Below are 228,716 nucleotides of genomic sequence, written 5' to 3'. Positions count from 1 at the left end.
GCGCCGGACGCCATCACGAGCCGTACAGATGCCTTGGCGGTCGCGTGCGCGCGTGACGTTGACATACAGGGAGACCGACCATGAACACCATCAGAAAGACCGTCTTAGCCCTGGCCGTGACGGCCGTGCTCGGCGGCTGCGGGGGCAACGCCGAGCCGGCTGGGAAGAGCGCTTCACCTCCCTCGAAATCGGCCGCGACGGCACAGGAGAAGAGGCGCCAGTTCGAATCCGCCAAGGCGGACTGCATGAAGCAGAGGGGCTTCAAATACATCGCCTACGTGCCGCAGGAAGATCCCGACACCGACGAGGCGCGCAAGCGCAAAGCTGGTGACTATGAGGCGTTGAGGGCTCAGCGGGCGAAGTACGGCTTCGGGGTCTTCTCGTTATACGTCCACCCGAAGGGCTCAGACGCTCCCGACGGCATGCCCGACCTCTCAGGGGCCGACCCCAACGGCAAAATCTGGACGAAGCTCTCCCCGGCTCAGAACAAGAGCTACTGGAAGACCGTGGGCGACTGCGTCGTCGTCGCGGCCAAGCAGGCCCTCGGCAAGAAGGTGAGTTCCGAGATGGATCTGTACGAACAGGCCGAAGCCGTCTCGAACAGGGCGGTTGAGCGCGAGATCGACGGCGACGCCGAACTGGTCAAGCTGGCATCGAGCATGGCCACGTGCCTGACGGGCAAGGGATACAAGGTCTCCGACACCAGGCCGTCGCAACTGTCGCAGCGCGGCCGCCTCGCCTTCCTCGATCAGGAGGACGAGGTCGGCCGCAAGCAGCGCGAGGACGTTCCCGACGTACCGTCGCCTCCCAAGAAGGGCGAGGTCAAGCGGAGCTTCGGAGCCACGCTCACGCCCGCCCAGGCCCAGCCGTACCTGGCCAAGGAGGTCAAGGCCGCGCTGGACGATCTGGAGTGCGGCAAGGACTTCTATCGGGTCTACACCCCCAAGTCGGAGGCCATCTATCAGAAGGTCGACCAGGAATTCGGCAGCTGACGCGGCCACGCGTCGGGTTCAGGCCAGGCGGATGCGAGGGTCCAGGAGGCCGTAGGTGATGTCCACCAGGAGGTTGGCCACGACGACGGCCGTGGTGGCGAGGACGACGACGCCCATGATGACCGGGAGGTCGCCGCTGACGAACGCCTGTACCACCGCCTGCCCGATGCCGCCGAGGCCGAAGACCGATTCCGTCACCACCACCCCGCCGATCAGCGTGCCCACGTCGACGCCGAGTTGCGTCACCACCGGCGTCAGGGCGGCGCGTAAGCCGTGCCGGTAGATGACCCGGCCCTCGGGGACGCCCTTGGCGCGGGCCGTGCGGATGTAGTCCTCGCCGAGGATGTCCAGCATCGAACCGCGCGTCAGCCGTACGTAGGAGGCCGCCTGGACCATGGCGAGCGTGATCCAGGGCAGGATCAGGTGGCGGGCCCATTCACCGGGGCTGTCGGTGAGCGGCACGTACGAGTCCGGCGGCAGCAGCGGCGCCCCGGCCATGGAGAACTGGAAGAACAGGAAGTACAACAGCAGCAGGCCGACCACGAAGGTGGGCATGGACACGGCGGCCAGGGCCAGGAACGTCACGACGCGGTCCAGCAGGGAGCGTGCCCGGGTGGCGCTGATGACTCCGGCGCCCACGCCGATGACCACCCAGAGGATCGCGCCGCCGATCACGAGCGAGGCCGTGGGCGGGAAGTCCTGGGAGAGGAGCTTGCCGATGGAATCGCCGGAGAAGTACGACTGGCCGAGGTCGCCGTGGATGAGGCGGTTCAGGTAGTCGAGGTACTGGACGAGGATCGGGCGGTCCAGGCCGAGGTTGTGGCGGATGAGCTCCACCTGCTCGGGGGTGGCCTGGCGACCGGCCAGCGTCCTGGCGGGGTCGCTGGGGGCGACGAAGAACAGCAGGAACGTGCCCAGCGTGACGAGCCATAGGACGAGCACGCCCAGCAGCGCCCGACGGAGGAGGAAACGACGGAGCATCAGGCCCCCTTGCGGCGAGAGCGAGAGCGACGGCGACGGCGGCTGAACAGGCGTTCCATGCGCGGGTCGATGGCGTCCCTGATGCCGTCGCCGACCAGGTTGAAGGCGAGCGTGGTGAGCAGCAGGGTGGCCGCGGGGAAGCCCAGGTACCAGTAGGCGACCCGGTAGAAGCCCTGCGCCTCGCTGAGCAGGTTGCCCCAGGAGGGAGTGGGCGGCACGATGCCGAGTCCGAGGAACGACAGCGTCGACTCGAAGACGATGGCTGCCGGCACGAGCAGCGTGGTCAGGACGATGACCGGGGCGAGCAGGTTCGGCAGGATGTCGACGAACATGATCCGGAGATCGCCGCAGCCGATGGACCGGGCGGCCTCGACGTACTCGCGCTCCTTGAGCGAGAGCGTCTGGCCGCGTACGACTCGCGCGATGGCCGCCCACGAGTAGAAGGCGATCACCCCGATCGTCGCGGTCAGCGACGGCCCGGCGATCGAGACGACCGCGATGGCGAAGATCAGGTACGGGAACGACAGCACCACGTCCATGAGCCGCGACAGCACGGTGTCGATGACGCCGCCGTAGTAGCCGGCCAGCAGGCCGACGACGACGCCGACCAGCGCCGCCAGCCCGGTGGCGACCACGCCGACCAGCAGCGAGACCCGCGCCCCGTACAGAACCCTGATGAACAGGTCGCGGCCGAGCCGGTCGGTGCCGAACCAGAACGTGCCGTTCGGCGCGATCGGCAGCCCCTGCGCGGTGATGCCGGTGTCGCGGAACTGCTCGTCCGGGTCGTGGCCGTTCCAGGCGGCGATGAGTGGGGCCGCCAGCGCCAGCAGGCAGAGCAGGACCACGATCAGGCCGGAGACCAGCGCGACCTTGTCGGTCCTGATCCTGGCCCAGGCGAGCTGCCACGGGCTGCGGCCGGCGATCGTCCGGTCGCTGACCGCGTCCGGTCTGATCTCGGTGAGCGTCATGCGGGCCGCCCCCCAAAACGGGAATCGGAAGTGGTCAGGTCCTCGCCCGTCTCGACGGGGAAGTGGCAGGCCACCAGGTGGTCCCGGAGCGCCAGCGGCGGTTCCTCCGCGGAGCAGCGGTCCCGCGCCTTCGGGCACCGGGGATGGAAGCGGCAGCCCGGCGGCGGGTCGATCGGCGAGGGGACGTCGCCCGTGAGGATGATGCGCCGCCGCCGTTCGGCCTCGTCCGGGTCGGCCACCGCCGTGGCGGAAAGGAGGGCGTTCGTGTAGGGATGCCGGGGATGTTCGTGCAGCTCGTCGGCCCCCGCGAGTTCGACGATCTTGCCCAGGTACATGACCGCGATCCGGTCGCTGATGTGCCGCACCACCGACAGGTCGTGCGCGATGAACAGGTACGTCAGCCCGAAGTCGTCCTGCAGATCCTTCAGCAGGTTGAGGATCTGCGCCTGGATGGAGACGTCCAGCGCGGACACCGGCTCGTCGCAGATGATCAGCCGGGGCCGCAGCGCGAGCGCCCTGGCCACCCCGATCCGCTGCCGCTGCCCGCCGGAGAACTCCGCGGGGAACCGGTTGTAGTGCTCGGGATTGAGCCCCACCCGTTCCATCAGCTCCTGGACGGTACGGCGCAGCTCGGCGCCGCGGCTCACCCGGTGGACCACGAGCGGGTCGGCGATGATCGAGCCGACGCGGCGGCGCGGGTTCAGCGAGCCGTAGGGGTCCTGGAAGATGACCTGGATGTCGCGCCGGTAGGCCCGCATCCTGGCCCTGGGCAGGTTCGTGATGTCGTCGCCGTCGAAGCGGACCCGGCCCGAGGTGATGGGATGCAGGCCCGCGACGCAGCGGGCGAGCGTCGACTTGCCGCAGCCGGTCTCGCCGACCAGCCCGAGCGTCTCGCCCGGCGACAGGTCGAAGCTCACCCCGTCGACCGCCCGCACCTGCCCGATCGTGTGCTTGACCAGCAGGCCGGTGGTGATGGGGAAGTGCTTGACGACGTTCTCGACTTCGAGGAGCATCAGACCTCCTTCGCGTGCCGGCGCAGCGCGTCGGCCTCCGGGCCGAGCCCGACCGCCTCGTGGGGCAGCCAGCAGGCCGAGGCGTGCCCGCCGCCGCCCGTGACCCTGGCCAGCGGCGGCCGCTCGGCCGCGCAGACCGGCATGGCGTACGGGCAGCGCGGGTGGAAGGCGCAGCCCGAGGGGAGGTCGATCAGCGACGGCGGGGAGCCGGGGATGGGCCGCAGCCGGTCGCCCCGGGTCCCGGTGCTGCCCGGGATCGACTCCAGCAGGCCCTTGGTGTAGGGGTGGTGCGGGCGGTAGTAGAGGGTACGCCGGTCGGCTCGCTCGGCCACCAGGCCCGCGTACATGACAAGAACCTCGTCGGCGATGCCCGCCACGACACCGAGATCATGGGTGATGAGGATGAGCGCGATGTCGAACTCGGCCTGGACCCGGCCGATGAGCTCGAGGATCTGCGCCTGGACGGTCGCGTCGAGCGCGGTGGTCGGCTCGTCCGCGACGATGAGCTTCGGGTTCAGCGCCAGTGACATGGCGATCATCGCCCGCTGTCGCATGCCGCCGGAGAACTGGTGCGGGTAGTCGTCCACCCGCCGGTCCGGCCGGGGGATGCCGACCAGGCCGAGCAGCTCGATCGCGCGCTTGCGGGCCTCGGCGCGACTGGTGCCGGGCCGGTGGACGTGGAAGAGCTCCTCGATCTGCCGGCCGACCTTGTAGAGCGGGTGCAGGCTGGTCAGTGGGTCCTGGAAGACGACGCTGATCTCCGCCCCGCGGATGCGGCGTAGCTGCTCGCGGTCCAGTTCGAGCAGGTCCACCCCTTCGAACAGGGCGGTGCCGGATATGTCGGCTCCGGGGGAGAGGCCGAGGATGGCCTGGGTGCTCACGGTCTTGCCGCTTCCGGACTCGCCGACGATCGCCAGCGTCCGGCCGCGGTCGACGGTGAACGACAGTCCCCGCACCGCCTGGACCAGGCCGTCGGAGGTGGGGAAGGCCACCTTCAGGTCCGTCACCTCTAACAGGCTCATGTTCCTCCCTCACAGCGCCCCGCGGGAGTGCCGCGGGGCGCCGCACCGTCATGGCGAGTTGGGGTCAAGCCAGAGGTTGGTGATGTCGTAGAGCTGGAACGCGGGAAGGTACAGCGCGTTGCGCACCCGCTTGCTCTTGTAGATCGGCGTGTTCTGGTTGTTGAACGGCACGATCACCGCGTCGGCCATCACCGTCTGGTCGACCTGGTGCCAGAGCCCGGCCGCCTTGGTCGCGTCGGGCTCGGCCAGCGCCTGCTTGATGAGGGCGTCCACCTTGGGGTTGCTGTAGCAGCCGTAGTTGCTCGTGCCCGGGGTGCAGTTGGTCTGGAACAGCGGCTGGGAGACGGCGCGGCCGTTGTTGCCGTACCAGTCGGGCACCCAGCCGGGCGCCGAGATGTCCCACTTGCTGTCCTTGGCGATGGTCGGGTTCTGCAGGAACGCGCCGTAGTAGTCGCCCTGTCGTACGGGCAGGCCCTTGACGGTGATCCCGCACTTCTGCAGGTCGGCCGAGTAGGACTGGAAGTTGGCCGGGTGGTTGCCCGCGTTGCGGAAGGCGCCGATGAGGGTCATCCCGTTCGGGTAGCCCGCCTCGGCGAGCAGCTGCTTGCACTTGGCCGGGTCGCCCTGGTCGCCGGGCGCCGGGTACGGGTTGTACTCCTGGTAGCCGATGTTGCCCGGTGGGATGGCCGTGTGCAGCGGGGTCGCCACGTCGGCACCGCCGTAGATCTTGGCGATGGCCACCTTGTTGATCGCGTACTCGATGGCCTGGCGGACCTTGACCTTGCCCATGGCGCCGTTCTCGTTCTTGCTCTGCTGGTTGAAGACGAGATACGGGTTCGTCACGGCGCCCGGGAAGATCTTGAAGTCGGGGTCGCCGCTCTTCAGCCGCGGGATCTGGGCGGTCGGCACCGGCAGGTCCCAGGACAGGTCCGCGCTGCCCGCCTCGATCTGCTGCTGCACCGCGTCGGGCTCGGTGACGCCCATCTTGACGTCGACGGCGTTGACGTACTGGTGCCTGATCGGGTCGGCCGCCTGTGTCCAGGCGGGGTTCCGCTCCAGCCTGATCGACTTGGTCGCCACGTACTGGGTGATCTTGTACGGGCCGTCGGAGATCACGTGCTGGCGGAAGGTGGCGTCGTCCGGGACGTACTGGTCGTACTCCTGGGGCGCGGCCGAGGAGAAGTTGAGTGACAGGATGTTGAGGAAGTCGCCCGCCGGCTGGACCAGTGTGAACACGATCGTCTTGTCATCCTTGGCCTGAACGCCGGCGATGTCGTGCGAGTTCTGGAAGGCGGCCAGCGCCGCCGCCGTGGGCTTGGCCTTCTCGAACGCCTTGCCGTAGGCCGCGCAGTAGGCGGCCATGCCCTTGATCGTGCTGGTGTAGTAGCCGGGCGCGCCCGCTCCGGCCACCGGGTTGCAGAGCCGCTTGAAGCCCCGGACGAAGTCGCCCGCGGTCACCGCCCGCGGCGGCTGGGTGTCCCACTGGACGCCGTCCCGCAGCTTGATCGTGTACGTGAGGTGGTCGGCGCTGAGGCCGCCGTTGGCGGTCGTCGGCAGCTCGGTGGCGACGTCGGGGACGACGGCGAAGCCCTTGGTGGTGTCGCCCTCCTTGGCCACGCCGTTCAGGTTGAACAGCTGGCGCGCGTAACCGCGCATGATGCCGTTGGTGACCGTGTAGTAGGCGCTGGTGGGATCGAGGTGGTCGACGTCGCCACCGCCCACCAGCCTGATCGTGCCGCCCGACAAGGGCTTGCCGGTGTCCTGGGCCGCTGTCGGCGGTGCCGAGCCGTTCGTACCGGTGTCCGTGGCGCAGGCGGCGGCGAGCAGACTTGCCGCGGCCACCACGGCGATGCTGAGATGGCGCAAGCTGGCCATCTGGCCCTCCCTCGTGCCGAGATGGGGATGTATGGCTGGCCAGTGGGGCGCGCTTCGTGGCCGCGAGGCGCGCCCTACGTGCTGCTCCTTCGAGCAATCCACTTGGGGAGGGCGGTGTCGAGGACGGTTATTCAACCGTTGGCGAGTAGCGACCGCCGAGTGATACCGGTTCTGTCCAAGAACCGTGATTGATGGCGACGAAAGCGAGAATCAGCTGAAAATCTGCTGGTAGAACGCCAGCTCCGCGGCCAGGGCGGTGGCCCGCGTCTCGGTGCGGCGGAAACCGTGCGACTCGCCCTCGAACGCCAGATAGGTGCACGGGACGCCGCGCTCGGCCAGCGCGTCGGCGAAGGCCGCCGACTGCTCGGGCGGCACCACGGGATCGTCGAGCCCCTGAAGCAGCAGCATCGGGCAGGAGACGCCGTCGACCAGCGCCAGCGGCTCGCGCTCGGCGTAGAGCCGCGGGTCCTCCGGGCCGACCAGCCACTCCACGTAACGCGACTCGAAATCATGGGTGTGGGCATGGAGCGGGGCCAGCGCGCTGACGCCGTAGTAGGACACGCCCCCCGCGAACACCTCCGAACGGCAGCAGGCCGCCATCACGGTCCAGCCGCCCGCGCTGCCGCCGCGCACCGCGATGCGCCCGGGATCGGCCAGCCCCTCGGCCACCAGCCATTCGGCGGCCGCGATCGTGTCCTCGACGTCGACGACGCCCCACTGCCCCTTCAGCCGATCGCGGTAGGCCCGGCCGTAGCCGCTGGACCCGCCGTAGTTGACGTCTAGCACGCCGATGCCGCGCGAGGTGAGGTACGCCTTCTCCAGGTCGAGCGCCGTGCCCTCGTGCGCCGTCGGACCACCGTGCACGAACAGCACGTACGGGGGAGCGTCCGCCGAGTCCTCGGCGGCCGGGTTGGACGGCGGATAGAGGAAGCCGTGCACCCGGTGCCCCATCTCCACCGGCCGGGGTGTGGGCAGGCAGGCGAGGTCGGGCAGCTCGTCGAGGTCGCGCCTGAGGGTCTCGGCCTGGCCGGAGACGGTGTCGACGCGGATGAGCGACTTCGGGAGCGCGGCACCGTACGCGATGCCGGTCACGTGGGTGCCGTCGGTGGCCAGCGCCGGATCCCACCCGTCGCCCGGCAGATCGAGGTCGGTGAGCCGGCCCGTCTCGGGGTCGAGGATGCCGAGCCGCAGGTCACCGCGCCCGTGCAGCACCACGAGCCGTCCGTCGCCGAGCACGGCGTAGGGCAGGCCGCCCAGCGTCCACGGCGGCCAGGCGAACTCCTCCTCCAGGGGATGGAGCGGCTGCGGCGAGAGGTCGTGGAGGCCGGCCTGGTAGAGGTTCCACCAGCCGGAGCGGTCGGAGATCAGGTAGAGGTGGCCGTCGTCCTTCCAGCTGGGCGCGAGCACGGACTCGGACGGGCCGCCGCCCACGGTCCACGATGTGCCGTCGGACAGGCGGGTGACGCGGAGCTCGGTGCCGGTCCATGGCATGCGCGGATGGTTCCAGGTGATGTAGGCGAGATGCCGTCCATCGGGGGAGATGGCGGGGGAGGCATAGAAGTCGCCGCCGGTGACCCATTCGCACGTCTCACCGCCGCCGACCGGGACCGAGACGACGGCCCTGGTCGTCTTCCCGTCGTCGGTGTGCCGCTCGCGTACGCACCAGACCTGGTCGTCACGGACCAGCAGGTCGGCGTAGCGGTCACCGTCAGGGGTGAGCGGGACGGGCTCGACAGCGCGGTCGGGGCGGTCAGCCTGGTTGGTGAGCAGGTAGAGGCGCTGGTCGGCGAGGCAGGCGAAGATCACATCGCCCTCGGGGGTGACCGCGTAGGGCCGCCCGCCGTACTCGTGCACGCGGGTGCGGGCGCTCCACGGCTCGGGCAGCAGCTCGCGGCAGGTGCCGTCGGCGGCGCGGTGCATGATCGTGGTGCGTCCGCCCTCGTCAGGGCGGTCCTCCGTCCACCACACCTGGCCGTCGAGCGCGGTCGGCCAGCCGAGCCGTCGGCCGGACCGGGCGACGTCGGTGGTCGAGATGGGGGAGCGCCAGAAGGGCATAGACGCATCCTGCCGGAAGATCGGCAAGAGTGCGGGGTGATCACCTCACTCCGGTGACCACCCCGCTTCGATCACCGTAGCCCGGTGACCACCCCACTCCTGTCATCGGCAATGCGCGATGATCGCTTGATGACGTGGGCTACTGCGTCATGACGCTGCCGCCCATATCCGGCTGCCCCGGGGGCAGCGGCACCGCGCTCGGCGGCTCGAGCGGCCCGGCCGTGGTCTTGCGGCTGCGGCGGCTGCGCTTCTCCAGCCACGTGGCGAACGCGCTGAGCGCCATGGCCATGATGATGTAGATGACGCCGATGACGATCGCTGACACCAGCTTCGTGCCGGGGTAGACCGACGGAAGGGTCTTGAAGCCCATGTTCAGGAGGTCGACATAGACGATGAAGTAGCCCAGCGCGGTGTCCTTGAGCAGGACCACGAGCTGGCTGACCACCGCGGGCATCATCACCGTGAGGCCCTGCGGCAGCAGGATCAACCGCATCACGCCGCCCTTGCGCAGCCCGATCGCGTACGCCGCCTCCGACTGGCCCTTCGGGATCGAGTTGATGCCCGCCCTGACCACCTCGGCCAGCACCGAGCCGTTGTAGAGGGTGAGCCCGAGCACGATCGCGAACAGCGCGTAGTCCCCGCCGCCGAACAGGTCGGGCGACAGGAACCAGATGAAGAAGATCAGCAGGAGCAGCGGGATCGCCCGGAAGAGCTCCACGATCCAGGCGGCGGGAATCCTGATCCACCGGTGGTCGGAGAGCCTGGCGATGCCGAAGACCGCACCGAACAGCAGCGCGAAGACCGCGCCCAGCGCAGCGGCCGTGAGCGTGCCCACCAGCCCGGGCAGGATGAAGTCCACCCAGACGGTCTCGGTGGTGAACGGCTCCCAGAGCTTGCCGTCGAACTGGCCCTTCTCATTGAACTTCAGCACCACCCAGCCGAGCACCGCCAGCAGGGCAAGCCCGGAGATCCCGGTGATCAGGTGGTTGCGCACCCGGCCGCGCGGGCCGGGAGCGTCGAAGAGGACGGACGTGCTCATCGGGCCACCGCCAATCTCCTGGCCAGCCAGCCGGTGTACCAGCCGATCGGCAGGATGAGTATCAGGAACGACAGCACGATGCCGATGAAGATGGGGATCGAGACGCCGGTGGTGTCGAACGTCTCCCTCATCGTGGCGGCGACGTCCACGGTGTAGCCCGCGGCCGCCACCACAGTCGTGTTCTTGATCATGGCGATCAGGACGCTTCCGAGCGGGGCGATGACCGCCCGGAAGGCCTGTGGGAAGATGACGAGCGTGATCGACTGGCTGAAGGTGAGCCCGATCGCGCGGGCCGCCTCGGCCTGTCCCATCGGCACCGTGTTGATGCCGGATCGCAGTGCCTCGCAGACGAACGCCGCGGTGTAGGCCGACATGCCCAGCACGGCCAGCCAGAACGAGTTCGTCAGCGGCACCTCGGTGGAGAAGATCAGCCCGAGGGTGTCGCTGAGCCCGAGGTAGCAGAAAGCCAGCACCAGCGTCAGCGGGGTGTTGCGCACCACGTTGACGTACGCCGTGCCCGCGGCCCGCAGGACCGGGGTGGGCGAGACCCGCATGGCGGCCAGGATCGTGCCGACGATCAGCGAGAACACCGCGATGATCAGCGAGAGCTTAATGTTGTTCAGGAATCCTACGCCCAGGTCGGGCGCGTACTGAATCAGTTCGTCCATCGTGCTCCACCAGAGAGAATGGCGGCGGCGGCCGGGTCACCGGCCGCCGCGGGCTTGAGGATCAGGCGCAACCCTCGGCCGGTGGGGCCTCCTTGGGCAGGTCCAGGCCGGTCTTGCCGAACCACTTCGTGAGCAGCTGGGTGGCCGTGCCGTCCTGCCACATCTTGGCGACGGCCTTGTTGACGGCCTCGCAGGTCGTCTTGTCGCCCTTCTTCAGGCCGATGCCGTACTTCTCATCCGTGAACGGGTCGTTCAGCAGCTTGTACTTGCCCGGGTCCTGGCTGGCGAAGCCGGCGAGGATCAGGTTGTCGGTGGTGACCGCGTCCAGGTTGCCACCACTGAGCTTCTGCACGCACTCGGAGTAGTTGCTGGCACCGACGAGCTTGGCGGGCAGGTTGAGCTTGCCGTCCGGCGGCGGGTCGGTGATCCGCTTGTAGGAGTTGGAGCCCTGCGCCTGGCAGATCCGCTTGTCCTTGAGGTCCGTCGCCTTGGTGATGTCCGCGGCGTCGGCACGGACCATGGTGTCCTGGTGGACGACGACGTACGGGCCGCCGAAGGTGACCTTCGGCTTGCGCGCGTCGGTGATGGAGTAAGTGGCGAAGATGATGTCCACGGTGCCGTTGGCGAGCAGCGCCTCGCGGTTGGACGAGGGCGACTCCTTCCACGTGATCTTCACATCCTGGCCGCCGGCCAGCTCCTTCACGATGTACTTGGCGACGTCCACGTCGAAGCCCTCAGGGTCACCGCCACCCTTTTTCAGGCCCAGGCTCGGCTGGTCCCATTTGGTGCCAACGGTGATCTCCTTGGCTCCCTTGAGCTTGTCCACGACGTTGGTGTAGCTGCCGCCACCGCCACACGCGGCAAGACCGACCGCCATGGCCGTGACGGCGAACACGGCCCCAGTTCGACGCATCTGCATAGTGGTTACCTCAATCTTCCTGCTGCGGACTGGGATCAATGCGTGAGGATCTTCGAAAGGAAGTCCTTGGCCCGGTCTGTCTGGGCGTTGGTGAAGAACTCGTCGGGGGTGTTCTCTTCGACGATCTGGCCCTCGGCCATGAACACCACCCGGTTCGCGGCTCTTCTCGCGAACCCCATCTCATGCGTGACGACCATCATCGTCATCCCGTCGCGAGCCAGCCCGATCATGACGTCGAGCACCTCCTGGACCATCTCCGGGTCCAGCGCCGACGTCGGCTCGTCGAACAGGATCATCTTCGGGTCCATGGCCAGCGCCCTGGCGATGGCGACGCGCTGCTGCTGCCCGCCGGAGAGCTGCGCCGGGTATTTGTCTGCCTGCGCGGCGATGCCCACCCGTTCGAGCAGCTCCATGGCGCGCGTCTCGGCGGCGTCGCGGGCCTTCTTGCGCACCTTGATCGGCCCCAGCGTGACGTTCTCGCGAATCGTCTTGTGGGCGAACAGGTTGAACGACTGGAAGACCATGCCCACTTCGGAGCGGAGCTTGGCCAGTGCCTTGCCCTCTTCCGGCAGCGGCTGACCGTCGAAGATGATCTGCCCGCCGTCGATGGTCTCCAGCCGGTTGACGGCCCGGCACAGGGTGGACTTGCCGCCACCCGAAGGGCCGATCACGACCAGGACCTCGCCACGGGAAACGGTCAGGTTGATGTCCTTCAGGACGTGCAGAGCCCCGAAGTGCTTGTTGACGTGCTCCAACTTTACAAGTGGAGTGACGTCCCCGTTCTCCGTCATGTGCAAAACCTAGGGGCCATTAGGACGCTGGTCACTAACCGAGCGGTACCGATCCGATCACATCATGCCATCAAGCTGGTGTTTTAGATCCTACGACCGCCGCAAGCCGGACAAGGACTACCCTTGGACGTGCGATGACTGTGACCCAGGAGAGCCCCCGCACCTATGAAGTGCGCACATACGGGTGCCAGATGAACGTGCACGACTCCGAACGCCTTTCCGGCCTGCTGGAGGACGCCGGCTACGTGGCCGCGGCCGAGGGCGATACCGCCGACGTCGTGGTGTTCAACACGTGCGCCGTACGCGAGAACGCCGACAACCGCCTCTACGGCAACCTCGGCCACCTGCGACCGGCCAAGGTGAGCAACCCCCGGATGCAGATCGCCGTGGGCGGCTGCCTGGCCCAGAAGGACCAGGGCGAGATCGTCCGTAAGGCGCCGTGGGTCGACGTGGTGTTCGGCACCCACAACATCGGGGCGCTGCCGGTGCTGCTGGAGCGGGCCCGCATCCAGGGCGAGGCGCAGGTCGAGCTCAAGGAGTCGCTCGAGGTCTTCCCCTCGACGCTGCCCACCAAGCGGGAGTCCGCCTACGCCGCCTGGGTCGCGATCTCGGTCGGGTGCAACAACACCTGCACGTTCTGCATCGTGCCGTCGCTGCGGGGCAAGGAGAAGGACCGGCGTCCCGGCGACGTTCTCGCCGAAGTCCAGACATTGGTGGATCAGGGCGTTCTCGAGGTCACGCTGCTCGGCCAGAACGTCAACACCTACGGCGTCGAGTTCGGCGACCGGCTGGCGTTCGGCAAGCTCCTGCGCGCCTGCGGCGGCATCGACGGGCTGGAGCGGGTCCGCTTCACCTCGCCGCACCCGGCCGCCTTCACCGACGACGTGATCGCCGCCATGGCCGAGACGCCCAACGTCATGCACCAGCTCCACATGCCGCTGCAGTCGGGCTCCTCGCGCCTGCTGAAGGCGATGCGCCGCTCCTACCGGGCCGAGCGCTACCTCGGCATCATCGAGCGGGTCCGCGCGGCCATGCCCGACGCGGCCATCTCCACCGACATCATCGTCGGCTTCCCGGGCGAGACGGAGGAGGACTTCCAGGCCACCCTCGACGTCGTACGCGAGAGCCGCTTCGCCAACGCCTTCACCTTCCAGTACTCCATCCGCCCCGGCACGCCCGCGGCGACCATGGACGACCAGATCCCCAAGGCGGTCGTCCAGGAGCGTTACGAGCGCCTGGTCGCCCTGCAGGAGGAGATCTCCTGGGCGGAGAACCGCAAGCAGGTGGGACGGACGCTGGAGGTCCTGGTCGCCGAGGGCGAGGGCCGCAAGGACGACGCCACGCGGCGGCTGTCCGGCCGCGCCGCCGACAACCGCCTGGTGCACTTCGCGGTCGGCGACCACACGCCGCGGCCGGGTGACATGGTCACGGTCGAGGTCACGTACGCGGCTCCGCACCACCTGGTGGCCGACGGGCCGGTTTCCGTCCGCCGTACCCGGGCGGGCGACGCCTGGGAGGCGCGGCAGGGTGCCCCGGCCCCGGCCAAGGGCGTCTCGCTCGGCATGCCCACCATCGGCCGGCCGCCGGCCGTGCCCGCGGCTGGGGCGTGCTCGGCTTCCTAGAGCTTCCCGGCGCGGTGACCACAAGGGTCCCCGGGCGGTCCGTCACACGTCCGTCTCGATCCGGCATCCCCGCAGGGTCCCCACCGCGACGGCCCGCCTTCAACCGCCCCCGAACGGGAACATCCCACAAAAGGACCCCAGCCACGACGGACCGTCACAGGGATCGAGGCGGTCGTGTGACGGACCGATCCGTTGTGGCGGGGTCTCTGTGGGGGTTGCCCTTCGGGGGAGCAGATGACGCTGGGCCGTTGTGGTGAGGACTCCTGCACCCTTCAGGGGATGAAGGCGGTCTGTCATGGCTGGCGGCCCTGTCCAGGGATGCCCTCTTCGGGGAGAGTCATCGGCCGAGGCGGTTGAGGAGCCGGTAGCAGTAGTCGCGGCGGAAGTCGAGGAAGGTCGCGCACGGGTCGGTCCTCAGGGGCGCGGCAGGCTCCGGTCTTTGCGTGGACGCGCTTGTCCGGGGCGCCTGCGCGGTGGCCAGGGTCGGCTGCGCGGTGGTCACGGTCGCCGGTGCGGCCGGCTCGAGGTCGGTGCTCTTCGGCGGGGGCGGCGAGGATCTGGGCGCCCGCGTCCTTCCCGCCGGGCCGCTCGGTGTGGCGCTGTCCCTCCGCGCGGGCGGTGGCAACGCTTCGCCCACTCCCGGGCTCGGTGAGGGTACGGGCCGCGGGCGGGCCCCGATCTCCCCGGGCGTCAGGGCCTTCTTGGGCGCGAGGTCCTTCTCGGGTGTCAGGCCCTTCTCAGGCGTCAGGTCATCCTCGGGTGCCAGGCCCTTCTCGGGTGTCAGGCCCTTCTCCGGAGTCGGGCCGTTCTCCGGCGGCGGGCCGCCGTCCGCCGCCAGGCTGTCGGCCGGGGTCGCGTACGAGGGCCATGACGTCGGGAGCGGTGGACGACTCGCCGGCGTAATGCTTGATCCATGGGAAAGCCCGTTTTCCTGATCATTTTCCGGCGCCTTTTCCCGCTCGGGACTTTGCGATCCCATGAACGCCAGGAAAATACCGAGCGCGGCGATGACGATCACCCCGGCCACACCTGCCGCGGCTGCCAGGCGGTCACGACGACCTGGCCGAATGGCATGAAGTGGTGACAAGTCGTGATTCCTTTGTGATTGGTGCGCGAGCATTCCACTCCTGCGGCTAGTGTGGTCCATCACCCGCGGAAGCCGGCGAGCTTTCCCGATACGACCGCAGGGAGTCGCACCACCATGCAAGATCCGATGGAGCCGGATCGCCAGGAGATCCTCACCGGGCCGGGCGATATGCCGAGACCTGCCAGAAAAGCCAGGTCCACCGACAACAAGAAGACCGTCGTCATCGCCGCGTCGGCCCTCGTGGCCGTGCTCGCGGCGGGTGGCATCGGCTTCGCGCTGGCGGGCGGCCCCGCCCAGCCGACGACGCCGGCCGGTCAGGCGGGTCAGTCGAGCCAGGCCGCCACCGCCGACGAACTGCAGCAGGACGAAGAGGCGTCCATGGGCGACGCCAAGACGGACGCCCCCGACGCCGGCACCCCGTCCGACGTGGCCGACGAACCTTTGACCGACACGGGCACCACCGACACGGGTAACACCGACAACACGGGTAAGGCGGACAAGGGCCTCGACAAGGGGTCGGCGGGCACCGACTCGCGCACCACGCCTCCGACCCAGAACGGCAAGAAGCCCACGTCAGCGCCGACCAAACCGGCGCAGGAGTCCGCGGGCGAGAGCCCGGCGGACGGCCCAGCGGGCCAGGTCATCGGACAGTGCTCCAAGAGCGGCTGCTGACCGCGCCAAGTGGCTCGGCGGTTCCCCGGGGCATTGGCCCTTTGGTGGGAGCCGCCTCCTTCCTAGGCTGCCCGCATGACCACTGACAAGGCGGCTCTGCTGCGCGCTCTCCACGTGCCCGGCAACCCGCTGGTGCTGCCCAACGTCTGGGACGCGGCGTCCGCGCGAGCCGTACAGGAGGCCGGCTTCCCGGTGATCGCCACGGGAAGCGCGGCCGTCTCCCAGGTGCTGGGTTACGAGGACGGCGAGGGCACCCCCGTCGACGAGATGATGGCCGCCGTGGCCCGCATCACGCGCGTGGTGGACGTGCCTGTGACGGCGGACGTCGAGCGCGGTTACGGCCTGAAGCCGGCCGAGCTGGTCGAACGCCTGGTCGCGGCCGGTGCGGTGGGCTGCAACCTGGAGGACTCCGACCCCCGCACCGACGTGCTCGTCGACGTGGAGGCACAGGCCGAGTTCCTGGCCGGTGTGCGGGCCGCGGCCGGTCCGGCGCTGGTGATCAACGCCAGGGTCGACACCTATCTGCACGGCGACGGGACGCGGGCGGCGGCGGTGGCGCGGGCGCGGCGCTACCTGGAGGCCGGCGCCGACTGCGTCTACCCGATCGTCCTCGGCGACGCGGAGGAGATCCGGGCCGTGGTGAGCGAGGTCGGCGGCCCGGTGAACGTGCTGTTCCGGCCGGGCGTCCCGGATCTTGCCGAGCTGGCCGAGCTGGGGGTGGCCAGGGTCAGCTATGGGGGCGGGCTGCACCGGGCGACGTACGACTACGCTCACGGCCTGATCCAGGCGATCGACGAGGGCCGCAGCCCGTACGAGTGACCGCGTCCCTGCTCAGTAGGACTGGAACTCCACCAGGTTGCCTTCCGGGTCACGGACGTGAGCGGCTCGCACGCCCCAGCCGGGCCGGTCCGCGGGCTCGGTGACGGACCGGCCGCCGTGGGCCAGGCAGACGGCGTAGGCCCGGTCGACGTCGGCCACCCGGCTGACGAGCATGACGCGATCCTGGGCGGCGGCGTCCACCGGCAGGGCACCCGCGACCTCGGGCATGAAGCCACGGTCGAGCATCGACAGCACCCCCTCAGAGCCCACGTCCCAGTGCGCGTAGGGACCGTCCGGGCCGCCCTTCATGAGGCTCGCCCCGAGCACCTCTGGCAGGACCGCGTCGTAGAAGGCGAAGCACTCCGCGAACGCCGAGACCAGCAGCCGAGGATGCAGCACGTCCATCCGGAAATCTCCTTAAATAGTGGGTGGAGACCTATTATTGGGGTTGACCCTACAATATTCAGGATGGAAGCGCTGCCGCCGAGCCTGCTCGGACTCACCACGTACCTGCTGTCGAAGACCGGGAAGGCGGCCAGAGGCCGGCTGGCCGCGCGGCTGGCGGCAGATGGGCTGCGCATGTGGCACATGGCCGTGCTGGCGGCGCTGGCGGATTTCGGGCCGCACGCCCAGCGCGACCTGTCGGCCAGGCTCGGCATCGACCCCAGCGACGTGGTCAAGGTCCTGGACGAGCTCTCGGCGCCCGGCTTCGTCGAGCGCGCTCGCGACCCCGGCGACCGCCGCAGAGTTACCGTTACTATCACCGCCCGGGGACGGCGCGAACTCACTCGCCTGACGCGGGAGGCGCGAGCCATCCAGGACGAGCTCCTCGCCCCCCTCGACGCCGCCGAGCGCGACCAGCTGCACGACCTGCTCACCCGGATCCTGGTCTAGCGGCTGTTGTCCGGTCCGGGTGCGGGCGGGTAGGAAAGATCTCATGACTGCTCTCGGTGCCGTGTTCCGGCCTCAGCTACCTCCCGAACGGATGCGCGGCGCGGCCCGTGCCGGGGAGGAGGCGGGGCTGGATGAGCTGTGGCTCTGGGAGGACTGCTTCTCCCAGAGCGGCATCGCCAGCGCGGCCGCGGCCCTGGCCTGGACCGAGCGGCTGCGCGTCGGCGTCGGACTGCTCCCGGTGCCCCTGCGGAACGTCGCCCTGACCGCCATGGAGGTGGCCACGCTCCACCGGCTGTTCCCGGGGCGGGTGGTCCTGGGTGTCGGGCACGGCGTACAGGAGTGGATGGCGCAGGCCGGCGCGCGGGTGGACTCGCCCGTGACCCTGCTGCGCGAGCATCTCGCGGCTCTGCGGGCGCTGCTGCGCGGTGAGCGGGTCACCGTGGAGGGCCGTTACGTGCGGCTCGACGACGTCGGCCTCGACTGGCCGCCGGAGACGGCGCCCCCGGTGCTCGCCGGGGCGATCGGGCCGCGCTCGCTGCGCCTGTCCGGCGAGGCCGCCGACGGGACCATTCTCGTCGCCGGGACTCCGCCCGACGAGGTACGGCGAGCCCGCGGGCTCATCGACGAGGGGCGGGCGGCGGCCGGGCGTACCGACCGCCATGAGGTGATCGTCCACCTGCACGCGGCGACCGGGCCGGACGGAGCCGGACGCCTCAAGGCCGAACTCGAGCGCTGGGGCGACGCCGGCAAACCGGACTTCGGAGTCGCCGGGGACGCGGGCACGGTGGCCGAGGCCGTACAACGGCTGGCGGACGCCGGGGGTGACACCGTGGTGCTCCAGCCGACGGCGGACGAGCCCGACCTTGAGGGTTTCGTCCGGTTCGTGGCCGAAGAGGTGCGCCCGCTGGTCCCGTGACCTACGGGTGCCGTCGTCGCGGTACGGGGATCTTCATCAGGTCGCGGGCCAGGATGACCTCGCCGTCATAGCTACGCCGTACGTCGCTGAGGAAGGCAGGCTCGTCGGCGAAGCCGTAGCGTTCGGAGAAGTGGGTCAGCACCAGGCGGCGCACACCGGCGTCGGCGGCCACGAGACCGGCCTCGAACGCGGTGAGATGGCCATACTCCTTGGCCAGGGCGCTCTCGGCGGACAGGAACGTCGACTCGATCACCAGCAGGTCGGTGCCGGAGGCGAGTTCGAAGACGGCGTCGCACAGGCGGGTGTCCATGATGAAGGCGGCGCTCTGGCCCGGCTTGGGGACGCTGCACTGGTCGAGGGTGATGCCGCGTACGGACCCGGTGCGCTGGAGCTCGCTGATTTCCGGCCCGCGAATGCCGAAAGATGCCAGCTTGTCGGGCAGCATGCGGCGGCTGGACGCCTCCTGGAGGCGGTAGCCGTAGGACTCGACGGGGTGGGACAGGCGGCGGGCGGTCAGCGGGCCGATCGTGGCCTGCTCGCCGCTGACCGGCCGCTCCTCGATGACTGTGGTGTCGGCGAAGACGGCGGCATGCCGGAGCCGCTGCCAGTAGCCGGCGCCGGAGGCGGGGTAGACCGCTCGCACGGGATGCCGGACCTTGTCACGCGCGATGCGCTGCACCACACCGGGCACTCCCAGGCAGTGATCGCCGTGGAAGTGGGTCAGGCACAGCCAGTGGACGTCGTTGGCGCTGACCCCCGCGTGCACCATCTGCCGCTGCGTGCCCTCACCCGGGTCGAACAGGAACCCCTGGCCGTCCCAGCGCAGCAGGTAACCGTTGTGGTTGCGGTGGCGCGTGGGCACCGCGCTGGAGGTCCCCAGGATGACGAGTTCACGGGATGACACGAGCGCGATGGTAGACCGTCAGCGCCGGGTGAGGCGTCTGCGGGTCCAGCGGACCGCGCGGTGGACGACGGGACCGACCAGGCCGATCTCCTTGGTGGCCGTCTTCAGCGCCTGGACAGTGGTGCGGGACTCGGCCGCGGTCTTCTTCAGGTCCGCCGCCGTACGCCGGAGCTCGGCGCTGAGCCGGCCCAGCTCGCTCAGCTCACCATCCGGTGCGGGCGGCTTCTTGCGCTGGTTGATGCGGACGAGTTCGCGTTCGCCGAGTATGTCCGTGGTGTGCCAGAGCTCGGGGGTGGCCGCCAGCCATGCGAGCAGGCGCCGCTGGACGGGGACGGGATCGCCCCATGTGGCGTACAACTTCTGTGAGCTGACGCAGATCGGCGACAGTCCGAGCCCGGCGACCGCCTCCCAGACCGCCAGCGCGACGCCCGGCGTGTGCTCGCTGCGGTAGTCGTCGAAGGCGGCGATCCCGTCACCCCGCAGCACCGTCCGCGCCGCCAGGACGTCCTCTTTGACGTGCGCGTAGAGGTGTGAGGCGTCGACGTGGACGAACCGGCAGGAGTCCGCCTTGACGTGGTTCAGGATCACCGAGGTCGGGCCGTGCACGATCTCCGGCAGGCTGTCGTGGACGCTCAGGTAGTTCTGCTCGAAGCGTTGCCGGGTGAGGGTGGAGTAGGAGCCGGTGGTCTCGGCCTCGTTCGCGGCGTCCGGCGCTTCCGACTCGAACAGATCGCAGACCGTGAACGTCTCGCCCGGCCGCAGGTGGTCGCCGATCAGAACCGCGCTCTTCCCGAGGTACGCTCCGAGCTCCAGAAGGTCGCCCGGCGCGTCGGCCGACAGAAACCAGCCGAAAAGGCGCTGGTCGGCGGGCCAGAACCAGCCGGGGATCCGGTCGAGTGCGGTGGCGCTCGGTGCTGACATGCTGTGACGGTATCAACACGGATTCCCAGCCCTGAAGAGCCTTTGCCACATGGCCATCCCGGAGTCGCCTAGTGTTTATGCCGGGAGCAATTCCCCCAGGGGAGGACATGATGGGTACGGTCGCGTTCGCCGAGGTGCCGACGCCGGTAGGGCCGTTCGTGCTGGCGGTGACCGAGGTCGGCCTGGCCGCCACGGGATGGGGCTCCCGCACGCATCCGGGGGAGCGGCTCGCGGATCTGACCGAGGTAGACGACCCCGAGCGCACGGCCTTCGCCGTCGCCGAGCTGAACGCCTATTTCGCCGGTGACCTGCGTACGTTCGAGACCCCGATCGACTGGCGCCTGACCGCCGGATCGCGGCGGCAGGTGCTCAAAACCCTGCACGGCATCCCGTACGGCACCGCCGTCACCTACGGCGAGCTGGCCGAGCGGAGCGGTTCGCGGGTGCCGGCCCGCGGCATCGGCTCGATCATGGGCTCGAACCCGATCCCGATCGTGGTGCCCTGCCACCGCGTCGTCGCGGGCAACGGGCTGGGCGGCTTCAGCGGCGGCGAGGGCGTGGAGACCAAGCGCTGGCTGCTGACCCACGAGGGATACCTGCAGCCGACGCTTCTCGATCTCTAGACGCTCGATCTCTAGTCGGTCCGTCCATACCTGCACAGTTGACACACTTGTCGGTGTGCGTCAGCAACCAGTCATCGCCGTCGTGGGCCCCACGGCCGCCGGAAAGTCCGATCTCGCTGTGGACCTCGCGCTCCGGCTCGGGGGCGAGTGCATCAACGCCGACTCGATGCAGCTCTATCGAGGGATGGACATAGGCACGGCGAAGCTTTCCCCGGCCGAACAGCGGGGGGTGCCGCACCACCTACTCGACATCTGGGACGTCACCGAGACCGCCAGCGTGGCCGAGTACCAGAAGCTGGTCAGGCCGCTCATCGAGTCACTGGCCGCGCCCGTGCTGGTCGGCGGCAGCGGGCTCTACGTGCGCGCGGCCATCGACGACCTGGACTTCCCCGGCACCGACCCGGAGATCAGGGCCCGGCTGGAGGCCGAGCTGGCCGAACGCGGCCCGGCACCGCTGTACGAGCGGTTGCGCGAGGCCGATCCGGCCGCCGCGTCGGCGATCCTGCCGAGCAACGGCCGCCGCATCGTGCGCGCGCTGGAGGTGATCGAGCATTCGGGCCGCCCGTTCTCGGCCACCATGCCGTCGTTCGAGGCGCTCTACCCGAGCGTGCAGATCGGGCTGGAGGTGCCCAGGCCGGAGCTCGACGAGCGGATCGAGGTCCGGGTCGGGCGCATGTGGGCGGCGGGCCTGGTCGACGAGGTGCGGGCGCTGCTCGGGCAGGGCCTGGCCGAGGGGCGTACGGCGAGCCGCGCGCTGGGATACGCCCAGGTGGCGCGCTTCCTCGACGGCGAGTGGACCGAGGAGCAGGCGTTCGCCGAGACAGTCCGGGCGACCAGGCGCTTCGCCCGCCGCCAGGAGTCGTGGTTCCGCCGCGACCCGCGGGTCCACTGGCTGCCCTACGACGCCCCTGACCTGCTGGAGCGGTCCCTGGCGCGGATCGCCGGCCAAGGCTCCGCATAAAATGGTCAAATGCGCTTCCTTAAGGGTCACGGCACCGAGAACGATTTCGTCATCCTCCCTGACCCCGAGGGCGAGCTCGACTTGTCCGCCGTGCTGGTCGCCAAGATCTGCGAACGGCGCGCCGGGATCGGCGCCGACGGCGTCCTGCGCGTGGTCCGCACCAAGCTGAGCCCCGAGGTGGCCGACCAGGCCGCCACGGCCGAATGGTTCATGGACTACCGCAACGCCGACGGCAGCATGGCCGAGATGTGCGGCAACGGCGCGCGCGTCTTCGCCCGCTACCTCGTCGAGACGGGGCTGGTCGGGGAGAGCGACTTCAGCGTGGCGACCAGGGGCGGCGTCAGGAAGATCCGCATCGAGGACAACGGCGACGTCACCGTCGACATGGGCAAGCCCGTCGTCCGCGGCCACAGCGTCACCACCGTCGCCGGTCACGAGTACGAAGGCGTCCACGTCGACATCGGCAACCCGCACCTGGCCTGCCCCATCGGCGACCCCGTCGTCCAGCTCGACCTGACCCACCAGCCCGGCTTCGACCCGGGGGTCTTCCCCAGCGGCGTCAACATCGAGCTGTTCAACGCGGTGGGCCCCAGCCGCGCGGTCATGCGCGTCTACGAGCGCGGCTCGGGCGAGACCCGCTCCTGTGGCACCGGCACGGTCGCCACCGCCGTCGCGGCGGCGGCCCTGAGCGGGGAGACCACCGGTACGTGGACGATCGAGGTGCCCGGCGGCACCGTCGTCGTCACGCTCACCGAGGAGACCAGCTACCTGACCGGCCCCGCCGTGATCGTCGCGGGCGGGAACCTGATGCTTGCAGAATGATGTTCTCCTGAGGGATGCTGAGTCCACTTGCCGAACTGAGCTTTTGCGAGCGGAGGGAAGGTGGACATGGCGGACCCCAGAACCACGGCGGCGCGCGTCAAGGGCCCCATCGGCCAATACGGCGGCGGCTTCATGGTCTCCAGGGAGGCCAAGGCCCGTTGCGAGGAGTACGGCCTCGGCCCGCGTGAGTTCTACTTCCGCGGGCGCTGCGGGGTCCTCGGCGAGTGCGCGGCCGACGTCGTCACCTCCGTCGCGGTCTTCTTCCCCGCCGCCCACGTCGAGGAGAGCTGGTACGGCGGGCGCAAGCTGAGCGTCGAGCGGGCCGTCGAGGTCTACACCGACGTCTGCCACGAGTGGGGGCGGCGCAGGCTCGGCGACTACGACGGCTGCGCCAGGCTCGCCGAGCTGCTCGAACCGGTCGTCGCCCAGGCCCCGGCCGCCGGGGCGCCGCTGTTCGCCGGGTGGCGGGCCGTACCCCTGCCCGACGACGCGCCCGCGCGGGCCACGCAGCTCATGCACGTCGTACGGGAGCTGCGAGGGGGGCTGCACGCCAACGCGGTGATCGCGGCGGGCCTCGACCCGCTGGAGGCGATGCTGGCGGCCGACCACGACGGCACTCCTTTCGGACACTCCACGGGTGAGGTGATGGCGAAGTTCTTCACGTGGCCGGAGCCGTACCAGAAGCCGAGTCCCGCTGTCGTCGCGAAAAGGGTCGCGGTCGAAGAGGCGACCGATGATCTGCTGGCATCTGTATTTTCGGTACTCAACAATGACGAATCGGACGAGCTCATCGAGCTTCTGCGTTTTGGGCACGGTGATTGACCTGGCAGACTGACTGCTCATGGACGTGGACATCTGGGCCTGGGTCGGTGAAACCCAGCAGCAGCTTTCTGAGGCGGGCAACGTGGGGCTCGCCATGGCGCTGGGAGACCTGCCCGCACAGGCCTACGAGGGGCGATACCCCCAGCTAGACGTGATGGCTCCGGCCATCGCCCAGCAGGCGGAGGCCCTGGAGCTCCCGTGGCTCGAGTTCTACGCCCGCTACTGGCACCTGCTCGGCCGCGTGGGCGACCGCGCGCAGGGTGCCGTCGCGATCGGTGACGCCGAGCACCTGCTGTCGTTCGCTCAGCGCGAAGAGGTGCGTGACTGCCCGGCCACCCCGGCCGCGGTCGAGGCGCTCGCCCTGGCGTGGGCCAACGCCGACGGTCCGGGCTACGCCGGCGAGCGCCTGGAGACGCTCGACGCGGTCATCCAGGACCTGGAGCCGGCCAACCCCGCCTACACCGGGCTGGTGACGCAATACGTCGCCGCGCTCATCGACGCGGGCCGGGCCGGAGAGGCCGTCACCTACGCCGAGACCGCCGTCGAGCGGCTGCGCGCCGCCGACCGCGAGGCCAGCTGGGAGCTCGGCGCCGAGAGCGCCCGCGCGCTGCTGGCCGCCGGGCGCGGTGAGGACGCGCTGGCCGCGCTCCAGGCCGCGGCCGACTTCCAGGCCGACGACCCGGTGTCCAAGGAGCGCAACGACGGCGTACGCCGCGCGCTGATCCTGGCCACGCTGGGCCGCATCGCCGAGGCCGTCGACGCGCTGCCCGACCTCGACGTGGTCGGCGAGCACCCGCGCTCGTGGGTCGAGTGGACACACGCCGTCGCCAAGCTGGCCGGCTCCTCGCAGATCACCAACACCTGGCAGCTGGGCCGCGTGCTGCGCCAGTGGATCGACTACTACGGCATGATGGGCGGCTACCGCGCCCGCTTCGAGCTCTCGCTGGTCGCGGGCGAGCTGGCCATCGGCAGGCAGAGCGTCTGGCAGGCGAAGCTGCTGGCCGACCTGGCCCAGTCGGCCGCCGCCGAGCTGCGCGACAGCACGGGCGTGGCCGAGCGGATCGCCGCCCTGCGCGCCGCCGCCGACGCGACGACCGAGCCGCCCGCGCCCTGCCCGGTCGAGGAGCGGGTCGCCTACTTCGACGCCGCCGACGGCCACAACGCCGACCCCGAGCGGTGGACCGGCTGGCTGGCCCCGAGGTCCGGCGAGGACCTGGAGACCACCCGCCGCCACACCACCACGCTCGGCTTCCTCGGCTACCCGGCGACGGGCGCCGACATCTACTGGAAGCTGCTGGTCGACTCCGGCGACATCGCCACCGCCGACGCCGACGACGTCTCCACGCTGACCACGCTGCTCATCGAGGCCCGCCAGGACGAGCGGCTGGAGCAGATGGCGGCGCTGCTGCCGCACGACACCCAATACCTCGCGATGGCCCGTCTCCACAGCGCCCGCGAGCGCTGGCCGGAGGCGCTGGAGGCGGCCGAGCACGCCGTGGCCGCCGGGGGCGGCATCGAGGCGCGCCGCCTGGTCGCCACCGCGGCCCAGCAGCTCGACGACAACGCCAAGGGCGCCAGGGCGCTGCTCGAAGTGATCGACGAGATCACCGAAGAGGACACCTGGCGCATGATCGTCATGGCCACCTCGAGCGAGGACTGGGACATCGTCCGCAAGGGCACGGCCAAGATCGGCATGCCGGTCAAGTCGACCGAAGGGCCGATCGAGGAGGAGATGGGCCTGATCCGGGTCATCCTCCCCGCGCCCGACGGCGGCCAGCGCCAGATCCTGTCCATCCGCACCGGCCCGGCCACCGCCCGGCTCGCCCTGCCGCAGCCGCGCGGCATGGACTACAACGCCGGCGACCTGGTCGTGTTCGACCCGCAGCTGCTGGAGCCGGTCCCCGACGACCCCGAAGAGCAGCAGAACTTCGTGCCGCCCTTCGCCGCGGTGCGCATCCTCCGCCCCGGCGGCTACACCAGCTACTTCTTCGACGGCGCCGCGCCGAGCGAGGAGGACTGGGCGGAGTTCACCGAGGTCATGGCCGAGCGCGGCTGGCCGATGTGGGTCTACAGCGACGAGAACTACATGGTCACCCACCCGACCGGTGGCGAGCCGCTGCCCGGCGTGTTCGGCTGGGTCGCGGTGCCGCCGGACGTGTCGGCGACCGAGGTCGACGCCCTGCTCGACGACGCCACCGAGCGCTGGTCGCACCCGCTGGCCTGGCTCGACCTGGCCAAGGAGGTCGACGTGGAGGTCGAGCGTCACGAGCGGATCGTCAAGGAATACGGTCTCTAGGATTCAGCAACGCTTCAGCCTCGACAAGGAATACGGTCTCCAGGATGCTGCAACACTTCAGCCTTGACGGGAAGGTCGCCATCGTCACCGGCGCGTCGTCGGGGCTGGGCGTGGCCTTCGCCCGCGGGCTGGCCGAGGCCGGGGCCGACATCGTGATCGGGGCCCGGCGGCAGGATCGGCTGGACGAGACGCGGCGGCTGGTCGAGGAGACCGGCCGCCGGTGCCTGGCCGTGCGGACCGACGTGGCCAAGGTCGAGGACTGCCAGGCGCTGGTCGACGCGGCCGTGGAGACCATGGGCGCGGTCGACGTGCTGATCAACAACGCCGGGGTCGGCACCGCCGTGCCGGCGCTGCGGGAGACGCCGGAGGAGTTCCGGCAGGTGGTCGACATCAACCTGCACGGCACGTACTGGATGGCGCAGGCGTGCGCACGGGTGATGCGGCCCGGCTCGTCGATCGTCAACATCGGCAGCATCCTGGCGGAGACGACGGCCGGGCTGCCGCAGGCCGCCTACAGCGCGTCGAAGGCGGCGGTGATCGGGCTGACCCGCGACCTGGCGCAGCAATGGACGGGGCGGCGGGGGATCCGGGTCAACTGCCTGGAGCCCGGGTTCTTCGCCTCGGAGATGACGGTGCAGTTCAAGCCCGAGTACATGGAGCGGATGGTCGCGCAGCGGGTGGTCATGGGCCGGGTGGGGGAGGCGGCGGAGCTGGTGGCTGCGGCGGTCTTCCTGGCGAGTGACGCGTCGTCGTACATCACGGGCGTCGTCCTGCCCGTCGACGGCGGCATCCTCATCACCTGACCAACTCGTCTGGCCGCGAGCCGGCCGGTTGCGTATCGCCGGGCTTGTGCGTCGTCTGGCTGCGAGTGGGTCGGTCGTGCGTCTCTGGGCTGTGCGTCGTCTGGCTGCGGCGCCGGACCGCGTACCGCCTGATCAGGGGACGCCTGGTAGTTTGAGCGCGGGTTTATGGCGTGACTTTTCCATGGAGGGGCGATGCAGGACATCGACAGGCTGGCGGCTGTTATCCGTGATGAGCGGCCGTGGGGTGGGTTCGAGCGGTTCACCCTCAACGAGGTGTCCACCGTTAAGATCATCGAGGTCTCGCCGGGGCAGCGGCTGAGCCTGCAGCGTCATGAGCACCGCTCCGAGCTGTGGGTGGCGCTCGACCCGGGGTGCGTGTTCGAGGTGGACGGGAAGCGCATCGAGCCCGCTGTGGGGGATCGGGTGCTGATCCAGCAGGGCCAGACGCACCGGCTCAGCTCGTCCGGGCCCGCGACGCGGATCCTCGAGATCGCCTTCGGTCACTTCGACGAGGACGACATTGAGCGCCTTGAGGACTCGTACGGGCGTTCGTAGCCGCCCGGCTCTCCCATCGTGAGGGGTCCCGCCTTTTCAGGCGGGATCCTCTTTTTTTACGGCAGAGCACGGTGGGCCCCACCCCCGCACAGGGCCGGGGCCTGTCCAGGGACACGCTCCTCCGGTGGAGCGCGCTGGGCGCCGTGACGTGCGCGTTCTGGGCCTCGTCCGTGGTCCGGCTGAGAGCCGGTGGCGATTCGGTATGCCCCTCCCCGGGCGACATGTGACCTTGCCGGGGCCTTGTCCGGGGCTGCGGCGGGCTCTATGTTCGTTGCGTAGTCCGGTGCTTGTTGCGTATTAGGGAACAACCGGAGGGCGCATGGTGAGCCGGCCTCGTTTGGTGATCATTGGAGCCGGCATCGTGGGCTGTGCCCTGGCCGACGAGCTCACCGGGCGGGGGTGGACCGATGTCACCGTCGTCGATCAGGGGCCCTTGTTCGCCGCCGGCGGGTCGAGCTCGCATGCTCCCGGACTCGTGTTCCAGACGAACCCATCCAAGACCATGACCGAGTTCGCCTCCTATACCGTGCGCAAGTACAGCGAACTGGCCCTCGCCGGGCGGGCCTGCTTCGACCAGGTCGGCGGCCTGGAAGTGGCCACCACCGAGGAGCGGTGGACGGACCTGCACCGCAAGCAGGGATGGGCCGAGTCCTGGGGCGTCGAGGGGCGGCTGATCGACGCCGACCAGTGCGTGGAGCTCTGGCCGCTGCTCGACAGGGGCAAGGTGCTGGGCGGCTTCCACGTCCCCACCGATGGGCTGGCCGCGGCCGTGAGCTGCGGTGAGGCGCAGGCGCGGCGGGCGGTCGAGCGGGGCGCCAGGTTCCTTCCGCACCACACGGTCGTGGGCGTCGAGCAGGGGGGCGGCCGGGTGACCGGCGTCGCCGTCGAGGTCCGGCGGCCGGAGTCGCGCGAGGTCGAGTATCGGGTGCTGGCCGCCGAGGTGGTCGTGTGCGCCGCCGGGTTCTGGGGGCCGGCGATCGGGCGGCTGGCGGGGCTGACCGTGCCGCTGCTGCCGCTGGCCCACCAGTACGCCAAGGCGCGGACGCCGGGCGTGCCGGACGGGCCCATCCTGCGGCACCAGGATCGCGACCTGTACTTCCGCGGCCACGGCGACCGCATCGGGATCGGCTCCTACGCGCACCGGCCGATGCCGGTCCGGCAGGACGAGATCGGGCCCAAGGGCACGGTGATGCCCTCGGTGCAGGCGTTCACCGAGGAGGACTTCGATCCCGCGTGGCGGGACGCGGTCGAGCTGCTGCCGGCGCTCAAGGAGTCCACGTACGAGGACGGCATCAACGGGATCTTCTCCTTCACCCCCGACGGGTTCCCGCTGATCGGCGAGGCGCCGCACCTCGACGGGTTCTGGCTGGCCGAGGCCGTCTGGGTCACCCACTCGGCGGGCGTGGCCAGGGCGGTGGCCGAGCTGCTCGTCGACGGGCGGTCCAGCTTCGACCTGCATGAATGCGAGCTGAGCCGGTTCGAGCCGGTGCAGCTGTCGCCCGCGTTCGTCGAAGAGCGCGGTAAGCAGAACTTCGTCGAGGTCTACGACGTCATCCACCCGCTCCAGCCGATGGAGTCGCCGCGGCCGATGCGGACCAGCCCGTTCTATGTCAGGCAGCTCGAGCTGGGCGGCTACTTCCTGGAGGCGGCCGGTTGGGAGCGTCCGCACTGGTTCGAGGCGAATCTGCCGCTGCTGGAGGACCTGGTGCTGCGGCACCACAGCCAGGCGGCCGAGCAGCCAGAAGCCGAGCAGCCAGAAGCCGAGTTGCCCGAAGAGGCGCGCGGCATGGCGGTCGAGCGACTGCTCGGCGTGGCCCAGCGGGACCAGTGGGCCAGCCGCTACTGGTCGCCGGTCGCCGCCGCGGAGTCGCACGCGACCCGGGAGAACGTCGCGCTCTATGACATGACCTCGCTCAAGCGGATCGAGGTCGGCGGCCCTGGCTCGGTGGCGTTCCTGCAGTACCTGACCACGAACAACGTCGACAAGAAGCCCGGCTCGGTCACCTACTCGCTGCTCCTCGACGCGAGCGGCGGTGTGCGCTCCGATCTCACGGTGGCGCGGCTGGCGGAGGACCGGTTCCAGATCGGCGCCAACGGCAACCTCGACCTCGACTGGCTGACCCGCCACGCCCCCGGCGGCGTGTACGTCCGGGACATCACGCCCGGCACCTGCTGCGTCGGCGTGTGGGGGCCGCAGGCCAGGGAGCTCCTTCAGCCCCTCACGGACATGGACCTGTCCCATGAGGGCTTCCGCTACTTCAGCCTCAAGACCGGATATGTCGGGCACGTCCCGGTGACCGCGATGCGCGTCTCCTACGTCGGCGAGCTCGGCTGGGAGCTCTACACCAGCGCCGACCTGGGCCTCAAGCTCTGGGACACACTCTGGGCGACGGGCCTGCCGATCGCCGGGGGCCGGGCCGCGTTCAACAGCCTCCGGCTGGAGAAGGGCTATCGGCTCTGGGGCGTCGACATGACCCCGGAGCACAGCCCGTACGAGGCGGGGCTGGCCTTCGCCGTCAAGGACGGCAAGGACTTCCTCGGCCGGGACGCGCTGTCCACCGAGCTCACCCGCAAGCTGGTCCCGCTGCTCAGCGCGGAGGTCGTGATGGGCAAGGAGCCGGTACGGCACGCGGGCCGCACGGTCGGTTACGTGACGAGCGCCGCCTACGGGCACACGATCCAGCGGCCGATCGCGTACGCCTGGCTGCCGATCGAGCTGACCACCCCCGGGACGCATGTCGATATTTCGTATTTCGGGCGGCGAGTCCCGGCCGAAGTCGCCACCGAGCCCCTGTTCGACCCCAAGATGGAGAAGATCAGAAGGTGACCCACCCGGACTTTCTCTGGCGCAACCCCGACCCCGGGCCCGCCTATGACGTGGTCATCGTCGGCGGCGGCGGGCACGGCCTGGCCACCGCCTACTACCTGGCCAAGAACCACGGGATCACGAACGTCGCCGTACTGGAGAAGGGCTGGCTGGCCGGCGGCAACATGGCGCGCAACACCACGATCATCCGCTCCAACTACCTGTGGGACGAGAGCGCCGCCATCTACGAGCACTCGCTCAAGCTGTGGGAGGGCCTCAGCCAGGAGCTGGACTACGACCTGCAGTTCAGCCAGCGCGGCGTGCTCAACCTGGCGCACAACCTGGGCGACGTGCGTGAGGGCAGGCGGCGGGTCAACGCCAACCGGCTCAACGGCGTCGACGCCGAGTGGCTGGACGCCGACGAGGTCAAGAAATTCTGCCCGGTCATCAACGTCTCCGAGCGCGCCCGCTACCCCGTCATGGGCGCCACGCTGCAACGGCGGGGCGGCATCGCCAAGCACGACCACGTCGCCTGGGCCCTGGCCCGCAAGGCCGACGCCTATGGCATCGACCTGATCCAGGGCTGTGAGGTCACCGGCTTCGAGATCACCGGGAACCGGGCGGTGGCCGTACAGACCTCCCGGGGGCGGATCGCGGCCGGGAAGATCGCGCTCGCGTCCGCCGGGCACACCTCGGTGCTCGCGGCCGAGGCCGGGATCCGGCTGCCGCTCCAGTCGCATCCCCTGCAGGCGCTGGTGTCGGAGCTGCTGGAACCGGTGCTCGACTGCGTGGTGATGTCGAACGCCGTGCACGTCTACGTGAGCCAGGCGCACAAAGGCGAGCTGGTCATGGGCGCGGGTATCGACTCCTACAACTCTTACGGTCAGCGGGGCGCCTTCCACGTCATCGAGGCGCAGATGGCGGCGGCCTTGGAGCTGTTTCCGATCTTCAGCCGGGTGCGGGTGCTGCGAACCTGGGCCGGCATCGTGGACGTCTCGCCCGACGCCTCGCCGATCATCGGGCGTACCCCGGTGGACGGGCTGTTCGTCAACGCGGGCTGGGGCACCGGCGGCTTCAAGGCCACGCCGGGCTCCGGGTGGGTGTACGCGCACACGATCGCGCACGGTGAGCCGCATCCGCTCGCCGAGCCGTTCGCGCTGGAGCGGTTCACCACCGGGGCGCTCATCGACGAGCACGGCGCGGCGGCGGTGGCGCACTGATGCTGCTCATCGACTGCCCCCACTGCGGGCCCCGCGACGAGAACGAGTTCCGCTACGGCGGGCAAGCCGGCATCGCCTACCCCGAGACGCCCGCCACCGTCACGGACGCGGAGTGGGCCGAGTACGTGTTCCTGCGGGACAACCCCAAGGGCTGGTTCGACGAGCGCTGGTTCCACGTCCACGGCTGCCGGACCTGGTTCACGCTCCGGCGGCACACCGTCACCCACGAATTCTGGAAGGCCCCATGAACCGTCTGGACAGGGGCGGTCTGGTGGACCGCTCCGTCGTGCTGTCGTTCAGCTTCGACGGTCGCCGCATGGAGGGGCATCCCGGCGACACGCTCGCCTCCGCGCTGCTGGCCAACGGCGTGCGCGTGGTCGGCCACAGCGTCGAGCTGGGCCGCCCGCGCGGCGTCTTCTCCGCCGGCCCCGAGGAGCCGAACGCCCTGGTCCGCGTGGGTGCCGACCCGATGCTGGCGGCCACTACCGTGGAGTTGTACGAGGGACTGGCGGCGTGGAGCCTGCGCGGCAAGGGCCGGGTGGACCCGCACGCGACCGATGATCGCCGCCGCGACAAGGGCTACCTGCACTGTGACGTCCTGGTGGTCGGCGGCGGCCCCGCCGGGCTGGCCGCCGCGCTCAGCGCCGGGGTGGCGGGCGCCCGGGTGATCCTCGTCGACGACCAGCCCCGGCTTGGCGGCGACCTGCTCAACAGCCGGGTTCGCCTGGACGGCGCCCGCGCGCTCGACTGGGTGGCCCTGGTACGGGCCCGGCTGGCGTCCATGCCCGACGTCCGGGTGCTCACCAGGACCACGGCGATCGGCTACTACGACCACAACTACGTGGTGGCCGTCGAGCGCCGCCCCCGGGGTGAGCGGCTGTGGCATCTGCGCGCTGCCCAGGTCGTCCTGGCGACCGGCGCGCAGGAGCGCTCGATCGCCTTCCCCGGCAACGACCGGCCCGGCGTGATGCTCGCCTCGGCCGCCCGTACCTACGTCAACCGGTATGGCGTACGGCCCGGCCGCCGGGTGGTCGTCTTCGCCTGTACGGACTCGGGTTACGAGGCGGCCCGCGACCTGCGGGCGGCCGGGGTCGAGATCGCCGCCATCATCGACCCGCGCCCACAAGCCGGTGCCGAAGCGCTCGCCGGGCAGGTCGTCACGGGGACCGTGGCGGATGCCGACGGGTTGCTCACCGAGGTCCTGGTCGGCGACCGGCGCTTCGAGGCCGACCTGCTGGCTGTCGCCGGCGGCTGGAACCCGGTCGTCCACTTGTTCAGCCAGTCGCAGGGCCGGACCGTGTTCGACGAGGAGGCGCAGGCGTTCGTGCCGGGCGTCTCCGCCCAGGCCGAACGCTCCGCCGGTGCCTGCCGGGGCCGCTACGGCACCGCTGAGGCCATCCAGGACGGCTACGCGGCGGGCTGCCAGGCGGCCCGGCCGACGGGCAAGAGGCAGGGAGGCGGCTTCCGCGTACCGGAGACCGACGAGCTCCCCCTGCGGCCCCCGGCGGCGCTCTGGGCGGTGGACCCGCAGTCGACCGACGCCTTCGCCGATCTGCAGCGAGATGTCACCGTGGCCGATCTCGCCCGGGCCGCGGGGACCGGCATGCGGTCCGTGGAGCACGTCAAGCGCTACACCACCGCCGGAACCGGCGCCGACCAGGGCAAGACGTCGGGCGCTCTGGTAGCGGGGGTGATGTCCGCGCTGCTCGGTGCCGCTCTCGGACAGGTGGGTACGACCACCTTCCGCCCGCCGTACACACCTGTGTCCTTCGCCACGCTCGCCGGACGTGACCGGGGCGCGCTCTCCGACCCGATCAGGACGACCGCGCCACACGCCTCGCACGTCGCGCGCGGCGCGGTGTTCGAGGACGTCGGGCAGTGGAAGCGGCCCCGCTACTTCCCGCTCGACGGCGAGACGATGGAGCAGGCGGTGCTGCGCGAGTGCCGGGCGGCCCGTACGGGTATCGCCGCCATGGACGCCTCCACACTCGGGAAGATCGACGTCAGGGGCGCCGACGCGGGGGAGTTCCTCGACCGGATCTACACGAACATGTACTCCACGCTGCGCGTTGGCTCGTGCCGCTATGGGGTGATGTGCACCGCCGACGGGATGGTGTTCGACGACGGCACGACCACGCGGCTGGCCGATGACCACTATCTGATGACCACGACCACCGGCAACGCGGCGGCCGTGCTCGACTGGCTGGAGGAGTGGCGGCAGACCGAGTGGCCGGGGCTCGAGGTGTCGTTCACGTCCGTGACGGACCACTGGGCAACGGTCGCGGTGGTGGGACCCAAGGCGCGGGAGATCATCGGACTGATCGCGCCGGGGGCCGAGGAGCTGGCGTTCATGACGTACGCGGCCACGAGCGTGCTGGGCGTCGACGGGCGGGTGTTCAGGATCAGCTTCTCCGGCGAGCTGGCCTACGAGGTCAACGTGCCCTGGTGGTACGGCAGGTCGCTCTGGGAGAGCGTGCTGGACCTGGGCGCGGTGCCGTACGGGACCGAGACCATGCACGTGCTGCGGGCCGAGAAGGGGTTCGCCATCGTCGGCCAGGAGACCGACGGCACGGTCACCCCGCAGGACCTCGGCATGTCGTGGCTGGTGTCGAAGCGCAAGCCCGACTTCGTGGGCAAGCGCTCGCACGCGCGGCCCGACACCGCCCGCGACGGGCGCAAGCGGCTGGTGGGGCTGCTCAGCGATGATCCGGCCGCGTTCGTGGCGGAGGGCGCCCAGCTCGTGGGCCAGACTGGGCCGATGCTGGGGCATGTGACGTCCAGCTACCTGAGCGCGGCGCTCGGGCGGAGCTTCAGCCTCGCCATGGTCCGTGACGTGGCCGTCGGCGACCGGCTGTCGGCGGTGTCGGGAGAGGCGGCCGTGCCCGTGACGGTGGTCGAGCCGGTCTTCTACGATCCCGGCAACACCCGGCGCGACGGTGATCCGGCTGCGCGGGCGGTCGCCGGGCGAGTGGCGGACTGCCGCAAGGAGAGCCCGGCGGCGGCCTTCACCGACCGCTTCGAGGCCGCCGGTTCCGAGCGGGTACGCCTGCGCGAGGTGCCCTTCGTACGGATGTGGGAGGTTCGCGGCACCGATCCGGGCGTGGGGCTGCGGCTGGGACCAGACTGGTGGCTCGTGACAGGGGACATCGAAGAGCGGCCCGGGAGGGTGGACGCGTCGGGTGGCGCCGAAGAGCGGCCCGGGAGGGTGGACGTGTCGGGGCAGCGGACCGTGCTGGAGCTCACGGGGCCGGGCGCGCTGGACGTCCTGATCACCGGCTGCCCGATCGACCTGCATCCGGCGGTGTTCCCGGGGCACGCCCAGACGCTGCTGGGCAAGGCGGCCGTCCTGCTCGAACGGTTCTCCGATCCGGAAGGTCCGGAAGGTCCGGAAGGGGAGGGCGGCTACCGGATCTACGTGCGTTCGTCCTACGCCTCTTACCTCGCCGAATGGTTGCTTGACGCACTTGAGGGATAAATAGGCGCTTAGGGGTAATTGCTCTACCTAGACTTTACGAAAACTTGAGTCTGGGGGTGGAGCGTGCGGCTTCGGGTGGGTTTGGCCGGTTTGGCCACAGTGGGATTGCTCGCGGGATGCGGGCAACTGGATGCGCAGACACCTAAAGCCGACACGGGCAAGGCTTCGTCGGCCGACGTCGGGGACGCCCGCAAGAAACTGGCCAAGCTCGCCGTCAAAGGACGCGCGCCGCGTACCGGCTTCGAGCGCGAGAAGTTCGGCCCGGCCTGGGCGGACGTCGACCACAACGGCTGCGACACGCGTAACGACATTCTGAAGCGCGACCTGAAGGACGAGACGTTCAAGTCGGGCACGCACGACTGCATCGTCCTCACCGGCGTGCTGGACGACCCCTACAGCGGCAAGACCATCACGTTCAAGCGCGGCCAGGACACCAGCACCGCCGTGCAGATCGACCACCTGATCCCGCTGTCGGACGCCTGGCAGAAGGGCGCGCAGCAGTGGACGGCGGACAAGCGCAAGGAGTTCGCCAACGACCCGATGAACCTGATGGCCGTGGACGGGCCGCTCAACGGCCAGAAGAGCGACTCCGACGCCGCGACCTGGCTGCCACCGCGCAAGGCCTACCGCTGCACCTACATCGCCAAGCAGATCGACGTGAAAGCGAAGTACGACCTGTGGCTGACCACCGGTGAGAAGGACGCGATGACCGGCATCCTGGACTCCTGCTGACGATCCGGGCGCGCCATTCGAACAGGCGCGCCCGGATGCCGGTGTCAGCCGTCGTCGTCCGTACGGTCGGTGCCCTGGCTCAGGACCTTCCCGGTGGCCGCGTCGACGTCGAGTTCGTGCTCCACATCGCCCTTGACCACCTCCACCTCCCACACGTCCGGCCGGGTCTCGCGAGCGTCGTAGGAGACCTCCTTGACCCACGCGCCGGGAACCTGCTTGTGCGCGATCTCGATGGCCTGCTCGACCGTGACCTTAGGAGCGGTGAGCGTGGATGTGGCGGTGGCGTAGGCGGCGCCGCCACCCGCGACGAGTACGACGGCACCGGCACCTGCTGCGACGAACTTGGTAATAGTGTTCATGCCTCTACGCAATCGCGATCTCCGGTAAGGCCGCGCTAAGCCCCGGTTAACGTCACCTCCACCACCGTCCCACCCCCAGGCGGGGATGAGACGGACAGTCGCCCGCTTGCGTCCTCGGCCGTACGACGCGCGATGTCCAGACCGAGCCCGGTGGATCCGCCTCCGCTGTTGCCGCGCTCCAGGAGCGCCTGATCGAAGCCGGGGCCCTCGTCGGCGATGGTCAGCACGGCTCCGGGAGGGCGGGCGGCCAGCCGTACGGACAGGGCGGCTCCCTCGGGAGTGTGCGCGAACACGTTGCCGAGCAGCGCGTCCACGCAGGCGGCGAGATCCTCCGCGCGGACTGCCACAGGGAGCGGGCCGGACGGCAGGTCCACCTCGACGGCCCGTCCCTGATCCTCCGCGAGCACCGACCAGAACCGCACCCGCTCCCGTACCACCGCCGTCGCGTCGCACTCCTCCAGGTCGGCGGCGCGGCGGCGGGCGTCGGTGATGACCGCGCTGACAGCGCGCTCCAGGTCATCCACGCGGGCTCCGACGCGTTCCGCCTCCTCAGGGTCGCGCATCGACTCCACGTCCAGCCTGAGACCGGTCAGGGGGGTGCGCAGCCGGTGTGACAGGTCTGCCACCGACTCCCGCTCGGCCGCCAGCAGGTCGTGGATCCGCCCGGCCAGGTGGTTCAGCGCGAGCGCCACCGAGCGCACCTCCGGCGGGCCGCCCGGCTCCGCCCGCGCGGCCAGGTCGCCGCCCGCCAGCCGGTGCGAGACCTTGGCCAGCCCGTCGACCGGCCTGGTGACGGCGAGCGCCAGCCGGTCGGCCAGGACGATGCCCAGTACCACCAGCGCCAGGCCGAGCACCAGCAGCGCCAGCCACGCCTCGCGGACCCCGCGCAGCAGTTCCGCCTCGTCCGCGAACGCCCTGATCACCACCGTTCCTTCCGGCGAACGCACCGAGACGAGCACCTCCCTGCCGCCCGGGGCCTCGGCGGTGACGCTGCGGCCGGTCATGGCCAGCCGTACCGCGTCGGAGCGGGGCGCGGCCTGGCCGAGCGTCCGCCCGTCGGGCATGAACACCGTCACGGGGCGGGAGACCTTCGCCACCGCGAGCTCCAGGTCGGGCGTGCCGACCGCGACGGCGACCGACTCGGCGGCGGCGGTGGCGCGGTTCATGGCGCCGTTCTCGGCCACGGAGCGGATCAGCAGCGCCATCGGCACCAGCAGCGCGATCAGCACGACCGAGGTGGTCGCGGCCACCAGCAGCGCCAGCCAGCGCCTCATGACGGTTGGACCAGCTTGACCCCGACGCCCCGCACCGTGTGCAGGTAACGCGGTTCCGCGGCGGTCTCGCCCAGCTTCCTGCGCAGCCACGACAGGTGCACGTCGACGGTCTTGTCCGCCCCGCCGTACGGGAGCTGCCACACCTCGGTCAGCAGTTCCCGCTTGGTGACCACCTCGCCGGGCCGGGCGGCGAGGTAGCTCAGCACGTCGAACTCGCGCGGCGTCAGGTCCAGCTGCTCGCCGCCGATCGTGGCGACCCGCGCACGCGGGTCGACGCGCAGCGCGCCGACCTCCAGCGGCTCGGGCGCGGACTCGCCCGCGCGGCGCAGCACGGCCCTGATCCGAGCGTCGAGCTGCGCGGAGCTGTACGGCTTGACCACGTAGTCGTCGGCACCCGCGTCGAGCACCGGCACCATCTCGGCATCCCCGTCACGGGCGGTGGCGACGATCACCGGCACCCGGCTCACCGCCCGCAGCATGCGCAGCAGGTCCACGCCGTCGAGGTCGGGCAGCCCCAGATCGAGCACGATCAGGTCGGGCCGGTCCTCGACGGCCAGCCGCAACCCGTCCAGGGCCGTGGGGGAGGAGGAGACGGCATGGCCGAGCTCCCGCAGCCCGCGGCTCAGCGCCGTGCGGATCGCCACGTCGTCCTCGATGAGCAGGATGTCAGCCATATATGGCAACGGTAGAGGGTGCCAGGACATGGGCAGGGCCGCCTTATCGTGGCGTTAACCCGGCCTTATCCGGAGAGGGGGGAAACTGGCGTGGTGAAGCGACTCGTACTGGCCTGGGCCGCCACCGCGCTCGCCGCGACGGGTGCGGCCGTGGCGGTGCTCGGGCTGCTCGGCGGAGTGTTCACCGGCACGTCCGGGCGGGTGCTGAGCCAAAGCGAGATCCGCGCCGCCCTCGCCACCGCTACTGTGCGGGCGCCCGGGACCGCCGCCCCGAAGACGTCAGCGGGTCCGCGTGGCGACAAGGTCATCCGTACGGCCGGCGGCACCGTGATCGCCTCCTGCGCGGGCGGCCGGGTGACACTGCGCTCGTGGAGCCCCGCCCAGGGCTACTCCGTCGACGACGTCGACCCGGGCCCCCGGCAGGAGGCCATGGTCGAGTTCGACACCGCCGAGGACGAAGGCACCGACGTCGAAGTGCGGATCGGCTGTTCGGGCGACCAGCCGGTCATGCTTCCGCGCTGAGGGCCGCCTTCGTGAGCTCGGCCTGCCGTCTGATCTGTCCCATGACGATGGGGTTGACGCCCTTCGCCTGGAACAGCGCGACCATCTTGTCCATCACCGCGTTCGCCCGATCGAGGTCGCCCTGCCGGGCTTCGGCCCTGGCCAGGCGGCGCAGCACCATGTTCAGGGTGATGTTGTCGACGCTGGCGTCACGGGCCACCGCGGTGAGCTGCTCGATGCCCTGCTTGAGGTCCGGCGGCCGGACCCGTACCTGCTTGGCGGCGGTGATCGCCTTGAACTCCCGCTCGGCGTTGAGCCCCTTGACCATCCGGGCGTAGACGGCCAGCGGGTGGCCGCCGTACCTGTCGATCACCTCGTCCAGCGCCCGGTTGCCCGAGCTCAGCGTCGGCGAGTCGGAGCCGAGCAGCGAGAACAGCTTGCCCTGCTCGTCGCCGAGCATCAGCTCGGCCACCCGGTGGTCGTCCGCGCCGACCGGGTAGCGCACCTTGATCAGGCAGGCGGGGGAGACGATGCGGGATCCGTCGGCGGCGATGTACTGGCCGCGCACCTGGTACTCGCCGGGCTGCTGGAAGTAGTGCCCGTCGCGGCCGTGCCCGATGTAGGCGCTCCGGTACATGGCCGGGTTGCCCGAGTCGAGCCGGATGTCGGGTGAGGTGTCGACGCAGTGCCGCATCATCGGCCGGTAGAGCACGGTCCTGCCGGTCGGCTGGGTGATGGTGACCTGGGTGAACTCGGTGTCGGGGTGGAGGTGGCCGTGCGTGGTGCGCGGCTCCCCGGCCGTGGACAGCTTCAGCTCCACCACGACGGGCTCGCCGAAGCCGAACGACTCCTTGGCCCGCAGTTCGAGCCGCAGCCCTGACTGGTCCACGACCGGCTGCTCGAAGGGCGCGATGTCGGCGGCGCCGGTGCCGAAGGCGTTCGCGCCCATGGCCACATCCCGGTAGAAACCATGGCGAAGGTGGACGAGCTCGGGGTCGGTGAACTGGAAGGGGAAGGCGGCCCAGTAGCCCTGCTCGCCGCCGGGTTGGTAGTTCTGGACATAGTTCATCCAGGACAGGTCGCCGAAGCCGCCGTTCGGGCCGAGTGGCTGGGGTGGGTTGCCCAGGTTCTTCTGCCACGAGTGCAGCAGGTTGAAGGCGTGGCCGAGCTCGTGGACGTACGTGCGCAGCTGCGCGCGCTGCGCCTGCGGGGTCCGGCCTTTGATCGCGTCGTAGAAGACCGCGGACCCCTGCCGCTGGTGCGCGTCGTCGTAGTCGAACATGATGCCCCGGTAACCGCCCACGTGCTTGCTGGCCACCAGCAGCCACACCCGCCAGGCCGGTACGTCCCCGAACGCGCTGAACTGCTGCGTCATCGCGTGATGCAGCTCGGCGTCGTCCCACGCCAGGTCCGCGCCCGACCCGTCGACCGGGATCACCCCGGGCGGGTTGACGGTCAGGCGGATCCCCGCCTCGTCGTAGGCGGCGGCCACGCTCAGCTCCCTCGCCGGCGAGCCGGTCGGGCCGGGCAGGGTCCCGGTGTGGTACTTCTCGAACGGTTCGGTGCCCGCCACCGAGTCCTGTTCCAGAAGCACGGTCCGGAAGTGGCGGCCGGAGAACGTCAGCTGATAGGTCTGACCGGCGACCTGGGCGGTGCCCACGGTGCCGCTGATCGCGACCGTCACGTCCTTGGCCGGGGTGTCGAACGAGAAGGTCCCGCGCCCGGCGATCTTCGTCCCCGCGCCCTCGGCCACCGCCGCGGCCGTGTTCACCACGAACGAGCCGGCGTAGGACGTGGTCGCGCCGGCCGTGGTGAACAGGTCCCCGCTCACCCGCCCGGTGGGCCGCGCCCCGTCCACGTCCACCCGGAGTTCGAGGCGCGAGTCTCCGTCCGTACCCTGATACAGCCCACTGATCACGGGGTGCCCCCTGGCGAGATGGATGCGGTTACAGGGGAGACTTCTCCCACCAGGGGATCGTGTCAACGCCCTCCGCGCACCTGTAGCGCCGCGAGCAACTCCTCCGACGCCTTGGTGATCGTCTCGACCGCCCGGTCGAACGCCTCGGCGTTGTGCGCGGCGGGTGCGCGGAACCCGGAGATCTTGCGTACGTACTGGAGCGCCGCCGCCCGTACGTCGTCTTCCGTCACGTCCTCGGTGTACGGCGGGCGCAGGGTCTTGATGCTTCTACACATGCCGTCAACGGTAATAGCCGATGCGCTGGCTTATCTCCCTCGCGCCCTCGGCCAGGAGCGCCCCGACTTCGGGCAGTCGCTCGGGCGTGAGCCGGTAGGACGGCCCCGAGACGCTCACCGCGGCCACCACCGAGCCGTCACTGCCCCTGATCGGCGCGGCCACCGCGTTCAGGCCCACCTCCAGCTCCTCCACCGTGGTGGCCCAGCCGCGCTCCCTGATCTCGGCCAGCCCCAGCCGCCCGGCCTCGGTGAGCGTCGAGGGCGTGTAACGGGCCGGCTCGGCGGGCAGCCGCAGCGCCCCGAACGCCAGCAGCACCTTGCCGCTGGAGGTGGCGTGCGAGGGGGTGCGCTGGCCCACCCAGTTGTGCCCGCTGATCGCGGCGGGGCCGCGAACCTGGCTGATGTTCACCGCGTCGCCGTCCTGGGGCACCGCGATGTTGACGGTCTCGCCGACGGCCTCGGCCAGGCGCAGGCACACCGGGCGGCTCTCCTTCGAAATGTCCAGCTGCGCGGTGGCCGCGCCCGCCAGCCGTACGACGCCGAATCCCAGGCGGTAGCGGCCGCGGTCACCGCTCTGCTCCACCAGCCCGCCCTGCTCCAGCGCGGCCAGCAGCCGGAAGGCCGTGGACTTGTGCACATCGAGCTGGACGGCGAGGTCCGTCACCCGCGTCGCGCCCTCGCGCGCCAGGATCTCCAGGATGGCGATGGCCCGATCGACCGACTGAACGGACGTGTTGCCCATAGCGCAACAGACTAATATGTCGGGGCCCTGTGACACGCTGCGGTCATGGCAGACAGAACCGCTTAAAGGCCCCGTCGCGGGCTACGCCCTGGTCACCGACCCGTCCGGCGCCAAGTTCGCGCTCTACCAGCCGGGCGCGTTCATCGGCGCCGGCGTGCTGGCCGAGCCGGGCGCGATGAGCTGGGCCGAGGTAAACGCCCCCGACGGCGCGGCGGCCGACGCGTTCTACGGCACGCTCTTCCTCTACGAACTGCAGCGGGTCGAAGGGGGTCTCGACTACACCGTCTACCAGGCGGGCGGCGAGCCCGTCTGCGGCCGGCTCCAGATGGACGAGCACTGGGCGGGCGTGCCGCCGCACTGGATGGTCTACTTCGACGTGGCCGACCTCGACGCGGCCACCGCGAAGGTCACCGAGCTCGGCGGGGAGGTGCCCGTGCCGCCGTTCGATTCGCCCTATGGGCGCATCGCGGTCATCCATCACGCGGGCGGCGGCGGTTTCTTCAGCCTGCGCCGGCCACGGGGCTGAGCTCGGCGCCGAAGTCCAGCGCGAGCTTCCGCATGGCCCCGGCCAGCTCCTCCCGGTCGAGGGCGTCGATCCGCTCCGCCGGGCCCGAGACCGACATGGCCGCCACCACCCGGTTGCCGTCGTGCACGGGCACGGCCAGGCAGTGCACGCCGAGCTCCTCCTCGCCCAGGTCCATGGCGTAACCGCGGTCCCGGACCAGGCCGAGCTCGGTGAGCATGCCCTCGGTGTCGGTGATCGTGTTGGGGGTGCGGCGCGGCATGCCGGTCCGTACGAACACCGCGACCGCCTCCTCCGCCGGCCGCCCGGCCAGCAGCACCTTGCCCACGGCCGTGCTGTGCGGCAGCACCCGCCGCCCGACCTCCGCGAACATGCGCAGCCTGCGCGGGGACGGCACCTGCGCCACGTAGACGATGAAGTCGCCCTCCAGCACCGCCAGGTTCGCCGTCTCACCCGACAGCGACACCAGCTTCGACAGGTACGGCCGCGCCCACACCCCGACCATGCTCTCGGCGATGCCGCCCAGCCGCACCAGCCCGCCGCCCAGCGCGTAGCGCCGGTCCGACTCCTGGCGTACGTAGCCGCGGGCCAGGAGCGTCTGCAGCAGCCGGTGGATCGTCCCGAACGGCAGCCCGGTCTTGGCCGCGATCTCCGACAGCCCCGCCTCGCCACCGTGTTCGGCCAGCGCCTCCAGCACGTCGAGCGCCCGCTCGACAGACTGCACGCTCACCCGCCCAACCCCCGTCCGGTCAAAGGGACACCCCGCGCAGCGACGCGTCCAGCACCTCGGCCGTGTGCGCCACCCTGATCCGCGCGCCACCGCGCCGCATCGCGGCGGCGATCTGCATCGTGCAGCCCGGATTCGCCGACACCAGCAGCTCCGCGCCCGTCGAGGCCACCGACTTGGCCTTCCGGTCGCCCAGGTCGCGGGCCGCCTCGGGCTGGAAGATGTTGTACGTCCCCGCCGAGCCGCAGCAGATGGCCGACTCCGGCACCTCGCGCAGGTCCAGCCCCGGGATCGCCTTCAGCAGCTCGCGCGGCTGGGCCCGGATCCCCTGCGCGTGGGCCAGGTGGCAGGCGTCGTGATAGGCCACCGTGACGGGCAGGGGATGCCGGTCCGCCACCGGTCCCAGCTCGACGAGGAATTCCGACAGGTCCAGCACGCGGAACCCCGGCTCGCTGCCCAGCAGCTGGCCGTACTCCTTCATGGACGACCCGCACCCGGCCGCGTTGACCACGACCGTGTCCACGCCGGCCCTGGTGAAGGTCCTTACCGTGCGCCGCGCGAGCCGCCTGGCCTGTTCCTCGCGTCCCGAGTGCACGCTGAGCGCCCCGCAGCAGCCTTGGCCGGGCGGGATGATCACGTCGCAGCCCTCCAGTGCGAGCACCCGCGCGGTGGCCGCGTTGACCTGGGGGAAGAACTCGCCCTGCACGCACCCGGTCAGCATGCCGACCACGGCCCGGCGCGGCCCTCTGGCCCGGACCAGCCGCGGGATCCGCTGCCTGCGCCCGACCCGGGGTGCCAGCCCCGCCATCGCCCCGAGGCTGGGATGCACCCGCTCCAGGAACGGCGCCATCCGCTCGGCCAGCGCCATCCCGGGGCGCAGCAGCCGCAGCCGGCGCGGGTAGGGGAACAGGCTGAACACGATCTCCCTGACTGCCCGCTCGCGCGGCTCGCGCACGTGGACCCGCTCGACCTCGGCCCGCGTCTGCTCGATCAGCCGGTCGTACTGGACGCCCGACGGGCAGGCGGTGACGCACGCCATGCAGCCGAGGCAGGCGTCGAAGTGCCCGGCCATCTCCGGCGTCACCGGGGTGCCCTCGACGTGCTGCTTCATCAGGTGGATCCGGCCACGCGGCGAGTCCATCTCCTCGCCCCACAGCGTGTACGTCGGGCAGGTGGGCAGGCAGAACCCGCAGTGCACGCAGTCGTTGATCAGCTTGGGGTCGATGCCGCCGGACGTCATGCCAGATGCCTCCTGGTTACCGCTCACTCAGATGCCGCCGATGAACCGGCCGGGAGACATCCGGCGCTCCGGGTCGAACCGCTCCTTGACCCGCCGCATCAGCGGCAGCGCGCTCACCGGCCCCCAGCGGTCCACGCCCTCGTGCGGCGCGGCCAGCACGGTCACCCGGCCGCCCAGCGGCGTCAAGCGCTCCCGCAGGCCGGACACGACACCCCCGAAGTCCGCAGGCGGTTCGGCCGTGGGCTGGAGCCAGACCCGGCCCGCGACGGGCGAGCCGCGGAGCGAGAGACCGGTGTCGCGTACCTCCGCCAGGACGTCGCTCGTCCGCGCGGGCGGGAACCGCAGCTCGATCAGGAGCTCGTCGTCGCTGATCAGCCCCCACCAGGCGGGTGCCTCGTCCGTGACGGCGCCCGCGCCGATCGCCTCGCGCAGCGCCTCGGCCCGTTGCCCGGCGGCCGAGCCCTCGACCAGCACGGCCAGCGTGATCGGCGCGTCCCCGCCGGGCCAGTCGAGCTCGACCGCGCTCGGCTCGGCCTGGGAGGCGGCCAGCATCGCGGTCACCTCCTGAACGTGCCGCTGGGCGAGCTCGGTCACGACATAGCGGTGGTCGGCGGGCAGCGGGTGCAGCCGGAACGTGGCCTCGGCGATGACGCCCAGGGTGCCGTACGAGCCGGTGAACAGCTTGCCCAGGTCGTAGCCCGCGACGTTCTTGACCACCCGGCCGCCCGACTTGGCCACGGTCCCGTCCGGCAGCACGACGGTGATGCCGATGAGCAGGTCGCGGGCCGTACCGTAGCGGAAGGCGCGCGGCCCGGCCGTCGCGGCGGCCAGCGTGCCGCCGACCGTGGCGCCCTCGGCGAACGGCACGTCCAGCGCCAGCTCCTGCCCCTGCTCGGCGAGCGCTTCCGCCAGCGCGTCCATCGTCACCCCGGCCTGGGTCTTCACCACCAGGTCGCCCGCGGCGTGCTCGACGACCTCGTTCAGGCAGCACAGGTCGAGCAGGACGTCACACCGCTCGGGCGGGTGGCCCCAGTGCAGCTTGGTGCCGCCGCCCACGGGCACGACCGCCAGGCCGGCCCCGGCGCAGGCGCGCAGCACGGCCGAGATCTCCTCGACCGACTCGGGCAGGGCCACCACCCCCGCTCGCACGCCGCCCACGACGTCGTCCGGCCCGGCCTCCCTGACCGTCACGCCGGTCCGCTCCAGCTCGTCCATCAGAACTGCTCCGCCTGCCCCGAGGCGACCAGCGGATGGACGCCCTTGCGCACCCCCGGCACCTCCCCGCACAGCCGCGGCGTGGGGAACACCTTGCCCGGGTTCGACAGGCCCTTCGGGTCGAAGGCGCAGCGGACGAGCTGCATGGTGTCGAGATCGTCCGCGGAGAACATCCTCGGCATGTACTTCGCCTTGTCCACGCCCACCCCGTGCTCACCGGTGATCGACCCGCCGTGCTCGATGCACAGGTCGAGGATGGCGCCCGAGACCGTCTCGGCCCGTTCGCCCGCCCCCGGCTCCGCGTCGTCGAACAGCACCAGCGGGTGCAGGTTGCCGTCGCCCGCGTGGAAGACGTTGGCCACCCTGATCCCGTACTCCTCCGACAGCCGGTCGATGGCGGCCAGCACCTTCGGCAGCGAGGTGCGGGGCACCACGCCGTCCTGCACGATGTAGGCGGGGCTGATGCGGCCGACGGCCGCGAACGCCGACTTGCGGCCCTTCCAGATCGCCGCCCGCTCGGCCGGGTCGTCGGCCGTGCGCAGCTCGAACGCCCCCGAGCAGATCTCCTGCAGCCGGGCGAACTGCCGGGCGACCTCCCGCTCCGGCCCGTCGAGCTCCACGATCAGCACCGCGCCCGCGCCCTCGGGATAGGAGCAGGACACCGCCGCCTCGGCCGCCTCGATGGCCAGCGCGTCCATCATCTCGATCGCCGCCGGCACGATGCCGGCGCCGACGATGGCCGACACCGCCCGCCCGCCCTGCTCGATGCTCTCGAACGCGGCCAGCACCGTGGTGACGGCCTCCGGCGCGCGGCTCAGCCGTACCGTGATCTTGGTGGCGATGCCCAGGGTGCCCTCCGAGCCGATGAACGCCCCGAGCAGGTCGTAGCCGGGATCCATCCGGTCGAGCGTCACCAGGTCGCCGTCGGGGGTGACGATCTCGCAGGCTTCGATGTGGTTGACCGTGAAGCCGTATTTGAGGCAGTGGGCGCCGCCGGAGTTCTCCGCCACGTTGCCGCCGATCGAGCAGACCTGCTGGCTGGAGGGGTCGGGGCGTAGTAATAGCCCTGGTCGCGGACCGCCTCGGTGATCGCCAGGTTGGTGACGCCCGGCTCGACGACGGCCCGGCGGTTGGGCAGGTCGATCTCCAGGACGCGGCGCATCTTGGAGGTGACGATCAGCACGCCGTCCTGGCGGGGGAGCGCCCCGCCGGACAGGCCGGTGCCGGAGCCGCGGGCCACGAACGGGACCCCGAAGTCGTTGCAGGCGCGGACCACCCCGGCGATCTGCTCGGCCGTCTCGGGCAGTACGACGACGCCCGGAGTGGCTCGGTGGTAGGTCAGGCCGTCGCACTCGTAGGTGCGCAGGCGTACCGGGTCCGTGATCACCGAGTCGGCGGGCAGCAGCGCGCGCAGCGCGGCCGTCAGCTCGTCGAGCGGCTTGTCGACCATGGCGCCCCCCTTCTGTCGGCCATCCTTGGTCCTACCGGGCTCTCGGTCACCCTCGGTCATACCCGGCTCTCCGCCATCCTTGGTCATACCCGGTCAATCGCACTACCTTTCCGTATATATCCGGCGCTGACCCGCCGGATATATACGGAAATTTCGTGATTACGGCATGCGGGCATACGCGGGAAGCGTCAGGAACTCGGCGAAGTCGTCGTCCAGCGCGACCTCCTTGAACAGCGCCGTGGCCTGCGCGTACAGCAGCTCGTCGTAGCCCGGCTCGGCCGCGATCTTCGCCAGCTCCTCCGCGATGATCCGCTCGACCAGCTCCTTCGTCACCGTCGCGCCCGTGTCGGCGAGCGTGATGTCGTTGTGGATCCACTGCCAGATCTGCGAGCGGGAGATCTCCGCCGTGGCCGCGTCCTCCATGAGGTTGTGGATCGCCACCGCGCCGAGCCCGCCCATCCAGGCGGCCAGGTAGCGCAGCGCCACGTCCACGTTGGCGCGCAGCCCGGCCTCGGTGATGTCACCCGGCGTCTCGGAGACCGCCAGCAGATCGGCGGCCGAGACCGAGACCTCCTCGCGCGTCCGGTCGAGCTGGTTGGGCCGCGAGCCCAGCACGCCGTCGAACACCTCGCGGCAGATCGGCACCAGGTCGGGGTGCGCGACCCAGGAGCCGTCGAAGCCGTCGCCCGACTCGCGCGTCTTGTCGGCCCGCACCTTCTCCAGAGCCGTCGCGTTGACCTCGGCGTCGCGCCGCGAGGGGATGAACGCCGCCATCCCCCCGATCGCGTGCGCGCCCCGCTTGTGGCAGGTCCGGACGAGCAGCTCGGTGTACGCGCGCATGAACGGCGCGGTCATGGTGACCGCGTTGCGCTCGGGCAGCAGGAACTCCCGGCCCCGGGTCCGGAACTTCTTGATCACGCTGAACAGGTAGTCCCAGCGGCCCGCGTTGAGCCCGGCCGAGTGGTCGCGCAGCTCGTAGAGGATCTCCTCCATCTCGAACGCCGCCGGGTACGTCTCGATCAGCACGGTCGCCCTGATCGTTCCCTGGGGGATGCCCAGCAGGTCCTGGGCGCGGACGAACACCTGGTTCCAGAGCCGCGCCTCCAGGTGCGACTCCATCTTCGGCAGGTAGAAGTACGGGCCGCGCCCCTTGTCCAGCTGCCGCTGGGCGCAGTGGAAGAAGTAGAGCCCGAAGTCGAACAGTGAGGCCGACACCGGCCGCCCGTCCACCAGGGCGTGCTTCTCGTCCAGGTGCCAGCCGCGCGGCCGGACCACGATCGTGGCCAGCTCGGCGTCGGGTTTGAGCGCGTACGTCTTGCCACCGGTCTCGAAGTCGATCGTCCGGTCGAGCGCGGCGCGCAGGTTGAGGTGGCCGCTGACGCAGTTGGCCCAGAGCGGGGAGTTGGCGTCCTCGAAGTCGGCGAGCCAGACCTTGGCCCCCGAGTTGAGCGCGTTGATCGTCATCTTGCGGTCGACCGGGCCGGTGATCTCGACCCGGCGGTCCTCCAGCCCCGGGGCCGGCGGCGCGACGCTCCAGTCGCTCTCCCTGACCTCCTTGGTCTCCGGCAGGAAGTCGAGCCGGCCGCCCGCCGACAGCTCCGCCTGCCGTACACGCCGGGCTTCCAGCAGCTCCTGGCGGGTCGCGTCGAACTCCCGCTGCAGGCTCTCCACGAAGGCGAGCGCCTCCGGCGTGAGGACCTCGTCGAAGCGGTCGAGCATCGGGCCGGTGATCTCCATACGCCCCTTCTTCCATGATGTGGAAAATTGGTTCTGGATTATGGAAGTGAAGCTACTTCATGGGCGGTCCCCGGTTCAAGGTGGGGGTCCCCTGGGGGAGGGTCAGGGGGAAACCCCGATGTACGGCATCCCCTGTGGACGCGAGGATCTGTCTCATGAAGACGATCGTGATCGCGGGTGGCCTCCTCGCCTCGGCATTACTGCTGACGGGCTGCGGGCTGAAGGACCTGGCCGGCCCGACCAACCAGGACACCGTCACGTACCAGGTCACGGACAAGGTCGCCAAGCTGCAGCTCAAGAGCGGCTCCGGCGACACCGTGCTCACCGAGTACGACGGCACCGCCGTGCGGGTCACCGAGACCCTCCATTGGCGTAACGACAAGCCGAAGGCCGAGCACAAGGTCGACGGCGACACGCTCTCGGTGTTCTACAGCTGCCCCAAGGGCTGGGACAGCTGCAGCGTCGACTACAAGATCGAGGTCCCCAAGGGTCTTCAGGTCGACGCCGACGCGGGTTCGGGCGACATCGCCATGAGGCAGCTGACCGGGCAGATCGAGGCCAACGCCGGCTCGGGGGACGTGGACGCCAGCGGTCTCGGGACCAAGAAGATCTTCGCCGAGGCCGGCTCCGGCAGCATAGACCTGAAGTTCGCCGTCGTGCCCGACAGCGTCGAGCTGAAGAGCGGCTCCGGCGACGCCACCCTGCGGGTTCCGGCCGGTGCCTATGATGTGAAGACCCAGGTCGGATCGGGCGACGTGCAGGTGTCGGTCGACAAGGACGCGGCCTCTCCGCACAAGGTGTCGCTGACCACGGGCTCGGGAGACATCAGCGTGTTGCCGGGATAACCAGGTGATGGCATGAGGGATGTCATGTCACCATCGGGGAAGACACTCCGGTGTTCAGACGTTGCCTATTAGAGATGACACGAATGCACGACTACTCCGCGCTTGACGAGTTCGAGACCGGCGAGATGGATCTTGAGGAGCGCCAGGCGCTACGCCGCGTGGCGGGCCTCTCCACCGAACTCCAGGATGTCTCCGAGGTCGAATACCGGCAGCTGCGGCTCGAGCGGGTCGTCCTGGTCGGCGTCTGGACCTCAGGCACGGCGGAGGACGCTGAAAACTCCCTTCTTGAGCTGAAGCTCCTGGCCGAAACGGCCGGTTCGGAGGTCCTCGAGGGCCTCATCCAGCGCCGTCAGAAGCCCGACCCCGCCACGTACATCGGATCGGGCAAGGCGCTCGAGCTTCGCGACGTGGTCGAGTCGACCGGCGCCGACACTGTGATCTGCGACGGCGAACTGGCCCCTGGCCAGCTCCGCCAGCTGGAGGAGACGGTCAAGGTGAAGGTCATCGACCGCACCGCGCTGATCCTCGACATCTTCGCGCAGCACGCCAAGAGCCGTGAGGGCAAGGCTCAGGTCGAACTGGCCCAGCTCAGCTACCTGCTGCCCCGCCTGCGTGGCTGGGGTGGCAACCTGTCCCGGCAGGTCGGCGGACGCGCCGCGGGCGGCGTCGGCATCGGCGGCCGTGGCCCCGGTGAGACCAAGATCGAGCTCGACCGGCGCCGCATCCGCGAGCGCATGGCCAAGCTGCGTCGCCAGATCAGCGGCATGTCCACCTCGCGCGACACCATGCGCCACCGGCGCAGTCGCCGGGAGGTCCCGGCCGTCGCGATCGCGGGTTACACCAACGCCGGCAAGTCCTCGCTGCTCAACCGCGTCACCGGCGCGGGTGTCCTGGTGGAGGACGCCCTGTTCGCCACCTTGGACCCGACCGTACGCCGGGCGCACACGCCCGACGGCAGGCTGTTCACGATCGCCGACACGGTCGGCTTCGTCCGCCACCTGCCGCACCAGCTGGTCGAGGCGTTCCGCTCCACGCTGGAGGAGGTGGCCGACGCCGACCTCATCCTGCACGTGGTCGACGGCGCTCACCCCGACCCCGAAGGCCAGCTCGCCGCCGTACGCGAGGTCTTCGCGGACATCGAGGGCGCCTTGGACATTCCCGAGATCGTGGTGATCAACAAGGCCGACGCCGCCGACCAGGAGGTGCTGGACCGCATCGCCAGGCGCGAGCGCGACAGCATCGTGGTCTCGGCGCGCACCGGTGCCGGCATCGCCGAGCTGATGGCACTCATCGAGCGTGAGCTGCCCAGGCTCGACCACGAGGTCGTGCTGCTCGTGCCGTATGACAGGGGTGACCTGATCTCGCGGGCCCACAAGGAGGGCGAGGTGCTCTCGGTGGACCACGTCGCGGAGGGCACGGTCCTGCACGCGCGCGTGCTCCCGAGCCTGTTCCAGGAGCTCGAGCGGGCCGGCAAGCCGGTCGAACGCGTCTCCTAGCGGTCGTATCGGGCAGCTCTTGGTGGTTGTGGGGGGCCAGAACCCCCAAAATCACTGCGGAGCTGCCCAAAGGCGGCAGTGGTCCCTGAACGCTGGGATTGCTAGGATAAGCCGAGTCTTACGACACTAATGGCACGGGTTTCAGATGATCGCTGCTGCGAGTCAGGTCGCGTGCGGGGGCCACAGGGGATCGATGGGGCTGAGTGGCGGTTGGGATGAGTGGGCTTCTTTCCGAATAACCCTGTACAGCAAGCCCAGCTGTGAAATAACGTAACTGAACTGAAATCGCCGGATCATGAGTCTGGCGATACGGTCACCGCACAGCCATAAGCGGATGAGATCAGGAGACCCCCCATGTCGTCCGGACCCGGAGCCGACTCAGTGGGCGCGGCGGCAGCCGTGCGCTGCTGTGCACTGTGCTCAGCTGGGGGATCCCGCGGGGCGGTGATGCGGTGACCGTTCGGCTCCTGACCAACATCGGCCGCCTCTGGACCGGCAACGAGGTCCTCAGCAACGCGGCCATCCTTGTGCACAACGACCGGATCGCGTGGGTCGGGCGAGCGCCCGACCTGCCGCAGAGCGTGCCCGGCGTTGTCGACGACATCGTCGACGTGGACCACGTCGAAAACCTGGGCGGGGCGCTCGTCACGCCCGGCCTCATCGACGCGCACACCCACCCCGTCTACGCGGGCAACCGCTACGCCGAGCTGGCGATCCGCACCGGCGGCTCCACCTCCTCGGCGATCACCGCGGCGGGTGGCGGCGTGGGCTCGACCGTCACCGTGACCCGCGGCACCGACCCGTGGACCCTGTGCAACGGCGTCCGCGAGCGGCTGCGCGGCTGGCTGCTCAGCGGCACCACGACCGTCGAGGCCAAGACCGGCTACCACCTCACCCGCGACGGCGAGCTCGCCGACGTGCGGCTCCTGCGCGAGCTGGAGAAGGAGCCGATGATGCCGCGGGTGCACGTCACCTTCCTCGCGGCGCAGGTGGTGCCGCCGGAATACTTCGGCCGGCAGCGCGAATACGTCGAGGCCGTGGGCGCCTGGTGCGCCGACGCGGCCGCCGCCGGCGCTGACAGCGTGGACGTCTACTGCGACGAGGGCCACTTCACCACCGAGGAGTCCCGCTGGGTGCTCGCCTCGGGCCGCAACGTCGGCCTGCTGCCGCGTATCCACGCCGGTCTCTACAGCCGCCGCGGCGCCGTTCAGCTGGCCGCCGAGCTCGGCTGCGCCTCCGCCGACGGGCTGCACCACATGTCCGAAGAGGACATCGCGATCATGTCCCGCTACGGCGTGCCCGCCGTGGTCTGCCCCGCGACGGCGCTTCAGCGCGGCCACCTGCCGCCGGTCCGTCAGATGATCAAGCACGGTGTGCAGATCGCGCTCGGCAGCGACCACAACCCCGGCTACTGCGGCATCACCTCGATGTCCCTGGTCATCGCGATGGCGGTGTCGGCGTTCGGGATGAGCGTCAACGACGCGCTGCGGGCGGCCACGCTCGGCGGCGCCACCGTGCTGGGCGCGCCCGACCGCGGCGTGCTGGCTCCCGGTCGCCTCGCCGACATCGTCCAGTGGGACGCCGACCACGAGGGCGCCTTCGCCTGGTCCTTCGGTCTCAAGCCGCGCCGGGTCTGGCGGGGTGGCACTCCGGTCCAGTAGTTGATCTCGGACTATGCCGCCATCGGTGTTCGTGGTCACGGATTCAACCGCCTACCTGCCTCCGGTGTCTGGTGTCGCTGTCGTACCCGTACAGGTGACTTCCGGCGGTCTTTCGTACGACGAGGACTCCTTCACCGGTGACCTGTCGTCGGCGACCACGTCCAGACCCGCACCCGCGCGCTTCGCCGCGTGCTACTCATCGCTGGCGGCCGGCGGCGCTTCGGCCGTGGTCTCAATACACCTTTCCGGCGATTTTTCCGGCACAGCCTCCGCCGCCCTGCTGGCCGCCAAGGAGTCCCCGGTACCGGTGGAGGTCATCGACAGCCGCTCGATCGCCATGGGCCTCGGCTACCCGGTGCTCGCCGCCGCCCGTACGGCCGCGGACGGGGGATCGCCGGCGGACGTGGCGACGGCGGCCCGGCGGTGCGCCTTACGGACCCGGACGTACTTCTACGCCGACACGCTGGAGTACCTGCGGCGAGGCGGCCGAGTCGGGACGGCGGCCTCGCTGGTGGGCTCGGCACTGCTGATCAAGCCGTTGCTGCACCTGGTGGATGGGCGGGTCTCGCTGCTGGAGAAGGTACGGACCGCGACCAGGGCCATCGCCCGGCTGGAGGACCTGGCGGTGGCGGCCGCGGCGGGCAAGGCGGAGGTACGGGTCGCCGTACAGCACCTTGGGGCGCTGGGGCGGGCGGAAGGGCTGGCCGAACGACTGGTTAAGCGCCTGCCTGGGGCGGTGGAGATGCGGGTGGTGGAGGTGGGAGCGGTTATCGGGGTTCATGTGGGTCCCGGGATGCTGGGACTGACGGTCACCTCGGCCGACTAACGCGCTGCGGCCTCGCCTCCTGCCGCACACACCGCCTGGCAGTGGCGTATCACGAGCGGGCCGGCCGGCCGCGCCTCCCACGGTCGCGGGCCCTTCCCTTCCGCGCTCGCGGCACGGCACGCGGCCGAGTGCGCGATCACGGCACTCGCCGCCGGGAGATGCAGCCTGTAAGAGACGTCGGGCACGCGGAGCCATGCCGACACCCACGCCGCACTCCCGTCACTGTGGCACCTCCTGCTGGGCGAGACCAGCTTCAGGTATGGCAAGCCGGGCAGGATCGGGCCTGACACCGTTTCCGCCGTGGACAACCTGTCTCGTCCACAGGGCCGGCTGATCGTGGCTCGGTTGTCCCCAGAACCTCGTTCACCGGCCTGCGGGCCCCTGCCGTTCTCGTACGTTCGCTGGCGTGCGCAACCACGATGCGACAGCCGAGCGGACCATCGCCGAGTCCCGCCTACGGTCGCTCACCAACCCCAGTCTGCCCGGCGGCGCACTCCAACACCCGCACGACCCGACTCCGCAGCCCGGCCGCGCCCTGCACGAAGGGCTCGTCCGGCCAGGCCCAGCCCTGCGCGAAGCGGCCGTGAGACCAGGCCCAGCCCGGCATGAGACGCCCGTGAGGCCGGACCGAGCCTCACATGGGACGCCCGTGCGGTCAGGCCGCGCTTCCACCCCGCACGAGCCGACTCAAAGGTCTGGCCGAGCGGCGGTCTCTCACGAGCCGACTCAGAGGCCGAGCCGAATGACGGCCCCGATCCCGCCCTCGTTCGAGGCCTTTCGCCAGGCCGTCACCACCAAGCCGCCCGCCTCGCTCGACCCCGGCAGGCCGGGCCTGCGCATCCTGATAGCCCTGGCCGTCCTGACCGCGGTGGTGGCGGGCGTGATCGCGTGGCGCTCCCAACCCACCCCAGAACCCCTCCCCGCCCCACCCCCCAGCCCGCCGGGACCCGCCACCCCATCTCCAACGGCCAAGGTGACCGTCCACATCACCGGCAAGGTCCGCAAGCCGGGCCTCTACACCCTCGCCATGGGCGCCAGGGTGGCCGACGCGGTGACGGCCGCAGGAGGTCCCGTCCGCAGCACCGCCATGTCCTCGGTCAACCTGGCCCGACGCCTGGTGGACGGCGAACAGATCGTCGTAGGTGCCCCATCAGGCTTCGCACCCGGCCTCGCCTCAGCCGACCCCGCCACCACGACCCTCGACCTCAATTCGGCCACTCCCGACCAACTCGAACAACTCCCCGGCGTGGGCGAGGTCCTGGCGGCCCGCATCGCCGACTTCCGTACCGCACACGGCGGCTTCACCAGCGTCGACCAGTTGCGCGAGGTCAGCGGCATCGGCGCGAAGAAATACGAGGAGATCAAGGGAAAGGTCCGCGTCTGACATGTCCCACAGCCTCCCCTCCCCATCTCACTCCTGGTCCCTGGCCCTGCCCGCCCTCGCCACCTGGGCCGCCACCCTCACCCTCCTGAACTTCTCCCCGACCACAAGCTTGATCGTCTCCGCTGCGGCCATCGTGGCCGTGCTCCTGACCGTCCTGAACTTCTCGCCGACCACGAGCCTGATGGTCTCCGCCGTAGCCACCGTGTCCGCACTCGTGACCCTCCCCAGGCGTTCCCGCGTTCTCCAAGCGGGCTCAGTCACTGGGATCGTGTCCGGTCGCACTTCCTCGAGAGCGGTTGTTCAGGGGGCTGTCCGGCGGTTGTGGCGCAACGTGGCCATCGCGACTCTTATCTGCGTCGCCGCGACCTCAGCCTCAGTGGCCCTGCGCGTTCACGCCGTGAGCACAGGCCCGGTGGCTGACCTGGCAACCCGCGGAGCGCAGGTCACCGCCCAGATCACTCTTACCGACGATCCGAAGATCAGACGCCACCGAGGCGGCCGCTTCACCCAGGACCGCATCGTCGTCCCCGCCACCCTGACCGTCCTCCAAACCCCAGCCAGCCTTGGATCGCCGCTTCGGCGGGGTGCGGCCGGCAGAGCAATCGCGGTGAACACCCCTGTCGTCGTCTTCGCCCAGGGCCCCGAGTGGAGCAGCCTCCTCCCGAGCCAGAGCCTGGAAGTAACCGCTCGCCTGGCACCGGCAACCCCAGGTGACCTGATCGGCGCCGTCCTCCTCGTACGAGGGTCACCACGCGTCCTCACGTCCCCGTCGTGGATCCAGGCCGCGGCAGGCACCCTCAGGGCAGGTCTACGGACGGCCGCAGACGTACTCCCGGCAGACCAGCGCGGCCTCCTCCCAGGCTTGGTCGTGGGCGACGTCTCCCGCATGGACCCACAACTCACCGCCGACCTCAACGAAGCAGGCCTGAGCCACCTGAACGCGGTAAGTGGCGCGAACCTTGCAGTCGTGGCCAGTGCCGTCCTGGCCCTCTCTCGCCTGGCCGGCTTCCCGCTCGCCCTGAGAGCCGTCCTCGCCGCCCTCGCGATGATCGCCTTCGCCGTGGTGGCCAGACCCTCGCCCAGCGTCCTGCGAGCCCTGCTCATGGGTATGACCGCCGCCATAGCCCTGGGCACCGGCCGGACCAAGGACGGCGTGGCGGCCCTGTCCGCGTCGATCCTGCTGCTCATCCTGTTCGACCCCGAACTGGCTCGTTCGTACGGCTTCGCCCTGTCCGTCTTCGCGACCGCCGGCATCCTCCTCCTGGCTCCCCGCTGGCGAGCCCACCTCACTGGCCCCGACCCGGAAGAAACCCCCGCCCACGCTGACACCCACGACGACTCCGCTGCCGAGAACCCCACTCCCACCTGGGCCGACGCTGCCAGCCGGCTCCGCGACTCGGCACCATACGGCGCCGTCGCGTCCGATCCAGCGGGCCGTGGTGCCGGCGGGTCGGGTTCGGCGGGTCGTGGTGTGGTCGGGTCCGATTGGGTCGTTGGTGGCGCGGCCACGTCCGATTCAGCGGGCTGTGAGGCCATCGGGTCCGATTCGGTGCTTCGCGATGGCGTCGCGTCTAATTCAGCCGCTGACTCGGCCGCTGACTCGGCAGCGTTTGGTGCCTTCACCTCCGACTCGGCACCTCACAGCGACGACGCCGACACACCTGATGTCGTCCTCGAGTCCCAGGAGCCGCACTCTGCCCCGATTCGCTCATCGCCAGGACGAGGTCGGCGCCGTCTGCGGCTGCCTCGGTGGGCGGCGGAGGCGGTGGCCGTGTCCGCTGCGGCGCAGGCCGCTGTGACACCGGTTCTCGTGCTGATGTCCGGCCAACTGACCCTGGTGGCCATACCCGCCAACCTCCTGGCGGGCCCGGCAGTGGCGCCGGCGACCATCCTCGGGTTCGTCGCCGCGTTGGTGGCTCCCCTCTGGCCGCAGGCAGCTCAGTGGCTGGTCATCCCGGCAGGGTACGCCGTGGGCTGGATCATCCTGGTCGCCCAGTGGGCCGTGAGCATGCCACTCGCCACGCTCCCATGGCCGGGCGGTCTTCCGGGACTCGGGCTTCTGATGGTCGCCGTGGCTGTGATGATCCTCGTGCTCAGACGCCGTACCTGGAGAACGGCGGCCCTCACGATGGCCGCCGCGGCTCTCGTGGTCGGGCTCGTGGTCCGCCCCATGGCCAAGCTCTGGCCGCCCCCGAACTGGCTCATGGTCGTCTGCGACGTCGGTCAGGGCGACGGCATGGTGCTGGCGGCCGGTCCCGGTCGTGGCATCGTCGTCGACACCGGCCCGGACCCCGTCGTCATGGACCGCTGCCTGCGCAGGCTGGACGTACGCGACGTACCCCTGCTACTCCTCACCCACCCGCACGCAGACCACGTGGACGGCCTCCCCGGCGTACTCAGGAACAGGCGTGTCGGCGCGGTCATCGTCAGCCCGCAACGCGTCGCCCCGCAGGAGAGCAACCGCATCGCGACCATCCTCGCCCGCCACCGGATTCCCGAATGGACACCTTCCTCGGGCAGTCGCTGGCAACTGGGCCCGTCCGAGATGACCATCCTCGCCCCCGACCCGGCCCAGGGTGACGCCGAGGGGCAGGGGGAAGGCAGCTTGATCAACAACTCCAGCGTCGTGGCGCGCGTACGCTGGCGAGCGGGCTCGGCCCTCCTGAGCGGCGACATCGAAACCGAGGCTCAAGACGCGCTGCTGCGGCGCCTCGCCCCGCGAGCGGACGTACTCAAGGTCCCGCACCACGGCTCGCGGCGACTGGACCCGGCCTTCTTCGCGTCCGTAGGCGCTCGCGCGGCGCTGATCAGCGTAGGAGCCGACAACGACTACGGCCATCCCGCTCCGTCCACGATCGCGCTCCTGCACCGCCTCGGCGCCCGCGTCTACCGCACCGACCGCGCGGGCGACCTGGCGGTCATCGACCAGGACGGACAACTGGCGGTGGTCGCCCGCGGCCCGTAGCCGGCACCGGCCGTGGATCAGTTACCGGTTACCGGTCCGGCTACCGGCTACCGGTTACCGGTCCGACTACTGGCTACGGCCGGTAGTCGGCACCGGTCCGTTCCAGCATGCCGTTCTGCGGGGCGCCGGACAGGAAGGAGACGAAGGAGGGGTGAGAGCTGACTGCGATCCGATCAATGGCTGTGTTGACGGAGGCTTTTTGATGGATGCGGCAGTGAAAGGCATCGGAATGAAGTTAGGCATCGGATCTCGCGGACGAGTACCGAGCGTGAAGGCGGCGGCCGCCGCGTCCACGAAGGCGGTGCGTCTATGAAGGCGGTCGTCTGCGGAAGTGGTGCGTCTGCGGAGGCGGTGCGTCTGCGGAAGCGGTGCGTCCACGAAGGCAGTGCGTCTGCGGAGGCAGTGCGTCTGCGGAGGCCGCGACAGCAATGACGCCTGCTAAAGCAAAGGCGCCCGCCCAGGCGAAGGGCGCTCGCCCCCCTCCCGGCGAGCGCCCCTTGTCTGGGCGGGCGCCTCCGGCGCGGGCTCAGGCGGGAAATTGGCTCAGCACGTAAAACGGCTTAGCAGGTACCCGGAGCATTTGCAGCTCACCGCATACAGGGCTCGGCACGTCGGTGCCTCGGCAGGTGATGGCTCGGCGTGTCAGTGACTCACGAGCTCAGCGGCTTGGCAAGTGAACGGCTCAACACGCAGTGGATCACTACGTCGGTCGCCCGGCAGGTCAGTGGATCGGCGCGTCACAGTGATTGCCGGTACGCGAGCCACGTCCTCCCCGCGCCCGCCATCCTGGCCCGGAACTCGCGCCTCTCCTCCGGCCCGTACCGAGCCTTGTAGGTGCGGAAGCGCGTCCACAGTGCGGCCAGTCCGATCACCGCGTCCGGGGGTGCGGACGACCACGACGGTACGCGGGACAGCAGTTCGTCCACCTCCGCTGGGGTGTGTCCGGCTTCGACGAGGTGGGGAGCGAGCATGGCCGCGTCGATCCAGGCCGCGCCCCGAGCGGAGAATGACCAGTCGATCGCGTACACACGGCCCTGTGAGATGAGCATGTTGTTCGAGCCGAGGTCGTAGTGGAGCAGCGTGTTGCCGCGGAGGTCGCGCGGTTCGAAGCGTTCGATCGCGGTGTCGTACAGGTCACGGTCCGCCGGGATGCCCTTGTCGCGCAGGTGGGAGTGCTTGGCCAGGAGCGGCAGGATGTTGTCGATGACCGGCGCCGCTCCCCGGGGACAGGGTGTGAGCAGGGCGCCGAGCAGGGACACCGTGTCCAGGACGGCGGGCAGGTCGGGGGAGCCGGGTGTCAGGTCGACGTGGCGGCTGTTGTCGTTGATGTACTCGAACACGGCCACCAGCCACCCATCCTGCTGCCCTCGCCACAGCAGGTGCGGTGCGGGAGCCTCGTCGGGCAGCACGTTCGCCGTCCAGGACTCCGTACGGTGTGCCTTGGCAGCGGGCCCGGATGCCTCGACGGCCTTGATGAACACGCTGTGATTCTCGGTCTGTAACCGGGCCGAGATGCCGGGCATGGTGCCTTCGCCGGCGGGCTCCGCCTTGATGACCGGGCCGCCGCATTCGAGTTCTACCGTTTCGCGCACGCTCGCCGGGAGGTCTTCCCATTGCTGCCGGGTCATCGTAATCCTCCATTTCCGGAGACGTCGGCGCAGCCCGAGTACCACTGGCCGCGTCTGCCGTCTGAGATCCGCAGTTCGGCGTCGAGCGGGAGAGCGGGGGTGCGCATGGTTTGTGCGGCGGCGGCGGCTCGCTCGGTCGCGGGGCGGAGCGCTGCCCCGGCCAGGTCGTCGGTGCCGTCGTCGCGTACGACTCGCCCGATCGGCTGATCGAGCGGGCCCTGGTTGATGAGGTCGCACGGGTGGGTCAGGGCTGGCGGGTCCAGCAGGGGGATCATTGCCGTGCTCCAGCTATGGGGGGACACGCGGAGATTGTCCGCGGGTAGCGCGGATGGGTGTGCGGTGGCGTCCGCGGGTACCGCGATGGGATATGTGGAGGTGCCTGCGGGTAATGCGGATGGGTGCGTGGTGATGTCCGCAGATAGCGCGATCGGACGTGCGGTGGTGTCCGCGGGTGACGCGATCGGACGTGCGGAGATGTTCGCCGGTAATGCGGGCCGGTGTGCGGAGGTGTCCGCAGGTGAGGCGGTGGGGGACACAGCGACTTCCTCACGGAGGTGGTGCTTGCTTGCGGCGGCCGGGGTTTGGAAGTCCGGAGCCTTCCGGCCGCCGCGAAGTGGTCCGCCTCGAAGGTACGAATCAGCGTTGTGGCCGCTCAAGTAAGTTTCGAAAAGTTTCTTAAAGATCTGGGCGAGCCGCGTCGATACAAGACAGCGCGAGCGGCCCGTAGACAGCCACTTCTGCCAGTGCGGTGAACGCCTTTTCGTAGACGGCGACGTCGTCCGGTTTCTTGATCCGGAACTGCGCGGCGACACCGTCGACCCGGACCTCGGTGGCGTCGTACAGCCAGAAGTTCTCCGGCGGCATGACGGGCGGTTTGCGGCTGTACGGGAGGATGCCGAGGCTGACGTAGGGATTGTCCCGGGTGTAGGTGGCCAGCCGGTCGAGCTGGGCGTTCATCCCGGCGGGGTTCACCATGGGGGTGCGCAGCGTCTGCTCGCCGAGTACGAACACGAAGCGCCGTACACCCCCGAGCGACTGCTGCTGCGCCATGCGCGCCGCCACGGCTCGGTCCAGGTCATCGGTTATGCCGCGGAAGGAGATGATCGTGGACAGGTGGGCGCGGGCGTACGCCTCGGTCTGCAGCAGGCCGGGCACGGTGGAGTGCTGCCACACGCGTAATCGGGTGGTGCGCTCGTACAGCGGGATGAACGCCTCCTGGACCTGGCCCAGTCCATTCCGCTCCAGGCGCCGCCATTCGGTGTAGAGCGTGTCGATATGGCGGGCGGCGGCGAGCAGGTCGGGTATTTCGTGTTCGGCTCCGCAGGCGGTGGCCCAGGCGCGGATATCGTCGTCGCTCGGGACCTGCTGGCCGTTCTCGATTTTGGAGATGCGGGACTTGCGTCCGCGCCACCCCATGGCCTCGGCCAGGCGGTCGCCGGTCATTCGCCGACCGTCCGCGGTGTGGGCGGTGCGTAAATCCTTGAGCCGGATAGCGAGCGACATTCGCGCTTCCATGATTGTGCTGTGACTTGTCACGGGCCACCTCGGCTTGGGTGATGGAGTTTGCTTCGAAGCTACGCCCGGGTTCGGCCCTCCGTCTGTAGGGTTTCTTGAAAATCATGAAGAAACCATTGAGTACGGTTCGGCCGGATGTGACCGCTGCTTTCGGCGAAACAGCAGCGACTCAGGCCAATTCGGCGGCCCGCGAGTCTCACCGCGCGCGGAGCAGGTCGAGGAAGGCGGTGAAGGCCGCATCGGTGCGGGCGGTGTCGCCGGTGGCGTCGGTGTCCATGAGGAGCCCGCGGACAACGGCGAGCGCGACGGTGGCCAGTGCGGGTGCCGCCGCGCCATGGTGGGCGCGCAGCCCTTGTTCCAGGACCGCGAGCCAGTCGGTGGTTGCGGCTCTGCGGAAGTCGGGCCACAGGGCCTGCCCGTCGGGCGTGTTGTGGACGGCGCCGAACAGGCGCAGGTAGGGCGCGCCCTCAGGGCCGGTCAGCACCCGCCAGGCTCGGGCGAGGGTCTCCTCGTACGGTTCGTCCCTTGGTGCGAGCGCTTTTCCGAAGAAGCCGAGCTGCCGTCGCCGGGCCTCGTCGAGCACTTCACGTAGGAGCCGTTCGCGAGTGCCGAAGTGGTAGATCAGCATGCGCGCCGTGGTGCCGGCGGCTTCGGCGAGCGGGGTCAGGCTGGTGGGCAAGCCGCGAGCCAGCACGTGGTCGGTGCAGGCGTCGAGGAGCGACCTTCTGATGTCGGGCTGTGGCTTGCGTCCCATGACCTTCCTTTGACGTAATGCGCGTTACGCATATTATCGTGCCCAACCGACAGGGAAGATCCGGGAGGTCATGGTGCGGGTGGTGTTCGTCCACGGGGCGTGTGTACGCGACGGGACATGGTGGTGGCACCGGGCCGCCGGCGAGCTGGAGGCGCGCGGCGTTCCGAGTTCCGCTCCGCCGCTGCCGAGTTGCGGGGAGACGGGGCGCGCGCCCAGCGGGAAAGGGCCGACCCTGGAGGACGACGTGGCGGCCGTGCGCGAATGGCTGGCGGCGGACAAGCAGCCGACGATCGTGGTCAGCCACAGTTATGGCGGTGTTGTGGCGAGCGCCGCGGCGATAGGGCTGCCCCAGGTGCGCCATCTGGTGTACATCGCAAGTTTCCTCCCGGAGGTGGGCGAGAGCCTGGCATCGTTCGGCGACGGGACGCCCGCGCCGTACCTGGACTTCGGCCCTGACGGCACCTTCAGCGTGCGCGCCGAGCTCGCCACGCAGACTTTCCTGCAAGACTGCGACCAGGAGACGGTGGAGCAGGCGCACGCGCGCTTGGTACGGCAGAGCACTGCCGTCATCACCGCCCCGGTCCAGGCCGCGGCTTGGAAACAGATCCCGTCCACCTACGTCGTGTGCGCGCAGGACAACGGCACTCCTCCGGCGTCGCAGCGCGCCCAGGCCAAGCGGGCCACGCGCGTGGTCGAGGTGGCCACGGGGCATCACCCCTTCCTGGCCCAGCCGGATGTCGTCGCCGGGCTCGTCCTCGATCTGACCTGAGCCGGGCTCGCTGTCACGGCGTAGGGTGGGTGGTGCGCGCTCAGGGCGCCACCGGTCCGCGGACAGGGCTAAGCCCACCTGATGCTCATCGAACGACCCGGCCCGACCTCTTTTCCGGCCTGATCATGCGGACGCCAGGCCAGACGGAAAGGAGGCCCTCGTGCCCATCCATCGCCTGCCCGACAACCCCAGCCTCGAACGGCTCCGCAAGCAGGCCAAGACGCTCCTCCAGGATGCGAAGGCGGGAGTTCCTGAGGCGCTCGGGCTCGTCGCCGAGTTCCATCCCCGAACGCCGGAGGCGCTCAAGCTGGCCGACGCGCAACTCGTCACCGCCCGCATGTACGGCTTCGCGAGCTGGCCCAGGCTCAAAGAACACCTCGGCACCGTCGAGCGCTACTCCCGCTCGCCGCACCGGGTCGCGCCGAGCCAGGAGTTGCCGGAGGAGTTCCTGCGGCTCGCCTGCCTCACCTATGGCACGGACTACCCGGGCCGGACCGCCGACGCCGACCTGCTGCTGGCCCGGCGTCCGCAGTTGTCCACCGCGAACGTCTTCACCATGGCGGCCACCGGCTCGGCCGATGCGCTGGCCGACGTGCTGGCCGAAAATCCGGGGCTCGCGCGCGAGCAGGGCGGACCCTTCGGGTGGGAGCCGCTGCTGTACCTGGCCTACGCGCGGCTCGACGCTCCCGGCCGGTACGTGGCCGCCGCCCGGCTCCTCCTCGACCATGGCGCCGATCCGAACGCCGGATTCCTGTGGGACGGGCTGACCTCGCCGTTCACCGTACTCACCGGCGCATTCGGTGGGGGAGAGGGCCACCAGCCACCGCATCCGCAGGGCCTGGCGCTGGCCAGGCTGCTGCTGGAGGCCGGGGCGGACCCCAACGACAGCCAGACCCTCTACAACCTCGGGCTCGGCGGCGCCCGCTCCGACGACACCGCCCACCTTCAGCTGCTGCTGGAGTTCGGCCTGGGCCGGGGCGCGGGCGGTCCGTGGCATGCCCGGCTGGGGCCCACGCTGCAGTCTCCACAGCAGATGCTGCGCGACGAACTGGCCACCGCCGCGCTGCGCGGCTGCCCGCGGCGGGCCCGGCTGCTCCTGGCACACGGCGCGGAGGTGGACGGCCTGGGCGGGCATCCGGCGTACGGCGGGCGCACCCCCTACGAGCTCGCCCTGCTGAACGGGCACACCGAGATCGCGGAGTTGCTCGCCGGGGCAGGCGCCTCGGCGGTACTGGACGAGATGGAGACCTTCACCGCCGCCTGCATGCGCGCCGACGCCGACGCGGTGGCCGGATTCGGCCCGGAACCGCTGGCGCGGGCGCTCGAACGATTCCCCGGGCTGATCATCAGGGCCGCCGAGCAGCGCAAGCCCGCGGCGGTACGGCTGCTGGCCGGTCTCGGCTTCGGCGTGAACCACCTGCATCGATCCACCCCGCTGCACGCGGCGGCCTGGAACGACGACGTCGAGACGGCCGAGACACTGATCGAGCTCGGCGCCGACCCGGCGATCAAGGACACGGCGTACGACTCGACCCCGCTCGGCTGGGCCGAACACGGCGGCATGCACCGCGCGGCGGCGTACCTGCGAAGTCTGGAGTGAAGGTCCGGTAACCGTCGTCGTCGAGTACCGGCTTGTCGGTGCCGCATGGCATGCTGCACGACATGGCGGCAACAGATCCAGCACTCGTGACCTTGGTCGTCGGCGACGAGGAGCTGCTGGCCGAGCGGGCGGTCAGCGAGGTGATCGCGGCGGCGCGGGCGGCCGCCGGCGGCGCGGAGGTGCACGATCTCATCGGCGGGAAGGTGGCGCTGGGGGAGCTGACCCAGCTGACCTCGCCGTCGCTCTTCGGTGATCGTTCCGTGGTGGTGATCCGGTCCGCGCAGGATCTCGTCAAGGACGTCATCGCCGAGGTCGTGAAGTACGTGGCGCAGCCCTCCGACGACACCGTGCTCATCCTGGTCCACCCGGGCGGGGTGAAGGGCAAGGCGCTGGTCGACGGGGTCAAGAAGGCGGGGGCGCGAGTCGTCACCGTCAACAAGGTCACCAAGGCCGGGGAGCGGCTCGACTTCGTCAAGGGCGAGATCAAGCGGGCTGGGCGCGGCATTTCGAGCGATGCCGCGCAGGCGCTGCTCGAGGCGGTGGGCAACGATCTACGGGAGCTGGCCGCGGCCTGCAACCAGCTGGTGTTCGACACGGAAGACAAGACGATCAACGCGGCGGCCGTGGCCCGCTATCACAAGGGGCGGGCCGAGGTCACCGGCTTCAACGTGGCCGACTCGGCGCTCGAGGGGCGGCTGGCCGAGGCGCTGGAGCAGCTCCGCTGGGCGCTCGGCACCGGGGTGGCCCCTGTGCTGCTGGTGAGCGCGCTGGCGGGCGGGCTGAGGGGCCTGGCCAAGGTCGGCGGAGCGCCGCGCAACCTCAGGGGTGGGCAGTTGGCGAGCCATCTGGGCATGCCGCCTTGGAAGATCGACCGCGTCAAGCGGCAGCTGAACGGCTGGGGTCCGGAGGGCCTGTCACGCGCCATCCAGGCGGTGGCCGACGCCGACGAGCAGGTCAAGGGCGGCGGCGCCGACCCGGCGTACGCGCTCGAACACACGGTGCAAGTGATCGTCGCCAACCGTACGGGCCGGTAGCCGCCCGTGCGGGAGAGTGAGTGCCACCCGCCCCGATAACCGATAGTCCGGTGGCCGGCGCCCCGGTAAGGTCGCGAAGCGTCGGAGGGCGATGCGCGCCTTCTGTCGGTTGCTGGAGGTTATGTGAGCTGGTCGCCGTTTCGTATTGAGGTGCCGGACGACGTGCTGGACGACCTGCGGAGTCGGCTGCGTAACACGCGGTTCGGTGACCCCACGCGGCCAGGGGAGCAGGCGTGGCAGGGCGGCGCGGACCCTGGCTACCTACGTGACCTGGTCGGCTACTGGGCCGAGGGATTCGACTTCCGGGCACGTGAGGCCGAGCTGAACGCTCTGCCGCACGGCATTGCGCACATCGACGGCGCGCGTACGCACTTCCTGAAGATCCCCGGCAACGGGCCCGCGCCCATGCCGTTGCTGCTGAGCCACGGGTGGCCGAGCAGCTTCATGGAGATGCTGCCGCTGGCGGCCCGGCTGGCCGATCCGGGACGGTTCGGGGGTGATCCGGATGACGCGTTCGACGTGGTGATCCCGTCCATGCCCGGCTTTCTCTATTCGGAGCTGCCCGCTGAGCCGCTGACCAGGGCGGCGATGGCGCGGATCCTGCACGCGCTGATGACCGAGATGCTGGGCTACGAGCGTTACGGCGCGTTCGGTGGTGACATCGGCGGGGCGGCGACCGGGTGGCTGGGGGCGCTCTATCCGGAGCAGGTGATCGGGATTCACCTGATCCATCCGCCGTTCCCGGCGTCGCTGGAGGTTCCGCCGCTGTCGGCGGAGGAGCAGGCGTTCCTCGACGCGGAAGCCGTCTATGACGAGGGTGACGCCGGCTACAGCGCCATCATGGGCACGCGGCCCGACACCATCGCCGCCGCGCTGCTGGACTCGCCGGTCGGGCTGGCCGCGTGGATCGTGGACAAATACCGGGACTGGAGCGACTGTCACGGCGAGGTGGAGACGCGGTTCGACCGGGACACCCTGCTGACGATCCTCACCCTCTACTGGGCCACGGGCTCGATCGGCACCTCGTTCAGGCAATACTTCGACTTCGAGCACAACTACGCCCGGCCGCCCATCACTGTGCCGGCGGCGGTCACGCTGAGCCACGAGCCGTTGATGGCCGACTTTCCGCGGGCGCTCGCCGAGCGGGCCCTCACGGACATCCGGCACTGGAGCGAGCCCGGCAGGGGCGGCCACTTCCTGCCCCTGGAGGAGCCGGCCCTCCTCCAGGAGGAGCTGACGAGCTTCTTCCGCGAACTCCGCCGCACCTGACGGGATACGGCCCTCACGCGGGTGAGGGTCAGCGGGTGGATTCCACGTTCACCAGGAGGCGTTTGAGCAGGCCGTCCAGGGTCGCCCGCTCCGCCGGATCCAGTGCGTAGACCATCGCGGCCTCCACCTCCCCCCGGATCCGCATGGCCTCCATCCACAGCTCATGCCCCCGGTCCGTGAGCTCCACGTCGACCCGGCGGCGGTCGTCCGTGCTGCGCAGGCGGCGTACCAGGCCTGACTTCTCCAGCGTGTCGAGGCGGCCGGTCATGCCGGCGGGCGACAGCATCAGCTCCGCGGCCAGCTCCGAAGGCGTCGCGGAGCCCGCCCTGGCCACCAGCCGATGCAGCGTCTCGAACTCGAAGTCCTGCATCCCCACCTCCGCCAGCGCCGCCTCCTTCGTCTGATGCAGGTGCTTGACGAGGAACTGCATCCGCGTCACGACCGCCTCCACCCGCTCGTCGTACGGCGCCTTGCCCCGCCACCGCGCCAGATGCCGATCGACAGAGTCACTGGAGCCGGAGCCTGCGTTCATCGAGTCCACCCACTAATCTTAAGCCAGCAAGTATTTAGTTGACGAATCATTAGCCAGCGAATTAATGTCGAACCCCATGAGACTTCTGCTCGGGCGAGCCATCTCCGCCTTGGCCACCGCCTTGATCCCCACCACCCTCACCCTCGCCGTCCTCCGCACCACAGGCTCGGCCGAGGCCCTTGGTCTCGTCCTGGCCTGCGAATTGATCCCCCTCCTCCTGCTCCTCCCGGTCGGCGGGGTGCTGGCCGACCGGTTCCGGCCCGAGCGGGTGGCGCTGGTGGCCGACCTGGTCCGCGGCCTCTCCCAGGCCGCCATCGGGATCGAGCTGCTGATGGGCGTCGGCCGCGTGCTCGACCTGGCCGTGTTGTCCGCGGTGGCGGGGGTGGCGATCGCGTTCGGCATGCCTGCTGTGCCGAGGCTGGTCGCGGCCGTGGTGCCGGGCCCGGATCGGTTGCGTGTGAACGCGCGCATCGGCGTGGCCACCAGCACCTCCAGCGTGCTCGCGCCCGCCCTGTCGGGCGGCGTGGTGCTGGTGGCGGGCCCGGGGTGGGCGGCGCTGCTCACCGCCGCGCTGTTCGCCTGCTCGGCGCTCACCCTTGGCGGAGTCCGTACGGCCAAGCAGCCCGAGAGAGCCCGGAACACCTTCGCCAAGGACCTGGCCGAGGGATGGCGCGAGGTCAGGACGCGGCCGTGGTTCCTGAAGTCGGTGCTCGGCCACGGCGTATGGCACTTCATGGCCGGGTTGTTCCTCACCCTCGGCCCGCTGACCGCCGTCAAGCAGCTCGGCGGCGAGGCCAGCTGGGTGCTCATCGTGCAGTGCGGCACGGTCGGCCTGGTCGCGGGGGTGTTCCTGGTGCCGAGGCTGCCCGTCCGCCGGCCACTGGTCGTCGTCCAGGTGGCCGCCGCGCTGTACCTGCTGCCGTTGGTGGCGCTGGCGGTGACCGCGAACGTGGTGCTGATCGCGGCGGCGTACTTCGTGGCGATGTTCGGGCTCGGGCTGCTCAGCCCACTGTGGGAGACCGTCGTCGCCGAGGAGATCCCCGAGGGCGCGCTGGGGCGGGTGCGGGCCTTCGATCAACTCATCTCGTTCGCGTCGCGGCCGTTCGGGCTGGCCGTGGCGGCGCCGCTCGCGGGCTTCGTGGGCATGACCGGGCTGCTGCTGGCGGGAGCGGTCGCCGTGGCCGTGGCGAACCTGGCCGCGATCACGTCCGTCAAGCCTCCGAAGACCGGCTCTCTAGAGGCGCAGCCTCCCGCAGGACTCCGTCGCTGATCTCCAGCACCCGGTCGGCCAGCGTGATGAGGCTCGGATCGTGGGTGGCGACGAGCGCGGTGACGCCCTCGCTGCGGACCAGGGCGCGCAGCAACTCCATGATCTGCCGCCCGGTCTGTGAATCGAGTTGTCCGGTGGGCTCGTCGGCGACGAGCAGCCGGGGCCGGTTGGCCAGCGACCTGGCGATCGCCACCCGCTGCCGCTGACCGCCCGACAGCTCGTACGGCCGCTGGTTGACGTGCTGTTCCAGCCCGACGAGGGAGAGCAGCACGCGCACGCGCGCCTCCCGTTCCGTGACCGGCGTGCGGGCCAGCCGCATCGGCACGCCGACGTTCTCGGCCGCCGACAGCACCGGGATCAGCCCGAACGACTGGAACACGAACCCCACCACGTCGCGGCGCAGCGCCAGCAGGTCGTCCTCGGACATCGAGGTCACCTCGGTCCCCGCCACGACGACGCGCCCGGCGTCGGGCCGGTCGAGTCCGCCGATCTGGTTCAGCAGGGTCGTCTTGCCGGACCCCGACCGGCCGCGGATGGCGATCAGCTCGCCGGGATAGGCCGAGAACGACACCTCCCGCAGCGCCACGACCTCCTTCGGCCCGGTGCGATAGGTCTTGCGCACCCCCTCTACGACGACCAGGGGCTCACTGCTCATTGGAGGGCTCCTCTCGGGCCGGCCACACGCCGATGTGGTCGGATTCGAGTTCGAGGCGCACCCGGCGTTCCATGTCCAGGGCGTTCATGAAGTCGCGGGGCAGCTGCAGCCGCCCCACGCGGTCGAGCACGGCGTACTCCTCAGCGACGCCCTCGCGGCGGAGCGTCTCGCTGCTGGTACGCCCGTCGCGGATGCCGATCGTACGATCGACGCGCTCTGACACCAGCGGGTCGTGGGTCACGATGACCACGGTCACGCCCAGCTCGCCGTTGGCCTTGCGCAGCGCCCCGAACACCTCCTCCGACGTCTCGCTGTCCAGCTCGCCGGTGGGTTCGTCGGCCAGGACGAGCTGCGGGGAGTTGGCCAGGGCGACGGCGATGGCGACCCGCTGCTGCTCGCCGCCGGACATCTCGGGCACCTTGCGGTCCGCGCAGGAGGCGACGCCCATCAGGTCCAGCAGTTCGGCGGCGCGTCCCCTGCGTGCCCTACCGGCCAGCTTCATCGGCAGCTCGACGTTCTCGCGGGCGGTCAGGTACGGGAGCAGGTTGCGCGCGGTCTGCTGCCAGACGAACCCGACGATGTCGCGCCGGTACCGCAGCCGGTCCTTCGCGGTCATCGACAGCAGGTCTGTGCCCGCCACCCTGGCCACGCCCGCCGTGGGCACGTCCAGGCCGGACAGTACGTTCAGGAGCGTCGACTTGCCCGACCCGGAGGCGCCGACGACGGCGACCAGTTCGCCCTCCTGGATGAGCAGGTCGAGGCCCTGCAGGGCGACCACCTCGACGCCCTCGGTCTTGTAGATGCGCACCAGGTTGTCGCAGACGATGTGCGCGTCCCCGCCGAACGCGGCTTTTTTCTCGGCGGCCTTGGCTTCGAGCTCGGACAACGTTGGACTCATGTGAGGTCACCCACTCGGAGTACGGCGCCGAGGCTGCGGCGGCGGCTGATGGCGGTGTGCGCGTAGGTGCCGAGCACGGCCACGGCGGCCAGCCCGGCCGCCAGGACGACCGGCACGACCGGATCGGCGGAGTAGTCGCCGACGGCCAGGTCACCGGCGTAGGCGGACAGGTCGATGCCGGGCCCGAGCGCCGCGGGCAGGCCGAGGCCGAGCGCGAGCCCGGTGAGCGAGGTGATGAGGATGAGCGGGAGGATCTCCAGCACGGTCAGGCCCCGCGCCTGCCGGTCCGACAGTCCCAGCGTGCGCAGGAACGACAGCGCCCTGGCCCGGTCGGCCGCGCCGATCACCAGCGTCACCAGCACGGCGATGAACGCGTAGACCGCGAGCGCGATGGTGGTGATGCGCAGGATGTTCTGGACGGTTCCGGTCATCGGGTCGTCCTCGATCGTGGCGAGGGCCTGTTCCTGCGAGGTCAGCTCGGCCTTGGGCTGTCCGGTGGCCGCCAGCAGCGCCGCGTGATCCGCCTCGCCCTTGATCAGCAGGGTGTTGACGCCGGGCCGCTTGTTCGTCGCGAAGGGCAGCACGATGAACTTGCCGCGCGGGTAGAAGCCGGGCAGCGAGGCGATCTCGCCGGCCGTGGTGACCTTCATCCGCTCGTACCAGGCGATCTCGAAGGTGCCGCGTCCGCGCAGCTCGCTGGAGACCAGCACCGGGATCCCTGAGGCTCCCGAGGCGGTGAGGGGCACGCTGATCGGCGCGCCGTCCAGCAGCCGCTGCCATGGGGCCAGGTCGACGGCGATGATCTCGGCCCGTTCGCCGCCGTAGCCGATCTGCGCGGTGGCGGTCTGCGCGGGCACGAGCAGCCGCACACCGGGCACCTTGCGCACCCGCTCGATGGCGTCAGGAGGCAACTCCACGGGGGAGGTCAGCTTGATCGGCGCGCCGACGCTCTGCCAGGACGCCAGGCGCTGCGTGGTGGACAGCCCGCCGGAGATCACCGTCCCGAACACCGACACGGCCAGCGCGGGCAGCAGGATCAGCACCGGCAGCACGCTGGCGGATCGGGCCCGGGCCGCCCTGGTCAGGCCCAGGAAGGGCACGGCGAGGCGGCCGCGCGCGGCCAGCCGTACGAGCAGCTTGAGGGGGAGGGGATAGCAGCGGATGGTGATCAGCGCGGCGGCGACCGTCAGCGCGACCGGCACGAGCAGCAGGAACGGGTCCTGGCCGCCGGTCGTCAGGCCGCGGGCACGCAGCAGGTACGCGCCGGCCAGCGCCAGACCGACGACCAGCACCTCCAGGGTGATCCGCCGGGCCGACGGGCGGGCGGCGGCCACGTCGTCGCGGCGCTCGTGCAGGGGCGTCCGGTGCGTCACGGCCAGCCGCGCGGCCGCGTAGCCGACGGCGGTGAGGGGCACGAGGGCGGGCCCCGCGTGGGCGAGCCACGGCACCGGCCCCGGCACCAGGAAGGCCAGCCCCCACCCGGCCAGAGCCGCGGGCACGACCGCGATCGCCACGAGCGCCGTGCCGGCACCCGCCACCTGCCGCAGCGACCCGCCGCGCGCCCGCGCCAGCGCGAGCGGGTGATCGATCCGCTCGGCCAGCAGTTGCACGGCCAGCACGAGCACCCCCAGCGCCACGACCAGCAGGCCGCCGAGCACCAGGAACATCACGGTCTGCGCGGTGCCCAGCGCCGTCCCGAACTTGTCCAGCAGGCCCGGCAGCTCCGTCTCCAGCCGGTACTGGCTGTCGGCGCCCGCCGGTTGCAGGGTGACCACGTGCCCGTAGTCCTCGATGGCGGCACGCAACTCGGGCAGGTCGAGAGAGGCGGCCGCGGTGGGATCGACCGGCAGGATCCAGCTGTAGAGCAGGTTGCGGTCGGCGCCGCTCAGGGCGGCCAGGCCGGCGGCCGGGATCAGCGCGGTCGTGCGCCGCTCCAGCTCCAGCTTGCCGGGCGGCTGGACCTGCGTGACGTGCAGGACGTCGGTGTCGTGGCTCCAGTAGCGGGCGCCGGGGTCCTTCGCCCTGAACACGCCCACGATCTTGACGGCGGCGTAGTCGCTCTCACCGAGGATCCGCACGTCGCCGATCTTCAGCGGCATCGTGGTGCGGGCCTCCTCCACGATGCCCACCTCGAACAGCGGGATCTCCGTCCCGCTCCAGCGCATGGTCGTCGGCTTGCCCGGCGCCCGGCCGTCGACCCACTCGACCCGCCGCTCACTGTCCGACAGCCAGGCGAGGTTGATGTAGGTCTGCCCGCCCGACAGGTGGACCGGCGTGTCGTACGTCTTCGCGCTCATCTGGCCGGTGGCCGAGACGAGCGGCCGTAGCTGCGGCGGCACGAGCGAGCGCAGCCGGGCGTCCCTGGAGGCGAACTGGCCGGGCTCGTGCAGGTCGTCCGGCCCGCCGCGCGTCCTGGTCTGTACGGTCAGGTCGGCCTGCTGCGCGGGCGCGTCCTGGAGGGCCTGGTGGAGGGCTTCGTCGTACGAGCCCTGCAGCACCCGCGGCAGCCCCGCCACGAGCAGGCAGGCGCTCAACGTCAGCAGGGACAGCATGGCCATCGCGCCCAGATACGCCTGGGCCAGCCGCAGGATCCTCACAAGTCCTCCTGACGCTGCCCACGCAGGTTACGGGCCAATACGGCGACGATGCCGAGCAGCACCGCGGCCACCAGCGCCAGCATGGCCGCGGTCGCCGCCCACGGGATGTCGAGCAGCACGTCCGGCGTGACGGCCGCGGCCTGCCCGGTGAGCACGATGTGCGGCACGACCAGGACGCCCACGACGACCGCCAGTGCCGTCCCCGCAACCAGCGACAGCCCGATGACGAACGCCTGCTCGACCGCCAGCAGCCCGAACACCTGCCGGTGGCTCACCCCGAGCGCCCGCAGGATCGTGAACTCGGCCATCCGCTCCCGCGCCGCGACGGTGGCGTTCACCACGAAGCCGAGCGCGGCGAACGCCAGCGCCGCCGCGAAGCCCAGGATCAACGCCCCCTGCAGCCCGCTGGCCAGCGGGTCGTCCCGCAGCCGCTCGGCGAGCTCGCGCTGGTCGACCGCGGTGACGTCCCACTCCGGCCGCTTCTTCAGCGCCGCGAGCGCGGGCCCGGCGTCGCCGTCGTGGGCGGCGAGCCACCATTCGGTGGCCGGTCTGGGGATCTCTCCCGCCGCCAGGCCGTACGCCTGCAGGGTGGCCCAGTCGGCCAGTACGGCGGGCTGGTCAGCGGCGGTCGTCGGCATCCGGTCGACCAGGCCCGCGACCTTGACCTCGACGATCCGCCGATCCAGGTTGACCCGGCCCACCTGGCCCGCCGAGAGCTTGAGCGAGGCGGCCAGATCGGTGGTGAGCACCACGGGCAGCGGGCCCGACAACTCGCCGAAGGCGACCGCGACCGGCTGTGATCCGGTCGCCTTGAGCGAGATCGGGCGATCCGCGCTCAGACCGGTCACCGTGACCTGCGCACTGCCGCTCTCGGGCGGATTGGCGACCAGGCCGCGGACCGACAGCGGATAGGTGATCTTCCCGGTCCGTCCCACGATCTCCGAAAGGTCGAGGTCGATCCGGTTGTCGCCCGGATGGAGCAGGCCCAGGGGCAGCTCGCGCCAGACGCCGAGCGCGTCCGAGACCATGATCCGCAGTGACACCGCGGCGTCGGCGCGGGCGTGCAACGTGAGCGTCGTGGGCCGGCCCGGCAGCTCCAGCGGGGCACCTCGCGGCCGGCCCGAGCCGAGCACCCGTGCCATCTCCGCGACCGATCGCGCCGACAGGTCGGGCCGCAACTGGAAGAGCCGGTCGAGCTTGCCGGCGTCGAGGCCGAGCAGGACCGCGCCCTCGCCGCTGAGCTGGACCGGGCCGCGGAAGGCGGGCGAGGCCGCCGTGACGCCCGGCAGCGCGGCGAACGCGGTGCCGCGCCCGAACGTGCCCAGCTCGGGACCGTCCGGCGGCCCGGAGATCCGCAGGTCGGCCCCGGCCTGATGGCGGGCCTGGTCCTGCTGCGAACCACGCCAGGTGGCGGCCGTGGCCATGGACACGATGCCGATCGCGATGGCCATGGTCAGCAGCAGCGCGGGCCCGGCGTACTTGAGCGGCCGCCGGCTGACCTGCCAGACGCCGAGCGCCGGGGCGAGCGTGGGCCGCCTGGCGGTGATCCGCTCGGCCAGCTTCGAGACGCGGGGCACCAGTCGCAGGCCCAGCATGCCGCCGGTGAGCAGCGCCAGGGCCGGTCCCGAGACGATGAGCGGGTCGATGCCGAGGTCACCGGCGGCGGTCGCGGTCACGGGCGCGCCGTAGCGCCGCAGCTGCCAGATGGCCAGCCCCGCGACCACCAGCAGCGCCAGGTCCGCCCCGGCCCGCTCGATCAGCCCGCGCCCGCCGCCGCGGCCGCGCGCCGACTGCTCCTCCACGTAGGTACGCCGGGCGCCGGCGAGGGCCGGGAGCATGAGGAGTACGGCCGAGGCCAGGGCCACGCCGATCGAGACCGCGAACGTGCCCAGGTCGGGCGAGGGCGCCAGCCGTACACCGGAGGCCCTGATCCAGGGCAGCGCGTTGACCAGGGCCAGCAGCGGCGGGCCGAGGAAGGGCGCGACGATCGCGCACGGCAGGGCCACCAGCAGCGCCTCGCCGCCCGCCAGCGCGGCCAGCCGCAGCGTGCCCGCGCCGCGCGAGCGCAGCAGCGCCACCTCCATGCGGCGGTGGTCGGCGAGCAGGCGGGCGGTGAGCATGAGCGCGTACGCGGCCAGCAGCAGCAACTGCAGGACCGGGATCAGCATGGTGGAGCGGGCGACCAGGGCGGCGGTGCCGAGCTGGGCGAGCATCTCCGGCAGGCGGCTGGTGGCGGTGCAGCTCGCGCAGCCGTTGGCGTGGAGTCGGTCGCGCAGCTCGGTCACCCGGGCGGCGAACGGCCGCAGCTGCTCCGGTGACAGAGCGCGCAGGTCGGGGACGGCGGTCCAGGTGGCGTTGACGTTCGTGGCGAAGCGGCTCAGGAACGTCTCGCGGGAGACCATCAGCGGGCCGTAGGTGGTGAACTCGCCCGTCTCGACGCCCCTGGTGAGCAGCTGCTCGGCGGTCCAGCGGTCACCGAACGGGTCGTTGAGCTGGAAGACGCCGGTGATGCGGACGTTGACCGCCTTGTGGTCGAGGCGGCCTTCTGTGGTGATCTCCTGACCCGCCTTGACGCCGAGCGCCGTGGCCGCCGACAGGGAGATCGCGGCCTCGACCGTCTTGCGTTCGGTGGCGTTCGGCCAGGTGCCGGAGACCAGCTTGGCGTGGGCGTCGAGGCCGTCATAGCTGCCGAACCTGAGCAGTTCGGGGGTCTTGCGGCTCTCCTGGCCCGGCCGGACGTAGGAGTCGGAGCGGAAGGCGGTCGTGATGGCGGCGGGCGCGCCCGCGTAGGCCCTGGCGAGCTCGGCGCGGGTCGCCCGGTCGAGCGCCGGGAACGTCTCGCCGGTGACGGGCGCGGCGATGGTCGCGGCCACCTGGCCCAGCGGCGCGGTCTCCATCGTGCGGCGCACGCCCACCTCGGCGATGGTGGAGGCGTACATGGTCAGCGCGACCAGAGTCGTGGTGGCCAGCAGGATCGACCCGAACGCGGCCAGCAACAGCAACGGCTCGCTGAACGCCCGTTTGACGACCAACGGCCCCCGCATGTGCCCCCCTTGCCCCGTTTAGTGAACCTTTGAGCATTCCGCTGGGGGAGGGCAAGGCGATCTTCGCAACGGTGACAGACCCGAGATGGCGGTGTGATATCGAAATCGTGACACAAAAAACGCCGCACCCCTTGACGGAGGTGCGGCGCTCTGGCGCCCTGCTCTTTGATCGAGCCTGGCTGGGCCTTACTTGGCTGCCAGGGAGGCGGCCTGCTTGGCGATCGCCGACTTGCGGTTGGCGGCCTGGTTCTTGTGGATGACGCCCTTGCTGACGGCCTTGTCGAGCTGACGGGCGGCGGCCCGCTGCAGCTCGGCGGCCTGCTGGGCGTCGCCCTGCTCGGCGGCCTCGCGGAACTTGCGCACGGCCGTCTTCAGCGAGGACTTGACCGCCTTGTTGCGCAGGCGAGCCTTCTCGTTCTGCTTGTTGCGCTTGATCTGGGACTTGATGTTCGCCACGAAGAAGCCTCGGTAAAGTCTGAGTGATGGATGGGGCGCGCGGGCTCGTGAGAGGGGCGCGCCACACGCAGTTGAACAGGTTACCAATAACCCAGAGGACAGCTCAAATCAACACCCTGGGAATTGGAGTCTCGGTCCAGTGTACGGCCTCAGGAGAACCACTCGGTGGTGTATTCGCGCCAATCCTCCTCCGTGGCGGCGAAATCGACGTACAGGGCCAGGCCGAACCGCTCCCGCCTGCCGTGCTCCGTCAGGGCCAGCTTGGCGCCCTGGGCGGCCATGGCCACGCTCTCGGCGGCGTCGCTCCATCCGACGCCGTGGTCGTGGTAGGCGGGGGCGCCCACGAGGATCTGCTTCGTCTCCGGGACCAGGTCCAGGGCGAGCGTGGCCTGCCGTACGACATAGCCCCCGTAAAGGGACTGCAGAGGGGTGAAGGAGTCGTACGTCATGATGGCCACCTGGTCGACGCGCTCGGCGGCCTCCCTGAAGTAGCCGCTCGACCAGTATTTGTCGTGGCCGAGGATCGCCCGGGCGGGCAGGCGTATCAGGGGGTACGGCTCGATCTGGGGTGTCGAGATCGACAGCAGCTTGGTGTACTGGCGGGTTCTGTCGAGGAGGTCGAGGAACTCGCGGTCGCCGTCACCGATCGGCTCGAAGTTGTAGTGGATGCCGTCGAAGCCGGTCTTCATGATGGCGGCGACTCCGGCCAGGACGTTCTCACGGGACTTGGCGTCATCGAGGTCGAGGAAGCCGTCGACCTTCTGGCCGAGCCAGGCGGAGACACGGAGGCCGGGGAGGTACTGTCGTGCCCATCGAACGAAATTTCCGGCGCTGGGGTATTTATCGGGTTTTAGCTGGCCGTCCTTCTCGAACGGGCCCGCGTGGACGTACAGGTCCTTGATGCCCGTGGCGCGCAGGCGTACCGCGAGCCGCTCCACGTCCTGCTCCGTACGGCGGCCGTCGACCCACGCGTGGCCGAGCCAGAGAGCGTCGTTGCCCGTGCTCTTCGCCCAGGCCGCCGGGTCACCGGTAAACTGAACGCGGAGCGCGCCGGCGAGGAGGCCGATCAGCGCGACGACGACGGCCAGGGCCAGCGCGACAAGGCGCAGGCCACGGCGAATGGCGGTTCGGGCAATCACCCGGGCATGTCACCATGAAAGACGCTTGACCTCAACCCTGTCGAAACGGACTTCGGTGCGCACTCAGCCTGGCCAGACCGACCCCGCGTTGATCCGCAACTTCTGCATCATCGCGCATATCGACCATGGCAAGTCGACCCTTGCCGATCGGATGCTGCAGATCACCGGCGTGGTAGACGACCGGTCCATGCGCGCCCAATACCTCGACAGGATGGACATCGAGCGGGAGCGCGGCATCACGATCAAGTCGCAGGCCGTGCGGCTGCCCTGGGACGGCCACGTCCTCAACATGATCGACACGCCGGGCCACGTCGACTTCACCTACGAGGTGTCCCGGTCGCTGCAGGCGTGCGAGGGCGCGGTCCTGCTGGTCGACGCCGCCCAGGGCATCGAGGCGCAGACGCTGGCCAACCTCTACCTGGCCATGAACGCCGACCTGCACATCATCCCGGTGCTCAACAAGATCGACCTGCCCGCCGCGCAGCCGGAGAAGTTCGCCGAGGAGCTCGCGGGCCTGATCGGCTGCGACCCGTCCGACGTGCTCAGGGTCTCGGGGAAGACCGGCGTGGGCGTACGCGAGCTGCTCGACCACGTGGTGCAGACCATCCCCGCGCCGGTGGGCAAGGCCGACGCGGCCGCGCGCGCGCTGATCTTCGACTCGGTCTATGACACCTACCGGGGCGTCGTCACCTATGTCCGGGTCTTCGACGGCCACCTGGGCAAGCGCGAGCGCATCCTGATGATGTCGACCCAAGCCGCCCACGAGACGCTGGAGATCGGCGTCATCTCGCCCGAGCCCAAGGTGTCGGATCTGGGGCTGGGCGTCGGCGAGGTGGGCTACCTGATCACCGGCGTCAAGGATGTGCGCCAGTCGCGCGTCGGTGACACCGTCACCTCGGTCACCAAGGGCGCCACCGAGATGCTGGCGGGCTACGAGCACCCCAAGCCGATGGTTTTCTCCGGCCTTTATCCCATCGACGGCGACCAATATCCCGAGCTGCGCGAGGCCCTCGACAAGCTCCAGCTCAACGACGCCGCGCTGATCTACGAGCCGGAGACCTCGGCCGCGCTCGGCTTCGGCTTCCGGGTCGGTTTCCTCGGCCTGCTCCACATGGAGATCGTCCGCGAACGGCTGGAGCGCGAGTTCGGCCTGTCGCTGATCTCCACCGCGCCCAACGTCGTCTACCGGGTGGTCATGGAGGACGGCTCCGAGCTGACCGTCACCAACCCGTCGGAGTTCCCCACCGGCGGCAAGATCTCGCAGGTCTTCGAGCCGGTGACCAAGTCGACCATCCTGGCCCCGGCCGAGTTCATCGGCGTGATCATGGAGATCTGCCAGGGGCGGCGCGGCCAGCTCCGCGGCATGGACTACCTGTCGGAAGACCGGGTCGAGATCCGCTACACGCTGCCGCTCGGCGAGATCATCTTCGACTTCTTCGACCAGCTCAAGTCGCGTACCCGTGGCTATGCCTCGCTCGACTACGAGCCCGACGGGGAGCAGGAGTCGGAGCTGGTCAAGGTCGACATCCTGCTCCAGGGCGAGGCCGTCGACGCCTTCAGCGCCATCGTCCACAAGGACAAGGCCTACGCCTATGGCGTCGACATGGCCAAGAAGCTGCGCGAGCTGATCCCCAGGCAGCAGTTCGAGGTGCCGATCCAGGCGGCCATCGGCGCCCGCGTCATCGCCCGCGAGAACATCCGCGCCATCCGCAAGGACGTCCTCGCCAAGTGCTACGGCGGCGACATCACGCGTAAGCGCAAGCTGCTGGAGAAGCAGAAGGAAGGCAAGAAGCGGATGAAGATGGTCGGGCGGGTCGAGGTGCCGCAGGAGGCGTTCGTCGCGGCGCTGTCGACGGACTCGAGCGCCGACAAGGCCAAGAAGTAGCCCTTTCGGAGGCGTTTGCCAGCTTTCGGAAGCCCCGCACCCGTTGGTAGGTGCGGGGCTTTCTCATGTCCGCCTGCCCAGCGACTGAACGGCTGTTTATAGTACTAAACATGTGTTCAGCCTCTTCGGATCTGACCGCCCAGGCGAAGATCCGCAATGCGGCCATCGCCCACTTCGCCCGCGACGGCTTCCAGAAGACCAACCTGCGGGCCGTCGCCGCCACGGCGGGGGTGAGCGCCGGTCTGGTCATCCACCACTTCGGCAGCAAGGACAAGCTGCGTGCCGTCTGCGACGAGCACGTCCTGCGGACGCTGGCCCGCAAGGGACGCGCCGGCCTGCCGAATCTGGCGAACGAATACCTGGCGGACCCGGCGGAGTACCACCTGTACGTGCAGTACATGGGCCGCGCCATCGAGGACGACTCGCCCGCGGGCGCCACGTTCGTGACCACGATGGTGGAGGAGACGGAGGCGACTCTGCGGGCCGGGATCGCCGACGGCTCCATGCGCCCATCGTCGGACGTGCGGGCGCTGGCCGTGTTCAGCGTGCTGACCAGCCTCGCCACGCTCACCATGGCGCCGTCGCTGGCGCGCGCCCTCGGCTACGAGGCCTTCGGCCCGGAGGCCCTGCGGCGGCTCGCGCTGCCGACGCTCGAGGTCTACACGCACGGCCTGTACGCCGATGACTCCCTGCTCAAGGCGGCCAGTGACGCACTGACCGACCCCCACTGGGCAGGCGCACCGAGCGACACCCTGGAAGACGGTCCGGCCGACAACCGATCAGAAGAAGCACCGACCAATACCCGATGGGAAGAGGACTGACGACCCATGCCCCCAGATACCCTTCCGGCTCTCACGCCGCTGCAGGAGACCCTGTGGCTGACGCTGTGCGGCCGGGCCCTCGACAACCGCTTGCCCCGCCCCATCCTCGGTGACGAGATGGCCGACGAGATCGTGCGCGAGGCCGGCTACGACTACAAGAAGTTCGGCCTCATCCCGAGCGCCGCGATCAACATCGCGCACCGGGCCAAGAAGCTGGACGAGGTGGCCCAGCGGTTCTTCGCCCGCCACCCCGACGGGGTCGGCCTCGACCTCGGAGCCGGTCTGGACAGCCGGGTGCTGCGCATCTCCCCACCGCCCACGGCCGACTGGTACGACATCGACTTCCCCGAGGTCGTGGCCGCCCGGCGGCAACTGCTGCCCGCCCGCGCCACCCCCCCATGGCATCGCCGCCGACCTGACCGACCCCGCGTGGCTGGACACCCTGCCCACCGACCGGCCCGCGGTGATCGTCGCCGACGGGCTGATCGCGTTCCTCTCCATGGAGGAGATGATCGCCTTGGTGGACCGCCTCATCGGTCACTTCCCAAGCGGGGAGATAGCCTTCAACGGGTACGGAAGCTTCCACGTCTGGGCCCAGCAGCACCTTCCCATGGCCGCCACCCAAGCCGTCAGGGACATCACCAAGTTCCCCGGCCTCGACGATCCCCGGGACGCCGAACGCTGGCACCCCAAGCTGAAGCTGGTCAGGGAGATCCTGTGCACCCGGGAGCGTGAGGTCGCCCTGTTCCCGCCGGTCCTTCGCTGGTGGACCCGTCTAGGCGCGCTGAGCGCGGCCCTATCCCGCCGGGGCAACGTCTCCACTACCGTTTTTAGCGAACTCGAACGTCAACAGCCCCGAGCACGTCCTCTACCCGCGCCTTCTGCGGCCCGAGCACGTCCTCTGCGACCTGTGCGCGTCCTCTACAGCGAGCGTGTCCTACTCGCGCCGAGCACATCCTCTACAGTCCGAGCAGATCCGGGGAGTCGGCCAGGACGCGCCAGCGGGCCGCCGGGTCGTCCACCAGGCGGCGGGCCGCCAGATCGAGCAGCCCGCCCACGCTGGTCATCTCGGCCGCCAGCCGCCCGTCGGCGTGCCTGAACTCCTGCGCGATCCTGAACGTCTTCCCCTCGCCCCACAGGAACGCGCACGTCACCTCCACCTCGTCGCCGCCGCGCAGCTCGCCGAGGTAGCGGATGGTGTTCTCCAGGGTCACGGGGCCGATGCCCGAGCCCAGCATGTCGTCGACCGAGATGCCCGCCGCACGCAGGCACTCCCAGCGAGCGTGGTCGCCGTACTGGTGATAGACGGCGCTGTTGACATGCCCTTGCGAGTCAAGCTCATAGCCGCGTACGGCGATGCGCACGGAAAAGGTCACCTGGACACCATCCTTCTGGTGGGCATCGTTACGGTGCCCGCTGTCATGCCCGACCTTCCAGCCAGGTGTGCGACTTCGCGGTGAGGTAACGCAGGCCGTCGTCGCGGATCTCGACCCAGTCGCCCCGAGCCCACCCGCCGGTCGTCTGCGGGGCGAACCCATGCCGCTGAAACAGCACCGACGCCTCCTTCTGCGTCAGCCCCCGCCGCCCCCACTCCTCGATGACTCGAGCCGTCCGCTCGTCCTCCCCTGCCTCCTCCGCCTCACCGAGGGCGGCGGCGAGCTCCTCGAACCCGCGAGCGATCAGCCGGAGCGCGGCCTGCGTACGTGCGAGATCCATCTCACATCGCCTACCAATCGATTGCGATTGCTAACCGATCCTACCCATGCCGAGCGCCCCTCGCCAAAGGGCCTTCGCTTCGCTCCAGGCGTTCTTCCTCCCCGCCCGTCACCCAATTCGGTGGTTGGCCGTTTGATCCCCGCCCGCCTACAACGGGCCTCCGCTTCGCTCCGGGCGTCCTCCCAGGCGGGCTGACGCCCGCCCCCTGAAGGACCTCGCTGCGCGAGGACCGCCTTCCCAAGAACGCTTCGCCTGGTCGGCTGATTAAACTGACCTAGGCGGCAACATCATCGAGACCGGCACCGACTCCTACCACCTGGCCCAGACCGAAGCCCGCGCACCGTGTTTGGTCCAACCGAAAACCATGTGAGCCCCTCTTCGCCCGGGCGTCCAGTGTCGCCCTGCATGCTTTTCTGCACTCGCCTGCGATGCGTGCCATGGGCGTATCAGGCCCGTCGGCGTGCTCGTACACGGGGCATGAACTGCCACATTCGCTTTCCTGACCAGAGGTATGGTTGCGCACTGCTTTCGGGGGAGTTGGGAGAGCGCTCAGTTCCAGTGCGGCGGGCGGTGGTAGACGGCATCTCCCAGGCCGCTCACCACATCGGGGATCTGGGAGCGCCGCACGACGGCCGCCCCGATGGGGAACTACGCGTCGCTGCACCTGCGCAGGCCGTCCGCGCTTTTGCCAGGCGGGAAGACGGCGACGGCCCTCGTCTTGGTGCCACGGAGTCCGTCGATCTCCCGGATCTTTTCGACCGCCCCGCAGAGATCCGAATCGGCCGACACAGGCATGACGACATCTACCTGCTTGAGGGCGATGTCAGCGACCATGGCGACGTCGGTCTTCTTCCCCTCGTAGGACCGCCAGGTGGCGCCGCACTTCCGGCATTTCCTCAGCTGCTCCTGGAACCGGCCATCGCTGCCGTGAGCGTCTGCGATTCTCTGTGTTTGCCTGAGGATTTCCGGCAATTCGGGCGGGCGTGGCGCGTGGCGGGCCGCCTGCGCGATGAAGTCGGAGCGCGCTTCGAAGTCCGCGACCGCTCGCCGTCGATGCCCCGCATGCGCGGCACAGGGCAAGTGTCAGGAAGGAATCCGACCTCACTGCCGAGCGGGTTGCTACACGACTTGAAGTCGCACAGTCGTCGCTCAGTCGCATCGAAGCTGGTCGCCGAGGCATAAACGCGTCCGATCTGTGGACTCACATGCGGACGGTGAACTATCGCGTACACAGCGTGTCTGACGCTACTACCGTTTCAGACGACGGATCACCCGCCACCGATGGAGCCCCCGCTGTGTGGACCAAACACGCTGCCGTGATCGCCGCAGCCTTTACTCTGGCCAGCACCCCAGCAGACTGCGGCAACCACAGCACCACCCACCCCGAAGGTCGCCATGGCTGCGAAAACTCCTGGGGGCCACTCGCCGCCGTCCAATTCGCATCGGCCGCGCCCTGAGTGAGGGTTAGCCTGCGCGTCATATGTGATCAGGAAGTCCTCACCACGTTCCACGCCCGGATCGCCATCGATCACAAGGACGGCCTATTCACCGACTGGTACGAGGTGGACCACGACTACTACGAACAGCTGCCTGGCCTGGCCAAGTCTTACACCCTCGTGACCCCATGCCGGGATGGCGGCAGCTACCGGGCGCGTGCCTCCATCGTCGGCACGTTCACCAGCGGCGAGCCCTACAAGGTGCAGGACGAGAGTTCCAGCAGCCACGTAGACTGCGACCACCCCGAACCGATCACCTGAGGGCTTGCCGGCTGCCGCTCACCACTCCCCACGGCGGGCACTCGATCACCGTACGGCCGAGCGGCGGCACCACCTCAAACGCCCAATGGGCCGCAATCTCAGGTTTGGCGTGGGGGATGTCCTCAGTGCTGTAGGCGGGCATCGTCGTGACGTCCGGCTTCCGGCCGGGCCACACGCCCCAGCCCCCGCCCCACCAGGCAACCCGCCACACGTGCTGCCCCTCATCCAGCTCGGCTACGTCCGCGTGGACCGCGGGCGTGACTCGGCGGCGAGACCACCAGCGCCGCCGCACGAACGCGTGACCGTGCTGCGGTGCGCCCTTGCGGCCAGGAAGGTGCATGCGTTTAGCGTCGCACATGGTGTCACGCCTGTCGCCGCTACCAGCATGTTCGCCCAGTCCTTCTCCCCACCCGTCACCCGATTCGGTGGCGGGCCGTCTGATGGCCGCCCGCCTACAACGGGCCTCCGCTTCGCTCCGGACGTCCTCCCAGTCGGGCTTACGCCCGACCCCTGAAGGGCCTCGCTGCGCTCGGACCGCCTTCCCAAGAACGCTTCGCCGGGTCGGCTGATTGGACTGACCTCGGCGGCAACATGATCGAGAGGCCTTCAACGGTAAGCGCGTGGCTGTGCGAGACAGCAAGGACCCTATTGGGGCGGTATTGATCTTCACGCAGTGGTTGGCTGGGGTGGGCCTGATCATTTCGTCTGCCTCGCTCCGCGTGAGGCGAGTAAGCCGCGCCCAGCCTGCGGTTCAGAGCAGGTCCCCGATGCGGCTGCCCGGATGCTGCTTGGGTGCACGGTCCTTTCGGCAGTCTTCAGCCGATCTGCTCCGCCAGTCCGACGATGATGCCCTCGGGGCCGCGGACGTAACAGAGCCGATAGGTGTCCTCGTACTGCTCCAGCGTGCCGACGAGTTCGGCGCCGTGGGTGCGCAGGCGGGCAATGACGTCGTTGATGTCGTCGACGGCGAACATGATGCGGCGAATGCCCAGCGTGTTCGCCGGCGCGTCTTTCGGGTCGGGGGTGATGGCCTTCGGCCGGTGGAACTTCGCCAGCTCTACTCGGCCATGGCCGTCCGGAACCCGCAACATGGCGATGTCCTGCCGGACGTCGTCGAGCCCGATGACGCGCTCCGCCTGCTCCGCCCAACGTCCCTCAAGGGGCCCCTTGCCCTCCAGTTCCATGCCAAGTTCGACGAAGAACGCAATAACGGCGTCCAGGTCGTCGACAACGATGAGGACATTGTCCATCCGCTGAATCGCCATGTTGGGTCTCCCTTGGTGTGCTGTGGCCACGGTGGCCGCATGTGCCCCTGAGACGGAGCCGAGAAGCCATTATCGACATCCTTTGCTCCATCCCCTTCGAGGGCTGCGGGGTCTGTCAGGACCATGGACTCTCAGCGAGGGGCCTGCACCACTCGAAATTCGATGGCCGCACTCAAGGTTCGGCGGCGCAGGACGCGCAGCCCTGGATCCCCGTGCATGCCGAGGTTTCTGTCGGTGACGACCGCTACCTTCTTGTCCGAACACCTGTGCGATAGGAGGGTGACATGATTGCCGCTGAGCAATTCGAGCGTGCTGCTGTGCTGGGGGTCGCCGTGGCGGAAGAAATGCGGCGGTTGCTGAGACTTCACGCGGTCCCGGCCGAGGGAGCGGGTGACGGCACCGTCCTGGTCGACGTGCCCTACCCTGACGCGGCCGTGGTGGTGGCCGTGCTCGACGTGGCCGCCGACTGTTTCGGCGAACGTGGCGATTCGGTCGAGGAAACCCGCCAGGCCGCCCTGGAGACGGTCTTACAGCTGGCGGGCTTCGATGATGATTCCCAGCTCAACCACGTGGAGGTCACGGGTTCGGGCGGACGAGACCGTGGCGGTACGCGTATGTGACGGCTTGCGCGCGGTCTCTCAGGCGGGCCTTGGCGAAGAGGTTGTTGATGTGGGTCTTGACGGTGGCCTCACTGATGAAGAGCCGGGCGGCGATCTCGGTGTTCGACAGGCCGTCGGCGATGAGCCGCAGCACCTCGACCTCGCGCCGCGTCAGGCCGTCACGCGCGCCGGCGAGCGCTTCGTCGTCGGTGCTTGTCGCGGCGTCTCCGCTGCCGGGAGTGCGCCGTTCGATTGTCGCCTCCAGCCTGCCAAGGACCGGCTCCGGCTGCTGCCGGGGAGCGGTCTGGCCGACGGAGAGATCGTCGCCGAACACGCTCCGGCCGGTGGAGGCGGCACCCTCGTCGAGAGTCGTCGGACCGGTTTGGTCAGGTTGTGTGCGCGTGTCGCGGTCGGGCTGCTCGGGTGGGTTGCGGTCATGCTGCTCGCGCGGATCGCGCGGATCGCGGTCAGGTCGCGCGCCCTGGGGCCGACCGCCGTCGGGAGCCGTCATGGTGTCGAGGAGACGGCGCTGGACGGAGGGATCGAGCTGGGCGTTACCGCTGACGACGACGGCGATGGCCTTGGCGATCTCGTCCGAGTCCGCGCTCTTGGTCAGGAAGCCTCGCGCTCCCGCCCTGAGCGCGGCGAACACCGATTCGTCGTCCGAATACGTGGTGAGCACCACGACCTGGGTGTCCGGGTGCTCGGCGCGGATGCGGCGGGTCGCCTCGACGCCGTCCATGCGCGGCATCCGGAGGTCCATCAGTGCCACGTCTGGCCGCCGCTCCGCGACCAGGCGGAGCGCCGCCTCACCGTCCCCTGCCGAGCCGACCACCTCGATCCCCGGCAGGAGTCCGAGCAGCAGGACCAGCCCTTCCCGAACGACCGCCTGGTCATCGACGACCACGACCGTGACGCTCATGATCCGGCCACCGTGACCCACCGGGCGAGAGTGGCGGGGCCGCCGGACGTGAGGGGGAGTAAACGGGAATCTCGCGACTCCGTGCTGGAGGCGGCCGGCTGGGTCTCGGTGGGGCCGGCGGAGATGGGGGAGGTAATGCGGGGACTCCTCGACTCCATGCTGGAACCGGCCGCCCGGATCCCGGCGGGGCTGCCGGACGTGAGGGAGGTCATGCGGGACTCCCCAGGTGGACGCGGAAGCCCAGGAGACTGGCGGATTGGCGGAAGCCGCCGTTCGTCTCACCCGTGCACTGGTTCACGCCGGGACCCGCAAATGGACGCGGAAACCGTCCGTCGTCTCGCCCGCTGACAGGGTGCCGCCGAGAAGTTCGGCTCGTTCGCGCATACCCATGAGGCCATATCCTCCCCCAGGTGTGCCTCGCTCGGCTCCGGCGGGGTTGGTGATGTGGAGGTCGCATGAGCCGGGCTCGTACACCAGTCTGATCGTGGCCGGAGAGCCGGGAGCGTGCCGCCGTACGTTCGTCAGCGCCTCCTGGGCGGTACGCAGCAGGGCGAGCTCCGTCTCCGGGGGCAGGCGGTGCTCCGTGCCCGAGACGTGCAGCGTGCACGCCCGGTCGGTGGCCGCCTGAAAATCCTCCGCCAGCGTCCGAAGTGCCTGCGGAAGGGCGGGCGTGTTCTCGCGCAGGGCCGACACCGCGCGCCGGGCTTCCTCGAGCCCGGATTTGGCCAGGTCGCGCGCGCGGACGACGCGGTCGAGCGCTTCCTCGGTCTTGTCCGCGCGGAGCAGGAGCTTGGCGCCCTCCAGATGCACGAGCTGCGCCGACAGCGAGTGGGCGAGGATGTCGTGGATCTCTCTGGCGATCCGTGCCCTCTCGGCGAGTACGGCCTCGCGGGCCTCGGCGGCTCTGGCCGCCCGGCGTTCCTTGACCGAGTAGGCCACCAGGAACACCAGGCAGAGGCTGAGGATGAGGCTGAGATCGCGACTCAGCCGACCGGCGATGGCCCCCTCCACGAGCAGCGCGCAAATGGCCAGCGCCCCGATCGGCACCGACTGGCGCAACGGCAGCCGGATGGCCGCCATGCCGAGGCTGTAGAACAGCACGGCGAACGCCGGGCCGCCGTCGGCCACCGCGTCGAGAGCGATCGCGAAGGCGGTCGATGCGCCGAGCGCGACCGCCAGGAGAGGCACCCGGGATGTGATCGCCAGTGCGGACAGCCGGGAGGTGGTCGCTGTGTCAGGCACTTGGGACGTGGTCGCTGTGGTGGATCGGCGGAACACGGTCGTCATGCGGGATACGCGGGACGCGATTGTGACCCCCTTGCGCGCCACGCTGGCGGGCCCGGACATGCGCGATGTCACTTGATCCCGCGGTAGCTGGGGAGTCGCTCGGTCCAGCGGGGATCGGGAGAGCGCGCGGTATGGCGAGAGCCGAGAGGTGGCTTGGTCCAGCGGTGGTGGGGAGGTGCTTTGGTCCGGTGGCGGGGGCGCCGCTCGATCCACTGGCGGTGGGGAGGGCGCTTGGTTTGGTGGTGTCGGGGATGCTGCTCGGGCCGGCCGGGGTGGGGACGGTGCCTGGTCTGGCTGGGGTTGGGGCGCCTTGCGGGGCTGTAGGAGCCCTGACGCCTTCCGAGTGAAGGGGAGTTGGGCGACGATCAGCAGGATCACTATGGCTGCGGTCAATCCGGTGATCGTCAGGCCGGAGCCGCTCAAGCCGAGCGCCGGCTTGGACCGTACCTGCGCCCATACGAACACGACGATCACCCCCAGTCGCAGGACGAAGGGGGCGATCTTTGACGGGTCCGGCATCACTCCACGAAGCTATCCGCCCGCACGGTCGTACCGGAAAGGGCGCGGCCGCGACGGGCGACGAGCAGAGCCTGGGCGCCGATGGTCAGGCCGACGAAGAACAGGATGCCGGAGGTCGAGACGTTCAGGCCGAGGGCGGTGCCGGCGAAGTACAGGCCCACGCGGCTCGCGACCGAGGCCAGCCAGGCCAGAAGGGTCAAGGGGGTGGCTTTCGACCAGGTAACCCCGGCCTCGTCCATCCAGACGCGTACGGTCGCGGCTCGGACGGCGCCGAAGACCACGGCGGCGATGGCCTCCACCACCACGAGGGCCAGGCTGAGGGCAAGCTGGGCGGTGTCGATGAGGCCGCCGGTCAGCAGGCCCAGTGCGACCAGGGCGGCGGAGACATAGACGATGCCGTTTCTGGCCGTGGGGCGGGTCATCATCTGCCGGTAGACGACGAAGATGACGGCGGCGGGGATGAGCAGCGCGCTCAGCAGGGGATCCATGGGTCTGACGGTAGGGATGAGCGGTGTGGCGGCGGATCGGACTGGGGGTTGAGTCCTGGATCTCCACCCTGGGGTGGAGAGCACGGGCAGTGGATCGGTCATGGGGTTCGGTTTGCCGTCGGCATATGCGTCTTATCTCAGTAAATGTCGGGAAACCGGTGGATGTTGAGTGGGCGGGCAAGCTGGGGCGGACGGCCATCAACAAGGCGTCTGTCGCGGGGCGGGTGGATGCGAACGCCAACGGGCTGGCGGGTGACGAACGGGCCGACAAGGCGAACCACGGCGGGCCGTGCCACGCGGTCCACGCCTACGCCAGGGAGGATTACGACTGGTGGAGGGGGTTCTGGGACGTGACCTGCGTGACGGCAGGTTCGGTGAGAACCTCACCACGTCGGGGCCGGACGTCAATGGGGCGCTGCTCGGGGGACCGGATCGCGGAACGGGTCCTCAAAGACGCTCCGTGAGCCTCGCCGGGCGGTCTTCCAAGAGCCGCCAAATAGTTTCCCGGATCGGAGAGTCACCGGATCGGAGAGTCACCGGATCGGAGAGTCACCGGATCGGTGAGTCGCCGGATCGGAGCGCCGCTGGATCAGGCAGTCAATGGCAGCGGGCAGACTGGAGGCGTGCCATCCACCCTGCCCGACGGCGACGCCGCGCCCTCCTCCGGCGAACTGCCCGAGAGCGCGCTGCGCGGCCTCGGCGAGCGTCCGTTCGGCTTCTACGTGCACGTCCCGTTCTGCGTGACGCGCTGCGGCTACTGCGACTTCAACACCTACACCGCCGCCGAGCTGGGCCCCGGTGCCTCGCACCGCGACTACGCCGACACGGCCATCGAGGAGGTACGGCTGGCCCGACGCGTCCTCGGTGACGTGGAGCTCCCGGTCGAGACCGTGTTCTTCGGCGGCGGCACGCCCACCCTGCTGCCCGCCGAAGACCTGGGCCGGATCCTCGGCGCGATCGACGCGGAGTTCGGGCTCAAGGCGGGCGCCGAGGTGACCACGGAGGCCAACCCCGAGTCGGTCGACCCGGCCTACCTCGGCAGGCTGCTGGACGGCGGCTTCAACCGGGTCAGCTTCGGCATGCAGAGCGCCAGGGAGCACGTGCTCAAGGTGCTCGACCGGCAGCACACGCCCGGCCGGGCGGCGCAGGCCGTACACGAAGCCAAGAAGGCCGGGTTCGAGCACGTCAACCTGGACCTGATCTACAGCACGCCCGGCGAGTCCGACGACGACTGGCGGGCGTCGCTGGAGGCGGCGATCGCCGCCGAGCCCGACCACGTCTCCGCCTACTCGCTGATCGTGGAGGAGGGCACGCGGCTGGCCGCCAGGATCAGGCGCGGCGAGCTGCCGATGCCCGACGACGACGTGGCCGCCGACCGCTACCAGATCGCCGACGCGCTGCTGGCGGAGGCGGGCTTGCGCTGGTACGAGGTGTCCAACTGGGCCACGGACGACGACGCGCGGTGCCGGCACAACCTGCTCTACTGGACCGGTGGCGACTGGTGGGCCGTCGGCCCCGGCGCGCACAGCCACGTGGGCGGCACCCGCTGGTGGAACGTCAAGCATCCGGCCGCCTACGCGCAGCGCCTGGCCGCGGGCACTTCGCCCGCGCACGCGCGCGAAGTGCTTGCCGACGACGACCGCGAGGCCGAGCGCCTGATGCTGGAGCTCCGGCTGGCCTCCGGCTACCCGGTCGCCGACGTGGCTCCGGGCGCGCGTACGGCCGTCGCGGTGGCGCTGGGCGACGGTCTGCTGGAGCCGGAGCCGTTCAAGGCGGGGCTGCTGGTCCTCACCCTGCGCGGCCGGCTCCTGGCCGATGCCCTGGTGCGGGATCTGCTCGGCTGAGCATTGCCCTGGTACGGGCTCAGCTCAGCCGACTATTGGCCTGGTATGCGGTCTGCTCAGCTGACCATGCGGATGGCGATCGGGTAGCGGTAGTTCTCGCCCTTGTTGGCGGCGATGGCGGCCTGGATGTGGAAGATCAGCGACACGATCCAGATGATGGGGAACAGGATGATCCCGATCAGGACGACCGTCAGCAGGCCCGCGACGACGTAGCCGATGAACATCGTGATCTGGAAGTTCAGCGCCTCGGCCGACTGGTCGCGGACATAGGGTGACTCGTCCCGCTTCATCAGGTAGATGATCAGCGGGCCGATCCAGGAGACGAGCAGGCCGAGCAGGTGGGCCAGCATGGCCATCGTGGTGTCGTCGCTGCCCGGCCGCGGACCGTAGACGCCGGGGACGTGCGGCGGACGCTGCTGCGGGGCCGCGTAGCCGTAGCCGGGCTGCTCGTAGCCGGGCGGCGGCGTGGGCGGCTGCCCGTAACCGTAACCGGGCGACTGCCCGTAGCCGCCGGAACCAGGCTGCCCGTAGCCGCCGGAACCAGGCTGCCCGTAACCGTAGCCAGGCTGTGGCCCCGACCCAGGACCGCTCTGAGGCCCGGAACCGTAAGCGGGCTGGTCACCATACCCAGGCGCGGGCCCCGAGCCGGGCTGACCGCCATACTCGGGCGCGGGACCGGACCCTGGCTGGGCGCCGTATCCGGGCGCGGGACCCGACCCAGGCTGGGCTCCGTATCCGGGCGTCGGTCCGGAGCCAGGCTGGGCGCCGTACTCCGGTTGCCGAGGGGTTTCGGGGTTGATGTCCGACTGCGAGATGCGTCGCGTCGCATCATCGTCCGGCGGCGGCTGCGGGGGATCCTGGCTCATGGTGCCTCCGTAACGAAGTCGATCAGTTCCTCGACCCGGCCGAGCAGCTCGGGCTCCAGGTCCGTGAATGCCGAGACGGCGCCGAGGATCCGCCGCCACGCGTCGGCCGGCTCCATCCGCCAGCCCAGGGCGGCGATCACGCCCTCCTTCCACGGCACCCCGCGCGGCACGTCCGGCCAGGCCGGGATCCGCAGCACGGAGGGCTTGACCGCCTGCCAGATGTCCACGTAGGGATGGCCCACGACGAGCACGTGGGGTGAGGTCACCTGAGCGGCGATCCGGCTCTCCTTGGAGCCCGGCACGAGATGGTCGACCAGCACGCCCAGCCTACGCTCCGGCGACGGGCCGAACTCGGCGACGATCGCGGGCAGGTCGTCCACGCCCTCCAGATACTCGACCACGACGCCCTCCACCCGGAGGTCGTGGCCCCAGATCTTCTCCACGAGGGCGGCGTCGTGCACGCCTTCCACGTAGATGCGGCTCTCCTTGGCCACCCTGGCCCGCAGGCCCTCGACGGCTATCGAGCCGGACGCGCTCCGCCTGGGGCTCGACACCCCCGGGGCGGCCGGCCGTACGAGCGTCACGACCTTGCCGTCCAGCAGGAACGCGGCGGGCGCGAACGGGAACAGGCGGCGCTTGCCGAAACGGTCCTCCAGCGTGACGGCCTCCTTGTCGCAGGCCACCACGGCGCCGCAGAAGCCGCTCTCGGCGTCCTCCACGACCAGATCGAGTTCGGCGGGCACCTGGGGGATCTTGCCCTTGCCCGGCCGCCGCCAATTTCCCGCTAGAACATCGCCGTCGTACACACGGGGACCGTAGCAAATCACCCGCCCGCCGCAAGGCGCTTGCGATGAGAGCTCCGCCGGGTCACCACCATGATCGTCGTGATGACGGCGGCCAGCACGCCCAGACCCGGGATCACCAGCAGCGCCGCCACACCGCCCACCAGCCCGCCCGCGGCGGCGGCGAAGTCGCGGCCGACGCCGAAGCGCACGTTGGTCGGCTCCTGGGTCGTGCAGGTGAACTGGTAGTCGCCCTTGGCAGGCGCGTTGACCACGAGGATGAGCTGCCACTGCGTGCCGTTGACGGTGACCCGCTCGGTGCCGGACGTCTTGGCGAGCCTGGCCTGGCCGGGACCGCCGTCGATCCGGCACATGTAATGGACCTGGCTCTCACTGGCGAGGTACACCACCGGCTTCTCCGCCGGGTCCAGCGGCACGGTGACGCTCTGGCCCGCCGTGAACGTCTTGGACGGGGCCACCGCGCCCACCGTGTTCAGGATGCCGCTCACGAACACTCCCACCCCGACCAGCCCGGCGAGCAGCGCCAGGCCCCAGGCGACCGCGATCCACCGCAACCGCGGTCTGATCAACTTCGGGTCAACCTGAGGGCCGAACCGCTGCGGCGTGCCGTAAGGTCCGGGCTGGTACGGCTGCTGCTGCCCGTAGGGGCCGGGCTGGTAGTGCTGCTGGCCGTATTGCGGCGGACCATATTGGGGCGGCGGCGGGCCGTACTGGGGAGGTTGCCCCTGGTACGGACCCTGTCCCGGCGGTGGACCGTAGGAGGGGGGCTGGGAGTCGTCGGTCATATCGGCCAGTGTGCGCCCTATTGGCGGCCACTCGCTAGCTCCGGTGTTATCGCACCTTGTGGGCGGGAGCCGTACACTTGGCACTCGGGAACACAGAGTGCTAGACCTGTCGTTTCCTGAAAGGCAGAGGTAGGAGGTGAGCGCGTGCTCGACGATCGGAAGCTGGCGGTGCTCCGCGCCATTGTCGAAGACTACGTGTCCACCAATGAGCCGGTGGGCTCCAGGGCGCTCGCCGAACGCCACAACCTGAAGGTCTCCCCAGCGACGGTCAGGAACGACATGGCCGCCCTGGAGGAGGAGGGCTACATCACCCAGCCGCACACCAGCGCGGGCCGCGTGCCGACGGACAAGGGCTATCGCCTGTTCGTCGACCGGCTCTCGCAGGTCAAGCCGCTCTCCGGAGCGGAGCGCCGGGCGATCGAGACGTTCCTCGCCGGCGCGGTCGACCTCGACGACGTGGTCACCCGCACGGTGCGGCTGCTCGCGCAGCTCACCCGGCAGGTCGCGGTCGTGCAATACCCGACGCTGACCCGCTCGACGGTCAGGCACGTCGAGCTCGTGCCCCTGCACGACCGGCGGATCATGCTCGTGCTGATCACCAACACGGGCCGCGTCGAGCAGCGGGTGGTCGAGCTGCCCGAAGTGGTGGAGGACACCCGCATCGCGCACCTGCGCGCGGTGCTCAACGCCTCCCTCGACGGCTGCGGCCTGCTCAACGTCCCCGATCAGGTCGCCGACCTGCCGGAGCGGCTGCCCGTCGAAGACCGTCCCGTGGTGGCCACTATCCTGTCGGTGCTCCTCGAGACGCTGGTCGAGCGCCATGATGAGAAGATCGTGTTCGCCGGTGCGGCCAACCTCGCCGGGGCCGACTTCTCGACCGGGCTGCGCGATGTGCTCGAAGCACTGGAGGAGCAGGTCGTGCTCATGCGGCTGCTCGGCGAGACTTCCACAGACACCCCGTCCACGCTCACCGTGCGCATCGGCTCGGAGAACCCGTTCCTCCGTGGCACGTCGATCGTCGCAACCGGGTACGGTTCTGGCGACAACGAACTGGCCCGGCTAGGCGTGCTAGGCCCCACGAGGATGGACTATCCCGTGACGATGGGCGCCGTGCGCGCGGTGGCACGCTACGTCAGCCAAATCCTGGCTGCATCATAAGAGGTCGATAAGTGGCAAACAGCGACTACTACGCCACCCTCGGGGTGCGCCGTGACGCCAGTCAGGAAGAGATCAAGAAGGCCTACCGCAGGCTTGCCCGCGAACTCCATCCCGACGTCAATCCGGACCCCGCGACCCAGGAGCGGTTCAAGGAGATCACGCAGGCCTACGAGGTGCTGTCCGACGCCAACAAGCGTCAGATGTACGACCTGGGCGGCGACCCCTTCGGCGGCTCCGGCGCGGGCCAGGGAGCGGCCGGCTTCGGCGCGGGCTTCCCGTTCAGCGACATCATGGACGCCTTCTTCGGCACGGCCGGGGGCGCGCGCGGGCCCCGTTCGCGGGCCAGGAGAGGGCGCAACGCGACCATCCGCGTCGAGCTCGACCTGCGCGAGACCGCCTTCGGCACCACCCGCGAGCTGGTCGTCGACACGGCCGTGCTCTGCGAGGTCTGCCAGGGCGCGGGCGCCGCGTCCGGCACCCACCCCGACACCTGTGACATGTGCAACGGGCGCGGCGAGATCTCCCAGGTCACCCGGTCGTTCCTGGGCCAGGTCATGACCTCCAGGCCGTGCCCCCAGTGCGGCGGCTTCGGAACGATCATCCGCCACCCGTGCCAGGAGTGCTCGGGTGACGGCCGCGTGCGCACCCGCCGTACGATCAAGGTCCGCATCCCCGCGGGCGTCGAGGACGGCACGCACATCCAGCTCGCCGGCGAGGGCGAGGTCGGCCCCGGCGGCGGCCCGCCCGGAGACCTCTTCCTGGAGATCGTCGAGCGCCCGCACGAGATCTTCGAGCGGCGCGGCGACGACCTGCACTGCACGGTCCAGATCCCGATGACGGCCGCCGCGCTCGGCACCAACCTCGCCGTGGAGACGCTCGACGGCTCCGAGGAGGTCGACGTGCGGCCGGGCACGCAGTCGGGCCAGGTCATCACGATGTACGGCAGGGGCGTGCAGCGGCTCAACGAGACGGGCCGCGGCGACCTGCTCATCCACGTCAACGTGGAGACCCCGCTGCGCCTCGACCCGGCGCAGGAGGAGCTGCTGCGCGAGCTGGCCAAGCAGCGTGGCGAGGAGCGGCCGCCCGGGAAGTTCGCCCCCGGGCAGCAGGGGTTCTTCTCGCGGCTGCGGGACGCGTTCAACGGCCGCTGAACGGGACACGTTCAACGGCCGGTGACCCGTAAGGGCACCAGGAGTTCGCCCGGGAGGGCCACCCGGGCGGTGATGCCGTGTGGCGGCGACTCGTCCAGCCACACGCGCACACCGAGCCGCTCGGCCAGCCTGCCCACCACGTAGTGGCCGAGGTAGCGGGTGGGGGCGGCGAAGAAGCGCCGTTCGCCACGGAGCCGGGCGTTCGCGGCGGCGCGCTCTCCCTCGGTCATCCCCACGCCCTGGTCGACGATCGCGATGTGGCACTCGCCCTCGCGTGTGCTGGCCCGGATCTCCACCTCGGTGTCGGGCGCCGAGCAGGTCAGCGCGTTGTCGACCAGCTCGGTCACCAGGTGCGCGATCTCGGCGACGGCCGTGCCCCTGAGCAGGGCGTCGTCCACTTCGCCCAGCACCGCGCGGCCGGACCCGGCCGCGCTCAGGGCCGAGCGGAGCACGTCGCGTACGGCCACGGGATCGGGCGGGCGGCGCGGGCGGCCGGTGGCGGGCCGGTGGGGCTCCTCGGCCGCGGGCCCCGTCGTGTCCGGGGCCTTTCCGGCGAGCCGGCGCGGCGCCGCGCGGGCGATCCTGGCAGGGACGGTGAGCAGGACGGTCAGCCGGGTCTTCAGCGCGCACGGCCAGCGCCGCGCGCGGCGGGTGTTCCTGGACATGAACGTCATCAGAACCACCCGTGGATACCCCGGCGTTCATGCCGGGGAGGGAACGGGAGCGGGAGCGGGAAGGCCCTTGAGGGCCTGAGTGTGCCCTGAGGTTCACCGTTCAGTGGTGGTCTCCTTGCTCGTGGTGTAGCTGTAGCCGTCGGCTCTTTGGACGACGCGTCCGGTGTGGACTCCGGTGTGTTTGCCGTGGGTGAGGGTGGCGCGTACGAGGTCGCCGGTGGCGAACCCATGGACGTGCTTGATGCGGGGGAGCCGCAGGCGGGGGAATCCGTACCGGTCGGTGCGGGTTCGGCGGTAGGTGTGTTTCGCAGGAACTCTTCGACGGGTGTTGTGTTCTTCGCCTGGTTGCACGGCTGGCACGCCAGCGTCAGGTTGGAGATCCGGTCGGAGCCGCCCCGCGCCTTGGGGTGGATGTGCTCGACCTGCAAACGCGTACCCGCCGCACCGCAGTACGCGCAGGTCCGGCCCCATTTCTCCAGCAGGTACTGGCGGACTTCGTATCCGGCCAGCGTCCCCTGCTGGTACTCGACGCCTTCCAGCGGCTTGCCCGCCGACATGGCGTGCGTGTCGAACGCGACGCGCTCGATCTGGATGGCGCGCACGGGTGCCCACCGGCCCAGCCGGGCCACCCACGACATGGTGGTGTCCACCCGGTGCCGTAGGGACGGTGCGAGCCAGCCCTTGGGTTTGGCGCGGTTGAGGAATCGAGGAGCGCGGTAGCGCAGGTTGCGAGATCTCCTGCCGCGCCGGTAGCGCGAGCGGGCGGTGAGCTTGTCGCGGATCGCGGCGCCCCGGTGGTCGAGTTGGACGCTGTACTTCCCGGCACGGCTTGCGCCGCGTTCGGTGAAGACGGCGATGCCGGTGTGCTTGGAGCCGGGGTCGAGGCCGATCTCGACGCCGGCGACCGTGGAGTCGGCCAGCGCGCGGTCGGTCAGGCGGATGACGAACGGGGTGTGCCGGACCACCACCGCCCGGCCCGCTTTGAGGAATTGCCGGGCCCGGCCGGGCCGGCAGGGCTGCAACGGTTTCCCGTGGCGATCGAGCACGAAAACGTGTGGGTCTGTAAGGACCCTTCCGCCCTTCCCGGACTGTTCCGGGTCGGGGTGACGCCCGCCGCCCGGTGCGGTACGGCGGATCTCCCCTCGCCCAGCTTCCACACCGGGTGCGCGGCCTGCCGCGCGTCCGTAAGCCGTTTCGTGCCCACCCTCGGGCGTGTCTGCTCCCACGGATTCCAGAGCAGCGAACTGAGGAAGCATTCGCTGGTGGGTCTGCGGTCCTGCGTGAAAGGTAGCCATCTGGATCACACCTCCAACGGTGATGACTAGGGCTGGTCAACACGGGGCTTCAAAGCACCTGGCGGCACCTCAAGCCTTCTCCTTCAGGAGGGGGTCGTTGACCGCTCTGGACCCCTCGTAGAGTGACCTCAGGAAGGTGCGATCGCGGCCAACCTTAATCGTTTCGTGATCCTATGGCTACTGAACGTGAAAATCTTTGGGGTGATCGCCGGTGACCGTGCCGGTATTCCTGGCCGACGGCCTCGCCGACCGCACCGGGCCGGAGCTGGTCCTCGACGGTCCTGAAGGGCGCCACGCGGCCTCGGTCCGGCGCCTGCGCGCCGGAGAGCGGATCGACCTGACGGACGGCGCCGGCACGGTCGCCGAGTGCGTCGTACGTGAGGCGTTGAAGGACGCGCTCAGACTCGACGTGCTGGGCCGCTACGAGGCGCCGCCGCCCGAGCCCAGGCTGGTCGTCGTCCAGGGGTTGCCCAAGGGCGACAGGGGCGAGCTGGCCGTCGAGATGATGACCGAGGCGGGCGTCGACGTGATCGTGCCCTGGGCGGCGGCTCGCAGCGTCACCCAGTGGAAGGGCGACAGGGCGGCCAAGTCGCTGGCCAAGTGGCGTTCGACGGCCCGGGAGGCGGGCAAGCAGGCCCGCAGGTTCCATCTGCCGGAGGTGGCCGCGCCGGTGTCCACGGCCGGGGTCGAGGCGCTGCTCGGCGGCGCGGCGCTCGGTCTGGTGCTGCACGAGGAGGCCGCCGAGCCGCTGTCGGGCGTGACGCTGCCCGCCGGGGGCGACATCGTCGTCGTGGTGGGGCCCGAGGGGGGCGTCTCGGACGCGGAGCTGGCCGGGTTCAGGGCGGCGAAGGCGGTGCCGGTGCTGCTCGGCCCTACGGTGCTGCGTACCTCGACGGCGGGGGTGGCGGCGGCGGCCGTACTCCTGGCGCGTACCGGACGCTGGTGAGCTCTCAGCCGCTCATGGTGTGGTGGCGAGAGGGGTGCCGCCGAGCGGGCTGGCGAAGGTGCCGGACGTCGTGTCGATGTCGGTCGGTGGGCACTCCTCGAGCGGACAGGGCCCGCCGGGCATGCTCGTGTCCGACGGCGTGGGAGTCGGCGTAGGCGTCGGTGTGGGCGTCGCCTCGTCCGTGGGGCAGTCCTCCGGCGGCTGCTCCTCGGTGGGCGTCGTGGGAGTCGGGCACTTGGGGGTCGGTGTCGCCTTGGGCGTCGGCTTGCTGGTGGACTTGGCGGTCTCGGAGGCGGGCAACGGCGCGGAGGTGATCGGGGCGGGCACCACGGCGGGCGGATCGTCCGGTGGCGGGGTCGGCTTGGGCGAGGCGGGCCGACTGGTCGAGGAGTTGGATGGCGGCTTGGACCTGGTGTCTCTCACCTGCTCCACGGTCTCCTGCTGGATGACCTTGTGGCGCAGCTCGGGGACGACCATCACGATCGTGCCCGCCACCAGCAGCGCGCTGGCGGCGGCGGCGCCCGCTCGCCACCAGAACAGGTTGCGCACTCCGCGCCGCTCGATGCGGGCGCGGATGATCTCCAGTCCTTCCGGCGAGGGCACGACCGTGTCCGCCTCCGCACGGAGCACACGGCGCAGGACGTCGCCATACTCGTCGGGGGACTGGGTCATGACATTTTCTCCAGGACGGATCGCAAGGCGGCCATGCCACGAGCTGTGTGGCTCTTGACCGCACCCTTGCTGATGCCCATGGCGTGGGCGATCTCAGCCTCGGACAGATCACCGTAGTAGCGAAGGACGAGTGCCTCTCTCTGACGTGTTGGCAGGGACCTTAGCGCTTCGATGACGGCGGTGCGTTCGAGCTCGCCGATCGCGCCGTTCTCGGCGCTCGGAGCATCGGGCAGGCCCTTGGGCGCGTACTTCTCGACGACCGCGCGGTGACGCAGCACGGAACGGGACCGGTTGACGACGGATTGCCGCAGGTAGGCAAGTGCTTTGTCGGGGTCACGCAGTCTACGCCAGGCGCCATGGATGGCGACGAACGTGTCCTGCACGACTTCTTCCGCGGTTGCCATGTCTCGCACCAGCAACACAGCGAGACGCACTAATGACCGAAAGTGCGCACTGTAAAGCGCGGTCACGGCCATGTCGGCGTCCCACCCGACCGGCACCGCCCCCAGCGACCTGTCGGCCAAGAGGGTTTCGGTGGTCACATCATTGGGACGCGCGGCCTTCCCGGAGGGTTTACGCTCTTGCGGTTCCTTAGAGGGCATTAGCCAGTCGTGTCCTCGCCAGGTGGCTTCGCCCGACCCTGAATCGTCTTATTTTTCGGCAGTCTCGCACACTAACCCTAACCGCGAGGATCTTCGGACGCACGGCACGGCGGATTACCGATTCGCAACGGAGACAGCGGATTCCGTCCGATCTAGGATCGAGGGAGAATGCGGCGCCCCCAGTCACCCCGCAGAGCCGCCCCGGCCGCTCGGAGCGAGCGGTTGAAGGACGTGGCTGCCATCGTGACGCCACTATGGGCCTTCCTGGGGGCGGTGGCGGCGCCACTGCTGGGCGGCGGCGCGGCCGGGCGCGTGGTGTTCACCGTGGCCTCCCTGGTGATCCTGGTCCTGACCGTCCTCGTGGTGGTGGTCATGCTCGGCGCCCGGCTCGGCCCCGTCGGGACGGCCGTCGCGTGGCTCGGCACCCTGCTGCGGGCGTTCTTCGGCGGGGTGTGGCGGCTGATCGTGTTCGTCGCCCTGCTGGTCAGGGCCGCCGTCGAGTGGGTGAGCCGGCGCACCGGGCCGCTGACGGCCGGGGCGCTCGGGTTCGTCGCCGGGATGCTCGCGGTGGTGCTCGTCCTGCAGGGCGGGCCGCTCGTACGGATCGGACTGGGCTGGGCGCTCTCCACCCCCTGTGACCAGCCGCTGGAGCTGCGGGTGCTCACCTCCGCCGAGAACGTGGCCGCCCTCCAGGCGGTCGGCCGCCGCTACGCCGACGAGAGCGCCGACCTGCGCGGCTGCCCGCGCGTCCGGTTCGCCGTGACCCCCCAGCCGCCGCTCGCCACCATGTCCCAGGCCGCCAACAAGGAGTGGAACGACCCCGCCTCCTGGAACAGCAGCACCTACCGCGCGCTGATCGCGGTCCACCCCGACATCTGGATCCCCTCCAGCACCGCCACCGAGGAATATCTCCGCCAGGCGTTCGCCAACCTGGGCCAGGTCACCTTCGATCGGATGACCCCGGTGGCCACCTCCGCGCTGCTGGTGGCGTTCACGCCCGCGCTGGAGGCGCGGCTGGGCACGCAGTCCCCGCCAACGGACCTGCCCGGGATGCGGGCCTGGCTGGAGAGCGTCGGGGCACCCCTGGCCAGGCCGCGCGCCGACCTGTCGGAGATCGGGCTCATCGCCAGCGCCGGGCTCTACAGCTCCGACACCTCCAAGGACATCTCCGACGAGATGGCCTACACCCCGCCGAACCTCCCGCTCTCCGACGCCGCCAGCCTCCTCTGCTACGCCCGCGACCGCTTCGACACCGTCAAGGAATCGCTTGCCATGATCGTGCCGGAGCACCTCGTCTACGCGGTCAACAACCACCAGGACCTGGGTGCCTGCGCTCCGGGGCGGCAGACGGCCGGCCTGTCCTGGCACCGGCTCGATGGACTGCCCACCCTCAGTTACCGCTACGTCCGGCTGAAGTGGGCCGATCAGTGGAACGACGCGCGCGAGCGGGCGGTGATCGACTTCCACGACTGGCTCGCCCAGGACAAGCTCGCCCCCTACGGCTACCGCGACTCGGCGGGCGTGTCCGACCGCAAGGAACCCATGCCGCTCGGCAAAGAGCTCGACTCGGGACAGGCCGACAGCGCCGAACCGGCCATCGTCGAACCGGCCCGACTGATCGACCGCCTCGGCAAGGCGCATCCGGAGACGTCGTTCCTGCTGCTGGTCGACGCGTCGGGCTCGATGGGCAATCCGATCACGGGCGGCACCGCGCTGCAGCGGGCCAGCTCAGGGGCCAGCACCTTGCTCAGGCGGCTGCGCGAGGGCCGCGACACGGTCCGGCTGGCCACCTTCTCCGACTCCGGCGAGATCGGCGAGACCCTGGTGACGGGCTCGGCTCAGGTGGCCGGACGGCTGGGGACGCTGGCCGTACACGGGCGCGACGCCCCGCTCGGGGACGTGCTGGCGCGGGCGGCGCCCCTGCTCGCGGACACCCCCAACCCGGTCGTGGTCATGCTGACCGACGGCGGTCACCAGGCGGGCGACCTCGGCCGTACGGTGGCCGCCCTGCGGAAGGTGAAGGGGCTCAGGGTACGGCTGCTGCTCACCGGGGAGCAGCGGTGCGACGCCGACCACATCGCGCGGTTGGTCAAGGCCGCCGGCGAGGTCGTCAAGTGCGCGCCCATCAGCCGGGCCGAGGCCGCGACGCCGTACCAGGACCAGGTCGACGAGGTCGACAAGGAGTTGACGGAGCTGTGGCGGGAGAGCCCGTGACCGTGCGGCGATGGCGGGCCGCGGCCGTGGGCGCGGCGGCGGGGGTGCTGCTCACGCTCGGCGTGGTCGGCGTCAAGGAGCGGCCGGCGCCCGCGGAGCAGTGCGTGGACGACGACGTGATCAGGGTCGCCACCGGCGATGACGTGAGCGTCGGCGGCGCGCGCAGGGAGCTGATCCGCCGCTGGAAGGGCCCGCTCGTCCAGATGATCGAGATCTCCAGGGTGGCCGACCTCAAGCGCGACGAGATGCTGGCCGCCGCCCAGGCCGACCCGTGCCAGGCGTACGACCTGCTGATCATCGACATGGCCTCGACGGCCGAGTTCGCCGCCGCCGGCCTGCTCAGCGAGATCCGGCCCGAGGACGTCCCCTCGGGTCTGGTACGCCAGGCGCGCGAGAGCGGCCAGTGGGACGGCAAGCAGTACGCGCTGCCGTTCGCGGTGGACGTGGGGCTGCTGTACCGCAGGGCCGACCTGCCCGAGCCGACGAGCTGGGACCAGCTCTGGCCCGCCGCCCGCCAGGCCGGGGCCAGCTTCCCACACGGCGGGTACCTGGCGCAGCTCGCCGACTTCGAAGGCAGGACCGTGGGGCTGCTCGAACTGCTCCGCGCCTATGGCGCCACCGTGGTGGACGACGACGGCGAGATCGTGCTCGACCAGGCGCCCAACGACCGGCGGGCGCTCGCCGCGCTGCGGTGGATGCGGCAGTGGCAGAGCGACCAGACGCTGGGGGACTCCTGGAAGGACAAGGAAGCCGAGAGCCTGGCCGCCTTCGCCGACGGGGGTGCCGGATACCTTCGGCACTGGCCGTACGCGGATCTGCAGCTGATCACCGACGGCAGGACGCCGGTCAAGCTGTCGAAGCTCCCCGGCCCGGCGACCCTCGGCGGCTCGAACCTCGCCATCACCGCCAGATCCACCAAGTACGACAGCGTCCTCAAGTTCGTGAAATACCTCCTCCAGCCGGACAACCAGCGGCAGCTGTTCGCCTGCGGCGGCTACGCCCCGGTCGTCGAGGTCGCCTACGAGGACGTGGCCGTCTGCCCCGAGGCCGACGCGCGCGAGACGGGCACCCCGCCGACGCGCGAGGACCTCCGGCGACTGGCCTCCGCGATCAAGGACTCGCTGCCGACGGCCACGCGGCCCAAGCTGGAGCACTACACCCGGTTCAGCGAGGTGTTCAGGGCCTGCGTGACGAAGTACGTCTTCGCCGCGGAGGAGCCGACCCTTGACGACATCGGGATCATCGCCGACGAACTGGAGGCGGCCAAGCTGGGCAGGACCGAGGAGGGCGAGCCCTGTGGGTAGGGTGCTGCCTGTGACCGACTGCCTCTTCTGCAAGATCGTGGCCAAGGAGATCCCGGCCGAGATCGTTCTCGAGAACGACCGGGCGCTGGCCTTCCGCGACATCAACCCGCAGGCGCCCACGCACGTGCTGGTCATCCCCAAGGAGCACCACGCCGACGCGGCCGCCCTGGCCCAGGCCGACGACGGCCTGGCCGACGACGTGCTCAAGACCGCGCATGCCGTGGCCGTGCAGGAGGGCGTGGCCGAGCGCGGCTACCGGGTGGTCTTCAACACCGGGCCGGGCGCCGGGCAGACGGTCTTCCACGTGCACGCCCACGTGCTCGGCGGGCGTGATCTGCGGTGGCCGCCCGGCTGATCCGGCGCGGTGATATTGGCGCGAGCAATCAGCCTGGTCCCGGCTACGATGGGCGGAGAAGTACATCCGAACAGACCGGGAGGCATCAGGCCGCTGGCCTGCCCATGTCCGAACTACATGAATCCCGAAGAACGGCACCTCCCTCGCGCACTCAAGCCAAGGTGCTGATACCGGACGAATACCCAATGGTCAGCCTCCTGGGCTCCCGTGACGAGCTGCTGCGCGTCATCGAGGGTGCGTTCAGGGCCGACATCCACGTGCGTGGCAACGAGATCACCGTCACCGGCAGCCCTGACGAGAGCGGCGCCGTGGTGCGCCTGTTCGAGGAGCTGGTCGAGGTGCTGCGCAATGGCGGCGAGCTGACCGCCGACGCGGTCGAGCGGAGCATCGCCATGCTGCGCATGACGTCCGACCGCCCGGCCGAGGTGTTGTCGCTCGACATCCTGTCCTCACGCGGCCGGACGATCCGGCCCAAGACCGTCAACCAGAAGCGCTACGTCGACGCCATCGACCAGTACACGGTCGTGTTCGGCATCGGTCCCGCGGGCACCGGAAAGACCTATCTCGCGATGGCCAAGGCCGTACGCGCGCTGCAGGAGAAGCGGGTCAACCGCATCATCCTGACGCGGCCCGCCGTCGAGGCGGGGGAGCGGCTCGGCTTCCTGCCGGGCACGCTCTACGAGAAGATCGACCCCTACCTGCGCCCCCTGTACGACGCGCTGCACGACATGCTGGACCCCGAGTCGATCCCCAAGCTGATGGCGGCGGGCACGATCGAGGTGGCACCGCTCGCCTATATGCGCGGCCGTACCCTCAACGACGCCTTCATCATCCTCGACGAGGCACAAAACTCCTCGGCCGAGCAGATGAAGATGTTCCTGACCAGGCTCGGCTTCAATTCCAAGATCGTGGTGACCGGTGACGTCACGCAGGTCGACCTGCCCTCGGGCACGGTCAGCGGCCTGCGGGTGGTCCAGGAGATCCTCGATGGCATCAACGACATCCACTTCTCCCGGCTGACCAGCGCCGACGTGGTCCGCCACAAGCTGGTGAGCGAGATCGTCGACGCCTATGGTCGCTACGACGCGCTTCAGGAGCCGAAGCAGATTCAGCATCGGGGGAAGAGACGTTGAGGAATCGACGATGAGTATCGAGATCAATAACGAGTCGGGCGCTGAGGTCGGCGAGCAGGGCCTGGTCGAGCTGGCCACGCACGTGCTCGGCGAGATGGGCATCAACCCGCTCGCCGAGCTGTCGATCGTGGTGGTCGACGAGCGCACGATGGCCGAGCTGCACGAGAAGTGGATGGGCGAGCCGGGTCCGACCGACGTGCTCGCCTTCCCCATGGACGAGCTGCGCCCGGGAGGCGGGGCGCGCGGCGACGCCGACACCGCCGCCGACCCGGCGCTGCTCGGCGACGTGGTGCTCTGCCCGCCGGTGGCCGCCCGGCAGGCGGAGGAGGCCGGTCACAGCGCGCAGGAGGAGCTGGAGCTGCTGTGCACGCACGGCATCCTCCACCTGCTCGGCTACGACCACGCCGAGCCTGAAGAGCACAAGGAGATGTTCGGCCTGCAGGCCCGGCTCCTCGAGTCGTGGCGGGAGGTGCGCAGCCCGCGGTGAACGCCTGGTTGCCTCTGGCCATCGCCCTCGTGGTGATCGGTGGCCTGATCGCCAGTGCGGAAACGGCACTGACGCGCATTTCCAGGGTGCGCGCGGAGGAGTTCGTGCGCGAGGGGCGGCGTGGCGCCCCGCGGCTGCGGGCCATCGTCAACGACCCCCCGCGCTATCTCAACCTGCTGCTCCTGCTCCGGCTGAGCTGCGAGCTGGTCGCCACGGTGATCGCGACGCTGCTGTTCATCGACCTGATGCACGACCAGGGCTGGGCGTACGTGTGCGCGGCCGCCGTCATGATCGTGGTCAGCTACGTGATCGTCGGCGTCTCGCCCCGCACCCTCGGCCGCCAGCACGCCGAGCCGATCGCGCTGGCCAGCGCCCCCATCGTCTACGGCCTGACCCGGATCTTCGGCCCGCTGCCCAAGCTGCTCATCCTGCTCGGCAACGCGCTGACCCCCGGCAAGGGGTTCCGCGACGGCCCGTTCACCTCCGAGGCGGAGCTGCGCGACCTGGTCGACCTGGCCGAGGAACGACGGATGATCGAGCCCGACGAGCGGGAGATGATCCACTCGGTCTTCGAGCTGGGTGACACGCTCGTACGCGAGGTCATGGTGCCGCGCACCGACATGGTCTTCATCGAGCGGGGCAAGACGCTCAGCCAGGCGCTCTCGCTGGCGCTGCGCAGCGGCTTCTCCCGCATCCCCGTCGTGGGCGAGAACGAGGACGACGTCATCGGCATCGCCTACCTCAAGGACGTCACCCGCAGGGTGCACGAGTCGGACTCGGGGGAGGACGGCGGCGAGGAGAAGGTCGAGTCGATCATGCGCCCGGCCACTTACGTCCCAGAGAGCAAGCCGATCGACCAGCTCCTGCGCGAGATGCAGGCCAGACAGATCCACCTGGCCATCGTCATCGACGAATACGGCGGGACGGCCGGCCTGGTCACGATCGAGGACGTGCTCGAGGAGATCGTGGGCGAGATCGCCGACGAATACGACCGGGAGGCGCCCCGCGTCGAGACCATGCCCGACGGCGGGCTCCGGGTGACGGCCCGGATGCCGGTCGACGAGCTCGCCGAGCTGTTCCACACCGAGATCGAGGTCGACGACGTCGAGACCGTCGGCGGGCTGCTCGCCCACGCGCTGGGCCGGGTGCCGATCGCGGGCTCCGAGGCGGAGATGGCCGGGCTGCGGCTGACGGCCGAGAGCCTCGCCGGGCGCCGTAACCGGATCAGCACCGTGGTCGTCCGCAGGGTGGCTCCGCATGAGGGTGATGTCGTACCCGCCGCCGCCGAGCACGACTGACAGCGCGCTGACCCTTTTGCGATGGATGTGGCAAGTGTTCTACAAGTCTGTTGCAAGCGGCGTACGACAGCCTTAATCCCGACACCCCAGTGCGGTGGGTGTCACTGGGGAAGCATCCGAACGCCGGGTGGGGTTCGCGGCGGGAGGATGTCCCTGGGGGGGACGACAACGTCTCGGTCTGCTAGCCGATCGTGACGTTGCTCGGCGTAAAGGGGGTTCACGTCCGGTAAGCCGGACGAGAACCCCCTTTTAGCGTTTGGGGCTTTGTTGGCGACTCTGGTGGATTGCCGTATTCGTCGCCCGGGGACGTTGCGAACCGGGGGGAATCATGGAACGCGGGATCATCATCCTGGCCATCATGAGCGGGCTGCTCGCCGGCTGCGGCGGCGGGCCGGCCGAGAGTTACGTCGACGTCCAGGCCATGGCCCGGCTGCGCGAGGTGCTGAACAAGGATCCGCAGCTGCCTGACGGCTTCTCCGCCCGGTCCGAGGAGCCGTGGCGGGTGCCGTTCGCGGCGGCGGACCACAACTGCCGGGCCGCGCTGGATCCGGCCGCGGGGCGGGCGCCCGCGCTGGCGCTGACGGCGCAGGCGGCGGCCAGCTTCGAGGGGGACGAGCTGGGCGAGGTGGCCGGGGTGGGCCTGGCGCGCTACGCGGGCTCGGAGGCGGAGGGGCGCATCGAGGAGCTGACCGAGGCACTGGAGGCGTGCCGGGCGGTGCGGGCGGGTGGGGGCACCCGGTTGCGGCTGACGATGCTGCCGGTCGAGGACGTGGGCGACGAGGTGGTGGGCGCGGAGCTGCGCGGGCGGCTGAACGGCTACCCGTACGCGCTGGACGTGATGCTCGCGCGCTCGGGGGACACGCTGGTGTCCGTCGTGCACACGGGCATCGCCAAGGTGGACCCGGAGCGTACCCGGCAGGTGCTCAGCGCCGCTGTGGGGATGGTCAGTGCTTAACCTGTGGGGATGGTCAGCGCCTAACCTAGAGTTCGTGACTCTCGATCCAGAAGACAGCAAGATCATTACGCTCGCGCGGGCGGCAAGGGCGCGCAACGGCTCGGCCGAAGGCGCCGCCGTACGCGATGAGACCGGGCGCACCTACTCCGCCACGAACGTCGCGCTCTCCTCCCTCACGCTGTCCGCGGTGCAGGTGGCGGTCGCCACGGCCGTCTCCAGCGGCGCGCAGACGCTGGAGGCGGCGGCGCTGGTCACGGCGGGCGACGGGCCGAGCGCCGAGGACGAGGCGGTGGCCGCCGAGCTGGGCGTCAAGGCGCTGCTGGTGGCCGGGCCCGACGGCACGCTGAAGGGCTCCGGGCCCGACGGCACAGTGAGAGGCTGACGTGGCGATTTCGCCGTATTTGGCCGGGGTACGGGCCAAGGTCGGCTCCGATCTGCTGATGCTTCCGTCGGTCTGCGGCTTCGTGTTCGACTCCGCGGGAAGGGCGCTCATGGCGCGTCACGGCGACGTGGGCCTCTGGGCCGCACCCGGCGGCGGCGTCGACCCCGACGAACGCCCCGAGGACGCCCTGGTCAGAGAGCTCCAGGAAGAACTCCGCATTGACGTCGCGCCGCGCGGCCTGATCGGTGTGTACGGCGGGCCCGAATTCCGTACTGTCTACCCCAACGGGCACCTGTGCGCGTACGTCATCGCCGTGTACGGCTGCGTCATCGAGTCGGGCACGCCCACCCCCGACGGCGACGAGATCACCGACGCCCGATGGGCGACCGAGCCGGAGATCGCCGGCCTGACCACGACCACCTGGATGCCGTTGGTGCTGCCCGACGCGTTTGCCTGGTGGCGTCGACAGGGCGTTTGATAGGCCACAATGCACTATGTGACTTCGCCAGACAGCCATCGCGCCGGATTCGCCTGCTTCGTTGGGAGGCCGAACGTCGGCAAGTCCACGCTGATGAACGCCCTGGTCGGCACGAAGGTGGCGATCACCTCGTCCAAGCCGCAGACGACCCGCCGCGTCATCAGGGGCATCGTGCATCGGCCCGAGGCCCAGATCGTCATCGTCGACACTCCCGGCCTGCACCGCCCCCGCACCCTGCTCGGCGAGCGGCTCGACAGCCTCGTGCTGTCCACGCTGACCGAGGTCGACGTGATCGGCTTCTGCGTACCCGCCAACGAGCCCATCGGCAAGGGCGACCGCTTCATCGCCGACAAGCTCTCGGCCGTGAAGAAGACGCCGGTCGTCGCCGTACTCACCAAGTGCGACCTGGCCTCCAAGGAGCAGATCGCGCAGCAGCTCCTGGCGTTGTCGCAGGTGGCGGAGTTCGCGGCGATCGTCCCGGTGTCGGCGCAGTCGGGTGACCAGCTCGACGTGCTGGCCGAGGTGCTGATCGAGCACCTGCCGGAGTCGCCGCCGCTCTACCCGGGCGGGCAGCTCACCGATGAGCCCGAGCAGGTGCTGGTGGGGGAGCTGATCAGGGAGGCGGCGCTGGAAGGGGTACGCGACGAGCTGCCGCACTCGATCGCCGTGGTGGTCGACGAGATGATGCCACGCGAAGGGCGGGATGATCTGCTCGACATCTACGCGCACATGTTCGTCGAACGGCCGTCGCAGAAGGCGATCGTGATCGGCCACAAGGGCGAACGCCTGCGCGACGTCGGGACGCGGGCACGCGCCCAGATCGAGGGGCTGCTGGGCACTCGGGTCTATCTCGACCTGCGGATCAGCGTGGCCAAGGACTGGCAGCGCGACCCCAAGCAGCTGCGCCGCCTGGGCTTCTACGACTGACGGCTTTCGCACGGGACACCCGCCTGCAAGCCGGTGGGGATTCCCCATCATCGCGCTGCGATACCTTTCACGATTCGCCCTAGATCATGTGCGGGGGCGGTGACCACGATGGCCAGGCCGAACTCTGGAGTCCAGGCGAACTTCCGGCTGGCTCTGGAGGCCCCCATACCGAGCAGCATCCCTTGCACCCCGGCGATGGTCGTCGGCTTCGGCTCGCCTCTGGAGACGCTGCTCCACCAAGTGGCGCTCGGCACCGCCGCGCCACGCTGGACGGAGACGGTGACGCTGCCTTCGCCGTCCGGGCCGATCCATCGCCGGATGGTGGAACGCCAGCGTGGAGTGATGACGGTCCCCACAGGACCCGGCCGCAGAGCTGGGCCGGCGAGGTAGGTGGCGATGCCGTCGACGGACTCGCCCTGGCCTTCGGAGGGCGACTGGATGCCCTCGGCGATCCGTACCAGGTCTGCCTCCGGCAGGTGGTCCCCCCTGATCCGTACGCCGATTCCTGGCTCGACCAGCCACAGCAGCACCCGGCCTGCCTGTCCGGTGGCGCCGGCGTAGGCCGGCCGGCCGTGTACCGAGGCCGGACGCACATCGGTCAGCACCTCCTGCGGCGGTCCGGCGGCACGCAACTCCTCCAGCGTCGTCCCAGCCTGGCCGTATACGACCTCGATGGAGACCTGCCGGCCGGACTCACCCTGCCAGAGCCGGGTCAGCGCGTCGAGATTCGCGCCGACCGTTCCCGAGACCCACATGCCCGCCGGCATGTACGTGACGCGGAGCCCGGCGAAGGCGGGATTCCAGCCGGTCACGCGCAGACCGCCGACGATTCGGTCGCGCTCTCCCTTCAGAGCCGCCGAGACCGTGACTTCCAGCACAAGGCGGTGGTCAGCGACCCACATCGCGCTGGTGCCGTCACCGGACAGCACCGGATCATCGATGGATCGCGGCTCGACCGGTGCGTCGACAACGTTCATGGCCATGATGTCCATCGCGTCGCGCATGACGCCGTCCACCCGGTAAACCGAGACCTGGACGAAATCGCCGCCGGCCTGCCATCTCAGCGCCTTACCGCGCAGCCGGATCTGCCCTCCGACGTTTTTCTCCTCCTCCCGCAGGCGTTGCGGGGCACCCAGGCCCTCCGGGATGTAGCCGATCCGCACACCTTCCAGTTCCGGGGGAGCGGCGACCGGGTCCGGCCGGGTGACGATGTACGGCGACACGATGCCGATCGCCACCAGCACGACAGCGGCAGCCGCGGCGACACTCGCCGCCAGCCTGCGCCGCCTCCTGCGCAGCGCCACCCGGGCCATCACCCGTACGGCCAGCTCCGGCGCCCCCCGCACCGGCCGGGTCGCGTCGGTCATTCCCTGGCGTAGTCGTTCCTCAATACCGCGCACTGTTCGCCACCTCCTCACCCAGCAGCGCCCGCAGGCGTTTCAGCGCCTTGGACGTCTGGCTCTTGACCGTGCCGATGGAGCAGCCGAGCATCTTCGCGGTCTGGGCCTTAGTCAGGTCATCCCAGAACCTGAGCACCACCACAGCCCGCTGACGGGGCGGCAACGCCCGTAACCCGTCCATGACGACGTGCCGTAACTCGATGTCCTCCCGCGCGGCGGGCAGTTCGGGAGGGGTGTGCGTCGGAATCAATCGCACGATCGCCAGACGCCGCGCCCGGCTGATCGCCAGATTGACGATGATCCGCCGAATGTAGGGCTCAGGGTCGCCGCCACGGCACAGCCTGTCCCAATGCAGGCACGCCCGCTCCAGCGCGGTCTGCAGTAAGTCTTCGGCTTCCCCGAGCGAACCGCAGGTCAGGTACGCCGTGCGTAACAGGCTGGTACTGCGGGCGGCCACGAACTCCGTGAACCCGCCCGCATGTGGCGTCACTGAACGCCCTTTGAAATCATGACCCCATACACGCACAGCACGCCGCGAAGGTTGCCTTGGTCTTCCCGCCTGGGGGCACCTTCGGGAGCGGACCCCCGCTGGGCGGCTATGCCCGGCGGCCGCGTACTAGCGACAGGACGGCGAGGGCGATCACGGCCAGCGCGCAGGCCAGTGCGGCGAACCACCCGTAGCGGATCCCCGGCTCGATCGACAGGAACCCGAGATCGACGGAGACCCCGTTGCCGACACCGGGCGGATCGACCACGAACATCACCAGCCAGATCGTCGCCAGCGCCCCCGGGATGACCGCCAACGCGGCCGTCCGCGGCCGGGCGAACAGACCCGCGACCCCGAGCGCCAGCGTGGCGAGCCCGGCGATGAGCGCGTAGACGCCAAGACTGTCGTCAATGCCCCGTAGGTCGTTGGACACGCCGCCGATGGCACCGATCCTGGCCTCGACCCCCGTCCACGGCAGGAACGCGCAGAACACCAGCAGCGCCCCCGCCACCGCGATGACGAACGCGTAGCCGCGCCGCGCCTTGGGCTTCGCGGGGCTCGGTGAGAGAGAGTCGGCCACCCGATCACCTTAGGTCGGGCGCGCGGCTCCTGCCAGGTTACCGAGGGCCACACCCTCACCCCACTCCAGACGCCGGCGCAACGCGACGGCGTCGGCGGCCAGCGCGGACACCAGCACACCCGGTCCGGCCAGCGGCAACACGGCTACACCTTCCGCGACCACAGCCCCTGAGGCGGCTTGCGACGAGATGGCGCGGGGCGGGGCAGAGGCCAGGGAGGGGGTGATCAAGGTGGTGCCGATGCAGCGGGCGTCGCCGTAGACGGCAGGCGAGGCGTCGATGGCGGGGTCGCCGACCGTGTACTCCTGCCTGAGCAGCGGGCGGCCGTCGTACGTGGCGTCGAAGCGGGCGTGGCAGCGGCCCGGCGTCTCGCCGTACCGGCCGAAGACGATCTCCTCGCGCCAGAACACCCGCGCGCCCGCCGAAAGCGTCAGCCGTACCACCAGGCGATGAGCGCAGCCGGCGGCGAGCACTGTCGGCTGGGGCGCGAAGCGGAGTGCGGCGCCCGCCCCGACGCGTGCGGAGATCACCATGACGGACTCACCGTCGCCCGGCAGTACCAGCGTGCCGGCCACCGAGCCGACCTCGAGGCTGGTGCCGGGTGCGACGTCGAGGTCGAGTTCGAGCCGGTCGCCACCGAGCGGCCCGGCCGCCGTGGAGACCAGGCGCACGGTCCGCGGACCCGTCTGCCGCAAGGTCAGGGGCGGCATCGAGCTCAGCCTGCTGATGACCGTCCGGCCATCGGCCAGGGAGGTCGCGACAGCCGCCCGAGCCCGCATCGCCCGCCGCCCGACGGCGCTGATGGCGCTCGCCGACGTGTCCTCCTGGGCGTCTGACGACGTCTCTGCCGCTGTCTGCGGCAAGCCCGTGTCAGTCATAGGGCGACGCCCGTCAAGCCGCTGAGACGGGCTCGTGGGGCCAGGAAAGGGCCTGTTCGGAGACCCAGGCCGCCACATCCGCCGCCGAGGGGTCCTGGCGGATCGAGGTGAACAGTACGGGTTTGTCGCCGCGTACCGCCGCCGCGTCGCGGGCCATCACGGTCAGGTCGGCGTCCACCAGCGGCGCCAGGTCGGTTTTGTTGATCACCAGCAGGTCGGCGGAGGTCACTCCCGGGCCGCCCTTGCGGGGCACCTTGTCGCCGCCGGACACGTCGAGGACGAAGATCTGCCGGTCGGCCAGCCCACGGCTGAACGTCGCCGTCAGGTTGTCCCCGCCACTCTCCACGATCACCAGGTCCAGCGGGCCGAACCGGTCCTCCAGGGTCTCCACGGCGTCGAGGTTGGCGGCGATGTCGTCGCGGATGGCCGTGTGGGGGCAGCAGCCGGTCTCGACGGCGAGGATGCGTTCCTGATCGAGTACCCCGGCCCGGCGCAGGAAGTCGGCGTCCTCGGTCGTGTAGATGTCGTTGGTCACCACGCCCAGCCGCAGGGAGCCGCCGAGCGCGCGGCACAGGGCGGCGACCAGGGCCGTCTTGCCGCTGCCCACCGGCCCGCCCACCCCGAGGCGAAGTGCTCTGCCGTGGTGGGCGGGCGCGTGGTGATGGTCGTCGTGGTTGGCGCCCATGGTGTGTCCTTCCTAGGAGACGAACAGTCTGACCGTGGCCTCCGCATGCCGCTCGGCCAGCAGGTCCAGCGCGGGGGCGGACCGGGCGGGCAGGTCGGCCCAGCTCCCGCCGTACGGCGAGGTGTCGCAAGCCGAGGTGGCGAGGTCGGATGACGTGGCGTCGGAAGCCGTGGTGGCGAGGTCCGGGGTCAGGCCGGCGAGCAGGCCGTGGACCGCTACCGGGTCCAGGCCGAGCAGGCGGACCGCCGCCGTGGCCGGGCCGGTGATCGCGTGGTAGGCCGCCGCCAGGGCGGCGTCCTCGGGCGACGCTCCCGCCGCGTGCGCCGCCGCGCCGAGCGCGATGGGGTGATGGGGATTCGGTACGGCCTGCGCCAGGCCGTCGAGCGCGACGGAGCGACGGGGACTCGGTACGCCCGGCGCCAGGTCGTCGAGCGTGGGCGGCGGCCACAGGCGGCGGGCCACCCGCAAGAGCAGTCTGCCCTGAGTCCTGGAGGCGGCCCGCTGGGCTGGGGAGGCGGTCCGGGCGTCGGCCTCCGCGTCCAGCAGATCCCATGAGGTGTCGGAGGAGCGGTTGGCGCCCAACGCGCAGGCGGCGGCGGCGAGGGCGGCGGCGACATGCCCGGAGGTGTGCAGGCGGCCCCTCAGGAAGGCGGCCAGGGACGTCAGGTCGTGGACCGCGCCCGTGGCGATCGCCTGTTCGGTGCCGCCCGAGTGGGCGTGGCCCCCGGCCGGGAGGCGGGAGTCCGTGAGGAGCAGGAGTGCGGGGTTCATGGTCATCAGAACAGGAAGTAGCGCTGGGTCATCGGGAGTGTCTCGGCGGGCGCGGGTTCGATCAGGTCGCCGTCCACGCGTACCTCGAACGTGTCCGGAGCCACGTCGATCCGGGGCAGCGCGTCGTTGAGCGGCATCGCGTCCTTGCCCCGCCCCCGTACGTCCGCCACGGGGACCAGGCGGCGGCGGACCGCGAGGCGGTCGGCGAGGCCCGCGTCGAGGGCGAGGGGTGAGACGAAGTGCAGTGACGTCGCGGCGGCCGTGGCCGGGGCGGCGCCGAACATCGGGCGGGGCAGCACCGGCTGCGGCGTGGGGATGGAGGCGTTCGCGTCGCCCATCTGGGCCCAGGCCACCACGCCGCCCTTGAGCACCAGCGTGGGCTTGACGCCGAAGAACGCCGGGTCCCAGAGGACGAGGTCGGCGAGCTTGCCGCGTTCGACGGAGCCGAGTTCGGCGTCGAGGCCGTGGGCGATGGCCGGGCAGATCGTATATTTCGCGATGTAGCGGCGGGCGCGGAGATTGTCCGACGGGCCGCCCAGAGCGCCGCGGCGGCGCTTCATGACGTGCGCAGTCTGCCACGTGCGGATGATCGTCTCGCCGACGCGGCCCATCGCCTGCGAGTCGGAGCCGATCATCGAGATCGCCCCCAGGTCGTGCAGGACGTCCTCGGCGGCCATCGTGGTGGGCCGGATCCGGGACTCGGCGAAGGCCAGGTCCTCGGGGATCGACGGGTTCAGGTGGTGGCAGACCATCAGCATGTCGAGGTGTTCGTCGAGGGTGTTGATGGTGTGGGGCCGGGTGGGGTTCGTGGAGGAGGGCAGGACGTTGGCGAACGACGCCATCCTGATGATGTCGGGCGCGTGCCCGCCCCCCGCCCCTTCTGTGTGGTAGGCGTGGATCGTCCGGTCGCCGATGGCGGCCAGCGTCGACTCGACGAACCCGGCCTCGTTGAGCGTGTCGGTGTGGATCGTCACCTGTACGCCGTGCGCGTCGGCCACGGTCAGGCAGGCGTCGATCGCGGCCGGCGTGGAGCCCCAGTCCTCGTGCAGCTTGAACCCCGAGGCGCCCGCTTCGAGCTGTTCGACCAGGCCCTCGGCGCTCACCGTGTTGCCCTTGCCGAGCAGCGCGAAGTTGAGCGGGTAGGAGTCGAGCGACTCCAGCATCCTGGAGAGGTACCAGGTGCCGGTGACCGTGGTGGCCTTGGTGCCCTCGACCGGCCCGGTGCCGCCGCCGACGATCGTGGTGACGCCCGCGCCGATCGCCTCCTCGAGGATCTGGGGGCAGATGAGGTGTACGTGGGAGTCGACGGCGCCCGCGGTGAGGATCTTGCCGTTGCCGCTGAGGATCTCGGTGGACGGCCCGATGACGATGTCGACCCCGTCCATGGTGTCCGGATTGCCGGCCTTGCCGATGGCGGAGATCCGGCCGTCGGTGACGCCGACGTCGGCTTTGACCACGCCCCAGTGGTCGAGGATCACCGCACCTGTGATGACCAGGTCGGGCGCGCCCTCGGCCCGGGTCGTCCTGGCCTGGCCCATCGACTCGCGGATCACCTTGCCGCCGCCGAACACCGCCTCGTCCCCGGCTCCCGCCGGCCCCACGGACAGGTCCTCGGTGACCTCGACGAACAGGTCGGTGTCGGCCAGCCTGATGCGGTCGCCCGTGGTGGGGCCGTACAGGGCGGCGTATCGAGCACGGGAGATCTCAGCCATCGAGGGGGCCCGCCCATTCCGGTCGCAGGCCGGGCACCACGCGGCGCCCGGCGATCGGTACCAGGGTCACGTCGCGCTCGACACCCGGCTCGAACCTGATCGCGGTGCCCGCGGGCACGTCGAGCCGCATCCCCCAGGCGGCGTCGCGGTCGAAGGCCAGCCCGGGGTTGGCGGCGGCGAAGTGGTAGTGCGACCCGACCTGGACCGGCCGGTCGGCGGTGTTGACGACCCGGACCGTGACCCTCGGCCGTCCCGGATTGAGCGGGATGTCGTCGGCGGGATGCAGATATTCGCCCGGAATCACGGGATCGGCCTGTGCACGGTGACCAGCTTGGTGCCGTCGGGGAAGGTCGCCTCGATCTGGACGGAGTCCAGCATCTCGGGCACTCCCTCCATGACGTCGTCCCGCCCGAGCACCGAGCGTCCGGCGTCCATCAGATCGGCCACGGTCCGCCCGTCCCTGGCCCCCTCCATCAGGAACGACGCGATGATCGCGGTAGCCTCTGGGTGGTTGAGGCGCAGGCCCCTGGACTGACGCTGCCGGGCCACCCCGGCGGCGACGTGGATGAGCAGGCGCTCTTGCTCGTGTGGGGTAAGCCGCATGGCCCGGACCTTAAGAACCGGCCGTTTCCGCGATGTTGCCGGAGGATGTCGAGTCGGTTTCCGGTCGGCCCACCAGTTTCACCCCACCACGTTTCACCCCACCATGGGCAGCGCTTGGGAGCGGCCCAGATCGTCCTCCAGCGCCTCGAAGACCGCCAGCGCCGACCCCGCCAGCTCCCTGGCCCGCTCCGCCGCGCCCTCCGCCTGGTTCACCCGGGCCAGGGCCAGCAGGGCGTACGCGTCGAGCAGCTGGTCGCCGAGTCGTATGGCGATCCCTCTGGCCGTCTCGGCGGCCGTTCTGGCGTCGGGGACCGCGTGCTGCGCCAGCCGTACCGAGCACAGATCCAGGAGCGTGTCGGCCTGCCGGTAGCGGTCGCCGAGCGCGTCGAGGTGGGCGGCGGCGGTCTGGAGGCGGTCCGCGGCCTCGTCGAGCCGGCCCGCGCGGTGCAGGACCACGCCAAGCACGCGCAGCGCTTCGGCGGCGTCGCGATCGTTCTCCGCCGCCTTCAGGCAGCCGAGCAGGGCGCGCTCGGCCTCGGGCAGCCGGTCGCGTTCGAGGTGGACGCGGCCGAGGCGCCGCCTGGTCTGGTTGACGTCGCGGGTGCGTCCCTCGCGCAGGAACATGCCGAGCGCCAGCCTGAGCCGGTCGTGCGCCAGGTCCCACTCCCGTTCGGCCAGGTGCAGGTCGCCCAGGTCACGCAGGATCAGCGCCTCGCCTATGGCGTCGCCCGCGCGCCGCGCCGACTCCAGCGCCGCCGCCGTGACGTGGCGCCAGTCGTCGAGGAAGCGGTGGCGTTCGAGGTACGGTCCGAGCAGGTGGGCGAGCCGCCGGCAGCCGTCGTCGAGGCCGGCCTGATGGAGGTCGGAGACCAGGCTGACCAGGAAGGCCCGCTCGGCGGCGAGCCACTCGACCGACTCCCTGATGTCCCTGGTCGCCACGAGGGTGCCCGGATCGCCGGAGACCAGCGAGAAGCGCGAGGACCGTACCCTGGCCAGGACCACGTCCATCAGCCGTACGAGCGCGTCCGGTGCGCCCTGGCTCGTTTGCTCGCGGGCGAACAGGCGGGTCAGGTCGTGCAGCCGGTAGCGCACCTGCCCGGCCACGTCGACCATGTGCGTCTCCAGCAGCCCGGCGTCGACGAGCGCCTCGGCCTGCCCGCCGAACAGCTCCGCCACCCAGTCCGCGAAGTCCGGCGCCGACAGCGCGCCGAGCCCGCGCAGTGTGGCCTTGGCGGGCTCGGGCAGGCCGTCGTAGCCGATGGCGAGCACGCTGCGTACGGCCTGGTCGCCGGAGCGCAGCCCGTCGAGCCGCTCGTGCTCGTCCTCCAGCAGGCCGACCAGGTAGTCGACGGTCCAGCCCGGCCGGGCGGCCAGCCGGGACCCGGCGATGCGCAGCGCGATCGGCAGCCCGCCGCAGAACCTGGCCAGCCTGCCCAGCGCCTCGTCGGCCACCCGGCCGGAGGTGCGGACGAGCAGGTCGAGCGCGTCGTCCTCGCCGAGCACGCCCACGGACACGCGGGTCGCGCCGGACAGGCCGCCGAGGGAGGAGCGGCTGGTGACGACCGTGGGGCAGGACGTCAGCAGCGGCCGCACCTGGTTCTCGGCCGACGCGTTGTCCAGCAGCACCAGCAGCCGGCGGTTGGCCGCGTACGTACGGAAAAGTCGCTCTCGTCCGTCGAGCGAGGCGGGGACGGCCTGGGCCGGGCAGCCCAGCCAGCGCAGGAAGTCCTCGAGCACCGCCGCGGGCGCCGTCGTCTCGCGCAGGTCGGCGTAGAGGATCCCGTCGGGAAAGCGCTCGCGCTCGCGCCAGGCTGCGTGCACGGCCAGCGCCGACTTGCCGGCGCCCGCCTGCCCGTGCACCACGACCTGCCCGCCTACCACCAGATCGAGGAGGTCGGCGCGGCCGGTGAACCCGGGCACGTCGTGCGGCAGCAGCACCGGCGGCCCCGCCGAGACGTGCAGCGACACGTCGTCGTGCAGCATGCGGTGATAGAGCAGCTGCAGGTCGGAGTCGGGCTCGATCGCGTGGCCGTCGTCGAGCGCCTCACGTAACGCCGCGTACGCGTCGAGGGCCTCCGCCCGCCGCCCGCTCCGGTAGAGCGCGAGCATGTACTGGCCGCGGAAGCGCTGCCAGAGCGGATGCTGCCCGGCCAGCCGTCGCAGCTCCGACAGCAGCTCGCGGTGACGGCCGGCGTCGAGGTCGAGCTGCACCCGGCGTTCCAGGGCGAACAGCCGCAGCTCCTCCAGCTCCTCGCGCAGCCGCCGCGTCTCCACCCAGCGCTCCCCGTCGGGGTCGAGGTCCTCGAGCGCCGGTCCGCGCCACAGGGCCAGCGCCTCCTGGTACGAGCCCCGCTCCACCAGCGACCTGAAGCGGTCGACGTCGAGTTGTTCCTCATCGATGGCCAGCGTGTACGTGCCGGACACCGTGGTGATCACGTCCTTGCCGATGAGCTGGCGCAGCTGCCCGACATAGCCCCGGACCAGGGAGTCGGACCGGTCGCCGCCCTCGCGCGCCCACAGCAGCCCGCGCAGCCGTCCGACGGTGAGCGGGCGGCGCGCGTTGAGCACGAACATCGCCAGCAGGTCGCGGTGCTTGGGCGCGGTCGGTGTGCGGTCGTCGTCGCCGTCGAGCACTTCCAGCGGACCCATGATGCGAAATTCCACGCGGCCTTCCTCAGCAGAGCGAACTCGACCACAATTACACACTTGATGATCCCTCTGACTCCCTCAGACCCGCACCGGTTGGGCCGCTACTGGCTCGCCGGGCGGCTGGGCGCCGGGGGCCAGGGCGTCGTCTATGAGGCGTACGGCGAGGAGGGGGAGCGCGTCGCCGTCAAGGTGCCCAGGTTCGATGATCCAGAGTCGCGGGCCAGACTGGCCAGGGAGGCGGCGGCGGCCGCGCGGGTGGCCTCGTTCTGCACGGCCAGAATCATCGAGGTGGCCGAGCCGTACATCGTCAGCGAGTTCGTGCCCGGCCCCAACCTGCGGCAGGTGATCGCCGAGCACGGCCCCTACGAGGGTGACACGCTGCGGCGCCTGGCGATCGGCGTGGCCACCGCGCTGACGGCCATCCACCAGGCCGGCGTCGTGCACCGCGACCTCAAGCCCGACAACATCATCCTCGGCCCCGACGGTCCCCGGGTGATCGACTTCGGCGTGGCACGCGAGGCCGGGCCGACGACCACGGGTCCGGTCATGGGCACGCCCAACTACATGGCGCCGGAGGTCCTGGCCGGGCGGGGCGCGACGGCCGCGGCGGACCTGTGGGCGTGGGGGCTGGTGGTGCTGTTCGCCGCGCGGGGCGAGGACGCGATCGAAGTACGCGAGCCGGTCGCGGTCATCGGCGAGGTCATGGACTTCCGGCCCGACACGGCCGACCTGGCCGACCCGCTCGGACGACTCGTGGCGAGCGCGCTCACGAAGGACCCGGCCGCGCGGCCCTCGGCGCGCGCGGCCCTACTGGACCTGATCGGCGCCGACGGCGACCCGCTTTCTCGTGGCGGGGCGCTGGCCGGCCCGCTCAGGAGCCCGGCCGAGCCCGACCTGGGCGCGATCGCCGAGGAGCTGTACGACGAGCTGTCCGAGGCCGAGCGGGCGGCCGTCCCCGAGGTGCTGCTGCGCATGCTCGACGGCGACGGCTCGCTCAGGCCGGTGACCCGCGACGAGCTGCCCGAGACCGAGGCCGTGTCCGCCCTGCTCGCCCTCTTCGAGGCGGCGGGCCTGGTGACGAGCACCGGCACCACGTACGAGCTGGCCAAGCCCGCCCTGATCCAGGCATGGCCCCGGCTGCGGACCTGGGTGGCCGACAACCGCGAGGGGCTGCCGGTCCACCGGCGCCTGGTCGAGGCGGCCGGCCTCTGGGACGGCCACGGCCGGAAACCCGCCGACCTGCTGCACGGCTCCAGCCTCGACCGGACACTCCAGTGGGCCGCCGCCGAACGCAAGGACCTCACGCTGGCCAGGAGGGAACGCGAGTTCCTCGACGCCGCGGCCAAGCAGACCAGAAGCCAGTCCAGGAGGCGCGGCCTGTTGGCGACGGCGCTGGCCGTACTGCTGGTGGCGGCCCTGGGCGGCCTGGGGACGGCCGAGTACCTGCGCAGGGAGTCCGGCAGACAGCGTGACGACGCGCTGGCCAAGTCGCTCGCGTTGCAGGCCGCTGATCTGCGGGAGAGCGACCCGCAACTGGCGAGGCTGTTGACCGTCGCGGGCTGGCGGCTGAGCCCTGACCTGGTCGAGACGCGGGGCGCGCTGTACGAGTCGCTGTCCAGGCCGGCGAGCGACGTCTTCACCGACCCGTACGCCAGTCCGAGCAGTGTCTACGGACTGGACGACACCGGACGCACGCTGGCGGCCGTCCAGGAGGGCCGGGTGCGGCTCTGGGACGTACGCGCGCACCGCCTGCTCCGCGAGTTCTCCGGCGTGGGCACGGCCGTGCGCCAGGTCGCGCTCAGTCCCGACGGGCGGACGCTCGCCGTGCTGGAGGACAAGGATGTGCGCCTCTGGGACGTTATGGCGGGCACGGCGATCGGCGCCACGTTCGGCGGTGGGTTCGTGGTGCCGGAGGGAGGGGGGAGGCTCGCCTTCGACCGCGCTGGTCGCACCCTCCTTGTACCCGAGGGGACCGGCGGCGCCGAGCGCGCCTGGGACGTGGCCACCCGGAAGCGGCTGACCGCCGGATCGGGAGCGGGGCTCGACATGGTGGACCCGGCACGCCACGTCGGCGTGGTGTCCACAGGTGGGCACGGCAAGGTCGAGCTCTGGAACCTGCGCACCGGCAAGCGGCTGCCCGCGCCCTGGCTGCCCGCCAAGACTGACGTCACGTACGTGCGTCTCAGCGACGACGGGCGCGCGCTCACGGTCAGCGAGAATCCGCCACCGCCGGGCGAGCGACGGATGCGTGTCTGGACCGTCCCGGGCGGAGGCGTGATCGGGGGACGTTACGGCGGCGAATCGGACCGAGATACCGCCTTCGGCTTCGGCGACCGCTACGTCGCGGGCTGGACCTACCTGGGGGAGCTCATAGTGTGGCGGCGCGCCGGATGGTCGGTCGTTCTGGAGCGCGACATGCCCGGGGGCATCAACGACGTTCACTTCGACGAAGCCGACCGTGTGCTGCGCTACCAGGCCGATAATGGCGAGATCGACACCGTGGACATATCCATGTTGTTCGACCAACCGCTGACCACGGGAACCTCCGAAGGGCACGCGCTGCTGGGGCCGGGTGGGCACACAGTGGCCATCACGAGGCCCGGGGAGACCCGGCTGTGGGACGTGGCGACCAAGCGCCCACCCGGGCCGCCGATCGGCGTCATCGGCCGCGAGCCCGCGCTGGCCTTCAGCCGGGACGGCGGGCGGCTGGCCGTCGGCGACGAGTCGGGCACCCGGATCGTGGATGCGCACACGGGCCGCGTGCTCGACGCGATAAAGGTCGCGGACGTGGACGACATGGCCTTCAGCCCCGATGGTCGAACGCTGGCCGTCTCCCCCACCAGGCCCGACCGCACCGGCGCTCCGCTCGAGCTGTGGAACCTGGCGAAGGGCACCGTCACTCGCGCCGCCGTGCCCGGCCCCGGCACGCTCGCCTTCCGTCCTGACGGCAGGCTGCTGGTGGCCGGAACGGAGCCCCAACCCATCGACCCGGTGACCGGCGCCCGGTTACCGCTCGCCGAGGGGCTTGGCCGGTTGAACGGTACTCACGCCTTCAGCCCCGACGGCCGGCTCATCGCCTTCTCGGGGCCCGACCGGATGGCGTTGTGGGACGCGGACCTGAAGGCGCCCGTCGGGGCGTTCCCCGCCGTGCCGGACAGCCCGATCCAGGGGATCGCCTGGTCGCCTGACGGCCGTACCATCGCCACGTACGAGAACGGCGACCGGGTCAGGCTTTGGGACGTGCCCAGCAGGCAGCCGCTCGGTCTGATCTTCGACGGCCAGAAGAAGATCCCACTGGGCGACGGGTCACTGGCCTTCAGCGCCGACGGCGGCACCCTCTACAGCGCCATGCCAGACGGCGTGGTGCGGACGTTCCCGCTCGACGGTGGCAAGGTGGCGGCCGCCGTCTGCCGCCGCGCCGGTCGGTCGCTGACCGAGCGGGAGTGGCAGCGCTACCTGCCCGAGGCCGACAGGTTCGACCCCTGCGTCAGCCCGTAGCCGCCCACTGCCGTGCCGTCGCCACGATCTCCTCCAGGTGGCCGCTGTGGGCGCCGTGCCAGTACACGTGCCCGCACTCCTGGCACCGCCCGTACGCGTCGTAAGCGTGCCGGGTGCCCGCTTCAAGGACCGGCAGCACCTCGCGCTTCTCCACCGGGGTCAGCTCGCCGTTGCAGGCCGTGCATCTCGTCCACGGGCGCAGCGGCGGGGTGAAGCGTTCGAGCAGGTCGCGGAGTTGGTCGTGGGGGCGGGAGCCGCGCACGTACGCGCCGAGCCACAGCGCGCGGCGGCGCAGCAGGCCGCGGTCCTGGGTGAGCAGCACCCGGCGCTCCTCGTTGGCCTGCACGACCAGCGCCGGGTCGTCCATGTCGTTGTGGTAGGCCGTGTCGAGGCCGAGCAGGCGCAGCCGTCGCGCGAGCGTGCCCAGGTGCACGTCCAGCAGGAAGCGGGGCTCGCGGGGCAGCGGCTGGGGTCTGGGTATCGGCCGTACCTCGATGAGGTCGCCAGCTGCGGGCTGGTAGGAGGGGCCGACGCCGCGGCCGTCGACGGTCATCGGCCCGACCTCCGTCAGCGGGATGCCGGCCGACTCCACGTGGTGGCCCAGGGTCGAGCTGCCGCCGATGGCGATCCGGTGGCGTTCGCGGCGCCGGCTCACGGGCAGGAACATCATCAGGTCTGCGGAGATTCGAAGGTGCGCGTCCCGTTCGGTCACATTGTCCATTCTGCTTGATTCGATAACGTGAGCCTGTGCCGATGTCCCGCCGTGTCTTTCTCGCGCTCGCCGCGCTGAACGCTGCGGGCTGCTCGGTCACCGCCTCGGAGCAACGCTCGCTGCGGCTGGCGACCGGGTTGGCCGGTGGGCCGTACGGGGCGCTCGGTGATCGGTTCGCGGCCGAGTTGCGGCGCGACGGGTTCACCGTTGAGGTGATCGAGACCGCGGCCAGCGTCCAGAATCTCACCATGCTCACCGACGGCCGGGCGGACCTCGGGTTCTCGCTCGCCGACAGCGCCGACGACGCCGTACGCGTGCGCCACCAGCCCGTCGCCGCGCTGGCCAGGATGTACATGAACTACGTCCATCTGGTGGTACGCGCCAACTCGGACATCTTCGCCCCCAAGGACCTGGCCTGGCGGCAGGTCTCCATCGGCGCCGACGGATCGGGCACCGCCGTGACCGCCGAACGGGTGCTCGACGCCGCCGGGGTACGTAATCACATCACCGCCAGGCTTGGCCTCGACGGGTCGATCAAGGCGCTCGTCGACGGCGTGATCGACGCGTTCTTCTGGTCGGGCGGTGTGCCCACCCCCGCGCTCGCCTCACTCGGCGGCATCAGGATCGTCTCGTTGGAGCCGTTCGTGCCGATGCTGCGCCGCATCTATGGCCCGGTCTACGAGCACGCCACCATCCCCGCGGGCGTGTACGGCAGCTCGAAACCGGTCCCCACCGTCGGCACACCCAGCTACCTGGTCTGCCGTCAGGCCCTGTCCGACGACGTGGCCTACACCGTCACCGGGACGCTCTTCAGCGCCCGCGACCGCCTGCGGGCCCCCTCGGCACCGGGCGGCCTCCTCGACAAGCGCTACGCCATCGGCACCGGCATCGTCCCCCTGCACCCCGGCGCCGCCCGCTACTACAGGTCTGTGTACGGGTAAACAAGCGCTAGAGCTCCGTGTACGGCTCAGCCAGCCGCAACTCCACGACCAGCCCATGGGGTACGGCGGGCAGCAGGCTCAACGTCGCCCCGCACGACTTGGCCAGCTCGGTGGCGATGGCCAGCCCCAGCCCGCTGCCCGGCACGTTCGCGTGCGCGCCCGACCGCCAGAACCGGCCCAGCGCGTCACCCCGCTCCTCCTCGGCCAGCCCCGGCCCGTCGTCGGCGACCCGCAGGACGCCGTCGGAGAGCGTGACCGTCACCGTGCCGCCCGCGGGCACGAACTTCTGGGCGTTGTCGAGCGCGATGTCCGCCACCCTGGCCGCCGCCTCCGGCACCAGCGACATCTCCGGCACATCCACCCGCAGGGTGAGGTCCTTGGCCGGGTAGACCTCCCGCCACACCGCCAGCCGGGGCCGCAGCTCGATCTCCTTGGCCTCGGTGCCCGCGCCCGCCTCGACCCTGGCCAGCGCCAGCAGGTCCTCCACCAGCAGAGCCAGCCGGTCGAGCTCGGCCATCGCCTCCTCGAACTCGGTGGTGCCGTCGGAGCGCAGGTGCGGCTCCAGGTTCTCCAGCCGCAGCCCGAGCACGGTCAGCGGGGTGCGCAGCTCGTGCGAGGCGTCGGCCACGAACGCCCGCTGCCGCTCCATCGCCCCCGACACCGCGTCGGCCATCGCGTTGAACCGCTCCTCCAGCCGTTGCAGCTCCGAGGGCCCCCCGCCGGGATTGGCCCGGGCGTCGAGATGGCCTTCCGCGATGGCCCGGGTGGTGCGGTCGAGCTCGGTCACCGGGCGCAGGATCCAGCGGGCCAGCTGTCTGGCCGCCAGCACCGAGTAGCCCAGCGCGATCAGCGCGCCCAGCGCCAGCGCGCCCCAGACGAGCGAGACGTCCAGCCGCGACTGGTCGGTGCGGGCCTGGAGCAGCACCACGCCGGACAACTGCGCGTCCCGGCCGGCCGGCTCGGCCAGCAGGACCTTCGCGGGGCCGAAGGGGCTGATCGTGGGCAGGTCCTCGGTCGTGCGGCCGCTCAGCGCCAGCCGGGTCTCCGCCTGGTCGTCGCCCTCGAAGCGGCCGGCCGTGACCACGATCATGCCGTCTCTGTCGCGGACGCGGATGGCCGCGCCGTACAGGTCGGCGTAACGGACGACCTCGGCCGTCAGCGCCGTGCGATCGTCGTCGCGCGCGGCCTGGTCGGCCAGTTCCGCGAAGCGGGTGGCGTCGGCGCGGCGGTCGAGCAGCAGGCGGTTCGTCCGGTGCGAGGCGTAGGCGAAGCCGAGCGGCACCGCCAGCGCCGCGATGAGGAACACGATCAGCGTGGTGAACGTGACCACCAGGCGGGAGTTCACGCCGTGGAACCCAGGCGGTAGCCGGTGCCGCGCAGCGTCTCGACCAGGTGCGGGCGGCCGGTCTTCGACCGCAGCCCGGCCACGTGCACGTCGAGCGAGCGGGAGGCGGACAGCAGCGGGTCGCCCCAGACCTCGTCCAGGATCTCCTCGCGGCTGCGCACCACGCCCGGCTCGCGGGCCAGCAGGGCCAGCACGTCGAACTCGCGCCGGGTCAGCGTCACCTGCTCACCCGACACGGTGACCTGCCTGGCTTCCAGGTCGATGCGCACATCGCCGACGCTGACCACGTGGTCCCGCGTCGGCATCGGGCGGGTGCCCCTGCGCATCACGGCCTCCATACGGGCCATCAACTCGACCGTACGGAACGGCTTGACCAGGTAGTCGTCGGCCCCGGACCGCAGGCCGCGAAGCACCTCGCGCTCCTCCGTACGGGCGGTCACCACGATGACCGGCACGGCCGACACCCGGCGCAGGCGGCGCAGCACCTCAAGGCCATCCATGTCGGGCAGGCCCAGGTCCAGCAGGACGAAGTCGACGCCCCCCGCCAGACGGAGGGCGTCGACTGCCAGCCCGGCGCGCGCGACCTGGTGGCCATGGCGCGCGAGGGCCGTGGTGAGCGCGGAGGCGAGTCGATCGTCGTCTTCGACCAGGAGAACTCGCATCAGGCCAGATTAGGCCCGGACGGAGACCGACTCCGCCGCTCCCTCTCGCTCCGAGCGGGAGAGCGCCACGTCGCGCGTCTCGCGCATGGTCAGGTAGACCACCAGCGACACGGCGGCGCAGCCCGAGACGTACCAGTAGAAGCCGGACTCGATGCCCGCCGACTTGAACCACAGCGCGACGTACTCCGCCGTGCCGCCGAACAGGGCGTTCGCGATGGCGTACGGCAGGGCCACGCCGAGCGCCCGGACGTGCGTCGGGAACAGCTCCGCCTTGACCACCGCGTTGATCGAGGTGTAGCCGGTGATGATGATCAGGCCGACCAGCGACAGGATGAACGCGCCGACGAAGCCGGAGACGCTGGACAGCGCGGTCATGAGCGGTACGGTGCCGAGCATTGACCCGATGCCGAACGTGATGAGCAGCGGCCGCCGGCCGATCCGGTCGGACAGCCCGCCGGCGAGCGGCTGGATCAACATGAAGATGAACAGCGCCGAGAAGCTGACCAGCGACGCGGTCTCCTTCGGCAGGTTCGCGGTGTTGACCAGGTACTTGGTGAGGTAGGTCGTGTAGGTGTAGTACGCGACCGTGCCGCCCATGGTCAGGGCGATGACGAGCAGCGCTTCCTTCTTGTGGGCCATCAGCGCCTTGATGGTGCCGCGCTCGCTCTTCTCGCCGTCCTTGACCTGCTCCTCCTCGTCGTAAGCCTCGGTCTCCAGGAGGTTGCGCCGCAGGTAGAACACGACCGCCGCGCCGAGGGCGCCGATGATGAACGGGATGCGCCAGCCGTAGGAGTTGAGCGCTTCCTTGGTCATCGTGTTCTGCAGGATGATCTGCAGGCCCAGGCCGACGAGCTGACCGGCGGTCATCGACACGTACTGGAAGCTAGAGGCGAAGCCGCGCTTGCCCGCCGGAGTGGCCTCGGTCAGGTATGTGGCGCTGGCCGCGTACTCACCGCCCACGGAGATGCCCTGCAGGAGGCGGGCGATCAGCAGGACCACGGCGCCGAAGTAGCCGACCGACGCGTACGTCGGGGCGATGGCGATCAGCAGCGCGCTCAGCGACATCAGCGTGACCGTCATGGTCAGCGCCGCCTTGCGGCCCTTCGTGTCGGCGTAGCGGCCGAGCAGCCAGCCGCCGATCGGGCGCATGAAGAAGCCCACGGCGAAGATGCCCGCGGTGTTGAGCAATTGTGCGGTGGAGTTGCCATTGGGGAAGAAGGAGGCGGCGAAATAAACGGCGAAACTGCTGTAGACAAACCAGTCGTACCACTCGACCAGATTGCCGACGGAACCGCCGATCACTGCCTTCCACGGCACGCGGGGTTGGCTCACTGGAATACCTCCTGTGCGGGGCCTGGGGGGAGTAGGTGCAGGCCAGAGCCTCTCCGCAGAAGGTTGTTCCGACAAGGGGAGACGGGCCAGATCTAACGTCCGCTTAACATCAAGGAAACGGAGTGGTGAGATCAGGCCCGTTTTCCCGTCATTGCCGGTAGTTCTCCACCTCGCCGGCCGGCCGGGCCTTGGCGCCCTCCGGGTTCTCGCCCGCGTCCCTCCTAGCCCTGCGCTGCCTGAGCAGGTCCCAGCACTGGTCGAGAGCCGTCTCCAGCTCCTTGACCCGCGCGTGCTCCTCGTCCGAGCTGACCTCGCCCGCCGACAGCCTGCTCCGCAGCTTGTGCTCTTCGGTGACCAGATCGCTGATCTTGCTGAGAATCTCGTTGTCACGCATGTCCAAGACTTTAGTTACTACGTGATAGAACACGGCCTATGCCTGGTATCGCGCTGGTAAGAAAGCCCGGCCCACGGATCTCCGAGGGCATCGTCACGCATGTGGAGCGCGAGCCGGTCGATCCCGGACGGGCCCTTGACCAGCACGAACGCTACGTCGCCGCGCTGGAGGAGGCCGGGTGGCAGGTACGCCACGTGGAGGCGGCCGACGACCTGCCCGACGGGCCCTTCGTCGAGGACATGGTCGTCGTCTGCGACCGGCTGGCCGTACTGACCAGACCGGGGGCGATCGAGCGACGGCCCGAGGTGGACACCGTGGCGGCCCTCGTACGGGAGCTCGGGGTCAAGTCCGTCAGGATCGCGCGGCCCGGCACGCTCGACGGCGGTGACGTCCTTCAGGTCGGCAGGACCGTGTACGTCGGCAGGTCGGGCAGGACCAACGACGAGGGGATCACCCAGCTCTCCGCGTTGCTGCCGGAGCGGCAGGTGGTGCCTGTGGACCTGACCGGCGTCCTGCACCTGAAGTCGGCCGTCACGGCGCTGCCGGACGGCACGCTCATCGGCGACCCCGACCGCGCGGACCTGCCGGGCCTGCTCGTGCCCGCCGAGGAGTCGGGGGCGCACGTGGTGCCGCTGGGCGGCGACCGGGTGCTGATGGCCGCCTCCGCGCCGCGGACCTGCAAGATGCTGCAGGAACGCGGGCTGGAGGTGACGCTGGTGGACATCTCGGAGTTCGAGAAGCTGGAAGGCTGCGTCACCTGCCTGTCGGTTCTCATCATGTGAGATCAAGGACGGTTTACCGCGAGACGTCTGGTAGCGTGCAAGGCATGCTGCGTGGCCTCCTTCTTAGCTGCCGCGGCGGGGGCCACTGAGGCCGGCTCCCTCGCCGCGGAGCGAGCCATGCGCGTCGGCCGCTTTTCTTTCGACCGACGAGGAGCTCCCGACATGACCGCTCAGCAGCCCAGCCCGATGCCTTTCCAGCGTTATCAGCCGTTCGAGCCGATCCGGCTGACCGATCGCACCTGGCCTGATCGGGTCATCACCGAAGCGCCGCGATGGTGCGCGGTGGACCTGCGTGACGGCAACCAGGCATTGATCGACCCGATGGACGCCCATCGCAAGCTGCAGATGTTCGAGCTGCTGGTGAAGATGGGCTACAAGGAGATCGAGGTCGGCTTCCCCGCGGCCAGCCAGACCGACTTCGACTTCATCCGGCAGATCATCGAAGAGGACCGGATCCCCGGCGACGTGGTGATCCAGGTGCTGACCCAGGCCCGGCCCGAGCTGATCGAGCGCACCTTCGAGTCGATCGAGGGCGCCAAGCAGGCCATCGTGCACCTGTACAACTCCACCTCCACGCTGCAGCGCCGGGTGGTGTTCGGACAGGACCGCGACGGCATCACCGCCATCGCCGTCGAGGGCGCCAAGCTGGTCAAGAAGCTCGCCGACGCGACCGACGTGGACGTACGTTTCCAATACTCGCCCGAGTCCTTCACCGGCACCGAGCTGGACTACGCCGTCGAGGTCTGCGACGCGGTCAACGACGTGTGGCAGCCGACGCCCGACCGCAAGGTCATCGTCAACCTGCCGGCCACGGTCGAGATGGCCACGCCCAACATCTACGCCGACCAGATCGAGTGGATGCACCGCCACCTGAAGTACCGCGACTCGATCGTCCTGTCCCTGCACCCGCACAACGACCGCGGCAGCGCCGTGGCCGCCGCCGAGCTGGGCTACATGGCCGGGGCCGACCGCATCGAGGGCTGCCTGTTCGGCAACGGCGAGCGCACCGGCAACGTCTGCCTGGTCACCCTGGGCATGAACCTGTTCTCCCAGGGCATCGACCCGCAGATCGACTTCGGCGACATCGACGAGATCCGCCGCGTCGTCGAATACTGCAACCAGCTGCCGGTGCACCCGCGCCACCCGTGGGGCGGCGAGCTGGTCTACACCGCCTTCTCCGGCTCCCACCAGGACGCCATCAAGAAGGGCTTCGACCACCTGGAGGCCGACGCGGCCGCGGCCGGGGTGCCGGTCGACCAGTTCACCTGGGCCGTCCCCTACCTGCCGATCGACCCCAAGGACATCGGCCGCACCTACGAGGCGGTCATCCGGGTCAACAGCCAGTCGGGCAAGGGCGGCGTCTCCTACATCATGAAGGCCGACCACCAGCTGGACCTGCCGCGACGGCTGCAGATCGAGTTCTCCAAGGTCGTCCAGGCGCGCACCGACGCCGAGGGCGGCGAGATCGGCTCGGCCGAGATGTACTCCATCTTCCGCGACGAATACCTGCCCAACCCGGCCAACCGCTGGGGCCGCCTCAGTCTGATGGCCCACCGCCACGAGTCGGCCGGGGACGACAAGGACCGCATCGGCGCCGACGTACGGCTCGACGGCGAGATCCGCGAGATCGAAGGCGTCGGCAACGGCCCGATCTCGGCCTTCATCGACGCGATCGCCAAGGTCGGCATCCGGGTGCGGGTGCTCGACTACGTGGAGCACGCGATGAGCGCGGGCAGCGACGCGAAGGCGGCCTCCTACCTGGAGTGCGACGTCGACGGCCGGGTGCTGTGGGGGGTGGGCGTCGACGCCAACACCACGACGGCCTCGCTCAAGGCGATCATCTCGGCGGTCAATCGCGCGTCGCGCTGACCGTTGTCAGTCGACCGCGCCCCCTGAGCATGGTGCGGCGCGGTCGACTTACTGGTCCATTTCCCGAAGGATCTGGTCGATTCGGCTCTCTCGATTGTTCATGGCGTGGTTGAAGGAGTGCATGACCTCCTCGAACTGTTCCATGGCCGCGTCAGGGGACGGTGGCGTCCGGCCGACGGCGTCGCGTAGGAGTTCCTCGTGGTTCCTCTCGCAGTCGTCCTGTGCGCGCCGCACCGCGAGGGTGATCTCCTCGCCGAGGTCCTGGCTGCTCAGTTTCATGGCGCGGGGGTCGAGGCGCACCTCGGTGATGCGGCCGCCGGAGTCGGTGCGGGCCCTGATCTTGCCGTCGGCGCTCTCGCCGGTGCCGTAGACGTCGTTGAAGCCGCCACCGGCTTTCTTCAGGCGGCTGTGTGCCCGTTCGGCTTGTTCTGAGATTCGGTGGAGTTCGTCCTGGTAGATATTTTTGGAGTCGTCGGAACTCATGTTCTCCCTTTGACGGCTTAGCCGGTCGGGTTGGTCCGGTCGTAGTTCTTTCCGGTCTGGTTCAGAGTCAGGCCCGCGTTGTTCAGGTTCCACATCAGGGAGTCCACCCAGTCGATGGTGTTGGTGTAGAACTTCAGATAGTCGTCGGCCAGCTCCTGGGATCCCTCGGGGAGCAGGCCGAAGCAGGTGGACGTCGGCCTGGCCGCCTCGGCGAAAGCGTTTCGGGGAGTGGACAGCAGGCTCATCGATTCGTCGGTGGCCTTTCCTCCCTTCTTCAGGTCGTCCGTGGAATATCCGACTTCCTTGCTCTTTCCGGTCATCGCACTCTCCAGTCGGTCACTTCAGTTTCGGGAGTTTCAGCGGCGTGCCCGGTTTCAGGACCCCGGGGTCAGGGCCGATGACGTCGCGGTTGGCCTCGTAGAGTTGGGGCCAGTACCTTTCGCTGCCGTAGACCCGTTTGGCGATGCCTGCCAGCGTCTCCTCCCCTCCGACCTGGTGCGACGATGCCTGGGGGGCGGTCGTGGTGGGGTCCTGCGGCCGGTAGTCCATCAATGGGGGAGTATCAGGCTCCGGGTACTTCTTATGGTCGATGTGCGCCGGCGGCTCCGTCTGTTTGAAGGGGACGCCGATGGGTGGGGGAAGGTTGCGCAGGGCGGTGCCGGGGATGATCGCGCCGGTGGAGTTGAAGAGCTGGACCTGGAAGTCGCCGGTGATGCCGATCTTTTTGAGTGCGGCACCGTTCAGGGCGCCCCAGCCGCCGTTCAGCACCGCCACCTTCCCGATGTCCTTGACCATTTGCCCCAGCGTCTTGCCTTCGAGCCTGTCGTTGATGATCGTGTAGCCCGTTCCGGTCATGGCTCCTGCCGCGAAGAGGGCCTTGGCGCCGTACGCCTTTTTCGCCTTGTCCCAGCCGACGCGGCCCCAGGGGAAGGCCGACGATATCGCCGCGGAATTCACCATCTGCGCGTATTGGAGGCCGAAGGGCGCGAAGAACGACTGGCCCTTGAGCTCCCGGCCCAGGCCCACGAACATGAACTGGCCGGCGCCCAGCTGGAGGCCGAACATCTTGGCGTAGCTCTTGAAGGACGTCAGGGCCGTCTTGCCGAAACTCATGCCCTGCGTGCCGTTCAGCACCCAGTTCTGCGACTTGAAGACCGTCAGGCCCCTCCTGAGCGCCTTGCTCCTCTTCATCAGCTCGGCCAGCTTGCGCAGGGGTACGGCGACCTTTTTGAGAAACCAGATCAGCCGCGCCAGGATGGTGGCCGCGAGGCCGGCGCCCTGGGCGGCGATCTTGGCTCTGGCGACCCACGCGGCGTACCTGCCCATCACGCCCGTGAACATGGAGAGGGCCACGCTGATCGCCAACGCCTGGAGGATGGATTTCAGCAGCTCCCGGAACGCCCGTTTGGTCTCGTGGGTGGCCTCCTTGGCCATGAGGAGCACTTCCGACACGTGGCCGAGGCTCTTGACCAGCGCCTTCCGTTCGGCCGGGTCGAAGTAGGTGTCGACCATCTCCTGGTAGTGCGTGGCCGCGTCGCCGGTCCACTGCTTGCGGCCCTTCTGCACGGCCGGGTCGATGTTCTTGTCGCCCACGGAATCCAGACTGGCGGCCAGCTGCTTGCACGCCTCGGACATCTGCGCCAGCTGGCGTTCGTCGTTGTCGTTGCCCGCGGCCCTCATGGCGTTCATGATCGTCGTGATGAGCTGCGACAGCGCGTCGCCCTCAGCGGCTAGGTCCATGTACTCCCCTTCATGCGTCGCGCTGTCCTCAATTCGCCAAAGCTGCGATCCGCAGACGCAGGGAAGCGCTCGAGGTCCCCCTCCCATGCGGCTCCCGGTAGGGCAGGCGGCATCAGGTCATGTGGTCATGATCGCTGCGGTGCCCCGCATTGTGGCATGCGGGCGGATGTTCGGCCAGGGATCCGGAGATCAAGGACGTCCGGCGTCGAGTATGGCCCCGCGCATCACATCCGAACCTTAAGTGTTTGTTAGATCGGAGATGTGGATCTTGACGGTGTCGATCAAGGATACATACGTTCGGTGACGTTTCGCGACTGTTCGCAGCGCCGTGACCCATCGACGCCGTGACAGGCGAGGCGACCCCCCACAGCCGAGACACCGTCTACAGACGGGAGAACGGATCATGGAACCCACCTACCTCATCTGCCTGCCCTTCGCCGGGGCCGGCGCCTCCTTCTTCAAGGGCTGGCAGCGCTACCTGGCCGAGGGCCTGAGCATCCTGCCGGTGCAACTGCCCGGCCGTGAGGAGCGCTTCGTCGAGCCTCCGCACACCGATGCCGCCCGCGCCGCCGACGAGGCGTGCTCGCAGGTGCTGCAGCGAATCGGCCCCGGTTCCCGGGTGGCCGTCTTCGGTCACAGCCTCGGGGCGGTGCTGGCGTACGAGCTGGCGCACCGGCTCAGCGGCGTGACCGGATTGCGGCTCGCCCGCCTGTACGTCAGCGGTTCCCCCGGGCCGTGGAGCGGGCGGGAGAGCCGCGCCACCGGCCTGGATGACGAGGCGTTCCTGGCACGGATCCGTTCCTTCGCCGGATACTCGCACCCGGCCCTGGAGGACCCCGAGATGCGGGCGCTGCTGTTGCCCATGCTGCGCGCCGACGTCGAACTGCACGAGAGCTACCGTCCCCAGTCCGACAAGCCGCTGTCCACACCGATCACCGCCGTACACGGCCTCGACGACGAGCTGGTGGACATGGCGATGATCGCCCAGTGGGAGCGGGCCACGAGCGCCGGGTTCAACACCGTGGAGCTCGACGGGGGCCACATGTACCTGGCCGATGATCCCGCTCCCCTGCTGCGCGTGATCGGCGCCGAGCTCGCGACGCCGGATGAGCGGTGACGATGCGCCTGTCCGGGAAGACGGCCGTCATCACCGGTGCGGCCCGCGGGCTGGGCCGGGCCAGTGCCCGGATGTTCGCGCGGGAGGGCGCCGACCTGGTGCTGCTCGACGTCGCGCGCGATCTGCCGGGTGTGCCGTACGCGCTCGGCTCGGCCAGTCAGCTCGAATACACGGCCGAACTCTGCCGGGAGTTCGGCGTCTCCGTCCTGACCAGGCAGGCCGACGTACGGGAGACGCACGAAGTCGAGGCCGCGGTGTCCATGGCAATCGGGCGCTTCGGCCGCATCGACGTCCTCGTCAACAACGCCGGCATCGCCGCGCCTTCCGGCAAGGTGGCGCACGAGATCGACGAGCACGAGTGGCAGTTGATGATCGACGTCGATCTCTCCGGTGCGTGGCGCGCCATCCGCGCGGTCGGCAAACTGATGGTCGAGCAGCGATCCGGCAGCATCGTCAACATCGCCTCGACCGCCGGGCTGGTGGGATATCGGCACTTCGCCGGATACGTGGCCGCCAAGCACGGTCTCATCGGCCTGACCAAGGCCGTCGCGCTCGACTACGCCCCCCGCAAGGTGCGGGTCAACGCCCTGTGCCCTGGTTCCGTCCGCGATGACTCGCAGGTCGAGGGCCGGATGCTGGCGGAGATCGCGCGTTCGCTCGACGTGCCGGCGGACGAGCACGAGGAGGCCTTCGTGCAGGCCCAGCCCATGAACGCCCTCATCGAGCCGGACGACGTCGCCTCGGCCGCCGTATGGCTGGCCTCCGACGAATCCCGGCAGGTCACCGGCAGCGTACTCACCGTCGACGGCGGCTTCACCGCACGCTGACGCCCGCTCTTTCACCACGACCACGCTCTGGAGATCACCGCGTGCCCCGAACCGATCTCATTCCCCCAGACCGCTCGCCCTCCGCACACTGTCATGCCCGCCGCGTCAGGCTGCCCGATGGCGTTGGTGCCACCTGGCTGGCCGGACTCTTCGAACGCGCGGTCCGCACCTGGTGGGGGGACACGCCTGATCGGCTGCCCCGGCTCTGGGACGAGCGGGTTCCGGCCGCCTGCGACTCCGCGGTGGCGGGCCGCCGCGTCGAGGCCGAACTGCACCGTCCTTTGGACGCGGAGGGCGCCTTGCTGCGCGCGGTGCTGCTGCGGTACGCGGACGGGCCCGCCGACCTCGTGCTCGTCGCCCATCGCGCCAATCTCGACGCCCTGTCGCTGCGCGCCGTGGCCGACGTGCTCACCGGGCGGGCTCGGTATGAGGGATTCACCGACAAGACGGCGAGTCATGCCATCGCCGCCGCAGACGCCGAGACGTTCAAAAGATGGCGGGAAGCGGATTTTTCCGGACGTATTGCGTGGGCCAGCGGCGACGACGCGGCGGGTGACCGTACCGGCCTGGCCACCGTGGCGATAAGCGAGGCCGGAGCGGATGTGCCGGCCACGATGGCGGCGGCGGTCGGGCTGGTGCTCGGACGGTACGAGAACCAGGAGAACCCGGTCATCGGCGTGCTCGGCCCCGTGCCCGAGCGGCCGGAAGGAGCGCTGGGCGCGTTCGACGCCGGGCTCCTGCTGGCACTGGACCTTTCGGGCGCGCGCACCGCGGGGGAGCTGGTGGCCGAGACCGCCCAAGCCCTGGCCTCGGGCGGCGGGCGGTGCGACGGGCGGCAGTACGCCGAACTCCTCGCGGAGACCGGCGGCCGGGTCGTGGCCGGTCTGCTCACTGACGAGCCGGCGGAGAGCGGGTCCGGTACGCACGTTCCCTGCCAGACAGCCCCGTTCCCGCTCACGATCGTGCCCGGCCACACCCCGGACGGCGGCCTTCAGCTGGTGGTACACCACCGGCTGGAAGACGTGGACGCCGACTCGGCCAGGCGCTTCGCCCGCCATGTCGCCCGCGCCTATGAGCAGTTGGCCAACGCGCCCGCCTGTCTGGTCCCCGCCGACGTCGAGCTGCTGGACGAGGCGGAGACACGGCAGGTGGTCGCCCTCGGCCGTCCGTTACGGCGGCTGGACTGGCGGCCGGAGCGGATCGACGACGTGTTCGCCGCCCGCGTGGCGGAGTGTCCCGACGCGGTGGCGCTCACCTGCGAGGGCCGCTCCCTGACGTACGCGGAACTGGACGCGCGCGCCGGCCGCTTCGCCGCCGCCCTCCTCGACCGGGGCGTGCGTCCGGGGGAGCGCGTCGGCGTCTGCCTCGGACGCACGCCCGATCTCGTGGTCGCCATGCTGGCCGTGCTCAAGGCGGACGCGGTGTACGTGCCCATGGATCCGGCCTATCCGGCCGATCGGCTGGCGTTCACGGCTCAGGACGCGGCCTTGCGCGTCGTCATCGCGGACCAGGACTTTCCCGGCGGCGGGTCGGCGAGCTTGGTCAGGCCCGAGGAGCTGGAGACCCACGGCGGCGAGGCAGGCCGTGCCCGTCCAGAGCGGCGGGGGCCGGGTGAGGCCGCGTACGTCATCTACACCTCGGGCTCGACCGGGCGCCCGAAAGGCGTCGTGGTGCCGCATCGCAACGTCGTCGCCCTGCTGTCGGCCACCCGTGACGATTTCGGGCTCGGTCCCGGTGACACCTGGACGCTCTTCCACTCCAGCGCGTTCGACTTCTCCGTCTGGGAGATCTGGGGAGCGCTGCTCACCGGCGCCCGGCTGGTCGTGGTGCCGTACTGGGTCTCTCGCTCGCCCGAGGAGTTCCGCGAGCTGCTGGCGCGCGAGCGCGTCACCGTGCTGAACCAGACGCCGTCGGCGTTCGCCCAGCTCATGGAGGCCGACCGGCGGCAGGACGAGCGGCTGGCGGTCCGGCTGGTGATCTTCGGCGGTGAGCCGCTGGACGCCCGGCCCTTGCGGGCCTGGTTCGACCGGTATCCGGAGGACCGGTGCCGGCTGGTCAACATGTACGGCATCACGGAGACGACGGTGCACGTGACGGCGCAGAACGTGACCCGCCGTGAGGCGATGACCGGGTCGCGGTCCGTGGGGCACGCCCTGCCCGGCTGGCACCTGTACGTCCTCGACGAGCGCGGCCGTCCCGTGCCGTGCGGTGTCCCCGGAGAGATCCACGTCGGGGGAGACGGGGTCGCCCTGGAGTACCTGGACCGTCCCGAGCTGACCGCGCAGCGCTTCCTGCCCGATCCCTTCACCATGGGCCGCGTCTACCGCAGCGGCGACCGGGGCAGGCTGCTGCCCGATGGCCGGCTGGAGCACCTCGGCCGTCTCGACACCCAGGTCAAGCTGCGCGGATTCCGCGTCGAGCTGGACGAGATCCGCAACGTCCTGCTGGACGACCCCGCCGTCACGGCGGCCGCCGTGGTGCTGAACGGCGAGCGGGACGCCGCGGGAGCGCGCATCGACGCGTACGTGGTGCCGGCCGGCGGCGATCCGGCGGCGATCCGGCAACGAGCCGCCAAGGTGCTGCCGGAGCACATGCTGCCCGCCACCATCACGCCCCTCGACACGCTGCCACTCACCGCCAACGGCAAGCTCGACGTTCGCGGGCTGCCCGTGCCGGTCGTCGCGCCCGCCGCGCCGATCCGGGCTCCGTCAGGTGAGCTGGCGGGCGCGCTCGCCGCGGTGTGGGAGGCGGTGCTGGGCGTGCCCGTCGGTCCCGACGACAACTTCTTCGAGCTCGGCGGCAACTCCCTGTACGCCATGCGGGTGGCGGCGGCCATGCGTGACCGTGGCCTGCCGGCCTTTCCGATGCGCGAGCTGTACCTGCACCCGACGGTGAACGGCCTCGCGGGGGTGATCTCCCATGAGTGATCGGCTGCTGGACGGCTGCGACGACACGGCCACGGACTATCCCCGAGACAGCCGCGTCGAGCGGCTCTTCGCCGAGCAGGTCGAGGCGGCGCCCGGCCACCCGGCCGTGGTGTACGGAGATACCACGCTCACCTATGCCGAACTGCACCACCGCAGCACTCTGCTGGCCCAGAGGTTACGCCGCGATGGGCTGCGTCCCGCGGAACCGGTGGCGCTGCTGCTGCCGCGTACCCCCGACCTGATCGTCGCGGCGCTCGCCGTGCTGAAGGCCGGCGGGTTCTACGTGCCGATGGACCCCGCCCATCCGGCGGATCGGATCTCCCAGCTGATCGAGGACAGCGGCGCCGGCCTCCTGCTGACCACACGAGAGCTGACCACGCGAGAGCCGGCCCGCGGGCCGGCCATCGCGGTGGACGCCCAGGACCGGTCGGCCGAACCCGAGGCCGACCTCCCCGCGCTGAGCGACGCGTCGGACATCGCGTACTTGATGTACACCTCGGGGACCACCGGACGGCCCAAGGGCGTCCTGGTCCCGCATCGCGGCATCGTCCGGCTGGTGCGGGGCGTCGGCTATGTACGGCTCGACTCCACGGCCAGGGTGGCGCAGATCGGGGCGACCGGTTTCGATGCTTCCGTCTGGGAGACCTGGGCCGCCCTGCTCTGCGGTGGGACCGTGCACATCCTCGACCGGGAGACGTTCCTCGACGGCGCGCAGTTGAGGCGGGCGCTGGCGGACGGGGGTATCACCACGGCGCTCTTCACCTCCGCGCTGTTCAGCCAGCTCGCGGGCGAGGACCCGACCGTGTTCGGGCCGCTGCGGGACCTGCTGGTCGGAGGTGACGTGCTCTCGGCCAAGCACGCCAGGTCCGTGCTGCGGGCCAATCCGGGTCTGCGGCTCGTCAACGCGTACGGGCCGACCGAGAACGCGGTCATCTCCACCTGCCACGAGGTTCGCGAGCCGATCGGCGAACGCGTGCCCATCGGCCGCCCGGTGCCCAATACCACCGCGTACGTGCTCGACCAGGACAGACAACCGCTTCCAGCGGGCGTCGCCGGAGAGCTGTACGTCGGCGGCGACGGTCTGGCGCTCGGCTACCACGGGCGCCCCGACCTGACCGCGCGCGCCTTCGTCCCCCACCCTTTCCGGCCAGGAGAGCTTCTCTACCGGACCGGCGACCGGGCGCGCAGGCTGCCCGACGGGTCGATCGACTTCCTCGGCAGGATGGATCACCAGGTCAAGGTGCGCGGTCTGCGCGTCGAGCCGGGCGAGGTCGAGGCCGCGCTGCTGGCCCGCCCCGGAGTGCGCGAAGCGGTGGTGGTGGAGCGGCGCGCTCCGGATTCGTCCGACGGTCACCTACGCGCGTACGTCTCGGGTGAGCGGTCCCTGGAACCGGAGCGGCTGCGGACGGAGATCGAGCGCGTGCTGCCCGCTCACATGGTGCCCGCCCAGATCGTGGTGCTGCCCGCGCTGCCGCTGAACGTCAACGGGAAGGTGGACCGGGCCGCGCTGCCCGAGCCGATCCCCGCGGGCGGCGGGACGGCTGGGGACGAGCTCGAGCGAGAGCTCGTCGAGCTGTGGGAGGACGTCCTCGGCGTGCGCGGGATCGGCGTCGACGACCCGCTCGACCGGCTGGGCGGCAGCTCGCTCACCGCGACCCGGCTGGCCGCCAGGGTGCGGAAGAGGTTCGGGGTGGCCTGTCCGGTCTCGGCCGTGCTGGCGGTCCGTACGGTGTCGGCGCTGGCCGACCTGGTCCGTGCCGCGGACGGCGCCGACGTGGTGGGGCCGCGTCCGTGCCAGGCCGGCGAGCGGACCCCGCTGTCACCCCAGCAGAAGGGCGTCTATGTCGAGCAGATCAAGGACCCGTCCAGCACCCAGTACAACCTGCCGATCGTCGTCGACCTCCCCGGCCGGATCGACGCCGGACGGGTGCGCGCCGCTCTCGCGACCCTCGTCGAGCGGCACGAGATCCTGCGCACCGACGTGGCCGTGGGCGACGACGGGCAGCCGTACCAGCGCGTTCACGAGGTGCTATGTACGGCGCTGGACGAGGTCGGCCTGTTTCGCGGTGCGAATCTCGACGGCTGGACCGAGAGGTGGATCCGCGCCTTCGACGTCCATCAAGCCCCCCTGTGGCGGGCGGCCCTGGCGCGGCATGACCATGGGACCCGGCTGGTGCTGGACATTCACCACCTCCTCACCGACGGCCGCTCGCTCGCCCTCCTGATGGCCGAGTGGGCGGCGCTGCTCAGGGGCGAACCGCTCCCTGAGGTGGAGCTGCGTTACCGGGACTTCGCGCAGTGGGCGAACGGGCCGGAGCGGCGCGCGCTGTCCGAGACCCAGCGTGGCTTCTGGGCCGAGACGTTCGCGCGGCCGGTCAAACCTCTCGATCTGCCCATCGACCTGCCCCGGCCGGCGGTCCGCCGGACGGAGGGGGACCACCTGCCGTTCGCGTTCGGCGCGGAGCGCAGCCACGCGGTCAGGGAGCTGGCCCGCGCCCAAGGGGTGACGGCGTTCCAGGTGATCCTGGCCGTGTACACCGTCTTCCTCAGACAGGTGAGCGGGGGCGACGACGTGACGGTCGGGACGCCCTTTTCCGGACGGCACCTGCCGGGCGTGGACCGGGTTCAGGGGATGTTCGTCAACACCCTGTGCCTGCGGGCCTACCCGGCCCCCGAGCTGCCGTTCCGCGTGTATCTGCGAGCCGTGGCCCGGCACGCGGTGGCCGCCGGCGACCACCAGGATCACGCGTTCGACGCTCTGGTGGCGATGCGGGGCGAGCATGACTTCAGCCGCCACCCGCTCTTCGACGCGTTCTTCGCGATGCAGGACACGGGGCTGCACCAGGTGGACTTCCTCGGCGGCCGGCCCCGGTGGCTGCCGGAGGCCACCCGGCGCACGATCTTCGACCTGGACCTGCAGGTCGAGGACTCACCCGAAGGGTACGAGGCCCGGCTGGCGTACGCCACGAACCTCTTCCTGCGCCCCACCGTGGAGACGTTCCGGGACGAGTTCCTGTCCTTGCTCGACGCGGCACTCGCCGAGCCGGACACGCCGCTCGGCGAGCTCGGCCGGGCGCCTTCGGCCCGGCCCGGCCCGCCCGCGCTCGCGTTCGACTTCGACTTCTGAACTGGAGGGGCCATGCAGTCCATCGAGACCCTGGGCAGGCTCAAGGTCGCGGCCGCGAAGCGTCGCCGCGAGGGGGTGTTCTGGCGCGCCCAGCTCGCGGCGCTGCCCGAGCGCACCGGCTTCCCGTCCGACACGCACGGTGGCTCGGCAGGGGAGGCGGCGCGCGCGGTGACCGCGCTCGACCTCGGCCCCGAGCTGACCGCCAGACTCGGCAAGCTGGCCCGGGGCCAGGACATCGCTCTGCGTTCCGTGCTGATCGCCGTGACAGGCGCGTTGCTCCAGCGTTACGGCGGTGGCGCCGAATCCGTGCTGGCCACACCTCCCGCCCCCGTGCCCGCCGGACCCACGCCGCTGGCCTCCTCACTGGTGCTGCGGCTGCCGGTCACGCGCGACACCACGCTGCGCGGGCTGCTGGGCGAGGTCGGGGACCGGCTGCGGGCCGCGATCGAACACCAGGACTACCCGATCGAGCTGCTCGCCGACGAGTTCGGGACCGCGGCGGGGGAGGGGGACGATCCGTTCGCCGACGTGCTCGTGGACGCGGTACGCGACGAGGCGGATCCCGCCGGACGGCCCGGCTTCCCACTCGCCTTCGCCTTCGTACGCGGGCCGGCCGGGCTGGCTCTGGAACTGCGGCACCGGACCGGCACGCACGGCCCCGACACCGCCCGGCGGCTTCTCACGCACTGCGTGATGCTGCTCGACCAGGCCACCGCCTCGCCCGACACGGCGATGGCCGCCTTCGACCTGCGATCCGACGACGATCTGGCGCTGATCGACAAGGCGAACGACACGGACGCCGCCTTCGAGGACACGGTGCGGCTCGACGAGCTCTTCAGCCGCCAGGTCACCGCGACCCCTGACGCCGTGGCCGTGGTGGGCGACGGCTTCCTGCTCACGTACGCCGAGCTGAACGCCCGGGCCAATCGCCTGGCGCACACGCTGCGCGCCCGCGGCGTGGGCCGCGACGACCTCGTGGCCGTGCTGGCGGACCGCTCGCCGGAGATGCTCGTCGCCGTCTACGCCGTGCTGAAGGCGGGGGGCGCGTACCTGCCGATCGACCCGGGCAACCCGCGCGACCGCATCGCGTACATCCTCCATGACAGCGCCGCCCGCCTCGTCCTCACCCAGCCCCGCCACCAGGAGCTGGTCGGCGACGGCGTCGCCGTCCTGGACCTCATGGACGAGGGGTCCTACGCGCAGGAGGTGAGCACGCCGCCGGTCGAGGGCGGCGCCCGCGACCTCGCGTATGTCATCTACACCTCGGGTTCGACCGGTGCTCCCAAGGGCGTGCGGATCGAGCACCGGTCGGTCGTCAACCGCATCGGCTGGATGCAGAAGGCGTACCCGATCAACTCCACGGACGTCATCATGCAGAAGACGCCCACGTCGTTCGACGTCTCGGTGTGGGAGCTGTTCTGGTGGACGTTCGCGGGGGCGTCGGTGTGCCTGCCCGAGCCCGGCGCGGAGCGGGAGCCGGAGGCGCTGACCGCCGCGGTCGAGCGGCACCGCGTCACCACGATGCACTTCGTGCCGTCCATGCTCGGGGCCTTCCTCGACTTCGTCTCGGGAACGGGCGAGCAATGGAGGCTGGGCACCTTGCGGCAGGTGTTCGCCAGCGGCGAGGCGCTGCCGGCGCACCACGTGCGACGCTTCCACGAGGTGGTCACGGGTTGCCGGCTGATCAACCTGTACGGGCCCACCGAGGCGGCCGTCGACGTCACCCACTACGCCTGCCACGGCGGCGAGACCATGGTGCCGATCGGGCGGCCGGTCGACAACACGCGTATCCACGTGCTCGACGCGGACCTGCGACCCCAGCCCGTCGGCGTCCCGGGGGAGCTGTGCGTCGCGGGGGTCCAGCTGGCTCGCGGGTACCTGGGTCGCCCCGAACTGACGGCCGAGCGCTTCGTCGCCGCGCCCCAAGCGGGCGAGGAGCGCGTCTACCGTACGGGGGACCTGGCCCGCAGGCTGGCCGACGGCGGCATCGAGTACCTGGGCCGCATCGACCACCAGGTCAAGCTGCGGGGATACCGCATCGAACCGGGTGAGATCGAGGAGCGGCTGCGGCAGCACGCCGCCGTGAGGGACGCCGTCGTCATCCCTCGCGGACAGGATCATCTGTGCGGTTACGTCGTGGCCGCCGAGCCCCTGCCCGAAGATGAGCTCAAGGAGCACCTGAGGCGCACGCTACCGGAGTACATGGTCCCCGCGCGCCTCGTCACGCTCGCCTCGTTCCCGCTCAGTCCGAGTGGCAAGCTGGACCGCCGCGCGCTGCCCGACCCCGGCGAACCGGCCCGCGCAGTGGACCACGTCGCCCCGCGCACGCCGCAGGAGGCGGACCTGGCCCGCGTCTGGGCCGAGGTGCTCGGCGTCGAATCGGTCGGGGTGCACGACAACTTCTTCGCGCTCGGCGGCAACTCGATCCACTTCGTCACCGTGCTGGCCAGGGCGCGCGCGTGCGGCCTCGACTTCACCTTCCAGCAGCTCTTCGAGAATCCGACCATCGCGAGTCTGGTCGCTCTCGCGCGGGACGCGGATCCGGCGACGCGCCCGCTCCGGCCGTTCGAGCTGCTGACGCCTGAGGACCGGGCGAAGATCCCGGCCGGGGTGGCCGACGCCTACCCGATGACGCAGCTCCAGGCGGGACTGGTCTTTCAGAGCGAACTGTCACACAACACAGTCGAATATCACGACATCATCAGCTACACGATCCAGAGTTCGTTCGACGCCGGATGCTTCGAGCGGGCGGTCCGGCACATCGTCGCCGCGAACCCGATCTTCCGTACCAGCTACCACCTCACCGGCTACAGCGAGTACCTGCAACTCGTCCACGAGGACGCGCCGTCACCGCTGTACATCGCCGACCTGCGCGGTATGCACGAGGACGAACAGGACGCCTGGTACCACGTATGGGCGGAGCGGGAGAAGGCTCATCGCTTCACCTGGACCGAGCCCGGCCTCGTCCGGTTGCACGTGCACGTGCTCGGCGACGACCTGTTCCGCTACACGCTCAGCCAGCACAACTCCGCACTGGACGGCTGGAGCATCACCCTGGTGCACACCACGCTGTTCGACACCTACTACCGGCTGCTCGACGGACGGCCGCTGCCGGACGTGGAGCCGGACGGGTACGCGCGCGACTACGTCTCACTGGAGCGCCGGTCCCTCGCCGACGAGGGCCACCGTTCCTACTGGGCGGGCGTGCTCGAAGGCAGCACCTTCGCCGAGGTGCCCCGCACGAGGGAATCGGCGTCGCCGGACGTCTTCCCCGTCGTGTTCCACGAGGTGGAGTTCCCGCGCGGCCTGTCCGACCGGATCGTGGCGCTGGCCGGGGCGCTGTCCGTGCCGGTCAAGAACGTCGCGATGGCCGCGCACGTCAAGGTCCTCTCCCTGATCACCGGCGAGCGCGACGTCATGACCGGGTACGAGCACAGCGGCCGGCCCGAGGCGGAGGGCGCCACCCGTTCGATCGGCCTGTTCCTCAACACGGTGCCCTTCCGGGTGCGTACGGGCGAGGGCTCCTGGGAGAGCCTCGTGCGCGACGTCTACCGGGCCGAGGTCGAACTGCTCCCCGCGCGGCGATACCCGATGGCGCGGATGAAGCACGACCTGGGGACACAACAGGCGCTGTTCGAGACGGCCTTCAACTTCACGCACTTCTATCTGCTCAGGCAGCTGGAGGCGCTCGACGGCTTCTCCCTGCTCGACGTGCGGGCCAACTCGGAGACGGAGTTCGTGCTGCGCGCCGAGTTCTCCCGGCACTTCATCACCGACGAGGTACGGCTCAGCCTGCACTACCACGCCCACCTCTTCGAGCCCTGGCAGGTGGCGCGGATGGGGGCGTACTACATCGCCGCGTTCGAGCAGATGACAGCCGATCCGGCCGCCCTCCATCACCTCGCCGATCTGCTGCCCGGCGAGGAGAGCGCGGCGCTGATCGCGATGGAACAGAGCGAGAGCGTCCTGCCGAAGCTGGCAGACCATTATCGGGCGCGGGTCGTCGACGAACACGGTCTGCGGGTGCCCTTCGCCACGCCGGGGCGGATCGTGCTGATCGCCAACGGGGTCACGATCCCCACCACAGGTGTGTACGGACGCCGCATGCCCGGCGGCCTTGAGCTGTTCCAGGCACCCCGACGCCTGACGTTTCACCGTTCCGAAGAGCGGAGTGCCGCCGGAGAGACGGGCCGTCACCCCAGCCGTCACCCCGGCCCTCGCCCCAGCCGTCGTCCCACCGGAGCGGTGGGACCGCGCATCGCGGAGGTGTGGTCCAGGGTGCTCGACGTGCCGCTGGAGCAGATCACCCTCGACGGCAACTTCTTCGAGCTCGGCGGCAGCTCGCTGTCGGCCATGCGGGTGGTCATGGAGTTGGAGGGGCTCGTGTCGCTCACCGACCTGATGCGCAACTCCACCCTGGGACCGCTGTGTGAGGTGGCCGAGGCTCGTCTGAACGATGGCGCGTCCACGTCCCGCTCGCCGCTGCTTCGCTCGCTGTCGGCCGACCCCGGCCGGGCCCGGGCCGCCCTCGTGTGCTTTCCCTACGCGGCCGGCAACGCCGTCAACTTCGAGCCGCTGGCCACCGCCCTCGACAAGGCGGGCGCCGACGTGGCCGTCTATGGCGTGGAGCTGCCGGGCCACGATCCCGGCCATCCGGACGAACCCTTCCTGTCCATCGAGGAGGCGGCACGGCGGGTGGCGGAGGAGGTCCGCGCTCTCGCCGAACGCCCCGTACTGCTCTGGGGCCACTGCGTCGGCTCGGCTCTGGCCATCGAGACCGCACGCCTGATGGAGGCGGGCGGAAACGCGCCGCTCCACGTCTTCGTGGCCGGAAAGCTGCTGCACGACGCCCGGACCACCCGCGAGTCCATGGAGCGGGTGGACGCGATGACGGATGAGGACATCGTGCGCTGGCTCGTCGAGGCGACCGGGTACTCCGGGCTCGACGTGCTCTCACCCGAGCAGGCGGCCTTCGTCACCAGGACGTTCCGGCACGACTCCGGCTCGGCCAACGGCTATCTGCTGGCGGCGGCCGAGCGAGGGCCCGTGGCCAGGCTGCGCGCGCCGCTCACGGTCGTCCATGCCTCGGACGATCCGCTGACCCCTGACCATCGGCGGAGGTACGAGGACTGGTCGCTGTTCGCCGATCGGCCGCGGCTCGCGGAGCTCGGGCCCTTCGGCCACTACTTCTGCCGGACGGCCCCGGACGCCGTGGCCACACTGCTGCACGGGTTGGTGCCGTGTTCGGAGGATCAGCCGGGACCACGTACGGAAGACCAGCCGGCACCCCCTACGGAAGACCCGCCGGTTTCACTTACGGAAGATCAACGGAGCGAAGCGCACTGACATGACCACCACGAACACCCCCCAGGCGGTCACACCGCTGACCCCCGGCCAGCAGTACCTCGCCGGAGCGAGGAGCATGGTGCCGTTCCTCGCCTCGGCCATTCCCATGGGCATCGCCGGAGGCGTACTCGGACTGTCGAGCGGGCTCTCCGGCTGGGCGACCCTGGGCCTGGCGATGGCCGTGAACTCCGGCACCGCCCAGTTCGTCGGCTTCGCCCTCATCGCCGGCGGCACGGGCTGGGCCGCGATCATCCTCACCACGCTCATCCTGGGGCTCCGGATGCTCCTCTACTCCACCATCCTGATCCCGTACATCAAGGAAGTGCCCCAGCGGTGGCGGGTGCTGCTCGGGTTCGGGCTGATCGACGAGGTCTTCTTCGTGGCGATCGAACGGCTGAGGAAGGGCGAACTCACCCACAACAAGCACATGTTCTTCCTCGGGGCGTCCTCGCTGCTGTACGTCACCTGGATGCTGTGCACGGCGGTCGGCATGTCCCTCGGCTCGGCCGTCCCGGACGTGCGGGGGCTCGGACTGGACTTCCCGGTGACCGCCATGTTCATCGCCATGCTCGCGATCGGGCTGGCGAACTGGCGCGTGACCGCGGCCATCTGCGCCGCGGGAGTGACCGTGATGCTGGCGCGGGGCCTGCCGTACAACCTCGGCGTCGTGCTGGCCGCGGTGGTGGGAGCGGTGGTGGGGGCCGCGTGCGAGTACGCGGCGAAGTCGAGGACGAAGGAGATCGCCCGATGAGTATGGCGCTGCTGATCCTCGGCATGGGGTTGTGCAGTTTCCTGCCGCGCTACCTGCCGCTGGCCCTCTTCGCCGACAGGGAGATGCCGCCGCTGGCGGAGACGCTGCTCAGGTACACGCCGCCGGCCGTGCTGGCCGCACTGGTGTTCCCGGCCGTTCTCGCGCCCTCGGGGAACGGCGTCGAGCTGACCCTGACGAACCCTTATCTGATAGGCGGCGCGGTCACCTTCGCCGTGGGTCTGGTGTCGAAAAGGTTCCTGCTTGTGACAGCAGTCGGAATTGTCGCTTTCTATCTCAGTCGCTGGCTTGTCGGCTGAATGTTATAGGCGTCTTAAGTTTGTCGAAATTCATTTGACACCCGACATCGTTCGGGCGCTTTCTCATGCCTTTTTTTACCCGCTCTCAACTGGTGAGACATCCTTGACAATCAGCTATTGCGAGATGATCCGGTCGCCCGTTAAAGTATGGCCCGCAGGTGCGGACTCGCAATAAAGAGACGGGGCATCTTTCGCGTTCGGTCTGTGCCTCAGGCGAAACGACCAAGAAAGGATGACCGGGTCTCCATGACGACCGTGTCCGCTGAGAAAGAATCACGTGCCTTAAACGTGACCATGCGCGTGCTGAACAGCGTCGAACGCGCCGGTAATAAACTGCCTCATCCGTTCTGGCTCTTCATCATCCTGAGCGTCGTGCTCATGGCGCTGAGCTGGATCCTGTCGGCGGCCGGAGTGTCGGCGGTCAACCCCGCCGACAAGACGACCGTCGCGGTGAAGAACCTGTTGTCGAGCGAGGGCGTCACACTGATGCTCGGCGACGCCATCAAGAGCTTCACCACCTTCCCCCCGCTGGGCACGATCCTGGTGGTCATGCTCGGCGTCGCGGTGGCCGACAGGGCGGGGCTGCTCTCGGCGGTCCTGCGCCGGGGCGTCTCCCGCGTGCCGGCCCGGTGGGTCACGTTCGCGCTCGCCTTCACCGGCATGATCTCCCACGTGGCCGCCGACTCGGCGTACATCGTGCTGATCCCGCTGGGCGGGCTGGCCTTCTACGCGGTCGGCCGCAGCCCGATCGTCGGCGTCGTGGTCGCGTTCGTCTCGGTCGCGGCCGGCTTCGACGCCAGCCCGGTGGTCACCCCGCTCGACGTCATCCTGGGCGGCATCACCACCGACGCCGCGCACACCATCGACCCGAGCTACACCGTCACCCCGCTCGCCAACTACTTCTTCTCCATCGGCTCGTCGGTCGTGCTGTCCATCGTCATCACCGTGGTGACGGAGACGATCCTCACCAAGCGGGCGGCGAGCATGCCGATCGACGAGGACGCCGAAGTGGGCGACCTCGGCGCGCTGGAGCTGACCGACAAGGAGCGGCGCGGGCTGCGCTGGTCCGGCGTCGCGCTGCTGGTGATCGCCGCGCTGATCGCGCTGTCCATCATCCCGGCCGACTCACCGCTACGCGGCGAGGGCGGCAGCCTGGTCACCGGCCCGCTGCTGAACGCGATCTCCGTCATGCTCGGCGTCGCCTTCTGCCTCGTCGGCATCGTGTACGGCCGCGTCGCCGGCACCATCAAGAGCGGCAACGACGTGCCCACGTTCATGGCCGAGGGCATGCGCGAGATGGCGCCGGTCCTCGTGCTGTTCTTCGCCATCTCCCAGTTCCTGGCCTACTTCAAGTGGACCGGCATCGGCACGATCGTCGCCATCAACGGCGCGGACCTGCTGAAGTCCGCCGGGATCAACGGCCCGATGATCTTTGTCGGCATCCTGATCATCGTCACCTTCATCAACCTGCTGATCACCAGCGGCTCCGCCCAGTGGGCGCTGGTCGGCCCGGTCTTCGTACCGATGCTGATGCTGCTGAAGATCTCGCCGGAAGCCACCCAGGCGGTGTACCGCATCGCCGACTCCTGCACCAACGCCCTGAGCCCGATGAGCCCCTACTTCGTGCTGGTCCTCGGCTTCATCCAGCGCTACCGCAAATCCGCCGGCATCGGCACGCTGATCGCCCTCACCATGCCGTTGTGCCTGATCATGCTCGTGGTCTGGACACTGTTCTTCCTGGCATGGTGGGCGCTCGGCATCCCGCTGGGCCCCGGCGTCCCCTCCTAACTCTCCTCACTCTTAGCGAAAGGATCCTTTAGTGACACCGGCTCCCACGTGGACCCGCCAGGCGCTCCCCTCCATGCTCGACGACCTGCGTATGCTCGTCGAGCTGGAAAGCCCGAGCAACGACAAACAGCTCCTGGACGGGGCACTCGACGCGATCTTCCGCTGGGCGGTGGACCGCGCCGGGGAGCCGGACGAGTTCACCCGGCACGACGGCGGCCAGTACGGCGACGTGCTGGAACTGACCTACCAGGGCACCGCCCCCGGCTTCGTCCTGCTGGTCGGCCACTACGACACCGTGTGGCCGGTCGGCACCCTCGCCGACTGGCCGTGGCAGGTCACCGACGGCGTCATCAGCGCACCTGGCGTCTTCGACATGAAGACCGGCCTCGTCCAGGCGGTCTGGGCGGTACGCGGGCTGCGTGAGCTGGGCCTGCCGCATCCCACGGTCCGCCTGCTGTTCAACGGCGACGAGGAGATCGGCAGCCCGGCCTCCCGCGCCCGCATCGAGGCGGCCAGCGCCGGGGCGCTGGCCAGCCTGGTCTTCGAGGGCGCCATAGACGGCGCGGTCAAAACCTCCCGCAAGGGCGTCGGCATCTTCCAGGTGTCCGTCACCGGGATCGAGGCCCATGCCGGCCTCGACCCCACCGCCGGTGCCAGCGCCATCCACGCCATGGCCGACCTGATCACCCAGATCGCCGCCCTGGGCGCCCCCGCGCTCGGCACGACGGTCAACGTCGGCCTGGTCAGCGGCGGCACCGGCACCAACGTCACCGCAGGCCAGGCAACCTGCGGCATCGACGTACGCGTGTCCGACCCGGCCGAGATGGCCCGGGTGGACGCCGCACTCACCTCGCTGCGCGCCCCCGACCCTCGGGTCTCCGTGGCGCTCTCCGGCGAATGGAACCGGCCGCCCATGACGCCCAACCCCGCCTCCCAGGACCTGTACGCCAGGACGTACAAGGTGGCGATCGAGCACGGCTGGGACCTCCGCGAGGCGGGCGTCGGCGGGGCCAGCGACGCCAACTTCATCTCAGCCCTGGGCCGGCCCGTCCTCGACGGACTCGGCCCCGTCGGAGCGGGCTCCCACTCCCGGGGAGAGCATGCCATCATCGAGTACATCCCCGAACGCACCGCCCTGACCATCGGGCTTATCGCGGGCTTCGCCAGCTAGTCGCCCCGTCACGCGATCTTGGCCGGCTTGCGCTGTGGGGTGCCGGCCTGGACGTATCGCCGGGCCGGAGCTCAAATCGCGCGTTTGAGCAGCGGTTTTCTAGGCCGAAATTCTTGATGTAGCCAGGCTGGCCAGGTGGCAGGCGTTCGTTCGGGAAGGTAGTGCGGTCGGCGGCTCCCGGAATGGAGGCGCGGGCCTCGGGGTGCAGGCCGAGCGGGTCTTGGGCCACTGCCAGGGTCAACAACTGGACCTCGGCCAGTTTCCGGCGCTCGTCCGATCGACCGTCACGTACGGTCTGTGATAAGGGTGTTGATGATCGGTTTTGTGACAACAGGCCAATCCTCAACACCCCTTGTCATTTCCCGAACGACTCAGGACCTATTCGTCGCTAGGCGCCGCCCTTGTCCAGCAGTCGATCGAGTGTCAGTCCCACGTCGGTCATTGTGCGCTGCAGGGTGTCGAGTCTGCCTAGCATCTGCTCCTGGGCGGATGTGAGCTGCTCGAGGGTGTGTCGGCGAAGGCCGCCGATCTCGTCTCCGAGAGCCGCGAAGTCCTGGGACGTTTCCGCCTTGATGCTGGCGATTTCAACTCTTATCCGGGCAACGGCGACCGTCGTTGAGGCGATGGCGGTGTGTATGCCTTCCAGGCATGGGCAGCCGTTTGTCGGGAGGCTCGCATGTTGACGCCGCGCGCGAGGGCCGCGATAGGCCCCATTACGGGAACGCGCTGTCGCTTCGACGGCTGCCGCGCGAAGTTTTGCGTCGCGAGTCTCCGCCTCTTCGTTCATGTACCCCTACCTTTTCGGTAGCTGGAAGGATCCCGGCCTTGGCAGCCGAGATCACTGTGTGTGAGTACATCGTCGCAAGAAGTTGTTGTCGATGACGCACGGTCATCGGAATCCGGGTGTGGTTTTATTCATCGCGGTGTGGCAGAGATGCACCTGAGTCCAATTTTGGGCTCACGTGAATGTGTCGTGACTGGGACATTCTGGGACGCTACGGGCTGGCTGGATTTTTGGCGGCGGTGCTATTTGCTAGGCGCCGGGGGTGCAGTTGTACAGGTGGCCGTAGCGTTTTTGGGCGATGCGCATGAGCTCGGTCATGTCCTTGATCGCGTCCCTACCCTTGGCGACCTGGGCCAGGTAGATGTCAATCATTCGTTCTTTGCCGCCGCAGCGGAACTTCGCGCTCGTCCGGTACGGTTGGTCGGCCAATGGGCTATTCGTCAGATGGGCAGTCATGCCGTCGCCGAGATCGGTAGGGAGCTTCACTCCGCCGTGCTGCGTATAAACGTTACGCCTGTCATCCATGAGAAAGTCCAAATGCTCCTGACTTGTCCCACCGTCCGCTTGCAGCCAGTTCACTTGAAGAGGCCAAGGGGTCGTTTCTGGAGCCCAGCACTCGCCGCTCTTCTCGCTGCCAGCCGTTTTCCCCACAAGAGACCCTGTTGCTCCGCTCACCAAACGAAGCCCCTGCTCAGGGACAAGCTTGCAGACGTATGGGGGAACATCCACGATGGGCTGGAGGGCTGGAGTCGGTGTGGAGACGACGTCGTTCTCTGGGGTGCATGCTGCCATGAGCAACACGAGAGCGCTAAAGGCGGCAGACGGACGAGAATTCCTCATTTTTCACCCCCTGTAGAGGAGGGTGGGATCTGCAGGCCGAGATAGTCGTCCACCTCACTGGTCCTGCGGAAGGTGCCGCCGAAACGATCGAGCAAACTACTGCTTCCACCTTTGTCCCGAACCCAACGAAGGAACTCGCTGTATTCCTGCGCGCTCATCTCGGCAAAAGGTTTGATCGCCGGCGGTGTTCCGGTAATGAATATCTGGCCCTTCATAGGGAACTCGTCAAACAAGCCTTTGTTCAGCATGGCCGTGGCGAGCATCTGCTCCGCCAGCCTCTCCACCGCCAGACGGTTGTCCGCAAGCGTCCGGTGCGTATCGTCCAGGCCCCGCCGACTTTCTGACATCTGCTGGGCGATCTGTTTGGCGATCTCGTCATATCCGGCTCCTGCGAGTTTGCCGTACTCCTTGCTGATCAGCTCGCCGAAGGCTCCGGTGGCCAGCTGGCCTACGAGCCTGGCGCCCGGTACCGGGAGCAGCCCCAGCGCGTCGCCCACCATGGTCTTCAGCGCTTCGTCCGCCTTCTTGTCGTTCAACCCCTGGGCGATCAGCACCTGGCGGCGGATCTCCACGATGTGGGTGAAAGGCCGTGCTTCCGCCACGGTCCGGTCTGTCAGGTACTGCATGATGTCGGCCTTGTCCACCTGCCCATCCCCGTCAAAGTCGTACTCCTTGACGTCGGACTTCTTGAAACCGAGCCGCTCGGCGTTCGAAGCATCGAGTCCCACCGGAGGCACAGTGTCGAGCGCTGCTCGCATGTGTTCGGTCTGCGCCCTCACCAGTACCTCAAACGCGTCGTCGTCGGCGGTCGCCAGTGCCAACGCGTAGTCCATGTCCTGGGCCGTGACCTTGCCGAAGGTCGCATGGTTCAGGATTAGCCGGGAGAGCTCGTCGATATTGGCGGCGATCACGCGGCCCAGCGGGTAGCGCAGGGAAGCGAGACGATCGAATGTGTCCCTGTCCCTGATCTCCAGGTTGCCGCTCTCGCCTTTGTCGAAGGCGCCGCGTACGTCATCTGCGACGACTTTGATCATCTCCGCGGCCAACCTCTGGGAAGTCTCATCCCGGCCAGTCGTCGCAGTCACCAGCAGGTCATTGAACGGCCCGTAGTCCCCCAGATAGCGGGAAGCCCCCCACCGGCTCGTCAACAGATAGTCCAGCACAGACTCCTGCCACCCGGCCGGCGTGTGGTCCAGCAGGGCATGGGACGCCTCCCGGCTGGATTTCGCCGCGTGGAAAAGATCGTCCACCAACGATGAGCTAGCCTTCGCGCCCGGATTGCCCACATGCGTTCCCGGTCTCAGCATGCTGCCAAGACCCAGTGCACCGGCCAGGTCGACTATTGGGACCTGGGCTCCCGCGAACATCCGGCCCAGCAGATCCTTGCTGGCCGCCCATTCGTCCTTACGCTGCTCGTACTCGTAGACGATCACGTCACGCCCGACGACCTCCATGAATTCCTTCGAGTACGGCGGCTTCCCGTCGTGGGCACGCCAGATGAGCGCCTGGGCCTGGTAGCCCGTGTACTTCGTGTCGCCGGACTTCTGCTGAGCCCGGCCCTCCTTCACCAGGTCCTTGAGAAAGCCGGCGCCCACGTACGCGGGACTTTTCGGATCTGTTCCTCGGGCCAGAGCCGCGCTCAGCATGCGCAGAGCCTCCTTGCCCTGATTGGAGAGCTGGGTCGCCATGCGATCGGAGTCCCCGTGAGTCCTGGCGTCGCGCAGTCGCGCGGTGAGCGAGCCCGGTAGCCGCGTCACGCCCTGGGCGCCCAGCGTGCCCAGGAACGCCTTCACGAACTCCGCGTCCCCAGTCCGTGCCGCGTATTTCTGCAGCTCGGCCAGCGCCTGTGCGTCCCCATCCGCGGCGTTCAGCGCGGCGCGACCAGCCAGCGTTCCGTCCAGCAGCCCCTTGGCGGCCTCCAGGCCATCAGGCATCTCGAGGAAGCTCCCGGCGGCCGTACTCATGCCGAAGGCCACCTTCTGCCGCTGCAGCTCGTGAATTAGTTTCTGCCGCCGCCGCAGGTCCTCGGCCTGTGTGGTGACGCGGCCGGCCAATTGCCGCAGCCGCGCCGCCGGAGAAGTGTCGAGCCCGGCGCTCTGCAGCTCGCTGTGCAGAGTCTGCGCCAACTCCTCCAGACGCCTGGCGGCCTCGGTGTGCTTGCTCGCCATGGAGTCGAATTCGGGCTGCTTGACCCCGGTGAACTCCGTCATGGCGCGGCCTGAAGCGAGGCCAGCTTCTGGTTCGCGCTGTGTACGGCCTGCGTGAGCAGATCCCGCAACTCTCGCTGGTCGGCGTGAACCTGGGCGCCGAACCGGACGCCTGTTGGCCCCACCCACGCGGCCTTCTCCATCAGGCGGCAGGACGGATCGAGCGCCCACCAGTGCTCGTCGGACAGCCGCTGGATCCGCTCCGCCACGGCCCGCATCGCCTGGTGGTCGAGGTAGGCCACGATGATCCCCTTGCATGGCTCGCAGTACCAGAACAGATCGGGAGGCGGCGTCCTACCGTAATCAACATCGCATCAACAAAACAAGCTTAACCTCGGTGAAAGGCTTAGCCCTTCCGCTTTTTGTTCTGGATTGGGCAGTTTTTCCGATAAGGGCATACCTAGCACCGAGAATAAAACCCGACGGATGCCCGTTGAGCGTCAGCTAAAGCATCGGGCGGAATCGCGATTGGAAGATTGACGAGTACGCCGCCGTGGACGGGAGATGATGTCCATCGGACGGAAGGAGTAAAGGAGTTTTCCGGCTATGCCGTCTTTGAGTTGGTAGTCACGCTTCTTGCCGCTCTCGTTAGTGGCGCTCCACGTGGAGACGTCCGGATCCTTCGGCGGATCCCGGCCAGAGCGCGTCGTGTCACACCCGGCCGACGCCGGATGGAGACCGGCGTGGCGCCGTACCGCTGGGCCAACCCCAGTCGCAGTTCGGGCGATGCCTCGTCGGCTTGGACCATGACCTGGTTGCGGTCTTCTCGGATCGAGGCCGCGAAGAGCTTGCTGGCTCGCGGGTCTCCGCGTCGAGGCGCAGGATCTCGGTGGAGATGGCGTTGAGCCTGGCAGCGCTATTGGTCATCATCGGGACGCGCGGCTTGAAGATGAAGGGCTCGCCGACGGCAGGCACGCTGTCGCCGTCCTCATTGGATTCCAGCGCTCCCTCGAACTCGCCCTCGCCACTCCACTCCATTTCGCGCCGCCATTGTTGATCTAGGCGGTCCCGGCCAGCGCGGGGATGCTCGTGCCTCCGGCGGTGATCGCCGACGCGATGACCCTGCCTATCGGCCAGGGGCGGCGCCAGCACTGAGGGGTACGACGCCACGAAGGTGTGACGTCGAGGGCCGGTCAGTTCGCTGATGGTTTCGGGCGTTATCTATGTGGCCTGCGGGGAGGCTTAGAGCCTTGCCCCGCAGGCTGTTTGGTGGGGCTAGTCGAATTCGCCGTTCTTCACTCCGCCGATGAAGGCATTCCATTCGCCGGGGGTGAAGATCAGTGCGGGCCCGGTTGGGTTCTTGCTGTCGCGGATGCCTCGGTGTCCGCCGGACAGTTCGGCGACTTCAACGCAGTTGCCGCCGTCGGGTCCCGATCGGGTGGATTTGCGCCATGTAGCCGTGTTGAGCTCTCTTGTCAGCTCGCCCATCGCCGCATCGTCTCCTTGATCATGCTTATGGATCGCGCTAGGAGGGGGCTTCGGAGTGGATCCCTCATATCTGAATGCCGGGATCTCGACGGGGCCGGAAACGTTCCCTGCAGGATGATCGGCAAGGTCAGTCGAACTCGCCGTTCCTCACACCGCTGATGAAGGCGCTCCATTCGCCGGGGGTGAAGATCAGTGCGGGCCCGGTTGGGTTCTTGCTGTCGCGGATGCCTCGGTGTCCGCCGGACAGTTCGGCGACTTCGACGCAGTTGCCTCCGTTGCTGCCCGAGTTGGAAGACTTGATCCACGTAGCAACCCGCAGTTCTTCGGTCCACTCGTCCATCGCTGCATCACCTCCTTGGTGAGTTTCGGGGCTCGCGCTTGGAGCAGTGCTTCGGGGCGAATATCCCTCATATCTGAATGCCGGGATCTCGACGGGGCTGGAAGTGTTCCCCGCAGGGTGATCGGCAGGGTCAGTCGAATTCGCCGTTCCTCACACCGCTGATGAAGGCGCTCCATTCGCCGGGGGTGAAGATCAGTGCGGGTCCGGTTGGGTTCTTGCTGTCGCGGATGCCTCGGTGTCCGCCGGACAGTTCGGCGACTTCGACGCAGTTGCCTCCGTCGCTTCCCGATCGGGTGGACTTGCGCCATGTAGCCGTGCTGAGTTCTTGGGTCAGCTCGTCCATCGCTGCGTTGCCTCCTTGATCACCTTCATGGACTCGCGCTGTGACAGTGCTTCGGCGCGAATGCCTTCATATCTGAATGTTAGAGCGCTGACGTCTTCTGGCCGCTCGGTTACCCGCCCCAAAATTCCGGCTGATTCGATGTAGGCGGTGTCAGGGGCGCCTTGCGTCTGGGCAATGGCGAACCCTCCCAGAAGCCCAGGTGTGGAATAGGCGTTGAGGCAGAGAATCTGAACAGTGATCCGGGGTGCCTGTGCGAGCTCGATAAGGTGGTTGAGCTGCGCAGACATCATGGCGGAGTTGCCGATGGGGCGATGCAAAATTCCTTCGTCGAGGACCACCCAGAGCATAGGAGGCTTGGCACGCCTGAGAATGCTCTGGCGCTCCATGCGAGCAGTGACCTGCTCGTCGATCTGCTCCGGTCCTGCGCCTGGTTCGCCGCTCAGGATGGCCCGGGCGTAGTCCTCGGTTTGAAACAAACCGGGGATCATCAACGGTTCCCATGCACGAATTGCCTCTGCCGTGGCTTCCACGTCGAGCCATGGGCGGAACCACGTGGGGGCCGCCGTGCGGCTGACCATTGGCCAGAGTCGCGTCAGTGCCCCGTCCGCCTCCAGCGCCTCGTCGCAGTATCGGGCGAACTCCTCCGAGGGTGACCGCTGTGCGGTCTCGATCATGCTGATGGTGCCGACGGAGTAGGGCACCGTCTTTGCGAGTCGGAGTTGGGACCAGCCTCGTGCTTTGCGGTGTCGCCGCAGTTCGAAGCCGAAGAGTGCGGTGGGGGAGTCCGAGGGGTATAGATCGCTTTCCTTTGGCATCTGACCTCCGGGGGATTTCATCGGCGTTTCAGCCAGTAGCCCAGCGGAACCGTTGATGACTGGTTGAAGTCAATCAGCTACTGACTGTAGCCAAGTCGGGGGATGGTTGGAAGGCCGATCGAGGCCGACTTCTTCGAGTGGGTGAAGCCATGAAAGCAGTGAGCGCGGAGCCGTGGATCATCGGTTCGATCCAGCTGGTGGGCATTCGCGAATCCGTCTCGCGCGCCCGCTCCGAAGTGCGCGGATGGCTCGGGGACGATCACCCGGCCGTGGATGACGTCGTACTGGCGGCGTCCGAGCTCGTGACGAACGCGCTCCGTCACTCCGACGCCAAGCCGTACGACCTCATCAGCGTTACCCTCACCGCGACGGAGGAGATGGTCTACCTGGAGGTGCGCGATCCTGGTTCCGCGTTCTCCGGGCCGCACATCCGGCTGGAGCCGGAGGCGGAAGACGGCCGCGGCCTGCTGATCGTCCGTGAGATCTCCCAGGACTGGGGGGTCCGCGAGCATGGCCGCGGGCTGGGCCGTTCCGTCTGGTGCGCCATTCGATCGGCTCCTCCATCCACTGGTCCGTCCGCTCCCGAACCGGTCTCGGATTCGGCTGGCGTACGTGGCCCCGGCTGATCGCGCAGCCGGCCAGGGTCAGGCGGCTCCGCCTTCTCGTGGAGGGGGAGTGGCGGAGACGCCGTAGAAACGTCCGGCCAGGATCATCCCCCGTAGCTCCAGGCCGGCCGGGCCCCCGATGAGCGCGCTCAGCCCACCCTCATCGGGGGCCATCTCCATCGCTTTGGGCGGCCCTCGTGCCGTAGGCCGTACCGGCTCGATGGATCAGGCGGGGGCAGCTAGTCCGGCCAGTTTCAGGGCGCTACTCGAAGCACTTGCGCGGCAAGGTGCGTGAGCTACGGCTGGCGCTGTCGCGCCGCCGGGTGCGCATCACCTACTGGTTGGCCCCTGGGCGCCGGGTTGTGTTGCTGACGACGTTCTACAAGACCAGGCGCAAAGAGACGCCGCAGATCGACCGAGCGGAGCGGGCGCAGATCGTCTGCGAGAGTGGTCATGGTCCGGCGCGTCAGGCGTACCACAGAGAGTTCAAGGAGGATCTGTGAGGCGGGCACAGTAAGTGGCGGACGACCCGGCATCGCCGCCTCGCCGGTGAAGTGAACGACCCCGAGTACGCCAGGCTTTACGAAGAGGCGGAAGCCGAGCAGCGACTTGGCCAGCTTGTCTACGACCGGCGCGTTGTTCTTGGCCTGTCGCAGGCGGAGCTGGCCAAGTCGCTGCTCGGCTTCCTTCCTCACCAAGCTGGATGAGTCGGGCCCGCCTGACGCGCACGCGGCCGGGCCGCCCGCATAGGAGCCGCTCTTGGTGGGCAACGCAGGGCGAGGGAGGCCACCCAATGGCTGCCGTGCCGAACATCGTCAGGCGGGTCTGTCCTGGCCGGTTGCGTGGTGCAGGAGGTGGGCGACCGCGTCGGAGACGGGTGTGTCGCCGGTGGTGAGCTCGACGATGACGCGGTTCAAGGCCGGTTCGTGCAGGGCCGCGTCGATGAAGGCGGCCACGTCGTCGCGGGGCACCTTGCCGTACTCGATCGCCGGTCCAGCCGTGACCCGGCCGGTGCCGGGCTCGTCGAGGAGGGTGCCGGGGCGGATGATGAGCCAGTCGAGGCCGGTACGGGCGAGATAGACGTCGGCTGTCTTCTTGACCTTGATGTAGTGCTCGAAGCCCTCGTTGGGCTCGCCGCCACGCAGCGCGTCGGGAAACACCGACACGAGGACGAAGCGCGACACACCGGCGCGGGCGGCTGCGTCCGCGGCCTTCTCCAGGCCCTTGCCGTCGATCGCGGTAGTGAGGTCCATGCCGGTGCCGTGTGCGCCGGCCGAGAACACGACCGCGTCATGTGCGCTCATCTTGGTCGCCAGGTCGTCCATGGTGTCGGCGATGAGGTCGCCGGTCAGCGGGGTGGCGCCGGAACTGCGCACGGTATCGGCCTGGGCGGGGTTGCGGAACATCCCCGTCACCGTGTCGCCGCGGGCGGTCAGCAGGCGGGCCAGCCGGTTCCCCACGCCGCCGGCGGCGCCGATCAGGAACACCTTCATGATCATCCTTTCGAGAGGTGTTTTCTTTCAGGTGGATGGCAGTACGGCGGAACACCCGCCGAGGGGGCGTGATGGCTGTCGCTGCAATCCCCTAGAAGGACACCATGCGGCAACCCGTGACTCTCCGTGCGCCGTCGGTCCTGCCACGACATGCGGAGTGGCAGGCAGGCAGTACGTACGGTCAGGCAGCGAAGACCTGGGCGTCGTCGGCGAACGCCTTGAACTCCAGGGCGTTGCCGGCCGGGTCGAGCAGAAACATCGTCCATTGTTCGCCGGCCTGCCCGGCGAAGCGCACATAGGGCTCGATCACGAACGGGACGCCTGCGGTACGGAGCCGGTCGGCCAGCGTGTGGAAGTCCCCGATCGTGAGGATCAGGCCGAAGTGCGGCACCGGGACGTCGTGGCCGTCGACCGGGTTGTGGATCTGCTGGGTTCGGGCCGGCGCCAGGTGGGTGACGAACTGGTGGCCGTACATGTTCCAGTCGATCCAGGTTTCGGCGCTGCGGCCGTGCCGCAGGCCGAGTACCTCGCCGTAGAAGCGGCGGGCGGCCGTCAGGTCGTCGACCGGCATGGCCAGGTGGAAGCGCGGGATCGGGGAGTTCAACACGCTCATGACGGGTGGGCCTTTCTACCAAAGGAGGAAATGTCCTAATGTTGACATTACGTCACTGCGCGGAAGTTGTTAACATTGAGACAATCAGCGGAGGGCAAAGGGTCATGGGGGAACAGAGCACAGTGGCTCCCGCTCGTCGTCGAGGGCTGGCCGACGAGGTCGCCGATCGCGTACGGGAGGCCATCTTCGGCGGCGTGTACGCCCCTGGGGCCCAGCTGCGCGAGGTCGAACTGTCCCAGGCGCTGGACGTGAGCCGTGGCCCGGTCCGCGAGGCGCTGCTCCTGCTGGAGCGCGAGGGTCTGGTCCGCAGCCAGTGGCATCGCGGCGCCACAGTGATCACCCTGTCCCCGCAGGACATCGCCGAACTGGACAGCCTGCGCGGCGCGCTTGAGCACCTGGCCGTGCAGCGGGTGGTCGGCCACGCATCCGAAGAGGACCTTGCCAAGATCGACAAGGTGGTCGACGGCATGGGGCGCGCGGTGGACGCGCACGCGATGGTCCGCTGCGACCTCGCGTTCCACGACGCCGTCTACGACGCCGCCCACCACCGGCGCCTGAGTGAAGCCTGGCAGGCGATCCGCTCACAGATCCACCTGTTCCTGCTGACCCGGATCGGCCGCAGTTCCGACGGCTATCTCGAGCACATCGCGGACGAACACCGCCTGCTCGCGGATACCCTGCGTGCCGGCGACGCTGACGCCGCCTTGAAGCTGTTCGCCGCGCACCGTCACCATGCGGCCCAAGTGCTCACCGCTCACGACCTCCCGCCGGGGCAGGAGGATCAGGGCGTTGTGGGGTCCACGGCGAAGCGGTAGCGCACATCGCTCTTCAGTACGCGCTCGCGGTTGTTAGTGAACGTTGCGTTTCTATGAGGTGAATCGTATGCTCCTTAGAGAACGTTTCGTTCTCTAAGGAGCTTGCCATGGGCCTCGTGCTGCCGGGTCTGCTGCTGGCGATGCTGCTGGGCGCGCTCGACCAGACGATCATGGCGCCCGCTCTGCCCGCCGTGGCGGGGAGTCTCGGCGGGCTGGATCAGATGCCGGCGGTGATCAGCGCCTACCTGGTCGCCGCGACCGTCGTGATGCCCCTGTACGGCAAGCTCGGCGACCGGTACGGGCGCAAGCCGATGATGCAGGCGGCGATCGTCATCTTCGTCACCGGCGCCGTGCTGTGCTCGGTGGCCGCGTCGATGCCGCAGTTCATCGCGTTCCGTGCGGTGCAGGGCATCGGTGGTGGCGGGCTGATGATCGGGGCACAGGCGATCATCGGCGAGGTCGTCAGTCCGCGTGAGCGTGGTCGCTATCTGGGTCTGATCGGTGCCGCGTACGTGGTCGCCGCGGTCGGTGGACCGCTGCTGGGCGGGTTCTTCATCGACCGGCTCAGCTGGCGGTGGATCTTCGCGATCTACCCGCCGCTCGGGCTGCTCGCCCTGGTCGTGCTGACGGCGACCTTGCGGCTCCCCAAGCCCGAGCTCACGGTCGAGAATCGCGCGCCGATCGACTTCGCCGGTGCGGTCACGTTGGCGGTCGCCGTGGTCGGCGTGGTCATGCTGGGACAGACCAGGAACCTGGCCTTCCTCGCCCTGGCCGTCGCGGGCGGGGCGGCGTGGCTGGTGAGCGCCCGGTACGCCGCCGATCCGATCCTGCCGCTGCGTCTGTTCCGCGACCGCGCCTTCGCCGTGCCCGTGGCGATCAGCCTGCTCATCGGATTCACCCTGTTCGGGACCATCGCGTACATGCCCGCCTACCTGCAGATCGCCCTGCGCTCCACCGCCACGCAGGCGGGCCTGCTGGTGACCGCGCTCATGGGGGGCGTGCTGACCACCACCATCGTCTCCGGCAGGCTCATCACCAGGACGGGGCGCTACAAGCCGTACCCGGTGGCGGGCACGGCGATGACGGCGGCCGGGCTGGCGCTGCTCGGGATCGTGGGCGACCGCGGGGGAGCGGTGGCGATCGCCGCCGTGATGCTGCTGATGGGGCTCGGCGTCGGGCTGGTCATGCAGGTCATGGTGCTGGCCACGCAGAACGCCGTCGACTACGCCGACCTCGGCACCGCGACCTCGGCGGTGACGTTCACGCGGCAGATCGGCGCCTCGGCCGGGGTCGCGCTGGTAGGGGCGCTGATCACCTGGAGGTCCGGCATCACCGCCACGGAGGCGGCCGACCTGCCCGGCAGCGTGCGGGACGCCTTCGCCACGGCCGTGCCACCGGTGTTCGCGGCCATGGCGCCGCTGCTCGCGGTGGCGTTCGTCCTCGCGTTTGCGCTGCCGGCGCGACCGCTCCGCACCACCGCCTACGCCGAGGAGAACCAGTGACAGTCGAGGAGAGCCGGTGAACAGCCGAGGCGGACCGAGCGACGGTCGAGGAGAGCCGGTGAACAGCCGAAGAGAACCAAGTGAAAGACGGCCAGGAGCAAGTGAAAGGCGGCGAGTACCGAGTGAAAGCCGGGGAGGGCCAGTGAAACTCGTAGCACCCCTGAACGCCTTCGGCCGCGGCGACCTGGCTCTGGCCGGCGGCAAAGGCGCCAACCTGGGCGAGCTCGTCAAGAACGGTTTTCCCGTCCCGGGCGGCTTCGTCGTGACCACCGCCGCCTACGACCTGGTCGCCGACGGGCACGACACCCGTACGTACTTCGAGAACGTGGAGATCCCCCCGGACCTGCACGAGGCGATCACCGGCGCCTACGCCGAGCTCGGCGGCGGGCCCGTGGCGGTACGGTCCAGCGCCACCGCGGAGGATCTGCCGGGGGCGGCGTTCGCCGGGCAGCAGGACACCTACCTCAACATCGTGGGCGCGGAGGCGGTGGTCGACGCGGTCCGCCGGTGCTGGGGCTCGCTCTGGACCGAGCGGGCCGTCGCCTACCGCGAGAAGCGGGGTGTCGACACGGCCGAGGTGCGCATCGCGGTGGTGGTGCAGCGCATGGTCCAGTCGGAGGCGGCCGGCGTGCTGTTCACCGCGAACCCGGTCACCGGCGACCGTACGCAGATCGTCGTGGACGCGAGCAGCGGGCTCGGCGAGGCCGTCGTCTCGGGACTCGTCACGCCCGACCACTACGTGCTCGACGCCTCGGGGCGAGTCGCCTCCTTCACACCGGGCCGTCGCGAGGTGGTCATCCGCGGTACGGCCGGCGGCGGCGTCGTACACGAGACCGGAGACCCCGCCACCGGCGAGGCGCTGCCCCGCGCGGCGCTCGCTGAGCTGGCCCGGCTGGCGAGCGAGGTCGCGGCTCGGTTCGGCCGCCCGCAGGACATCGAGTGGGCGTACGCGGGCGGCCGGGTGAGCCTGGTCCAGGCCCGTCCCATGACCGCGCTCCCGCCGGCGCCGGTGGGGCCGCTCAACCCTGTCCAGCGCAAGGTCGGCAGCGTTCTGCTGGAGTATCTGCCCGTACGCCCCTATCCGATCGATATGACAACCTGGCTGCCGTACGGTCCGGCGGGCATGATGGCCGAGGTCGCGGCGGCCTTTGGCATCAAGGGGGTGTTCGAGGACTTCCTGCAGGAGGAGGACGGTGTCGTCTACCGGTTGGTGCCCCGCTCTCCGCGTGTGACAGCCGGTCTGCTGGCAATCCCGTTCCGGCTCGTTCGGCGGGCCAGGCACTACGATCCCGCCCGGTGGACGGAGGATCCGCGCTTCCAGACCTTCCTTGCCGCGAACCGCGAGCTGGCGGCCCGTTACCTGGCCTCGATGTCTTGGCCGGAGCTGATTCGGGTGCCCAGACAGGCACTGGACCTGGTCCGGCCGGTGACGGACCTGCGCACCGACTACCTGCCTGGCACGGGGCTCGCCCTGTTGCGGCTGCTGGTGGCGGTCAAGTTGTTGCGGCGTGGCGCGCTGTTCGGCGAGCTGATGACCGGCGCGCGTACTCGTACCTCCGACGCCAACCAGGCGCTGGAGGAGCTGGCCGAGGAGGCCCGGGCGACCGGAGCGCTCGACGCGGATCCGATGCCCTCCGGCTTCGCCGCGAAGCTACGCGACTTCCTCGCCGAATACGGGCACCGGGAGACGGTGACTCCGATTCTGGTCACCCCGCCGACCTGGGGCGAGGCCCCGGAAATCGTCCTCGGAACGATCAGGGTGCTCGCGGCCAAGCCGCCCACTCCCGTGACCGCCGCGACCACCGCAGACGGGGCGGCCGCAGACGGGGCGGCCACGGACAGGGCGGCGGCGGAAGCGAGCGGGGCGTTCGAGCGGCTGCTCCGGCACCCCCTGCTGGGGGCCGGGCGCCGGAGGGCCCGGGTCGTGCGCTGGGTCGAGGCGGCTCGCGCGGGTCACGCGTTCCGCGAGGACAGCCACTTCTACTTCACGCTGCCGCTGCCCATTCTGCGCCGGTCGCTGTTGGAGATCGGGGCCCGGCTGCGCGACGCGGCCGTGCTCCAGCGGCCCGAGGACGTCTTCCACCTGCGGTTGGAGGAGCTGGAGTCGATCAAGGGCCTGGCTGGCTCCGATGAGTGCCTCGACGGGCTGCGGGCGGCCGTGCAGCAGCGGGCGGCCAAGCGGGAGGAGCTCTCGGGTGTGCGGCTCATCGACCCGCGGGCGATCTTCCCCGTCCGCGACGCGGGCGACGCGATCGTGACCGGGACGCCCGCGGGCGGCGGCAGTGCCACCGGGCCGGTCAAGGTCATCCGGGATCCGGCCGAGTTCGGCAGCCTGACGAGCGGGGACGTGCTCGTCTGCCCCTACACCAACCCGTCGTGGACCCCGCTGTTCCAGCGTGCGGCGGCCGTCGTCGTCGACACCGGGAGCGCCGCCTCGCACGCCGCGATCGTCGCCAGGGAGTACGGCATCCCGGCCGTCATGGGTACGGCCGGAGGCACGTCCACGCTGGTCGACGGGCAGGTGGTGACCGTCGACGGGGACGCGGGCACCGTCGTCATCGCCCACTTGAGCGGGGACGCGGACCCCGCGGGCTCGGGCGGGGATGCGGTCGCCCCGGTCTCAGATGACGGCGTGGGCACGGTCACCGCGGCCTCATAGGATGCCTGTCATGGTCACCGACCACCGTAAGCTGCCCCGTCGGCGCGGCGAGGCGCTCAACGTCGCCATCTATCAGGCGACCCTCGCCGAACTCGCCGAGGTCGGCTACGCCCGGCTGACCATGGAGCGCGTCGCTGAGCGGGCCAAGGCCAGTAAGGCCTCGCTCTACCGGCGCTGGCCAACCCGCATCGAGCTGGTCATGGACGCCGTCTATCACGTACTGCCCGACGCGCTGTCCGTCCCCGACACGGGCAGCCTGCGCGGCGACATACTGGCGGCGTTGCGGCGGACGGCCGAGGCGCTGGCCGGTCCCGCGGGTGAGGCGATGCGCGGGCTGCTCAGCGAGGCGCTGGGCGACGAGTCGCGGGCCGCGACGTTCCGGGAGCACTCGCAGGGCACCGGCAGGCGGCTGATGCGGGAGATCGTCCGCCGGGCGGTCGAGCGCGGCGAGGTCGCCCCCGAGGACGTGACCCCGCGCCGGCTCGACGCCGGTCAGGCGCTGCTCCGGCAGCATTTCCTCTTCCAGGGCCTGCCCATCCCGGACGAGCTTCTCATGCAGATCGCTGACGAGGTCATGGTCCCGCTCTTCACCCGAGCCTGAGCCCGGCGGGCGGGCAGGCGGGCAGGCGGGCAGGCGGGCAGGCAAAGCGTTCACCCAGGCCTGGCTCCGGCAGGCAAACAGAGCGTTCACGCGGGCTTGAGGCCCAGCAGCGCGCCCAACGTCCGCACCGATTGCTCGAAGCTCCCACGCCTGTCGTCGATCGTGTTCTCGAACTGGCCGAACACCTCGAAGTTGACCCAGCCGTACAGGCCGGTCCACGCGGTGAGGCCACGGAAGATCAGGTCGTCGGGGACCCCGGGCATGATCTGGCGCAGGTTCGCCGCGTCCGCCGACAGCGTGGCAGGGGCGGGCCGGGCGAGGTCGGGTGGGGTCAGCGCGCCCGCGTCGTACGCCTGCGCGGTGATCCGGCCGAACACCGCCACATCGCGCAGCCTGGCCGTGATCGTCTCCTCCGGCGCCTGGTAGCCGGGCACGGGGGAGCCGTACAACAGCGTGTACTCGTGCGGATGGGCCAGCGCCCAGTCACGTACGGCATGGCAGACGGCCAGCCAGCGCCCCGCGAAGTCGCCGGGCGGGCTGTCCTCGTCGGCGCGCTCCACCGCCGCGCCGAGCGCGTTGTAGCCGTCGATGATCAGGGCGGTCAGCAGGTCATCGCGGCTGGGGAAATAGCGGTAGATGGCCGACGAGACCATGCCCATCTCGCGGGCCACCGCGCGCAGGGAGAGGCCGCCCGCGCCCTCGGTGGCCAGCTGGCGACGGGCGATGTCGGTGATCTCCTTGGTCAGCTCGGCCCTGACACGTTCTCTCGCGGTACGGCTCGCAGTCATGTCCCGACCATATCAGAGCACTGAGAAAAAACGAGAGCACCGCTCTTGACGACTGTCGCTCTCATGAGAGAGCATTGCTCTCGTAAGCGAACGGCAGTCACGCGGAGGTTGAGATGCTGAGCATCGCCAAGGGAGCCAACCTGGCTCTGATGTTCTTCCTGGAGCTGGGTGTCCTGGTCTCCGTGGGGTACTGGGGCTTCACGGTGAGCCCCAACTGGGCGATCAAGCTCCTCGCCGGGCTCGGCGGGATGGCGCTGTTCATCGGCGCCTGGGCCCTGTTCGGTGCGGGCGGCGGCGCCAACGCCACGTTCCCGCTGACCGGCCTGGCCAGGGTCGCCCTGGAGATCCTCTGGTTCGGCGGCGGCGCCCTGGCGCTCTACGCCGCGGGCCGGGTCGCACCGGCCGCCGTCTTCGCGGCGCTCTTCGTCCTCAACGCGGTCCTCCGCATCGTCTGGAAGCAGGTCTGATCATGGGTAAGCACGTCGTCGTAGGTTCCGGCCAGGTCGGTACGCATCTGGCCACCAAGCTCCTGGCTCAGGGGCACGAGGTCACCGTGGTGACCCGCTCGGGCAGCGGCCCCGCCGGGGTCCACAAGGTGGCGGCCGACGTCGCCGACAGGGCACGGCTGACGGAGGTCGCCAAGGGCGCCGACGTCCTGTACAACTGCGTCAACCCGCAATACCACCGCTGGCTGACCGACTGGCCGCCGATGGCGGAGTCGTTCCTCGGCGCCGCGGAGGCCACGGGCGCGGTGCTGGTCATCCTGGGCAACCTCTACCCCTACGGCCCGGTCAAGGGTCCGATGACCGAGGACCTGCCGCTCGCCTCGGCCACCCCGAAGGCTCAGGTGCGGGCGAAGATCTGGAACGACGCGCTGGCCGCGCACAAGGCGGGCCGGATCCGGACGACCGAGGTGCGCGGCTCCGACTACTTCGGCCCCGGCGCCACCGACCAGTCGCATCTGGGCGGGCGGTTCCTCGTGCCGTTCAGGGCGGGCAAGACCATCCAGCTGGTGTTCCCGGCCGACGTTCCGCACAGCTGGACGTACCTGCCCGATGTGGCCGACGCGCTGATCGTCGCGGGCACGGACGAGCGGGCCTGGGGGCGGCCGTGGCACGTGCCCACCAGCGACCCGCTCAGCTTCCGCCAGGTCGGTGAGCGGATGGCGGCCATCGAGGGGCGGCCCGCGCCCAAGCTGGCCACGCTGCCGTGGCCGCTGGTCCAGGCGATGGGTCTGTTCTCGCCGATGGTCAGGGAGTTGAAGCACGTCCGCTACCAGTTCACCGCGCCGTACGTGCTCGACTCCTCGGCCTTCCAGCGGACGTTCGGTGTCGCGCCCACGCCTGTCGACGAGGCGCTCGCGGCTACGCTCGAGGCGTGAAAACAGCCATGATCGGCCTGGGCGACATCGCGGAGAAGGCGTACCTGCCCGTACTCGCCGCCCAGCCGGGCCTCGACCTGCACCTCTGCACGCGCAACAGCAAGACCCTGGACCGGCTCGGCGATACCTACCGGATCGCCGCCCGGTCCACGTCGGTGGACGACGTGATCAAGAGCGGGGTCGAGGTCGCGTTCGTGCACGCCGCCACCGGGGCTCACCGCGAGATCGTCGAGCCGCTGCTCGACGCCGGGGCGCACGTCTACGTGGACAAGCCGATCGCCGACAACCTGGCCGACTGCGAGGCTCTCGTACGGCTGGCGAAGGCGAAGAGACGCTCGCTGATGGTCGGCTTCAACCGCCGGTACGCCCCCGGATACACCGGACTTCTCGCCCTCCCTCGGCACCTCATTGTGCTGGCGAAGAACCGCGAAACATACCCCGACGTGCCCCGCCGGGCGATATTTGATGACTTCATTCATGTGGTCGACACGCTCCGCTTCCTCGCGCCCGGCGAGGTCACCGGCACCCGGATCAGGACCCGCGTCCAGGACGCACTGATCGAGCACATCGTGCTGGAGCTGTCCGGCGACGGCTTCACCGCCATCGGCCTGATGAACCGGGTCAGCGGCGCCACGGAGGAGACCTGCGAGGTCATGGGCGACGGCGTCAAGCGCCGGGTGGTCAACCTGGGTGACGTGATCGACTACGCGGGCGGCGAGACGCTCACCAGGCGGCCCGACTGGGTCCCGGTCGCCCGGCAGCGCGGCATCGAGCGCATCTGCCTGGAGTTCCTCGCCGCGGTCCGCGACGGCCGCACGATCAGCGCGGACGACGCGCTGATCAGCCACGCGATCTGCGAGGACATCGTCGCGAACGCCTCATGACCGGCCCGGGCCACCGTGACGAGCGCGCCCTGTGCCGGGCCGCCGTCACAAGCTCTGCCTGTGGCGCATCCAGGTGTCGGCGCCGGCCAGCAGTCGGCTGAACGGCCGGCCGCCGAGCCGGGCCAGCACGGTGAACCCGCCCGCGTCGCTCATCGGGCTGGAGGACGACACGACACCCGCCACCTCCTCCCCGTACACGGCCGGACCGCCGCTGCCGCCCGACGGGGCGTGACAGTTCTGGGTCACCAGCACACCCGGCCCCTGTGCGGTGGCCTCTTTGGCGTCCCCCACGCAGTGGTACATCCGGGTGCCGGGATACCGCCGCCCCGCCGGGTAACCGAGCAGGTCGAGCCCGCGCAGCGACGTACCCCTGCGGGTGGCCAGTGTGCGCAGCCCGGGCCCGGTCGTGTCCTCCAGCGTGCCGCCGCGCCGCATGACCCCGACCAGCCCGACGTCGTACGGCAGCAGCTCGGCGGAGTACGGCCGGCCCCGCCACTGATCGGGCACCCAGGTCCGCACGGCCGGCCAGACGCCGAACGGCGGCCGCCCCTGGTCGAAGCCCGGCAGGAAGACCACCTGCCGCAGCGGCCGGCCATCGTGGTAGAGGCAGTGCGCGGCCGTCAGCACCAGGCTGCGGCTGCGGGACCTGATCACGGTGCCCCCGCACAGCACGGTCGTACGGGTGGCCGGATCACGCCCGAGCAGCACCCCGATGAGCCGTTGGACGCCGGTGTAGGGGCGGGGGACCAGTGCGTACCCCAGGCGGTCGCCGTCCGGTGTCAGCACCCTGCGCGGGGGCACCGATCGCTGGGGCACCTCCGCGAGGCCGGTCGGATCGAGCAGGGCCAGAGAGAGCACCATCCTGAGCACCTGTACACTCTAGGCCGATGATCATCAGTGCTCTGACCTGCGACATGAAGGTTTACCTAACCGTGTACTGGGCGCCTAGGGCGCGCAGCCGCGAGTGCGCCGAATCGTAGGCGGCCGGGGTGCCGAGGTAGGACTTGGGAAGTTTGGCGACCATCGTGTAGTTGGTGTCGCACACATTTCCCACCGGTGCCTGCCCGCCCTGGCTGACCAGCTGGTAGGCGTCGAGCGTGTCGAGCCCGGTCAGCGCCGACGTCCAGGTGACCAGGTCGTGCTGGCTGATGCGGTAGGCGTCCTCCAGCGGCCGGGCCGATCCGGTGGACATCAGATGCAGATCATCCTCCAGCCGCGGCCAGGGCGTCGCCACCCCCTTGATCAGCTCGACCGCCACGACCGTGTTCATGGCGGCCTCGACCGCGGTGCCGCACACCTCGCCGTGGCCCTGCCGGCCGTGGCCGTCGCCGATGGAGAACAGGCCGCCCGCCACGTTGACGCCCAGGTAGACGGTGACGCCGGCGCGCAGCTCGGGGGTGTCCATGTTGCCGCCGTGCGCGTCGGGTGTGATCGTCATCCGCGACTCGTTCGCGGCGGGCGCGACGCCGACCGTGCCGTGCATCGGGTCGAGCGGCAGCTCCACGCTGAAGTCGCTGTTGCGGGCGTGGTAGACGGCGACGCCCTTGGCGGTGTCGAGGTCGTAGCGCCAGACCCGCTCCTCCAGCGGCGGCTGCAGCATGGCGGTGGTGTGCGTGCCGGTCAGCGCTCCGAAGTGCGGGAACGTGGTGGAGACCGCCCAGTCCCTCGCCGGCGTGATCGAGACGAAGTGCAACGCCAGCGTGTCGCCGGGCTCGGCGCCCGTCACGTGGAAGGGGCCGGTGACGGGGTTCAGGTAGGGGAACTCGCACACTCGCGACGGCAGGTCGTCGACCGTGCGGACCCGGCCGCCGAAGCAGTCCTCGGTGAACAGTTCGAGGATCGTGCCCGGCGTCACCTTGCCCACCGGGGCGCGCCCGCCGAAGGTGTAACCGAACTCCTCCGGAGAGGGACGATAGGAGACGACGTTCACGAGACCTCCGAGGGCAGGACGGGCTTGCGGCCCAGGACATAGAGCGCGATCGTGGCGAGCAGCCCGATGCCGAGCCAGATGAAGCCGAGCCGCTGGGCCGCGACGTTGGCATTGATGACGACGAGGACCAGCACGGCGAAGCCGGCCACCGGCACGACGAGGTGCGCCAGCCAGCGGCGGCTGCGCCGCCGCACCACGTAGTGCACCACGACGGCCACGTGCAGCAGCAGGAACGCGGTCATCGCGCCGAAGTTGACCATGGTGCTGAGCAGGTCGATGCCCTTGTCGTAGAGGCTCATGCCGACACCGAGCAGCAGCGAGACGACCGCGACCGCGAACGTGGCGTTCACCGGCACCTTGTGCTTGGGGTCGATACGGGCCAGGAACGACGGTAACTGCCGGTCCCGCGCCATCGCGAACAGCAGCCGCGAGGTGGCCGCCTGCGCGACCAGCGAGTTGGCGAAACCCCAGGCGATGGCCGTCGCGACCGCGCACAACACACCCAGCCAGGCGCCACCGGCGTACGAGGCCAGGTCGTAGAAGGCATTGCCCAGCTGGGCCCCCGGGGCCAGGAGGGCGGCCCGGTCGGGCACGAGCAGGGCCGCGACCCAGGTCTGCACCACGAACAGCACCGCGGCCAGCGCCAGCGCGGCCACCATGGACCGGCCCAGCCGCCGCGCGTCCTCGCGGTTCTCCTCGGCCAGCGTCGAGATGCCGTCGAAGCCGAGGAACGACAGCACCGCCACCGAGGCCGCCCCGAACACCAGCGTCCAGGAGAAGCTCGAGGAGTCGTAAAGAGGAGTCAGTGCGCCCGTCGTGGCCTTGCCCTGCGCCAGCGCGATGCCGCCGACGACCAGGAAGATCGCCAGCACGAGCAGCTCGGCCACCAGCATGATCCGGGTGATGCGCGCCGTCATCTGGATGCCGAAATAGTTCACCACGGTGTTGAGCAGCACGAAGGCGACGAGCCACAGCCACACCGGCACCGCCGGCACGAACGAGTTCATGGCCGTGCTCGCCACCAGGTAGAGCAGTGCCGGGACCAGCAGGTAGTCGAGCAGGATCGCCCACCCGGCCATGAACCCGACGGGCGGCGCGATGCCGCGGCCCGCATAGGTGTAGACCGAGCCGGCCATCGGGAAGGCCCTGGCCATCTGCGCGTACGACAGCCCGCTGAACGCCATCGCGACCAGCCCGATCATGTAGGCGAGAGCCACCATCCCACCGGACAGGGCGAAGACGTTGCCGAAGATGCCGAACGGCGCGATCGGCACCATGAAGATCAAGCCGTAGATCATCAGATCCGCGAAGCCCAGGGAACGCTGAAGCTCCTGGCGGTAGCCGAACTGCTCGACGCTGCTCATGGACGGCTCCTTGACGCAGGGGGCAATTCGCACGGTAGATCCAAAACCTCCTGCTGAACAGGCCGCGGGCGGCCCGATCAGGGTGTGATCGCGCGGGCGAACAGGGCGGCGTGCGCCGTCATCCGCCGCCGGGCCAGCTCGCGCTGCTCCGGCGTGGCCCCGTCGTGCAGCCACAGCACGCGGGCGTGCGCTATCGGGCCCAGCAGCGAGTACGCGAGATCGTCCGGCGACCCCAGATCGTCGCGCACCCGCCCCTCGGCCAGCCACCGGGCGAACACCTCCGCCAGCCCGGCCAGCGCCCGCTCGATGCCCAGGCCGAGCATCTCGTCGTGAATCAGCCCGTCGCGGGAGACCAGGCTGATGCTCTGCCTGGCCTGAGGTGTGTCCCAGGCGGCCAGCACGCGGTCGGCGAACGCGCGGACGAACTCCGCCGGGTCGTCGCCAGGGCCCTCGTCGCCCAGGGCGACCAGTGCCACCTGCGGCCCGGCCAGGGACATCGCCGCCTCGTAGATCGCCTGCTTGCCGGGGAAGTGCGCGTACAGGACGCTCTCGCTCAGCCCCACCTCGCGGGCGATCGCCCTGATCGAGGTGCCCGCGTAGCCGTACCGCGCGAACAGCCGCAACGCGGCGTCGAGCAGGGCGGCCTTGGTGTCTCCGGCCTCGGCCTTGGGCGGGCGGCCCGGACCGCGCCGGCCTGTCGTCGTCTCCACAAGGGCCATCCAATCACTTGTAAAATAATCGAGTGTTCTATTATTTTAGCAGCAGCCGAGAGGAGCAGAAGATGTCCAAGTCCAGAATTCCGGAACGCGAGATCGCCGAGCGGCCCGAGGGATACGGCGGGCCCAACCTGTCACCGGTCGGCCTGGAGCTGGCTCCGCACGCCTTCGCCGACGGTGTGTACGCGCTGATGGCCGGCATCCCGCCCAAGGACAACAACGGCCTCATCGCCGGCCGCGACGCCGCGCTGGTGGTCGACGCGGGCATCACGCCCGCGATCTCCCACCAGATCCAGCGGCTCGCCGCCGAGCTGACGGCCAAGCCCGTGCGCTACCTGGTCAACACCACGTATCACGGCGACCACACGTTCGGGAACGCGGCGTTCCCCGCCGAGGTGGTCATCCTCTCGTCGCGGCGGAACAAGAGCGAGATGTCCGACCTCGCGTACGAGAAGGAGATCAGGTCCGCCAACATGTACGGCGACGGCGGGCTGCTCGACGAGGTGAGCCGGTGGCGCACCCCGGACGTGGTGTTCGACTCCTACGCCGAGATCGATCTGGGCGGACGGCTGGTCCAGCTCCACCACTTCGGCCCGGGCAACGGCCCCGGCGACACCGTCGTGTACGTCCCCGACACCCGCACCGCGTGGACCGGCAACTTCCTCTGCCACGCGGGCACCGCTCACATGCTGTTGCAGGGCGGACCCGAGCCCTACCTGGCCTCACTGCGCCGGATGCGCGAGGCGCTGCCCGACCTGGACACGATCGTGCCGGGTCACGGGCCGATGGGTGACGGGCACGCGGCCATCGACGCGCTCGTCGGCTACCTGGAGGTGCTCCACGACGAGGTCGCCGCGAGCGTGGCGGCCGGGCGGAGCCTGGAGGAGACGTTCGCCGCCTGCTCGAACCCGTGGGCGGAGCGGCTGGACCCGGCGCTGTCGGCGGCGCTCACGGCCTACGCGGTGCCACGGGAACTGGCCCAGGCCGGCATGCTTCAGCTCTGCCGTGACCTGCACCGGCTGAACATCCTGGCCACCTACCGCCTCTATGAGGGTCGGTGACCGCCCTGGTATCGATCTCTGTGATGGTCTGTGGTGGCTGATGTCCTTATGGGAGGTACCCCGTTATGGCTGGGGTTCCTTCGGGGGTGAGGGAGAAGGTCCGTTGTCGCTGGTGTCCCTCTGAGGGGTTTGGTCCTGATCGCTCCAGATGAGCAGGGCGACGCCGGCTGCCGCGACCGCGAGGTACACGGGGGTCGGGATGTCGAACAACCTGTGCAGCAGGCCCCATTCGGTGTCGAAGAAGACTCGCGCCACGAATCCGCCCAACCCCTGAATGACCGCGATCACTCCCAGAAATCCCCTCATGCCTCCACCATGGCGAGTCGGTGGAGGCACGGGCATCGAACCTAGGGCTACGGCAGGGGGCTACTAAAGTTCAGGCCGTCACGGGTAGAGGCCGCGCATCTGGTGTGCCTCCGCCACCCGGCCGACGCCGATGACGTGCGCCGCCTGCCGCAGGGTGAGGTCGCGGGCCGTGGCCAGCGAACGCACCTCGGCGTAGGCGCCCTCCATCAGGTCGCGCAGCTTCAGCTCCACCTCGCCGCCGCTCCAGGAGTAGGCCTGCATGTTCTGCACCCACTCCAGGTACGACACGATCACCCCGCCCGCGTTGGCCAGGATGTCGGGCACCACGATCGTGCCGTTGGCGGCCAGGATCTCATCCGCCTCCGGCGTGGTGGGCCCGTTGGCGCCCTCCACGATCAGGCGGGCGCGGATCCGCGGCGCGTTCTCGGCGGTGATCGCCCCCTCCAGGGCCGCGGGCACCAGCACGTCCACGTCCAGCTCGAACAGCTCGGCGTGGTCCAGGGCGTCCGCGTGGCGGTAGCCGGACACGCCGCCCGACTCGGCGGCCCAGGCGCGCAGGTCGGCGATGTCGAGCCCGCCGGGGGCGTACACCGCGCCCGTCGCGTCGGACACGGCGACCACCGTGCAGCCGGCGTCGGAGAGGTATTGCGCGGCCGGGGCGCCCACCTTGCCGAACCCCTGTACGGCCACCGTCACGCCCTCGGGCGAGCGGCCGAGCGCGCACATGGCGGCGATCTGGACGCCGCGCGAGGTCGAGCCGGTCCGGCCGAGCGAGCCGCCCAGCGTCAGCGGCTTACCGGTGACCACGCCGGGCACCGAGTAGCCGGTGTTGACGCTGTAGGTGTCCATGATCCAGGCCATGGTCTGCTCGTCGGTGCCGACATCGGGGGCCGGGATGTCCTTCTCCGGGCCGATCATCGGCAGGATCTCGTTGACGTAGCGGCGGGTCACGCGCTCCAGCTCGCGCTGGGTGAGCTCGGTCGGGTCCACGGCCACGCCGCCCTTGGCGCCGCCGTACGGGATGCCGACCAGCGCGCACTTCCACGTCATCCACATCGCCAGCGCGGTGACCTCATGGATGTCGGTGCTCGGGTGGAAGCGGAGGCCGCCCTTGGCGGGCCCGCGTGAGACGTTGTGCTGGACCCGGAAGCCCTGGACGACGTCCATGCGCCCGTCCTCGCGGCGCACGGGGACCGAGACGGTCAGCGAGCGGCGCGGTGTGGCGAGCATCGTGCGGAGCCCGGCGTCGAGCCGGAGATGTTCGGCGGCTTGGTCCAGCTGGTGGAGAGCCGAATCGAGGGCCTGGCGGCCAGGTGTGATCAGGGCCGGCGTCCTTGACGGCACCATGACGGTCATGGAAGGGAGTCCTCCTGTTGTCTACGCCCGGTACGTAAGACAGGCGCCATTGCCTGCCTTGTTTGGGCGTTCGTGTCACGATCATCCTAGAGCGCGGCGTTTATCGCCGCCTACGGTTTTCGGATTGCCGTATCCAAGGCGATCTGCTGTCATCAATTACATGCGCTGAGCGGGATGCTGCAAACGCGCCACTCTGGCAGGCTTGCCCCGGCAAGTGTGCCGAACTGTCGAATCTGGGGGACTGATGCCCGCACTGGTCGTCGGGCCCATGCTGCGTTACGTCGATTCAGCCAGCGCCTCGATCTGGGTGGAGGTCGGCGAACCCGGCGTGGTCACCGTGGAGGCCGCGGGCCGGGCCTTCACCTCGTCCACGTTCACCGTCCACGGACACCACTACGCGATCGTCGATCTGCTCGGCCTGACCGAGGACGTCGACTCGTACGTGGTCAAGATAGGGGAAGAGCGGGTCTGGCCGCTGGAAGGCTGGCCACCCAGCCGGATCAGGTTGTTCCCGGCGGAGGGGCCGAGCCGGCTGGCGTTCGGTTCCTGCCGCACGAGCGTGCCTCACGACGGCACGTACGTCCTGACCCACGGCGAGGACGTGCTGCGCACCTATGGCTCGCACCTCAAGGACGCCGGCCCCGAGGAGTGGCCGGATCTGCTGCTGCTCCTCGGCGACCAGGTCTACGCCGACAACCCGTCGCCCGAGATGCTGGAGTTCATCGCCGCGCGCAGGAACAGCGAGCCGCAGAAGGAGATCGCCGACTTCGAGGAGTACGCCGAGCTCTACCGCCAAGCGTGGACCGAGCCGGAGATCCGGTGGGCGCTGTCCACCGTGCCCACCGCGATGATCTTCGATGACCATGACCTGCGCGACGACTGGAACACCTCACAGACGTGGCGCGAGCAGATGGCCGCGACCTCCTGGTGGAAGCGCCGGGTGATCGCCGGGCTCGGCGCCTACTGGGTCTACCAGCACCTCGGCAACCTGTCGCCGGCCGAGCGGGCGGACGACGCGCTGCTGGCCGGCCTGCTGAAGGGCGAGGGCGGCGACGCGCTCGACGCCTTCGCCGAGCGGGCCGACGCCGACCCGAGCAGCAATCGGTGGAGCTACTCCCGCGAACTCGGCGACACCCGCCTGATCATGGTCGACACCCGGTGCGCCAGGCAGCTGACTCCGGGCGACCGGCGGATGCTCGACCCGGTCGAGTGGGCCTGGCTGCGGGAGGAGGTCGCCAAGCCCGCCGAGCGGCTGGTCATCGGCTCGTCGATCCCGTTCCTGCTGCCCGAGGGCGTCCACTTCGTACAGAACTGGAACGAGGCGCTCTGCGACGGCAAGTGGGGCCGGTTAGTCGCGCGGCTCTCGGAGCGGTTCCGGCAGGCGATCGACCTGGAGCACTGGGCGGCCTTCCGCCGCTCGTTCGAGGACCTGGCCCGGCTGCTGGTCGAGGTCGGCAAGCCGGTGCTGCTCCTGTCCGGCGACGTGCACTACTCCTACCTGGCCAAGGTCAACGGCCGGCCGATCTACCAGGTCGTCTGCTCGCCGATCCGCAACCCGCTCAGCCCGGTGCTGCGCTGGGCCAACGTGTTCAGCCAGTTCGGCCTGGCCACGCTGGTCGGCGGGCTGCTGGCGCGGCTGGCCCGCATTCCGCGCCCGCCGTTCCGCTGGGAGGTCATCGCCGGGCCGTGGTTCCAGAACGCCGTGGCCACGCTGACGCTGCCCGGCGAACTGGACTGGTACGAATCATCCGGTGACGCGGTCAAGCACATCGATTCTGTACGGATTCCGTGAAAACGGTTATCGTTGGCTTTTGTGTACCATGACCAGTACTCCGTCGCCGTGCCCTTCTACGACCTGTGGCACGAGGACGGGCACGTCCCGGAAGTACGCCGGCTCCTCCCGCCGCTGCTCAGCGGCATCGGTCGGAGCATCATGGAGATCGGAGCCGGCACCGGCCTGATCACCGAGCTGATCGCGTGGGAGACGCCGGCGGAGATCTATGCCGTCGAACCGTCGCTCGGCATGCGCTCGGTCCTGGTCTCCCGCCTGGCCGAGCGCGCCGACCTGCTGTCCCGCGTGACCGTCCTGCCGTGCGGCGCGCTCGACGTGGAGGTCGACGAGCCGGTCGAGGCCATCGTGATGATCTCGGTCCTGCACGGGTTCGACGCCGCCGAGCGGGAGCGGCTCTGGGAGGTCCTGGCCAGGCAGCTCGAACCCGGCGGGCTGCTGGTGTTCAACCACCGCGAACCGCCTCCCGCCGTCCCGGGCGAGCTCGAGCGCATGGGGTCGTACCAGGTCGGCAGGCACACGTACGAGATCTGGGGACAGGTGCTGGAGACGGCGGGCGAGACCGTCAGGTGGCGCTTCCTCTACCAGATCAGGCAGCGTGGGGTGCTGATCAGTGAGGACGAGGTGGTGAGCGTCAGCCATCGGCCCGGCAGGGAGCGGCTCGAAGCCGAGCTCGACGCGGCCGGCTTCACGGCCCAGCGGGCTTCAGAGGGCCTCCTGGCGTGGCGCCTCAATGGCGGATCGGCGTGGAAATAGCGTGAAATAGGTGGAACCGAGGTCCCGCGTGCGGTCAACAACAGGGTGACCGCATGAGAGAGGACCGGCACGTGGTGGGTGTTCAGGAGAAACCTGAAACGCTGGACGACTCGGCGCTGATCGCGCAGTCGGTGATTGATCCGGAACGTTTCGCGGTGCTGTTCGACCGGCATGCCGACGAGATCCACCGGTACGCGGCCAGGCGCCTCGGTCCCGAAGCGGCCGAGGACGTGACGGGCGAGGTGTTCCTGGTCGCCTTCCGCGTCCGGGCGCGCTATGACCGTACGTGGCCGGACGCCAGGCCCTGGCTGTACGGCATCGCCACCAAGGTCGTCGCCCAGCATCGCAGGGCGGAGCGACGGCGCATTCACGCGATGTCGAAGGTGAGCGCGGAGCGGCCGGGCTCGTTCGACGACCGCAGCGCGGACCGGGTCACCGCCGAGCAGCTCCAGCCCAGGCTGGCGCGGGCGCTGACCAGGCTCAGCGCGGCGGAGCGCGACCTGCTGCTGCTGGTGGCGTGGGCGGACCTGACGTACGAGGACGCGGCGCTCGCGCTCGGCGTGCCGGTGGGCACGGTCCGGTCCAGGCTGCACCGGCTCCGCGTCAAGGTACGCAGAGCTCTCGGCGGCATCGACCCCTTCGCAGAGGAGCCCCAGCATGGATGACGAGATCCGGATGTTCGCGGACGGGAGGCCGGCCGCTCCGTCGTACCCGGAGGAGGCCCGCGCGAAGGCGCGTGAACGGTTGCTACGAGAGGCCCGCGAGGGGCGCGGGTTTCGCTTGCCGAAGCTGGGCTGGCAGGCCGCGGCCGCGTTCGGGGTGACGGTCGCTCTTGTCGGGGGCGTGGCCGTGGCTCTGTCGGCGCAGCAGCCGAAGATCGGGGTGGCCACGTCGGCCGCCACCCAGTCGGCGGCCGTGTCGGACGGTGAGCTGCAGCCCAAGCCGGGGCAGTTCATCATGGTCGCGTCCAACACGATGTACAGCTCGTTCACGCAGGCCAACGGCAAGATGATCCGCTATCTCTACCGGACGCACCGCGAGATCTGGCAGTCGGCCGATGCCAGCGCGGACGGCGTGCTGCTCATCGCGGGGCTCTCGCCCAAGCCGTGGCCGGGCGAGCCGCTGCCCAAGGAGGCACAGAAGTGGAAGGGGGAGAGTTGGATGCAACTCGCTTCCTGCCCGGACCGGCTCGCGGCCTTCCGGACCGACTACGCCTACCTCAGCACGCTGCCGAACGACCCGGCGGCGATGCGGGACTTCCTCTACAAGCGGCAGCCCGCGCAGTCCGGCGGCAAGGAGGCCGCCGGCAAGGGGGAGGCCGACCGGGAGGCGTTCGTCGCGGCGGGGGACCTGCTCAGGGAGACGTACATGCCCAAGGCGCAGCGTGACGCGCTGTTCGAGGCGGCCAAGGAGATCCCGGGGGTGCAGGTGGCCGAAGGGGTCGAGGACTCCGACGGGCGCCAGGGGGTGGCCCTGGGCAGGGAATCGCACGGGATCCTGGAGCAGCTGATCTTCGATCGGGACACGCACATGCTGCTGGGGGAGCGGCACACGGTCGTGGACGCCAAGGCCGCCGGCGCGCCGGTGGGCAGCGTGCTCGCCCTGACGGCCCAGCTGAAGGTGAGTGTCGCGGACCGGCTGCCGGAGCAAGCGAGTAAGGCGGAGAAGGACTCCTCCTGCCTGCCCCAACCCGGCGCGACGGCGGACTCCACCGGACAGCCGACCGCTCCGCCCACTGTCGAGGTGACCGTCACGGCCACCGCTCCGGCTCCTGTCGAGACGACCGTCCCGCCCACCGCTGAGCCGACGACCGACTCGGCCACAGCCGAGGCCACCGTTGAGCCGACGGCCCCTGTCCCTACGAAGACCGGCTGAACCAGTACGGCCCGCGCCCCGGAGTAGATGCGCGGGCCGTACCTGTTTCCGGATGTGGTCTCTAGCTCTGGCGGAACGAGGCCAGGGCGTCGGCGAGCTGGTCGACCGCCCAGACGAGGTCCTCCTCCGAGATCACGATCGGCGGCGCCAGCCGGATCGTGGAGCCGTGCGTGTCCTTGGCCAGCACGCCGCGCGCCATCAGCGCCTTGGAGAGCTCGCGCCCGCCGGCCAGCGACGGGTCGATGTCGACGCCCGCCCACAGCCCGCGCCCGCGTACCGTCACCACGCCGTGGCCGATCAGCTCGCGCAGCCGCGCGTGCAGCACCTCGCCGAGCTCGCTCGCCCTGGCCTGGAACTCGCCGGTGTTGAGGATCTCGATCACCGCGTTGCCGACCGCGCAGGCCAGCGGGTTGCCGCCGAAGGTGGAGCCGTGCTGGCCCGGCTTGATCACGCCGAGGATGTCCGCGTTCGCGGCGATCGCCGAGACCGGTACGACGCCGCCGCCGAGAGCCTTGCCCAGGACGTACATGTCGGGCACGACGCCCTCGTGGTCACAGGCGAACGTCTTGCCGGTGCGCCCGAGACCCGACTGGATCTCATCGGCGATCATCAGGATCCCTTCGGCGGTGCACAGCTCCCGCACCTGCGTGAGGTAGCCGTCCGGCGGCACCAGCACCCCGGCCTCGCCCTGGATGGGCTCCAGCAGCACCGCCACCGTGTCGGCGTCGATCGCCTCCCTGATCGCCTCGACCGAGCCGTACTTCACGATCCGGAAACCCGGGGTGTAGGGACCGAAATTGTCGCGGGCGTCGGGGTCGGTGGAGAAGCTGACGATCGTGGTCGTCCGGCCGTGGAAGTTGTCCTCCATCACGATGATGTTGGCCTGCTCCGGCCGGACGCCCTTGACCTCGTAGCCCCACTTGCGGGCGACCTTGACGGCGGTCTCGACGGCCTCGGCGCCGGTGTTCATCGGCAGGATCATGTCCTTGCCGGTGAGGTCACCGAGCCCGGCACAGAACGTGGCGAACTGGTCGTGATAGAACGCCCGGCTGGTCAGCGTCAGGTTCTTCAGCTGCTCCTGAGCCGCCTGGATGATCTTCGGGTTGCCGTGCCCGAAGTTGAGCGAGGAGTAGCCGGACAGGCAGTCCAGGTAACGCTTGCCCTCGACGTCGGTCACCCACGCGCCGTGTGCCTCGTGGATGACCACGGGCAGCGGGTGGTAGTTGTGCGCGCTACGGCGCTCGCTTACGTCGATCAGCTCTTGGGTGGTGCTCATCTCAGTTCTCCCCCCGGATCTCCAGCGTGCAGCACTTGGGGCCGCCGCCTGCCTTGCGCAGCTCTGACAGGTCGACGGGGATCGGCTCGTAGCCGCGCCGCTTGAGCTCCAGCTGGAGGTCGCCCGCCTCGGCGTTGATCACTACGTGGGTGCCGTCGCTGACCGCGTTCAGCCCGAGGACCTCGGCGTCGGTGTCGGTCGCGAGCACCGCGTCCGGGAACAGCCGGGCCAGCACCGCGCGGCTGCCCTCGGAGAAGGCGGCGGGGTAGTAGGCGACGTTGCGGCCGTCGATCGGGAACAGCGCCGTGTCGAGGTGGTAGAAGCGCGGGTCCACCAGCGTCAGCGAGATCACCGGACGGCCGGTGAACTCCTGCGCCTCCTGGTGCGCCGCCAGGTTCGTACGGAAGCCGGTGCCGGCCAGGATGACGTCGTCGAGCGTGAGGAAGTCGCCCTCGCCCTCGTTGACGTGCACCGGCTCCTTGACCGGGAAGCCGTTCTCGGCGAACCAGCGCAGGTAGGCCGGACCCTCGGCGGCCCGCTCCGGGAAGGCGAACCTGGCGCCGTAGACGCGCCCGCCGACGACCAGGGCGCCGTTCGCGGCGAACACCATGTCGGGCAGCCCTTCGACGGGATCGATGAGGCTGACCTGGTGCCCGAGGCTCTCGTAAGCCGACTTGAGGCCCTCCCACTGCCGGATCGCGAGATCGCGGTCGGTGTCGGCCTCGGGATGCATCCACGGGTTGATCGCGTACTCGACCGTGAAGTATTCCGGGCGGCACATGAGGAAGTGCTTGGGCATGCAGGTCTCCGTCGGGGTCGTCGGGAAATGTCCCCTGCGGGGACGAAGACAGCCTAGAAATTTATGTTTGCGCAGGCCAAGGGGTTGACATTGCGTGTACGCGCGGGTCTGTTGCGAGTCTCAACCACCGACCTGCGTTCTGTTGCGCTCATCCGGTACGGAACCCCCGAACGGGTCCGACTCCGGCAGGGCACCGCCGGTGGGCGGCACCTCGGGGATGGCTCCCGGCGGCAGGTCGACGAGCCGCGACAGCACGATCGAGCTCTTGGTCCGCACCACGAACGCCTCGGCGGCCAGCCGCTCGATCACCCGCTCGACGTGCCGCACGTCCGTGGCCCGGATGTGCACCAGCGCGTCGGCCTCCCCCGTGATCGTGGCCGCCGCGACGACCTCCGGGCACTTGGCCACGGCCAGCGCGATGTCGGACGGCTTGGTCTTGCCCTGGCAGAACAGCTCGACGTACGCCTCGGTGGTCCAGCCGAGCGCCTGCGGCGCCACCCTGGCGCTGAACCCGGTGATCGCCCCGGCATCGCGCAGCCGGTCGACCCGGCGCTTCACGGCCGACGCGCTCAGGGCGACCCGCTGCCCGATCTCCGCATAGGTCTGGCGGGCGTCGTCGACGAGCGCCGCGATGATGTCACGATCCAGCCGGTCCAGTTCCACGCGCCCTGTATACAGCCTGTCCCGGCTGGCGCGCGACGAGCGCGCCGGGGGAGACTGGGCGCTCGATCTTTCACCGGAGGATACTGGGCAAGTGAGCAGCGCAGCCTTTCCCGCGAATTTCGTCTGGGGCGTCTCGACGTCCGCCTATCAAATTGAGGGCGCCAATGTGGCCGACGGCCGGGGACCGTCCATCTGGGACACCTTTTCCGATTCGCAGGCCGCCTGCGACCATTACCACAGATATGTCGAGGACATCGGCCTGCTGAAAGACCTGGACGTGACCGCCTATCGTTTCTCGGTGAGCTGGCCGCGGGTGGTCCCCGATGGCTCGGGGCGGATCAACGCCGCCGGGCTGGATTTCTACGAGAAGCTGGTCGACGAATTACTCGGCGCGGGCATAAAGCCGTACGCGACGCTTTACCACTGGGATCTGCCGCAGGCGCTGGAGGACAAGGGCGGCTGGGCGGTCCGCGACACGGCCGCTCATTTCGCCGACTACGCGCGGGTCGTGCGTGATCGGCTGGGCGACCGCGTCGACACCTGGTTCACGGTCAACGAGCCGTGGGTGGCGGCCTTTCTCGGTTACGGCTCCGGCATTCACGCGCCGGGCCGCACCTCGGCGGGCGACGCCTTCAGGAGCGCGCACCACCTGCTGCTGGCGCACGGGCTCGCGACCCAGGCGCTGCGCCCGTCCAAGGTGGGGCTGGTGCTCAACTTCGGCCCCGTCATGACGCCGGGCCAGGTCGGCGACCTGTCGATGGAGCTGCCGGAGGAGGACGCGGAGGCGGTGGCCAGGATCGACACGCTGCTGCACCGGCAGTTCCTGGAGCCGGTGCTGCGCGGCGCCTATCCCGCCGAGCTGCTTCCGGTCATCGAGCGGGCCGCGGGCCTCGACCACATCCAGGACGGCGACCTGGCCACCATTTCCCAGCCGATCGACCTGCTCGGCGTCAATTACTATGCGCCGACCGTCGTACAGGCCCAGCCGAGTCAGCCCGCCGACCCGGCCTATCCGGGAAGCGCGGGAATTCTCTTCTGCACCGTGCCGACAGCGGTGACCGCGATGGGCTGGCCGATCGTCCCGGACGCACTCCCGCTGCTGCTCCGCCGCCTTTCCCGGGAATATCCAGAAACCCAGTTGATGCTCACCGAGAACGGCGCCGATTTCGTCGACGTGATATCGGGCGACGGCATTCACGACGTCGACAGGATCAATTTCATCGAGGAGCACCTGCGGGCACTCCGGGTGTCGATCGAGGAGGGTGCGCGGGTCGGCGGATATCTGCTCTGGTCATTGCTGGACTGCTTGGAATGGGCCGACGGGTACCAGCGCAAGTTCGGCGTCTACCACGTCGACTTCGCCACCCAGCGGCGGCGGCCGAAGGACAGCGCCCACTGGTACCGCGACGTCATCAAGCGCAACGGCCTGGGCGAGAGCCGCCCGAAACGGCCCACGCTGGAGACCGTCGCCGCCCGCGCCTCGGTCTCCAGGGCCACCGCGTCCCGCGTCATGAACGGCGAGGCGTCGGTCAGCTCCGAGGCCCGCGCCAGCGTGCTGCGCGCCGTACAGGAGTTGGGCTACGTCCCCAACGCGGCGGCCCGCAGCCTGGTCACGCGCCGCACGGAGTCGATCGCGCTGGTCCTGTCCGCGCCCAGACCCGGCGGCGAGGCGCTGACCGCGGCCGTCGTCCAGTACGTCACGAGCGTCCTGGAAGGGGCGGGGAAGCGGATCACGCTCATGCTCGCCGACACGGCGGAGAGCCACCGGCGCATCGTCCAGCACGTCGAGGCCCGGCTGGTGGACGGTGTCATCCTCGCCATGCCGGACCGGACCGGCCCGCTGACCGAGAGCCTGGCCCGCACGGGCCTGCCGCTGGTCCTGCTCGGCAAGCCGCCGGTCGCCTCTCTGGTCCCTTACGTGGACGTGGACAACATCGGCGGCGCGGCGGCGGCGACGAACCACCTCCTGGCCGCCGGCCGCCGCGACCTCGGCATCATCTGCGGCCCCCTGGACCTGGTCACGGTCCAGGACCGCCTGACGGGGCACCGAAACGCGCTCGAACGGGCAGGCGCGCACCCCTTGATCGCAACCGCCGACCCCACCCTGGAATCGGGCGCGGCGGCGGCGCGGCGCCTGCTCGCGGACAACCCCCGGCTGGACGCCGTCTTCGCCACCTCCGACCACCTGGCGATCGGCGCGCTGCGCGCGGCCCGGCAGGCGGGCCGCCGAGTGCCTGACGACCTGGCGATCGCGGGCTTCGACGACATAGACGCGGCCGCCTGCACCACCCCGTCCCTCACCACGGTTCAGGCGCCGGTCGCGGAGCAGGCCATGGCGCTGGCCAGGCTGCTGCTGTCGAGGCTGGAAGGCAGGCACACCACGTCGGTCATCGTCCCGACCCGCCTCGTGGTGCGGGAATCCACCTAGACGGCCTCACCGCTTGGACGGCCTCACCGCGCCCGGCTCACTCCGCCGGGCGCGGGGGCTATAGCGCGTCGGCGAGATGGGGGAAGACCTTGGACACCTTGGCGAGGAGATAGTCCCCGTATGTGCCGCTGAACGCTCGCAGATCCTGCCCGTCCCAGCGCGCGCGGCCTCCAGGTGTGTACGGAAGCGGCGGCACCTCACAATCCCATCCGGGATCGAAGAAGAACGGATAACTCAGACGCTCGTTGCCGCTCAGGTTGCGCACCCGGTGCGGAGTGGACCGGTAGAGACCCCCGGTGAGCTTGTCCAGCATGTCGCCGATGTTGCAGACGAACGTGCCCGGCAGCGGCGGCGCGTCGATCCAGCCGCTAGAGGTGTGGACCTGGAGCCCCTCGTTGCCGTCCTGAAGCAGGAGAGTGAGCAGCCCATAGTCAGTGTGCTCGCCGACGCCCCACGCGTCCTTGTCCGGCGCCGCGGGCGGATAGTGAAATATCCGGAAAAGGATGGTCGGATCGGCCGTGTAGCCGGTCCGGAAATAGTCCTCGGGCAATTCCAGGCTGAGCGCGATCCCCGACATGACGGCCTGGGCGACGCCGGTCATCGTGCCGAGGTAGTCAAGTACGGCCGCGCGCAGCTCGGGCACCTGCTCGGGGAACAGGTTCGGGCCGTGCAACGGCAGCTCGCTCGCGGGCTCCTCGGCGCCGAAGTAGATGCCTTCCTTCTGGTCCGGCCGCCCGGAGGTCAGCTCGTCGCCGACCGGGAAGAACCCGCGCCAGGCCCGGCCGCCGCGCTCCATCGAGATCTCGTTCTTCACCTCGACCGGCAGCTCGAAGAACCTCCTGGCCGCCGCGTCGAGGCGGGCGACGAGCTCGGGGGAGACCCCGTGGCCGGAGACGTAGAAGAATCCGCTGTCCCGGCAGGCGGCGCCGATCCGCTCCGCCACGGCGTCCGCGTTCCCTTTGGAGAGGAGCGGTGAGATATCGATCACCGGCAATTCGCTCACGACGCCATTGTTCCGCATTCCCGGCGATTAGCATCGAATGACAGGACCGCGTTGGAGGCCGCATGCGCTTCACTCGCCGGAACGAGCACGAGCACGGGGACGAATCCGACGAGCCACGCCAGGTCGCCCGTATCGCCCCCGCCGTCGCGTACGACGGAGATCTCTACCACCTGCCCGACTGGGCGCAGCGCCGCCGCGAGGAACGCGAGCTGGGCCGCGCCCACGCCACCGACGGCCAGATCGACACGCTCACCCTCGAAACCGGCAGCGTGCCGCGCTTCCACGAGCTGGAGGACGAGCGCCTGGCCGAACTGGCCCAGATCGAGAACCTCACCGAGCGCGAGATCCAGCAGGCCCGGGCCGAGTTCGAGGCACAGAAGATCAAGCTGACCGAGTCGCAGCGCACGTTCGGGGAGGCCCGCCAGGCCCTCGACGACACCCAGCGCCGGGTGCGCGAGCTGGAGCAGCCGAGCAGGCGCCCCGGCGACGGCCGCCCCAGCTCCATCGCGCTGTCCGGCAGCCGCTGGCCGGTCGTACGCCGCTGGCTGCCCGCCGCGCTGCTCCTGCTGCTCCTGCTGATCGTCGAGGTGCCCATCCTCTACCAGGTGATCCTGAACTGGGGCGACAGCGTGGCGATGACCGCACTGCTCGCGGCGGGCGCCGCGTTGATCATGCTGGTCGCACCGCACATGTACGGCAGGTCGTTCCGGGCCTGGCAGGAGAACGGCAGCCCGGCCAAAGGGCGCTGGCTGCTGATCGGTGTCGCGCTCGTCTGGCTCGGCCTGATCGTCGCCGTGGCCGTGCTCCGCCGCGAGGCCCTGGTCAAGCCGCTGGTCGTGGACGGCCAGGAGATCGGGCCCACCTCCTCCGGCGTCGGCCTCCTGCCCACCATGATCCTGCTGCTCGCCCTGCTCGTCGCCACCGCGCTGATCGCCGCGGACCTGGGGCGCAGGATGCACAACCCCAACGACCGCCGCCTGCGCGAGTTGCGCGCCAAACGCGACGCCGAGGCGTCGGCCTGCGCCGCCGCCCAGGCCGACTACCAGCGAGACGCCGGGTACGCGGAGAGCGTCGCCCAGTACCTCCAGGCCGTCGAGCGGCGTCAGGCCAGCAGGATGAGGCAGCTCGACAGCGGGTTCGACAGCCTCGGCACGGCGTACCTGGGCGGCGTGGTGGAGGGCCTGCACGACCCGGAGGCGGCGAGCTGGGCCGAACGCATCGTGGTCAGACGCCGCAGCGCCAACACCCCGGGAGCGTCGCCCAGCGTCTGATCAGTTGGCGCGCTCGGCTTCGCTGCGCTCAACACAGAACTCGTTGCCCTCAGGATCGCGCAGCGTCACCCAGCCGCGCCCGTCAGCGGTCCGGTGGTCCTCGTACAACTTCGCCCCAAGGGAGATGATGCGCTCCACCTCCTCGTCGCGGGTCCGGTGGCCGGTGGGTATCCAGTCGAAGTGGATCCGGTTCTTCACCGTCTTGCCCTCCGGCACCCGGATGAACAGCAGGCCCGGCACAGGCGAGGGCGCCACGACGAGCACCTCCGGATCACCCGGCTCGTCCTCGTCGGACACCGGCCACCCGGTCACCTGGCTCCAGAAGGTCCCCAGCTCGTACGGTTCGGCACAGTCGATCGTCACATGGCGCAGAATCATGACGCCACCCTAGCCAGGTGATCAGAGCGGTCCCGCCATCTCCCCCCAGAGGCGATCCCTCAGGGGACTGACGGACCGGGGCGATCAGGCGGTGGAGAACGTGAACCAGTTGACGTTGACGAAGTCGGCCGGCTGCCCGCTGCTGAACGTCAGGTAGACCGTGTGCGTACCAGTTACTCCCGAGATGTTCGCCGGTACCGTCCGCCAGCTCTGCCAGCCGCCCGTGTTGGCCAGCGCGAAGTCGCCGATCGGTGTGGCGGTGGGGCTGTCGAGCCGTACCTGCACGAGCCCGCTCACCCCGGCCCCCGCCCCCGACGCCACCCTGGCCTTGAACTGCCCGGCGGCCGTGGAGCCGAAGTTCACGCCGTCGAAGCGGAGCCAGTCGCCGTTGGCGATGGCGCCGACGTTCTGGCCGCCGCCCGTGTCCGTGGTGGTCTCGACGATGGTGCCCGACTGAGCCTGGTAGCTCTCGGCCTGGATGGTCGAGCGGGCGTCCACCCCGCCTGGCGGGTTGGTGGGTCCGGAGCTGCCGCTCTGCCATACCGCCACGTAGTCGACGACCATCGGCCGCCCGGGGACGGTGGCCGCGACCGGCGTCCCGCTGCCGGCCAGCGCGTTCGGGAACGCCCCGCCCATGGCCACGTTGAGCAGCAGGAAGTAGCCGGCGTGCCCGGTCATGTTGGCCCAGCTCGTGGCGTCCATCTGCGACTGGCTCACGCTGTGGAACTGCTGGCCGTCCACGTACCAGCGCAACTGGTTGGGACTGACGCTGCGGTCCCACTCGAAGCGGTAGGTGTGGAAGGCCTCCTGGCACGTCGAGCCGGGGCAGGCGCGGTTGGCGCCCAGCCCGGTGGTCTCGTTGCACGGCCCGCCGGGGCTCACGCCGCAGTGCAGGACGCCCCAGACGGAGTTGATGCCGTTGACGTTCTCCATGATGTCGAACTCGCCGATGCCCGGCCAGTTCCAGTAGTTGCCCCGGTACGGCGAGCCGAGCGCCCAGAACGCCGGCCAGTAGCCGAGGGCGGCCTGACCGGTCACGTTCGGCATCTGGATGCGGCCCTCGATGCGCAGTACCCGCCCGTCGGCCGGCTTGAAGTCGGATCGCGTCGTCTCGATGCGCGCCGACGTCCATTCGCCGGAGCTACTGCGCTGGGGTGTGATGCGCAGGTTTCCGGCGCCGTCGAGGCCGAGGTTGGAGGAGGAGCCGGTGTAGTTCTGGATCTCGCCGGTGCCCCAGTTGCCCGGCCCGCCGGGGTACGCGTGCCCGGTGTCCACGATCCAGTTGGCCGACGAGGGCGGCGCGCCCGCGTTGCCGTTGAAGTCGTCCGACCAGACGAGTGACCAGCCGGAAGGGGTTGGGGGCACGGCCGCGGACGCACTCACGGCCACGTGCACGAGGAGGGCGGAGAGCACCGCCAGCGCCACGGCCACCGCCGCCAAGCGCCTGCGGCTCGGTGATTGTGCTGCCATTCCTTGCTCCTGGGGGATGCGGAGGCTTGAGCAGAGATCGTTTGCTAGAGAGCGCTCTCTCAACGAGACGTAAACACAGCCGTAACGCCGTGTCAACAAACCGCATTCACAGCCTTGACGGCTGGGAGCAAGGCCATTTTCTCGCAGCCAGAGAGCGCTCTCGAAACCCTCGGCTACAGGAGGTCGACCGGGCTCGCTCCCGCCGCCTCGAACGTCTCCTTCCAGAAGTCCTCCAGCAGCGGGAAACGGTCAGGACTCGCCGTCTTCTCCCGCAGAAATCCATGCACGACCACCCCGTAACCCGCCAGATCAGGCATCAACTGCGACTCCCGCAACTGCTTGGCCTTCTGCTTTCTGGCGGCCTCGCTCAGGTCGAGCTTGTTGATGTTCAGCTCGCCCCGGTTGTTGATGAGGTCGCTGAACACGATGATCTGATGCGCCTTGTCCGGCTGCCGCTGGGCGCTCATCTGCTTGACCAGGTACCGAAGCGCCCCCAGCACATCCGACCCCTCGCCTTCGGTCGGGCAGTCGAACAGCTTCACCGCCCGGGGGAGCACCTCGGTGATCCGATGGGTCCGGATGCGGTCCTCGACGACCGGGTTCGCGTTGGGGTTCTCGGCTTTGGTCGCCGCGATGGACACCGGGTCCTGGCGGCACGTACTGCTCTCGGAGCTCCCGGTCACGGCGGCGTACGCGATCCAGTCACAGCCCTGGGCGAAGGCGGGCAACTTGGAGGTGACATCACTGCGGGAGGTTGCCGGATCGGCATAACTCGTGGAGTCCACGACCACCCCACACACGGCCTTCGCCTCGGTACCACACCCACTGACCCCCGCCCCCACCAGGACGACGATCCCCACAATGGCTACCCCACGCCGCGCCATGCCCCTTCTCGGCCCGGCGACTGGGCGCGCAGGTATCCGTCTCAGAAGCTCCCCCCGAGACCCGCCGCAGCCGCCTCCATCCGTCATCGCCCTCCTCCAGCCCTCGGCCCATCACCCTCAGACCCGGCCCCCTGATCAGGCACCATTTCTCCAGCAGGACCCAGCTCGGAGGCGGGGGCCGAGTCGGCGCGCGCGGTGGAAGCGGTGTGGTGGTCTGCATCGGGATCGGCGTCGGGACTCATGGCGGCGTCCGAACCGAGGTCCCCATCGGAACCCTCCGAGTCCGGGTCGGCATCGGGGGTTGCCTCTCTGGGCAGGGAGCGCCGTACCTCGCCGGGCAGCGCCCGCGGTATGACCTCGGCGTGCCACGCCTCGATCCGCGCCTCGACCTCCTCCATGATCCGCCCGATCTCCTCCCGCCCGGAGACCGCCGCAGCACTGTCTCCCGAGGAGTCCATGGCTATGACCTCGCCCTTCCACAGCGACGGAATCTCCTCTTTGCGCGGATGAGCCCGCATCACCCCACCCCGATAAGCGGCGATGAGCTGCTCGGCCCTGGCATGCACGGTCTCCACGGCGTGGTTGCGCTCGATCAGCGCACTCTCCCACTCCTGCGTGAGCCGCTCGATCTGCGCCCTGGCCCGATGAACCGTGTCACTGGCCTCCTGTAACACCACCCTGCGCCGCGCCTCACCCCGCCGCCGCCTGGCCTCCGCGATGGAAATGAACGCATCCTCCCCACCAGCGGAGGCCCGGGCCGAAGCATCGGCAGAAGCAGCAGTGGAATCACCCGCCGATCCGGCACCCTTGACCCCGGATCCGGACCCGTTGCCGCCGACCGGCCGCAGATCGGCCCGCCCGAGCTCGCGCAGTATCGTCTCCCGAGCCCCCACAGCCCGCTCAAGCAGCGCGGTCCTGGTGGCCGCCAGCCGCCGATCGACCTCGGTGATCCGCTCCCGCGCCAGAGCACGCACCTCGGTCACGTACGAAGGCTGGAACTCCGGGTCCGTGAATTCCCCAAGCGGATGCTGCCGGGCATCCCGCATCCCCTGCCGACGCGCTTCTTCCCGCTCGGCCAGCGGATCGCCCGCCCCCCACTTGAACAGCCGCGACCAGAACGCCATCCGCGTCTCCCGGCAGAGAACCGCTACCCGACTAGTGTGCCCTCGCTGCTCACCCTAATCGCTCGAATCACACTCCAAATGGCTCCTGGCCAAGCCGATGCCGACACAGGTCGAGAATCCGACCGAGATGGCTCCCTGGTCGGCCCGGACGCCGCAGATCGGCTTCCACATCGATCGGGTGCCCGCCACCACCGGGGGAGCCGCGGACGCAGAGGCCCTGAGTGGCAACTCTTCAGGGGGTCAAGCTTTCCACGGCAGCCGGACATCGAGGACGAAGTGCCTGTTCTGGTTGGCGTGCGCTATCGTGCCGCCCGCCATACGGACCCGTTCCCCCAGGCCGACCAGGCCCAGCCTGCCACCGGGACCGGCGAAAGCCCCGTAAGGCGTCGGGTTGGTCACGCGGATGCACAGCGCGTCGCCCGGCTGCCCGTTCAGCTCGACCGTCACGCTGCTGCCTGGCGCGTGCTTGCGCGCGTTGGTGAGCGCCTCTTGAACGACCCGGTAGGCGTTGCGCCCGGTCTGTGTGGGCAGCAGGTCGCGCTGCTCGATGGTGTCGGCCACGTCGACCTTCTGCCCGGCCGCCTGTACCTCATGGAACAGCTCTCGCAGGTCGGCCAGTGTCGGCTGCGGGCCCGCGGTATCGCCCTCGGAGTGGAGGGTGCCGAGCACGGTGCGAAGCTCGTTGAGTGACTGGTGGGCGCTCTCCTGGACGGCCTGCGCGGTCTGCCGCATCTCCTCCGGGCCGAGGTCTGTTCGGTGGGCCAGCCCGCCGGCGAGCATCGCCAGCAGCGACATGCGATGGGCCAGCGCGTCGTGCATCTCGTGGGCGATGTTCGCGCGTTCGGTCAGCTTGGCCTGCTCGATGCGCTGCAGCTCGGCCCGCTTGGCGGCCAGGTCGGCCTCGCGCAGGGAGCGGAGGTAGAGACCGAAGACGGTCAGCCCGCCGAGGATCGCGGTGCTGGTGACCAGGCTGATCATGGCCTGCTGCGTGGGGCCGTCCGCGAACGCGTACCCGCCCGCGCAGGCCCAGAACAGGGCCGCGATCGGGATGATCTGCCGCCAGCGACGGTGCGCGCACAGGGACACGTACGCCACATAAGCGGGACCGGTCGCCATGCTGGACAGGACGGTCAGCAGCGCGGTCACCGCGGCGATCTGCCACGACCACCGGTGCCGCCACCTCATGAGGACCAGCGCCACCACGCTCAGGCCCACGTCGAGCAGGGCGCGTGGCAGCCGATCCGGCTCCTGCGGGACGAGCCAGACCCAGAGCGCGCCGTAAAAGAGCATCGGCGCCAGCGCCGCGACGTAGCGCAGTGCGTTCCCCCATCGGTCGAGAGGATGCTGATGGCCGGAGTGATCGTGCACGGGCCCAAGCATAGGAATCCTGCGGGCGGCGTACTCGCTCAGCCCGCAGGAAGCTCGCCGGGACGGTGGTTCAGCGGTTCGAGCGGATCAGCGACAACCCACCCTGAGGAGCCAGAGACGACCTTGGTATTTGGTGGGCTCGCTGCCGTGGTTCTCGGCGTCATCGTGTTCGGCCTTGATGGTCACGCAGAGGTTCCTGCCGTAGACCTTCACCGGACCCGCGTAGACCTTGAAGTTCCCACCATCGTAGTCTCTCTTGTTCTTCACGTTCTTCACATTGTCGTCGCCCATAAGGTCGTTTTCCATATATATATTCATCGGAGTGCGCACGCCGTACCGTGGGAGGCCGGGACGCTTGGCGAGGACGGCGCAGTTCCAGCCGGTTCTCGCGTTGTAGTAGAGCTTGACGTCACTCCGGTAATAGGTCTTTCGGGTAATGGCGTCTTTCAGCGGCAGGGGCCAGCTGCGCACCAGCGATCCGGTGCAGCCGTACGCGCCCGCGTTCGCCGGCGCTGACGCGAGTGCTTGCAGGGTCATGACGGAGGCCGTCGCAAGAACGACCGACAGAGATCTGCGAAACATCGAAAACTCCTGACTTGACGTCGTCACAGGGGGGATGCCGCTCGAGTCCGGAGATCGGCTCCACTGCGAGCGCGGGCGCGGCAGGCCCTCAGCTCCGCTGGCGAGGTCGCTCACGTGACCGCTTCCGCCCACGTACCAAGATCGCCTCATTACTTTCGGTAATTACTCCGGTCAGGACGACATCCACAAAAGATACACCATTCCGGAGCGCGCGCTCTGTTATCGTGGGTGGGTGTGCCAGCCTGTTCCGCGCCCGTACGACAAGCAGGCCGAGGGGCTCTTCGACGGGAACCACCAGGCCGCGGGGATCGTCAAGGCGCTGCCGCCGACGTCCGAGAAGTTGTTCGCGGCGGAGTTCCTGGACAAGGTGCGACGACCTGCGCTCCCGCGGCGCGACGCAGACCCTCACCGACACGGGCGACGTGGACCATAACCAGACCGTTCGCAAGGCGCTGCCCTTGGTGATCGCCGGGTTCACTCAGTGATGTCATCAGGGGGATTTCAGGGATGACCTTGAGGCCGGGTACGGGGCGGGTCGCCCAGAATTGAGCACCATGAAGATGGAGAGAACAGCGGTGATCGCGGGCCTGCTCGGGCTCGCGGCGGTGTTGACCGGATGCGGCGCCGGTATTCCGTCCGAGGCGGACACCGCGTCGTACGACCTCACCGACAAGGTGGCGGCGCTGCACATCGAAGCCGACGCCGGCACCGTGGACGTGGTCGAGTCGGATCGGCAGGGCATTCATGTGATCGAGCGCCTCAACTGGCGCAAGAACAAGCCGACGACCCGCCGCGAGGTACGGGGCGACACGCTGGAGTTGGCGTTCGACTGCCCGACCAGTTGGGGGCTGGGCGCCTGGGGCGTGACCTGCGACGTGAGCTACCAGGTCGAGGTGCCCAAGGGCCTGCGCGTCAAGGTCCGCTCCGACTCGGGGGACCTGACGCTGAAGGGGCTGTCGGGCACGCTGGAGGCCACGAGCGACTCCGGAGCCGTCGAGGCCAGCGGCCTGACGGCCAAGTACGTCGTCGCGAAGACCGATTCGGGGGACATGACCCTGACCTTCACCGGGCCGCCCGACAAGGTCACGACCGTCACCGATTCGGGCAAGACCGTGATCCATGTGCCGCAGAGGCCGTACCGGATCGACGCCAAAACCGACTCCGGGAACAAGGTCATCAGGACCGTCAGTGACACCTCGGCCCAGCGTTCGATCGCGCTGTCCAGCGACTCCGGGGACATGGAGGTCGCGACTCCCTGAAGCCCGCCACCAGCCCGCCGGTGATCTCGGCGACCGCCACGCCGCCCCGCACCTTCACGCCCCGCTCCTGACGGGATGACACCCGTGCTGTCGCTCCCATCAGAGGCCAGGAGCAACTGCTCGGCTGATTCGGAGGCCCACATGACTTGCGAGCGCCTCACGTATCGCCCGATCGACCAGTACGGCAGTCTCCTCCGGCAAACCCCGATGGCCGGAGACGGCGATGCGGACCATGATCCCCCTCAGAGCAGAGTGGTGTGAAGACGTTCGTCGAACGACCGGAGAGCGTTGGACGGCGGGCCACCATAGGCACGGCGAAAGGTCCTGACCCGATGCAGGACACGCTCCGAGCCATACGTTGTCCCCACCGTGAGCGCGTTGGACGCCAGATACAGGGCCTCGTCATAGCGTCCCGACATGGCCTGGGCGGTCGCGACCTCGGTCATGAGCACGCCCCGTTGCTTCGCCCTCGGACCGCCGACCTGTTCGCGGCGATGCGGCGAGATGGCCCGTAGCCGAACATGTCGATGCGGGAGAAGACGTCCCGTAGTTCGGTGAAGGGCATCGAGTTTCGGGGTGTACGAGCGGGGACTGCTAACTCGCTCAGAAAGAAAAACACCACCCCCGCATGAAACACAGGGGTGGTGCAAGGGGAGGGAAGGGAGTCAGCCCTTCTCGGCCTCTCCGGTGGCCTGTTCCATGGCGTCCTCCGGGGACGCCTCCAGGTCCTGTTCGGCGTCGGCGCCTGCCTGGGCGGACGCCTTGTCGAGGCGGACCCAGCTGGTCACGCTCTCCACCGCGAACAGTACGAACAGGTACGCCGTCAGTACCGCCAGCACCGGCGTCAGTACGCCCAGTGCCGCGCCGACACCGATGATCAGCAGGCGTAGCTCCCAGCCGAGCCCCGCGTGGAAGACCCAGGCGGGCGGCCAGATGCTCTGCCGCGTCCGGTAGACGGTGTCGTACGTGTGGTAGCCCACCACGTACACGAGCACGAACAGCAGCCACTTCGGTACGTCGGCCGCCAGCCCCACCGCGATGATCGTGAGGAATTCGGCGCCGCGCAGCAGCGGTGGGGTGAGCCAGTCGAGGCGGCCCAGGTGGTCGCGGGGCGCGGTCGGGAGGACCAGCAGGAGGACGATCAGCGGCGGCAGGAGCAGGATCGGGCCCGGCTTCAGTACGCCGGTGACCGTCACGGCCACCACCGCCAGCAGGGCGACGAAGGTGGCCGGGACCGGCGGGATGCCCTTGCCGATGCGGCCCGCCAGCGCGTGTACGAGGGGGCCGTCGTCGCGGTAGGCGAGGAGGCGGGCGGTCTGGATGCGGCGGCGTTCCTCGTCGGGATCCGGCGTGGGGGTAGCTGCGGCCAGTGGTGCGGTGATCATGCGAGCGACCTCATGAGGCGTCCGGTGAGGGTGTAGGCGGCGGCGACGGAGCCCCAGATCACCAGGGTGAGGAAGGTGATGCGGGCGTCGAAGAGGGCGGCGGTGATCGCGATGGCCGCGAACCGCTCGCCGATGGGGAAGACGATCATCTTACGCGCCCAGTGCACCGCTCGGAACCGCCCGGCGCGGGTCCACATCTTGAGCACGCCGCGGATGCCCTGACTGCGCTCCACCTTACGACGTTCCAGCGCCTTGCGCAGGGCGCGGTCGTCGGGGGCGTCCAGGGGAAGCGTGGGCAGCTGGGCGGGCGGTTTGCGGCGGTTGGAGACACCGAAGGAGAAGTCGAGCAGGTGGCGGGTGGACTGCAGGCCGAGCGCCGCCAGCGCGAGAATCCAGATGTCATCGCCGTTGCCCGAGACGACCCAGCCGATGGCCAGGCCGGCGAAGACGACGTATTCCTTGAAGCGGTCGAAGGTGGCGTCGAGCCACGCGCCGAGCACGCCGAACTTACGGGCGTAGCGGGCGACCTGGCCGTCGACGCAGTCGAAGACGAAGGCGAAGTAGATCAGCACGCCGCCGGCCACCATCCACGGCCGGGCGCCGGTGGCGAAGCAGGCCGCGGCGAGCACGCCGAGCGTGATCGAGATCAGCGTCACCTGGTTGGGCGTCAGGCCGCGACGGGCGGCCCAGCGGGCGATGAAGCGGGAGTAGGTGGAGACGAAATAGGTGGTGAAGAAGCCATCCGCACCCTTGACCGCGTTGTTGAGTCTGGCCCGGTCCTCGTCGATGCCGGACATCTCGGTGCCGGCCTCGTTGACCTCCTCCCGGGTGGTGACCCGGCGGTAGAAGAGGTCGCGGCGGCCGCGGATGCCGACGGACACGCCCTTGCGGACCAGGCCGAAGACGATCAGCTGGATCAGGTCGTCGTCGGCGCCGAACGAGTCGGCCATGTCGGCGAGCTCGCGGCAGGTCTCCGCCAGCATGGGAGCGTTGCGCGCGCTCACGTGGAGGGGGCCGAGCAGCGCCGTGTTGGGCCTGGTCACGGCGTGGTTGGCGGTGCCGACGGAGATGATGCGGGACTTGCCGGCGCGTGCGCGGACGGGCAGCCCTTCGAGCCTGTTGAGCCCGATCTCGGGCTCCGCCTCGTCGATCGGGACGATCTCCTCTTGCGCCTGGTCGACCACGTCCGGGCGCGGCTCCTTGGCGACGAGGGCCAGCGCGCCGCGCTTGGCCTTGGTGATCTGGTAGATCAGCTCGTCGTGGACGATCGAGTTGTCCGGGATCAGGAACAGGTTCTCCGTTGCGGACTCGGCTACGTCGGCCAGCGCGCGCAGAGCGGAGGCCACGTCGCCGGGCTCGATCGTGGCCGGCTGCGGATCCAGGGAGAGGATCTGGCTGCGCAGCCGTTCGGCCACGGTGGGATTGCCAGGCAGCGCGGCCAGCCTCAGGCCGGTCGGAGCGGTGTCGGGGCCGGGCGAAGAGCCCAGCAGGACCACGCGGGTCATGACTCCCTTTCGAGGCGGTTGCGGGGGGTTGAACAACGGGTAGAGCGGGGACGGACGTCAAAGTCTAGTGAGGGTTGCGCAAAGTCGCTCCATCCGCGCTCTGCGAAGCCGTTCCAGCCGGGCATCGCCCCACCGTTCCACCCGGGCTTCGCGAAGCCACTCCACCCGGGCTTCGCGAAGCCACTCCACCCGAGCATGACCTTGGCGCGCCATAGGATGGGCGAGTGAGTCTCTATCGTGACGAAGGCGTGGTTCTGCGCACGCAGAAGCTCGGTGAGGCCGATCGCATCGTCACCATCCTGGCCAAGCGCACCGGCAAGGTCCGCGCCGTGGCCAAGGGCGTGCGCCGCACCACCTCGCGCTTCGGGGCCAGGCTGGAGCCGTTCACCCACGTCGACCTGCAGCTGCACACCGGCCGCACGCTCGACGTCGTCACACAGGCGGAGACCATCAGGCCCTACGGCGAGGCGCTGGCGATCGACTATCCCCGCTACACCGCGGGCACGGCGATGCTGGAGACCGCCGACCGGCTCACGCAGGGCGAGAAGGAGCCGGCGCTGCGGCAGTTCCTGCTGCTGGTGGGCGGGCTCCGTACGCTGGCCGACGGCGAGCACGAGGCCAGGCTGGTGCTCGACGCCTATTTCCTGCGCTCCCTGGCGGTCGCCGGCTACGCCCCCGCGCTGGACGCGTGCGCCCGGTGCCAGGCCCCGGCGATCAGGGCGTTCGCCATCGTGGCCGGTGGCGTGGTGTGCGGGGCGTGCAAACCGTCCGGGTCGGTGGTGCCCGCGGGGGAGACGATCGGGCTCATGACCGCGCTGCTGCGCGGCGACTGGGCCACGGCCGACGCGTCGCAGTCACGGCATCGCGGCGAGTGCAGCGGCCTCGTCGCCGCATACCTCCAATGGCACCTCGAGCACGGAATACGCTCTCTCCGACACGTCGAAAGGGAGCCTGCGTGAATGTCCGACCCCCGACCCCGCATCCGTCCGGCGCGGTTGCGCCGCCGATTCCGCGTGACCTGGTGCCCAAGCATGTGGCGATCATCATGGACGGCAACGGCCGCTGGGCCAAGGCCCGCGGGTTGCCGCGCACCGAAGGGCACAAGGCCGGCGAGGCGTCGCTGTTCGACGTTATTGAGGGTGCGCTGGAGCTGGGCATTCCCTACCTGTCCGCGTACGCCTTCTCCACGGAGAACTGGAAGCGGTCGCCCGACGAGGTCCGCTTCCTCATGGGCTTCAACCGCGACGTCATCCGCCGCCGCCGTGACGAGTTGCACGCGATGGGTGTACGGGTGCGCTGGGCGGGCAAGCCGGGCCGCCTGTGGAAGAGCGTGATCTCCGAGCTGCAGACCGCCGAGGAGCTGACCAAGGACAACCGCAAGCTGACGTTGCAGTTCTGCGTCAACTACGGCGGCCAGGCGGAGATCGTCGAGGCGGCGCTACGGCTGGCCGATGACATCGCGGCGGGCCGGGTCAAGCCGTCGAAGGTCAACGAGAAGGTCTTCGCCCGTTATCTGGACGAGCCGGAGATCCCGGAGGTCGACCTGTTCGTACGGTCGTCGGGGGAGCAGCGGTTCTCCAACTTCCTACTGTGGCAGTCGGCCTACGCCGAGATGGTGTTCCTCGACCGGCTCTGGCCGGACTTCGACCGCCGCGATCTCTGGGAGGCGTGCGAGACCTTCGCCAAGCGCGACAGGCGCTACGGCGGGGCGATCCCCAACCAGATCCCCAACCAGGTCTAGACGATCCAGCCAGGGCGCGTGGTGACCTCACCCCCGAGTCAGGAGAAGCGATCCAGCCCGGTGAGTTCGCTGGAGAGCGCCCAGAGCCGGGATGCGGAGTCGGGATCGACCGCCCACGGCTTGACACCGCCGATGAGCATGTCATCGGTGATCGCGGGCTCTGCGACGTCGCAGTCCTGGCAGTAGGCGCCGCCGTGCTCGTCGAGCAGGGGCGAGGTGGCCGCCCATACGGCCGTCGCCGCGCCCTGGGCTGGAGTCTTGAAACCGTCGGCGTGCCGGCCGTCCCGGGTGATCCAGCCCTGGGCGATCTGCTCTTCTTGGGGGATGCGCCGTTGCAGTTCAGTGAGGATGCTGCCGGGGTGCACCGCGAAGGCATGCACGCCACTGGCCGCGCCGAGGGTGTCGAGGTGGACGGCGAACAAGGCGTTGGCCGTCTTGGACTGCCCGTAGGCCGACCAATGGTCGTAGCCGTGGCGGAAGTGCGGGTCGTCCCAGCGGATGTCGGACAGGAAGTGCCCGGACGAGGCCACGGACACCACTCGTGCCCCGGTGGGGGACAGCGCCGGGCGCAGCCGGTTGACCAGAGCGAAGTGACCGAGGTGGTTGATGGCGAAGTGCGCTTCCCAACCGGAAGCGATGAGCCTGTGCGGGTAGGCCATGACGCCCGCGTTGTTGATGAGGATGTCGAGGGTGCGGCCGGTTTCCAGGAACCGGTGGCTGAACGTCCGGATGCTGTCGGCGTCCGACAGGTCGAGCTCGTGCACCTCCGTTCGCGGGACGCCGGACAGCGCCTGCCTCGCCACCGCAGGACGGCGGGCGGGCACGATGACGTGTGCCCCGGCGCGGACCAGCGCGCTTGTGGCCTCCAGGCCGAGTCCCGAGTAACCGCCGGTGACCAGGACGTTCTTGCCGGATAGCTGGATACCGGCTAGAACGTCGTTCGCGGTGCTGTGCGCGTCGAATCCCGAACCGATCTTGTGTTGCGTGATTGCCATGCCTCGAACGTTAGAATCTAGACTGCAATCTAGGTCAAGCTAGGCGGAACGGCATGAGTAAGAACGCAACTGGAGACGGGCTTTCCATCGGCGACGTCGCGAAGGCGACCGGGCTGGGTGTGCACGCGCTGCGGTTCTTCGAACGGGAGGAGCTCTTCCTCCGCCCGATCCCGCGCACAGTCGGGGGGCAGCGGGTCTATGACCCGGAGGATGTGGAGTGGCTCCTGCTGTGCAACCGGCTGCGGGACTCCGGCATGCCCATCGCCGGCGTGAAGAGGTTCGCCCGGCTGGTTCGATCAGGTCCGGGCAACGAGCCGGAGCGGCTCGCGCTCTTGGAGGAGCATGAGAGAACCGTCCGGGACAAGATCGCCGACTTGACGGCGAGCCTGGAGATCATCCATGGCAAGGTCCTCACCTATCGCAAGCATGTCGAGGACGGAACCGCGGCCGGACTCTGGTCGCCGACGCCGTCTCCGTAGGCGTGGTCAAGATGCACCCGCTGTGTGCGCGTCGGTTGCACGCACGAGGTCGGGCAGCGCGGCCGTCCCCTGCAGTTACCAGATCACATTTCATGACAAGTCGTGTCTTGTTATGGTCGGGCCCTTGCAAAGCTGACACGTTCTCTTCACTCTTCTCCCCATAGGCGTAAAGATCAGCTCTACTCCATGGCGTGAAGGAGAGCGTGTGCCGTCCACCCCCCATTGGCGTGCGATCTTGATCGCGGTCGCCGCCGCTGTCACCCTCATCCTCCCCCAGGGCGTGGCCCAAGCCGCGCCCGATCCGGGAAAGATCAATCAATCCGTCCAGGCCGACCTGGCAGCGGACGGAAAGGCCACCTTCTGGGTACGCCTGAAGGGCACCGCCGACCTCAGCGGCGCCCGCCGGGCCACGACCAAGGACGACAAGGCCGAGCAGGTCTTCGAGGCCAAGACCGCCAAGGCCGGCAGCTCGCAGGCGGCCCTGCGCAAGCTTCTGGACTCCCACAAGGCCGACTACACCCCGTACTGGATCGTCAACGCCGTCAGAGTGACCGCCGACCCCAAGCTGGCGGCCGAGATCGCCAACCTGCCGGAAGTGGACCGGATCGACCCCGTACGGACCGTGTCGCTGCCGAAGCCGGCGCCCGGCAAGGCCGAGGCGAAGGTCAACGCCGTCGAGTGGAACATCGACCGCGTCAACGCCCCGCGCGTCTGGAACGAGCTCGGCGACCGCGGCGAGGGCATCGTGGTCGGCACCATCGACTCCGGCGCCCAGTTCGACCACCCCGAGCTGGCCGCCGCCTACCGCGGCCGGAGCCCTGACGGCTCCGTCGACCACAATTACAACTGGTTCGACCCGGCGCACATCTGCCCGAGCGCGGCGCCCTGCGACAACCTCGGGCACGGCACGCACGTCATGGGCACCATGGTCGGCGTCAACGGCATCGGGGTGGCGCCCGGCGCCAAGTGGATCGCCGCCAAGGGCTGTGAGGTCAACACCTGCACGGACGCCTCGCTGCTCGCCGCCGGCCAGTGGATGCTCGCCCCCACCGACCTGAACGGCGCCAACCCGCGCCCCGACCTGGCCCCCGACATCGTCAACAACTCCTGGGGCGGCGTGGGCTTCGACCCCTGGTACAAGGAGATCGTCGACGCGTGGGTCGCCGCCGGCATCTTCCCGGCCTTCGCCAACGGCAACGAGGGGCCCGCCTGCCGGACCAGCGGCTCGCCCGGCCAGTACGTGAACAGCTACAGCGCGGGCGGCTTCGACGTCAACAACGTCCTGTACGCCCGCTCCAGCAAGGGCGAGGGCGAGAACGGCGAGATCAAGCCGAACCTGGCCGCCCCCGCCGTGGACGTCCGCTCGTCGGTGCCCGGCAACGGCTACGACAGCTACACGGGCACGTCGATGGCCTCGCCGCACCTGGCCGCGACGGTGGCGCTGATCTGGTCGGCGTCGCCGGGGCTCCAGGGTGACGTGGCCGCCACCCGGCCGCTGCTCGACAGCACCGCGATCGACGTCAACGACACCAGTTGCGGCGGCACCGCCGCCGACAACAACGTCTGGGGCGAGGGCCGCCTGGACGCCTTCGCCGCGGTGTCCGCCGCGCCGCGCGGGGGTCTCGGCGACCTCAAGGGTACGGTCACCGCCGCGGGCAGCCCGGTGTCCGGTGCCACGGTCACCCTGTCCGGGCCGCTGAGCCGTACGGTGGTCACCGGTACGGACGGGACGTACGCCGTCCCGCGCCTGCTGCCGGGCGACTACCAGATCGCCACGGAGAAGTTCGGCTACGACAAGGGCAGCGCGACGGCGACGATCGCGGCCGACCAGAGCACCACCGCCGACGTGGTGATGACCCAGAAGGCCACGGGCGTGGTGACCGGCACGATCACCACGGCGGGCACGCCGGAGCCGGGCGCCAAGGTCGAGGCGGCCGGCACGCCCGTCAGCGCGGTCACCGACGCCGCCGGCCGTTACCGGATGTCGCTGCCGAACGGCGCCTACGACCTCACGATCACTCCGGCCTCCCGCTGCGCCAGCAGCGCCACGGCGTCCGTCACGGTGGCCGGGGACGTGACCAAGGACGTCGAGCTGCCGTTGCGCGGCGACGACTTCGGCTACACCTGCCGCAGCGCCGCCGCCCCGTACGTCGCGGGCACCGACAAGCTCGCGCTCTCGGGCGACGACGAGGCGCAGCAGGTGACGCTGCCGTTCCCGGTCCCGTTCTACGGGGTGGGGCAGAGCAAGGCGTGGATCAGCACCAACGGGTTCGCCACCTTCGCCACCGACAAGGTCGTCACCGGCAGCAACGGCAAGCTGCCCAGCGCTGGTACGCCCAACAACGCCGTCTACCCGTACTGGGACGACCTGGTGGTGGACGCCGACAGCGGCGTCTACACCGGTGTCACGGGGACGGCGCCGCACCGCCAGTTCGTGATCGAGTGGCGCAACGCGAAGTTCTACTCGGCCACCGATCAGCGCGTCTCGTTCGCCGCCCTGCTGGGCGAGGACGGCACGATGAGCTACCGCTACAAGGACATCGAGAGCGAGCGCGACAAGGGCACCAGCGCCACGATCGGCATCGAGAACGCGACGGGCACCGACGCGCTCCAGTACGCCAACGAGGAGGCCGCGCTGTCCAACGGGCAGGGCCTGACGTTCATCGCGAGCAGGCACGGCCTGGTGACCGGCACCGTCACCGACGCCAACGACGGCAAGCCGCTGGCGGGCGCGACGGTCAAGGTGGGCGACGTGGCCACCTACACCACCGGCGACGACGGCGCCTTCTACGGGCAGGTCCTGGCCGGCGACTATGAGGTGGTGGTGTCGAAGGAGAACTACGGCACCTTCACCAAGACCGTGACCATCGCGCCGACGACGGTCACCAGGATCGACACCGCGCTGGTCACCGGCCGGGTCAGCCCCTCGGTCAGCGAGCTGACCGTGGTGATGCCCGCGAACGCCGCCAGGACCCGCACGATGGAGCTGACCAACCTCGGCTCGCCCACGGCGTACACCGTCACCACCGACCCGGCGCAGAGCTGGATCGGCGTCACACCGACGGCGGGCGATCTGGCCAAGGGGCAGGCGATCACGCTGAAGGTCAGCGTGTCCAGCACCGGCGTCCAGCCGGGCACGTACCGCTCGGGCAAGCTGATCGTGAAGTCGGCCAGCGGGCGGCAGCCGATCATCGAGGTCACGGTGACGGTCGTGGTGCCCAAGCTCCAGGTGGCTCTGGAGGCCGGCGGCACCAAGGCCGTGACCGACACCGCCGGTGACGCGTGGACGGCCGACAAGAAGTACAGCACCGGCGGCTACGGGTATATCGCCACCTCGACCCGTACGACCACCTCGTCCAAGGCCATCAAGGGCACCGACGACCAGGCGCTGTTCAAGTCGGCTCGCGAAGGGATGCTGGAATACCGCTTCGACAACGTGCCGGCCGGGACGTACACCGTCGAGCTGGACTTCGCCGACGTCAAGTCGACGCAGATCGGCCGCCGGGTCTTCGACGTCCTCGTCGAGGGCCAGCTCGCGATCCCGGCGCTGGACCTGGCGCTGGAGGCGGGCACGTACACGGCCGTCAGCAGGCAGTACACGGTGAAGGTCACCGACGGCCAGCTCAACGTCCGCTTCGCCACGCGGCAGGGCATGACGATCGTCAACGCCATCCGCATCTCGGAGCGGCCCGACAAGGCCTCATGAAACAGCCAGAATGACCCGGGCCCGCCTCTAAGGCGGGCCCGGGAGGCTTTTCAGCGGGCGCTGTGTAGTATCGCAGGTTCCCCCTCATGGTGAAGGGCGATCGTCCATAGCCGGGGAGGCCAGGGGCAAGGTGACCGCGACCTCGAAGCCGCCTGTCGGCTTCGGCCCGGCCGTGACCGTTCCCCCGTAGAGCTTGACGCGTTCGCGCATGCCGATCAGGCCGTGACCATCCCCGTCCGGGGTGACGGCCGGCCCGCTGCCGTCGTCGGTGACGCGCAGCTCCAGCTCGGCGCCGTAATGGAGCGAGACCGTCGCCGTCGCCGGGCCCGCGTGCTTCAGCACGTTGGTGAGGGATTCCTGGACGATCCGGTAGGCACACAGGTCGATTCCTGGAGGTAACGGGCGTACGGCGCCGGTGATCGACATCTTCACCGGCAGGCCGGCCGAGTTCACCCGTTCCACCAGCTGTTCGAGCCGTTGCAGACCGGGTGCCGGGTCGTAGCCATCCGTGTCGTCGCTCGCTTCTATGCGCAGGACGGACAGCAGTCGTCTCATCTCGCCCATGGCCTCGCTGCCGGTGTCGGCGATGGTGGTGAGCGCGCCGCGCGCCGTGGCGGGGTCGGTGCCGAAGACGTACCGGGCGAGTCCCGCCTGGATCACGATGACCGACATGTGGTGGGCGACCACGTCGTGCAGTTCGCGGGCGATGCGCACCCGTTCCTCGGTGACGGCGCGCCGCGCCTTGTCCTCCTGCTCCTGGCGCAGCCGTCCGGTGAGGTGGGCCAGCTGCTTGTTGCGTTCGACCAGCATCCGGGTGCTGTTGCCGAACGTCCAGGCGACGGCGACCATGATGCTCACCTGCAGGACGTTCGGCCAGGCGAAGTCGGGCGGGGCGAGGAACGCGGCGTGCCACCAGACGGCCGTCATGGGAAGCACGCAGGGGAGCGAGACGGCCGGACGCCACCGACTGGCCACGGTGTACAGCGCCAGCAGCGGCGCCACTTCGTTGAACCTGGAGTCGTAACCCGCCAGGTGGAAGACGAACGCCGCGGCGCAGGAGATCGCCAGCACGGTGAGGGACGCGCGCCGCCGCCAGGCCAGTACGAGGTTGGTCACCAGCGTCAATCCCACGCCGACGGCGTCCAGGGGACGCTCCGCGTAACCCGCCTCGGTCCCGCCCACGGAGAACAGGAACGTCAAGGTGATGGCGGCGACCGCCGCGCCGAAAGCCAGGTCGACGATGAAAGGGTTCATCGCGGCCAGCCGTCTGAGGGACGACAGCAGCTTTACCCGCATCAGCGCATGTTAGCGGCGATCTCCGCGCGCCGCTGGACGGCTTGGGCGCGGACCATCCGCGCGTACAGGCCGCGCCGGTCGCCGAGCAGTTCCGGAGGCGTGCCCGACTCGGCCACGCGTCCGCCGTCCAGTACGACGACCGTGTCGAACGCGTCCAGGCCCCCGAACCGATGGGTGATCATCACCGTCGTCAGCCCCCTGCGGCGCCGCAGAACCGCGTGGACGACTTCGCGTTCGGCCAGCGGGTCGAGCGCGGACGTCGCCTCGTCCAGGACCAGGACGGGCGCGTCGCTCAGGAGCGCGCGGGCGAGGGCGAGGCGCTGACGTTCACCGCCGGAGAACAGCGCCCCGCGCTCGCCGACCACGGAGTCGTAGCCGTCGGGCAGGGCCATGATCCGCTCGTGCATCCTGGTGGTCGCGCAGGCCGCGACCAGGTCGTCCAGGCCGGCGTCGGGGGCGGCGTAGCGGAGGTTGTCGGCGATGGAGCCCTGGAAGAGCAGCGCCTCCTGTGGGGCCAGGCAGACGCGCCCGCCGGTCCGTACGGAGCCCTCCGCCGGTTCGTACAGACCGGCGAGCAGGTGGCCGAGCGTCGTCTTGCCCGATCCGTTCGGGCCGACGATCAGGGTGGCGGAGGCGGCGGGCAGGTCGAGGGTCACCTCGCGGAGCGCCCACCGGGTCTCGCCCTGCGGCCCCGCGTAGGCGTACGAGGCGCCCGCGACGCTCACCTCACCCGCCCCTGCTCCCCCCACGGGAGGGGGCGATTCCGGCGGCAGGTCCAGGTACTCGAAGACCCGCTCGAAGGCCGCCTGGGCGGTGCGGAACTCCGTCGAGATGTGCAGGATCTGCCAGAGCGGCTGGTAGAGCCTCGACTGCAGGACCACGAACGCCATGAGCGTGCCGGGCGTGATCCCGTCCATGAGCCCGGCCGCGACGAACACGATGTACGGAGTCAGGACGAAGAAGATGTGCCCCGCGCTCAGCACCGACTGAGCGGCCAGGCTCGCGCGGACGCCCAGCCCGGCCAGCCGTTCGCTCTCCGCGGCGAACACCGCGGCCTCGTGGCCGTCGCGCCCGTGCACCCGGGCGAGCGTGATGCCGCCCAGGGAGAGGCGTTCGGCGGCGATGGAGGCGATCTCCGCGCGGGCGCGCTGGCCGGCGGCGGAGAGGATCTTGAGCGCGCGTCCCGAACGGGCGGTGACCCACAGGATGGCCGGCGCCAGGCAGAGGGTGACCGCCGCGAGCCGCCACGACAGCGAGAACATCGCCCCCAGCGCGAACAGGAACCCGAGCAGGCTGCCGAGCAGGCTGGGCAGCGTGTCCTTGATCGCGTCCTCGATCTGGTCGGTGTCGTTGGCCAGCCTCGACTGGATCTCGCCGCTCCGGGCGGCGGCGAAGAAGCCCAGCGGCATCCGCTGCAGGTGGCCGAACAGCCGCGTACGCAAGGAGTGGATGACCCGCTGGGCCATCCGGGCCGAGATCCACGCCTGGGCCAGGTCGACGCCCGCCGCCCCGGCCGCGACGACCGCCGCGAGAGCGGCGATCAGGGCCAGCAGGCCGGGCCGCGGGCCGCCCGCGCCGAACAGGGCGCGGTCGAAGACGACCTGGGTCAGCAGCGGCACGGCCGCGTTCAGCGCGGAGAAGATCGCGACCAGCAGCACGACGAGCAGGACGGCGCGGCGATACGGCGCGAACAGCCGGATGATCCTGCGGGTCGTCACGACGCCTGCCCTCTCGGAGATGTGGAAACGGCGTGCGGCCGATGCCAAGCCGCACGCCGCTCTCGCTATTAGTTGGTGTCGGTGCAACCCGGGTGCTTGATGCAGTTGCTCAGCAGCGCCGACTCCGAGGTGCTCGGCTCACGCTCCTGCAGGTTCTGCAGGTCCTGAACGTCGAAAGACATGTTCTCCCCCCTCTCTCTGGTTCCGTTCCTTCGGGTATCACCGCGCTCGAAGCGCGGTGAGCTCATGGGCTGGGCGGCCGATGACGTCGTCGAGCATCCACAGGCGCGGATGTCCGTGACGCAGGCGCAGCAGGAAGGCGAGGACGCCCGCGGCCCCGCCCAGGTAGCTCGGCAGGATCCGGCCCAGGCGGTCGGGCACGTGCAGCTTGCCCGCGCGCCTGACGGCCCGCGCGGTCAGGCAGGTGGCCAGATCCTCCGCCCATCGGTGGTACCGCTCGTCTCCGGTGAATTCGGCCATGTCGAGCAGGAAGTCGCCTTCGCCCGGCAGGCCGTGGCACAGCACCGAGCCCGACTGCCACCTCGTCCGGTGTACGGCGACCGCCGCCTGCTCGGCGAGCTCCAGCGCGATCGGGTCGCCGGTGGCGTGCCAGTAGCGGATGAGGAACGAGCCGACGCCCGACGATCCGCTGCACCAGTGGGGGCGGCGCGGCCGTACGGACTCGTGCTCGTCACGCCGGAACGGCCACCAGGCCGCACCCCGTTCGACATCGGCGTGCGCGTAGAACGTGTGGGCCACCTCGCGCACGGTCTCCAGCCACTCCGCCTGGCCGAAGGCGACGCCTCCGTAGAGCAGGGCGGTGCCGATTCCCGCCAGGCCATGGGCGAAGCCGAAGTGATTGGTGCCGGCGAGGCTGGAGTCATGGGAGGCCGGTGTCAGCCATTGCGGGCGCCCGTCCAGCGAGGACCGCGCGTCGTGCAGGTTCTGGAACATCCGCGCGGCCCGCTCGCGCAGCGCGGCGTCGTCCGCGCGGATGGCCAGGCGCAGGGTGGCCATCGCGCACCCGGCCAGGCCGTGGGTCATGTCGGGGCTGGGATGGTCGGTCGGCAGCCGGTACGCGGCCCGCACCGCGAAGTCCCTCGACTCCGCGTCCCGCGCCGCCTCGTACAACGCCCAGAGGGCGCCGGATCGCCCGGCGTAGAGGCCGGACGGCCAGACGTCCTCCTCGGCGAGGCGGCGGCGGAGCCAGCGCGAGACGGTGCCGGCCTGTTCGGGAGAGAGGACCGGGAGGATGCCGGCCGCGCCGGCGCTCACCGCGCAGGGGTCGGCTTCGAGCCCATAGGTGATGTTGGGCCAGGGGGACGGGCTGTCGGCGCGGTCGTCCATGGTCTCGGCCAGCCAGGCGAGCCCGTCGGCGACCAGGTCGTCCGCGCTCACGCGAGACGGAAGAACGCGTCGCGCGAGGGGCTCTCGGAGCTTGGCCAGGAAGCGCGCGCAGGCGTCGAGCGTCCAGCGGTCCTCGGGTTCGGCGAGCAGGCCCGCCACCATGGGCCGGAGCGCCGCCAGAGCGGGGTTGCCCTCGGCGACCCTGGCCAGGAGGTCGCCGGCGCGGGCGCCCCAAGCCGGGCCGGCCTCCTCGTCCTCCGCCAGGCCGAGCTCGGCGCCGACCGCGAGGAAGTACACCAGCGCGCCGAGGCTGTAGAGATCCGCCGCCGCCGTGGGCGCCTGGCGGAAGGCTCCGGAGTACGGCGCCAGCTCCGGCGCGAGATAGCCGGGGGTGCCGCCGATCATGACGGTGCTGTCCCGCTTGGCCGCGTACTCGAGGTCGACGAGCCGGATCTGGCCGTCGGGCAGGATCATGACGTTGCCGGGGGAGAGGTCCCGGAAGACGTAGCCCTGCTCATGCACCTTCTGCAGCATGCCGACCAGGCGTGCGACGACCGGTATGACCTGCTCGGCCGGGCAGCCGAAGCCGTCCCGGCCGAGAGGCGTCGCGTGCGCCTCCGTCCATCGGTGCGCGGTCTGGCCGGGCACCAGCTCCTCCGCGAGGAAGGCGTGGCCGCCCTGTTCGAAGGAGTCGACGACGGCGGGCACGCCGCCGGTGGTGGCTAGGTCGTCGAGAGCCGAACGTTCGAGAGCCAGCCGGTCCTTGGCGTCCCGGCCGCTGAGGTCGGAGGAGGCATGCGGGCGACCCTCCTTGATGACGACCTCGCGGCCGGTCTTCGTGTCTTCGGCGATGTACACGCCGCCCCTGTTGGCGTGTCTGATCGCCTCCCGCACCACGAACCGGTCGTTGAGCATGACCGCGGACGTCCCTTTTGCGGTCTTTTTTGGTGGTTCAGGGAAAGGGCAGGCCGCGAAGCTCGGCGGGGTGAAGGAGGCCGCCCGTTCGTCGCGGACCAGTTGTCCTCCCGGAGCGCGCAGTCGTACCTCGTAGAACCCGTCGTTGCCCAGCGTCCGGTGCCCGGAGAAGGCGCCATAGCGGTAGTGGACGAGGCCGCCCGCGCGGTAGGGCCGGTCGGAGAGGATCGCCGGGCCAGGCAGTCCCCTGGTGGCCTCGTCGAGGAGGGCGGCCAGGCGGACAGATTCGGCGTCACTGGTCGGGTAGGCGGTCACGAACTTGCCCGCCTGCGCCCGCGCGCAGTGCGGGGCGAGCAGCTCCCAGTAGTCGCCTAGCCGGTCGGGGAACTTGAAGGCGCATCCCGCCTCGATGAGCACCCGGGCGACCTGGGCCAGTACGAAAGGAGCCGACAGCATCGTGGCGGAGACGTGCAGCTTCCATCCCTGATCGGGCATCGGATAGCCGTCGGGAGTGACCCGGCACCAGAAATCGGCCGCCTCGATCGCCCAGCCGCCCTCGCCGGACCGGGCCAGCTCGTCGGTCACGAGGTCGCGCAGAATGGTCGCCTCCGCCCCCATGGCACTACCTCCCGAAGTCCGGCGCCGCTCGTGGAGCGCTCCATAGGAGGGTGGCCGACGGGTCTTGCATTTCGCTGACAGGGGCTGTCGGCGCCTGACTGATCGTCAGATGGGCGGCGAGCGACGCCGCGGGTTTCAGCCCAAGAACATCGGGGTCAGCCCAGGAACTTCGCGGTCGTCGCCACGAACCGGTCGGCGTTGTCGACCCACGGGAAGTGGCCCGCTCGCGGTTGAACGACGAACTCGGCGTCGGGGAACAGCCCGGCGTACTCGGCCACGACGCTCGGGGGCGTGTTCAGGTCGACCTCCCCGGCCAGCAGCAGCACCGGCGCGTCGAAGGCGGCCAGTGCCGCGCGGGTGGCGGCCGGGTCGTAGACGCCCTCGGCGCCGAAGGCGGCGGCGGCCTCGTCGTTTCGATGACCCTCCTGAGCGGCGTGGTGGGCCTGCGCGGCCGCGTCCCACCGGCCGTAGAAGAAGGGGTCGATGGCCGTCCAGCTGCCGTCGGTGGCCTTGCCGCCCATGATCGCCTCAAGGGCCGCGAAGGCGGCCGCGAACCAGGGCTCCTCCTCGCGCAGCCGCGCGACCTCCAGCCGAGCCTCACCGGTGACCGCGAGGCCGACGGCGAAGGGGCTCGGCGTGATCAGCGCGAGTTTGCCGACGCGTCGCGGATGCCGGGCCGTGTACAGGGCCGCGAGGTTTGCGCCGGCGCAGTGCGCGAGCAGGTCGATCCGGTCAAGACCGAGGTGCTCGCGCAGCGCCTCGACGTCGTCGACCAGCCGGTCACAGCGGTAGGAGGTGGTGTCCTCCGGTGTCGCGGACCGGCCGGTGCCCCGAGGGTCCACCATGATCAGCTGTCGATGCGCCGACAGGCCGCCGAGTTCGCCGAGGTAGTCGGCGTCCTGCATCGGGCCGCCCGGCAGGCAGATCAGCGGGGTCCCCGCTCCGAACACGTGGTAGGCCAGGGTGGTTCCGTCGGGTGCGGAGAAGGCAGGCATGGCGTGGATCCTGTCAGCGGCGTTTCGGTCAGGGCGAACGATTATCCCGAGCCCCGGCCAGTGCCCCGAGCCCGGGTCTGGTCGGCGTCCCGGGCCTGGTCAGCGGCCCGGGTCGGCCGGTGCTCTCGGAGACACGGCCTGAGGGTCAGGTGGTGACGATCGCCGCGTTCTCCCCCAGAAGCGCGAGAACGACCGCCGTGTCGAGCAGTAGCGACGGGATCAGCCGGACCCGGAACACCGCGAGTATGGCCGCCACCTCGTCCGCGTGAGCCGTGTCGATCACCGGGACGGGCAGGCGGGCGGCAGCGGCGGCGGTGTCGGCCAGCACCTGCTCGCGCGCCTCGGCGTACTCCGCGCTGCGGGCGATCGGCTCCAGCCGCCGCCATACCTGCGGCATGAAGCCGCCGATCGCGCGGTAGTAGCTCAGCACCCGGGGATGACCGTGCACGGCGCGGATCTCCTCGTACACCCGCGCCAGTTCCTCGCCGGGCGGAGTGCCGTCCGGCACGATGTTGACCGCTTCCGGGGCGACGCCACGCGGGCCCGGATCGGGGGTGGTGCCGTCGAGCGCGAGGGTCGCGGGGGCGCCCACGGTCAGCCCTCGGTACCAGCACGAGGCCAGCAGGAGGATCTCGGGCAGCAGCCGGTGGAACGTGATCGTGTAACGGCGGATGTCACCGGCCGCCAACGACTCCTCCGGCGCGGGCAGTAGCCCGGCCGGCACGCCCAGCCCCGCCGCGGCCTGCTTGAACTCGGGTGAACCGATGATCGGCTTGAACCGGTTCCAGGCCGGGACGAGGTAGTCAGGGTAGTTCGCGAGCGCCTGGAAGATCGGGCTGACGAACGGTACGCCCAGGTAGCCCGGTACCTCCTCGATCACCTGGGCGGTTTCGGGGGTCAATTCGGGCTTGCCGGGCAGCGACGGCAGGAGCACCGCGCCACGGGCGGCATCGCCGGGCTCCGTCGTGGTGATCGCCTCAGTCCGCGGGCCGACCGACGAGGAGCGCTTCGAAGATTGCATGCAACGTAGGGTACAAATTTGGATCCAATTGCTCAAGAGGCACCATTTCCGCCGCAACCGGTTGACCCACCACGCTCCCGACCTGTCCGGGAGCGTGGTGGGTCAACCGGCTATGGGCGTCGTGCCGCCCAGGCGGTCCTCGTGGTGCGGACGGGAAGGTCGCCCCTCCGCAGGATGCCGTCGGGCCTTTCGTCGTCGAGAAGGGCGTCGAGTGCGGCCAGGTCGTCGGCGCTCAGCCGCTCGCCCAGCCCGGTTCGCAGGCGTCGCAGGGACAGCTGGGCGTAGCGGCCGGTGGCGGCGGGCAGAGGGGGCGTCAGGTCGACGGTGAAGACCCGTTCGGTCTCGACGGTGAACCCGGCCCTGGTCAGGAGTGGGCCCCAGTCGGCGCCCATATGCGGGAGCCGGGCGCTGCGCTCCTCGGCCATTGCGGCGTGGCAGCGCGCTTCGAGTCCGGGGCGGCCGATGCCGAGGTCATCGGGCAGGAAGCGCGGGAAGGAGTCGATCTCGACCGCCACGAGCAGCCCGCCGGGGCGGAGCGCCGTGCGGACGTCGGTGAGCGTGCGGACGGGGTCCGCCATGTGGTGCAAGGACGAGGCCGCCCACACGAGGTCGACGGGGTCGAGATCGGGCCAGGTCGCGTCCAGATCCGCCTGAACGGTGCGGACACGGTGGGCCACGCCCCGTTCATCAGCCTTGTTCCGGAGGTGGTGCAGATAGGGCGCGGACATGTCCAGCGCGGTCACCTCGGCCTTCGCGAAGCGCTCCAGCAGGGCGAACGTGCCGGTGCCGGTTCCGCTGCCGAGGTCGAGGAGATGGCTGGGGGCCGGGTCGCCGGCGAGCTGGTGGACCCAGGCGGTCACCTCGGACAGGTACGCGTGCAGCACCTCCGCGTCGAGATCCAGCAGTTCGGTCATCACGGCGTCGTCGGATCCGGCCGTGGAGTGGTCGTGGTGGGTTGCCATGTTCGGAGACTATGTCCACCTTGCTCCTCTGGCATAAGGTCTTGCGTATGAAGCAAGACGGAGATCTCGACGGCTTGGTCCGCAAGCGGATCAGGGGCCTGCGTACGGCCCGCGGCTGGTCACTCGACGACCTGGCGGCCCGCTGCTACCTCAGCCCCTCCACCCTGAGCCGGATCGAGACGGGCCACCGGCGCATCAGCCTCGACCAGCTGACCGCGATCGCCCGCGCCCTGGAGACCACCCTCGACCACCTCGTCGAGTCGGTCACCGACGACGATGTGGTGATCAGGCCCCAGCGCAACGAGGCGCGGGGGATGACCATCTGGACGCTGAGCCGGGAGCCGGGGCCGAACGGCATGACCGTGGCCAAGATGCGCCTCACCAAGCCGCCCCCGAGGGACCCCGCCGAGCTGAAGGTCCACCCCGGCAGGGACTGGTTCACCGTTCTGTCGGGAGCCGTCGTACTGCTGCTGGGGGAGCGGACCATCGTGGTCGAGGCCGGTCAGGCGGCGGAGTTCTCGACCATGATCCCCCACGCCTTCGGCGCCCACGACGGCCCGGCCGAGATCCTGACCATCCTGGAGCACGACGGAGAGCGCACCCATCTCCGCTCATCGCCGTGACCGGGCCTTCAGGACAGGTACAGCCCGGCGGACGTCCGCAGGGCGTCGAGCCGGCGGCAGGCCGCGGCCTGGACGTCCTCGACGTGGATCCGCGCCTGCCGCTCCGCGCCCTCACGGTCGCGGTTCGTCAGCGCCTCGACGATGCGCTGATGGCCCGCCACACACGTGACCACCTCGTCCGGGGTGAAGAGGACGGCCATGTTGTACGTGATGCCGAAGTCGCGGTTGCGCAGCCATTCGTCCAGCAGCCGGCCGTTGCCCGAGGCCCGCACGATGGCCTCGTGGAAGTCGCGGTTCATCCGCCCCAGCTCGGCCCGCGGGCGCTGGATGAAATCCGCCATCGGCCCGTCGTAGAACGCGGCGATCGTGTCCAGTTGCTCCTCGGACGCGCGCACGGCGGCCAGCCCGGTGGCCATCGACTCAAGGGCGCACCGCACCTCGTAGATCTCGCGGATCTCGTCCGGCGTGTGCTCGCGCACCACCCAGCCCTGCCGCTCCCGGACGACCAGCCCCTGGTCGACCAGCCGCATCAGCGCGACGCGTACGGGGGTGCGGCTGCTGTTGAGCCGCGCCGCCACCTCGTCTTCCGGAAGCCGCTGGTTGGGCCGGTATTCGCCCTGGAGGATCGCGGCGCGTATGTGCTCGTACGCCTGATCGCCGAGCGACTCCCCGCTACCCGCGCGGGGCCTCCTGCGCTTGACCGCAGGCTCCTCCGCACGTGCCTCGCCGGGTCCTTCGGCCATCAGTCCTCCGGTCCGTCGCCTGTCATGGAGATTCTTCCAGAATGCGATGAGATCCAGAAACCTGAGGATCCTGCGATCAAAGTGCCGTTGACTAAGGTTGTGGCCGTGTCAGGTGTGGCTCAGTTAGAAGTCCCACGGGTGTCCGAGGACGTGCCGGACGTCGTGGTCGTGGATGGGCAGGCGCAGTCCTACAGCGGCAACGTCCATGAAGAGCTCAAAGTGGTTCTCGTGCTCGACTCCGGTTTCACCGTACGCAGACGTGGCACGACATTCCACGCCGCTCCCGGCCAATTACTCGCTCTCCATCCGGATGACGCCCATTCCGGGCAGCCGGATGATCCCGGGTCGGCGCACTGGCAGATCATGTGCGTGTCACCATCCTTGATCGCCGAGGTCGCCGCGCCTGACGCCGTGCGCTACGGGGACCCGGTGATCCGGGACGGCGGGCTGGCCGGCCGCTTCCGGTCCGTACACAGCTCTCTCTACCTGCCGCAGGGGCAAGCCGGTTCGGCGCTGCGGCAGGAGACGGGGGTGCTGGAGTTCGTCGCCGCGCTGGCTCGGCACGCCTACGATCCCGAGGGCGGGAGGGACACCAGGCAGCGGGCCCCCGAACTCGTACGCGAGTATCTGCGGGCGAACCTCTCCCGCAACGTGACGCTGGACGAACTCAGCGCGATCGCGGACCTCAGCAAGTATCGGCTCGTCCGCGCGTGCACGGCGCGGTTCGGTCTGCCGCCGCACAAGCTGCACCTGCGTCTCCGGCTGGATCGGGCCAGGGAGTTGCTCCGGCGCGGCGCGGGGATCGCCGAGGTCGCGTACGAGACGGGATTCCACGACCAACCCCACCTGACCCGGGTGTTCGCGCGAGCCTATGGGATGACCCCGGCCATATATCAGTCGACCTATCGAGGCACGACCTGGACCTCGCGCTGATCCTGGCGGGGCAAGAACGTGCAATACGGATGCCGATCACGGTCGATAGGTTCCTTCGCGTCGCCAACTTGGCGCGAATGTGAAGGAGATTATGTGATGCGGTACCGACTGCTTGGTCGCACCGGTTTGAGGGTGTCTGAGGCGTTCCTTGGCACGATGACCTTCGGGCAGGACTGGGGATGGGGCGCCTCCATCGAGGAGTGCCGCAAGATGTTCGCCGCCTATGCCGAAGCCGGCGGGAACGTGATCGACACCGCCAACCGCTACACCGAGGGCAGCAGCGAGCAGATCGTCGGGGAACTGCTCGGCACCGACCGCGACCGCTTCGTGCTGTCCACGAAGTACACCCTGACCATGGACGGCACCGACCCCAACGCCGGCGGCAACCACCGCAAGAACCTGGTCCGTTCGGTCGAGGCCAGCCTGCGCCGGCTGGGCACCGACTACATCGACCTGCTGTGGGTGCACATCTGGGACCCCAGCACACCCATCGAGGAGACCATGCGGGCTCTGGACGATCTCGTACGGGCCGGGAAGGTGCTGTATGTCGGAATCTCCGACGCGCCCGCCTGGCTGATCTCCCGCGCGAACACCATCGCCGAGTTCCGCGGCTGGACGCCGTTCGCCGGCCTCCAGCTGCCCTACAGCCTGGTCAAACGCGACATCGAGCGCGAGTTGCTGCCCATGGCCGCCGCTCTGGAGCTGTCGGTGGCCGCATGGTCGCCCCTGGCCGGCGGCGTCCTGTCCGGCAAGTTCACCCGGTCCGGTGCCGACGGTCCGTCCCGGGTCGACCGCGCCACCATCTCCGAACGTGACCTGAGCATCGCGCGCACGGTGGACGCCGTGGCCGACGAGCTCGGTGTCTCCTCCTCGCAGGTCGCCATCGCGTGGACGCGGGCGCACCGGCCCTGGATCCACCCGATCCTGGGCGCCCGCACCCTGGACCAGCTGACCGACAACCTCGCCGCCATCGACCTGGAACTGCCAGAAGAGGCGGTGCAGCGGCTGGAGCAGGCCGCCTCGATCGACCTGGGCTTCCCGATGGAGTTCATCATGGACACCACCACCGACTTCGTCTACGGACCCAGCGGAAAGCTGGTCGACGGCCGCCCCGTCGGATAAGCGCGCCGCCGGGCCGGATCGGCGGCTGAGCCACCCCTTTTGAAACAGGAGCCTCCCATGAGGTCTATTCGTCATGCCTTCCTGGCCGGAGCTCGCCGGCTCTCGGCGGTCATCGCGGTCGGCGCCGTCCTGGCCACCGCGCCCGCCACGGGCCCGCGAGCGAACGCAGACACCTGCGACCAGGCCTGCCAGATCGACTGGGCCTGGACCGCCCAGCGGCAGAACGCCCTGCCTCGTACCCCCTTCTACGACGCTCCCGACCCACTGCCGTGGGCGCCGAGCGGAACCCTGATCCGCGCGGCGGCCACCTCCGACTACGTGGTGGAGAACAAGCCGGTCAAGGCCGTCCGCGTGCTGTATCACTCCCGTACCTCCCGGGGCCGGGACGTGGCGGTCTCCGGCGTCGTCCTGGTGCCGCAGGACCGCCCGCGCCCGGCGGGCGGCTGGAAGGTGGTCGTGGACGCGCACGGCGCCAGCGGCATCGCCGCGGACTGCGCGCCGTCGCTGATGCGCGACCTGTACCACGGCAACCAGATGGTCCGCTTCCTGGAGCGGGGGTACGCGGTCGTCGCCCCGGACTACGCGGGCCTGGGCACGACCGGCCGTCCGGAACTGGTGAACAAGACCGCCGAGGCGGAGGACATCGCCGGGGCGGTGCGGTCCGCGCGCCAGGCGGTTCCGGACCTGTCGGGCGACTGGGTGCTGTGGGGCCACTCCCAGGGCGGCGGCGCCGCACTCGGCTTCGCCGAACGCCAGGGGACACGCCCCGAGCCGGGCTACCGGGGCGTGGTCGTCACCTCGCCCGCCGCCGACCTGCCCGCGCTGGCCGCCCACGTGGCCACGACCGTCCCGTACGGCGGGTTCGCCCCGCTGCTCGCGCAGGGCGCCGCCTACAGCGATCCGAAGATCGACATCGGACGTCTCCTGACCCCCGCCGCCCTGTCCCGCCAGGACGCCGCCCGGAACGGTTGCCTGGGCGTGGCCACCGCGGTCTACGGAGATCTGACCGGCCCGGCACTGGTCCAACCGGGCTACTCCAGCGACCCGCGCTTCACCCGATACCTGCGCGACAACAGCCTCGGCCGCAAGCGCGTCGTCGGCCCGGTGCTGTTCCTGCAAGGCGGTGCCGACACCGTGACCCCTGAGCCGATCAATGCCCAGGTCGCCGCCCGCCTCCGCGCCACAGGCTCGCACATCACCTACCGCGTGTACGACGGTCTCGAACATGACACGTACGGCACTGCGATGGGCATCGACGACGGCGCCATGCCCGACATCCTCGCCTGGATCGGCGCCCGGTTCGCCGCCGTTGAGATCCCTTGATGCGAGTTCTGACCCGGCGTTCCCGGGCGAACACCCGGTGAACGCCGAATGTCGGAAAAGCGTAGATGTGATCGTGACGACAGAGAGACACTTCGGACATATCAGACCGTGAGCATGATCACATGACGACTCCGTCCTCGCGATTAACGGTGACCGATGGCAGAAGCCCCTTCTGAGGGGCCGTCGCGGCCGCCCCTCGACATCGATCACGATCAGCTCAGGAAGCACGCGGCGCCCGCCTTCGACGACGCGTCCGCGGCGGTGCGGCGGGCCGTCGGGAAGGCCGCCGACGCGCTGAGCGCACTGGGTGGCTGGCCGGTGAACGAGCCGGCCGACAAGGCGTTCGTCGAGTGGTACAAGCCGAAGCGCGACGAGATGCTCCGCATGATCGAGGACTTCGCGGCCGTGTACGGGGACATCGCCGACGGCATCCTGACCATGCGCCGCAATGTGGCCACCGTCGACTGGGGCATAGCCGACGACATCAAGATCGCGGACGTGCCGGTCTACACCTGGCCGGTGGAGGGCACCCCGTGATCCCCCTCAGGCCGATGCTGTCGCCGACGGCCTTGAGCGGGGCCAGGGTCCTGTCACCCGCCAGCCTGATGACGACCCTGCTGCTGGCCTCAGCCGGGACGATGGTCGCCCTGCGCGTCTACGCCGGCGTCACCGCGCCGGAGATCGACCCGGCGGAGCTGCGCAAGGCGGCCGCCGCCTTCCGCGAGCTGGCCGACGACCTGAACGGCCCGGAGCAGCCTCCCCCGCACGGCCAAACCGGCGGCGTCGCCGGGATGGCCGACAGCGCCGCCGCCTCGGTGTGGAACAACAACGGCGGTCAGGGAGTGGACGCCTTCGCCCAGCTCTACATCCTGCGGATCATGGGCTTCCCCGCCGCGTTCGCCAAGGACTGCCGGGTGCTCGCCGCCGGCTGCGACGCGTACGCCGACCTGGTGGAAGGGGTGCGCAAGCAGCTCGCCGAGCTGGACAAGGCGATCGTGCAGCTCCTGTGGCTGGTCTGCTTCCAGCCGTTCACGACCATGTTGTACGGCGTGGCGCAGGCGATGGCCGCCGCCCAGATGGCGCGGCTGGTGAAGCTGGCCCAGACGGTCAAGGCCGTCTTCGGCGTCAACGTCGGCCGGATCCTGCAGATCTGCCTGCCGAAGTACGTGCTGACCACGCTCAACTACGCCGCCATCGACGGCCCCGCCTACGCCGCCGGTGCGCTCACGCTGGACGCGGCGAGCGACGCCGCCCACGGCCGGCCGACGAGGTCGGCGGGCGAGAACACCAGGGAGTTCGGCGGGATCGTCGCCGGGAACACCGGCTACATCCTCGGCTACGACGTGGCCAAGCTGGGCCTGCCCGGTCCCGCCACGCGGGGCGGCGAGCTGGTGGCGCGGCTGTTCGGCTCGGGGTTCGGCTACACGCCGGTCAAGAGCGCCCTGGACGGCGACGGCGAGATCATGACGACGCCGGAGGAGTGGGCGAGCAAGGTGGAGGGACACGGCCTGCGGGCGCTCATCTTCCCGCCGGGCTGGAAGTTCGGCCGCTGAGTCCCACCAGCCATTCAGCCGGTGCTGTGCGGCGAAGGGGATGACCCGAGTTGATCCCCTCTCAAGCACCCGGCAGGATATCCGGACGTCCTTTACCCTCAATTTACGGATGACATGTCATACCGAAAGCTCCTGCCAGCGATCATCCTCGCGGCCGCGATCACCACCACCGCCGCGCCTCCGGCCAGCGCCAACGGCTTCGGCAGCGCCAACGGCTGCTGTCCCTTCGCCGACAACGGCAAGCACTGGTACAACTACGCGTCCCTGGAGACTCGTACCAGGACCGCCGTGAAAGCCGCTCTGCTCAACCTGGACTCCCAGACTGACATGACCGTGGCCCACGACACCACCGCGGACCCGAGCACCGACGTCGAGTCCTTCGACCAGTACTACGTCGACCACTGGGGCCTCGACTGGGACGGCTCCAGCACGGGCTACAACCTGTTCGCGTACTCGAAGTGCGTCAAGACCGTCGCCCCGGCCGACAGCAGCCAGCCGTGGCGTTGCGACCAGTACGAGGTCCGCTACGATCTGGCCGACATCGACTGGATGACCGCGACCCAGCGGCAGGCCCTGGCCTGTCACGAGGTCGGGCACACGGTCGGGCTCGACCACTCCACCGAGTCGACGTCGTGCCTGAAGACCGGAGCGCACAAGATCATCAAATACAGCGCGCATGATGTCGCCCACATCAACGGCCGCTACTAGGAGACCGGCGATGCGAAACCTCAAACTCCTCACGGCCGTCGCCGCCTGCGCCACCGCCGCGCTGACCGGATGCGCCCAGCAGGCCGCCCCGCAGGCCGGTCAGCAGCCGCAGCGCTCGTTCTGGTCCCAACTCCACACGGACGCGGGTGGGACGGGCCAGTATCTCTTCGACTCCCTGGAGGACATCACCCCCGGCGCCCGGCCGTCCGGCGCGTTCCGCCCGGCCGCCGCGCTGGTCGAGGGCACGGTCGTCGGCGTAGAGCCGGGCATCGCGTACGCCTCGGACGACGACTCGCTGACGCCGCGGGTCGTGCCATACGAGAGCCAAGAGGCCGCGATCCGCTGGGCCAGCGTCGTGGTCAAGGTGGACAAGGTCCTCGCCGGCAAGCTAGGCCGCGGGTACACCGGGGGACAGATCCGGCTCCGGGTCGAGCAGCCCACCGGCACGACGCTCGACGGCCTGCGCCAGTCGATCGGCACAGCCGGCCGCGGCCTGTTCTACGTGGACAACGCCCTGGACCGGGTCAAGCGGCGGGCCGCGTCGCCGCAGGCGCAGGCGTACCAGGCGTCCGTGCAGCTCCCGATCGGCCAGGGGGTGTTCGTCGAGGAGAAGCCGGGGGCGGCGCTCGTCGCCCCCCTCGCGGACGAGGACCGTGCCGCCCAGCTCCTGGGTACCGACGGCCGGCAGGCGCAGCTCAGGTCCACCGGGGACTCCCCGCTGGCGCAGCTCCGCGGCCGGGCCCAGGAGTCGGCCTGCGAGAAGGGCACGGCGACAGACAAGGCCGCCTGCTGACGGATGCCACGGCTGAGAGGCCCCCGACGGGGCCCTCAGCCGTGCTCTCACCGCCGCGCCCGCTCACCTGGCCAGGTCGCGGACCAGCGACGGGTAATCCTTCAGGGTGATGTTCTCGGCGAAGTCGTCCGCCATCTTCATCATGAGCTTGAGCATGAAGCTCGCCTTGAACATCCAGTTGCGCATCCGGATCCGCCCCTTCGACGGAGGCGCCAGCCACGGACCGGCGTTGCCCTTCTCCGAGACCTTGGCGTACTCGCGGAAGCCCTCCTCGTACCGCCGGAACGCCACCCGGTGGTCGCCGTTGGCCGCCGCCAGCTCACCCGCCAGCACGTACGCCCCCACCAGCGCCAGCCCTGACCCGAACCCGCCCAGCGTGTTGGCGTAGGCCGCGTCACCCAGCAGCGCCACCCGCCCCTGGGAGTACCGGTCGATCTTCACCCGGCTGATCGAGTCGAGGTAGAAGTCGCCGGTGCGGCGCACCGCGTCCAGGATCTCGGGCGTCCGCCACCCCATCCCGGTGTAGGCGTCGAGGACGACCCGCTTCATCGCCTCGGTGTCGTAGCGGTCGTAGTCGAGGCGCGGGGAGGCGAAGACGAAGAAGGCCGACGCCTTGGGACCGCCGGCGGCGACCATCCTGCCTGGCTCGTTGTACATCTTCGCGTTCGCGCCGAACCGCTCGGGCACCTCGGCCAGGGCGTAGTAGTGGCCGAGGAACTCGACGTAGTCCGACTCGGGGCCGAAGACCAGCCGCCGGACGTTCGAGTGGATGCCGTCGGCCCCGATCACCAGGTCGAACGTGCGGGGCGCGGAGCGCTCGAAGGTGGCGTGCACCCCGCCCGGGGTCTCGGTGAGCGAGGTGATCGAGTCGCCGAAGACGTACTCGCAGCCGGCTTCGACACTCCTGTCGTAGAGCAGGCGGGCCAGGTCGCCGCGGTGGATCTCCAGCTCGCCGCCGCTGAACTCGCCGGGCATCACCGCGAGCGTCCGGCCGCGCGCGTCGACGAAGGCCTGGTCGGTACCGCCGGTCTGCAGGCGGCGCACGTCGTCCAGGATGCCCATGCGGCGCAGGACCGTCATGTGGACCTCACCCTTGAAGTCGACGGCCTGGCCGCCGGGGCGCAGGCCGGGGGCCTTCTCGACGATCGTGACGCGGAAGCCGTAGCGGGCGAGCCAGTAGCCGAGGGCGGGGCCGCCGACGCTGGCACCGGAGATGAGGACGTTGGTGTTCTGCATGTCCCCGACTCTCGCGGGGCGCGCTGACACCCCGAGGACAACCGGCTGACAGTGCGTCCCCTTAACCGACGAGGACTGACAGCGCCTCGTCGCCGCTCAGCGCGGCTCCCGTGGCGAAGTGGGCGGCGAACACGTCCGCGCCCAGCCGCTCGGTCGCCGCCGCGGCGACCATGGCGACGTCCCGATCACCCGCGACGGTCGTACCGCGCAGCGCCACCCCCACGCCCAGCAGGTACGCCGCCCGCTCAGCCGCTCCGTCGAGCAGCGCCAGCCCCGCCTGGCCCTCGGCGATCTCGGCCGCGTCCGTCGGCACCACCGTGCGCGCCAGTTCCAGCGCCTCCCCGTGCCTGCGCCTGGCCTCGGTGAGATCTCCCTCGGCCGCGGCCAGCCGGCCGAGCGCGGTACAGGCGAATGGCCTCATGCCCTCGGTCGCGTACGAGCCGGGAACGGCGGCGTCCAGCACGGCGGTGTAGCGGGCCCGCGCCTCGTCGTACTGACCCGAGAACCGCGCCAGGTCGCCCCACGCCATGTTCAGCAACGGCAGCCCGCGCGACATGCCCGTCCGGCGGGCCAGCTCGGTGGCGCGTTCGAGATCGGCGCGGGCCCCGTCCAGGTCGCCTTCCCGCGTCAGCCCCGCCGCCCTGCGGCACAGCACGTCCACCAGCTCGTCCGCCGCGCCGAGCTGGCCGTTCAGGTCCACGGCCTGGCCCCAGAGCCGCCTGGCGGCCGCCCAGTCGCCGCGCCGGCTCGCGATCATCGCCAGCCATTCGTGGCTCTGCGCCATCCCCCAGCGCTCGCCGAGGGCGCGAAAGCGGGTCAGCGTCTCCTCCAGCCGCTGCTCACCCTCGGCCACCTGGCCGCCGTGCAGGTGGATCAGCCCTTCTCCCAGCATGGACACGGCCCGGCTCCACGGGTCGGAGCCGAGCAGTCGCCCGCGGCGCCGGGTGGACACCGCGTCTGCCGGGCCCGCCGTCATGCCCCACAGCACGGCCAGGAACGGGTGCCGCAACTCGCCGTCCAGCGTCGTCATGATGTCCACGGCCCGCGCCCACCGCTCGGGGGACACCTCCGGTACGGCCTGCAGCACGCACATGACGTACTCCTCTTCCAGCCCCGCGACCGGCTCGTCACCCATCAGATGGAGCAGCCGCATCGCGGACGAGGCGATCTGTTCGCGCCGCCCGCTCAGCCACGAGTACACCGACAGGGCCGCGACCAGCCGCGACGCCGTCTCCGGATCGTCCTCGACGGTGTGCCGGAGCGCGGCCCGCAGGTTGTCGTACTCGGCGGAGAGCCTGGCCAGCCAGTCGAGCTGTTCGGCCCGCCGCAGCCACGGGTCGGCCCGCCGGGCCAGATCGAGGAACCAGGCGGCGTGCGCGTCGCGGATCCGCCGCTGCTCTCCCGCCTCGGCCAGCCGCTCGGCGCAGAACAGGCGGATCGTGTCCAGCATCCTGTAGCGCCCGCCGTCGGCCTCGATGAGCGATTTATCGACCAGGTCGGCCAGCACGTCGCCGTCACCGCAGACGGACTCGGCCGCCTCCACCGAGGCTCCCCCCGCGAACACCGAGAACCGCCTCGCCACCTCCTGCTCCTGCGGGGTGAGCAGGCTCCAGCTCCACTCGACCACCGCGTGGAGGGTGCGGTGCCTGGCCGCCGCCGTACGGTCGCCGCGGGAGAGCAGCTTGAAGCGGCCGTGCTCGTTCAGGCGGTCGGCGATCTCCGCCGGGGTGAACGTACGCAGCCGCGCCGCCGCCAGCTCGATGGCCAGCGGCAGGCCGTCCAGCGTGGCGCAGATCCCGGCGCAGACCTCCATCACCTCGGGATCGGCGGTGAACCCGGGCCGGACGGCGGCGGCCCGCTCGGCGAACAGCCGTACGGCCGGGTAGGTAAGGGCCTCGGCGGGATCGATGCCCGGCGGCGGCACGGCGAGCGGCGCGAGGGGGACCAGAATCTCGCCGGTGAGCCCGAGCGGCTCCCGGCTGGTCGCCATGATCGCGACGCCGGGGCAGGCGTCCAGCAGCCGCCGGACCAGCTCGGCGGCGGCGGCCACCACGTGCTCGCAGTTGTCGAGCACGAGCAGCGCCGGCTGGTCGGCGAGGGCGGCGACGAGCCGGTCGACCGGGTCGGGACGGTCCAGCGCGGGCACCTGCAACCCGGCCTCGCGCAGCCCGAGCGCCCCCAGCACGGCCGGGGCCACCTGAAGCCCGTCGTCGACCGACGACAGATCGGCGAACCCCGCCTCCCGGCCCGGACCCGCCCGGTGGACGGCCTCGACGGCGAGCCGCGTCTTGCCCATGCCCCCGGGGCCGACGATGGTGATCAGCCGGGCGTCGCCGAGCGCGACGATCCTGGCCAGCTCCTCCTCCCGGCCGACGAGCCGGTTGAGCGGCACGGGCACCCGCCGCCGGGGAGCCTGCTCCCGCCGTTCCTCGCCACGCAGGATCGCCAGGTGCAGGGCCGCCAGCTCAGGAGCGGGATCGGCCCCCAGCTCGTCGGCCAGCAGCCGCCGTACCTCGTCGTAGACCGCCAACGCGGCGGCCTGCTGCCCGGAGGCGTGCAGCGCCCGCATGAGCTGACCGCGCGGCCGCTCGCGCAGCGGATGGGCCGCCACCAGCTCGCGCAACTCGGCGACCGAGGTCCCGCCGGGCAGGGCCAGCTCGGCCTCCGCCAGATCCTCCCTGGCCGTGAGCCGCGCCTCCTCCAGCCGCGCCACCTGCGGCGCGGCGAACGGCGCGTCGGCCACATCGGCCAGCGCGGGCCCCCGCCACAGGGCCAGCGCCTCCCTCAGCACCCGCGCGGCCGACTCGTGCTGCCCCGCCGCCAGCAGCCTCCGCCCGTCCCGGGCCAGCCGCTCGAACCGGTGCGCGTCGATGTCCTCCGCCTCCACCGCCAGCCGATAACCGGCGCCGTGGAACTCCACCAACCCGGCCGGCAGATTCCGGCGCAGCCGGGAGACGTGAGCCTGGATGGCGTTGGCCGCCCCGGCGGGCGGGTCGTCGCCGTACTGACCGTCGATGAGCCGCTCCACGCTGACCAGCCGCCCGGCGTCGAGCAGCAGCAACGCGAGCAGCGCCCGAGGGCGCGGCCCACCCACGGCGACCGCTTCACCGGCGGCCGTCCGCACCTCAAGCGACCCAAGGATCCCGAACTGCACGGCACCGATTCTGTCCCATTCGCCGGGCATGCTCTCCCGCAGATCCACATCGCGGCCCGCACACCGGGCATGTTCGCGCGGCATCGCCTCCTTCCAGCCAGCTGGGCATCCGGAGCCCGGCGGCTGGGTGAGCTGGTCAGGGTTTGAGCACGTAACGACCGCGCACTCCGCCCTTGGCCATGGCCCGGTGGGCCTCGGCGACCTGGTCCAGCGGCATGACCGCGTGCACTCGGGCCGGCAGCCCATCGGACGCGGTGCGGGCGAGCAGGTCGCCCAGTCGAGCGCCGTCGGGATGCACGACCACGGCGTCTACGGTGATCCCGCGCTCCGCGACCGGCTTGGCGCTCGGCTGGACGCCGACGAAGATGCCGCCATCGCGGACCAGGGCCAGGCCCCGCTCCTGCAGCGCCGCACCGTCGGCGACCGCGTCCCAGCCCGGCTCCGCGTGCGTGGTGAACCCGGCGCCCAGGCCCCGGATGAACTCCTCGTCCTCGGCTCTGGCCAGACCGGTCACCTGCCAGCCGCGGTCCCGCGCGAGCGAGACGACGTACCCCCCGGCCGCCCCGGCCGCCCCGGTCACCAGCAACTGGTCGCCGTCGCTGGGTGCGTCACCAAGGAGATCGATGATCTGGGCGGCGGCCAGCCCGTTGAGCGGTACCGTCGACGCCGCGATCAAGTCCAGCCCGCCGGGAACGACGGTGACGTCGGCGGCCCGCACGACGAGCTGTTCGGCGTAGGTGCCGAAGTCGCGGTCGAAGCCGTCCACCAGGCCGGCGACCGGCGTGCCGGCCCTCAGGTCCACGCCGGGGCCGGTCGCGACGACAGTCCCGGAGAAGTCCCAGCCCAGGCCGGTGTGCTCGGGCTGGTTGACCAGCCCCATGGCATGGAAGAGGCCGCGGGCGACCGCGAGGTCGACGGGATTGACCGACGCGGCGGCGATCATGACCCGGACCTCACCGGGCCCGGGCTCGACGACGGGAACGTCGATGATCTCAATCGAGTCGGGTCCGGTCGGGGTGCGGACGGCTGCCGTACGGAAGGTCGGGATGCTCATGGTTTCGCTCCTCATGGCTGGGGGTCCCGGTAGCAATCGCGGAAAAAACAACGAACCCGTCTCTGACCTGCGTCGCAGCCAAGCAGTTGTGGGGGGTGGTCGGTCCAACTACGGACGCGTCGTCGGTATCGTCGGCCTGTCGCATACCGGCCGGCGGGTGGCACACCTGCTGCGGTCCTTCGACCTCACCGTGCTCGCGAGCGACCCCTACGCCACCGAGGCGGACGCCCAGGCCCTCGGCACGACCCTCGTTCCGCTGCCCGACCTGCTGCACCGCAGCGACATCGTGACCCTGCACGCGCCGTCGCTGCCCGAGACCCGGAACCTGCTGAACGCCGACCGCCTCGCGCTGCTTCCCGACCACGCCACGGTCATCAACACCGCCCGAGGCAGCCTGATCGACACCGGCGCGCTCACCGCCGAATGCGTGAGCGGGCGGCTCAGCGCGATCCTCGACGTCACCGACCCCGAACCGCTGCCGGTCGACTCACCGCTGTTCGGGCTGGCCAGGTGGGTGTACGGCCCGGTTCAGATCTCGGTCGTGACGTTCACCTCCGTCGGTGGGGCCTCATGCGCCGCCGAGCTCGCAGCGGTTCAGTCCGCCAGGTCGACGACCAGTCCGGCGAGCTGGGCACAGCCGTGGACAGACCTCTTTCGGCGTAGCCGTTCCACGTGCGCCGAGGTGGCGGTACGGTCCCAGGGCCGGATGTGCGAGCGAGGGGGCAAGGATGCTGGAAGAGGCATTGGTGGCTCTGGCCGCGGCGGGCGGCACCGCGGTGGTCCAGGCCGCCGGCAATGCGGTCACATGTGCGCCAGGCCCGCACGCGCCGGGCTCAGCCTGCTTTGTAGGAACCTTCAGGCGGTGGTCGCGGTGGGGCCGACCCGCGGAGTTCTGGTCACCACCGAACCGGCCCGGCGCCGCTGCCCCGAGTTGCCGACCGCTGCATGGCGCGGCGCACGGCTGCTCGACAACACAGGTAACGGACACCACGTCGTCGTGAGAGTGGGACCTGCGGTACCCACACTCGCCGAGGTGACGTTGTCCTACCGGGGCGCGGTACAGGCGGCCCGGGTCGCTGACACCATGCCGATGTTCCGGCCGGTTGTCGAGTTCGGGAACTCAGGTCTACCGGCTACTCGCCGGCCTCCCCGTCCGTCTTGGCTTCCGGGCCAGCTCGACTCGATGGTGGGCCGGCTCCTGAACACCGATCCCATCGTCTTCGCCACCGCGGAGCTGTTCCTCGACCGCGCCGGCGACGTCCGCGCCGTCGCGGACCGGTGCACTCGACTGCCGTCGCGGATTCAGCCCGCCGGAAACAACTCCTTTGGCGTCATCGCAGCGAGCTGCATCCCTTCCCATCGGTACCGTCCTCGCCGCCGAACAGCCAGTTCGCAGAGGCCCGCGGCCATCATCGCCGTCATGACCCTGAAGGGATGTTCCGCCTAGGTCAGCGCAGGATTCGGCTGACTGTTGGGTGAGGGAAACATGGTGGCACAGGGATTCAAGATGGCACTGACGAGGAGTGCGGCCACCCAGCGCGGCGGTTGCACAAACCGCGGCGCTCGCGCTTACAGGGCACGGCAGGTCCTGAGGTAGCTGAGGAACGAGGCCTGCAGCCCAGTCACGTGCGTTTCGTGCATGAGTGCGCTGGTGACGGATCCGCTGCGTGAGGTGAGGCGGTGAAGGAACGTGGCCGCGTTCTTCGCGAGATTCTGGTAGACCGCCACGTCTCCGAGGATCTCTCGGTCGTTGAAGGTCACGTGAAGCTTGGTAGCAGGCAGGGTGTCACCCATTGCTTGAAGACGAGCGAAGACCTGACTGTCTGCATTGACAATGCCGGGGCTGCCCGCGCCGATGCTCTCGAAGAAGGTGCTATTGGTGAGCCAGGAGTAGAGACTGAAGAGTCCGCCGTAGGAATAGCCGAAGAGGCCGTGACCAGTCGGGGCAGTGCCGTAGTCGCGTTCGATCCGCGGGTGTAGATCGTCGGTAAGGAAGTTCAGGAACATATCCCCGCGGCTGTCGCTCAATTCAGCGAGGTAGGCGTCGGCTTGCTCGCGAGTCATCGTGCCCGCTTCGACCCCCATCTCCACCGCATCGATGTACTCCTTCGCGATGGGTTCGCCGGGGGGCACGAGGTCGCGGTTGCGCAACCGCTCCCAGTGCTCTGCTTCCTCGCCTGCGTAACCCACGCTGACTTGGACGTAGGGCTGAATCGACTGCATGGGGTCCAGTTGCGTGACGATGAGTGGGGCGGTCATGCCCACGGCCCAGTTGCCGTCGAGCACGTACACGACAGGCGCTTGCGCCGCGGCAGGGTCGTAGCGCGGTGGCGTGGTGACCCAGACGCCGTAGTCGTGCCCACCGCTGGAGCGCACCTCAAAGTAGTCGGTGTGGGCGAGGCAGCCCTGCCACATGGTGCTCATCTGAGGTCCTTTACGATTTGGCCGGCCTGGATTACGAGGACGGCGTTGGTGGGGTCGGAGAACAGTTCTGGGTCTTCGAGCGGGTTGCCGTTCCAAAGAACGAGGTCTGCCTGCGCGCCGGGAGTGATGACACCCACCTGGCCGGACAGGCGGAGGATCTCGGCGTTGGTCTGGGTCGCCGCCACGAGCGCTTCCATCGGCGTCTCGAGGGCTGCGCGCAGGCTGAGTTCTTTGCCGCGACGGTCCTGGGCCGGACCGATGAGATCGGAACCGAGCCCGATCCGTACTCCTGCGTGCTTGGCGACAGCGAGCGCCTTCGTCATCTGCTCGCGTGCGCCCTTGGCTCGGTCGCGGGTCGACTCGGCGAGACCTGCTCCGGCGGTGTCGTGCAGCAGTTGCTCGACGACAGCGAACGTGGGCACGAGGGCAACCTCGCGAGCGGCCATCAGGGTCGCTGTGGATTCGTCGAGGCTAGTGCCGTGCTCGACACAGCGCACCCCGGCCTCGACCGCATTTCGTATGCCCTCGTTGTTGTGGGCGTGAACTGTCACATAGGTGTTCCGTGCCGCAGCTTCTTGAACTGCAACAGCGATCTCTTCGACGGTGAACTGGGTGTCGGTCAGTCGATCATGTGCGCCCACCACTCCGCCGGTCACGCAGAGCTTCAGGAAGGAGGCTCCACGGCGGAAGGCTTCGCGGACGTTGTGTCGCAGCTCGTCCGCGTTGCCCGCCATCATGGAGAGGGCGCACAGGCCCGGGATGTGGTGGCTGCTCCACAGCTCGGTGGGTTCCCATTCGGCTCCGTAGTAGCCGTGCCCGCCGATCTGGCACTGAACAGGGCCGCACGACAGGACGCGCGGCCCTCTGACCTTGCCCTTCGCGATCGCGGTGACGACACCGCCGTCGATCCCGCCGGTGTCGCGAACGGTGGTGAAGCCGGCGTCGAGCGTCGCGCCGGCCGTGGCGAAGATGTCCGCCGCGATCTCGGCGGCGCTTATCTGAAACGAGAAGTGCGGCTGGATCGGGCTCGACAGGCCCAGGTGGACGTGAGCGTCGATCAGGCCGGGCGTCATCGTCAATCCCTCGGCATCGAGACGCTCGCCGTGCGCGCTGGAGGCACCGAGTTGGGTGATGCGGCCGTTCTCGATGGTGATGTCGAGGTTGCTGGGATCGCGCCCCGATCCGTCGATGACCGCCGCGCCGACTACATGAGCAGGTCCCATAGTCGATCCTCCGCCGTTGCGAGCTGACTGCGACCATGTGCGAAGCAACACGGAACCGCCAATCCTTCTTTTCCAATGGATAAACTGTGGGAGTGATCCTGTCAACCTCGGAACGCAAGGGCAGCGCGAGCGAGCGACTCCTGGCACGGCTTCTCGACGCCTTCGGCGAGGCCCTTCCCCCGCCGGAGATGTCGCTCCGTGAGATCGCCGCCCGGATCGAGACCAGCCACGCCCTGTTGCGATACCACTTCGGGTCACTCTCGGGCGTCTTGGCCGCCATGCTCAAGGCGCAGCGATCCCGTGACAACGAGGCACTTTTGGAGGCCGCCCAGCAGGGCACCTTCGACGATTTCGTTGTGGCGATCTGGCGTACTTACACCCGGCCAGAGCAGCTGCCGCGTGCCCGCGGCTTCTTCTACGTCGTCGGACTGGCCGCGTACAGCCCAGAGGACTTTCGTGAGTTCATCGACTCGCTCGACGACCTGACCAACATGCTGGCCTCTCTCGCGGAACGCGAAGGGCTCGACACGAAGGAAGCGCGGGATGTGGCCACCGTCACCATTGCCGCGATTCGTGGCCTGCTCTTGCAGGAGGTTCTGACTTCAGCAGTCCACTCGGAGGACGCGGTTGCCTTGATCCTGCGCATGAGCAAGGGGCGATCCG

208 protein-coding genes and 5 pseudogenes (1 of these 213 cut by a window edge) are annotated in these 228,716 nt (G+C 69.9%); 98 read left to right on the top strand and 115 right to left on the bottom strand.

Translation table 11 applies throughout. The features are described from left to right. The first annotated feature begins 80 nt into the window (after positions 1-80). Positions 81-992, top strand: a complete 912-nt coding sequence (locus tag AB0B64_RS03755; RefSeq protein WP_358174408.1) for a hypothetical protein — start codon at positions 81-83, stop codon at positions 990-992. An 18-nt stretch (positions 993-1,010) separates the two neighbouring features. Here the strand turns inward: AB0B64_RS03755 and AB0B64_RS03750 are convergent, their stop codons facing one another. The 10 genes from AB0B64_RS03750 to AB0B64_RS03705 form a co-directional block, all read right to left on the bottom strand. Then, on the bottom strand, positions 1,011-1,973 hold the full coding sequence (locus AB0B64_RS03750; RefSeq protein WP_358174405.1) for an ABC transporter permease: 963 nt from the start codon (positions 1,971-1,973) through the stop codon (positions 1,011-1,013). Next, positions 1,973-2,941 (bottom strand): ABC transporter permease, encoded by a 969-nt coding sequence (locus AB0B64_RS03745; RefSeq protein ID WP_357947018.1) that lies wholly within the window; start codon positions 2,939-2,941, stop codon positions 1,973-1,975. Before AB0B64_RS03745 ends, AB0B64_RS03750 begins: the two co-directional genes overlap by 1 nt. Continuing rightward, a complete protein-coding gene (locus AB0B64_RS03740) occupies positions 2,938-3,954 on the bottom strand; it encodes a dipeptide ABC transporter ATP-binding protein (protein ID WP_357947021.1) in 1,017 nt (338 codons plus the stop codon). The genes AB0B64_RS03745 and AB0B64_RS03740 overlap by 4 nt, the downstream gene beginning before the upstream one ends. After that, a complete protein-coding gene (locus tag AB0B64_RS03735; protein WP_358174402.1) occupies positions 3,954-4,976 on the bottom strand; it encodes an ABC transporter ATP-binding protein in 1,023 nt (340 codons plus the stop codon). The genes AB0B64_RS03740 and AB0B64_RS03735 overlap by 1 nt, the downstream gene beginning before the upstream one ends. A gap of 48 nt (positions 4,977-5,024) precedes the next feature. Continuing rightward, positions 5,025-6,851, bottom strand: coding sequence for an ABC transporter substrate-binding protein (locus tag AB0B64_RS03730; protein ID WP_358174399.1), 1,827 nt, complete (start codon positions 6,849-6,851; stop codon positions 5,025-5,027). 210 nt (positions 6,852-7,061) lie between these two features. Further along, complete coding sequence (locus tag AB0B64_RS03725) at positions 7,062-8,906, bottom strand: prolyl oligopeptidase family serine peptidase (RefSeq protein WP_358174396.1); 1,845 nt, start codon at positions 8,904-8,906, stop codon at positions 7,062-7,064. Between the two features lie 139 nt (positions 8,907-9,045). Then, on the bottom strand, positions 9,046-9,945 hold the full coding sequence (locus AB0B64_RS03720; protein ID WP_357947034.1) for an amino acid ABC transporter permease: 900 nt from the start codon (positions 9,943-9,945) through the stop codon (positions 9,046-9,048). Continuing rightward, positions 9,942-10,613 carry an amino acid ABC transporter permease gene (locus tag AB0B64_RS03715; protein WP_357947036.1) on the bottom strand — a complete coding sequence of 224 codons (672 nt, stop codon included), beginning with the start codon at positions 10,611-10,613 and terminating at the stop codon, positions 9,942-9,944. The genes AB0B64_RS03720 and AB0B64_RS03715 overlap by 4 nt, the downstream gene beginning before the upstream one ends. Before the next feature lie 61 nt (positions 10,614-10,674). Further along, positions 10,675-11,532, bottom strand: coding sequence for a glutamate ABC transporter substrate-binding protein (locus AB0B64_RS03710; RefSeq protein ID WP_357947038.1), 858 nt, complete (start codon positions 11,530-11,532; stop codon positions 10,675-10,677). Between the two features lie 35 nt (positions 11,533-11,567). After that, entirely contained in the window at positions 11,568-12,323 is a 756-nt protein-coding gene (locus tag AB0B64_RS03705) for an amino acid ABC transporter ATP-binding protein (RefSeq protein WP_357947041.1), read from the bottom strand. A gap of 134 nt (positions 12,324-12,457) precedes the next feature. Between AB0B64_RS03705 and miaB the strand changes: the two genes are divergently transcribed. After that, on the top strand, positions 12,458-13,945 hold the full coding sequence (gene miaB, locus AB0B64_RS03700) for a tRNA (N6-isopentenyl adenosine(37)-C2)-methylthiotransferase MiaB (protein ID WP_357947044.1): 1,488 nt from the start codon (positions 12,458-12,460) through the stop codon (positions 13,943-13,945). 337 nt (positions 13,946-14,282) lie between these two features. Here the strand turns inward: miaB and AB0B64_RS03695 are convergent, their stop codons facing one another. Continuing rightward, the gene (locus AB0B64_RS03695) at positions 14,283-14,963 is read right to left on the bottom strand and encodes a hypothetical protein (protein WP_358174393.1); all 681 of its coding nucleotides are present in this window, start codon (positions 14,961-14,963) and stop codon (positions 14,283-14,285) included. 183 nt (positions 14,964-15,146) lie between these two features. Here AB0B64_RS03695 and AB0B64_RS03690 point away from each other — a divergent pair, with 183 nt between their 5' ends. Together AB0B64_RS03690 and AB0B64_RS03685 are read left to right on the top strand one after the other, a co-directional pair. Then, positions 15,147-15,704 (top strand): hypothetical protein, encoded by a 558-nt coding sequence (locus AB0B64_RS03690; protein ID WP_358174390.1) that lies wholly within the window; start codon positions 15,147-15,149, stop codon positions 15,702-15,704. A 75-nt stretch (positions 15,705-15,779) separates the two neighbouring features. Beyond that, complete coding sequence (locus AB0B64_RS03685) at positions 15,780-16,523, top strand: isocitrate lyase/phosphoenolpyruvate mutase family protein (RefSeq protein ID WP_358174387.1); 744 nt, start codon at positions 15,780-15,782, stop codon at positions 16,521-16,523. Between the two features lie 12 nt (positions 16,524-16,535). Here AB0B64_RS03685 and AB0B64_RS03680 read toward each other — a convergent pair whose 3' ends face one another. After that, positions 16,536-16,928: a VOC family protein gene (locus AB0B64_RS03680; protein WP_357947056.1), complete on the bottom strand. Its 393-nt coding sequence runs from the start codon at positions 16,926-16,928 to the stop codon at positions 16,536-16,538. Between the two features lie 63 nt (positions 16,929-16,991). Here AB0B64_RS03680 and AB0B64_RS03675 point away from each other — a divergent pair, with 63 nt between their 5' ends. Then, positions 16,992-17,417, top strand: coding sequence for a MarR family winged helix-turn-helix transcriptional regulator (locus AB0B64_RS03675; protein WP_358174385.1), 426 nt, complete (start codon positions 16,992-16,994; stop codon positions 17,415-17,417). Positions 17,418-17,460: 43 nt separating this feature from the next. Further along, a complete protein-coding gene (locus tag AB0B64_RS03670) occupies positions 17,461-18,333 on the top strand; it encodes an LLM class flavin-dependent oxidoreductase (RefSeq protein WP_358174382.1) in 873 nt (290 codons plus the stop codon). Between the two features lies 1 nt (position 18,334). Here the strand turns inward: AB0B64_RS03670 and AB0B64_RS03665 are convergent, their stop codons facing one another. Both AB0B64_RS03665 and AB0B64_RS03660 read right to left on the bottom strand, forming a co-directional pair. Further along, positions 18,335-19,237 carry a ribonuclease Z gene (locus tag AB0B64_RS03665; protein WP_358174380.1) on the bottom strand — a complete coding sequence of 301 codons (903 nt, stop codon included), beginning with the start codon at positions 19,235-19,237 and terminating at the stop codon, positions 18,335-18,337. 18 nt (positions 19,238-19,255) lie between these two features. Next, positions 19,256-20,158 (bottom strand): class I SAM-dependent methyltransferase, encoded by a 903-nt coding sequence (locus AB0B64_RS03660; protein ID WP_358174377.1) that lies wholly within the window; start codon positions 20,156-20,158, stop codon positions 19,256-19,258. A gap of 107 nt (positions 20,159-20,265) precedes the next feature. Between AB0B64_RS03660 and AB0B64_RS03655 the strand changes: the two genes are divergently transcribed. The 12 genes from AB0B64_RS03655 (at position 20,266) to AB0B64_RS03600 (ending at position 35,273) form a co-directional block, all read left to right on the top strand. Then, positions 20,266-20,781, top strand: coding sequence for a methylated-DNA--[protein]-cysteine S-methyltransferase (locus AB0B64_RS03655; protein ID WP_357947070.1), 516 nt, complete (start codon positions 20,266-20,268; stop codon positions 20,779-20,781). Positions 20,782-20,836: 55 nt separating this feature from the next. After that, a complete protein-coding gene (gene miaA, locus AB0B64_RS03650) occupies positions 20,837-21,742 on the top strand; it encodes a tRNA (adenosine(37)-N6)-dimethylallyltransferase MiaA (protein ID WP_357947072.1) in 906 nt (301 codons plus the stop codon). A 9-nt stretch (positions 21,743-21,751) separates the two neighbouring features. After that, positions 21,752-22,564, top strand: a complete 813-nt coding sequence (dapF, locus tag AB0B64_RS03645) for a diaminopimelate epimerase (RefSeq protein ID WP_358174374.1) — start codon at positions 21,752-21,754, stop codon at positions 22,562-22,564. 66 nt (positions 22,565-22,630) lie between these two features. Further along, entirely contained in the window at positions 22,631-23,386 is a 756-nt protein-coding gene (locus AB0B64_RS03640; protein WP_357947078.1) for a hypothetical protein, read from the top strand. A gap of 19 nt (positions 23,387-23,405) precedes the next feature. After that, a complete protein-coding gene (locus AB0B64_RS03635) occupies positions 23,406-25,682 on the top strand; it encodes a tetratricopeptide repeat protein (RefSeq protein WP_357947081.1) in 2,277 nt (758 codons plus the stop codon). A gap of 44 nt (positions 25,683-25,726) precedes the next feature. Continuing rightward, the gene (locus tag AB0B64_RS03630) at positions 25,727-26,485 is read left to right on the top strand and encodes a glucose 1-dehydrogenase (protein WP_358174371.1); all 759 of its coding nucleotides are present in this window, start codon (positions 25,727-25,729) and stop codon (positions 26,483-26,485) included. Between the two features lie 192 nt (positions 26,486-26,677). Continuing rightward, on the top strand, positions 26,678-27,040 hold the full coding sequence (locus tag AB0B64_RS03625) for a phosphomannose isomerase type II C-terminal cupin domain (protein ID WP_214638474.1): 363 nt from the start codon (positions 26,678-26,680) through the stop codon (positions 27,038-27,040). A gap of 319 nt (positions 27,041-27,359) precedes the next feature. Next, positions 27,360-29,867 (top strand): FAD-dependent oxidoreductase, encoded by a 2,508-nt coding sequence (locus AB0B64_RS03620; protein ID WP_358174368.1) that lies wholly within the window; start codon positions 27,360-27,362, stop codon positions 29,865-29,867. After that, positions 29,864-31,066, top strand: coding sequence for a sarcosine oxidase subunit beta family protein (locus AB0B64_RS03615; protein ID WP_357947089.1), 1,203 nt, complete (start codon positions 29,864-29,866; stop codon positions 31,064-31,066). Before AB0B64_RS03620 ends, AB0B64_RS03615 begins: the two co-directional genes overlap by 4 nt. After that, positions 31,066-31,314, top strand: coding sequence for a sarcosine oxidase subunit delta (locus AB0B64_RS03610; RefSeq protein ID WP_357947092.1), 249 nt, complete (start codon positions 31,066-31,068; stop codon positions 31,312-31,314). The genes AB0B64_RS03615 and AB0B64_RS03610 overlap by 1 nt, the downstream gene beginning before the upstream one ends. Next, entirely contained in the window at positions 31,311-34,541 is a 3,231-nt protein-coding gene (locus tag AB0B64_RS03605; RefSeq protein ID WP_358174365.1) for a 2Fe-2S iron-sulfur cluster-binding protein, read from the top strand. Before AB0B64_RS03610 ends, AB0B64_RS03605 begins: the two co-directional genes overlap by 4 nt. Positions 34,542-34,604: 63 nt before the next feature. Next, complete coding sequence (locus AB0B64_RS03600) at positions 34,605-35,273, top strand: HNH endonuclease family protein (RefSeq protein WP_357947097.1); 669 nt, start codon at positions 34,605-34,607, stop codon at positions 35,271-35,273. A gap of 44 nt (positions 35,274-35,317) precedes the next feature. Here AB0B64_RS03600 and AB0B64_RS03595 read toward each other — a convergent pair whose 3' ends face one another. The 3 genes from AB0B64_RS03595 to AB0B64_RS03585 are packed head-to-tail and all read right to left on the bottom strand — an operon-like array spanning position 35,318 to position 37,580. Further along, a complete protein-coding gene (locus AB0B64_RS03595) occupies positions 35,318-35,632 on the bottom strand; it encodes a PepSY domain-containing protein (RefSeq protein ID WP_357947100.1) in 315 nt (104 codons plus the stop codon). A 35-nt stretch (positions 35,633-35,667) separates the two neighbouring features. Then, positions 35,668-36,906, bottom strand: a complete 1,239-nt coding sequence (locus AB0B64_RS03590) for a HAMP domain-containing sensor histidine kinase (protein ID WP_357947103.1) — start codon at positions 36,904-36,906, stop codon at positions 35,668-35,670. Then, complete coding sequence (locus AB0B64_RS03585) at positions 36,903-37,580, bottom strand: response regulator transcription factor (protein WP_357947106.1); 678 nt, start codon at positions 37,578-37,580, stop codon at positions 36,903-36,905. Before AB0B64_RS03585 ends, AB0B64_RS03590 begins: the two co-directional genes overlap by 4 nt. A gap of 93 nt (positions 37,581-37,673) precedes the next feature. On the opposite strand from AB0B64_RS03585, the gene AB0B64_RS03580 reads away from it, so the two are divergent. Further along, a complete protein-coding gene (locus AB0B64_RS03580; protein WP_357947108.1) occupies positions 37,674-38,102 on the top strand; it encodes a hypothetical protein in 429 nt (142 codons plus the stop codon). On the opposite strand, the gene AB0B64_RS03575 is transcribed toward AB0B64_RS03580, so the two are convergent. The 3 genes from AB0B64_RS03575 to AB0B64_RS03565 all read right to left on the bottom strand — a co-directional run bounded on the left by AB0B64_RS03575 (position 38,086) and on the right by AB0B64_RS03565 (position 41,016). Beyond that, complete coding sequence (locus AB0B64_RS03575; protein WP_358174362.1) at positions 38,086-39,999, bottom strand: hypothetical protein; 1,914 nt, start codon at positions 39,997-39,999, stop codon at positions 38,086-38,088. The two genes, AB0B64_RS03580 and AB0B64_RS03575, sit on opposite strands and share 17 nt — an antisense overlap. Before the next feature lie 62 nt (positions 40,000-40,061). Beyond that, complete coding sequence (locus AB0B64_RS03570; RefSeq protein ID WP_225290696.1) at positions 40,062-40,274, bottom strand: DUF2277 domain-containing protein; 213 nt, start codon at positions 40,272-40,274, stop codon at positions 40,062-40,064. A 4-nt stretch (positions 40,275-40,278) separates the two neighbouring features. Beyond that, a complete protein-coding gene (locus tag AB0B64_RS03565) occupies positions 40,279-41,016 on the bottom strand; it encodes an IclR family transcriptional regulator (protein ID WP_358174359.1) in 738 nt (245 codons plus the stop codon). A 16-nt stretch (positions 41,017-41,032) separates the two neighbouring features. On the opposite strand from AB0B64_RS03565, the gene AB0B64_RS03560 reads away from it, so the two are divergent. Then, a complete protein-coding gene (locus AB0B64_RS03560) occupies positions 41,033-41,542 on the top strand; it encodes a VOC family protein (RefSeq protein WP_358174356.1) in 510 nt (169 codons plus the stop codon). Here AB0B64_RS03560 and AB0B64_RS03555 read toward each other — a convergent pair. From AB0B64_RS03555 to aceB, 5 genes and pseudogenes are all read right to left on the bottom strand, one after another. Beyond that, on the bottom strand, positions 41,517-42,269 hold the full coding sequence (locus AB0B64_RS03555; protein WP_358174353.1) for an IclR family transcriptional regulator: 753 nt from the start codon (positions 42,267-42,269) through the stop codon (positions 41,517-41,519). The two genes, AB0B64_RS03560 and AB0B64_RS03555, sit on opposite strands and share 26 nt — an antisense overlap. 19 nt (positions 42,270-42,288) lie before the next feature. Next, positions 42,289-43,506: a heterodisulfide reductase-related iron-sulfur binding cluster gene (locus tag AB0B64_RS03550; protein WP_358174350.1), complete on the bottom strand. Its 1,218-nt coding sequence runs from the start codon at positions 43,504-43,506 to the stop codon at positions 42,289-42,291. Positions 43,507-43,533: 27 nt separating this feature from the next. Beyond that, a complete protein-coding gene (locus tag AB0B64_RS03545; RefSeq protein ID WP_358174348.1) occupies positions 43,534-44,721 on the bottom strand; it encodes an FAD-binding oxidoreductase in 1,188 nt (395 codons plus the stop codon). Next, positions 44,721-46,171: pseudogene (locus AB0B64_RS03540) on the bottom strand (FAD-linked oxidase C-terminal domain-containing protein). The gene AB0B64_RS03545 and the pseudogene AB0B64_RS03540 overlap by 1 nt, the downstream one beginning before the upstream one ends. Positions 46,172-46,330: 159 nt before the next feature. Next, complete coding sequence (aceB, locus tag AB0B64_RS03535) at positions 46,331-47,908, bottom strand: malate synthase A (protein ID WP_357947130.1); 1,578 nt, start codon at positions 47,906-47,908, stop codon at positions 46,331-46,333. A gap of 155 nt (positions 47,909-48,063) precedes the next feature. Here aceB and AB0B64_RS03530 point away from each other — a divergent pair, with 155 nt between their 5' ends. The 5 genes from AB0B64_RS03530 to AB0B64_RS03510 all read left to right on the top strand — a co-directional run bounded on the left by AB0B64_RS03530 (position 48,064) and on the right by AB0B64_RS03510 (position 54,120). Further along, positions 48,064-48,753 (top strand): DUF4097 family beta strand repeat-containing protein, encoded by a 690-nt coding sequence (locus AB0B64_RS03530; RefSeq protein WP_357947133.1) that lies wholly within the window; start codon positions 48,064-48,066, stop codon positions 48,751-48,753. A gap of 83 nt (positions 48,754-48,836) precedes the next feature. Next, entirely contained in the window at positions 48,837-50,249 is a 1,413-nt protein-coding gene (gene hflX, locus AB0B64_RS03525; protein WP_358174789.1) for a GTPase HflX, read from the top strand. A 452-nt stretch (positions 50,250-50,701) separates the two neighbouring features. Then, complete coding sequence (locus AB0B64_RS03520) at positions 50,702-51,910, top strand: amidohydrolase family protein (RefSeq protein WP_225290705.1); 1,209 nt, start codon at positions 50,702-50,704, stop codon at positions 51,908-51,910. A 13-nt stretch (positions 51,911-51,923) separates the two neighbouring features. After that, entirely contained in the window at positions 51,924-52,736 is an 813-nt protein-coding gene (locus AB0B64_RS03515; protein WP_358174346.1) for a DegV family protein, read from the top strand. A gap of 742 nt (positions 52,737-53,478) precedes the next feature. After that, positions 53,479-54,120 carry a ComEA family DNA-binding protein gene (locus tag AB0B64_RS03510; protein ID WP_357947138.1) on the top strand — a complete coding sequence of 214 codons (642 nt, stop codon included), beginning with the start codon at positions 53,479-53,481 and terminating at the stop codon, positions 54,118-54,120. A gap of 27 nt (positions 54,121-54,147) precedes the next feature. On the opposite strand, the gene AB0B64_RS03505 is transcribed toward AB0B64_RS03510, so the two are convergent. Further along, complete coding sequence (locus AB0B64_RS03505) at positions 54,148-54,321, bottom strand: hypothetical protein (RefSeq protein ID WP_357947141.1); 174 nt, start codon at positions 54,319-54,321, stop codon at positions 54,148-54,150. 211 nt (positions 54,322-54,532) lie between these two features. Between AB0B64_RS03505 and AB0B64_RS03500 the strand changes: the two genes are divergently transcribed. Further along, the gene (locus tag AB0B64_RS03500; protein WP_358174343.1) at positions 54,533-57,085 is read left to right on the top strand and encodes a ComEC/Rec2 family competence protein; all 2,553 of its coding nucleotides are present in this window, start codon (positions 54,533-54,535) and stop codon (positions 57,083-57,085) included. 737 nt (positions 57,086-57,822) lie between these two features. Here AB0B64_RS03500 and AB0B64_RS03495 read toward each other — a convergent pair. The 4 genes from AB0B64_RS03495 to AB0B64_RS03480 all read right to left on the bottom strand — a co-directional run bounded on the left by AB0B64_RS03495 (position 57,823) and on the right by AB0B64_RS03480 (position 60,982). After that, a complete protein-coding gene (locus tag AB0B64_RS03495; protein ID WP_357947147.1) occupies positions 57,823-58,713 on the bottom strand; it encodes a hypothetical protein in 891 nt (296 codons plus the stop codon). Further along, positions 58,710-58,988: a hypothetical protein gene (locus tag AB0B64_RS03490; protein ID WP_358174340.1), complete on the bottom strand. Its 279-nt coding sequence runs from the start codon at positions 58,986-58,988 to the stop codon at positions 58,710-58,712. The genes AB0B64_RS03495 and AB0B64_RS03490 overlap by 4 nt, the downstream gene beginning before the upstream one ends. 400 nt (positions 58,989-59,388) lie before the next feature. After that, a complete protein-coding gene (locus AB0B64_RS03485) occupies positions 59,389-60,216 on the bottom strand; it encodes a helix-turn-helix transcriptional regulator (protein ID WP_357947153.1) in 828 nt (275 codons plus the stop codon). Between the two features lie 208 nt (positions 60,217-60,424). Then, positions 60,425-60,982, bottom strand: coding sequence for a TetR/AcrR family transcriptional regulator (locus tag AB0B64_RS03480; RefSeq protein WP_357947156.1), 558 nt, complete (start codon positions 60,980-60,982; stop codon positions 60,425-60,427). Between the two features lie 70 nt (positions 60,983-61,052). Between AB0B64_RS03480 and AB0B64_RS03475 the strand changes: the two genes are divergently transcribed. The 4 genes from AB0B64_RS03475 to AB0B64_RS03460 all read left to right on the top strand — a co-directional run bounded on the left by AB0B64_RS03475 (position 61,053) and on the right by AB0B64_RS03460 (position 65,654). Further along, positions 61,053-61,751, top strand: a complete 699-nt coding sequence (locus AB0B64_RS03475) for an alpha/beta hydrolase (RefSeq protein WP_358174337.1) — start codon at positions 61,053-61,055, stop codon at positions 61,749-61,751. Positions 61,752-61,911: 160 nt separating this feature from the next. Continuing rightward, entirely contained in the window at positions 61,912-63,351 is a 1,440-nt protein-coding gene (locus tag AB0B64_RS03470) for an ankyrin repeat domain-containing protein (RefSeq protein WP_358174334.1), read from the top strand. Between the two features lie 62 nt (positions 63,352-63,413). Further along, positions 63,414-64,385 carry a DNA polymerase III subunit delta gene (gene holA, locus AB0B64_RS03465; RefSeq protein WP_357947163.1) on the top strand — a complete coding sequence of 324 codons (972 nt, stop codon included), beginning with the start codon at positions 63,414-63,416 and terminating at the stop codon, positions 64,383-64,385. Between the two features lie 123 nt (positions 64,386-64,508). Beyond that, a complete protein-coding gene (locus AB0B64_RS03460) occupies positions 64,509-65,654 on the top strand; it encodes an epoxide hydrolase family protein (protein WP_358174331.1) in 1,146 nt (381 codons plus the stop codon). Between the two features lie 28 nt (positions 65,655-65,682). On the opposite strand, the gene AB0B64_RS03455 is transcribed toward AB0B64_RS03460, so the two are convergent. Beyond that, positions 65,683-66,186 carry a MarR family transcriptional regulator gene (locus tag AB0B64_RS03455; RefSeq protein WP_357948123.1) on the bottom strand — a complete coding sequence of 168 codons (504 nt, stop codon included), beginning with the start codon at positions 66,184-66,186 and terminating at the stop codon, positions 65,683-65,685. A 76-nt stretch (positions 66,187-66,262) separates the two neighbouring features. Here AB0B64_RS03455 and AB0B64_RS03450 point away from each other — a divergent pair, with 76 nt between their 5' ends. Continuing rightward, positions 66,263-67,456 (top strand): MFS transporter, encoded by a 1,194-nt coding sequence (locus AB0B64_RS03450; RefSeq protein ID WP_357947169.1) that lies wholly within the window; start codon positions 66,263-66,265, stop codon positions 67,454-67,456. Here AB0B64_RS03450 and AB0B64_RS03445 read toward each other — a convergent pair. The 6 genes from AB0B64_RS03445 to AB0B64_RS03420 all read right to left on the bottom strand — a co-directional run bounded on the left by AB0B64_RS03445 (position 67,398) and on the right by AB0B64_RS03420 (position 76,245). Continuing rightward, a complete protein-coding gene (locus AB0B64_RS03445) occupies positions 67,398-68,111 on the bottom strand; it encodes an ABC transporter ATP-binding protein (protein ID WP_358174328.1) in 714 nt (237 codons plus the stop codon). The two genes, AB0B64_RS03450 and AB0B64_RS03445, sit on opposite strands and share 59 nt — an antisense overlap. Next, a complete protein-coding gene (locus AB0B64_RS03440; RefSeq protein WP_358174325.1) occupies positions 68,101-69,009 on the bottom strand; it encodes an ABC transporter ATP-binding protein in 909 nt (302 codons plus the stop codon). The genes AB0B64_RS03445 and AB0B64_RS03440 overlap by 11 nt, the downstream gene beginning before the upstream one ends. After that, positions 69,006-71,606, bottom strand: coding sequence for an FtsX-like permease family protein (locus tag AB0B64_RS03435; protein WP_358174323.1), 2,601 nt, complete (start codon positions 71,604-71,606; stop codon positions 69,006-69,008). Before AB0B64_RS03435 ends, AB0B64_RS03440 begins: the two co-directional genes overlap by 4 nt. Beyond that, entirely contained in the window at positions 71,603-74,650 is a 3,048-nt protein-coding gene (locus tag AB0B64_RS03430) for an FtsX-like permease family protein (protein WP_358174320.1), read from the bottom strand. Before AB0B64_RS03430 ends, AB0B64_RS03435 begins: the two co-directional genes overlap by 4 nt. A gap of 186 nt (positions 74,651-74,836) precedes the next feature. Further along, complete coding sequence (gene rpsT, locus AB0B64_RS03425; RefSeq protein ID WP_219527587.1) at positions 74,837-75,106, bottom strand: 30S ribosomal protein S20; 270 nt, start codon at positions 75,104-75,106, stop codon at positions 74,837-74,839. Positions 75,107-75,255: 149 nt separating this feature from the next. Next, positions 75,256-76,245: a glycosyl hydrolase family 18 protein gene (locus AB0B64_RS03420; protein WP_358174317.1), complete on the bottom strand. Its 990-nt coding sequence runs from the start codon at positions 76,243-76,245 to the stop codon at positions 75,256-75,258. Between the two features lie 55 nt (positions 76,246-76,300). Here AB0B64_RS03420 and lepA point away from each other — a divergent pair, with 55 nt between their 5' ends. The 3 genes from lepA to AB0B64_RS03405 all read left to right on the top strand — a co-directional run bounded on the left by lepA (position 76,301) and on the right by AB0B64_RS03405 (position 79,686). Continuing rightward, positions 76,301-78,130, top strand: coding sequence for a translation elongation factor 4 (gene lepA, locus AB0B64_RS03415; RefSeq protein ID WP_357947186.1), 1,830 nt, complete (start codon positions 76,301-76,303; stop codon positions 78,128-78,130). A 110-nt stretch (positions 78,131-78,240) separates the two neighbouring features. Continuing rightward, positions 78,241-78,951, top strand: coding sequence for a TetR family transcriptional regulator (locus tag AB0B64_RS03410; RefSeq protein WP_358174314.1), 711 nt, complete (start codon positions 78,241-78,243; stop codon positions 78,949-78,951). Positions 78,952-78,957: 6 nt separating this feature from the next. Continuing rightward, positions 78,958-79,686 (top strand): class I SAM-dependent methyltransferase, encoded by a 729-nt coding sequence (locus tag AB0B64_RS03405; protein ID WP_358174311.1) that lies wholly within the window; start codon positions 78,958-78,960, stop codon positions 79,684-79,686. Between the two features lie 224 nt (positions 79,687-79,910). Here the strand turns inward: AB0B64_RS03405 and AB0B64_RS03400 are convergent, their stop codons facing one another. The 3 genes from AB0B64_RS03400 to AB0B64_RS03390 all read right to left on the bottom strand — a co-directional run bounded on the left by AB0B64_RS03400 (position 79,911) and on the right by AB0B64_RS03390 (position 81,639). Beyond that, positions 79,911-80,327 (bottom strand): acyl-CoA thioesterase, encoded by a 417-nt coding sequence (locus AB0B64_RS03400; RefSeq protein ID WP_357947195.1) that lies wholly within the window; start codon positions 80,325-80,327, stop codon positions 79,911-79,913. A 43-nt stretch (positions 80,328-80,370) separates the two neighbouring features. Further along, complete coding sequence (locus AB0B64_RS03395) at positions 80,371-80,667, bottom strand: hypothetical protein (RefSeq protein WP_358174308.1); 297 nt, start codon at positions 80,665-80,667, stop codon at positions 80,371-80,373. A 648-nt stretch (positions 80,668-81,315) separates the two neighbouring features. Then, positions 81,316-81,639 (bottom strand): hypothetical protein, encoded by a 324-nt coding sequence (locus tag AB0B64_RS03390; RefSeq protein WP_358174305.1) that lies wholly within the window; start codon positions 81,637-81,639, stop codon positions 81,316-81,318. A gap of 122 nt (positions 81,640-81,761) precedes the next feature. On the opposite strand from AB0B64_RS03390, the pseudogene AB0B64_RS03385 reads away from it, so the two are divergent. Together AB0B64_RS03385 and AB0B64_RS03380 are read left to right on the top strand one after the other, a co-directional pair. Further along, a pseudogene (locus AB0B64_RS03385) lies at positions 81,762-82,124 on the top strand (helix-turn-helix transcriptional regulator); the annotation flags it as partial. Beyond that, a complete protein-coding gene (locus AB0B64_RS03380; RefSeq protein WP_358174302.1) occupies positions 82,125-82,424 on the top strand; it encodes a hypothetical protein in 300 nt (99 codons plus the stop codon). On the opposite strand, the gene AB0B64_RS03375 is transcribed toward AB0B64_RS03380, so the two are convergent. Together AB0B64_RS03375 and AB0B64_RS03370 are read right to left on the bottom strand one after the other, a co-directional pair. Next, positions 82,417-82,764: a hypothetical protein gene (locus tag AB0B64_RS03375; RefSeq protein ID WP_358174299.1), complete on the bottom strand. Its 348-nt coding sequence runs from the start codon at positions 82,762-82,764 to the stop codon at positions 82,417-82,419. The genes AB0B64_RS03380 and AB0B64_RS03375 overlap by 8 nt on opposite strands. 475 nt (positions 82,765-83,239) lie before the next feature. Next, positions 83,240-83,689, bottom strand: a complete 450-nt coding sequence (locus tag AB0B64_RS03370; RefSeq protein WP_358174296.1) for a VOC family protein — start codon at positions 83,687-83,689, stop codon at positions 83,240-83,242. A gap of 284 nt (positions 83,690-83,973) precedes the next feature. Between AB0B64_RS03370 and AB0B64_RS03365 the strand changes: the two genes are divergently transcribed. Next, the gene (locus tag AB0B64_RS03365) at positions 83,974-84,309 is read left to right on the top strand and encodes a hypothetical protein (RefSeq protein ID WP_357947213.1); all 336 of its coding nucleotides are present in this window, start codon (positions 83,974-83,976) and stop codon (positions 84,307-84,309) included. On the opposite strand, the pseudogene AB0B64_RS03360 reads toward AB0B64_RS03365, so the two are convergent. The 4 genes and pseudogenes from AB0B64_RS03360 to AB0B64_RS03345 all read right to left on the bottom strand — a co-directional run. After that, positions 84,266-84,469: pseudogene (locus AB0B64_RS03360) on the bottom strand (response regulator transcription factor); the annotation flags it as partial. The gene AB0B64_RS03365 and the pseudogene AB0B64_RS03360 sit on opposite strands and share 44 nt — an antisense overlap. A gap of 405 nt (positions 84,470-84,874) precedes the next feature. Then, a pseudogene (locus AB0B64_RS03355) lies at positions 84,875-85,210 on the bottom strand (response regulator transcription factor); the annotation flags it as partial. Positions 85,211-85,504: 294 nt separating this feature from the next. Then, the gene (locus tag AB0B64_RS03350; protein WP_357947216.1) at positions 85,505-86,452 is read right to left on the bottom strand and encodes a sensor histidine kinase; all 948 of its coding nucleotides are present in this window, start codon (positions 86,450-86,452) and stop codon (positions 85,505-85,507) included. A gap of 563 nt (positions 86,453-87,015) precedes the next feature. Beyond that, positions 87,016-87,504 carry a hypothetical protein gene (locus tag AB0B64_RS03345; protein ID WP_357947219.1) on the bottom strand — a complete coding sequence of 163 codons (489 nt, stop codon included), beginning with the start codon at positions 87,502-87,504 and terminating at the stop codon, positions 87,016-87,018. Between the two features lie 158 nt (positions 87,505-87,662). Here AB0B64_RS03345 and AB0B64_RS03340 point away from each other — a divergent pair, with 158 nt between their 5' ends. Further along, positions 87,663-87,968: an MOSC domain-containing protein gene (locus AB0B64_RS03340; RefSeq protein WP_358174293.1), complete on the top strand. Its 306-nt coding sequence runs from the start codon at positions 87,663-87,665 to the stop codon at positions 87,966-87,968. Between the two features lie 159 nt (positions 87,969-88,127). Then, a complete protein-coding gene (gene hemW, locus AB0B64_RS03335; RefSeq protein ID WP_358174290.1) occupies positions 88,128-89,348 on the top strand; it encodes a radical SAM family heme chaperone HemW in 1,221 nt (406 codons plus the stop codon). 56 nt (positions 89,349-89,404) lie between these two features. Here the strand turns inward: hemW and AB0B64_RS03330 are convergent, their stop codons facing one another. The 3 genes from AB0B64_RS03330 to AB0B64_RS03320 are packed head-to-tail and all read right to left on the bottom strand — an operon-like array spanning position 89,405 to position 91,802. Then, positions 89,405-90,214, bottom strand: coding sequence for a DUF4870 domain-containing protein (locus AB0B64_RS03330; RefSeq protein ID WP_358174287.1), 810 nt, complete (start codon positions 90,212-90,214; stop codon positions 89,405-89,407). Further along, complete coding sequence (locus AB0B64_RS03325) at positions 90,211-91,020, bottom strand: DUF3097 domain-containing protein (protein ID WP_357947231.1); 810 nt, start codon at positions 91,018-91,020, stop codon at positions 90,211-90,213. The genes AB0B64_RS03330 and AB0B64_RS03325 overlap by 4 nt, the downstream gene beginning before the upstream one ends. 17 nt (positions 91,021-91,037) lie before the next feature. Continuing rightward, complete coding sequence (locus tag AB0B64_RS03320; protein ID WP_358174284.1) at positions 91,038-91,802, bottom strand: hypothetical protein; 765 nt, start codon at positions 91,800-91,802, stop codon at positions 91,038-91,040. A gap of 144 nt (positions 91,803-91,946) precedes the next feature. Between AB0B64_RS03320 and hrcA the strand changes: the two genes are divergently transcribed. Together hrcA and dnaJ are read left to right on the top strand one after the other, a co-directional pair. After that, on the top strand, positions 91,947-92,960 hold the full coding sequence (hrcA, locus tag AB0B64_RS03315) for a heat-inducible transcriptional repressor HrcA (protein WP_357947237.1): 1,014 nt from the start codon (positions 91,947-91,949) through the stop codon (positions 92,958-92,960). A gap of 11 nt (positions 92,961-92,971) precedes the next feature. Then, the gene (gene dnaJ, locus AB0B64_RS03310) at positions 92,972-94,111 is read left to right on the top strand and encodes a molecular chaperone DnaJ (protein ID WP_358174281.1); all 1,140 of its coding nucleotides are present in this window, start codon (positions 92,972-92,974) and stop codon (positions 94,109-94,111) included. An 11-nt stretch (positions 94,112-94,122) separates the two neighbouring features. Here dnaJ and AB0B64_RS03305 read toward each other — a convergent pair whose 3' ends face one another. Both AB0B64_RS03305 and iscB read right to left on the bottom strand, forming a co-directional pair. Next, positions 94,123-94,776, bottom strand: coding sequence for an ATP-binding protein (locus AB0B64_RS03305; protein ID WP_357947243.1), 654 nt, complete (start codon positions 94,774-94,776; stop codon positions 94,123-94,125). Positions 94,777-94,784: 8 nt separating this feature from the next. Continuing rightward, positions 94,785-95,831, bottom strand: a complete 1,047-nt coding sequence (gene iscB, locus AB0B64_RS03300; RefSeq protein WP_358174278.1) for an RNA-guided endonuclease IscB — start codon at positions 95,829-95,831, stop codon at positions 94,785-94,787. Positions 95,832-96,291: 460 nt separating this feature from the next. Between iscB and AB0B64_RS03295 the strand changes: the two genes are divergently transcribed. Then, positions 96,292-97,026 (top strand): 16S rRNA (uracil(1498)-N(3))-methyltransferase, encoded by a 735-nt coding sequence (locus tag AB0B64_RS03295; RefSeq protein ID WP_357947249.1) that lies wholly within the window; start codon positions 96,292-96,294, stop codon positions 97,024-97,026. Positions 97,027-97,038: 12 nt separating this feature from the next. Here AB0B64_RS03295 and AB0B64_RS03290 read toward each other — a convergent pair whose 3' ends face one another. Beyond that, entirely contained in the window at positions 97,039-97,698 is a 660-nt protein-coding gene (locus tag AB0B64_RS03290; protein ID WP_357947252.1) for a hypothetical protein, read from the bottom strand. Further along, on the bottom strand, positions 97,695-98,174 hold the full coding sequence (locus tag AB0B64_RS03285) for a SigE family RNA polymerase sigma factor (RefSeq protein ID WP_214638568.1): 480 nt from the start codon (positions 98,172-98,174) through the stop codon (positions 97,695-97,697). The genes AB0B64_RS03290 and AB0B64_RS03285 overlap by 4 nt, the downstream gene beginning before the upstream one ends. A gap of 357 nt (positions 98,175-98,531) precedes the next feature. Here AB0B64_RS03285 and AB0B64_RS03280 point away from each other — a divergent pair, with 357 nt between their 5' ends. The 10 genes from AB0B64_RS03280 to era all read left to right on the top strand — a co-directional run bounded on the left by AB0B64_RS03280 (position 98,532) and on the right by era (position 107,833). After that, entirely contained in the window at positions 98,532-100,514 is a 1,983-nt protein-coding gene (locus AB0B64_RS03280; RefSeq protein ID WP_358174275.1) for a vWA domain-containing protein, read from the top strand. Beyond that, a complete protein-coding gene (locus AB0B64_RS03275; RefSeq protein WP_357947258.1) occupies positions 100,511-101,818 on the top strand; it encodes an extracellular solute-binding protein in 1,308 nt (435 codons plus the stop codon). Before AB0B64_RS03280 ends, AB0B64_RS03275 begins: the two co-directional genes overlap by 4 nt. A 4-nt stretch (positions 101,819-101,822) precedes the next feature. Further along, positions 101,823-102,173 carry a histidine triad nucleotide-binding protein gene (locus AB0B64_RS03270; protein WP_225291013.1) on the top strand — a complete coding sequence of 117 codons (351 nt, stop codon included), beginning with the start codon at positions 101,823-101,825 and terminating at the stop codon, positions 102,171-102,173. 104 nt (positions 102,174-102,277) lie between these two features. Continuing rightward, entirely contained in the window at positions 102,278-103,306 is a 1,029-nt protein-coding gene (locus AB0B64_RS03265) for a PhoH family protein (RefSeq protein ID WP_357947261.1), read from the top strand. 10 nt (positions 103,307-103,316) lie between these two features. After that, positions 103,317-103,793, top strand: coding sequence for an rRNA maturation RNase YbeY (ybeY, locus tag AB0B64_RS03260; protein WP_225290749.1), 477 nt, complete (start codon positions 103,317-103,319; stop codon positions 103,791-103,793). After that, complete coding sequence (locus AB0B64_RS03255) at positions 103,790-105,091, top strand: hemolysin family protein (RefSeq protein ID WP_357947265.1); 1,302 nt, start codon at positions 103,790-103,792, stop codon at positions 105,089-105,091. Before ybeY ends, AB0B64_RS03255 begins: the two co-directional genes overlap by 4 nt. Positions 105,092-105,419: 328 nt before the next feature. Further along, the gene (locus tag AB0B64_RS03250) at positions 105,420-106,046 is read left to right on the top strand and encodes a hypothetical protein (RefSeq protein ID WP_357947268.1); all 627 of its coding nucleotides are present in this window, start codon (positions 105,420-105,422) and stop codon (positions 106,044-106,046) included. Positions 106,047-106,080: 34 nt separating this feature from the next. Next, on the top strand, positions 106,081-106,428 hold the full coding sequence (locus tag AB0B64_RS03245) for a cytidine deaminase (RefSeq protein ID WP_357947271.1): 348 nt from the start codon (positions 106,081-106,083) through the stop codon (positions 106,426-106,428). A 1-nt stretch (position 106,429) separates the two neighbouring features. Further along, positions 106,430-106,906 (top strand): NUDIX domain-containing protein, encoded by a 477-nt coding sequence (locus tag AB0B64_RS03240; protein WP_357947274.1) that lies wholly within the window; start codon positions 106,430-106,432, stop codon positions 106,904-106,906. Positions 106,907-106,924: 18 nt separating this feature from the next. After that, positions 106,925-107,833 (top strand): GTPase Era, encoded by a 909-nt coding sequence (gene era / locus AB0B64_RS03235; protein ID WP_357947277.1) that lies wholly within the window; start codon positions 106,925-106,927, stop codon positions 107,831-107,833. A 47-nt stretch (positions 107,834-107,880) separates the two neighbouring features. On the opposite strand, the gene AB0B64_RS03230 is transcribed toward era, so the two are convergent. The 10 genes from AB0B64_RS03230 to AB0B64_RS03185 all read right to left on the bottom strand — a co-directional run bounded on the left by AB0B64_RS03230 (position 107,881) and on the right by AB0B64_RS03185 (position 117,611). Then, entirely contained in the window at positions 107,881-109,233 is a 1,353-nt protein-coding gene (locus AB0B64_RS03230) for a hypothetical protein (RefSeq protein ID WP_357947280.1), read from the bottom strand. Then, complete coding sequence (locus AB0B64_RS03225) at positions 109,220-109,723, bottom strand: SigE family RNA polymerase sigma factor (RefSeq protein WP_358174272.1); 504 nt, start codon at positions 109,721-109,723, stop codon at positions 109,220-109,222. Before AB0B64_RS03225 ends, AB0B64_RS03230 begins: the two co-directional genes overlap by 14 nt. Positions 109,724-109,829: 106 nt before the next feature. Next, a complete protein-coding gene (locus tag AB0B64_RS03220; RefSeq protein ID WP_357947286.1) occupies positions 109,830-110,300 on the bottom strand; it encodes a hypothetical protein in 471 nt (156 codons plus the stop codon). A gap of 9 nt (positions 110,301-110,309) precedes the next feature. Next, complete coding sequence (locus AB0B64_RS03215; RefSeq protein WP_358174269.1) at positions 110,310-111,176, bottom strand: urease accessory protein UreD; 867 nt, start codon at positions 111,174-111,176, stop codon at positions 110,310-110,312. Positions 111,177-111,189: 13 nt separating this feature from the next. Beyond that, positions 111,190-111,861, bottom strand: a complete 672-nt coding sequence (ureG, locus tag AB0B64_RS03210; protein WP_357947292.1) for an urease accessory protein UreG — start codon at positions 111,859-111,861, stop codon at positions 111,190-111,192. Between the two features lie 12 nt (positions 111,862-111,873). Further along, the gene (locus AB0B64_RS03205) at positions 111,874-112,632 is read right to left on the bottom strand and encodes an urease accessory UreF family protein (protein ID WP_358174266.1); all 759 of its coding nucleotides are present in this window, start codon (positions 112,630-112,632) and stop codon (positions 111,874-111,876) included. A 5-nt stretch (positions 112,633-112,637) separates the two neighbouring features. Continuing rightward, on the bottom strand, positions 112,638-114,344 hold the full coding sequence (locus AB0B64_RS03200; protein ID WP_358174263.1) for an urease subunit alpha: 1,707 nt from the start codon (positions 114,342-114,344) through the stop codon (positions 112,638-112,640). Next, on the bottom strand, positions 114,337-114,648 hold the full coding sequence (locus tag AB0B64_RS03195) for an urease subunit beta (RefSeq protein ID WP_214638406.1): 312 nt from the start codon (positions 114,646-114,648) through the stop codon (positions 114,337-114,339). Before AB0B64_RS03195 ends, AB0B64_RS03200 begins: the two co-directional genes overlap by 8 nt. Further along, positions 114,645-114,947 carry an urease subunit gamma gene (locus AB0B64_RS03190; protein ID WP_357947302.1) on the bottom strand — a complete coding sequence of 101 codons (303 nt, stop codon included), beginning with the start codon at positions 114,945-114,947 and terminating at the stop codon, positions 114,645-114,647. Before AB0B64_RS03190 ends, AB0B64_RS03195 begins: the two co-directional genes overlap by 4 nt. A 93-nt stretch (positions 114,948-115,040) precedes the next feature. Continuing rightward, entirely contained in the window at positions 115,041-117,611 is a 2,571-nt protein-coding gene (locus AB0B64_RS03185) for a BTAD domain-containing putative transcriptional regulator (protein WP_358174260.1), read from the bottom strand. A 45-nt stretch (positions 117,612-117,656) separates the two neighbouring features. On the opposite strand from AB0B64_RS03185, the gene AB0B64_RS03180 reads away from it, so the two are divergent. Further along, positions 117,657-121,094 (top strand): WD40 repeat domain-containing serine/threonine-protein kinase, encoded by a 3,438-nt coding sequence (locus AB0B64_RS03180; RefSeq protein ID WP_358174786.1) that lies wholly within the window; start codon positions 117,657-117,659, stop codon positions 121,092-121,094. Here the strand turns inward: AB0B64_RS03180 and AB0B64_RS03175 are convergent. Next, positions 121,084-121,815, bottom strand: a complete 732-nt coding sequence (locus AB0B64_RS03175) for a Mut7-C RNAse domain-containing protein (RefSeq protein WP_357947309.1) — start codon at positions 121,813-121,815, stop codon at positions 121,084-121,086. The two genes, AB0B64_RS03180 and AB0B64_RS03175, sit on opposite strands and share 11 nt — an antisense overlap. Positions 121,816-121,847: 32 nt before the next feature. Between AB0B64_RS03175 and AB0B64_RS03170 the strand changes: the two genes are divergently transcribed. Then, on the top strand, positions 121,848-122,747 hold the full coding sequence (locus tag AB0B64_RS03170; RefSeq protein ID WP_357947312.1) for a TAXI family TRAP transporter solute-binding subunit: 900 nt from the start codon (positions 121,848-121,850) through the stop codon (positions 122,745-122,747). A 7-nt stretch (positions 122,748-122,754) separates the two neighbouring features. Here the strand turns inward: AB0B64_RS03170 and AB0B64_RS03165 are convergent, their stop codons facing one another. The 4 genes from AB0B64_RS03165 to AB0B64_RS03150 form a co-directional block, all read right to left on the bottom strand. Then, positions 122,755-124,092, bottom strand: a complete 1,338-nt coding sequence (locus tag AB0B64_RS03165) for a HAMP domain-containing sensor histidine kinase (protein ID WP_357947315.1) — start codon at positions 124,090-124,092, stop codon at positions 122,755-122,757. Beyond that, on the bottom strand, positions 124,089-124,754 hold the full coding sequence (locus AB0B64_RS03160) for a response regulator transcription factor (RefSeq protein ID WP_357947318.1): 666 nt from the start codon (positions 124,752-124,754) through the stop codon (positions 124,089-124,091). Before AB0B64_RS03160 ends, AB0B64_RS03165 begins: the two co-directional genes overlap by 4 nt. A gap of 9 nt (positions 124,755-124,763) precedes the next feature. Next, a complete protein-coding gene (locus AB0B64_RS03155) occupies positions 124,764-126,086 on the bottom strand; it encodes an MFS transporter (RefSeq protein WP_357947320.1) in 1,323 nt (440 codons plus the stop codon). Between the two features lie 148 nt (positions 126,087-126,234). Beyond that, positions 126,235-126,480 (bottom strand): DUF2630 family protein, encoded by a 246-nt coding sequence (locus AB0B64_RS03150; protein ID WP_357947322.1) that lies wholly within the window; start codon positions 126,478-126,480, stop codon positions 126,235-126,237. A 38-nt stretch (positions 126,481-126,518) separates the two neighbouring features. Between AB0B64_RS03150 and ddaH (AB0B64_RS03145) the strand changes: the two genes are divergently transcribed. After that, positions 126,519-127,262, top strand: a complete 744-nt coding sequence (gene ddaH, locus AB0B64_RS03145; protein ID WP_357947326.1) for a dimethylargininase — start codon at positions 126,519-126,521, stop codon at positions 127,260-127,262. A gap of 162 nt (positions 127,263-127,424) precedes the next feature. After that, positions 127,425-129,131, top strand: a complete 1,707-nt coding sequence (leuA, locus tag AB0B64_RS03140) for a 2-isopropylmalate synthase (protein ID WP_357947329.1) — start codon at positions 127,425-127,427, stop codon at positions 129,129-129,131. A 48-nt stretch (positions 129,132-129,179) separates the two neighbouring features. Here the strand turns inward: leuA and AB0B64_RS03135 are convergent, their stop codons facing one another. The 3 genes from AB0B64_RS03135 to AB0B64_RS03125 are packed head-to-tail and all read right to left on the bottom strand — an operon-like array spanning position 129,180 to position 131,354. After that, on the bottom strand, positions 129,180-129,614 hold the full coding sequence (locus tag AB0B64_RS03135) for a YbaB/EbfC family nucleoid-associated protein (protein WP_357947332.1): 435 nt from the start codon (positions 129,612-129,614) through the stop codon (positions 129,180-129,182). A 17-nt stretch (positions 129,615-129,631) separates the two neighbouring features. Continuing rightward, on the bottom strand, positions 129,632-129,934 hold the full coding sequence (locus AB0B64_RS03130; protein WP_357947335.1) for a hypothetical protein: 303 nt from the start codon (positions 129,932-129,934) through the stop codon (positions 129,632-129,634). A 16-nt stretch (positions 129,935-129,950) separates the two neighbouring features. After that, a complete protein-coding gene (locus AB0B64_RS03125; protein WP_358174257.1) occupies positions 129,951-131,354 on the bottom strand; it encodes a hypothetical protein in 1,404 nt (467 codons plus the stop codon). Between the two features lie 403 nt (positions 131,355-131,757). Here AB0B64_RS03125 and AB0B64_RS03120 point away from each other — a divergent pair, with 403 nt between their 5' ends. From AB0B64_RS03120 to AB0B64_RS03080, 9 genes are all read left to right on the top strand, one after another. Next, positions 131,758-132,471 (top strand): alpha/beta fold hydrolase, encoded by a 714-nt coding sequence (locus tag AB0B64_RS03120; protein WP_357947341.1) that lies wholly within the window; start codon positions 131,758-131,760, stop codon positions 132,469-132,471. Between the two features lie 2 nt (positions 132,472-132,473). Further along, the gene (locus tag AB0B64_RS03115; RefSeq protein ID WP_357948128.1) at positions 132,474-133,298 is read left to right on the top strand and encodes an SDR family oxidoreductase; all 825 of its coding nucleotides are present in this window, start codon (positions 132,474-132,476) and stop codon (positions 133,296-133,298) included. Positions 133,299-133,339: 41 nt separating this feature from the next. Beyond that, positions 133,340-136,225 carry an amino acid adenylation domain-containing protein gene (locus AB0B64_RS03110; protein ID WP_358174254.1) on the top strand — a complete coding sequence of 962 codons (2,886 nt, stop codon included), beginning with the start codon at positions 133,340-133,342 and terminating at the stop codon, positions 136,223-136,225. Beyond that, a complete protein-coding gene (locus AB0B64_RS03105) occupies positions 136,218-139,352 on the top strand; it encodes an amino acid adenylation domain-containing protein (protein ID WP_358174251.1) in 3,135 nt (1,044 codons plus the stop codon). Before AB0B64_RS03110 ends, AB0B64_RS03105 begins: the two co-directional genes overlap by 8 nt. Positions 139,353-139,364: 12 nt before the next feature. Further along, a complete protein-coding gene (locus tag AB0B64_RS03100) occupies positions 139,365-144,698 on the top strand; it encodes an amino acid adenylation domain-containing protein (RefSeq protein ID WP_358174249.1) in 5,334 nt (1,777 codons plus the stop codon). Between the two features lies 1 nt (position 144,699). Next, positions 144,700-145,449 (top strand): AzlC family ABC transporter permease, encoded by a 750-nt coding sequence (locus AB0B64_RS03095; RefSeq protein WP_357947353.1) that lies wholly within the window; start codon positions 144,700-144,702, stop codon positions 145,447-145,449. Continuing rightward, positions 145,446-145,766 carry an AzlD domain-containing protein gene (locus AB0B64_RS03090; RefSeq protein ID WP_358174246.1) on the top strand — a complete coding sequence of 107 codons (321 nt, stop codon included), beginning with the start codon at positions 145,446-145,448 and terminating at the stop codon, positions 145,764-145,766. Before AB0B64_RS03095 ends, AB0B64_RS03090 begins: the two co-directional genes overlap by 4 nt. A gap of 294 nt (positions 145,767-146,060) precedes the next feature. Further along, positions 146,061-147,554, top strand: coding sequence for an AbgT family transporter (locus tag AB0B64_RS03085; protein WP_358174783.1), 1,494 nt, complete (start codon positions 146,061-146,063; stop codon positions 147,552-147,554). 31 nt (positions 147,555-147,585) lie between these two features. After that, a complete protein-coding gene (locus tag AB0B64_RS03080; RefSeq protein ID WP_357947359.1) occupies positions 147,586-148,725 on the top strand; it encodes a M20 family metallopeptidase in 1,140 nt (379 codons plus the stop codon). 388 nt (positions 148,726-149,113) lie between these two features. On the opposite strand, the gene AB0B64_RS03075 is transcribed toward AB0B64_RS03080, so the two are convergent. From AB0B64_RS03075 to AB0B64_RS03040, 8 genes are all read right to left on the bottom strand, one after another. After that, positions 149,114-149,512 carry a hypothetical protein gene (locus AB0B64_RS03075; protein ID WP_357947362.1) on the bottom strand — a complete coding sequence of 133 codons (399 nt, stop codon included), beginning with the start codon at positions 149,510-149,512 and terminating at the stop codon, positions 149,114-149,116. Between the two features lie 246 nt (positions 149,513-149,758). After that, positions 149,759-150,088 carry a hypothetical protein gene (locus AB0B64_RS03070; protein ID WP_357947365.1) on the bottom strand — a complete coding sequence of 110 codons (330 nt, stop codon included), beginning with the start codon at positions 150,086-150,088 and terminating at the stop codon, positions 149,759-149,761. A 257-nt stretch (positions 150,089-150,345) separates the two neighbouring features. Next, entirely contained in the window at positions 150,346-152,559 is a 2,214-nt protein-coding gene (locus tag AB0B64_RS03065) for a hypothetical protein (protein WP_357947368.1), read from the bottom strand. Then, positions 152,556-152,798, bottom strand: coding sequence for a hypothetical protein (locus AB0B64_RS03060; protein ID WP_357947371.1), 243 nt, complete (start codon positions 152,796-152,798; stop codon positions 152,556-152,558). The genes AB0B64_RS03065 and AB0B64_RS03060 overlap by 4 nt, the downstream gene beginning before the upstream one ends. 973 nt (positions 152,799-153,771) lie before the next feature. Beyond that, positions 153,772-153,984 (bottom strand): DUF397 domain-containing protein, encoded by a 213-nt coding sequence (locus AB0B64_RS03055; protein WP_357947375.1) that lies wholly within the window; start codon positions 153,982-153,984, stop codon positions 153,772-153,774. A 127-nt stretch (positions 153,985-154,111) separates the two neighbouring features. After that, positions 154,112-154,324 carry a DUF397 domain-containing protein gene (locus tag AB0B64_RS03050; protein ID WP_357947378.1) on the bottom strand — a complete coding sequence of 71 codons (213 nt, stop codon included), beginning with the start codon at positions 154,322-154,324 and terminating at the stop codon, positions 154,112-154,114. Positions 154,325-154,454: 130 nt separating this feature from the next. Beyond that, positions 154,455-154,667, bottom strand: a complete 213-nt coding sequence (locus AB0B64_RS03045) for a DUF397 domain-containing protein (RefSeq protein ID WP_357947381.1) — start codon at positions 154,665-154,667, stop codon at positions 154,455-154,457. After that, complete coding sequence (locus AB0B64_RS03040; RefSeq protein ID WP_358174244.1) at positions 154,655-155,482, bottom strand: helix-turn-helix transcriptional regulator; 828 nt, start codon at positions 155,480-155,482, stop codon at positions 154,655-154,657. The genes AB0B64_RS03045 and AB0B64_RS03040 overlap by 13 nt, the downstream gene beginning before the upstream one ends. A 149-nt stretch (positions 155,483-155,631) precedes the next feature. Here AB0B64_RS03040 and AB0B64_RS03035 point away from each other — a divergent pair, with 149 nt between their 5' ends. Next, positions 155,632-156,108, top strand: a complete 477-nt coding sequence (locus AB0B64_RS03035) for an ATP-binding protein (RefSeq protein ID WP_357947387.1) — start codon at positions 155,632-155,634, stop codon at positions 156,106-156,108. 18 nt (positions 156,109-156,126) lie between these two features. Here AB0B64_RS03035 and AB0B64_RS03030 read toward each other — a convergent pair whose 3' ends face one another. Then, positions 156,127-156,261, bottom strand: a complete 135-nt coding sequence (locus tag AB0B64_RS03030; protein WP_357947390.1) for a hypothetical protein — start codon at positions 156,259-156,261, stop codon at positions 156,127-156,129. A 50-nt stretch (positions 156,262-156,311) separates the two neighbouring features. On the opposite strand from AB0B64_RS03030, the gene AB0B64_RS03025 reads away from it, so the two are divergent. Both AB0B64_RS03025 and AB0B64_RS03020 read left to right on the top strand, forming a co-directional pair. Then, on the top strand, positions 156,312-156,590 hold the full coding sequence (locus AB0B64_RS03025) for a type II toxin-antitoxin system RelE/ParE family toxin (RefSeq protein ID WP_357948133.1): 279 nt from the start codon (positions 156,312-156,314) through the stop codon (positions 156,588-156,590). A 51-nt stretch (positions 156,591-156,641) separates the two neighbouring features. Beyond that, entirely contained in the window at positions 156,642-156,794 is a 153-nt protein-coding gene (locus AB0B64_RS03020) for a hypothetical protein (RefSeq protein ID WP_358174241.1), read from the top strand. Positions 156,795-156,902: 108 nt separating this feature from the next. Here AB0B64_RS03020 and AB0B64_RS03015 read toward each other — a convergent pair whose 3' ends face one another. Together AB0B64_RS03015 and AB0B64_RS03010 are read right to left on the bottom strand one after the other, a co-directional pair. Next, positions 156,903-157,580, bottom strand: coding sequence for an NAD(P)H-binding protein (locus AB0B64_RS03015; RefSeq protein WP_357947396.1), 678 nt, complete (start codon positions 157,578-157,580; stop codon positions 156,903-156,905). A gap of 181 nt (positions 157,581-157,761) precedes the next feature. Continuing rightward, positions 157,762-158,193 (bottom strand): VOC family protein, encoded by a 432-nt coding sequence (locus AB0B64_RS03010; RefSeq protein WP_357947399.1) that lies wholly within the window; start codon positions 158,191-158,193, stop codon positions 157,762-157,764. Between the two features lie 104 nt (positions 158,194-158,297). On the opposite strand from AB0B64_RS03010, the gene AB0B64_RS03005 reads away from it, so the two are divergent. The 4 genes from AB0B64_RS03005 to AB0B64_RS02990 all read left to right on the top strand — a co-directional run bounded on the left by AB0B64_RS03005 (position 158,298) and on the right by AB0B64_RS02990 (position 163,770). Next, positions 158,298-159,008 (top strand): GntR family transcriptional regulator, encoded by a 711-nt coding sequence (locus tag AB0B64_RS03005; protein WP_357947402.1) that lies wholly within the window; start codon positions 158,298-158,300, stop codon positions 159,006-159,008. Positions 159,009-159,115: 107 nt separating this feature from the next. Next, entirely contained in the window at positions 159,116-160,510 is a 1,395-nt protein-coding gene (locus tag AB0B64_RS03000) for an MFS transporter (RefSeq protein WP_357947405.1), read from the top strand. A gap of 142 nt (positions 160,511-160,652) precedes the next feature. Then, entirely contained in the window at positions 160,653-163,169 is a 2,517-nt protein-coding gene (locus AB0B64_RS02995) for a PEP/pyruvate-binding domain-containing protein (protein WP_358174239.1), read from the top strand. 1 nt (position 163,170) lies between these two features. Beyond that, positions 163,171-163,770 carry a TetR/AcrR family transcriptional regulator gene (locus AB0B64_RS02990; protein ID WP_358174236.1) on the top strand — a complete coding sequence of 200 codons (600 nt, stop codon included), beginning with the start codon at positions 163,171-163,173 and terminating at the stop codon, positions 163,768-163,770. Positions 163,771-163,856: 86 nt separating this feature from the next. On the opposite strand, the gene AB0B64_RS02985 is transcribed toward AB0B64_RS02990, so the two are convergent. Continuing rightward, a complete protein-coding gene (locus AB0B64_RS02985; RefSeq protein WP_357947414.1) occupies positions 163,857-164,558 on the bottom strand; it encodes a TetR/AcrR family transcriptional regulator in 702 nt (233 codons plus the stop codon). 113 nt (positions 164,559-164,671) lie between these two features. Between AB0B64_RS02985 and AB0B64_RS02980 the strand changes: the two genes are divergently transcribed. From AB0B64_RS02980 to AB0B64_RS02970, 3 genes are read left to right on the top strand one after another with little or no spacing between them, the layout of a single operon-like run. Further along, positions 164,672-165,025, top strand: a complete 354-nt coding sequence (locus AB0B64_RS02980) for a YrdB family protein (protein ID WP_357947417.1) — start codon at positions 164,672-164,674, stop codon at positions 165,023-165,025. A 2-nt stretch (positions 165,026-165,027) separates the two neighbouring features. Continuing rightward, entirely contained in the window at positions 165,028-165,939 is a 912-nt protein-coding gene (locus AB0B64_RS02975) for an NAD-dependent epimerase/dehydratase family protein (protein WP_358174233.1), read from the top strand. Then, a complete protein-coding gene (locus AB0B64_RS02970) occupies positions 165,936-166,823 on the top strand; it encodes a Gfo/Idh/MocA family oxidoreductase (RefSeq protein ID WP_358174230.1) in 888 nt (295 codons plus the stop codon). The genes AB0B64_RS02975 and AB0B64_RS02970 overlap by 4 nt, the downstream gene beginning before the upstream one ends. A 45-nt stretch (positions 166,824-166,868) precedes the next feature. Here the strand turns inward: AB0B64_RS02970 and AB0B64_RS02965 are convergent, their stop codons facing one another. From AB0B64_RS02965 to AB0B64_RS02950, 4 genes are all read right to left on the bottom strand, one after another. Beyond that, a complete protein-coding gene (locus tag AB0B64_RS02965) occupies positions 166,869-167,684 on the bottom strand; it encodes a hypothetical protein (RefSeq protein WP_358174227.1) in 816 nt (271 codons plus the stop codon). Positions 167,685-167,745: 61 nt separating this feature from the next. Beyond that, positions 167,746-168,753: an acetamidase/formamidase family protein gene (locus AB0B64_RS02960; RefSeq protein WP_357947428.1), complete on the bottom strand. Its 1,008-nt coding sequence runs from the start codon at positions 168,751-168,753 to the stop codon at positions 167,746-167,748. Continuing rightward, a complete protein-coding gene (locus AB0B64_RS02955; RefSeq protein WP_357947431.1) occupies positions 168,750-170,117 on the bottom strand; it encodes an APC family permease in 1,368 nt (455 codons plus the stop codon). Before AB0B64_RS02955 ends, AB0B64_RS02960 begins: the two co-directional genes overlap by 4 nt. 77 nt (positions 170,118-170,194) lie before the next feature. After that, positions 170,195-170,836 carry a TetR/AcrR family transcriptional regulator gene (locus AB0B64_RS02950; protein WP_358174224.1) on the bottom strand — a complete coding sequence of 214 codons (642 nt, stop codon included), beginning with the start codon at positions 170,834-170,836 and terminating at the stop codon, positions 170,195-170,197. A gap of 62 nt (positions 170,837-170,898) precedes the next feature. On the opposite strand from AB0B64_RS02950, the gene AB0B64_RS02945 reads away from it, so the two are divergent. Beyond that, complete coding sequence (locus tag AB0B64_RS02945) at positions 170,899-171,894, top strand: MBL fold metallo-hydrolase (protein WP_357947437.1); 996 nt, start codon at positions 170,899-170,901, stop codon at positions 171,892-171,894. A 63-nt stretch (positions 171,895-171,957) separates the two neighbouring features. Here AB0B64_RS02945 and AB0B64_RS02940 read toward each other — a convergent pair whose 3' ends face one another. Both AB0B64_RS02940 and AB0B64_RS02935 read right to left on the bottom strand, forming a co-directional pair. Then, on the bottom strand, positions 171,958-172,200 hold the full coding sequence (locus tag AB0B64_RS02940) for a hypothetical protein (RefSeq protein ID WP_357947440.1): 243 nt from the start codon (positions 172,198-172,200) through the stop codon (positions 171,958-171,960). 78 nt (positions 172,201-172,278) lie between these two features. Beyond that, entirely contained in the window at positions 172,279-173,556 is a 1,278-nt protein-coding gene (locus tag AB0B64_RS02935; RefSeq protein WP_357947443.1) for a Glu/Leu/Phe/Val dehydrogenase, read from the bottom strand. Between the two features lie 244 nt (positions 173,557-173,800). Here AB0B64_RS02935 and AB0B64_RS02930 point away from each other — a divergent pair, with 244 nt between their 5' ends. Genes AB0B64_RS02930 through AB0B64_RS02915 form a run of 4 tightly spaced genes read left to right on the top strand, consistent with a single transcriptional unit; the run spans position 173,801 to position 177,976 of the window. Further along, entirely contained in the window at positions 173,801-175,348 is a 1,548-nt protein-coding gene (locus tag AB0B64_RS02930; protein WP_358174221.1) for an alkaline phosphatase D family protein, read from the top strand. 21 nt (positions 175,349-175,369) lie between these two features. Further along, entirely contained in the window at positions 175,370-176,101 is a 732-nt protein-coding gene (locus AB0B64_RS02925; protein WP_358174218.1) for a class I SAM-dependent methyltransferase, read from the top strand. A gap of 53 nt (positions 176,102-176,154) precedes the next feature. Beyond that, the gene (locus AB0B64_RS02920) at positions 176,155-176,766 is read left to right on the top strand and encodes an RNA polymerase sigma factor (RefSeq protein WP_357947452.1); all 612 of its coding nucleotides are present in this window, start codon (positions 176,155-176,157) and stop codon (positions 176,764-176,766) included. Further along, positions 176,759-177,976, top strand: a complete 1,218-nt coding sequence (locus tag AB0B64_RS02915) for a CU044_5270 family protein (RefSeq protein WP_357947455.1) — start codon at positions 176,759-176,761, stop codon at positions 177,974-177,976. Before AB0B64_RS02920 ends, AB0B64_RS02915 begins: the two co-directional genes overlap by 8 nt. A gap of 61 nt (positions 177,977-178,037) precedes the next feature. On the opposite strand, the gene rocD is transcribed toward AB0B64_RS02915, so the two are convergent. The 3 genes and pseudogenes from rocD to AB0B64_RS02900 form a co-directional block, all read right to left on the bottom strand. Next, positions 178,038-179,252: an ornithine--oxo-acid transaminase gene (rocD, locus tag AB0B64_RS02910; protein ID WP_358174216.1), complete on the bottom strand. Its 1,215-nt coding sequence runs from the start codon at positions 179,250-179,252 to the stop codon at positions 178,038-178,040. A 1-nt stretch (position 179,253) separates the two neighbouring features. After that, positions 179,254-180,051, bottom strand: a complete 798-nt coding sequence (ddaH, locus tag AB0B64_RS02905) for a dimethylargininase (protein WP_225290805.1) — start codon at positions 180,049-180,051, stop codon at positions 179,254-179,256. A 228-nt stretch (positions 180,052-180,279) separates the two neighbouring features. After that, positions 180,280-180,714, bottom strand: a pseudogene (locus AB0B64_RS02900) (Lrp/AsnC family transcriptional regulator); the annotation flags it as partial. A gap of 91 nt (positions 180,715-180,805) precedes the next feature. On the opposite strand from AB0B64_RS02900, the gene AB0B64_RS02895 reads away from it, so the two are divergent. Continuing rightward, positions 180,806-183,142 carry a GH1 family beta-glucosidase gene (locus tag AB0B64_RS02895; RefSeq protein ID WP_358174213.1) on the top strand — a complete coding sequence of 779 codons (2,337 nt, stop codon included), beginning with the start codon at positions 180,806-180,808 and terminating at the stop codon, positions 183,140-183,142. 58 nt (positions 183,143-183,200) lie between these two features. Here AB0B64_RS02895 and AB0B64_RS02890 read toward each other — a convergent pair whose 3' ends face one another. Further along, positions 183,201-184,145, bottom strand: coding sequence for a 2-oxoglutarate and iron-dependent oxygenase domain-containing protein (locus AB0B64_RS02890; protein WP_358174211.1), 945 nt, complete (start codon positions 184,143-184,145; stop codon positions 183,201-183,203). A gap of 62 nt (positions 184,146-184,207) precedes the next feature. Between AB0B64_RS02890 and AB0B64_RS02885 the strand changes: the two genes are divergently transcribed. Then, entirely contained in the window at positions 184,208-185,416 is a 1,209-nt protein-coding gene (locus tag AB0B64_RS02885; RefSeq protein ID WP_357947467.1) for a hypothetical protein, read from the top strand. On the opposite strand, the gene AB0B64_RS02880 is transcribed toward AB0B64_RS02885, so the two are convergent. From AB0B64_RS02880 to AB0B64_RS02855, 6 genes are all read right to left on the bottom strand, one after another. Beyond that, the gene (locus tag AB0B64_RS02880) at positions 185,417-185,794 is read right to left on the bottom strand and encodes a VOC family protein (protein WP_357947470.1); all 378 of its coding nucleotides are present in this window, start codon (positions 185,792-185,794) and stop codon (positions 185,417-185,419) included. An 84-nt stretch (positions 185,795-185,878) separates the two neighbouring features. Beyond that, the gene (locus AB0B64_RS02875; RefSeq protein ID WP_358174208.1) at positions 185,879-187,264 is read right to left on the bottom strand and encodes a glycoside hydrolase family 16 protein; all 1,386 of its coding nucleotides are present in this window, start codon (positions 187,262-187,264) and stop codon (positions 185,879-185,881) included. Between the two features lie 173 nt (positions 187,265-187,437). Next, positions 187,438-188,049, bottom strand: a complete 612-nt coding sequence (locus AB0B64_RS02870; RefSeq protein ID WP_358174206.1) for a hypothetical protein — start codon at positions 188,047-188,049, stop codon at positions 187,438-187,440. Positions 188,050-188,231: 182 nt separating this feature from the next. Next, entirely contained in the window at positions 188,232-189,272 is a 1,041-nt protein-coding gene (locus AB0B64_RS02865) for a hypothetical protein (protein WP_358174203.1), read from the bottom strand. Positions 189,273-189,512: 240 nt separating this feature from the next. Beyond that, positions 189,513-190,640 (bottom strand): histidine kinase, encoded by a 1,128-nt coding sequence (locus tag AB0B64_RS02860; protein WP_358174201.1) that lies wholly within the window; start codon positions 190,638-190,640, stop codon positions 189,513-189,515. Positions 190,641-190,727: 87 nt separating this feature from the next. Continuing rightward, on the bottom strand, positions 190,728-191,336 hold the full coding sequence (locus tag AB0B64_RS02855; protein WP_357947485.1) for a hypothetical protein: 609 nt from the start codon (positions 191,334-191,336) through the stop codon (positions 190,728-190,730). Positions 191,337-191,454: 118 nt separating this feature from the next. Between AB0B64_RS02855 and AB0B64_RS02850 the strand changes: the two genes are divergently transcribed. Next, a complete protein-coding gene (locus AB0B64_RS02850; protein ID WP_358174198.1) occupies positions 191,455-191,655 on the top strand; it encodes a hypothetical protein in 201 nt (66 codons plus the stop codon). 121 nt (positions 191,656-191,776) lie between these two features. After that, complete coding sequence (locus AB0B64_RS02845; RefSeq protein ID WP_358174196.1) at positions 191,777-192,481, top strand: DUF4097 family beta strand repeat-containing protein; 705 nt, start codon at positions 191,777-191,779, stop codon at positions 192,479-192,481. A 242-nt stretch (positions 192,482-192,723) separates the two neighbouring features. Here AB0B64_RS02845 and AB0B64_RS02840 read toward each other — a convergent pair whose 3' ends face one another. The 3 genes from AB0B64_RS02840 to AB0B64_RS02830 form a co-directional block, all read right to left on the bottom strand. Next, positions 192,724-192,927 carry a hypothetical protein gene (locus tag AB0B64_RS02840; RefSeq protein WP_358174194.1) on the bottom strand — a complete coding sequence of 68 codons (204 nt, stop codon included), beginning with the start codon at positions 192,925-192,927 and terminating at the stop codon, positions 192,724-192,726. A gap of 219 nt (positions 192,928-193,146) precedes the next feature. Further along, positions 193,147-193,866 (bottom strand): DUF5941 domain-containing protein, encoded by a 720-nt coding sequence (locus AB0B64_RS02835; protein ID WP_357947522.1) that lies wholly within the window; start codon positions 193,864-193,866, stop codon positions 193,147-193,149. After that, positions 193,863-195,371 carry a CDP-alcohol phosphatidyltransferase family protein gene (locus tag AB0B64_RS02830; protein ID WP_358174191.1) on the bottom strand — a complete coding sequence of 503 codons (1,509 nt, stop codon included), beginning with the start codon at positions 195,369-195,371 and terminating at the stop codon, positions 193,863-193,865. The genes AB0B64_RS02835 and AB0B64_RS02830 overlap by 4 nt, the downstream gene beginning before the upstream one ends. A gap of 224 nt (positions 195,372-195,595) precedes the next feature. Here AB0B64_RS02830 and recO point away from each other — a divergent pair, with 224 nt between their 5' ends. Together recO and AB0B64_RS02820 are read left to right on the top strand one after the other, a co-directional pair. Beyond that, entirely contained in the window at positions 195,596-196,330 is a 735-nt protein-coding gene (gene recO, locus AB0B64_RS02825) for a DNA repair protein RecO (protein WP_357947528.1), read from the top strand. Continuing rightward, positions 196,327-197,112, top strand: coding sequence for an isoprenyl transferase (locus AB0B64_RS02820; protein ID WP_358174189.1), 786 nt, complete (start codon positions 196,327-196,329; stop codon positions 197,110-197,112). Before recO ends, AB0B64_RS02820 begins: the two co-directional genes overlap by 4 nt. A 38-nt stretch (positions 197,113-197,150) precedes the next feature. On the opposite strand, the gene AB0B64_RS02815 is transcribed toward AB0B64_RS02820, so the two are convergent. Continuing rightward, positions 197,151-198,107 carry an SDR family NAD(P)-dependent oxidoreductase gene (locus AB0B64_RS02815; RefSeq protein WP_357947534.1) on the bottom strand — a complete coding sequence of 319 codons (957 nt, stop codon included), beginning with the start codon at positions 198,105-198,107 and terminating at the stop codon, positions 197,151-197,153. Positions 198,108-198,160: 53 nt separating this feature from the next. On the opposite strand from AB0B64_RS02815, the gene AB0B64_RS02810 reads away from it, so the two are divergent. Beyond that, positions 198,161-198,586 carry a MerR family transcriptional regulator gene (locus AB0B64_RS02810; protein ID WP_358174186.1) on the top strand — a complete coding sequence of 142 codons (426 nt, stop codon included), beginning with the start codon at positions 198,161-198,163 and terminating at the stop codon, positions 198,584-198,586. 205 nt (positions 198,587-198,791) lie between these two features. Further along, positions 198,792-202,292 (top strand): S8 family serine peptidase, encoded by a 3,501-nt coding sequence (locus AB0B64_RS02805; RefSeq protein ID WP_358174183.1) that lies wholly within the window; start codon positions 198,792-198,794, stop codon positions 202,290-202,292. Between the two features lie 84 nt (positions 202,293-202,376). Here AB0B64_RS02805 and AB0B64_RS02800 read toward each other — a convergent pair whose 3' ends face one another. The 6 genes from AB0B64_RS02800 to AB0B64_RS02775 all read right to left on the bottom strand — a co-directional run bounded on the left by AB0B64_RS02800 (position 202,377) and on the right by AB0B64_RS02775 (position 211,164). Continuing rightward, positions 202,377-203,588 carry a sensor histidine kinase gene (locus AB0B64_RS02800; protein WP_357947543.1) on the bottom strand — a complete coding sequence of 404 codons (1,212 nt, stop codon included), beginning with the start codon at positions 203,586-203,588 and terminating at the stop codon, positions 202,377-202,379. Next, positions 203,588-205,306 carry an ABC transporter ATP-binding protein gene (locus AB0B64_RS02795; RefSeq protein WP_358174180.1) on the bottom strand — a complete coding sequence of 573 codons (1,719 nt, stop codon included), beginning with the start codon at positions 205,304-205,306 and terminating at the stop codon, positions 203,588-203,590. Before AB0B64_RS02795 ends, AB0B64_RS02800 begins: the two co-directional genes overlap by 1 nt. Positions 205,307-205,525: 219 nt before the next feature. Continuing rightward, positions 205,526-208,186, bottom strand: a complete 2,661-nt coding sequence (lanL, locus tag AB0B64_RS02790) for a class IV lanthionine synthetase LanL (protein ID WP_358174177.1) — start codon at positions 208,184-208,186, stop codon at positions 205,526-205,528. Positions 208,187-208,341: 155 nt separating this feature from the next. Then, positions 208,342-209,181, bottom strand: coding sequence for an alpha/beta hydrolase (locus AB0B64_RS02785; RefSeq protein WP_358174174.1), 840 nt, complete (start codon positions 209,179-209,181; stop codon positions 208,342-208,344). A 145-nt stretch (positions 209,182-209,326) separates the two neighbouring features. After that, positions 209,327-210,202 carry a hypothetical protein gene (locus tag AB0B64_RS02780; protein WP_358174171.1) on the bottom strand — a complete coding sequence of 292 codons (876 nt, stop codon included), beginning with the start codon at positions 210,200-210,202 and terminating at the stop codon, positions 209,327-209,329. Positions 210,203-210,312: 110 nt separating this feature from the next. Next, positions 210,313-211,164: a class I SAM-dependent methyltransferase gene (locus AB0B64_RS02775; RefSeq protein ID WP_358174168.1), complete on the bottom strand. Its 852-nt coding sequence runs from the start codon at positions 211,162-211,164 to the stop codon at positions 210,313-210,315. 47 nt (positions 211,165-211,211) lie between these two features. Between AB0B64_RS02775 and AB0B64_RS02770 the strand changes: the two genes are divergently transcribed. Continuing rightward, positions 211,212-211,787, top strand: coding sequence for an XRE family transcriptional regulator (locus AB0B64_RS02770; protein WP_357947562.1), 576 nt, complete (start codon positions 211,212-211,214; stop codon positions 211,785-211,787). An 8-nt stretch (positions 211,788-211,795) separates the two neighbouring features. Here AB0B64_RS02770 and AB0B64_RS02765 read toward each other — a convergent pair whose 3' ends face one another. Then, complete coding sequence (locus AB0B64_RS02765) at positions 211,796-212,530, bottom strand: GntR family transcriptional regulator (RefSeq protein ID WP_357947565.1); 735 nt, start codon at positions 212,528-212,530, stop codon at positions 211,796-211,798. Between the two features lie 138 nt (positions 212,531-212,668). Between AB0B64_RS02765 and AB0B64_RS02760 the strand changes: the two genes are divergently transcribed. The 7 genes from AB0B64_RS02760 (at position 212,669) to AB0B64_RS02730 (ending at position 218,962) form a co-directional block, all read left to right on the top strand. Further along, positions 212,669-213,463: an AraC family transcriptional regulator gene (locus AB0B64_RS02760; protein WP_358174165.1), complete on the top strand. Its 795-nt coding sequence runs from the start codon at positions 212,669-212,671 to the stop codon at positions 213,461-213,463. A 132-nt stretch (positions 213,464-213,595) separates the two neighbouring features. Further along, a complete protein-coding gene (locus AB0B64_RS02755; RefSeq protein ID WP_358174163.1) occupies positions 213,596-214,585 on the top strand; it encodes an aldo/keto reductase in 990 nt (329 codons plus the stop codon). Between the two features lie 57 nt (positions 214,586-214,642). Next, entirely contained in the window at positions 214,643-215,908 is a 1,266-nt protein-coding gene (locus tag AB0B64_RS02750) for an alpha/beta fold hydrolase (RefSeq protein WP_358174161.1), read from the top strand. 156 nt (positions 215,909-216,064) lie between these two features. Next, positions 216,065-216,445, top strand: a complete 381-nt coding sequence (locus tag AB0B64_RS02745) for a hypothetical protein (protein WP_358174158.1) — start codon at positions 216,065-216,067, stop codon at positions 216,443-216,445. Next, positions 216,442-217,461: a hypothetical protein gene (locus AB0B64_RS02740; RefSeq protein ID WP_358174156.1), complete on the top strand. Its 1,020-nt coding sequence runs from the start codon at positions 216,442-216,444 to the stop codon at positions 217,459-217,461. Before AB0B64_RS02745 ends, AB0B64_RS02740 begins: the two co-directional genes overlap by 4 nt. 114 nt (positions 217,462-217,575) lie before the next feature. Next, complete coding sequence (locus AB0B64_RS02735; protein ID WP_357947583.1) at positions 217,576-218,169, top strand: matrixin family metalloprotease; 594 nt, start codon at positions 217,576-217,578, stop codon at positions 218,167-218,169. 10 nt (positions 218,170-218,179) lie between these two features. Next, positions 218,180-218,962, top strand: a complete 783-nt coding sequence (locus AB0B64_RS02730; RefSeq protein WP_357947586.1) for a hypothetical protein — start codon at positions 218,180-218,182, stop codon at positions 218,960-218,962. Positions 218,963-219,025: 63 nt separating this feature from the next. Here AB0B64_RS02730 and AB0B64_RS02725 read toward each other — a convergent pair whose 3' ends face one another. The 3 genes from AB0B64_RS02725 to AB0B64_RS02715 form a co-directional block, all read right to left on the bottom strand. Further along, a complete protein-coding gene (locus AB0B64_RS02725; protein ID WP_358174153.1) occupies positions 219,026-220,198 on the bottom strand; it encodes an FAD-dependent monooxygenase in 1,173 nt (390 codons plus the stop codon). A 61-nt stretch (positions 220,199-220,259) separates the two neighbouring features. After that, positions 220,260-223,436 (bottom strand): BTAD domain-containing putative transcriptional regulator, encoded by a 3,177-nt coding sequence (locus AB0B64_RS02720; protein ID WP_358174150.1) that lies wholly within the window; start codon positions 223,434-223,436, stop codon positions 220,260-220,262. Between the two features lie 52 nt (positions 223,437-223,488). Beyond that, positions 223,489-224,406, bottom strand: a complete 918-nt coding sequence (locus AB0B64_RS02715) for an NADP-dependent oxidoreductase (protein ID WP_358174147.1) — start codon at positions 224,404-224,406, stop codon at positions 223,489-223,491. On the opposite strand from AB0B64_RS02715, the gene AB0B64_RS02710 reads away from it, so the two are divergent. Further along, complete coding sequence (locus tag AB0B64_RS02710) at positions 224,294-225,853, top strand: NAD(P)-dependent oxidoreductase (RefSeq protein ID WP_358174144.1); 1,560 nt, start codon at positions 224,294-224,296, stop codon at positions 225,851-225,853. The two genes, AB0B64_RS02715 and AB0B64_RS02710, sit on opposite strands and share 113 nt — an antisense overlap. 122 nt (positions 225,854-225,975) lie before the next feature. Here AB0B64_RS02710 and AB0B64_RS02705 read toward each other — a convergent pair whose 3' ends face one another. Continuing rightward, entirely contained in the window at positions 225,976-226,830 is an 855-nt protein-coding gene (locus AB0B64_RS02705) for an alpha/beta hydrolase-fold protein (protein WP_358174141.1), read from the bottom strand. Next, positions 226,827-228,053, bottom strand: coding sequence for an amidohydrolase family protein (locus AB0B64_RS02700; protein ID WP_358174138.1), 1,227 nt, complete (start codon positions 228,051-228,053; stop codon positions 226,827-226,829). The genes AB0B64_RS02705 and AB0B64_RS02700 overlap by 4 nt, the downstream gene beginning before the upstream one ends. 92 nt (positions 228,054-228,145) lie before the next feature. On the opposite strand from AB0B64_RS02700, the gene AB0B64_RS02695 reads away from it, so the two are divergent. Then, positions 228,146-228,716, top strand: the 5' portion of a protein-coding gene (locus tag AB0B64_RS02695; RefSeq protein WP_358174136.1) for a TetR/AcrR family transcriptional regulator. It continues 26 nt past the right edge of the window; only the first 571 of its 597 coding nucleotides appear in the window; its start codon is at positions 228,146-228,148; the stop codon falls past the right edge of the window.

Origin of the sequence: Nonomuraea sp. NPDC049129 (genome assembly GCF_040648495.1) — a bacterium.
Classification (GTDB): domain Bacteria; phylum Actinomycetota; class Actinomycetes; order Streptosporangiales; family Streptosporangiaceae; genus Nonomuraea.
Note: the sequence above shows the minus strand (reverse complement) of the source record. Positions and strands in the feature narration are given on the sequence as shown.

Bases quoted from the DNA above. Each gene is read 5' to 3' on its own strand.
- AB0B64_RS03755 (WP_358174408.1), top strand. From the start codon at position 81: ATGAACACCATCAGAAAGACCGTCTTAGCCCTGGCCGTGACGGCCGTG.
- AB0B64_RS03750 (WP_358174405.1), bottom strand. From the start codon at position 1,973: ATGCTCCGTCGTTTCCTCCTCCGTCGGGCGCTGCTGGGCGTGCTCGTC.
- AB0B64_RS03745 (WP_357947018.1), bottom strand. From the start codon at position 2,941: ATGACGCTCACCGAGATCAGACCGGACGCGGTCAGCGACCGGACGATC.
- AB0B64_RS03740 (WP_357947021.1), bottom strand. From the start codon at position 3,954: ATGCTCCTCGAAGTCGAGAACGTCGTCAAGCACTTCCCCATCACCACC.
- AB0B64_RS03735 (WP_358174402.1), bottom strand. From the start codon at position 4,976: ATGAGCCTGTTAGAGGTGACGGACCTGAAGGTGGCCTTCCCCACCTCC.
- AB0B64_RS03730 (WP_358174399.1), bottom strand. From the start codon at position 6,851: ATGGCCAGCTTGCGCCATCTCAGCATCGCCGTGGTGGCCGCGGCAAGT.
- AB0B64_RS03725 (WP_358174396.1), bottom strand. From the start codon at position 8,906: ATGCCCTTCTGGCGCTCCCCCATCTCGACCACCGACGTCGCCCGGTCC.
- AB0B64_RS03720 (WP_357947034.1), bottom strand. From the start codon at position 9,945: ATGAGCACGTCCGTCCTCTTCGACGCTCCCGGCCCGCGCGGCCGGGTG.
- AB0B64_RS03715 (WP_357947036.1), bottom strand. From the start codon at position 10,613: ATGGACGAACTGATTCAGTACGCGCCCGACCTGGGCGTAGGATTCCTG.
- AB0B64_RS03710 (WP_357947038.1), bottom strand. From the start codon at position 11,532: ATGCAGATGCGTCGAACTGGGGCCGTGTTCGCCGTCACGGCCATGGCG.
- AB0B64_RS03705 (WP_357947041.1), bottom strand. From the start codon at position 12,323: ATGACGGAGAACGGGGACGTCACTCCACTTGTAAAGTTGGAGCACGTC.
- miaB (WP_357947044.1), top strand. From the start codon at position 12,458: ATGACTGTGACCCAGGAGAGCCCCCGCACCTATGAAGTGCGCACATAC.
- AB0B64_RS03690 (WP_358174390.1), top strand. From the start codon at position 15,147: ATGCAAGATCCGATGGAGCCGGATCGCCAGGAGATCCTCACCGGGCCG.
- AB0B64_RS03685 (WP_358174387.1), top strand. From the start codon at position 15,780: ATGACCACTGACAAGGCGGCTCTGCTGCGCGCTCTCCACGTGCCCGGC.
- AB0B64_RS03680 (WP_357947056.1), bottom strand. From the start codon at position 16,928: ATGGACGTGCTGCATCCTCGGCTGCTGGTCTCGGCGTTCGCGGAGTGC.
- AB0B64_RS03675 (WP_358174385.1), top strand. From the start codon at position 16,992: ATGGAAGCGCTGCCGCCGAGCCTGCTCGGACTCACCACGTACCTGCTG.
- AB0B64_RS03670 (WP_358174382.1), top strand. From the start codon at position 17,461: ATGACTGCTCTCGGTGCCGTGTTCCGGCCTCAGCTACCTCCCGAACGG.
- AB0B64_RS03660 (WP_358174377.1), bottom strand. From the start codon at position 20,158: ATGTCAGCACCGAGCGCCACCGCACTCGACCGGATCCCCGGCTGGTTC.
- AB0B64_RS03655 (WP_357947070.1), top strand. From the start codon at position 20,266: ATGATGGGTACGGTCGCGTTCGCCGAGGTGCCGACGCCGGTAGGGCCG.
- dapF (WP_358174374.1), top strand. From the start codon at position 21,752: ATGCGCTTCCTTAAGGGTCACGGCACCGAGAACGATTTCGTCATCCTC.
- AB0B64_RS03640 (WP_357947078.1), top strand. From the start codon at position 22,631: ATGGCGGACCCCAGAACCACGGCGGCGCGCGTCAAGGGCCCCATCGGC.
- AB0B64_RS03635 (WP_357947081.1), top strand. From the start codon at position 23,406: ATGGACGTGGACATCTGGGCCTGGGTCGGTGAAACCCAGCAGCAGCTT.
- AB0B64_RS03630 (WP_358174371.1), top strand. From the start codon at position 25,727: ATGCTGCAACACTTCAGCCTTGACGGGAAGGTCGCCATCGTCACCGGC.
- AB0B64_RS03625 (WP_214638474.1), top strand. From the start codon at position 26,678: ATGCAGGACATCGACAGGCTGGCGGCTGTTATCCGTGATGAGCGGCCG.
- AB0B64_RS03620 (WP_358174368.1), top strand. From the start codon at position 27,360: ATGGTGAGCCGGCCTCGTTTGGTGATCATTGGAGCCGGCATCGTGGGC.
- AB0B64_RS03610 (WP_357947092.1), top strand. From the start codon at position 31,066: ATGCTGCTCATCGACTGCCCCCACTGCGGGCCCCGCGACGAGAACGAG.
- AB0B64_RS03605 (WP_358174365.1), top strand. From the start codon at position 31,311: ATGAACCGTCTGGACAGGGGCGGTCTGGTGGACCGCTCCGTCGTGCTG.
- AB0B64_RS03595 (WP_357947100.1), bottom strand. From the start codon at position 35,632: ATGAACACTATTACCAAGTTCGTCGCAGCAGGTGCCGGTGCCGTCGTA.
- AB0B64_RS03590 (WP_357947103.1), bottom strand. From the start codon at position 36,906: ATGAGGCGCTGGCTGGCGCTGCTGGTGGCCGCGACCACCTCGGTCGTG.
- AB0B64_RS03585 (WP_357947106.1), bottom strand. From the start codon at position 37,580: ATGGCTGACATCCTGCTCATCGAGGACGACGTGGCGATCCGCACGGCG.
- AB0B64_RS03570 (WP_225290696.1), bottom strand. From the start codon at position 40,274: ATGTGTAGAAGCATCAAGACCCTGCGCCCGCCGTACACCGAGGACGTG.
- AB0B64_RS03565 (WP_358174359.1), bottom strand. From the start codon at position 41,016: ATGGGCAACACGTCCGTTCAGTCGGTCGATCGGGCCATCGCCATCCTG.
- AB0B64_RS03560 (WP_358174356.1), top strand. From the start codon at position 41,033: ATGTCGGGGCCCTGTGACACGCTGCGGTCATGGCAGACAGAACCGCTT.
- AB0B64_RS03550 (WP_358174350.1), bottom strand. From the start codon at position 43,506: ATGACGTCCGGCGGCATCGACCCCAAGCTGATCAACGACTGCGTGCAC.
- AB0B64_RS03545 (WP_358174348.1), bottom strand. From the start codon at position 44,721: ATGGACGAGCTGGAGCGGACCGGCGTGACGGTCAGGGAGGCCGGGCCG.
- aceB (WP_357947130.1), bottom strand. From the start codon at position 47,908: ATGGAGATCACCGGCCCGATGCTCGACCGCTTCGACGAGGTCCTCACG.
- AB0B64_RS03530 (WP_357947133.1), top strand. From the start codon at position 48,064: ATGAAGACGATCGTGATCGCGGGTGGCCTCCTCGCCTCGGCATTACTG.
- hflX (WP_358174789.1), top strand. From the start codon at position 48,837: ATGCACGACTACTCCGCGCTTGACGAGTTCGAGACCGGCGAGATGGAT.
- AB0B64_RS03515 (WP_358174346.1), top strand. From the start codon at position 51,924: ATGCCGCCATCGGTGTTCGTGGTCACGGATTCAACCGCCTACCTGCCT.
- AB0B64_RS03510 (WP_357947138.1), top strand. From the start codon at position 53,479: ATGACGGCCCCGATCCCGCCCTCGTTCGAGGCCTTTCGCCAGGCCGTC.
- AB0B64_RS03495 (WP_357947147.1), bottom strand. From the start codon at position 58,713: ATGACCCGGCAGCAATGGGAAGACCTCCCGGCGAGCGTGCGCGAAACG.
- AB0B64_RS03490 (WP_358174340.1), bottom strand. From the start codon at position 58,988: ATGATCCCCCTGCTGGACCCGCCAGCCCTGACCCACCCGTGCGACCTC.
- AB0B64_RS03485 (WP_357947153.1), bottom strand. From the start codon at position 60,216: ATGTCGCTCGCTATCCGGCTCAAGGATTTACGCACCGCCCACACCGCG.
- AB0B64_RS03480 (WP_357947156.1), bottom strand. From the start codon at position 60,982: ATGGGACGCAAGCCACAGCCCGACATCAGAAGGTCGCTCCTCGACGCC.
- AB0B64_RS03475 (WP_358174337.1), top strand. From the start codon at position 61,053: ATGGTGCGGGTGGTGTTCGTCCACGGGGCGTGTGTACGCGACGGGACA.
- holA (WP_357947163.1), top strand. From the start codon at position 63,414: ATGGCGGCAACAGATCCAGCACTCGTGACCTTGGTCGTCGGCGACGAG.
- AB0B64_RS03455 (WP_357948123.1), bottom strand. From the start codon at position 66,186: ATGAACGCAGGCTCCGGCTCCAGTGACTCTGTCGATCGGCATCTGGCG.
- AB0B64_RS03450 (WP_357947169.1), top strand. From the start codon at position 66,263: ATGAGACTTCTGCTCGGGCGAGCCATCTCCGCCTTGGCCACCGCCTTG.
- AB0B64_RS03445 (WP_358174328.1), bottom strand. From the start codon at position 68,111: ATGAGCAGTGAGCCCCTGGTCGTCGTAGAGGGGGTGCGCAAGACCTAT.
- AB0B64_RS03440 (WP_358174325.1), bottom strand. From the start codon at position 69,009: ATGAGTCCAACGTTGTCCGAGCTCGAAGCCAAGGCCGCCGAGAAAAAA.
- AB0B64_RS03430 (WP_358174320.1), bottom strand. From the start codon at position 74,650: ATGCGGGGGCCGTTGGTCGTCAAACGGGCGTTCAGCGAGCCGTTGCTG.
- AB0B64_RS03410 (WP_358174314.1), top strand. From the start codon at position 78,241: ATGTGTTCAGCCTCTTCGGATCTGACCGCCCAGGCGAAGATCCGCAAT.
- AB0B64_RS03405 (WP_358174311.1), top strand. From the start codon at position 78,958: ATGCCCCCAGATACCCTTCCGGCTCTCACGCCGCTGCAGGAGACCCTG.
- AB0B64_RS03395 (WP_358174308.1), bottom strand. From the start codon at position 80,667: ATGGATCTCGCACGTACGCAGGCCGCGCTCCGGCTGATCGCTCGCGGG.
- AB0B64_RS03375 (WP_358174299.1), bottom strand. From the start codon at position 82,764: ATGCACCTTCCTGGCCGCAAGGGCGCACCGCAGCACGGTCACGCGTTC.
- AB0B64_RS03370 (WP_358174296.1), bottom strand. From the start codon at position 83,689: ATGGCGATTCAGCGGATGGACAATGTCCTCATCGTTGTCGACGACCTG.
- AB0B64_RS03365 (WP_357947213.1), top strand. From the start codon at position 83,974: ATGATTGCCGCTGAGCAATTCGAGCGTGCTGCTGTGCTGGGGGTCGCC.
- AB0B64_RS03345 (WP_357947219.1), bottom strand. From the start codon at position 87,504: ATGGATCCCCTGCTGAGCGCGCTGCTCATCCCCGCCGCCGTCATCTTC.
- AB0B64_RS03330 (WP_358174287.1), bottom strand. From the start codon at position 90,214: ATGAGCCAGGATCCCCCGCAGCCGCCGCCGGACGATGATGCGACGCGA.
- AB0B64_RS03320 (WP_358174284.1), bottom strand. From the start codon at position 91,802: ATGACCGACGACTCCCAGCCCCCCTCCTACGGTCCACCGCCGGGACAG.
- AB0B64_RS03305 (WP_357947243.1), bottom strand. From the start codon at position 94,776: ATGTCCAGGAACACCCGCCGCGCGCGGCGCTGGCCGTGCGCGCTGAAG.
- AB0B64_RS03290 (WP_357947252.1), bottom strand. From the start codon at position 97,698: ATGACCCAGTCCCCCGACGAGTATGGCGACGTCCTGCGCCGTGTGCTC.
- AB0B64_RS03285 (WP_214638568.1), bottom strand. From the start codon at position 98,174: ATGGCCGTGACCGCGCTTTACAGTGCGCACTTTCGGTCATTAGTGCGT.
- AB0B64_RS03265 (WP_357947261.1), top strand. From the start codon at position 102,278: ATGTCCGAACTACATGAATCCCGAAGAACGGCACCTCCCTCGCGCACT.
- ybeY (WP_225290749.1), top strand. From the start codon at position 103,317: ATGAGTATCGAGATCAATAACGAGTCGGGCGCTGAGGTCGGCGAGCAG.
- AB0B64_RS03250 (WP_357947268.1), top strand. From the start codon at position 105,420: ATGGAACGCGGGATCATCATCCTGGCCATCATGAGCGGGCTGCTCGCC.
- AB0B64_RS03215 (WP_358174269.1), bottom strand. From the start codon at position 111,176: ATGACTGACACGGGCTTGCCGCAGACAGCGGCAGAGACGTCGTCAGAC.
- ureG (WP_357947292.1), bottom strand. From the start codon at position 111,861: ATGGGCGCCAACCACGACGACCATCACCACGCGCCCGCCCACCACGGC.
- AB0B64_RS03205 (WP_358174266.1), bottom strand. From the start codon at position 112,632: ATGAACCCCGCACTCCTGCTCCTCACGGACTCCCGCCTCCCGGCCGGG.
- AB0B64_RS03200 (WP_358174263.1), bottom strand. From the start codon at position 114,344: ATGGCTGAGATCTCCCGTGCTCGATACGCCGCCCTGTACGGCCCCACC.
- AB0B64_RS03190 (WP_357947302.1), bottom strand. From the start codon at position 114,947: ATGCGGCTTACCCCACACGAGCAAGAGCGCCTGCTCATCCACGTCGCC.
- AB0B64_RS03180 (WP_358174786.1), top strand. From the start codon at position 117,657: ATGATCCCTCTGACTCCCTCAGACCCGCACCGGTTGGGCCGCTACTGG.
- AB0B64_RS03175 (WP_357947309.1), bottom strand. From the start codon at position 121,815: ATGGACAATGTGACCGAACGGGACGCGCACCTTCGAATCTCCGCAGAC.
- AB0B64_RS03170 (WP_357947312.1), top strand. From the start codon at position 121,848: ATGTCCCGCCGTGTCTTTCTCGCGCTCGCCGCGCTGAACGCTGCGGGC.
- AB0B64_RS03160 (WP_357947318.1), bottom strand. From the start codon at position 124,754: ATGCGAGTTCTCCTGGTCGAAGACGACGATCGACTCGCCTCCGCGCTC.
- AB0B64_RS03150 (WP_357947322.1), bottom strand. From the start codon at position 126,480: ATGCGTGACAACGAGATTCTCAGCAAGATCAGCGATCTGGTCACCGAA.
- ddaH (WP_357947326.1), top strand. From the start codon at position 126,519: ATGCCTGGTATCGCGCTGGTAAGAAAGCCCGGCCCACGGATCTCCGAG.
- leuA (WP_357947329.1), top strand. From the start codon at position 127,425: ATGACCGCTCAGCAGCCCAGCCCGATGCCTTTCCAGCGTTATCAGCCG.
- AB0B64_RS03135 (WP_357947332.1), bottom strand. From the start codon at position 129,614: ATGAGTTCCGACGACTCCAAAAATATCTACCAGGACGAACTCCACCGA.
- AB0B64_RS03130 (WP_357947335.1), bottom strand. From the start codon at position 129,934: ATGACCGGAAAGAGCAAGGAAGTCGGATATTCCACGGACGACCTGAAG.
- AB0B64_RS03125 (WP_358174257.1), bottom strand. From the start codon at position 131,354: ATGGACCTAGCCGCTGAGGGCGACGCGCTGTCGCAGCTCATCACGACG.
- AB0B64_RS03120 (WP_357947341.1), top strand. From the start codon at position 131,758: ATGGAACCCACCTACCTCATCTGCCTGCCCTTCGCCGGGGCCGGCGCC.
- AB0B64_RS03115 (WP_357948128.1), top strand. From the start codon at position 132,474: ATGCGCCTGTCCGGGAAGACGGCCGTCATCACCGGTGCGGCCCGCGGG.
- AB0B64_RS03105 (WP_358174251.1), top strand. From the start codon at position 136,218: ATGAGTGATCGGCTGCTGGACGGCTGCGACGACACGGCCACGGACTAT.
- AB0B64_RS03100 (WP_358174249.1), top strand. From the start codon at position 139,365: ATGCAGTCCATCGAGACCCTGGGCAGGCTCAAGGTCGCGGCCGCGAAG.
- AB0B64_RS03095 (WP_357947353.1), top strand. From the start codon at position 144,700: ATGACCACCACGAACACCCCCCAGGCGGTCACACCGCTGACCCCCGGC.
- AB0B64_RS03090 (WP_358174246.1), top strand. From the start codon at position 145,446: ATGAGTATGGCGCTGCTGATCCTCGGCATGGGGTTGTGCAGTTTCCTG.
- AB0B64_RS03085 (WP_358174783.1), top strand. From the start codon at position 146,061: ATGCGCGTGCTGAACAGCGTCGAACGCGCCGGTAATAAACTGCCTCAT.
- AB0B64_RS03075 (WP_357947362.1), bottom strand. From the start codon at position 149,512: ATGAACGAAGAGGCGGAGACTCGCGACGCAAAACTTCGCGCGGCAGCC.
- AB0B64_RS03065 (WP_357947368.1), bottom strand. From the start codon at position 152,559: ATGACGGAGTTCACCGGGGTCAAGCAGCCCGAATTCGACTCCATGGCG.
- AB0B64_RS03055 (WP_357947375.1), bottom strand. From the start codon at position 153,984: ATGGGCGAGCTGACAAGAGAGCTCAACACGGCTACATGGCGCAAATCC.
- AB0B64_RS03050 (WP_357947378.1), bottom strand. From the start codon at position 154,324: ATGGACGAGTGGACCGAAGAACTGCGGGTTGCTACGTGGATCAAGTCT.
- AB0B64_RS03045 (WP_357947381.1), bottom strand. From the start codon at position 154,667: ATGGACGAGCTGACCCAAGAACTCAGCACGGCTACATGGCGCAAGTCC.
- AB0B64_RS03040 (WP_358174244.1), bottom strand. From the start codon at position 155,482: ATGCCAAAGGAAAGCGATCTATACCCCTCGGACTCCCCCACCGCACTC.
- AB0B64_RS03035 (WP_357947387.1), top strand. From the start codon at position 155,632: ATGAAAGCAGTGAGCGCGGAGCCGTGGATCATCGGTTCGATCCAGCTG.
- AB0B64_RS03030 (WP_357947390.1), bottom strand. From the start codon at position 156,261: ATGGCCCCCGATGAGGGTGGGCTGAGCGCGCTCATCGGGGGCCCGGCC.
- AB0B64_RS03015 (WP_357947396.1), bottom strand. From the start codon at position 157,580: ATGAAGGTGTTCCTGATCGGCGCCGCCGGCGGCGTGGGGAACCGGCTG.
- AB0B64_RS03010 (WP_357947399.1), bottom strand. From the start codon at position 158,193: ATGAGCGTGTTGAACTCCCCGATCCCGCGCTTCCACCTGGCCATGCCG.
- AB0B64_RS03005 (WP_357947402.1), top strand. From the start codon at position 158,298: ATGGGGGAACAGAGCACAGTGGCTCCCGCTCGTCGTCGAGGGCTGGCC.
- AB0B64_RS03000 (WP_357947405.1), top strand. From the start codon at position 159,116: ATGGGCCTCGTGCTGCCGGGTCTGCTGCTGGCGATGCTGCTGGGCGCG.
- AB0B64_RS02990 (WP_358174236.1), top strand. From the start codon at position 163,171: ATGCCTGTCATGGTCACCGACCACCGTAAGCTGCCCCGTCGGCGCGGC.
- AB0B64_RS02985 (WP_357947414.1), bottom strand. From the start codon at position 164,558: ATGACTGCGAGCCGTACCGCGAGAGAACGTGTCAGGGCCGAGCTGACC.
- AB0B64_RS02980 (WP_357947417.1), top strand. From the start codon at position 164,672: ATGCTGAGCATCGCCAAGGGAGCCAACCTGGCTCTGATGTTCTTCCTG.
- AB0B64_RS02975 (WP_358174233.1), top strand. From the start codon at position 165,028: ATGGGTAAGCACGTCGTCGTAGGTTCCGGCCAGGTCGGTACGCATCTG.
- AB0B64_RS02965 (WP_358174227.1), bottom strand. From the start codon at position 167,684: ATGGTGCTCTCTCTGGCCCTGCTCGATCCGACCGGCCTCGCGGAGGTG.
- AB0B64_RS02955 (WP_357947431.1), bottom strand. From the start codon at position 170,117: ATGAGCAGCGTCGAGCAGTTCGGCTACCGCCAGGAGCTTCAGCGTTCC.
- AB0B64_RS02950 (WP_358174224.1), bottom strand. From the start codon at position 170,836: ATGGCCCTTGTGGAGACGACGACAGGCCGGCGCGGTCCGGGCCGCCCG.
- AB0B64_RS02945 (WP_357947437.1), top strand. From the start codon at position 170,899: ATGTCCAAGTCCAGAATTCCGGAACGCGAGATCGCCGAGCGGCCCGAG.
- AB0B64_RS02940 (WP_357947440.1), bottom strand. From the start codon at position 172,200: ATGAGGGGATTTCTGGGAGTGATCGCGGTCATTCAGGGGTTGGGCGGA.
- AB0B64_RS02935 (WP_357947443.1), bottom strand. From the start codon at position 173,556: ATGACCGTCATGGTGCCGTCAAGGACGCCGGCCCTGATCACACCTGGC.
- AB0B64_RS02930 (WP_358174221.1), top strand. From the start codon at position 173,801: ATGCCCGCACTGGTCGTCGGGCCCATGCTGCGTTACGTCGATTCAGCC.
- AB0B64_RS02920 (WP_357947452.1), top strand. From the start codon at position 176,155: ATGAGAGAGGACCGGCACGTGGTGGGTGTTCAGGAGAAACCTGAAACG.
- AB0B64_RS02915 (WP_357947455.1), top strand. From the start codon at position 176,759: ATGGATGACGAGATCCGGATGTTCGCGGACGGGAGGCCGGCCGCTCCG.
- rocD (WP_358174216.1), bottom strand. From the start codon at position 179,252: ATGAGCACCACCCAAGAGCTGATCGACGTAAGCGAGCGCCGTAGCGCG.
- ddaH (WP_225290805.1), bottom strand. From the start codon at position 180,051: ATGCCCAAGCACTTCCTCATGTGCCGCCCGGAATACTTCACGGTCGAG.
- AB0B64_RS02885 (WP_357947467.1), top strand. From the start codon at position 184,208: ATGCGCTTCACTCGCCGGAACGAGCACGAGCACGGGGACGAATCCGAC.
- AB0B64_RS02880 (WP_357947470.1), bottom strand. From the start codon at position 185,794: ATGATTCTGCGCCATGTGACGATCGACTGTGCCGAACCGTACGAGCTG.
- AB0B64_RS02875 (WP_358174208.1), bottom strand. From the start codon at position 187,264: ATGGCAGCACAATCACCGAGCCGCAGGCGCTTGGCGGCGGTGGCCGTG.
- AB0B64_RS02865 (WP_358174203.1), bottom strand. From the start codon at position 189,272: ATGGCGTTCTGGTCGCGGCTGTTCAAGTGGGGGGCGGGCGATCCGCTG.
- AB0B64_RS02845 (WP_358174196.1), top strand. From the start codon at position 191,777: ATGAAGATGGAGAGAACAGCGGTGATCGCGGGCCTGCTCGGGCTCGCG.
- AB0B64_RS02840 (WP_358174194.1), bottom strand. From the start codon at position 192,927: ATGACCGAGGTCGCGACCGCCCAGGCCATGTCGGGACGCTATGACGAG.
- AB0B64_RS02835 (WP_357947522.1), bottom strand. From the start codon at position 193,866: ATGATCACCGCACCACTGGCCGCAGCTACCCCCACGCCGGATCCCGAC.
- AB0B64_RS02830 (WP_358174191.1), bottom strand. From the start codon at position 195,371: ATGACCCGCGTGGTCCTGCTGGGCTCTTCGCCCGGCCCCGACACCGCT.
- AB0B64_RS02815 (WP_357947534.1), bottom strand. From the start codon at position 198,107: ATGGCAATCACGCAACACAAGATCGGTTCGGGATTCGACGCGCACAGC.
- AB0B64_RS02810 (WP_358174186.1), top strand. From the start codon at position 198,161: ATGAGTAAGAACGCAACTGGAGACGGGCTTTCCATCGGCGACGTCGCG.
- AB0B64_RS02800 (WP_357947543.1), bottom strand. From the start codon at position 203,588: ATGCGGGTAAAGCTGCTGTCGTCCCTCAGACGGCTGGCCGCGATGAAC.
- lanL (WP_358174177.1), bottom strand. From the start codon at position 208,186: ATGGGGGCGGAGGCGACCATTCTGCGCGACCTCGTGACCGACGAGCTG.
- AB0B64_RS02785 (WP_358174174.1), bottom strand. From the start codon at position 209,181: ATGCCTGCCTTCTCCGCACCCGACGGAACCACCCTGGCCTACCACGTG.
- AB0B64_RS02780 (WP_358174171.1), bottom strand. From the start codon at position 210,202: ATGCAATCTTCGAAGCGCTCCTCGTCGGTCGGCCCGCGGACTGAGGCG.
- AB0B64_RS02775 (WP_358174168.1), bottom strand. From the start codon at position 211,164: ATGGCAACCCACCACGACCACTCCACGGCCGGATCCGACGACGCCGTG.
- AB0B64_RS02770 (WP_357947562.1), top strand. From the start codon at position 211,212: ATGAAGCAAGACGGAGATCTCGACGGCTTGGTCCGCAAGCGGATCAGG.
- AB0B64_RS02765 (WP_357947565.1), bottom strand. From the start codon at position 212,530: ATGGCCGAAGGACCCGGCGAGGCACGTGCGGAGGAGCCTGCGGTCAAG.
- AB0B64_RS02750 (WP_358174161.1), top strand. From the start codon at position 214,643: ATGAGGTCTATTCGTCATGCCTTCCTGGCCGGAGCTCGCCGGCTCTCG.
- AB0B64_RS02745 (WP_358174158.1), top strand. From the start codon at position 216,065: ATGGCAGAAGCCCCTTCTGAGGGGCCGTCGCGGCCGCCCCTCGACATC.
- AB0B64_RS02735 (WP_357947583.1), top strand. From the start codon at position 217,576: ATGTCATACCGAAAGCTCCTGCCAGCGATCATCCTCGCGGCCGCGATC.
- AB0B64_RS02730 (WP_357947586.1), top strand. From the start codon at position 218,180: ATGCGAAACCTCAAACTCCTCACGGCCGTCGCCGCCTGCGCCACCGCC.
- AB0B64_RS02725 (WP_358174153.1), bottom strand. From the start codon at position 220,198: ATGCAGAACACCAACGTCCTCATCTCCGGTGCCAGCGTCGGCGGCCCC.
- AB0B64_RS02720 (WP_358174150.1), bottom strand. From the start codon at position 223,436: ATGCCGCGCGAACATGCCCGGTGTGCGGGCCGCGATGTGGATCTGCGG.
- AB0B64_RS02710 (WP_358174144.1), top strand. From the start codon at position 224,294: ATGACCCGGACCTCACCGGGCCCGGGCTCGACGACGGGAACGTCGATG.
- AB0B64_RS02715 (WP_358174147.1), bottom strand. From the start codon at position 224,406: ATGAGCATCCCGACCTTCCGTACGGCAGCCGTCCGCACCCCGACCGGA.
- AB0B64_RS02705 (WP_358174141.1), bottom strand. From the start codon at position 226,830: ATGAGCACCATGTGGCAGGGCTGCCTCGCCCACACCGACTACTTTGAG.
- AB0B64_RS02700 (WP_358174138.1), bottom strand. From the start codon at position 228,053: ATGGGACCTGCTCATGTAGTCGGCGCGGCGGTCATCGACGGATCGGGG.